Origin of the sequence: Cyclobacterium roseum (assembly GCF_010119225.1) — a bacterium.
In the GTDB taxonomy this organism is placed as follows: Bacteria; Bacteroidota; Bacteroidia; order Cytophagales; family Cyclobacteriaceae; genus Cyclobacterium; species Cyclobacterium roseum.
In genome coordinates, this window is sequence record NZ_WNKF01000002.1 from 346,029 (window position 1) to 576,714 (window position 230,686).

Below are 230,686 nucleotides of genomic sequence, written 5' to 3' on the forward strand. Positions count from 1 at the left end.
CCTTTGCTTTCATAATAGCCGGAATCTTGTCATCACCCGGGATCTAGAACACGATTAAGCACCATTCGCCATGAAAAACGTAAACAAGAAAATTAATTTAAGAGTTTTTTATCCTTTTATCTTTTTATTGATATTTGGATTGGAAAGCTGTGGTAGTGAAGCCTCCGAAAAAACCTATCGCCCTGAGAGTGTGACTACCAATTCCCAAATGAAACTATTTGGAGAAGAGGAAGCCATTTTAACCGCGCCTCCATTAGTGCCGCCCCCGGTGGGAAACCGCCCCGCTAAAAAACTGTATATGGAGATGGAGATCATCGAAAAGGAGGCTGAAATGGCCGACGGTGTTACCTATATGTACTGGACCTTTGGCGGTTCGGTGCCTGGTTCCTTTATACGCACCCGGGTGGGTGACCTGGTAGAATTCAAGATCAAAAACCACCCCGACAATAAGCTGCCTCACAACATAGACCTGCATGCTGTTACCGGGCAAGGCGGTGGTGCAGAGGCCTCATTCGTTGCTCCAGGACATGAAAAAACCTTTTCCTTCAAAGTAATCAATCCGGGACTATACGTTTACCACTGCGCTACGGCTCCTGTCGGAATGCACATCGCAAACGGCATGTATGGATTGATATTAGTAGAACCTGCAGGAGGATTGCCCCCGGTAGACAAGGAATTCTATGTTATGCAAGGAGATTTTTATACCGAAGGCAAATACGGGCAAGCCGGATTACAACCTTTTAGTATGCAGAAAGCCATAGACGAAAACCCCGATTACGTGGTGTTCAACGGCAGTGTTAACGGGTTATCGGGAGACAATGCGATTACTGCAAAGGTGGGCGAAAGTATCCGCATCTTTTTTGGCAATGGCGGACCCAACCTGGCTTCCTCCTTTCACGTGATCGGTGAAATTTTCGACAAGGTATACGTAGAAGGTGGAAGCCAGACCAATACCAATGTGCAGACCACTTTGGTGCCCGCTGGAGGATCGGCCATTCTGGAATTTGTCGCAGACGTTCCGTCCAATCTGGTACTGGTAGACCACAGCATCTTCCGAGCCTTCAATAAAGGAGCACTTGGCGTTCTGGCTGTAAGTGGGGAAGAAAATCCAGCCGTATTTGCAGGAGAAATCATGGAGGGTATCTATCAGCCGGAAGGTAGCGTGATCCAAACCATGCCCCAATCAGAAATGGAGCTGACTGCACCTAAAGAACTCAGCCAGGAAGAACAAATTGCTGCTGGCAAAAAACTGTACATGCAAGCCTGCTTTGCCTGTCACCAAACGGACGGCCAAGGCGTTCCCAATGCCTTTCCTCCCCTGGCAGATGCCGACTATCTCAATGCCGATCCGGAACGGGCAATTGATGTCCTCCTTAACGGGCTTTCCGGTGAAATCACCGTTAACGGTAAAAATTATAACAGCATTATGCCAGCTCAACAGCTTACCAATGAGGAAGTGGCAAACGTCCTGACCTATGTGTATCATAGCTGGGGAAATAACGGTACTGTAATCAGTCCGGAAATGGTACAATCCAGAAGAAAATGAAAGCGCTGGCAATTTTAGTCTTATTCAGCATGCAGGCGATGGGCCTGCATGCACAATACGAGGATATGGTATCCATAGAAGGGGGAGCTTACGCCCCCCTTTATGGTAGCAGCGCGGAGCTGGTAAGAGTGAACGGTTTTTATATTGATGCGGAACCCGTCACACATGCGGATTTCCTGAATTTTGTCAAAGAATATCCGGAATGGCGAAAATCAGGTGTAAAACGACTTTTTGCCGATGAACGGTACCTGCAGTTGTGGGAGAACGATCTAGAGATTCCGGAAACCCTGAAAAACAGTCCCGTAGTGCAGGTTTCCTGGTTTGCGGCAAAAACCTATTGCGATTGCCAGGGTAAGCGCCTGCCAACTGTGGATGAATGGGAGTACGTGGCCATGGCCAGCGCAACCCAAAAAGATGCCCGGGAGGACAGTCTTTTTACCCTTTCCATTCTTTCCAGTTATGAGAAACCCAAAACCTACCTTATGGAGGTAGGTATTCAGGAGCAAAATGCCTGGGGAATTCATGACCTGCATGGATTGGTTTGGGAATGGACACAGGACTTTAATAGCATCATTCTCACCGGTGAATCTCGAAATAATGGCAACACAGACTTGGGACTTTTTTGTGCAAGTGGCGCCCTGGGAGCCAATGACCTGATGAATTATGCAGCCTTTATGCGCTATGCCATGCGCTCCAGCCTGAAAGCCCGCTACTCACTGACTAATTTGGGATTTCGCTGTGCCGGCGATTTACCTTCAGACAGTAAGTGATAAAAAGAGATTAATAAGATTACACGAATCCAAAAGACAATGAAAAATTCTATCCAATTATTCGTAATGGCCAGCCTGCTTTTAAGCTGTGGCCAATCGGACAACAGCACCACGGCTAAACCAGACCAGCAGGAAGGTATGCATGACATGTCTATTTACCACCTTCCTTCCGATTGGAATACCCATCATGGTGAAAAAATTTCATTCCAGGACCTAAAAGGACAGCCTTTGGTGGTGGTGATGATTTACACTGCCTGTAAAACGGCCTGCCCAAGGCTGGTTGCCGACATGCGGGAAATTGAAGCAAAAGCGGCATCCCAGGTACAACTTCAACCCCGGTATATTTTGGTCAGCATTGATCCTGAAAACGACCATCCTGAAAAATTAAAGCAATTTGCTTCTGACAATGGAATGGATGGGGAGCAATGGCTCTTTCTACAAGGAACCGAATCCGGTGTAAGGGAATTTGCCAATGTGCTTTCCATGAAATACAAAAAAATAGATCCCATCGATTTTTCCCATTCGAATATCATCAGTGTGTTTGATAGGGAAGGTGTGCTTCAGTATCAAAAAGAAGGCCTGGGTTTGCAAAATGAGGAGATCATTGAGAATATTCAGAGGGTCTCGGAGAAAAATTAACCAATCGGATGAATGTGATTCTCCTGATAATAGGCAATTTTCAGCTGAAACATTTGGGCCATTTTCTCCGCTCTCCACAGTGCTTCATCCGCCCTCTCTCCTGTAAAGTTTTCCTTCAGTGTCTCCTGAAATAACTGCAACCAGCGCTGAAAATGCTCCTTCCCAATCGGCATGGTCGCATGGGGCGAAAAGGGACTTCCATGATAGGTATGTTCCTGAAGCAATACTGTCTGCCAAAACCGGTACATTTTTCCTAAATGGGCATCCCAACTATCTCCAATCCGTTTTTCAAAAACCGGCCCTAACAAGGGGTCCCTTCGAACTTTGTCGTAAAAAGTGTCTACCAATTCCCTAATCTCCGCTATTGATTCAATTTCCTTCTTCACTACCATCTGTAACCTATTTATATATATACGACATCAGGGATTCAGTACGCGGCTCAGCGTGGCCTTGCCGGAGGCTACTTCGCTGGCTACCTCCTTCAATGACTTTTCAGACAAAAGCCGGGTAAGCCCATCCCGGATGGCCTTGTACTCGTCATGTATGGGACAAGGGTGATTTTCCGAACAGTGCTTCAATCCCAATCCACAACCATTAAAAAGCTTATCCCCATCAATGGCAATCACCAGGTCCAATAAGCGCATGTTTTCCTGGTCCTCGTCAATGTAAAACCCGCCGTTCGGTCCTTTAGTAGAACTAACCAAGTTTTGTTTTGCCAGGGATTGCAATATTTTAGCCGTGAAATATTCCGGAGCGTCTATTTCTTTACAAATATCTTTTACCCCCAATTTGATTCCCCTTTTATTTTGGGACCAGATATAGATCACTGCCCTGATTCCGTATTCACAAGCTTTTGAAAACATTTATGTATTGGTTATCATTTTTTCAAAATTCTTCTTCCCATAAACCATGCGGAACTTCCAAGTGGTTTTTGCAAAAGAGCTCTCCGATTTTAAGTGACTATCAGTGTTTGAGAAGGTAAACAAGGACAAATATAGTCAGATTCCCGATTTAATAAAATACTTTTTTATCTTTTTTTAGAAATCCATGCTCAGCATTAACCTAAAATTCCTTCCTGGTGCGTATAAAGGTATGCCCTGAATACCGATTGGACGATTCAGGTGTTCATAATAGGATTGGTTTAGCAGATTATGAACAGCAGCCCTTACTGTTAGTGAAGATGCCAACCGATAACTTCCCTCCATATCCAGCAAGTGAAAACCAGAGCTGGAAGGTTCCGCAAATCGTTCTGATACTCTTTTTTGCGCCGTAACCAGACGCCACCTTAATAAAGAAGTAAGTTTGCCGCCAAAATGGCTCCCTTGCAAGGAATACCGGACATCCAGGGGAGAAATTTCTGGAAGCGGTTCCTGATGGCTAAGGTCTTGCCCATACGTATAGGCCGCCATCAATACTTGCGACCAATTTGTTCCCAGGCGATGCTCGAAGGTCCATTCAAATCCAGTTTTTAATGCCTCATTCACATTTACAAATTGCCTTACTCCCGGACTCTGGGGTAATCGGGGTGCAAGATCTGTTCTCACACCCGTAATATAGTCTGTCAGGTAGGCGGCAAACAAGCTGAGAGAAAACGAAAAGTGTTCGGAACGATGGTGCAGGCTTACATCCAGTTGATTATTCGTTTCCGGTTTCATTTGCGGGTTTCCCAGCAATTCGTAAGGGTCTAGCCCCACGGGAAAATAATGAATGTACCGTTCGGTAAGGCTTCCGCTCCGGCTAACCCTTGCCATCCATAAGCCCATTTGCCAGGCCTCATTCAAGTCGCTTTGCCAGCCCAGGGATATCCCGGGATTGGCTTGCAGGGATGAAATTGATTCGACCTGCTGCCTAAACTCCTCCGTGGGATTTAACGCTCGGGCCTGATTCATATCCAACCTTCCGGACACACTTAGCACTCCCTGATTTATTGGCAGGGAATAGGCTCCAAAAACACCCCATTTTTGAATTACAGACTCTTGCCATGCATTATCCACCATGGTTTTTCCCTCGTTCGGCCCCATCAAAAAGGTACGTTCCCTTTCTCCCGCCGCCTTTTCCCTGCGGCCATCTACTCCTGCAAATAACTTCCCAGCTGCCAGGTGCCATTCTCCTTCCATCCTTCCTCCACCGTTAGATGTTTTCGCAGGCGTTCGGGCATCCATCATCCTAGGTTCGATCTCTCTCATCCCATTATCCATGAGGTGATCGACTTTACTCAGATAAAAGGATTGCGTAATCGATTTAAGGTGTTTCCTTTGAAAGAACTTTTGAAATTTAGCATTTCCGACCCAGGTATCGTCTTTGCGCAGATCCATGCCCAGCGTCGGGAAATCTACGTTTCTGGCAAAATTCCGATTTAGGTTCAGGGACAGTATTTCGCTTTCTCCTGTCTTGAAGTCCCCAAAAAACCCCACTGATCCACGCATAAAGGAAGCAGGAACGGCAGTGCCATCACCATCCAGGTAATCTGATCCCTTAGACCAGGAACCAAGTATACCCATATCTGCATTTTTGCGCTTCCATCCGAGTTTTCCTTCGTTTCGCAAGACCTTTCCATTCTGCTCCCACATACTGGAAAACCGACCATAAAGATCGGATTCTTCACTAAAATCCGGAGCTTCACTGACAAAATTCAAGGTCCCTCCCAAACCGATGCCGTACCGGAGCGCATGCGGTCCTTTAAGAAGTTCCACTTTTTGCATACGACCCAGTGCAATTTGTGAAGTAGGCGGATCCATCCGATTGGGGCAGGCAGCAGTAGCCGACTGAAGTCCATCCACTACCACATTGATCTGATCGTATTTGAAACCGCGCATCACCGGATCAAAACCGAAAGCACCACTTTTTCGGATGGAAGCTATCATGGGGTTTTCGTTCAGCAATGCTCCGGCATCGTGGTGAATCTTGTCCCGGGCAGAAAAACTCATTTGTTGGTCTTTTTCCTGGGGCGAGCTTATAGCGATAACGGAAACAGGCAAAAGTTCCACCCAGTCCGGATTCCAGGCAGCACTTCCCTGCTCCCAAAGCCGGTTAAATTCAGTATTGGTAAGGTCCCAGGTCCCGTATCGTATATGCTCAAGACGAAGGGATGCCCCTTTTTGAAAAGAAAGAATAACCCTGCCGGTGGAATCACTGCTCCCTTGCTGGTTTCCGTACCTGTAGTGCAGCCCCACAATCGCTGAGGCATCTTCCGCATCGTAAAAGCGGATCGGTCTGGTTTCCTGCGCAAAAGCAACAGAAAAAGCAGCCATCAAAAACATGGTTAGAATAAAATTGAAATATATAGGTTTCATCTTAAATTAATTATTAGATCTCCCAAAAGGGTAATTTATATAAAGGAATACATCGTTCAGAATCGGTTGAGACAGCTTGTATCGCTAAGGTATTGTTACGAATTTTTCAATAACGTAGCATTTGTCACCGTGCGGCAACTACCTGGTGTAAATCAGTCAACAGTCTGATCGAATGCACGCCATTCAGGATACACTGCCTGATAGGGGCAGCCTAGTAACCAAATGAGGGATGTCTAAGAATAGCTTTTGCGATTTCTATTGATGCGAAGAAACCGGGCGAAATTCTTGACCAAACCAGCACCCCACTGTCAACAACCTAAGAAAGGAAATCAGGATTGGGGCGGATGAAAAATTCCGTCTGTCGAGAAACGACTTTTGCCAGGCAGCAAAAAACAAGTGGCTACCTGACCGTCTGTACCTGAACAAAAGGGAATATGCAGTGAAAAAGGGGAAGAGAAAACAAAAACCCAGCTGGCAAACTCAGGAAGCTGAAGGGCTTGAGGCTGTTCCGTATCCGCTGCTTTTTCTAACCTTCGGCCCAACTCACAGGAGCCTTCGCAATTCATTTCGGGCTTGTCTAAATTGACACAGAATAAGGCAGCAATTGAATCCCTATTCCATAAAAAATTGAACTGAATCAGGGACAAGGTAGTGCTCTGAACCAGCATCATGCCAGCCAGCAAAATCGGGATGCCATATGAAATGAATCGGGGTGCCATGTTTCTGCTGACAAAGATAAAATAACTAATTCATTTCCCCGTTACCATTTCCCGATCTGGAAAGGATTTTTTAGGAATTTGAGCCAAAGAAGCCTTATTTACAGGCTCTTTCCTTTTCCATCTGAAAAAAAAAGATGAACCCCATACTTAGAAAAATTGCAAGAATAGAAAAGCCATTTAACGTACCAAAAAGATACCTCCAATCAGGCCAACCTGCCCAGGCTGATGTAATTCTGCCTATCAAAGTGAGTTGAAATAAAGCCCATCCCCACCACAAAAAGGGGTGAAACAAATCTACCCGAACCTTAAAGACCGCCGGAAAAATGATCGGGGCATGTGCCCAAATCATTGAAAAAGCAAACCCGATAAAAAAGGTATGCACATACAAATCGTAATGGAAGGGATGATTAGCCAAAAACACCAACACCAGGCCATGAAGTACTAGCCAGGCAAAGCCCACCAACAGGCCAATTCCGATATAACGAAATTGCCCTGCTTTTTTCACCCCAAACCGGGCCATGTCATACCGCAATAACCAGAGACCTGCTCCGATGCCTGAAATTCCCAAAACCATCCGGCCCCATTGATGAAAAGGAAGCAATAAACCCAGCCCATAGCCAGCAAGTATCAGATAGAATAGTCGGTAAATGGCTGCGGGAATAGGCAAATACCGGCTTAGTTCGAGCCTTTCACCGACGATGGTGAAAAACAGAAATGCCATCCACCAGCCTGCAGACAGTGCTACAAATCCGGTGTAGAGGTAGACGAAGTTTCCCAACATCCAACAAGCCGCTCCAAAGGCTATCAAATAGGCGTGTACATGCGGGGTTTTGAGCGTTTGAAAGTACATCATACCTACCAGACCCAAACTGGCAATAACTAAAAAAACAGCCCCCATGCCGTGCAGTCCGCCCAAAAACAAGGGGATGGACAAACCACTCAGCACAGGAACCATTAACCAAACTGCCTTTTTCATGACCACACTCCGCTCCAGCGAAATAAGCGTTCCGAAAAATCCTCCTATCATCAAAACTCCGTGGTGGGCTGCTGGCATTTGAGCAGCAAAACCTTCAAAACCAAGCCTCAGCCATCCACCTAAAAGCCCGGTAATAAGGCCGCCTATTACTAGTGGCAGGATAAAGGCAGGTGCTATTTTTTTCATTTAAGTCACCTTTACACGAGTAACGAAACCTTCTCAGCTGCTGAAAGTGCCCTGGGAAACAGGATGTTGTTTTCCAGGTGCAGGTGTGTTTTCATATCCTTGTCCAACGCTTCTAACTGAGGATAAATAAGGCGTTCCCAATAACTGGAATGGATCGATAGTTTGTAACCATTGGTGACGCTACGCAACTCCTGCAAACAGGCTCCTTCCCTATGGTGCTCCTTAAATAAGGTAACAATGGATTTCCGTACCGTATCAAAATGCGATCCCGCAAATGGTATTTGACCCTGCTCATTTTTCTCCATCTTTCGCAGGTAAGGAAAGAGTATCCGCTCCTCCCTGGCTACCTGGTCCAAAATTTCCTCGGCTACCTTCCAAAAAATCAGCCTCACTTCGGAAAGCAACCCAATCCGATCGAAAGGTTCCTGCGATGCCTCCTTAAACATGCTCTCTATTAACGGAACCTGCGCCTTTACATATCGGTGATGTTTCCGTTCGATATAGTTGGCCAAAAGACCCATGGGCCAGAAATCGTAATCAAAAGTGGGGGGAGATTGATCCTTCAAATAAAACTTCAGGTTTTTGGCCAAACCTTTAGGCGAAATAGATAGCCGGTTGCATACCTCTTCCAAACGCTCATCCCCATGGCAACAATAATCAATGCCATAAGCATCCAATACGGTGGCTGCCCTGGAATCAGCCGCTACCAAGGCTCCGACAGAATAATTAAGAAAATCTACATCCATTTTCAGAAAAGATTTAATGTGACAATGCCTGCTTTCTCAGGAAATTTAATTGTGGGAAAGAACAGTGCGTTAATAGTTCAAAGTTACGCTTTTTTCCTAAATTAAGGACATTTTTATCCTTTATTTTTTGATACATACAATTCCCTTTTAATCAACTACTTATGGTATAATTAGAAATTCAAATCCCTCTTAAGTCAAAATATAGGAAGTAATCAGAACTTATCATGTACTGACATCTGTTGTATAAACATGTTTTTAGTATGCATCTCTTAGAAATCAAAAGGTGTTTGGCATGAAAACAGCTAAGCTTATAAGGAAATTTAAACACAAACTAATCCATAAAAATGAAAACTACTCCCCTATTAGAAAATTGGACCATGGCGGATATGGAGCTCCGCAATCGGGTAATAATGGCACCCATGACCCGGAGTCGAGCCGATAATCCGGAAAAGGCTCCTACCGACCTGCATGTCAGCTACTACCGGCAGCGGGCAACTGCCGGACTGATCATTACCGAGGGATCTCAAATTTCACCAAGGGCGGTGGGTTATATCAATACACCCGGCATCCATACGTCCAAACAGGTGGAAGGCTGGAAAAAGGTCACCCAGGCGGTACATGAAGAAGGCGGCAAAATATTTATTCAACTGTGGCACGTAGGAAGGATTTCCCATCCGGATTTTCACGGAGGAGAGCTGCCGCTTGCACCTTCCCCAATCAATCCGGAATCCAAAGCATTTACTCCAGAAGGCTTTAAAGAAACGGTCACACCCAAAGAAATGAGCCGGGAGGAGATCAAGCAAACCATTTCTGACTTTCGCAATGCGGCCAAAAACGCTTGGGAAGCTGGTTTTGATGGGGTAGAAATCCATTCATCAAACGGTTATTTGCTGCACCAATTCTTTAGCCGTACCTCCAATATTCGAACCGATGAATACGGCGGCAGTATCACCAACCGTGCCAGAATTTTATTTGAAATAATTGATGCTGTGAAGGAGGTTCTTCCTGAAAACCGCATCGGTCTCAGGCTAAATCCTTCCTTGCATGGCCTTTTCGGAATGACACTGGATGAAGAAACGATTCCTACCTTTGACTACATCGTGGAAAAAATGAACCGCTACGACCTGGCCTACCTGCATCTTTCCGAACCGTTCACGGATGTGTCGGAGCTACCTCATGCTGAAACTCAAATCGCCAGGCGCTACCGTCCAAAATACCAGGGAAATCTGATTATCAACGGAGGTTTTGACCGGGACAAGGGAAACCGATTCCTGAAAGAAGGCCTGGCCGATGCCGTCGCTTTTGGTAAGCCGTTTATTTCCAATCCCGACCTGGTTGAGCGAATTGAAAAAAATGCACCCCTAACTGAATGGGACCAGGAGACGTTCTATACGCCAGGGGCTAAAGGATATACCGATTATTCGCCATTGAGTACCAAAGCCGAACAGGAATAATATTCAGAAACAATATACATGGGTACTGCACACGTTTGCAGTATCCATACTCCCGTAGAAAAATTACTCAAAGGTCAGAAAACGGTAGTTATCTTCATGGAAGATTTAGAAAGTAACGCAAATGAAACCGCAATCAAACAAATCTCACTGGGAAACAATCTATTCCACAAAAAATTCCGAGCAGGTAGGTTGGTATCAACAAAAACCAAGAATCTCCCTGGAACTGATTCGATCCTGCAAGTTAGGTAGAGCAGCCAGTATTATCGATGTGGGTGGAGGAGACAGCAATCTCGTGGACCATTTAATCCAGGCAGGCTATTCCCACGTTCACGTCTTAGATTTATCTGAAAATGCGTTGGAAAAATCCCGCAAACGATTGAAAGAAACGGCCAAACAAGTTCATTGGATACCTGCAGATGTTACGGAATTTGAAGCCAATACTCCATACGATTTATGGCACGACCGAGCCGTTTTTCATTTTCTCCAAGAGGAAAACACCATTACCAAGTACCTCAAAGCAGCAGGGAAAGGAATACGAAAAGGAGGTTACCTTATCCTGGGAACCTTTTCAGAAAAAGGGCCGGAAACCTGTAGCGGCTTACTTGTAAACCGCTATTCACTGAAGCAAATGAAAGACCTTTTCAGCCCTTCTTTTACTTATCTCAGAGGAATAAATGTAGATCATCAAACTCCATCAGGAAATGTTCAAAATTACAATTTTGCCTTATTTCAAAAAAATTAATTTTCTAATCAGCCAATTAGGAGGACCAATAAAAATGATCCTTTCTTATTAGTATTTAAGCCTTTTAAATTAGAAAATTAGAGCATCCTCCATGGATCCCAGTGCTGACAATTCGTATCCCTTTTAACTACAGGAGCATTTACCTGGTCTCAGAAAATACCATCAAGTTGGATTAAACCTTCTCTAACTCCCATCTCAAACCAGCTACCTGGTCTTTTAATTTATCCAGCATTTTTTCGTTCTCTGCCGACCACATGAATTTCAATTCCTGGTAGTAGCTAATTCCTTCAGAAAGATTCTTTCGAAATTTCTCCACATAATTCTCAAATTTCCGGGCATTATCAGGGACTGCTGCCGCCATTTCAGCTTTTAAGTGGTCCACGTACAGCTCCAGTTCCTTCAGGAATACATGAGGACGTTCGGTATCCAGATTAAGCTGAAGCTTTCCATAAATGTGACCGACCATTTCGCTGAGACTGAAGGTCCCCTTAAAATAGGCCAGGTTAGGGCCGGGGCAAATAGTCACTGCTTTGAGGTTTCTCCGGGGTGTTTCCCCACTGGCAAGAATGGCCGGTGCGCCCAAACCTTCACATAGACAGTCTTTGTCCAACACTTCCTCCAGCGCTTCGGCAGAAATCTCACCCGCCTCCCTTTGCTTGATTTTCAGAAGTTGGTACTGTCTGGAAGCCGTGCAAATGGGTTTTTCAGTAAATTCCGTATTGGACGAAAGCAACTTTTTGTAACAGGGGCTTCCCGGCCGGTCCTTGTCAATACGGGCCTTTCGCTGTTCCTCACCACTACTGGTTCGGAGATTATTAAAAGGGACACCCAGAGGAGAAGCGCGACTCAGGTAAAAGTCGGATTTTTTGGCTTTTAGCAAGCGGTCCAGGGTATCCTTTTCCACACTGGTAGCCTCGGGTACCAGTAAAAAGGGACTCCCCCACCCGGTACCATCCAATTCGTAAGTATGTAGGAGCATCTGATTTTCTGCTGCAGTTCCGATGCCTCCCTGATAGGTAACTTTCGGCCGGATGCCTTCGGGTAGTCCAGGTAGGTTTTTCTCATGCAAGGCCTGTTGACAAATAGAAAACAGCTCCTCCTGAAGGATCGCCCTGTTTTGCTTAAACGATTCCAGAATGGGGCCGGCCAGAAAACCATCGGTAGCGAAGGCATGGCCGCCACAATTCAAGCCGGATTCAATACGGAACTCCGATACCCAGAGCCCCTTTTTTGCCAGAAATTTTCCCTGAATAAGGGCTGAGCGGTAGTCCGAAACCTTCAGAATAATGGGCTTTTTAATGATCCCATCCAGATCCGGGAAGAAATCGGAAAATTCCCCGGCATAGCTGTACAAGGCTGGGTTCATGCCTGCTGAAAACACCACGCCGCCATCTACCTCACTTTGCGCAAATCCACGCAAAGCCGCCAGGGCATCAGAATATTCCCGTGGTAAAGCCTGGCCATCTTTGGTATAATTGATCTTATCTACCTTCGTCATGATGTTCACATCAATCTTTCCCGGCACGATTTCCTTTCTCAACTCTTCCTGTAAGGTCCATTTTTCCGCCCCACTGGCCTGCCGCATGCGGGAGTGCAGCTGATTTAAGGGATGTTCTTCCGGCAACAAGTCAAAATAGTTATCTATTTCATTGCCCTCACCGAAGGCTTCTTTTCTCATTTTACCAATCTGTCCGTTTACGACAGATTGCAAAAAATTCAGGTAGGCCTTGACCCGTTTAGCACGGGAATCGGGTTCTTTATCTTCGATCGGAAAAAAGGGAATTCCCAGTTTGCGTGAGTGAATTCTTCGCATATCCTCCAGCAGTTGGTCATCCATAATGGATACCACAGAAGCAATTCCGAAACGGGCTACCTTTAATGGGCTGTCAACAGTAAATCCCAATCCCATGACCGGGATATGAAAGCTATGAATCATGGACATATACGGTAATTTGGTACGATAACTTATTCTCTTTCTATCATTTAAAAAGAGTGGAAATACAAAATTACCTCCTTCAGCGACCAAAAAACCTATAAATGCTCATTCCATCGACTGACTTTTGTCAGGAAATTTACGATACCCGCAAAAAAGCACTGCTTAAAAATTCCTGCTAAACCCGCAAACGTTGGTAAAGGGATCCCCAAGGTTCTCTCATCGTCCTTCCTAACAACTGATTGGCGGCGAAATTCCCAATAAACCGTTCCTCATTTGGGTCCCAATCCAGGTCTTGTTCCAGCATCATGGCGATGTTGCCCAGGTGGGCCAGGGTAATGGAGCGGTGTCCTACTTCTGCAGGAGCAATGGTCTCTTCTCCCGATAGGATACAATCAATAAAATTTTGGTAATGATTATCGCTTACATAGAGCGATGTTTCTCCAGGTCCCGTGACCGAGTCAATCAATCCTTCAGGATTGGTTTTGTGGTCTCCACGGGTTGCCCATGCCGAGCCCTCCGAACCCTGGAAAGTCACGCCAAAATCCTTATCACTTTGGATGATCAGTTTTACTCCATTTTCGTAAATGCACTCGAAATAAAAGCGAACAGCGGTATTCCAGACCGGATGATCCGACCAGACCGCCTGGGCATTTTGTATTTTCACCGGTCCGGTATGGTCTGTTCCCATGCCCCACTGGGCAATATCCGGATGATGTCCTCCCCAGTCCGTCACATTTCCACCGGAATAATCCATTACCCAGCGGTAATTGACATGGGTTCGGCAGGGACTGTAGGGAGCTTCCGGTGCCGGTCCCAGCCACATATCGTAATCAAAATCCTTCGGAACCGGTACGGTTTCGGTTAAATGTCCCGTTTTACCAAAATCCGGGGTGCCTCCGGGAAGCCCACAGGTAACGGTATGCAGTTCTCCCAGTCGCCCGTTTCTGGCCAACTCGCAAACTTTTCTAAAATGGTGACTGGATCGTTGCTGACTTCCGGTCTGAAAAGTAACGCCATATTTTCGCACGGCATCACTCATGGCCCTGCCCTCTTCTACGGTCAGGGAAAGTGGTTTTTGACAATAAATGTGCTTTCCTGCCGCGGCTGCCATCATCACGGGAATGGCATGCCAGTGGTCCGGTGTTACTACTTCCACCGCATCGATGGATTTGTTTTCTAACACTTCCCTGAAATCGGTATAACCTGCTGCCGAACGATAAGACTTTCCCTGTTTTTCGGAGTAATAGTCATCCACCACTTGCTGTATGTATTCCCTACCGGCAACCTTGCCATTCCAGTACCCCGTGCTTTTTTTATTCACATCACAGACGGCGGTTACTTGCACCCGCTTGTCTGGCAAAAAACCCTGCACATCGTTTCCTGCCTGATTTCCGGCACCGATAAAAGCCATGTTGATCCGATCAGAGGGGGGCACAAACCCGTCCTTTCCCAAAGCAGAAGCGGGTATAAAATAAGGTATACCAAAGGTAGAACCGGTCACAAAAGCTGCTTTTTTTATGAATGAGCGTCTGGAATTTTTCATTTCGGAAAATAAGGGTATTTGTCAATAGAAACAAAAAATACATGGCAAAAACCCAACTGATTGGTAGGAAATACTAACCATCCAACCGTTACAAAATAGACTCCATTTGATTCCTGAGGGTAGGCAGCACTTCTTCCTCAAACCAGGGGTTTCGCTTCTGCCACAATTTGTTTCTGGGAGATGGATGAACCAGTGGAAAAAATTCCGGCAGGTAATCCCGAAAATTACGAACCGTTTCGGTAAGGTTTTTCTTCCGGGCCTTTCCCAGGTAATAGCGTTGGGCATACTGACCGATCAGAAGTTTAAGCTTGATGCCCGGCATGTTTTCCAACAAAGCGGGATGCCAGGTTGGCGCACATTCCGGCCGTGGTGGCAAATCTCCTCCTTTGCCCCTTCCGGGATAACAAAAACCCATGGGTACGATTCCAAAGATGGCCGGATCGTAGAACCGTTCAGGGCTTACTCCCAGCCAGCGTCGCAATTCTTTGCCGCTGGCATCGTTCCAGGGGATGCCCGTCGCGTGTACCTTGGTGCCCGGAGCCTGGCCAATGACCAGTACCTGGCTGTTCCTGCTGGCCGCCAATACCGGGTTGGGGCCCAATGGAAGATGGGCTTCACAGAGAGTACATCCTTTTATGGTTTCCAATAGCGCTTTCATAATAGCCCAAATGTAAGGATATATCCATAAACAGCAACGGACCTACTTTCCCTGACTAAAAAAAGGCTAATGAGTAAATAATTTACTGACAGCTTGGTATTTACATAACAAATTATTAGGTTAGTTCAAAAAAATAAAACCATGGAATGCCTTCAAAAGATCGCCCCTTTTTCTTTCTGTATTTGTGTGCTTTTTGCTCTCTCCTGCCAGCAGGAAAAAAAGCAAGAATCCCAGTCCTTTTCCCTGGAAATAACCGATAGCATTCGAGTCGAATATGCCGGATTGCTGGATTTAATGGATGTGGATCCTGCCCGGGAGCGGGTATTGCTTCACGATAGGCAAAGAGGCATTATTGTACTAACCGATTTTGAAGGAAACCATCTGCTCAAGTTGGACAAACAGGGAGATGAAAAAGGCAGTTATGGCCGGTATCTTTGGAGTACTGCCCAAATAGAGGACAACGACCACATTTCCCTGATTTCGCACATGGGATTTTTCGAATTTGATGCCGAAGGTAAGCTTGCCAGCCACCGGAAATTTCAGGAAGATGTTCCTTTCTTTGGTGGGCGTGCAGCGGCCGACTCAGAATTGATGGAACACGAGGGAATATATTACCAACAGGGGTTGGTAGCCCGGGGTCAATACAACAAAACGCAGGATGAATATTACGATCAATTTCAACTAATGGTAAAATTTGATCCCGAAAAAGGGTCTGCCGAGCGGATTATTCACCTGGAAGAAGAAAGCCCCTTCCGAACCAGCGGAAAGGCCTTTGAAGTTCCGGAAATGAGTCCCAGCTTTACCATTTTGGAGGATAAACTCCTGGTTATTGTCGGGACGGATCCCCACCTCAACGTATATGATATCCACCCGCCGCACCGGCTGCTGAAACGGAAACCCATTAGTTATCCAAATTACAATGCAGGAGAAGGAATGGAAAGGGCCGCGGCCGACCCAAATTCCATTGATTCCGATCGATCGGCCGGACGTACCTATTCCCTGAAAGCCTTTCAAAACTACTTGCTCGCGTCGTATCACCCTGGCTATGACGTAGCAGACCGAGAGCGATATCGGTCGGTAAGTTCACCAGATGAATACAGTGCTTTCAATAAAAGTATCGATGGCAAATATCGTCCTGCCCTTTTCGTGATGGATCAGCAGGGAAATCCCATACAGAGTATACCCATTCCGGAATCCCTGGATCACCGTCAATTTCTCGTACGGGACGGCGACCTTTGGTGGCTCTCCCGATTCAACTCAGAAGTGGAAGAAGATCTTGTACAAATCTACAAGGTGGAAATTACTGAAAAAGACTAAGCAAATCAGGTTCGACTCGATTAGCTGAAGGCGTTTTCAGGGAAATCTTCTTATTGCTACCATTTTTGGTATTATAAACCCTTGGCGCTACTGATTATAGTGCCATGTCATAACCTCCAAACCTTCTCAGGTTATACGTTATACTGAGCATAAAGAATTGCCGTAATACCTGAGTTCGTTCGTCCTCCACGTACACATCGGTCACGTTTCGGTCGATGCTTACGTTTTGGTTCAGCAGGTCAAAGACCGTCAATTTGATTTCCGTTTTATTGCTGGGTGGGATTCGGTAGCCCAAATCCAGGTTCACCAGCATGATGCTCCTGTCAAAGCCCTCTCCCAACCCGGAATATACCTGGTGATTAACACTGCCGCCCATAAAAATCCCCCCCAGGAAATTCCAAAACAGGTCCGCACGGGTGCGGTGGGTGTAATAATTATTTTCCAGGTCTTCCTGAAGACTACTCCTTACGGTATTAAAACTCCCTCTGCTGGAAAGGTTAAAGTCAATCCTGTCGTTGATATTACTGCTTAGGTTGATTCCCTGACTAAAGGTGGAGTTGGTGTTAAAGTTTTCCTGCCCATTGATAATTCCCGGTCGGTTTCGAACCGTGAAAGAGGAATTGATGTTCAGGTTGCTTTTCATGAATTTCAGTGGGAACCCATAGCTGCCATACAGTCGGAATACGTAATAATTGTCCAGGTTTACCGGCCGGGTATACTGACCGCCCTGGTTGAGCAGGACATCCTTTTGAATCAGGGTATCCTTCGCAGCGACAAAGGTCTCGTTTCCGATGTAGTTATTGCGGATATTGCCATACAGGAAGAACATCAGGGAACGGTTGGTTTCCGGATTGATCTTGCGAAAACGGGTAAAAAGCCGGTGACTGTATTCCTGGTCCAGGTCCGGGTTTCCGTTGGAGATTTGCATGGGGTTGGCGTTGCTGATCACATCCTGCAATTGTCGGATAGAAGGCGCATCGGTATCCGTGTTGTAATCCACACGCATGTTACTGAATTCTCCCAATTGGTAATTGACCACTACTCTTGGGAGCACATTGGAAAAGCTCCTTTGGGTGTTTTCAAAGCCTGGGAAAAGCCGATCACTGTCTATGTTCGCGGATTCGTAGCTTACCGTGCTGTAGACAGACAGTTTTTCGGATTTATAACTGTAGCCCAGCCTGCCCCTATGGGTCATGTATTGATTTTCGAAGCGATTGGTCAGGGCGCTGTCCAGGCGGACAAGGTCCGTTTCAGCTTCCTGAATTTCCACCTCCTGATCGGTGTCGGAGGCATTATTGGACAGCCGGTACCCGATTCTCAATCGGGAACGTTCGCTAATCGGTTCAAAATAGCTTATCCCGGTGCTGTAATAAAAACTAGAGTAAAGGTTATTTCTGAATTGGATCAGAGAATCCACATTGGCAGTCTGGAAATTTTCGTTCACCGCTACCAGGTCGGAATTGCTGTCGCTATCATAGGTACTGGTATAAATATAGGTAGACAATGCCCTTCCCTCCTTTGTAAACTTATACCTGTAATTCAGGGAGTTTCTAAAATTGAACGATTGTCGTTCCGAGGTGGTGGTGTTTTGGTTGCGGCTGATGGGAGTGGACTCATCGAAAAGGTTATAGGCATCCCGAATGGTCGTGGATTTCCGGTAATCCAGGCCTAATCTGGGCCTTAATATCAGGGCATGGCGTTCGCTAATATTATAATCTATTCGCGCGCTCATGCGGTGACTTTGGGTTCGGGTCTGGTTGTTTCTATCTTCATTGTAGAGCTGCAGACTATCATTGGGCAAAATGTATTCCCGCGAAGAACTTCGGGTTAGGACATTGTCCCGGTCGTTAAACAGGTAATTCCCGGTGACCTTTAGCTTTTCGTCCTGGTATTCGTCAGAAAAATTCACGCCTACCGCATTGGTATTGGTAATTCCCGGCAATTCTCCTACGGCCAGTTCGTTACCTCCCCGGCGGCTGTCATCGCCTTCGATATTTCCCAATTCGTCCTCACCAAAGTTTTGCTGGTTGATATTATTGCTTAATCCAAGTATGGATAAGCGCTGAGCCTCATTAAAAAAGTTCATGTTGCCCCCGGCAATGTAGTTGTTATCCGTTCCGTATCCCCCATAGAACTTCCCAAACCTACCGGCCCGCATACCCGGTTTGGTAATGATATTGATGGTTTTTGTGGTTTCTCCGTCGTCAAATCCGGTCAGCCGGGCCTCGTCACTTTTTTGATCCAGAAATTCGATTTTCAACACTACCTGTGCCGGAAGGTTTTTAAGAGCGGCGGCTGGATTGTCTCCGAAAAAGGGCCTGCCATCTACCAGCACTTCCATTACTTCTTCTCCCTGCACTTCTATGACGCCGTTTTGAATCACCACACCGGGCATTTTTCGTACCAATTCGTCTGCATCCGCCTGCGGCCGGGTTTTGAAGGCATTGGCATTGAAAGCGACCGTATCGCCCCTCACTTCTCCCGTAAGGGCATCGGCAGAAAGCTCAAAAGCTTCCATTTCCTGCCCATCACTTACCAATTCAAATGTTCCCAAATCGTTTCCCTGGGGAGCGGTCCTATTTTCTTGCAAGGTTTGGTACCCGATAAAGGATACTTCCACCAAAAACTCATTTTTTCCAGGTTTTTTGATTTCAAATTTTCCGTCAAAATCCGTGTAGGTGGAACTCAGGGTTTCGCCATCACTGTTTTTCAAATAGACGTAGGCACCAAATAGGGGTTCCCTGGATTGGCTGTCTATGATGGTTCCGGAATAATTTTGCTGAGCGAAAAGTGTGGAGGTTGCAGCGATCAGCACGATAAAAATGAAAAGTGGTAATTTAAAGGACATGGTACTATTTGTTTCAAACAAGAAGGAAAGATATCGAAATATTGAATGGAAAATTGGACAGAAATACCTACTCAGCAAAATTCTATTATGCCAATGCGGGCAAGATTGATGTATATGGTCAATTATTCATTTAATTAAAAAGGGTCGTTTCGGAAAAGAAAATTTTAAAAAAACAAGGGTATTTTTATGAAAGCATGTATATCCGGCAGGGAGCAAAAAGAGTAGGTACAAAATTTCTTTCTGACAATTAGCTGGTTAAAAGCAAAAAAATAAAATTCCTGAGAGAGGTATTTGCATTAAAAAGAAAGTTCGGCTACATTTGTGACACCTTAGCAAAAAGGGATCAGTTTGGCCGATGGTGTAACTGGCAACACGTCTGGTTTTGGTCCAGAAGAGTCCAGGTTCGAGCCCTGGTCGGCCAACGTTTTACCGGCCCAATTTAGGAGAAATCTTAAGTTGGGCCGGTTTTTTTTATTGAAGCGACCGGGGGTAGCTGGTAAATTTCATTTTTTTTTGGAGGGGAACTGAGTTCTTTGGATTGAAGGTGGGTGGAGAAGATTGAAGGAGATTGATGGCTCTTCGCGTTTGCTCAGGGGCCACAGATTGAAAAAGATTGATGGGGCTTCGCATTGGTTCAGGATCCGGAGATTGAAGGAGATTGGTGGGGCTTCGCGTTGGTTCAGGAACCGGAGATTGAAGGAGATTGATGAGCCTTCGCATTCGCCCTGGGGCCAGAGATTGAAAAAGATTGATGGGACTTCTGCTTTGCTGGGTTCGGCTTCGCTCACCCGCCTCAGGGGGTAAGAAGCTTGTCATCCCTTCGAGATTGGGGTAGCTCACCTCTTCGGGGCTTCTGTCTGGATACGGGCAAAACATTCGTTCTATATGCTTGCCATCGCTTCCGGTTTTGGTAGTCACCATCCAACTTTTTAGCAAGTCAACGATGAAGATAAATCCTTGTTTTACTCTCTGGGCCATTTCCATTAATCCCGAAGGGATGCAAGGATTATAGCTAATGGAAGCGGAAGCCTATCGATACCAATTCCCCCTTGACAAGGGGGCAAGGGGGATTTAATTACGTAACTATCAATAAATCAGTCATTTGAATATTAGAAACCTCCGGAAAAATCCCCCACTCCCATTTTAAAAGAGGAGTTTCATTTACGTTGAGATTTTTAAATACGTAAATGCTTCCAAGCTGTCGCAAACGATAGGCACTGCTTACGGTTTCCAATTCAGCATAGGAATATACCCCTAATACCCCGCTGCCTGTCCATCCTTCCTGGATTCAGAAGCCCCGTAATACACCCCATTTTTACGCATAATGGCCTGATACCCGCCAAAGATGCCCTTCCCCATGCGAAAGGTATGGCCTTTATCCATTAAGTCACGGATCACTTCATAATCAAAGCCCGATTCCAGGTACGTGCCGCCACTTTTGAGATTTTCATCCCGATGATAAATTCGAGGAGCATCGCCTGCTTCCTGCAGGTTCATCTTAAAATCGATGATATTCATGATGATCTGCGCATGTCCCTGCGTTTGCATGTCGCCGCCCATCAGACCAAAACTCATAAAGGGTTTATTATCCTTGGTTACAAATGCCGGAATGATGGTATGAAAAGGTCGCTTACCGGGCGCATAGTTATTGATATGCCCTTCTTCCAAAATAAATCCGGCACCCCTGTTTTGCAGTACAAAGCCCAAGCCTGGGGGCACCACCCGGGAACCAAAGAGCGCCGAATTGCTTTGGATCAGGGAGACCATATTACCATCCCCATCTGCAACTGTCAGGTAGATCGTGTGGTCGCCCGATGTCAATCCTTCTTCAAACGCGCCTGCCCGTTCGGGATCAATTAATTTTCTGCGTTCTGCTGCATATTCCTCCGATAATAACCGCTCCAGGGGAATGCTGCCGAAATTGGGGTCTCCATAGTAGGTGGTCATGTCGGCATAGGCCAACTTTTTGGCTTCTAAAAAGGCATGAATATGGTCGGCACTGCCATAGCCCATGCTGGCCAGGTCGAATCCTTTGAGGATATTCAACATCTGAAGTGCCGCCATTCCCTGACCATTGGGTGGCATTTCCCAAATATCGTAGCCACGGTAGTTGATCGATACCGGGTCAACCCATTCGGGCTCGTTGTTTGCCAGGTCTGCTGTGCTGAGGTAGCCACCTTCCGCTTGTACCTGATCGGCGATGGTTCGGGCAACTTTCCCTCTGTAAAATCCGTCCCTTCCCTCGTTAGCGATGATTTCCAGGGTATTTGCCAGTTCCGGATTTGAAAATAGCTCCCCTAAATGCGGAAGTCTACCCTCACTCGTAAAGTACGTTGCCTCAAAGGATGGATTGCCCGGCCCCAAATTGACGGTTGAAAAATTATCCGATACCTCGGAAGAAACGGGGATACCTTCCCGGGCGTAATTGATGGTGGGCTCCAGCAAATCGCTAAACGCCAACTGTCCAAATTTTTCGTGCAAGGCAAACCAACCTCCCACAGCACCGGGAGTGGTCACCGAAAGCGGACCTGTAGTACGGCTTTTACCCGCTTCGATCTCGGCTTTGAATTTGTCTACCGATAGGCTGCCCGGTGATTTTCCGCTGGCATTGAGGCCATACAATTGCTGGGTTTTCTCATCCCAGACAATGGCAAATAAATCGCCCCCGATGCCATTGTTTCCAGGGTCGGCAAATCCCAAAAAAGCATTGGCTGCAATGGCTGCATCCACGGCACTTCCTCCACGCTTTAGGAGGTCGATGGCAATTTGAGTGGCCAGCGGATGATTGGTGGCGGCCATTCCATTCCGAGCCAATACCTCGGATCGCGTAGCAAACGCCTTGCCCGACAACCTGTCCTGGGCTTGCGATAGCTGGAGGGATGTCAGTAGTAAAAGGAGTGAAAAGAATACTTTCATATTGTCTGGTATTTAGTGGTATTTGTAAAAGGTAGGCAACACAGGAGTTTAAGCTAGGAAAAAAAACGCAAACGATCATGGAAAAAGATGTGAAAGTGTTTCTTATTGCAGTAGCCTGGGCGGATCAATGGACAACTGATGCATGATTTGAGGATGTGGGGATGATGCCGTCACTGTGAGGGTGCAAACGGAGTCCAGTCTAATGGTCGTAATCGCCCCAGCACCCGCGGCAGTCTGTCGGTGTGCGAATCCATCATTCGTTTTTGGAGGGCATTCTACGGAGGACTTCCGGTTTCGCTTCGGATCAGATTGCTTCGCTGCGCTCGCAATGACGGTGGTTGATGATTTGATGATGTGGGGATGATGCATAGGGAGGAGCGGATCGTTACAGGGGTTTTTGTCACACCTGCCGGCCGGTAGGCGGGAAGCGCTCAAAGGAGGCACAAAGGGCGCATAGGTTTTTTGGGTTGAAATAGATTGAAGGGAGATTGATAGCCCTTCGGCTTTGCCTCAGAGGCCAGATTTAGGGAGATTGAAAAAAAGAGCTTGAGGATTAAGGGTGGGGGTTGTGTATTTTATTGTATTTCGGATCGCTGCCGATGGGGTAAATCCATTCCATATGTCTCGGATCCAAAAGATGTTTTGGCTGAACAGAAGCTATTTCCTGCCAACCAAGCCACCAAGTCCAAACGCCCATCACCTTCAAAGCGGGTAGTCATCTGGTAAAACAAAAAAATGCGTTCATACTTATCCATACCAGCTTCAACAGCATCCAGGTATTGTGAAAGGGCATTTTCTTTCATGTATTCAAACAGGTAGTAACAAGATCTGAGGTATTTTCCCAACCCTTCTTCGTGAGTTACAGATCTAAATATAAAGGTAATTTTGGTCTTATCTAATTTGTCAATAATGTCAGGACTATCAAGAAATTTACCTTGTCCATCGCCAATATTTTTTATACTTCGTGGCCTTTCCTGCCAATCGAATTCATTGTCTTTTAAAAAGTCCTTCTTTTCTATATCAGTTTTTTCTTGGTTCCACCCTTTTTCATCATCTACCCATAAAGAAATTTTGAGGAGGTAGTATTCAAAAGCCTTTTCTCCATTTCCATTCAACTTAGCTAATTCATACTCTACCCGGTCCCTTGCATTAAAATGCTGGCTCAGGATGCGAAAGAAATTTTGGTGGACGAAGTCGCGGTCCATTTTATTGATTTGCTCCGTTAGTGCTTTGGCCTGTATTTTAAGTTCAGCGGTAGAGGCCTTCATTTCCATTCGGTTATCCCGGATCTCCTGCTGCTGGTAGATCAGCTGCCACTGCTGGCCCAGGAAAGCTATGTATACGAAAAGGACTCCAGAGAGGGAAGCCATTACTACTGAGAGGTTATTGGCATAGTCATGCGGATTGGCCGGAAACCAATTGTAGATTTTGCCCGGGAAATAGGCGTAAAAAATGAACGTGCTGACTGAAATAAAAGCCAATCCAACAGCAACCCAGAAAAAGATATTTATCCTTATCCTTAAACCTTCAATGTCTTTTTTTAAATCCGAATCCAGGTCCATTGGCTTTTTTTGGACAAGATAGGGAAAAGTTAAAAAAAGCTCCAGAAGTTCCTTTTGTTTTGAAATTTATGAGACCCCATATTCCCGGAGCATGTTTAACTTAGTGAATCCGGCATTCGTGTGACACCATATATTTCTACCCTCATTTACCGAGGATCCCGGGGGACCTGTAAAGGCTAAAAAGGTGTAGCGTCTGCCCAAGTAGATGGGATCTCAGGGAGTTGCTTCCATAAGTGCTTTGGAGACGGTTTCGAAAGTCCCTGCCTGGGAGCCCGGATTAGTATTTGAGCCGGAAGAGGGGGTCACCTAATAGCTTGCAATGCAGGGAAAATAGGCAAGTGGATTGGGGATGGGAGATCGAGATGAATTGAAATGAAAATCCTAGTTGTTTTTTATTCGATTTTTTTTAAATTTATGAAATAACCTTCTGAAGCTTAAAGCCTAATAGCTGCAACTGGTGAGTACGGATAGTTAAGAATTAATATTAATTAGTAGATAATTTAATACCAAATAAAAAATTTTGACATTACGAATTATTTAGGAAAGGATATTCAGATATTTCTTAAGAATAAATCTAATGTAATTGGTAAAATTCCTTTTACTTTCCGTGATTTAAATGAACACAAAATTTCATTCCCATTCTTGCCTTTTGAAAAAAATAAGATTTACCAGATTAAAACAAATAATGAGAAAAAAATAGATTTTAATGATCTCAAAGATATTATCCTTAACATAGCTATAGCCGAAATTGAGGAAGTTAGAATAATGGAGAATGAAATTAGTGGAATCGGACTTCAGAATAATAAGCCCATTCCTCATACTTTTGAATTGGAAGTCCTAGCTGAAAAACCAGGGCATGTAAAAATAAAATATAAAATTCCTGGAACTGGTAAATATTTTAGTATTGGAGAACTTCCAATCATAAACAAACAAGTAATCTTACCTCTAAATCTAGCATTTTTATCATATGCAAAAGAAGATAAAACTGTAGTTGAAAACGTAATGAGTTTATTGAATGAAAATGGAGTTTTGACATGGTACGACGACAAAGACTTACTTCCTGGTGATGATTGGGAATCGAAAATAAAAGCAGCAATGAAAGCTTCAGACTTTGTTTTAGTGTTCCTATCATCCAAATCATTAATTAGAGATGGCTATAAAAATAAAGAAATGAGAATGGCTTTAGAAAATTATGAATACAAAGTATTTGGAAAGCGATATATTATTCCAATTTTAATTGATAAATGTCAACCACCTAGTGAATTTAATAAAATACATTGGTTAAAAATGTATGATAATGGGTGGGAAACCAAATTGTTATCAGTTATTTCTCCTATCATTTATTGATTAATTAGTTATATATCAATGCTTTCATTCGCTTCGCAGAGCCATCTATCCTGTTCCATTGATAATTATTTGCAATAAGCTCGTTATTTATGCGGATCGCCGTCTAGATAAAACTCGGATTTATAGCATATGTTCAAGATGTGATAGTGTGTGGCCTAGTTGTCTTTATACCTTTCGATCCAGCCCAATCACAAAATAGCTTGGATATTCAGCATTGCCAGGATTTTTTGCATTTCTTTGTAATTTATACCCAGGACAGGCCCGGAATAACTCATAGATTGAGTTACTTTTTGCCTAACTTCAACCCTAATCACATCTTTAAGTGATTTTAATATTTTCCCTTTCTTAGTATTAGAAAGTCCATCAAAAATGTGAGGGTCTTTTTCTAATAACTAAACCTCTAGTTCATTAACCGAAGGAGGGTTATGAATGGGAGATTTTTCGCTCATTTATTTTTTACCGAACCGAAGTTTCCTTCTGGTTGAATTTGATGATAGGCCAGTTTCCTTCGCAAGTTTATTTGCCGCATTGTCAATGTGGCAACCTAGGTTATTCCATGTATTTCTAATTACACCGTTCCTACTTGGATACTCTTTGAATTCATTGAAATGTCGGTCTCCTCCAATATCAAATACAGAACCCATCCCCTCAATAAAATCGTTTTTGTTGCTCATAATAATATCTGGTATTTAGCTTCTTAACGTCAAAAGATATGAAATGATTTATTCAAATTTGAAAAAATGAATGCAAATGTATGAAATCAAACAACGCTAGTCAGCGGTTTCAAAGCCGTTTCCTTTTAAATTCCCCTCTGAAAATTCCAAATGAACGGTCGCGTGGTACGGGGTGAGAGCCGTTAATATAGCCCAAAAGGCATTGTGTTTGAGCGAGGGTCTCAGATACCTAATTAGTGCTGAGAGAAAATGGATAGCAATACGACCCGTCGACTCCGCTCAGGGTCCGCCCCTAAATTAACCCATAATCCTTTGTGCCCTCTGTGGCTCTTTGGGCCCTCTGTGACGAAAAAATCATTGCGCTAATTCGAACTATCTGCTACTCCACCACTTCCTCCCTATCCACCCATTCCCCATTGAGCATGACTTTTTTGATGGCGTACATGGCTTTGATATCTACGGAGGGGTCGCCTGCTACCAGGATCAGATCGGCCAGCTTGCCGGGCTCAATACTGCCCAGGCGGTCCTGGGTACGGAAATAACGGGCGTTATGAAGGGTACTGCTGGAAACGACCTCCAACGGTGTCATACCGGCTGCAACCAATAGCTCCATCTCCCGCTGGTAGGCAAGGCCGGGTTGGGCGTATTTACCGGAATTGTGGGAACCGGTAACCACCGTGACTCCTGCTTCATGCGCCATTCCTACGAATTCAAGCATGTTTTGGAAGGCCTTTGCCTGATACTCCTCGTCACCAACTTGCCTTTCAAAGGTGGTCAGGGTAGGTGATAATACCACCTTGTTTTTCACTGCCAGGGCAAGCACCTCTTTCACCCGGTCTGCAGACAAATCTAACTTCGACCACAGGCGGTACCTGCCATCTCTTCTGTAACTACTGTTTTCCCGCACCGCTTCCCTGAATTCCCGGGCATCTTCCGGATCGGCCAGGGAGGTACCAAAAGAGGTAATGTGTTCGATCCCCTGAAGCCCGGCCATCATGGCATCGTCTGCATCTACCAGCTCCAAATGCGCCACTACCGGTATGTGGTAAAAATCAGCCGTCTGGATCACCGTTTCATAATACTTCAAGGGAAGCCGAAAATAAATTTTGATGCCAGATCCCCCCTGTAATACATAGTCCTTTATTAACGATTGTATATGATCGGTACTCCTTACCAGCGAAGCCTGATCCAGGTAGACCCCTGGATAACCGTCCAGATGGGCTCCGGTCAGGTACACCCGGGGCATTTTGGCCTGTGCAAAATGCAGGGATTGGTAAAACCGAAAGGGATGTCCCGGATCCCGGACAGTCGTCACCCCATTGGTAAGAATGGCATGTAATGCTTTGTTGTTATTGACATTATGTAAATGCGAATCGATTAAGCCCGGCAACAAGCTCATACCGGTACCATCCGTTAGTTCAGCTCCGACAGGAACAGCTACTTGATCTTCAGAACCTACTTTCCAAATGCGATTGCCTTTGATCAGCACGATTGCATTTTCCAGAGGCGACCCTCCCCGCCCATCGATTAGACGCACATTTACTATCGCGCTGACCTGATCGTTTGAAGGCCCTTCGGGTGGGTTTACCTCCAAAAGGGAAGGGTTTTGCGCCAACGCCAGCTGGGTCAGACCTAAAAAACTGCCGATCAGCAATAAAACAAAACTCTTCGATAATTTCACCGTTTTCTTTGGTTTCACATTCATTTGATAACTGGTTATGTTGGATCTTCTAAATGTATTCATCCTTTCCCAACAAAACAAGCAACGAGAAGCGGCTATAGCGTCCTTCGATAAACCACCGGATCGAAACAAAATGCTCACCTGACCTTTAACCAAGTGTTTTCGGTCACATTGCTGGTCTCCAGAGGGTCAACCTCATACAAGGTAGCGTGCTCATTTACCCCGGTATACATGCCATTCAAAAAATGACAGTTGGCTACTTTTGCCTGTATCCGTACCAGGGATTGGCCATTTCCCATGATGTTCATGGCCTGAATGGTATGAATTTTACCCGGTAGCGATTCTTCTCCATAACCCCTCCCTCCAATCAGCAGGGCTTCATATCGATCCTCTCTGGCTCTGAAAATCAGCCCACTAATGTAGATATGGTGGATTCCTGCCCGGTCGCTGCCCCGTATCGCAACCGCACGGTACCGGTTTTCACAGGAGATATTCGTAATCACCACTTGCTCGATATCATCTTCCGGTCCGTACCAGCGACTGGCTGTCACCATACTCCCGTTGATATCTCCGTTTTGCTTGGGGATATCCGGGGCGGTATCCAAATTAGAAAGCGCTATAAAATCATCTCCTGTTACACCAGAGACATGGTCGATCCGAACGTTTTTACAACCCTGTCTCAGGTTAATCCCGTCCTTATTGGCCGTCATCAATTGCTCCCCATCCACGGTCACAAACTCTTCGTTGAAAATAGTCACATCGGATAGGTCTATTCCCACCGTTCGCTCAAAACTAATGGTCCAGCCATGGGCATTTTCAAAACGAACATTTTTTAGGCTGAAGTCCCGGACGTATCCGATCAACACCATGATATTCCGCCAGTCGCCCGTTTGCTTCAAACCAGGTTTTCCGGCATCACTTCCATAACTTACCCGCCAATTTCCCTTTTCCTGCTCTGCCTGTGGATTCAGGCTAAGCGTCCTGGCACCGTCACCCGTTGCCCGGGGATTGACCGCTCCTTTAAGTACCGCATTTCCAATTCCGTAAATTCGTATGTTTTCGTTCCAAACCGGGTCAGTTATGCCTTCCCCTACATTGTCCGAACGGAACAGGTTGTCCCTGCTTGTATCAGAGAGTTGCAAGGTGCAGTTGTCCAATATCAGCGTCATATTGCTGGGCAACAACAGCGCACTATCAATCATCCATTTGGAGGTTCCATTGGCATTTTCCTTCGGAATGCGTACCACATGGGTACTTGTTTTGGCCGTTTCGATGGCCTGGAGGATGCGCTCCGTATCTGTTCCTTCAAAAGCGTTTGGATTTACTGTTTGGGGTATCCCGGATCCTCCACTGCCAATAGCAAGGCTTTGGAACCCAAAAAGAAAAAACGCCAGGCCGCAATACATTACCCAACGAAAATGGTTGCTCGTCAACATAGGGAGTTACTTTTCTACAGAATAAAATTAAGTTGGCTCATACGATCGTTCCGCAAATAATGCGAACCAATACCGGATTTCCGTAAAGGAGGTATTTCTACAAGTAATCGAAAAATAGCCATCTTTGACGGATAATAAAAATCAGCAATTGTCGGATAAAAAAAACTAAGATCCGTAAAAGGGTCGGGAACAAATGAAAAAAGCCGATGAATCCGGAAACGGAGGTTTCTCCACAGAAATCTTCACTTTTTTATTGAAAAAGAGTACTTTCGGTACAATCTATGCTATTCCCTAAACTGTTTTTATCGTTAACTCTTGATGCATGTCCGACAATAAAACGGCTGTTTGGCCCTATATCCTTTCCATTCTTTTTTTCGGAACGCTGATCGCTTTGTATTTTCTTAATGACTCCGTACAGACTTTTTTTTCAGAGGCCTGGGAGGTGCTTCGCAGCAATGACGAGGAAAGAATATCCAATTGGGTGGAGCAATTTGATTTTTGGGGGCCGCTTCTCATCGTGGCTGCCATGACCTTGCAGATGTTTCTGTTTGTGGTGCCCTCCTTTCTATTAATGGTCGTAACGGTAGTGGCCTACGGACCCTGGGCCGGGGCGGGGATCATCCTGGTGGCGATATTCACGGCTTCCACCATCGGTTATGGAATAGGGGTTAAATTCGGTACACCAGTGATCGACCGAATCCTCGGAAAAAAAACAGAAAAGAAAATATCCGAATTTCTGGAAGATTATGGCTTCTGGGCCGTCATTGTGACCCGGGTTTCCCCCTTCCTTTCCAACGATGCTATTAGCATCATTGCGGGCATGTTGCGCATGGGCTACTGGAGATTTATCGGCAGTACCATGTTGGGAATAGCCCCCCTTACGGCCGTCACCGCCTTTCTGGGGGAAAATACAGATCGCCTAAAAGGCGGCTTGGTATGGGTGGGAGTAATCAGTCTGCTGGGTTTTATTGGCTATGTCTGGTGGGATCGAAAACGGAAACAAAGGAAGTAACCAGGTCTAATGGAATTCAAGGATTTTAAACTTCTATCTTGTAAGGCTACTGTAAAATTGTTTGGAGCCAATACCTCTAAGCGAATTCTTGTCGCACTCCGGATGTGAGAGACGCTCCCCGTAGGAGGAATCTGGCAAGGCCTTCTGCACGATTGGAGCATGTCAAATAAGCTGTGTAATACGCCAAATGGCAGTTGCTTGTCTCGCCATCCATTTTTGATGTTCCGATATCCTTTCTGGGTTCCATTCACTATTTTCATTTGCAACCCTTTGAGTCAAAGAAAATTCACTCTCACGATATTTCTCCTTTTTCATTTCGAAATCAGAATTTCCAAGGTCTCGATTGACACTTCTATTAAGCAAAGTCATGTTTCCTAGCCTGTATACAAATTGGTCATGATCTCTATCTTGTATATGATCCCAGCCTTCTTGAATAGACTCTGGCATTATATGTTCCAAATTGTATGAATCGCTCTCGAAATCATAAGCATTATTTGAAATATGTCTTTCTATTTCAAAAAGTATATATCTAACAACTCTTTTATTTCTAGCTTGAGTAGTCCTCATTTCCTTTTCAGAAAAATCGCCTTTGAATTTATCATCCGATACATACAAAGTTGAAAGAGCGGAAATTAAATCTTGTAAAGTACTTATTGTATTACTCGATAGTTCAACTGCTAACCTATTATAAACTCTTTCTTGTTCGTTGGTAGCTAGGTTACCTATTATATTGTATCTGAATGAGATAACACAACAAGATCTGAGAAGAGTAGTAAAATCTCCTTCAGAGAATTTGTTATATGCCGACAAAAGAAGGGGGTAAAGCTGGCGCACATTAAACATCCGTAATGTCTTGATGTACTTTTTTTGTTCATTGTTCCAGAGTGAGTCTTCACTACTTGGCAAAGCGGCAAAAATGTGAGCATTGCCTTCAAGGTCTCGCATTAAGCTGAAAACACCTCCCTTTGATGTGATACTTTCTCGAATACGCTTAAAAAGTTCAGAGTGTCTTACGAACTTATTTTTGCTATTCCAATAAGCTCGCAAAAAGTCGGGCAGGCTTTCACTGCCAATTAAGCCTACTAGTCTTTCCCAACGATTATCTAGTTCCATCATTTCACGTTCATCAGCACCGTGATTGTGAACCACCGCAAACAAATAGTTTTTTAATAGATCAGTTGATGAAAGCTTAACCCCTCTTGCATTTAGCGTTTCAAAAACTTTATATGCATTCAATTCATCATTTACCGTAATTACCGTAAAAAATAATTTATCAGACAGAGAGTCAATATATTGAGCAAAAGCATCTCCTCTTCTGTTAGCAGAAAATCTTTGTCGGACAGCATTGAAAAACCAATCATAGGCCTTTCTCATTAAGTGTTCAGTTGCCTTTAGATTTCTTTTCGGGGCCGTTTCAAGTGGTACTAAGTACGTTTGATATAAATTATTATTATTTCTATTAAGGTTAAGCTTGCTTTTAGGAATCAAAGTAACGGGATCCAAATAGCCTATGAAAGTACTACGCAGTTGTTCAAGTCGCTTCTGATTTTTTTCAGGTTCTAATCCATCATCTATGAGTTTTTGAAGGTTGCCCAAAAATGCCAAAACAAGTATACTCAAAGTGGTGAGTCTTTGTTGGCCATCAATTACATCGAAGTTTTTACTATCCCTGGATTGCAAGACGAGATATCCCATATAGTGTTCTTCTTCACCTCCATCTTCGAAAAGCCCTTCTATATCTTGCCAGAGATCATCCCACTCAGTTGGTGTCCAACTGTAATCTCTCTGGAATCTTGGGACAGAATAAATAAGACCGTTCCCTACAAGTTGACGATAGGTACGATTCGATGTGTCTAAATTCATGTGATAAAGTTACGAACTCGAATGATGAAGTGCTAATTAACCTCTACTGTAATGTGCTCCAACATCTGTATAAAGCAATTTTTTGGAGGGGAATTGCGTGTATCCGCACTAGCTGCCCACCCGACATTCGGCTTTTATTTAACAAATTAAGGGTTTCGGATAAGGAATCAAGCGGAGAAACTTCTTTTTTGTTGGAAACTGACAGAATACGGCTGTGAATCTCCGTGGTGGTGTATAGACCAGGTATGTACCTGAAATACCTGTATCATCCGCAAATGCTAATTCGCCCGCTAATAACACAATATCGTGCAAATAAAAAAGGCACTTACAAGATTACTCTTATAAGTGCCTGATAATCAAGAGCCTCCTGTCGGGATCGAACCAACGACCTACTGATTACAAGTCAGTTGCTCTACCAGCTGAGCTAAGGAGGCTTCGGGAATCAATCAAAGGATAAAGTATTTATCCCCGAATGCGAGTGCAAATATAATTTGATACGCCTGGTAAATCAAAATTTAAGCAAGAAATTTTACCCGGAAATTACTAGGTCACTCAATCTGAGAAGTTTAAAATTCCCGGATAATGGAAAGCTTTTTCTTTAACTTATCCACTTCCTGCTCTGCCTTGTCAATTTTTTCCTCAAACTGGTCTTTCAATTTATCGGCCGTCTTCGAAGAAGCGAAAAACTCCAGGTTGTTTCGCCACAAGGTGATGTTGTTTTCCAAATCGGAAATTTGCTTGCGAATACCATGTTCCTTTTTATTTAGCACCCGGGTGCTATTAGGGTCGGACTGCAGCTTGTTCAGATTAAGACGAAACAGAAAATCATCCTTGCTTTCTCCCTCCAGGTCCAACTTGCCCATATAGGAATTTACGGCCTCATTGAATTTGGCCGAAATGTCCTTCATGCTTTTTCTGGGAACAAAACCGATTTCATTGAACTCCCGGATCAAGGATTCCAACCCATCCGGACTGACTTCATCCGGCTCCTTGGAGGCTGTCAAAATGCGGGTACACACATCCTCTTTTGCCGCCAGATTTTCTTCGAAGGCTTTGTTCGTTTCCTTGTTTGCATCCCGGCGGTTATTAAAGAAGGTATCGCAGGACTTTTTAAACCGGGTGTACAAGTCATCCCGAAATTTTTCAGGAAGGGGTCCCAATTCCTTCCATTTCTTTTGTAACTGGATCAGATGATTCGAAGTTTCCTTCCAGTCGGTACTTTCCTTATGGGATTCCGCATCGGCAATCAATTCCTCCGCTTTTTCCTTATTTTCGTTTCGAATCTCATCCAGCTCTTTGAAGAACTGGTTTTTATGATGGAAAAACTGCTTGAATAATCCCCAAAATGTTTTATTAATCTCTCTTCCGGATTCCCTTGGCACAGGTCCAATGGCTTCCCATTCCTTTTGAATAGCTAAAATTTCCTTGGTCTTGGAGTTCCAGTCCCTGATTTTTTCGGCCTTGAATTCTTTGAAAGCATTTAGCTTCTCAATCAGTTTTTCCTTTAATTCCTGATTGGCTTTAAAAACTTCTTTTTGACTGTCGTAATACGCTTTTCTTTTGTTGTAAACCGCATCCGAAGCGGCTTTAAATCGGGTCCATAGCGCTTCCTGTTCCTCTCTGGGTACAGGGCCTATGTGTTTGAATTCCTCGTGCAGGTCGTTTAGCACACGGATGGCTTCTTTAATATCTTCCAATTCAAGCAAAGCCTCCGCCTTATCACACAGCTCCAACTTACTTTCCAGGTTTTTCTTTCGATCTAGTTCTTTCAGTTCAAAATAAATACTCCGGTTATCGTAAAACCGATCCATCAGGGCATTGTAGGACGCCCATAGGTTTTTATTTTGGCTATGCGGTACGGGTCCGATTTTTTTCCATTCTTCCTGGATCTTTTTGATGGTCTCGATGCTGTTGGTCGTCTCTTCTCCATCCACCAAATTCCGCAATTGGTCCAAGATTCCATTTTTCTCCTGCGCATTTTTTTCTTTAGACCGCTCAAAATCCTTTACCTGTTGGTGCTTCTTATCTTTGAATTGCTGATAGGTGGCAAAAAACTCCCTATCGGCATCCGAACCCCGATAGTCAAACCCTCCTTCTTCGCCTCCTTCTTTAATAAACTGCTGGAGCGCCTCTTCCTTTTCCTTGGAATAAAATTCTTCGTAATGATTTTTTATTTCCTGAACCAAACCATCCCGCTTGATAAAATCTTGCTCCTGTGCAAACTCTTTCAAGGCCTTTAACAACTGGGGCTTGGTGAAGTTATTAAAATGCACTTCTTCTTCGTGCTCTTCCTCTTGGTTTTCATCGGTGTCCGAGTCCTGGGCCTTCTGCTCCTCCGCTTTCTCCTTTTCGTCCTGAGCTGGATCGGATTCCACATCCTTCGACTTCAACTCTTCTTCTTCCTGCGGCCCTTCCTGATTTTCTTCGGATGCATCATCCCGGTCGGTCAACTCCTCCCCTTTCTTCTGTGCTTCCTGAGTGGGATCGGATTTCTTATCTGGCGCTTCAGACTCAGGTACCTTCTGCTGTGCTTCCTGATGGTCTTCGCTTTGTCCCTCCTGGACGTTCAAGTCCTCTGATTTTTCCTGTTTTGCCTGACTTGCTGCGGATTCCTCATCCTGTGGTTTCGGCGCTTCTGTCTTCTGCTCCGCATTCTCCTGATTCCCTGCTTCTGTTGCATCCAAACCTGATTTTTGGCTATTTACCAAATCTTCAGTAACCTTATCCGTTTTACCGGAAATTTCTTTATCCTTATCCATAATTGTCTTGTATTCCTGCGTATTTCAAACCATGCTAAACAAAAGTAGCAAATTTGGGCTAATTAAGTCTTGGGTCTATGGGATAATTTGCCAAAACCTGGAAATCACCTCCCATCTCTTTCAATATTACCCGCCAAAGATCATCTGGTTCTGCCTTAAAAATATTCCGAGCATGGGTATTGTCGCATACGATCCAGGTATTTCCCGTCACTTCTTCGTCCAGCTGCCCCTGATCCCATCCGGAATACCCTATGAAAAACCGAAAATCGGCACTATTGATTTTCCCCAGCCTGTATTTCTCCATCAGTTCGGCAAAGTCTCCGCCCCACCACAATCCATCTCCCAGCGCAATGCTGTCTTCTAACGCCTGCTCTCCCTGATAAATAAAGTGAAGGGTGTTTTGCTCCACGGGGCCTCCTACATATACTTCCTTGTCCCGAAAATCACAACCATCCAGCAATTCATCGAGTTTAAAAATAGAAAGCTTGTTTAATACCAAACCAAAAGAACCCATCTCGTTGTTTTCACATAGCAATACCACTGACCGGACAAAATTTTCATCTTGCAGAAACGGCTCTGAAATCAGCAGACTTCCGGATTGAGGCGGTATGTTTGGTAGTGGCATCATCAAAAATATTGGATACGAGGCTTTAATATAAAGTAAAAATTCTTAATTACAATATATTTGTATTTCAAAATTGGATTTGTGCCTTAAAATAGAAAAATGAAACTAGCAGACATAAGAAAGGAATATTCCTCTAAAACTTTAGATATAAAAGGGATGTTTACCAGCCCTTTAGAACAATTCGAGTTATGGCTATCAGAAGCAATTACTGCTCAAGTAAACGAACCTACCGCCATGCATTTGTGCACCGTAGATGCGGAGATGAGGCCAGCGGGAAGGATCGTTTTACTCAAAGGAGTAGATCAGGGGTTTGTTTTTTTTACCAATTATGGCAGTAACAAAAGTCAGCAACTCTCCCATCAGCCCTATGCTTCGCTTACCTTTTTTTGGCCGGAGTTGGAACGACAGGTACGCGTATCTGGAACCGTGGCCCGGATTAGTGCCCTTGAATCGGATGAGTACTACCTGAGCAGGCCACAGGAAAGCCAGATCGGAGCCTGGGTCAGCCCACAAAGCCAGGTAATTCCGGATAGAGCGTTTCTGGAAAAAAGACTAATGGAAGCGGTGAGCAAATTTCAAAAGGAGCCCCTAAAAAGGCCTGAAAACTGGGGCGGTTTTCGGCTCGAACCGGAATCCATGGAATTCTGGCAAGGCAGACCGGCCCGTCTGCACGACCGGATTCTGTATACGCTTTCGGCTACTGACAATCGTTGGAAAATGGAAAGGCTGGCACCTTAAAAATCGAATCGGTTTACGAAGGTGAGGGTGTTTTTCGCTGTCGTTTCTTAGCCACACTTACCGACCGATAGGTGGGAAGGGCTTAAAGGAGGCAAAAAGATCGCAAAGGTTTATTTCCCAGACGCTCTTTGCCCATCGGGTTTTCAAGCTAACCCAGCATTACAAACACCTCCATCTCGTTTTCCCCACAATATAAGGGTGTAGAGAAATCCCCCAAATTCTATAATCTGTGTATATCTGTGGTGCCAAATAACGTTCACCCCATAGGAATCGCATTGGTTTTCGGCAACGGGTTTGGTAGCATCAGGGCGTGAAACCGACTTTTATAATAAATCAAAAAGATCGCTCACGCCTGTTACGCGTTCTACTGTAAATCCTTCCCCGTATTTTACATTGATTTTATGGCCCATTTCCCGGCTTCTTGCTTCGATAAAATCTAAAAAGTCCGGCCGGGATATGAAACTCTCCGGCTCCTTCGAATCCGGATTGTAAAACTGCGACTGAAAAGCCAGGATGCTCTTAATCTTGGTTTCCCAATGGGAAGAGATATCCACTACCAAATCGGGTTCGATGTAATTATTCTGAATGTAATGGTAAATATATTTCGGTCGCCAGGCTTCTTGAGGTTTCCCGTCTTTTTCGGTTTCCAGCTTTCTCAGTCCGCTGACAAAACAAGCATGGGAGGCCAAGCTTCCACCCTTACCATGATCCGGATGCCGGTCACTAACTGCATTGGCCAGCACGATTTCCGGGCGATAGGTTCGCAGTACCCGGGCGATAGCAACTTGGTGCTCCTTATCGTCCTTAAAATAAACGTCCTGAAACCCCAGGTTTTCCCGCATACTTAGATTCAATATTTCGGCTGCTTTACCGGCTTCTTTAATGCGAAGTTCAGGCGTGCCCCGGGTGCCCATTTCCCCACGGGTAAGGTCCAGTATGCCTACTTTATAACCTTTGGCCACATGTGAAGCGAGGGTGCCGCTGCAGGAAAGTTCTGCATCGTCGGGGTGTGCGGCAATGGCCAAAATATCGAGTTTCATAGCTATCCGTTTAGTAAAAACATTCTTTATTGTATTTGTAATCGCTGCCCGATTCTTAAAATGGAACGGGTGCTGATGCCATTCAGGCGGGTGATCTGACTCATTCGGACCCCGTACCTTCGGGCGATCACCGATAGGTTTTCACCGGATCGGACGCGATGGTAAATGGCCTCCCTAAGCATGATTTCATGATCAAAACTCGTCGAAGTCAGCGTATAAACGGGAGATTTGATCCTCCCGATATCAAAATCAAATATTTCGGTAGGATCGATCGAAAGCCCTTGATACCGCACTTCAAAATGCAGGTGCGGACCGGTACTTCGTCCGGTATTTCCCCCTAGTCCTACCACATCCCCTGCCCGGATCTCCTGGCCTATTTCGACACTCACTTTGGACAGGTGACCGTACAAGGTCTCCAGTCCATTTCGGTGACGAATTACTACGTAATGACCATACCCGTATCGTTCGTAGGACCGGATACGTACAATTCCATCGAACGCTGCTTTTACCGGATCTCCTACCTTCAATTTCAGGTCGGTTCCATGATGCCAGCGGTACCGCCTTTTTCCAAAAGCAGAGTTGATTTTGGTATTGCTTACCGGGGCACTCCAATTGGATCCAAAATCCGGATCAAATAGAATGACCGGTATCGTATCGTTAAACTCCCTGGGATCAAAATCGTAGCTATTGATCTTTTCACTATCCCAAAGGCCATAATATTCATAGGCGGTGATCCAAATGCTATCAATAAGTACCTTTTCAGCCACCTCTACCAGTATATTGGTTGGAGCCCAAATCAGGGAACTGGTATCTTCATTTACCAGGGAAAGCCGCTTTCTGAGATCCAGACTTTCCTGGAAAATCAATGCATCGGTAGTTTTTACCAGATCTTCACGGTAACCATCTGCATCAAACATCTGAAATTTACCCGGTACTCGGAGTCGTTTCTCCACCAATCCAGGACCCTTTTCAGAGGGTATTTTCTCCTGAGCGAAACTAATAAGGTTCGTAAAAAGGTACAGTACTAATAGCAGGATCCATTGCTCGGATTGCTTCATCTGCTATCCGACTTACTCCTGTGCTGCCAGAAAACGCTCCGCATCCAGTGCCGCCATACAGCCGGTACCTGCCGCAGTGACTGCTTGGCGATACTCGTGATCCTGCGCATCTCCGGAGGCAAATACCCCGGGTATATTGGTATGGGTACTTCCGGGTACGGTTTGAATGTATCCATTAGCATCCATGTCTACCATTCCGGCAAAAACGGAAGTATTGGGTTCATGACCAATGGCCACAAAAAAGGCTTCTACGTCCAACACTTTTTCTTCACCCGTTTGATTATTTTTTACCCGTACTCCGGTGACTTCCTCTTCTCCCAGGATTTCCTCGGTCTCGTGATTCCACAAAATTTCGATTTTGTCGTTTTTCATTACCCGATTCTGCATGATCTGAGAGGCACGCAGCTCATCCCTTCGAACCAACATGTATACTTTTTTGCAGATGTTAGCCAGGTAGCTGGCTTCTTCACAAGCTGTATCTCCCCCACCAACGATGGCGACTTCTTTTCCTTTAAAGAAAAACCCATCACAAACTGCGCAGGCAGAGACTCCTTTACCATTTAATCTCGTTTCACTTTCTATTCCCAGCCATTTGGCGGAAGCTCCGGTAGAAATAATGATCGTATCGGCCATCAGGGACTTGCTGTCATCTACCGTCACCTTAAATGGTCGTTCACTCAAATCAACCTGTGTGACTACTCCATACCTTACCTGTGTACCAAAGCGCTCGGCCTGCTTTTTAAAATCTTCCATCATTTGGGGACCCATTACCCCATCCGGATAACCGGGATAATTCTCCACGTCATTGGTAATGGTAAGCTGTCCACCGGGTTGGACCCCTGTATACATCACAGGGGTTAATCCTGCTCTGGATGCGTAAATAGCCGCTGTATATCCTGCTGGTCCTGAACCAACGATTAACACTTTTATACGTTCAATTTCCTGATTCATTGTTTATTGGGTTACCGAATTTTTACTAATTCCAAAATTAGTTCGAATAATAACAAAATATAAAAGTAAAAAGGTTTAAAATTCCCTATAAAATTTCACTATTATACAAAAAAAGGGCAATGAGCCCTTTTAAATTATATCATTCCCCTCAAACATCTTATCCCAGATAGGGTTTCAATGTCTTGCTTCTGCTCGTATGTCTCAATCTACGGATCGCCTTTTCCTTGATCTGCCGTACGCGTTCCCGGGTAAGGTTAAACTTTTCTCCGATTTCCTCGAGGGTCATGGCATGTTCTCCGTTTAACCCAAAATAAAGGGTAATCACATCTGCCTCCCGCTGGGTAAGGGTGGATAGGGCTCGCTGTACTTCCTTACGGAGGGAATCGTTCATCAAACCGTCATCGGGTTTGGTCTCACCGTCGTTTTCCAGTACATCGAGCAGACTGTTTTCTTCCCCTTGCACGAAGGGCGCGTCCATGGACACATGCCTTCCGGAAATTTTCATGGTGTCGACCACTTCTCCAGCCGTAACCTCTAGTACTTCGGCCAGTTCTTCCGGGGAAGGCTCTCGTTCAAATTTCTGCTCCAGTTCCGAAAAGGTCTTACTGATTTTGTTCAGCGACCCTACCCTGTTTAAGGGCAACCTTACGATACGGGACTGTTCGGCAAGTGCCTGCAGGATGGACTGGCGAATCCACCAAACCGCATAGGAGATAAATTTAAATCCCCTGGTTTCGTCAAATCGTTGAGCAGCTTTGATCAAGCCCAGGTTACCTTCGTTGATCAAGTCTCCCAAAGACAAGCCTTGATTTTGATATTGTTTGGCAACAGAAACAACAAATCGGAGATTGGCTTTGGTTAACTTTTCCAGAGCCAGTTGGTCACCTTCCCGGATTCGTTTAGCCAAAACCACTTCTTCATCTGCTGTCAATAGATCTACCTTACCTATCTCTTGAAGGTATTTATCCAGGGATTGACTCTCCCGGTTGGTAATCTGTTTACTGATTTTAAGCTGCCTCATTCAATTTTATCTATTATTTTTAATGCACACATAACAGAAGTTTCCCGAAAATAAGTTCAATTTTCAGTAATTGTTCTAAATTTTCAGGAAACTTTCAGCTTATTTATCTTTTTTTTCAGGCTTTGGTATCAAAGCTTTTCTGGATAACTTATATTTGCCGGTTTTTTTGTCGACATCAATCAGCTTTACTGAAATCTCCTCTCCAGACTCCAAAACACCATCCATAGACTCCAGTCGCTCCCATTTGATCTCAGAGATGTGCAACAAGCCGTCCTTACCAGGCATAAATTCTACAAATGCACCGAAGGGCATGATGTTTTTAACTTTGCCGGTATAGACTTCACCGATCTCAGGTTGGGCCACTATGGCTTTGATTCGGGCAATGGCTCCGTCCATCGAATCCTGATTGTTTGAGAATACGTTGATCTTGCCCATATTATCCACTTCCTCGATAATAATGGTTGCTCCCGTGTCTTTCTGGATCTCCTGAATCACTTTACCTCCGGGGCCGATTACCGCTCCGATAAGCTCTTTAGGAATCTGCATGTTGTAAGACCTTGGGGCATGGGGCTTGAATTCTCCCCTTGGCTCCGCCAGGGTTTTGGTAATTTCCTCCAATATATGAAGCCTTCCTTTTCGGGCCTGATACAAGGCTTCTTTCAGCACGTTGTAGTCTAGTCCTTCTACTTTCAGGTCCATTTGACAGGCCGTAATTCCTTTGGCGGTGCCCGTTACCTTGAAATCCATATCTCCCAGGTGATCTTCGTCCCCCAGAATATCCGATAGGATGGTATAATTACCGGTTTTGGGATCCGATATCATTCCCATGGCGATACCCGTTACCGCTGATTTTATGGTAATCCCGGCATCCATCAGTGCCAGTGAACCGGCACATACCGTAGCCATGGAAGAAGAACCGTTAGATTCTAAAATATCCGACACGATTCGTATGGTGTAAGGGTTATCTGCATCTGCCGGCAATACTTTTTTCAAAGCCCTCATGGCCAAATTACCATGTCCTACTTCTCTCCTACCGGGACCCCGGTTGATTTTTACTTCTCCCGTAGAAAATCCAGGGAAATTGTAATGAAGGTAAAATTTATTGTATCCAGAAAGCACCGCTCCGTCGACCATTTGCTCGTCCAGTTTGGTTCCCAGGGTACAAGTGGTGATGGATTGGGTTTCTCCTCTGGTAAATATGGCCGATCCATGCGCAGACGGCAGGTAATCTACCACTGACCATATGGGACGAATCTCATCCGGATTCCTTCCATCCAAACGTTTCTTTTCGGTCAAGGTAAAGTTTCTGGCTGCCTCTTTGTGAATTTTGCCAAAATATTTTCCTATTAGCGATTCGTTAAACTCGTGTTCTTCTCCCAGACTCTCGACAAAGCCTTCTTTGATGGCTTTGGTCAGATCGGTACGTTCCTGCTTGTTGGGAATTTGACGACTGACGACCTCATATAATTTGTCATAGAGCTCAGCCTTCATTTTTTCTAAAAGGGCTTCGTCATTCTCCTCGTGGTTGTACTCCCGCTTTTGCTCTTTTCCAACCAGTTTGGTCAACTCTTTTTGAACCTGACAATGCCGCTTCAACTCTTCATGGGCAAACTGGAGGGCTTCTACCATTTCATCTTCTGAAATTTCGTCGCCTTCTCCTTCTACCATGAGGATGAATTCTTCCGAGCCTGCCACAATCAATTCCATGCTGGCTCTTTCCAGATCCGAGGGCTTGGGATTGATGGTAAGCTTCCCGTCGATTTTAGCCACCCTTACTTCAGAGATGGGGCCATTGAAGGGGATATCGGAAACGGCCAGGGCCGCAGAAGCTGCCAGTCCTGCCAGGCAATCCGGCAAAATGTCCTCATCGGAGGACATCAGCGTGATCGTAATATTGGTGTCGGCATGGTAATCATCCGGAAAGATCGGCCGTATCGCCCGGTCTACCATTCTGCTTATCAGAATTTCGTAATCGGACAACCTGCCTTCTCGCTTTAAAAACCCACCCGGTATTTTCCCGGATGCGGCAAATTTTTCCTGATAATCTACGGACATGGGAAGAAAATCCACTCCCTCTCCGGCTTCCTTTTTAGTAACTACAGTGGCCAACAGTATGGCTTTCCCCATACGCACCACCACGGCACCATCGGCCTGCTTGGCCAGGGCACCAGTCTCAAGGATGATTTCCCTGCCATCTTCTAGTGTGATGGTTTTTGAAATTAAATTTGGTAACATAAACTTTTGAATCTGTAAACGTGTATAGTTGTAAAAGTAAGGCTTAATACTAGGAGGTAGCAAAAAAGTAAGGTTCCTTGATACAAGGAACCCCACGTGTTGTTATTTACGGATACCGAGGTCTGCAATCACAGCCCTGTATCTTTCGATGTCGATCTTTATCAGGTAATTCAGCAATCGCCTTCTCTTACCTACCAGCTTCAAAAGACCTTTTCGTGATGAGTGATCTTTTTTGTTAGTCTTTAAGTGGTTCGTCAGATGCGTAATCCTGTAAGTAAACAGGGCAATTTGTGATTCAGGAGACCCTGTATCTGTTTCTGACTTCAACCGACCATGATTTTTGAATAGTTCTACTTTTTCTTCTTTCGCTAAATACATGCTTAGTCAAATATGATGTTAATTTTTAAAACAAAGACAAAGGTAGCTGTTTTATTCGAATTTATAAAACTTCTTCTTTCAACTTTTTTTGAGGCCGCATCCGGACGAACCCCTTCTTGATTTTTTCCGCTATCCCTTGATAAAAATCAGGTTCAAACAGGCGGGCATCTTTCCGCGCCTGCCGAAGAAAGAACAATCCAAAGGGGATCAGCATCAAGTTGGAGAAAAACGTTCCGAAAAAAATGTCGGACATCCCTTCTTTCGCCCACTTTTCTCCCGTGATGGTCAGCATGTAATACATAATGAAAAAAATGATGGACAGCAACACCGGCATACCCAGTCCCCCTTTCTTAATAATGGCTCCCAAGGGCGCACCGATCATAAACAATACAAAACAGGCCAGCGACTGGGTATACTTCTGGTACCAGGCTACCTTAAAAACCCGGTAGTTTCGCGCCACTTCCTGTATTCTTGCCTTATTGGTCGTAAAATTATTTTTGATATTCCTGGCAGCCGTCAAGCCTACGGTTGCCTGCGAAGTCTGGTATCGAGGGGTGTTTCTTATCGAATCAAGCCGCTCTTGCTGCTCCGCTGTCAGCTCCATGACGGGTTCGGGAGTTTTGGCAACACTGCTGGTATTACCGGCAGTTTGGTTGATCTTGCGCAAATTCGGTTGGGATGCCCGGGTAGGGGCGTCCCCATCGGATCCGGTGCTACTGGAATCCGCATCTCCTTTGCGGGCAAGGGAAGGGTTGTCTTCATCAGATGCGGTTTCCGGATCAGGCCCCACTTGTAAACTATCTTGGGAAATGCCGCCTGTAGTATCCCTACTAACTAGGGAGCTATCCTTACTGCTATCTGGACTTCCTTGCCGCTGAGCGGTTCCGGTGCTATCCGGAACATTGTTAAGTGCGATGCCATTTTCGGCATTCTCGTATTCGTCCTTGTATTTTAAATTCCTGAGAGAGTCGGATTCCGCTTTCTTGTCCAGAATCTCCTTGGGCGGTGTCAATTCCCGGGTTCTTCCAAAGTAATTGTAGGAGGCTTCTGTATTGGCAAAATTGAAGAAATACCAATGATTTAATTCCCGGTCCATGGAATCCAGGTCCACCCGGATCTCTCCGATATTCTTTATAGACTTACTATTGGACCACAAATTCTCCGGCGTCCTTTTCATATCAAAAGCGTCAAGGCTGAAAACCATTTCGTTCATGTCAAAACTGGTTCTGCTAAAGGACACCGGCTTGTCCTTGATCCCTCGCTGGCTTCTTCCTTCCTGATAGCTATGGCCATGATGCAGGGTAAGCATCATGTAGCGTTCGTTAAAAAAAGGCTCCATACGTCCCGAATCAGCAGTGATAACGTGCAGGTTACCCTGACCTTGGGTATGATCGTAGATCAACACATCCTCTAGCCTTACCTCATCCAGCTTCCGGTTTACCTTTATACTGTAGTTGGGAATGCCATTATAAAACACGCCCTCTTTAATGTCCAGGGCGGGTGACTTCATCCGGATATCGTACAGGAGGCCAAAGGTTTTAAGGTTTACCTTGGGAACCAGGTAATTATTGGACAGGTAGGCAAATACGGATAGAAAGACCACAAATATGCCTATGGGAAGCATGGCCCTGAGCAGGGAAATGCCGCTGCTCTTAATTGCGGTAAGCTCAAAATGCTCTCCCAGGTTACCAAAGGTCATCAGGGAGGAAAGCAATACCGCCAGGGGAAGGGCCATGGGAGAAATGCTCACTACAAAATAACCAATCAACTCCATGTAGACCATAAATGGCAGGTCCTTCCCAAATATTTCATCGAAATACTTAAGCATGTTTACCGTCAGCAGGATAAAATCCACCACGATAAAAGTGAGCAAAAAGGGACCTATAAAAGACCCGAGGATCAGTTTATCTAATTTTTTCATGAAACGCCTTTAGCCTTACTTCTTTAAAGACGAAACAAAATTGAACATATTATGTCAAAAAAAGGAATATTTGAGTCCTTATCCTCCGATAATTTCCTTGAGGCTATTGATCAGCCCTTCCCAGATCGACCCCTGCTCCTGTTCGTCATAGGCATCTCCGTACTCGATGACCCGAAGGTAAAAGGTCTGGGTGAGTTCATTTTCATCCAGTTTGAACTCAATAAAAGGACGATCGTGGTTTTCTTCCTCCTCCTCCGAGGGGTCAAAAAATTCGAATTTGACGTGGTGGTTGGTGCGCATGATGACCGGTCGGGCATAGTGATTTTCCCCATCATAGATGAAGTTATAGACCTTATCTTCGTTGATGACCACGTCGTCTGCAAACCATTGTGCCAGGCCGCTCGCCGTGCTTAAATAAGGATAAATGATCTTTTTGGAAGTATTTATCTGATAGTCTGAAACAAATTTAATTTTCTGCATGGCCATTCTGTTTCTGGTTATAAAAAGTGATTTTTTTAGGTTCTCAACTTGCAATTCAAGGATTATCCTCACATATTTGCATTCCAATTCGGCGAGGTAGCTCAGATGGTTAGAGCGCAGGATTCATAACCCTGAGGTCAGGGGTTCAACTCCCCTCCTCGCTACACATTTGAGGTCTCTTTCAAGAGACCTTTTTTCATCCCACCGGATCGCATTTAACGGGTAGATTCGCATCTGTTTCTCCCAATTACAAAATTATCCCTATTTCAATATCCTCCTTTCGCCTACATCCTTGTTTCACTTTTGAACAAGGACCTGGAAACCGAAGTGCTTTCTTAATCCTGTTTCGGATGCCCTTAATGCTTAAGGAAAAGTAATATAATGAAATTTTCAAAAAAGTAAACCTTCTTACTAAAGAGCAGGCATAAAAAAACCCTCCGAGGAGGGTTTTTTTATAAGGTACAACCTGTTTATTTTACTTTATCCACCACGGCTTTGAATGCCTCCGGATGGTTCATGGCTAAATCTGCCAATACTTTCCTATTTAAGTCAATGCTAGATTTTTTCAACATGCCCATAAACTGGGAATAGCTGATGCCGTACTGACGGACCCCTGCATTGATACGCTGAATCCACAATCCGCGAAATTCTCTTTTCTTAACTTTTCTATCCCTGTAAGCGTACTGGAGGCCTTTTTCGTATTTATTTTTGGCTACTGTCCATACGTTCTTTCCTCTTCCAAAGTACCCTTTGGTCGCCTTTAATACTTTTTTTCTTCTGGCTCTTGAAGCCACTGCATTTACCGATCTTGGCATGTTTGTTTTCGTTTTTGACCTTTGGTGCTCCTGCTTGTTGTTTCGAAGACTTAATTAACCAAAGATCTGGTGTGAATTAAATAACCTGAATGAATGGAATCGATTAGATTCGTAGCATTGCTTTTACTCTTCCCTCGTCCGTTTCGTGAACCGTCCCCATCTTGGTAAGGTTACGCTTCCTTTTGGTGGACTTTTTGGTCAGAATGTGGCTTTTGAATGCATGCTTTCTTCGGATCTTTCCGGTAGCAGAAAGCTTGAACCTTTTCTTGGCACTTGACTTTGTTTTTACTTTTGGCATTACCCTCTATCTGTTAGTTAATATTATTTCTTACTCGCTTTGGGAGAGACGAAAATATTCATTCGTTTACCCTCCATTTTGGGAAGCTGTTCTACCTGCCCGTAGTCCTCCAGGGCCTGGGCAAATTTCAATAGCAGCATTTCTCCCCTTTCTTTAAAAACAATGGTACGACCCACAAAATGAACGTATGCTTTGACTTTGGCACCATCTTTCAGAAAATTAATGGCATGATTTAGTTTAAAGTTAAAATCATGATCATCTGTATTGGGACCAAATCGTATTTCCTTAACTACCGTTTTTGCTGCATTGGACTTGATTTCTTTCTGCTTTTTCTTCTGTTCGTACTTGAACTTTGCATAATCAATCACCTTGCAAACGGGTGGTGCAGCGGAAGGAGAAATTTCCACGAGATCAAGACCATTATCCTGGGCAAGCGCAATGGCTTTGCTCGTCTCCATGACGGCATTACCTCCTTCTACAAAATCTCCTACAACCCTGACTTCTCTGGCCCTGATTTTTGCATTTACTTTATATGGTTCCTCTTGTCTCGGGGTATACGTTCTTTTTCCTCTCAAAATAGTTATGGTTGTTGTTTAAAGTTTCAATCTGCAAATATCTAACAATTTTTTAAATATTAAAAATCAGCAAATTATAATACTGTTATTTATTTAATGATTCCTTAATGATCCCCTGAAAGTACGCCACAAAGGCTTCTAGTTCAAAACTGCCTTTGTCTCCCTCTCCGTGTTTACGCAGGGAAAGTTTGTTTTCTTCCTGTTCCTTTTCACCGACAATCACCATAAAGGGAATCTTTTTCACCTCGGCATCCCTAATCTTGCGCCCGATCTTTTCATCCCGGTGGTCGATGTCTCCCGTAATCCCGCTATCAGCCAGCAACAACCTTACCTTTTCGGCGTAGTCGGCAAATTTTTCGGAGATCGGAAGAATAACCAATTGCTCCGGTGCCAGCCAAAGCGGAAAATTCCCCGCGCAATGCTCAATCAGCACGGCTACAAAACGCTCCAGTGAGCCAAAAGGTGCCCGGTGAATCATTACCGGGCGGTGTTTTTGATTGTCAGACCCGGTATATTCCAGCTCAAAACGCTCGGGCAACTGATAATCCACTTGTATGGTGCCCAGTTGCCAGCTTCTTCCCAAAGCATCGCGGACCATAAAGTCCAGCTTGGGTCCGTAAAAGGCCGCTTCACCCAGTTCGGTGACGGTCTTCAGCCCTTTTTCCCCGGCCGCTTCGATGATGGCCGCCTCTGCCTTGTTCCAGGCAGCCTGTCCCCCGATGTATTTCTCCATCTTTTCGGGATCCCGAAGGGATATTTGGGCGGTGTAATCCTCAAAGCCCAGCGCCTTAAACACATACAACACCAAGTCAATGACTTTGATAAATTCTTCCTTTACCTGGTCCTGACGGCAAAAGATATGCGCATCGTCCTGCGTAAATCCCCGCACGCGGGTCAATCCATGCAATTCCCCACTTTGCTCGTATCGGTATACGGTACCAAATTCGGCATACCGTACCGGCAAATCTTTATAGGACCGGGGCTTGCTTTTGTAGATCTCACAATGGTGGGGACAGTTCATGGGCTTAAGCAAAAACTCCTCTCCCTCGTGCGGCGTGGTAATGGGCTGAAAGGAATCCTTACCGTATTTTTCGTAATGCCCGGAAGTTTCGTACAAGGCCTTGTGTCCGATGTGCGGGGTAATTACCTGCTGATAGCCCGAATGGTCCTGCTCCTTTTTCAAAAAGCTGACCAGACGCTCTCGAAGCAGGGTACCTTTCGGCAACCACAGGGGCAGTCCCATCCCTACTTTTTCCGAAAAGGTAAACAACTCCAATTCCTTGCCCAACTTGCGATGGTCTCTTTTTTTGGCTTCTTCCAGCATTTCCAGGTATTCCTTCAGCTCCTTGGCTTTGGGGAAGGTAATACCGTAGATACGGGTCAGCATTTTATTATGCTCGTCCCCCCGCCAGTAGGCCCCGGCGATATTGAGTAGTTTGACCGCCTTTACAAAACCCGTATGCGGAATATGCGGCCCCCGGCAGAGATCGGTAAATCCGCCCTGCTTGTAAAAAGTGATGGTGCCATCCTCCAGTCTTTCCAACAAGTCCAGCTTGTATTCATCACCCTTGTTTTCGTAGTAACGAACGGCATCACTCTTGGAAATTTCGCTACGGATATACTCGTTTTTCTGGCGCGCCAGTTCCACCATTTTGGCTTCGATTTTTTCCAGCTCAGCGCCTTCGAGGGTTTTGTCTCCAAAGTCCACATCGTAATAGAACCCCTGTTCTATCGGTGGTCCGATACCAAATTTGATCCCGGGATAAAGTGCCTCCAGTGCTTCGGCCAGCAGGTGGGCGGAGGAGTGCCAAAAAGTGGATTTCCCTTCTTTATCATGCCAGGTGAGCAGGGAAATACTAACGTCCTTGTTTATGGGCCGGGTGGCATCCCAGACTTCCCCATCGACCTTTGCCGCCAGGACGTTTCGGGCCAGCCCCTCGCTGATACTCATGGCGATATCCAGGCCAGTGACCCCTTTTTCAAAAACCCGAACCGACTGGTCGGGAAAGGTTACATTAATTTCATTTTCAGAGTGTGACATGCGTGCGCTTTCGGTTTGTTTACACCTTTACAAACAGGTGTTTTTTAACGGACTGCAAATATGCACATTCGGAAGGGTAAAAAAAAGGGAAGCCGGGCTTATCCCAGGGATTGGGATAATGGAGGTGGATTGGCTGATCCTAGGATGGGCTGTGTTATCGATTAATGGAGTAATAATAAATGCTAGCCGTTTTGTACTGCGCGGGGCGGCCGACCTGGTAAAAAGTGTGTCAGAAGGGCATCAAGCCGAATTTGAGGTTGGAAAAACAAAATCACTAACGAATAAAAACACCAAAATCTCCCTTTTATTAATCGTAATGAAACCTGCATTTTGCTATCAAGATTTCATCCGCTTCCGCCTGATAGATCAGTCGATGTTCGCCATTAATCCTCCCGGACCAAAAACCGGAATAGTTGTATTTCAGTGGCTCGGGTTTACCGATTCCGTCAAATGGGTTCCTTGCAATATCCTTTATCAGGGAATTAATTCGTTTCAGCATTTTTTTATCCGTCTGCTGCCAATACAAGTAGTCTTCCCAGGATTCAGCTGCGAACACTAACTTCATTCCTCTATCAGGCCTTTTTCAAATGAGGAACCTGATTTAAGTTTGGAGATAGCCGCATCAAGCCTCTTTTCGTTGGCCCTTAAGGATAATCCATGCTGAGTTGCCGTAAGCGAATTGTACTCCTCCAAGGAAATGATCACTACCCCGGTATCCTTGCCGCGGTTAATAATGAAGATTTCAAAATCACCTGTTACACTGTCCAGATACTTTTTTATATTTTTCCTGAAGTCGGATAAAGTGGTAGTCAGCATGCTTATATTTTTTTTCTGTACATACACGTGTACAAATACAACAAGATTAGGTTACCAGGCGAATGTTTTTTTGACAAATGAGCCAACATTCAGATAAAATATACTATTTGGTTAACCTGGGTTTATACGGAAGTATTGATTCTAGAGCCTAGAGGGATTGAGTTTCACGCAGCGAACGCAACGAAAACGCAAAGAACGCAGCGAAATAAAAATCCATAAATCTGTTTTATCAAGTGGCTAATCTCGGAACGATCGTAAATCAAAAACTTCGAAAAAACCTGCGGCGACCGCTGCGAACCCTTAGCGGCCGCCGCGAAAAACAATCGTTAAGGCATTACTTCTGAAACTTGATTTCACGCTGCGAACGCAAAGAACGCACCGAGACAAAAGTCCATAGACCTGTTTTACCAAGTGTCTAACCTCGGAGCGATCCTAAATTAAAACCTCTGAAAAAACCCGCCGCGACCGGCGCGAAACCTTGGCGGCCGCTGCGAGAAAAAGCTAATTAAAACAAGCCCAGTTGATCCTCTTCATCCTCATCGTCCCCATCTTCCTTTTTCTTTACATCAAAATTCACGGTGGAGCCGACCGAGAGGTTATCTTCGCCCTTGCCGCTCCCTTTTTTATCCGGTGAGGCGACAAGCTCCACGGCTTTTACGGTATGGTTACTCAGACGGTTCCCAACGGCTCGCCAACCCTTCACATCGATGAGCATGTCCATGTCGTACACATTTTCGTCCACCTCTTTGCCTTTTTGAAGTTTTACCTTCACCTGGGGCTGTTTCTCAGTGGTTACCACGGTCAGACGTGAATTCTTATGGTCAGAGATGAAGTTAAATTTTTTATTTAGCGTGGACGTTTCCACCATAAACCGTTTCACATAATGGTTTTTACTGGCTCCATCAAAATAGATGGCGGAAACCACCCTTTCTGAATCGAACTTTTCCACATGCATCAGGTTTTCCTGATCGTAGCGGTTGGTCAGCTCAAAGTTGGTCAGCTCGTAACTGCCATCTTTATAGAAGGCGAGAATCTTATCATCTCCCAGGAAGTTGCCTACCCATTTACCCCGCTCATCGGTATTCAGCCGGCCTACGGAAGGGTCGTAATAAATATCCAGCCCTCCCAGGGTGGAAACACCCTCCATTTTCAATTGTATTTTACGCACGGGGTATTTGGTCAGGATATTGCCCTGAGCTCCCCGGCCCTTGATCTCAATGTCCTTGAAATCAAAATCAAATACTTTAACCCTTGCCTTGCTGCCTGCAGTCAGGTAAACGGTGATGATTTCGGCTTCACCATTTCCATTGGCTGTAAAATACAGAATCCGCGAGCCTTTGCTGCCTTTAGTGAGCACGTACTCCCGGTCACGGGTGACACTCAACACCTGAAACCGCTTGATCATCGCCCGGCCCGAGGCCCCTTCCAGATACACCAGGTTGTACACCATGCGCTCGTCCCCTTTTCGGTATACTGCCGCATGGATAATGTCCTTGCCGACGAATACCTTGTCCTGGATTTTCGTGACCACACAGACTCCGTCTTTACGGAATACAATGATATCGTCCAGGTCCGAACAATCACAGATGAATTCGTCTTTTTTCAGCCCGTAACCAATAAATCCATCGGCCCTGTTGATGTACAACTTGGCATTGTTTGCCGCCACTACATTGGCAGAAATGGTATCAAAGGTTCGGATTTCGGTCTTCCTTTCCCTCCCTTTGCCATATTTGCTCAGTAGGTTTTTGTAATACTGAATGGCGTATTCCGTCAGGTTTTCCAGGTGGTGATTGACTTCTTCCAGCTCCTCCTGAAGCTTCCGCATCAACTCATCCGCCTTAAAAGTGTCGAATTTGGAAATACGCTTGATCTTGATTTCGGTCAAGCGGATGATATCATCCCGGGTGATTTCCCTGTAAAACTCCGGCTTGAAGGGATCCAGGCCCTTGTCGATCGTTTCAATTACAGCCTCCCAGGTTTCGCATTCCTCGATATCCCTGTAAATCCTATTTTCGATAAATATTTTTTCCAGAGAAGAAAAAAGCAACTTCTCCATCAATTCCCCTTTCCGAATTTCCAGTTCCCGGTTCAGCAGGGTTTTGGTTTGCCGGGTGTTGTATTCGAGAATCTGGTTTACCGTCAGGAAAACCGGCTTCTCTTCGATAATTACACAGGCATTGGGAGAAATGCTTACCTCGCAATCGGTGAAGGCATACAGGGCATCAATGGTCATGTTGGGCGACTGCCCCGGAGCCAATTGAACCTGAATTTCCACGTCTTTGGCGGTATTATCCACCACTTTTTTAATCTTGATCTTGCCTTTATCGTTGGCTTTGATAATGGATTCGATCACTGAATTGGTGGTGGTTCCGTAGGGAATGTCTTTGATCAGCAGGGTTTTGTTGTCCTCTTCTTCTATTTTTGCCCGGACTTTGATGCGTCCTCCCCGCAGGCCCTCATTATACTCGGAAAAATCTGCCAGCCCCCCGGTATTGAAATCGGGCAACAGGTTGGCTTTTTTTCCCTTCAAAATCTGAATGGAGCCTTCGATCAGCTCGCAGAAATTGTGGGGGAGAATCTTGGTACTCAGACCCACAGCAATACCCTCCACTCCCTGAGCCAGCAGCAATGGGAATTTAACCGGCAAGGTAACTGGCTCTTTTTTTCTACCGTCGTAGGATAGCTGCCACTCGGTGGTTTGCGGATTGAACACCACATCCAGCGCAAACTTGGACAAGCGCGCCTCAATATATCGGGCAGCCGCCGCCCCATCACCGGTCCGCACATCTCCCCAGTTGCCCTGGGTTTCGATCAGCAAATCCTTCTGCCCCAGGTTGACGATCGCATCTCCGATGGAAGCATCCCCGTGGGGGTGATATTGCATGGATTGACCAATGATATTCGCCACCTTATTGAATCGGCCATCGTCCATTTCCTTCATGGCATGGAGGATCCTGCGCTGCACGGGCTTAAATCCGTCCTCAATAGCCGGCACGGCACGTTCCAAAATCACATAGGAAGCGTAATCTAAGAACCAGTCTTTATACATTCCGGTGACCGGAATCGAATCGTGTAAGCTCGTATCCCCGTTCTCGGGGTTAGTATCATTATCACTCATATTTTATTCCAATAATTCAAAATAGCAATAGTAGAAAACACCAATAAAACGGAGACAAGGTTTCCAACAAGGAAATAATCATTGGATATTTTATCTTTCTCATTTTTTAGTCGGGCGCCTATTTTTAAAGCCCCAAATAATATAAGGGTTTGGCCAAAACCCTGCATTAAACCTACATATAGAAATAACCGTTCTAATACTCCCAATAACATAGGCCTCAGGGAAAAACCCCTCTGCATAAATTTTTTCCTAAGCATTAGAAATATCCAAAATGCTAAGAATTCTGAGGATAAATAGGTAGCAAGAAGAATACTAATAAACTTTATCGACATAAGAGGATTTCCAACGATCTTTTTAATTTAAAATAATTGTCCATGCCCAACGTTTTATTTCTTTTCCAAACCAATGACCTGTTCTTGTTTGTCTTTTCTGCCACCAATTTATAATCCTTCAACTCCAGTAAATTGGAAATTAAAACGTTATCTCTCCAATGCCACTTTCTTACATGAGATAGGTATAGGTTAAATTGGATTTGTTTCAATTCTTTATCTTTGATATCCCCTCCGATAGAAAGTAAGTCCTCCTCATCCTTCAATAAAATCAAACTTTCTCTCGCTTCAGTCAAAGCCGGCCCCATCATACCATGAGCTATTTTCGTGTTTATCTCTGTTTCAATTTCGCCCAGTTCAACCGAATATCGTAGAGATATTTCTTCATCCGCTTTCCACTTATTTTCCTCCAGCCATGTAATTATTTTGAAAATCGAACATTCCCTTCTTACTATTCCTTGAAATTCATCTCCCAACGTAATGGTAAGTGGAGAGATCAATTCTTCCTGGTTAACTATATTACATTTTTCAACTAATTCTGCAAATGTTTTGGCCAATTTGGATAGATTGGAAAACCCACTGCTGTTAATAATATCCGCCATCAAGACATAATTCATAGCTCATTTCACTTTTTCCAAAACTATTGAATATTTCACTAAAAGTGAAATAATTTCATTTATTTCACTTTTAGTGAAATAAAAAGAGCCCATTTCTTAGATAAATTGGAAGCTATTAGACTGTCTCGGTCTCCTCCTCGGTTGTTTTTACCGCCGGATCGTCAAAAACAATGTCCTTTTCGATCTTCAGGTTATCAATGATAAAGGTTTGCCGGTTGGGGGTGTTTTTCCCCATGTAAAAACTCAACAAGTCTGCAATTTTGGTTTCCTTATTGAGGATGATGGGTTCCAGCCGGATATCTTCACCGATAAAGGTGCCGAATTCTTCAGGGGAAATTTCACCTAAGCCCTTAAATCGGGTAATTTCGGCTACTTTCCCCAGCTTATGGATCGCTCGTTGCCGTTCTTCATCGGTGTAGCAGTAGATGGTTTCCTTCTTATTTCTTACCCGAAACAAGGGGGTATCCAATATGTACAAATGCCCATTTTTCACCAGATCGGGAAAAAATTGCAGAAAATAGGTCATGATCAATAACCGGATATGCATGCCATCCACATCCGCATCCGTAGCAATAACGATTTTCCGGTAACGCAAGCCTTCAATTCCATCTTCAATGTTCAAGGCATGCTGCAGCAAGTTAAATTCTTCGTTTTCATACACTACCTTTTTGGTCATGGAATAGCAATTCAACGGCTTTCCTCGCAATGAGAAGACCGCCTGCGTTTGCACGTTTCTGGATTTTGTAATGGATCCGGAAGCGGAATCACCCTCGGTAAGAAAAAGCATGGTTCCATCTTTCAACTCCGCATCTGCTTTTGGGTCATCGTAATGCACGCGACAATCCCGGAGCTTTTTATTATGCAGGTTGGCCTTTTTGGCCCGTTCATTGGCCAGTTTTTTGATCCCGGAAATTTCCTTTCGCTCCCTTTCCGACTGTAGGATGCGCTTCAGCAAGGCATTGGCCGTGTCCGGGTTTTGGTGCAGGTAATTGTCCAGCTCCACTTTCACAAAGTCATTGACGAATGTCCGGAGGGTGGGCCCGTCAGGTCCTACACTGTGGGAGCCCAATTTGGTCTTGGTCTGCGACTCAAAGACCGGCTCCTGCACCCTTACGGCAATGGCTGCCACTACACTTTGGCGAATATCGGAAGCATCGTAATCCTTTTTGAAGAAATCCCGTACCGATTTCACGATGGATTCCCGGAAAGCTGCCAGGTGGGTACCCCCCTGGGTTGTAAATTGCCCGTTCACAAAGGAGTAATATTCCTCCCCGTATTGATTGGAATGGGTGATGGCTATTTCAATATCGTTACCTTTCAGGTGGATAATGGGATACCTACGGCTGTCGTCATCCACTTTTCTATCCAGCAGGTCCCGCAAGCCATTTTGGGAGAAAAACTTTACCCCATTAAAATTAATGGTCAGTCCCGAGTTAAGAAAGGCATAGTTCCAGATCTGGTTTTCCAGGTATTCCGGAATAAAATGGTAATTTTTAAAAATCGTTGCATCAGGAGAAAAAACGATTTTGGTTCCGTTTCGCTCCGAGGTTTTTTCGATTTTACTGTCTTCCTTCAACTCTCCCATTTGAAACCGGGCCACCTTGCACTCGCCTTCCCGGAAGGATTGCACCATGAAATTTTCGGAAAGGGCATTTACGGCCTTGGTACCGACTCCATTCAGGCCTACGGATTTTTGAAAAGCCCCTGAATCGTACTTTCCTCCGGTATTGATCTTGGACACGCAGTCGATCACTTTCCCCAGGGGAATACCCCGCCCGTAGTCCCTGATCTCCACTTTGTGTTCGCTAATTTTTACCTCGATGGTGCGCCCATGCCCCATCATGTGTTCGTCTATGCTATTATCCAGGATTTCCTTAACCATGACATAGATGCCGTCATCCTGGGCACTGCCATCCCCCAACTTGCCTATGTACATGCCAGGTCGCAGCCGAATATGCTCCTTCCAGTCAAGGGATTTAATGCTGTCTTCTGTATAATTTGCGTTTGCTGCCATAAACTTTACTAATTCAACTTAAAATGGTACCTGACTTTACCTGCTTTATTTTTCCGGCAATCAGGTAAAAAAGACCCAACACCCATACCAGCATCAAGACCGGAGCCAGGTAAAAAAAGAAATTGTATTCCGAACTGTTGATCACATTTTGATTGCTGATGCTGTGAATGTAAAAGACCAATACCGCCGTGGCCAGATTGAGTATTGCGATAAAGGAATACATCCAGGCAAGCATTTTGTCCCGATACACATCGCCCACCGGAAACAAGCGATTCAAGGCGGCATTTAATTTCATCTCCATCAGCTTCGCCGGAACGATCAATAAGACATTGTATACCAGAAACAGTGCAATGGCACCGTAAAAGAAACCCTCTTTGCTGATCTGCTTCAGCGGCATCCCTTCTTTGCTTGCCGCATAGGTGGCAAATTCGGGCAGTGCCGCATAGGCGTAAAGAAGCAGAAACAAAAACAGCCCAATGGTAAGAAAATAGAATACTTTGGCAAAACGGGTGTACATGGTTTTTTATTTAAAGTGCTAATATAAATATTTATCCAGTACCAAATTTGGAAAGTTCCGCCGCCTTTTCAGAAAATACCTGAGGCAATGGGCTAATCACTTGAATTCCAGGATGCGGTCCATTTCCTCACCGATACCGTGGAAAATCAATTTATCGGAATAGACCCGAACCACCGCTCCCGAAACCGGCGACTGTGCCTCCACCATCCCCAGCAGGGTGAGGTGGTGCACGCCTTGGGCATCTTTTACATAGTTACCCTCATGATGATGCCCCGAAAACCAGGCAACCAAGGCCGGAGAATGCCCGATATTCTCCAGCACCTCCTGACTATTGAGCAGGTGGAGTCCATTTTCCGGAAGGAGCGGGTAGTGGCAAAACACGATTATTTTTTTTCCAGCTTCCTCTGCATTTTTCACCTTGGAAACCAACCAATCCATTTGTTTTTCACCGATGCCCCCATTCCAGGGTTTGGCATTATTGGCACCGGAAGCTTCCAGCCGGGCCATTAAGTCACTGGCTTTCCGGTAATTTTCAGTTCCCTCCGGATGACCTTCCAGGCTAATATCCATGCCATCGAGTACCAAAAAAACGATGTTGCCCTTTTCGAAGGAATAGTAGCCCGATGGGTTTCCCAGCTTTTCTCCAACTTTAGCTTTCAAGCTGTCCGCTACCGAAAAATCATGGTTGCCCCAAACATGATGTAAGGGTGCCCTGGCGGCTTCCAATAAGCCAAGAGGTGCATCGAAACTTGTAAAATCCCGATCGATCAAATCCCCCAGGTTTACGATAAAATCCGGTTCAAAAGCATTTAGAAACGGAATGGTTTGCTCCAGAGTGGCCAGGGTACCCCGGTAATTTCGTTTTCCAGCCGTCTCTGCGTCTGCATACTGCACGTCGGCAATAAGCCCGAAAGCAAAGCCTTGCCGGTCGGTATTTTCTCCAAGAAGTGTGTTCATTTTATCGGCGTATCGTTCTCCCAGCAAAACCTGACTGGGACTATCAAAGTGCGTACTGTCAAAGGTGGTCGTCCCAAAGGAAGGGACCACCGCCGTGTGCGATACCCTTGCCGGGAGTAGCAGCAATTTTTCATTCAACGATTTTCTCGATTCTTTGTCTTCCGAAAGTTGTCCGGCCACAAAAGGTAAATTCGGCAAAGACAGCGAATCCCGCAGGGCACCGATGAACTGGCTAATCTGCTCCAGGTACAGGTCGGGTTGGCCGGCATTGGATTCGCCCTGATGCCAAATCACTCCCCGAAGGATGCCGTCCCTGGAAGCGAGCCGGGCCCTTTCTAGCATGTCCCTGAAAAACTCCGTTCCTGGCATCCATTCCTCAATGGCACTCCCCCCTTTGGCATTGACCACAAGCCCGAGGTCTTTATCATTTTGAAGGCTTTTCATCTTCCTGGCAAATCCATAGGCAGGGCTCAGCCGCTGCATGCTGCTATCTTTTCGGATGGTAGAGTGAATGTTGAGGGGATTTCTGGCGGGGACCCAATCCTCCCCGGTAAATAAAAAGACCCCTTCCAGGGGTTCGGAAAGATCCGGCTGAATACTGGCCCTTCCTGCCATGTTGGATTGGCCAATGGCCAGGTAGATATCCAAATCCTTGGATTCCTGGGCAGATACCTGCCAACATAGCTGCCAACCAAAAAGGATTAGTAATAGTCTTTTAATCGAAACGCTCATACAGATAGTAAATCAGGTTTTGGTGAATTGCCAAACCAAGAATAAAGAAAATCTTCCGGAATTCAGTCCGCTTTTTGAAGAAGTTCCTCCAATTTTTCTTTAATCAGTGGAATGGAAGCATAGAGATCTTCAAAACGCTCAATAACAAAATACCTTTCCTGAAATTTATTTTTCCAATAAGGCGTGTTCAAAATTAACTCCACATCGTATTCCAGATGGCGTGGTTCGTTTGAAAGGGAAAACAACGTCTCCCCGGCTGAACTGAGAATTCCCGCTCCATATACCTTCAGTTGCCCCCCTTCCCGGATCAATCCAAATTCAATGGTGTACCAGTATATCCGGGACAGCAGGTCAATGGCCAGAGGATTTTGAATGTGCTTTAAGGCTATTCCCGCCAGATCCTTTAAAAAACGCGTGTAGGCAGGATCTGTCAATAAGGGCAGATGTGCAAAGGCATCGTGAAACATGTCCGGTTCCTGCAAATAATCCAGCTCCCCCATGGACCTCAGCCAGGTGGAAGCCGGAAATCGACGATGATTCAAAAGTCCGAAGAACAGATCATCATCTATCAATCCCGGCACGACCTGCACCGCCCAGCCTGTAAGCCCTGCCAATCTTTTATTTACTTCTGCAAAATCAGCGATGCGATCCGAAGAAAAACCGATCAATTCCAGTCCATCCAGAAATTTTTGGGAAGCAGCGCCGGGAAGGTTTTTGTACTGCCGCTCAAAAAGAATTTTCCAAACCTGAAAATCTTCCGCAGTATACTTCTCGTATTCCTGCTGCATTGGTTTTAGTCTGGGATCAGAAAGAATGTTTGTAGAATCGTTAGCTGCCATGTTATTAGGTAACGCATTTATAGGGTGGATCTTGGCTTTGGCTGTGGATTTTTTCACTATTCTTTGCCAAAAGGAATTTATTACCCTCCTCTCATTAACGTAAATTTAAGCAAGCTGTTTGTAAGCGGTCAGGTTTACCCCTACACTTTTACCAATCCGAAACCTCATTTCATCTGTTTATAATTTGCTTTTTAGCTGTCAGATGCCTGCCTGTCGGCAGACAGGGAATCTCGCAATGATAATCATCCCACTGTGTGACGTTCTCGTCATGCTCGATTTCATGTGTTTATAATTGTCTTTAAGTTGCCACATAGCCTGTCCCGATCTTAAATCGGGAGAATCTTCGCATGAATTATAATCATCCCTCCGTGGGTCGCTTGCGTCATGCTTGATTTCATCAGCCATTCCTTTATAACAAGTCGAAGGTTTTCCGCATGGCAAAAATCTTCCGGATCTGCTCTGCCAGCAAAGAACTTTGGGCAAAATTAAGGGTTTGCTGCCCGTCGGAATAAGCTTTATCCGGGTTCTCGTGGGATTCGTAAATGATCCCGTCAGCACCCGCCATCACGCCTGCCAAGGCCATCTGTGGTACAAACTCCCGGATACCAATGCCATGGGATGGGTCTACCACCACGGGTAAGTGGGACTTGGATTTGAGAATGGGTACGGCATTCAGATCCAGGGTGTTTCTACTTGCTTTTTCATACGTCCGGATGCCCCGTTCACATAAAATCAGCTTTTCGTTGCCACCGGAAAAAACATACTCAGCCGATTGTAACAGCTCCTCAATGGTGCCGGAAATACCACGCTTAATCAAAACGGCCTTATCCACCTTTCCCAGTTCATCCAGCAAATTGAAATTTTGGGTGTTTCTGGCTCCTACCTGGAATACGTCTACGTAATCATACATTTCCTCAATTTGGGAAACCTGCATCACTTCTGTGACGATTTTAATTCCCGCAGCTTTGGCTAGTCGGTGCCATAATTTGAGCCCATCCATGCCCAGCCCTCTGAATGCGTAGGGACTACTCCTGGGCTTGAAAACACCTCCCCGCATCATGGTTAGGTTATTTTCCTTCATATGGTTGATTACCTTAACAATCTGCTCCTCTGATTCAATGGAGCAAGGACCAGTGATGATCGCCATCTCTCCATCCTGGATAGCGATCCCATCTCCCAGATCAATACGGGTAGGTTTGACTTTCCATTTTTTTGAAACCAGTTTGTATTCATCCGAAACAATGTGAATGTCCTGAATCCCCTCCAATGCTCCGATTTTCCGAATATCAAAGGCCTTCTTTCCGATACCAATGAGGTAATCGCCCATCTGTGTTTTGACTTCTGTAACGGTATACCCCAGACCGGTCACTTGTTGTATTAACGTTTCTTTCTGTTCGTAACTGATCTCCTGTTTGAGCTGTATTATCATGATAGAATGCCTTGAATGTATTCGTTAATATCTTTTTTTAAGTCGCTTGATTCCCGCAATACGTTGATAAAGGCACTGCCGATAATCGCCCCATGAGAATGGGCAGAAGCGGTTTGAAAGGAGGGTTTGTCCGAAATCCCAAATCCGATCAGCCGGGGATTATTCAGCTTCATGGCCTTTACCCGCTCAAAATAAGCCAATTGCTCGGGCGTGATCTCCTTTTTGGCTCCAGTGATACTAGCCGAAGAAACCATGTAGATAAACCCGTCCGTATGTTGGTCAATTTGTCGGATCCTTTCTTCAGCCGTTTGTGGAGAAATCAGAAAGGTATTTCGCAAGTCGTACGCATCAAATATTTCCTTGTATTCTGAAAGGTACTGTTGCATGGGCAAGTCAGGTAAAATCAGGCCGTCAATTCCTACCTCTTTACATTTTTTGCAAAAGGCCTCCATACCGTATTGTACTACGGGATTAAGATATCCCATCAGGATCACGGGAATGCTTACTTTTTCCCGTAGTTCACTTAATTGCTCAAAAAGCAATTTCAGGGTCATTCCATTATTCAACGCCTGATTATTGCTTTCCTGAATGGTGGGACCATCGGCTATGGGATCCGAATAAGGCACTCCTATCTCAATAATATCAGCACCGGCCGCTTCTATGGCCTCCATAATGGTCAGCGTATCACCAAGTTTCGGAAAACCTGCTGTAAAATAGATGGATAAAATGCGTTCCTTTTTCTGTTTAAATAATTCGTCTATGCGGTTCATATCTACTAGTAATTTCCCCATTTGATGTAGGTATCTAAATCTTTGTCTCCCCGGCCCGAGAGATTGATGATAATCACATCGGTAGGTTCGTATTGGATCTGGTTAAGGGCTGAAAAAGCATGTGCCGATTCGATGGCAGGGATGATTCCCTCCAGTCGGCTGACCTCGATACCTGCCTGCATGGCATGCTCGTCCTCAACGGCCACAAACTCTCCCCTGCCCGATTCAAAAAGATGGGCATGTACCGGACCAATGCCCGGATAATCCAAGCCAGCCGAAATGCTGTGAGGTTCCACTACTTGTCCATCTTCTGTTTGCATCAGTAGCGTCTTGCTCCCATGTAGAATCCCCGGTTTTCCCAGCAAGGTAGTGGCTGCAGACTTACCGGAAGACACTCCCAATCCGGCAGCCTCAACGGCGATTAGGCGGACAGAGGGTTCGTTGTAATAATGGTAAAAAGCGCCGGCCGCATTGCTACCGCCCCCGACACAGGCAATGACCAGATCTGGGTTTTCCCTTCCTTCCTTTTCCTTGAGCTGTGCCTTCATCTCTGCGGAAATTACGGATTGAAACCGAGCTACCATCTCCGGATACGGGTGGGGTCCTACCACAGAACCGATAATGTAATGCGTGTCTACCGGATTATTGATCCACTGACGCATGGCTTCATTGGTGGCATCTTTCAGCGTTTTGCTACCCGAATTAGCCGGCACCACGGTTGCTCCCAGTATTCGCATGCGTTCCACATTGGGTTTCTGTCGCTCCATGTCCACGGCTCCCATATACACCGTACACTCCATGCCCATCAGGGCGCAGACAGTGGCTGTGGCCACTCCATGTTGCCCAGCTCCGGTTTCGGCAATGATGCGCTTTTTATTTAGCTTTTTAGCTAAAATGATCTGGCCGACGGTATTATTGATCTTGTGGGCACCCGTATGGCAGAGATCTTCCCGCTTGAGGTATATCTTGGCGTTGTATTTCTCCGAAAGTCTTTTGGCGAGAAATAGGGGAGTAGGCCTGCCCACATAGTCTTTCAAAAGGGAATCAAACTCTTCCCGAAAAGCAGGAGATTCCATTATTAGTTCATAATTCTCCCGCAACTCTTCGATATTGGGATAAAGCATTTCGGGAATATAGGCTCCACCAAATTGCCCATAGAATCCATTTTCGTCAACTTTTATCATCGGTATATCCATTTATTCTTTGGTTTTCTGTAGTTGTTGTCTGATCTCCCAGGAAAATTCCCGCACCAGGCTCAGGTCTTTTAGTCCCGGTCTGATCTCAAATTTTGAATTGATATCAATACCTGCCATGTGCGGAGCGGACTGGTACAGGTCCACCAACTCCCCAGCCTGGTCTGCCTGAATTCCCCCGCTGAGTAAAAACGGTTTGTGGAAGGGGTATTGTTTAATAATTTCCCAGTTAAATTGATGGCCGGTACCTCCATACGAAGGACCGTCGGTATCCAGCAGGAAATAGTCCACGAGTTCTTCATAGGCTTCCAAACCCTGCCAGGACCATTCCTTTCCGATCCGAAACACCTTGATCAGGGAGATCCCTGTCAGGTTTTTGATTTCCCTTACTTGCTCCAGCGATTCATCTCCATGAAGTTGGACCTTATCCAGCCCGTAATCCCTCACAACTCCCTGGATCTCGTCCGGACTGGCGTTTACAAATACACCTACCTTCGGCAAGGCAACGCCCTGGTAAAATTCCGGATCCACAGAAAACCCCGGCACATACCGTCTGGAGGGAGGATAGAAAATCATACCCATCCAATTCACCAAACCGAGTTCCTCAAGTCCCCGAATATTTTCGGGATCTGCCATGCCACAGACTTTTATGATCATGCCCCGGAGTTTTGAGCTTGCGATGTCAGTAATTTCCGGTACTGATTCATGAAATTATACGCTGCCTGATGGGGCCGAATGGTTTTCATAAAGTTTTCTCCAATTAGAAAACCATCAAAACCGGCCTTTTTTAGCCGGACCAGCGTGGCCGGGTCAGACAGTCCACTTTCCGAGATCCTGATAAACGTGTCGGGTATCATCTGAATCAATTCCAGGGAGGTTTCCATGTTTACCTCAAAGGTTTTCAGGTTCCGGTTATTTACACCTACCAGATCTACGTATTCGTTTAGGGAGGCATCCAATTCTTCCCGATTGTGAACTTCCAACAGCACTTCCATTCCCAGCTCTTTCGCCAGAGCAGCCAGTTCCCGGATTTTTTGAGGTGTCAACGCAGCCGCTATTAGCAAGATGCAATCTGCTCCCAAGGCCCTGGACTCGATCAGTTGGTACGCATCCACCATAAAGTCTTTACGAAGGATGGGACAGTAATTAAATTTTCTGGCCAGTTTCAAATCCTCTGCCGATCCTCCAAAATACGTTTCGTCGGTGAGCACCGAAAGGGCGGAAGCTCCGGCTTGCATGTATCCAATGGTTATTTTTTCAATCGCTGCCGTTGAATTGATCCAGCCCTTCGATGGGGACTTTCTTTTGAACTCGGCAATGATGCCTGTTTTTTCCGGATCGGTTATGTATTTTCTCATAGAGACCACCGGGTTTCCAAAAAACAGGCTTTTCTCCAACAATTTCTCCGGGTAGAGTGCCTTTCGCTCAGCTACTTCTTCCTTTTTATGGGCAATAATGGTATCCAATAGGTTCATATCAATGAGTAGTTATGGAAGTTTGTGGATCGATCATCTTTTTAAATACCTTAAAAGCCGTTCCATTTTTAAGGGTTTCCGTGGCCATTTCCCTGGCCTTCTGAAAGGTCCACTCTGGTTTGGAGGTGAGCAAGGCCGCTGCTGCATTGGCAATAACCACCGCTTCCTGTGCTGGGCTTCCCTTACCTTGCAGAATATCGGTAAATATTTTGGCTGATTCATCTACCGTAGCACCGCCAATGATTGCTTCCGGAGACACGGTCTCAAAACCCAAGCCCTGCGGGTTTACGACCTGTTCCCCGGCATTGGAAATCCACTTAAGGTCTCCTGTTAGGGAGATTTCATCGTATCCGTCCAGGGAATGTAAGATACTAAATCGTACATCATTGTTTTGGTAAAGGTACCCATACAAGCGGGCTAGTTCAAGACTAAAAACACCCACCAATTGTTTTTTTGGAAAACTGGGGTTTACCATGGGGCCGAGCATGTTGAAAAACGTTTTTACACCCAACTCTTTTCGTACCGGCCCGATGTGTTTCATAGCGGGGTGAAACAAGGGGGCATGCAGAAAGCAGATCCCTGCCCGATCCAAACTCCTTTTAATTTCGTCCACGTCGTTGGTAAATTCATAGCCAAAATGCGCCAGCAGGTTGGAGGAGCCGCAAACGGAGGATACCCCTACATTTCCATGCTTGGCAACCGGCTGACCCGCCCCCGCCACAATAAAGGAAGCCAGGGTGGATATGTTAAAGGTATCTTTTCCATCCCCTCCAGTGCCACAAAGATCGATGGCATCGTATTCGGGGATATTGACCGGTATGCATCTTTCCAGCATGGCCTCCCGGAACCCCATGAGTTCCTCCACCCGAACACTGCGCATCATAAATATGGTCAAAAAAGCAGCCATCTGGCTTTGGTTTACCTCTCCTGAGGTCATTTCTTTTAAAACCCCTTTTGCCTGTTCCTTATTAAGGGTTTTGTGTTCAATCAGGTGATTCAGAATTTCTTTCATGATCCAATGGTTTATTCTCCTTCAATCCAGTTTTTAATTATTTCCACCCCGTGTTCGGTCAAAATACTTTCGGGGTGAAATTGCAGGCCTTTTACCTGGTACTTAACATGCCTGACGGCCATGATTTGCCCATCTGGCGTTTTGGCTATCACCTCCAGTTCTTGTGGCAGCAGGGTTTCATCAATCACCCAACTGTGATACCTTCCCACGGTGAAAAATTCGGGCAGCCCTGTGAACAGCGGGTCCGGTTGGATCCGCACCTTGGAAGCCACCCCATGCACTACCTCGCTGAGGTTTATCAACCCTCCGCCAAAGGCCTCACCAATGGCCTGGTGCCCCAAACACACACCCAGGATATCTTTGGTGGGGGCGTACTTTTTGATCAGTTCCGGCATGATCCCGGCTTCTGACGGAATCCCCGGACCGGGTGACAGCAGAATTTTATCATAATGACCCACCGCCTCCAGTCCGATCTTATCATTTCTGTAAATATCCAAATCGCAGCCCAGCTCCCGAAGTATATAGACCAGATTGTAGGTGAAGGAATCGTAATTGTCCAGTACCAGTATTTTCATTGGTATGTTGTTTTCAAGTAAAAATTAAATGGCCTCTGCTGATTTCAAGGCGACCCGCAAGGCTTCCAGCTTGTTACTCACTTCCTGGAGTTCACTCTCAATGGAAGATTTGGCCACGACGCCTGCACCTGCCTGAAAGCGTAGCTGGTTGTTTTCTGAGATAAAGGAGCGAATCAAAATGGCATGGTTAAAATCTCCATTGAATCCAAGAAATCCGATTGCCCCTCCATAAAACTTTCTAGCCTTATTTTCCAGGGAATCGATCAATTCCATGGCCCGGTACTTGGGTGCCCCCGAAAGCGTTCCGGCTGGAAAGGTGTCAGCAACCAACTGTAGGGGATTAGCACCTTTCGGTAACTCCCCGGTAACTTTAGATACCAAATGGATTACATGCGAATAATATTGTATTTCCTTAAAAACCTCCACGTTTACCTTCTCGGAGGAGCGGCTGAGGTCGTTTCTTGCAAGGTCTACCAGCATCACATGTTCTGAATTTTCTTTGGGATCGTCGTAAAGCTTGATGGCAAGTTGGGCATCGGCCTCGTCATTACCCGTTCGTTTAAAAGTGCCGGCAATCGGATAAATGGTCGCTTTGTTGCCTTTTACTACTATTTGCGCTTCGGGGCTGCTGCCAAAAACTTTATAGGATCCATAGTCAAAATAAAATAAATAGGGGGAAGGATTGATGGAACGAAGTGCCCGGTAGACATTAAACTCATCTCCTTTAAACCCGGTAGAAAAAGCACGCGAAAGAACGATTTGAAACACATCTCCCCGAAAGCAATGATCCCTTCCTTTGGCCAGTATCTCCAAAAATTCCGCATCGGTATAATTGGAGCTTTCCTCGCCGTCCAACTTAAAATCATAACTGGGGATGTTCTTATTGTTTAGAATCATCTCGATTTTGGAAATTCCCGATTCGTCCGGTTCACCCTCCAGGTAATGCTCAAAAATGTGCAATTCGTTTTTAAAATGATCCACCACGATCATGTTTTTGTAGACTGCGTAATGGATCAAAGGAATTCCGGAAGTCTCAGTATTCTGTAGCGTAATATCCTCGAAATGATTGACCGCATCGTATTGAATATACCCAAACAATCCATTGGTAATGAATTTATAGTCCAATTTTTCCTCCTGGAAGTTATTGGAAAACTGGCGCAGGGCATCCATGATTTTTTCACCCGGTTGGAGTTCTCTGACACTGGTATCCTGATTGGGAAGGGATTGCCGGATTTCACCGTTTGTAAGGGAGAAAGAGGCCATTGGTTCGCAACAGATATAGGAATAACTGTTTTCGTTTCCGTGGTAATCGGAACTTTCCAGTAGGATGGTATTGTGATACCTGTCCCGAATCTGGAGGTAGATGCTCACCGGGGTAATGGTATCCGCCAGCAGCTTTTTATACCGGGTTTTGATGTTGATTGGATTCATATGCTGTGTTTTTAAAATAAAAAAAGGCCTGCCGGGAGTCCAGCAAGCCTTGGTTATATTGATACTAACAAATTTGGGCAATGGATAGCTGTTCTCCCTCTAAAAGAAGTATGACACCCACCACCAAATTTGATTCGTTTTTTTCATAAGGTTGGGCAAATATAGAAAAGGACTATCATTATCAAAAATAAAAGGGATTTATTTTAGCCGGGAATTTTTAGCCAGCTTTTCCTGAGTAAGAAATCCTTCGTAGCAAAGGTCAATCCATAGGAATGGAAGCCGCTGAGAAAGCTTCGCTTCTTTGGAACAGAGCCCATGGGTTGGTTAGAAAAACAACTGCATTAGCCTCTTTTTTCCGGAAACCAGCATTCGCGAATGATCCCCATCCCATATCCCAGTAATTGTCCGTAGGAGGTGAGTATCGCCAAAAGGCCTACTTTCAGACTTTCTAAAGCGGATACAAAAACGGCAAGCGTCCACAAGCCATATAATCCCGCCAAAATCAGACCCATGGTAGGAAAAAGAAGGAAGAGAAAAGGAATCATAGCTAGACCGAGGAGAAAAAGTACCGGCAATAAATGAACCCATTTTACAGCTTCCGGATGAAAGCGGCGTATAAATACCCTGTTTCTGCCAAACTGGAAACTTTGCCTGAGAAAGGATTTCAGGCTGTTTTTCCGCCGGTGAAAAACACTGGCTTCTGCAATCAGTTCCAGCCGAAAACCTGCTTTTTTTATCCGCATACTGATTTCGATGTCCTCTGCCATATTAGGGTGAATAAAGCCTCCCAGTCGCTCATAAACTTCTCTGGAGAACCCCATGTTGTACCCTCTTGCCTGATAATTCGCCGGATTTTTCATTTTCCCGCGGATTCCGCCGGTAGTCAGAAAAGAAGTCATGCTAACATTCATTGCTTTCTGCCAGTCAGAAAAGCTCACATCTGCATCATCGGGTCCCCCATGGGCATCGAGGGAGCGATTTTGAATCGCCTCAAGCAGGATTTTCAGATAGTCCGGGGGAACCACACAATCGGAATCAAAAAAAACGAAATAGGCTCCGCGGGCCAGTTCCATCCCCTTGTTTCGCGCAAAACCCTGTCCGGTATTCGGTTGAAAATGATAGGTCAAATCCAACCCATGCTTAAAGGCTTTCACCTCAGTCGCGCAGGTGATTTCCGAACCGTCGTCCACAATCAATACTTCAAAGTCGGTATAGGTTTGTCTGCTTAGACTTTCCAGTAGTTCCACTACCTCGGAGGGGCGGTTGTAAACCGGAATAATGACGGAAAAGCGCATCAGTTATCTTTCTTGATTTCCTCGGCAATATTGTAGTCGCTTTTGCGGGAAGTATTGGAGGTCATCATCTCAGCCATAAAACCCGTCAGAAAAAGTTGAACACCGACTATCAGGGCTACCAGTGCCAGAAAAAAGAGGGGCTGATCGGTGATTTCACGTACAGCGACTCCATTTCGCAATCCCTGAATTTTTTCAAAGATCAACCAAACCGTGATGATAAACCCAGACAAAAATGAGAGTGTCCCCAAGGCACCAAAAAAATGCATGGGATTTTTCCGGTAGCGGTTGACAAAGGAAACCGAAATCAGATCCAGAAAACCATGAATAAAGCGCTCCAGGCCAAACTTCGTCGTTCCATACTTCCGGGGCCGATGCGCGACTTCCTTTTCCCCTATTTTCCCAAATCCATTCCATTTGGCGATCAGCGGAATGTAGCGATGCATCTCCCCGTAGATGTGGATGTTTTTGACTACCCGTTGGGAATAGGCCTTAAGTCCACAATTAAAATCATGTAGGGGAATACCAGACAATAAACGGGTCACTCCGTTAAAAAAACGGGAGGGCAGGGTTTTGGAAAGGGGGTCATACCGCTTTCTTTTCCACCCGCTGATCAGATCATACCCCTCCTCCTTAATCATGCGATAAAGTTCAGGGATTTCCTCGGGGCTATCCTGAAGATCGGCATCCATGGTGACCACCACCTCGCCATCGGCTTTAGAAAAACCAACATCCAGAGCGGCCGATTTTCCGTAGTTGCGGATAAACCGGACTGCTTTTACGCGGCAGTCCTTTTGGGATAAGGCCTGAATCACTTTCCAGGATTCATCGCTCGATCCATCATCAATGTATATCAGTTCAAAATCCAGCCGGGAAGCCTCCATCACTGCGTAGATCCATTCCTGAAGCTCGGGAAGGGATTCTTCTTCATTATAAACGGGTATGAGGATAGATAGCTGCGGCATGCGGTATTAAAAGTCTGTCGATTTATCTCTTTTTTTAAGAATGGCTCCCAGAATCAGTGCAAGAACGGCATAGATGATTAGGGAAATCCCAAAGGCCTTAATTTGACCCCCAAAAGTGAAATTGGATGCCATTTCTTTGCGCATATCGTCGATCTGTTCGCCGGATAGGCTATCTCCGGCACCTAGACTATCCAACATGGCGACCATATTTTCCAGTTGCGTCTCTACCAGTAATTCGGGAAGTCCCGGGTGAATTACAAAATACAGTAGCATATTACCTACCGTAGTGATCAGTCCGGATACGATGAGTGTGACAAAAGAAAATTGAAATGCAGTACTAAAATCCATAAACCCACCGATCTCTTTTCGGTACTGTTTGCCAAAATAGATTACCTGTGCAAAAAATAGGACCAATACCAGAAAACCGTACCATCCAGCTACCAGGTAGCTGTAATCCAGAAAATATACAATGAAATTAATGCTTAGCATGACCAGACCAATAACCAGTCCGGTATTAAGTGCTGCCTTTGCAGGAGAATTTGATGATTGAGGTTGTGGCTCCATAATTATGAATGTTGTGTTGATTGATTAGACCTTTTTAAAATTATGGAAATTATGATGGTAAAAAACAATCCCGGGAAGATTTTTCTAAGAAAATCGTTGATGGCCACATCCCATCTGCTCATATCGGCAATACTGTCATAGGTATCGGTATAGGCTTTTTCGTTCAACTGTTCCTTCAAGATCTCCTGGTTGTCCAGCATCAGGTTCAAATTTACCTGCCGGAACGTTTCAAATACTTGCGGCGCTACCTGCAGGAATATAAATACATAAAATGCGGAAAGTACCGCCATCAATGTGTACACAAAGAAACCCACCGTCATCCCCTGACTGAAAAAGAGTTCCCCTTGATTATAGCTATCCCGAAAGCTTTTGATTGCAAAAAACACAAAAATAGGCGTGAAAACATAGCCTATGATCAGATTCATGCTTACCGGCTCTACGTCCATAAAGTACATCACCAGCATACCCAGTAAGCACAAACCAGCCCCGGAAAGACCAAAGGGATAAGCTGCATTCCAATACCTATTCATGGATACCCATTGTTTTACTGTTATTAACCAGGTATTTTACACGGCCTTTTAGCGTCTGCCTCCAAAAAGGACTATTTTCAGCCAACGAAGCATTGCTTCCCTGATCCAGCACCCAGGCCTCATTGGGATCAAAGACCGTGAGACTGGTCCATTCCGCCTCTTTTAGCCCCAATACCTTTTGGGGGCCGGAAGTGAGTTTACTGACAAGTAGCGGATATCCCAACTCTTCCGCCAGCCTCACCAAAGCGGGAATAAAGGTAGGCAATCCTGACATACCAAATGGAGCCAAATCAAATTCCATGTTTTTTGCATCGTTGTCATGGGGAACGTGGTTAGAAACCAATGCATCCAGGGTACCGTCTTTCAATCCTTCCACCAATGCCTTGCGCTGCGCCTGTCCCCGAAAAGGCGGCATGACTTTCAGTTGCGTATCAAAATCCATAAGGTCTTCATCCGTAAAAAGCAACTGATAGATAGAAACATCTGCTGTCACTGCCAGTCCTTCTTCCTTGGCTCGTCGGATTTGCTGCAGCGCTCCAATCGTACTTACGGTTTGAAAATGAAGCCTGCCACCGGTATAGCGAAGTATTTCGAGATTTTTTTGCACCGCTACCTCCTCTGCCAGATCCGGAATGCCCTTCAGCCCAAGCTGCGTGGATACCACTCCTTCATGCATGTGTCCAAATAAGGAGAGCATCGGATCCTGACTTTGATCAAAAAGAACCCCGTCAAATTTTTGAAGGTACTGCAGGGCTTTCATCATACGATCCGAATGAGATAAAGCGGTCAACCCTTCACCAAATACCCTCACCCCATAATGATTCAAGTCCAGCATCTCTGTCAATTCATTCCCCATCTGGTCTCTGGTCACCCCGGCCTGAACATGAAAAGTCGGAAAGAGATGTGCCGTTCTGCTCTGCACATAGGCCACCTCGTTTTTTGTCTGCAGCGGCGGTTGGGTATTCGGTAGCAGTACTGCTTGCGTCATTCCGCCCTGGATGAGTGCTTCGCCAAGGCTTTCGAGCGTTTCCCGGTATTCCATCCCCGGTTCTCCCGAAAAGCATCTTAAATCCATCCATCCCCTGGAACCCAAAAGCTTCGAACAGTCGATCCTGGTTTCATTTTCCCCGGAAACACCGGAAGTAGCTTTGTTCAGGGTTCTACCATCAAAAATATAATCAGCGGGAGGAAGAATTTCCTTTTCAGTAATGATTTTAAGAGACTGAAAACGTACGGTCATGGGCGGAAAGTATTTTTGCAAAACTGCAATTTTATTCCTTAAAATGGAAATTAATTCATCAGAAGGGATAACCAATGGCAAAATTGAAGATGAGGTTTTCTTTTCTCCAGTCACCCTCACCCAAACGAAAATCCTTTTCCCAACGCTCGCCTTCCGGACGGTAGGGTCTTCGCAGCGGCGTTGCGAGGTCAAATCGAAGGACAAAAAACTCAATATCCACCCGAAGCCCTAATCCGGCACCAATTCCCAGCTCTCTGTACCAGTCTTTTCCCATTTTTCCTCCAGGTAACGCTTCGTTTTCATTTACTAACCAAACATTTCCTGCATCCATAAAAACCGCTCCCTTGAGGTAAGAAACAATAGGAAACCGAAATTCCAGATTTCCTTCCAAACGCACATCCCCTGCCTGATCAAAAAAATTGGCGGTGGATTCACTATCGGGCCGGAAAGATCCGGGTCCCAGGGACCGAATCCGAAATGCGCGGATACTGTTTGGCCCACCGGAAAAATACTGCTTTACGAAAGGCAGGGAAACAGAATTGCCGTAAGGCAAACCCACCCCTCCAAATAGACGTAAGGCAAGTAGCCGCTCCTCTGTAAACCGCCAATAATACCTAAAATCGATATCCCCTTTGTTATACTGCGCATACGTAAACCCGAGGAACGTATTGGGGTTGGCCCCGTTAAAAATATTATTGGCAAACCGTAAGCCAAAGCCAGCCAAATCCAAGTTCGCACCGAAGTAAATGCTGTGCGTCCGGTATTTGTCCATTAATTTGTTAAAAGCAAAACTGTAAGTAACTCCGGCGATAAATTGTTGCTCAAAACTCTGTCTTAAAAAGGGATTGTTATTCAAAATTTCTTCAAACTCCCCGGATGTATTGGATAAATTAACGAAATTTAAACTGATTGGATTGATTTCATGATAGACAAAGCGATTGGCATTCCAAAAGTAGCCATAGGTTCCAGACAGGGAATTGAGCCGGTATAAACCTCTCCTGTCCTGGTATTCGGTTCCCAGACTGATCTTGGTTTTGGGCACCGAATAGGCAAACCGCTCTTTGATGGGAATGGGAAATACTACACGGGGAAATATCAAGTCTCCCTTAAGTCCAAATTCAAATGCGCTTAAACCATCCCGATCACCGGCCGCTATCTGACTCTCGTAAGCCAACTTTCCCGTCAGATTAAATGTTTCCCCTCCATAAAAAAGATTTCTGTTTCGGTAGCTTAAAAGGAGTGCGGGCCCGGCAAAGTTGTTAGACTTGGATACACCTTGCAACTCCGCTCTTACCGAACGCTTGTCCAGCGGTGAAAGGAAAATTTCTGCATCCAGGAACCCTTTCCGGACATCTGTACTATCTCCCACTTTTGTGTACCGAATATTCACAAATCGAAAATTACCTATTCCCGACAGCCTATTGCTGGTCAATCGGGACTGCTGCGAATTAAACAAACCATCCTTTTCTATCAGGATGTAGGGTCGAAGCAGTTCGGGTTTGAAAGACAAGTCATTTTGGATAAATGCTATCCCTTCAATCCGCGTGGTATCGGTTTCTTCGCCATATTTATCCAGCGAATAGTTCGGGTACACCTTTATGGAACGGATTTGGTACGGCAGAATCCCTTCCTCGGGGACCGATTCTTTGAGTCGTAAGAATAAATCAAATTCCCTGGTTTCGTATTGGTTGGTATCGGCTTCAAAAATTAGAAAATCGGGATTAAAACTATAAAAACCTCTTTTCTTAAGTTCCGTATCTAATCGCTCTCTTTCGGCTTTCAGCTGATCCAGCGCAAATCGCTCCCCAGGCTGTATGTCGCTGGATTCCAAAAGTTCCCTGAGATGTGTGTCAATCGGGAGACTATCCCTGTCATAACGGTAGCTATTGAGGACATAGGGAGTCGGAAGTTGGACTTCATATCGGACATCGCCTTTTTTTTCCTTTCGCCGAAAGGTAGAAATGGCCTCTGCATAGAAAAAGCCATTGTTATCCAGCCGGTTTAAAATCAATTCCTCTGTCTTTTCCGGGTCAACCTGACTCAGGTACACGGGTTCCTCTCCTATTTTATCGTAGATAAACCGATTAATAAATCCAGGATGTTCCTTTTGCATTTTGAAATGGGACCATAGTCCCAAATACTGCCCTACTATTTTACTGTTTGGTTTTGGTCGAAGTAGGCCTTGAAGCTCATCCTGTACCGAACCGATACCTTTTCCTGGTGTTTCCTGGACAATTTTTAGCTCCGCTCCGGTGTATAGCAGTTCGCCTTCAGGTATGTATTTGGTGACATTGCAAGCTGCACTAAACAGTAGCAGGGCTGATAGCCATGGCAAACCTGATTTGAAAAACCGAAGAAAAGGACTGGTCTTCATATTAATTTTCTGGTTTTTTTTCCGACTTTTCATTCGGAGAATCTGGGAGGGTTCTCCCATTTCGTTCGGTTTCGATCCCTTTCCATAATTCATAAAAGCGGTTAAACTCCCGGTTAAAAATGACAGAAATCCCCGTCACCACTAGCTGCCCGTCGATAAAGCTTTCGAACTGGTTTTTTCGAAAGCCCCGCAGGCGGTACCTTCCGTTTTCGGTTAGCAGGTACTCAATACTCACGTTCCCCAGCAAGGCATTTTCAGCCCCCCTGCTTTGGGAACCCCCTTCGATATCAATCTGACTCCCCACCTCCACAACTAATCGATCATCCAAAAAACGCTTACTGGCATTTACGTTCAGTTGGGTGCGTGCTTGGGGAGACCCACTCTGATAATCCTGAAAACTATCCAAATCCATATCCAGCTCTAGGCCGCTGCCCCCCAGCACATTGTCTGTAAGGCTATTCAATTGCCCGGAAAGCAATTGACTTACACTGGACCTGGCCATGGCCGTAGTACCTCCACCACCGGCATTATCCCCATTGGGAAAAAAGCGGTTCAGCACCAATAGCGAGAAAACCTGCCGGTTTAGTTCCCCTTCCCGGTTATTCAATTGCTGCACCTGGGAATACACGGTACCGCCAATGACTCCCTGCTGCTGCTCCGGCATGTCCAGATTGAAAGAAATCAATGGGCTGAGTAGTTCCCCATTAATGTTGAGGTAAACTAAAAAAGGCAACTCTTGTCGGTACCGCATCATGTTTTCCCTACTACCACCTGCTGCTGTAGCTGTCATTAATCCCACTGCCGATGTTTTGATCCGATAGATTGCCGTTATATCCATGCTGGCATCAAGTGGATTACCCGCCCAGGTCACAGTACTCCCCTTCTGGATTTCAAACCTTCTATTCACCAGACTATACAAGCTTAATTCATAGTGACCCCGGCTGAGTTCATACATACCCGTCAGACTAATGCGGCCGTTTGGGTCGACATTCAACTGGAGGTCTGCTTCCCCTTCCACCAGTAAATTGTCGCCAGATCGCTGATCAATGACCAGGTTAAAAACCGATTCGGGAGAAACCTTAATGAGGGCAGCGATATTATATCCGGAGAAGCCGGCATTGATATTTTCTTCCAATCTTTTGGTCAGAATATCCTCCGGATCTTGTCTGTTGACAAAGGTAACGACCCCTTCACGTTCCACAATATCCAGCTGAGTTTCCGGAACCACAAAACTCAGGTTGGTACCGCTTTCTACAGTCAATTCTGCCTCTACCACTGGCAAATTCAAATCTCCCTGAATGGTGACATTCGCTCCGATAATGGCATCTCCGTAAAACAGGTCATTATCCTCCGCCGTGGAATTCAACACCCTGAAATTGGAAGCTTGCAGGTTCAAATCAAATTCCGGGTTGGTAAAACTCGGCGTAGCAATCTCCCCATCCAGTCTGAATTCATTGCCCTGCGCATCATTTATGGTTAGCTGATCTAAATAGACCCCATCTTGATCCAACGCTATATTTTGGTCGCTCAGGGCAAAAGCAGCATTGAGGGTCGCTATTTTAAATTCCGTGTTATGAAATTGCAAGGTGCCCTGATACTGGGGAGAACTTGTGCTCCCTGCTACTTCAAAGGATCCTGAAAGATAGCCCGCTCCATCCTGTATGGTCCCGGCAGAAAGCCCTGCCAGCACGTCCATTTCTAAACGCTCCAAATTGAGATCCAGGTTTAATTGTGCACCGGAGGGGTCAGCTACGTAGTCCCCCACAAGATCCAGGATGATACCGCTATCCTGAAGGGCCAGGTTAAAATCGTAAGTCGTTTGATCGCTGGAGGATGCTTTCAGGCTAAGATTCCCCAAGGGTACCTGCAGCAAGCCCAAATCCCGAATGGAAATATCGGCCAGAAAACCGGTGGCACCATATGGGTTTTCGATCACTACTTCCCCATTGACCAGGCCGGAGGCAATGGTTTCGTCTGCGTTTAGCAGGCTGGTAAACGTCGCCATCCGGAAATTCTCAAATTCCAGTGCTATTGCATTTTCGGACTGATTTGCGATTGATACCTTTTGCATTTCCCTATCAAATGTGATATTCCGGAAATGAGCGACAGAGGGTCCAATAAGCACTTCGTTATCTGCTGGAAGAATCCATTTTTTCCTGTTGAAAATTAAGCTATCCGGATCAATGTGAAATTGCAGGGTATCCTGCCCCGGCCTGATATCCCAAGCCACATGCATCAGCGTTTCCTTATCACTATCCAGGGCATTGAAGTCCAGGTAAAGCAAGTCCTCCAAAATTTTACCGGTAAAATAGGTTGGGCCCAGAGATACCGGGCCGGATTCCAATCCCAACAAACCAAAGGCAAAGTTAAAATCATCTGGATCGCTGGTGAGCCGCATGCCCAGACTATCTACTACAATCCCGGCGTAAGAAACATACGGAAAATCAACTCGTCCGTCCAACTTATCCTGCGCCTCGTCAAAGCTTAGCTCAACAGACCCTTCGTCCATTCCCTCCAACCCAGGTAAGAGTATCTGGTCTAACAATAAGGTGGATAGGATTTTCAATTTAAAATCTGCCCGAACGGCCGACGCACTGTCTGTTTCCGCAATGGGAATGCTGTCTGATAAATACTGCCGAACATGGCGATCCAGACGTTGAAATAACCTGCCGGGGTCCGAATTGGCCTGCAACTCACCCTGCAACAAATTGCTTTCTATGGTAAAATTCGTGGTATCGGGCCTCACGCTCAGATTTATATCCCAATCCCCTGCCGGTAGGGCCTGCTCATCCAAAACGACGTTTCCATTTCGGATTTGCGATTGAAACGTAAAATCGGATGGATTACCTTCCCATTTTGCTTCCAGATCCATGGCTGCCCGCAATTCCCTGGAACTTAAATTCAATCGATACAGATCTGCACCAATCAAATCCAGATCCAGGTCAAGCTTGAGGTCATCCTCGCTAATTCCAATAGCAGCTAACAAATTCATATCCAGCCACTCATCCTGATGATTGAGTTCCACCTCTCCCTGACCATTAGATATAGCTGCTGTAAGACTTAACCCCTCATAATCGTATCCATTCCAATCCAAGGCTGTAAAGTCAGTTTCCACCTGAAGGTCTATTGCCTCCGGCGGTCCGGTGGTTCCCACAGCCGTCAATTCAAACCCCAGGTTTCCAAATGCCTGATTTTGAAGCAATTCCCCCATCGGAAAAGGACTCAGCCGGGATTGAATATCAAATCGGTAGTTTTCACCCATAGCCGCTACCTCTGCATCCAGATTTAAGTTGGCTTCATAAGCGTCCGTGCTGCTGCGCACACTAAAAGCGTCGAGCGTCCCTTCACTTTTCAACCCTACACTGACTTTTCCCGGATAAGCAATCCCAACACTGTCTTCAGGATAAAATCGGTCCAAATCCCCCTCAACACTGGCAAAAGTAAGGGTATCCAACCGCCATGCCAGCCGATCCATGTTCATCGGCTGGTCAATCTGTCCCTTCAAATTTACCCGCGTTTCCTTCCCCCAACGGCCAGAAAAGTTCTCCAGGTTGATCCGATCAAGGGTACCAGTAGCGCTAAGGGCTGCACGAAGGGGTTTGCTTTCCAGCATTTGGAGGTACGGATCCTGGGCCAATTCCGGCGAAAAATAATAGGCATCCGCTAATCCAATTTGCACGGTAGGTAAGCGAACGGTAAAACCGGAAGCCTCCGGATTGGCCACCAATGCATCCAGATCGCGATACCTAAGCTCCATGCTTCCCGAAACCGTGCTGGCAAAGGTCGCTAAATCCAGGTTTTCGAAGTTGAATTTCGTATCATCCGCGCGCATTCCCAATTGAAGATTATTCAAACCAAATCCTGATCGCTCCCGAAATGTCAGTTGCTTGATCGCGAGGCCTGCGCTTTTAGCTTTCAGAAAAAGATTGTTAAGCTCCAGGTTAAGTCCGTTTATTTCAATATCCGCCGGGTCAAAAACACCGGCAGCACCGTTCTTGCCATCCACTTGATACTTCAAATCGTTCTGCTCCAGATCCAAAGCCGCCAACTCCACTTCCCAATCCGGCCAAGAAACCTCTTCCGCTGACGATTCGGTATCCGTAGGGGCTGTTTCGGTGGCTACCGTTTGAGATTGATAATCCACTGAACTGTTTTTTAGTAGCACTGATTTTATCAGAACGCGTTTTTCCGGAAGATTGGCTTCTGGTAATTCCAGCAAAAACTCCCCGATGGTAGCCGCTACGTCCATGCCGTCGGGCGAGGATTGATACAGCATCTGAATATTTTTCAGCGAGAGTTGATCCACAATAAGCAGTGGCATAACCGTTTCTGAATCGGGTTCTTCTGTGGATTCCGGAAATGGTTTGGTTTGCGCATATTCCAGGTAGCTGTCTTCCCATAGCAGCTTACTTACATGGAATTCCATGCTGTCCAGAGACAGTTTCTCTACTCTCAAGGCCACCTTTCCCAGCTCCAACCTTGAATCGATGCCTAAAAGGGCATCTTTAAAGTGCACCTTCCAATCCGTAATGTTCACGGGACCTAAGGCTATTTCAGGAAGCGATTGGGAATTTTCAGAGGTACTGGAATTGGAAAGCGTATCGGTATCGCTATTTCCGCCAAAAGCATCTAATAGGAAATCAAAATTAAATTTTCCTGTGCTGTCTCGTTGGACATTTGCCCTGAGCCCATCCCATTCCAGGCGGGAGACGGAAATTTCATTATTTCTTAAATAGGGAATCAGTTCCACCCCTGTTTCGAGCTTATTCGAAAAAATCAGGGTATCTCCTTTCTGGTCCTCCAAATAAAGGCCTTCCAGAAACAGATTTCCGCGGAAGGTAACAAACAAGCGATCTATAGAAACCTGGGTATCCGTCTTACCGGAAACATAGTTTGTCAATTTACCCACGATGATTCCCTGTACATAGGGGCTCCTGATTAACAGCAACAGCCCTACCACCAATAGCACCGCCACCAGAAGAACCCTTCCGGATATTTTTAGAATGCGGCGCGCTATTTTTCTACGATCAGTCAATGCTACAAATATGGCTAAAAAAAAGAGTGGATAAATCACCCACTCCCATGTATACTGTATTTAACTATTATGATGATCAATCTTTGTACCAAAATTTTCAGGAAATTAGAAAGGACAAGCATTTCCCGAAATGAAAAATCCAAGGGGAAGATTTGTGGTATAATATTGGAGCGTTCCCCTGACAATCTGTCTGTATTTTATTAAATTTGCGCTTTGAATGAAATTCAGCCAATGGAAAACATGATCAAAGATATCGACATTATCCGGGAGGAAGAAGAGAAAAGTTGTGATTTTAAGGTCACTGCAGAGGAGAATACAGGTAAAATAAAAAAGCTATACATTGAAAGTTACGGTTGTCAGATGAATTTTTCTGACAGTGAAATTGTGGCTTCCATCATGAAAGACAATGGCTTTGATACCACTTCGGATTATAGTAATGCGGATGTTATTTTCTTGAACACCTGTTCCATCCGGGACAAAGCAGAGCAAACCGTCCGGAAGCGGCTAAGCCAATTCAATCAGGCAAAATCCGAAAACCCCGAACTTACGATCGGAGTGCTGGGGTGTATGGCAGAACGGCTCAAAGAAAAATTGCTGGAGGAAGAGAAGCTGGTGGATCTGGTAGTGGGTCCGGATGCCTATCGGGACCTTCCCAATCTGGTAGGGCAGGCAGAAGCGGGATCCAAAGGAGTCAACACGTTCTTGTCCCGGGAAGAAACCTATGCAGACATTTCACCGGTCAGGCTGAATTCCAATGGTGTCTCTGCCTTTATTTCCATCATGAGAGGTTGCGACAACATGTGTTCCTTTTGCGTGGTCCCTTTTACCAGGGGACGGGAAAGAAGCCGGGATCCGCATTCCATCGTTAAGGAAGCCCGAGAACTTTTTGCAAAGGGCTACAAAGAGGTAACACTTCTGGGGCAAAATGTAGACAGTTACAAATGGTCACCGGAGGAAAATAACAAAGCCAGGCTCAATAAAAAGGAAACAGGAGTATCCGAAGTTATCTATTTTGCCAATTTACTGGAATGGGTGGCAACGATAGATCCCAGGTTAAGGGTACGGTTTTCCACCTCCCACCCAAAAGACATTACCGACGAGGTATTGACCACCATGAAGCGCTATGATAATATTTGTAAGTACATTCACCTCCCGGTACAGAGTGGAAATTCCCGGATATTATCCCTGATGAATCGAACGTATGATCGGGAATGGTATCTGGAGCGGGTTCAGAAAATCCGCGAAATCCTGGGAGAGGATTGTGGCATTTCTTCCGACATGATCGCAGGATTTTGTTCGGAGACCGAATCGGAACATCAGGATACACTGAGCATGATGGATCTGGTTCAATATGATTTCTCCTACATGTTTTATTATTCGGAACGACCCGGGACACTGGCAGCAAAAAAATTAGCAGACGATGTTCCACTTGAAGTAAAAAAACGACGGCTTCAAGAGATCATTGAAAAACAAAGCCAACTTTCCCTAATCCGTAACCAACGAGATATTGGCAAAGTACAGGAAATACTGATAGAAGGTCAGTCTAAACGTTCGTCCGAACAACTCAAGGGAAGAAACTCCGCAAACAAGGTGGTCATCGTCCCAAGAGGGCGTTTGAAAATCGGTGAATATACGAATGTACGGATCACCGATTGTTCCTCAGCTACCTTATTTGGAGAAGTAATCGATCGATAATCAGAACAGCAGTATGGTCCCTATCAGTGAATCAGAAATATTAAGTGTCAAGCAACGATTCGGAATCATTGGCAACAGTCCTTTGCTCAACCATGCCATTCAGGTAGCCATGCAGGCTTCTCCCACTGAGATGACTGTATTGATAACCGGCGAAAGCGGAAGCGGAAAAGAGTCTTTTTCTAAAATTATCCATTCGCTAAGCAAGCGCAGGCATGGGAAATTCATTGCCATTAATTGTGGTGCCATACCCGAAGGAACCATTGATTCCGAGCTTTTTGGTCACGAAAAAGGTTCTTTTACAGGAGCTCATGAAGCCCGGAAAGGGTATTTTGAAGTGACGGATGGAGGTTCCATATTTTTGGACGAAATCGGAGAAATGCCTCTGGGTACACAGGCCAGGCTTTTGCGGGTATTGGAGAATGGCGAGTTTATCAAAGTCGGCTCTTCAAAAGTACTCAAAACCGATGTACGGGTAATAGCGGCCACCAATGTAAACCTGCTTAAAGCAGTGGAAAAAGGGAAATTCAGGGAAGATCTGTATTACCGGCTCAATACGGTCCCCATATTTGTTCCCCCTTTACGTCAGCGGGGAGAGGACATGGTGCTGCTGTTTCGAAAATTTACTACTGATTTTTCTGAAAAATACCAGGTAAAACCAATTGTATTGTCAGAAGAGGCAAAAAACCTGCTGACAAAGTTCCCCTTTCCCGGAAATATCCGCCAACTCAAAAATTTAGCAGAGCAAATTTCGTTGCTTGAGCAAGAAAGGGATGTAACTGCCGAAACCCTAAATAAGTATTTACCGAAAGAGGGCAGCAGTCTTCCCGCTTCCTTGCCCGGAAATAAGAGGCAGAATGAAAGCCATACCGATTTTTCGGAAAGAGAAATATTATATAAAGTCCTTTTCGATATGAAAAAGGACATGACCGAACTTAAAAAGTTGATACTCGAATCCTACCGATCGGGAGGTCTGGACCAGACGATCATGAAAAAACATCAAAATCTCTTTGATGATATGGACACGGGCTCTGCTTATGAGGAAGGCCCGAAGCCGTCAAAAAACCTTCCGCTGGTGTTGGAATCTAGGAGCGAAAATAAAGGACATCCGGAGGAATCTGACAAGGTCAGAAGCAAGTATGAGGAGGATATTATTGAGGATATTGTTCACGAAGAGGATGATCACTCCCTATCGTTGGAAAAAAAGGAAAGGGAATTAATTACCCGAGCTTTAAAAAAACACCATAATAAAAGGAAGTATGCGGCGATGGATCTGGGTATTTCGGAACGGACGCTTTACCGGAAAATCAAACAATATGACATCTAAAAGGAAAGCCACGATCCTTCTTACCTTCGCTGTGTTTTTCTGGGTCAACGCATGTAAAGTAGAATACAGCTTTACGGGTACCACGCTGGATTACAATGTGACGCAGTCGTTTTCAGTGGCCAACTTTTTCAATGATTCAGGAGGAGGTCCGGCGAATATGGGGCAATTATTTACCGAAGAACTCAAGGACTATTTTCAACGAAATACCCAACTCGAACTCATTCAAAACGGAGGGGATCTTCAACTTTCAGGAGCTATCACCAGATACACGATTAGTCCTCAGGCCACTGTATCCAATCCAAACAGCAACCAACCGGACCGTGCAGGTCAAATGCGAATTACGATTAGCGTGGAAGTAGATTATGTGAATTTGGCAAATGAGGAAGAAAATGGTAAAAAAACCTTTTCATTTTTCCAGGATTACGATCCCCGAAACACCTCTCTTTTGCAGGTCGAAACCGAACTGGTTGAAGTCATTTTTGAAAATATCATCCAGGATGTTTTTACCTCGACGGTGGCGAATTGGTAAAAAAATAACTATATTAATGCAACGTAATTTAAACCGGAATGCTGTGAACTCACAAGAATTTCTATCCCTGCTTCAAAAAATGGAGCGGTTAAGTCAGGAAGACTTTGATACTGCTCAAAAGCTACAGGAAGATTTTCCTTATTTTCTGATACCAAAAATAGTGGGTGCCAGGTACGAGTGGGATCACTCATCCGGAACCGCCACCCCTCAGTTGCATGGGGCGGCAGTGCTGAGTCCCGATCGCAAAAGACTGAAAGGGCTACTCACGGGGACCGTTTTACTTCCCATTCCGTTTTCCGCAGATGATGCCAGGCAATCTGAACCGGAGGATAGAGAAGAGGCACCTATCGAAACTTCGGTTGATAACGTAGAACCAACACCTCAAACCCCTTTACCAGATGATTCCCCTTCTACTTCTTCAAGACCTAACCGGGATGAAATCCTTAGACGACTAGAGGAAAATCTCAAGAAAATAAAAAATCACGACCCCCGACAATCGGGGAAAGGCCCCTCTGAAAAAAAAAAGGAGGATGAGACGCCCCCTGTCTCTGAAAAAGCAGAAGATGAACTGAGTGCCCCTATAGCCGAAAAGGAACAGCGCCAACTAATCAATCAACGCATTAAAGAACAAAGGGAGTTGATCGCTAACTTTAAGGAAAAGCCCATCCGGTTACCTAAAGAACAGATGGATGAGCAGCATGACCAACCCGATTTGTCCGAAAAAAGCACTCATTTGAATGACAATATGCTTTCCGAAGGTTTTGCCAGGTTATTGGTAAAACAAAACAAAAAGCCAGAGGCCATCGAAATATATAGGAAATTAATATTGAAATTCCCAGAGAAAAAGACTTACTTTGCAGATCAAATTGAGAAATTAAAAGCATAACCTCATACCTCATGTTTACAGTACTAATCAGTATCATTATCGTTTTAGCCGTATTGTTGATTTTGGTCATATTGGGCCAAAATTCCAAAGGAGGCGTGGGAGCAGCGTTTGGCGGTAGTGCTTCTCAAATCATGGGGGTGACCAAAACGGGGAATATACTTGAAAAAGCTACCTGGGTTTTGGCAATCGCCATTTTGGTACTTTCATTGGGATCGTCTGCATTTCACCAGACCAGTGCTCCTTCCGGGTTTAGTTCTCCCAATGTAGAAAATGCCCAAAGACAGATGCTGACTCCGTCATTTGATGATGAATCCCTGCTGCCTTCGGAAGATGGGGATGCCGGTGATTTGGAACTGGAGGTCACTCCGGATTCCATTGAATAGTAGGAATTTGCCCAGAAATTGAAGGCCTGTTTTTTACAAACGGGCCTTTTTTATTTTTTCACCGAAATTTATTTAAGGCCCAAAACGTTGAAGATAAACCGGAATATGATTAATTTAACGTTTTAACAACCATAAAAAATCAACCAAACGCACGATTTATGTTCGAAAATCATCTAACAATGGAAGATTTGGGCGCTGACAAATGGCCCAATGTCATCTTGTGGGCTGCTCCAGCGATGTTCTTACTGGTCTTTATAGAATGGGGAATCAGCTTATATCAAAAAAAGGACACCTACGACAAGAAGGATTTTATGGCGGCCACTACCATTGGTTTGGTGAACGTGGGTATCAGTGCGCTGCTTAAAGTTTTTATTTTTGGAATTGCCTTGTTTTGCTGGAACATTGTGCCCTGGAAAATACCTGCCACCTGGTGGTCGTTTATCTTATGTTTTTTTGCCATAGACTTCTTTCGATACTGGGCGCATCGCGTGGCACACGAGCAACGTTTTTGGTGGGCAACGCACATTACCCATCACAATTCTTCCAAATATAATTTCTCGGTTTCCTTCAGGCTGGGCTGGACCCAACATATCAAAATCATCTTTTTTGTTCCGGTGATGCTAATGGGATTTCATCCATTTGTGTTCTTCATTTGTCATCAGATTGCGGTGCTCTATCAATTTTGGATTCACACAGAATACATTAAAAAGCTCCCAAGACCCATCGAATACTTCTTTACTACGCCCTCCCACCATCGGGTACATCATGCGAGTGATGCCCATTACCTGGATAAGAACTACGGCTCTACGTTTATTATATGGGATCGAATTTTCGGCACATTTATGCCGGAAGGAGAAAGACCGAACTATGGTATTACCAAACCTGTCACTTCTTACAATCCCGTCTACCTTAATTTTCACGAATGGGCGGATATTGTCCGCGACTTAAAAAAGGCTAAAAATGCCAAAGAAGCCTATCAGATACTCTTTGGAAAGCCTGGGGACGAAGTGATAAAAAACCGAGAGCTAAGAGAAAAGGGGATGCAGGAAGAAAGAAAACCAACTAAAGCAGTGGCGACTGCTCCCACTCCCATACTGGTGAGCAATGAAAATTCGTTGTTGAAAAAAGAAGACTAAAGGTTAGTTTGAGCCATAAAAAAAGGAGGGAAATCCCTCCTTTTTTTATGGCTCAACATATTTTAACAGCAAACGCTTGCTTACCGGAAGCAGGCTTTCTTCCAAGGGTACCCGCTGGGCCGAATGAATTTTCCAGGTAGAGGGATTTGGCAAGTCAGCAAACTTTTTGATCAGATCCATCTTGATGCGTTCGTATGTAAGCGTCAAACTCCTTTTGACCGATTCGATAAAACGAAGGGCAATTCCCCGAAAGCGATCCACGCTGTTCTGAAAAAGACTAATCTGATAGCGGTATATGTACACTTCCCTGGAATGGCTATACGATAGCAACGCATACCCCTCTTTCTGATAAATGGGAGTCAATCCAACCGGTTCTATTTCCAACTGGCTTTCGATAAAGTCATAAATTGTTTTACCTTCTTCTATTTGCTGTTTGATTTTTGGTAAGGAGTACACAATGATATCCCCCAGTTCTTTCATGATATCATCCTCTTCCATTTTATTCTTGTACGCTATTTTCATTTTTTTGAAGTCAACCCCCTCCATTTCCTTAGGCAGTGCCAGTTTGAGTTGATTTCGATTTTGCTCCAGGTGGCTGAGCTTTTGATGGTGAGCAATCAATTCGGTAAGTGCAGGATACAGCTTTACAGCCTGAAAATTTTTATTGACGGTTTTTAGGTACGCCAAAAGCAGGTACTTCTTATACTCAAAATCAATCCATCCTTCTGAGATCCAGTTTTCTGATAATTTGTTCATAGCTCAACGTTTTTATACAGGTGATAAAATTTACGAAAATGCGCCATGTCATGCAATAGCATACCGAAAAAATGACAGTAAAAAAATCCCGCTCTCCGGGGCACTGTCAGGGATGGAAATGTAAGTAGGACTTTATGTCAGGAAAAAGCCTGTGTTTAGAATTGGCACAGAAAGTGTGAGTAGGGAAATCGTATTGTAGAATTCAAACTTTAAAAATAACTCAATTACAATGTCTAAAGTTAACATCCAACCGCTAGCGGACCGGGTTTTGGTAGAACCCGCTGCTGCAGAAGAAAAAACAGCTTCAGGACTTTACATCCCTGACACTGCCAAAGAAAAACCACAAAAAGGCACCGTAGTGGCTATCGGTAGCGGCAAAAAAGACGAGCCGTTAACGGTTAAGGTCGGAGACACCGTTTTGTATGGCAAGTATTCCGGAACGGAGCTTACCGTAGAAGGTGCTGATTATCTGATCATGAGAGAAGCGGATATATTCGCTATCCTGTAAGGATCCTTTAATCGAGTTTAATTAATACTAACGAAAAAAGAGTAAAAAATGGCTAAGGAATTATTTTTCAACACCGACGCAAGAGATCGTCTTAAAAAAGGAGTGGATGCGCTTGCAGACGCTGTAAAAGTGACACTAGGTCCCAAAGGCCGAAATGTAATTTTGGACAAAAAATTCGGTGCTCCCACCATTACTAAAGATGGCGTAACCGTTGCAAAAGAAATTGAACTGGAAGACGCGATTGAGAACATGGGTGCTCAGCTGGTGAAAGAAGTGGCTTCTAAAACTGCGGATGACGCGGGAGACGGAACCACCACTGCTACTGTTTTGACCCAATCGATTTTTTCTGTTGGAATCAAAAATGTAGCCGCCGGAGCCAATCCTATGGACCTCAAAAGAGGCATCGATAAGGCGGTGACTTCAGTTGTAGAAGAATTGAGAAAAGCTTCCAAAGAAATTTCTACTTCTAAAGAGATCGCTCAGGTTGCAACTATCTCTGCAAATAACGATGAGGAAATCGGTAAAATGATTGCAGATGCGATGGAGAAGGTGGGTAAAGACGGTGTAATAACCGTTGAAGAAGCTAAAGGAACCGAAACTGAAGTTAAGACTGTAGAAGGTATGCAGTTTGACAGGGGTTACCTTTCTCCTTACTTCACCACCAATACGGAAAAAATGGAAGCGGAACTGGAAAACCCATACATTCTTATCTACGATAAGAAAATTTCTGCTATGAAAGAATTGCTTCCTATTCTAGAGCCCGTAGCTCAGTCTGGACGGCCTTTGTTGATCATTTCCGAAGATGTGGATGGAGAAGCACTTGCCACCTTGGTAGTGAACAAAATAAGGGGCGCACTAAAGGTCGCTGCTGTGAAGGCTCCAGGATTTGGTGACCGAAGAAAGGCCATGTTGGAAGACATCGCTACACTTACCGGAGGCACCGTGATTTCTGAAGAAAGAGGTTACAAGCTTGAAAACGTAACCATTGACTACCTGGGTACTGCTGAGAAAGTCAACATCGATAAAGACAACACTACCATCGTCAATGGTGCTGGTGAAAAATCAGCTATCGAAGGTCGAATCAATGAAATCAAAAGTCAGATAGAGAAAACCACTTCTGACTATGACCGGGAAAAACTTCAGGAGCGATTGGCCAAATTGTCTGGTGGTGTTGCCATCTTGTACATCGGTGCCGCTACTGAAGTAGAAATGAAAGAGAAAAAAGACCGGGTAGATGATGCCTTGCATGCCACTCGCGCCGCCGTTCAGGAAGGTGTGGTAGTAGGCGGAGGGGTTGCCCTCATCCGTGCTGCTGTTGCTCTTGAAAAACTTAAAGGTGCTAATGAAGACGAGGATACCGGAATCAACATCATCAAACAGGCGGTTGAGTCTCCTTTAAGAACGATCGTTTCCAATTCTGGAGGAGAAGGTTCGGTAGTCATCAATAAAATCAGAGATTCTAAAGGTGATTATGGCTATAATGCCAGAACGGACATTTTTGAAGACTTATTCAAAGCAGGTGTAATTGATCCTACCAAGGTGACCCGATTGGCACTGGAGAATGCCGCTTCTATTGCCGCATTGCTATTGACCACTGAATGTGTGGTAGCCGATATTAAAGAGGAAGCTCCTGCCGGTCCTCCAATGGGAGGCGGAGGAGGAATGGGTGGAATGATGTAATCCATTCATCCCTTATTTTCAAAAGGGGAAAGCTGTTAGCTTTCCCCTTTTTTTATTTATTTGTACCTGAAATAGAAGAAAATGTTTTTTATTTTCATCTCATTTCATCCCTCAAAAAGGGAAATCGCAAAAAATGAACAGAATATTTTAATACTGAGATTATAGTGTTAAATTTCAGAAAATAGAGATCGAGCGAGAGAATAGTTATTATTTTAAAATCAATGTATCCATTCGATTTAATTGTTTTAATTGATGATGACCCTATTAATAATTTAATCAATAAACGGTTAATCAACAAGTTACATTTATCCCCCAAAACCATCGAATTTTTAGAGGCAGAGCTGGCGCTTGAGTATCTGAAAAATCCGGATTTGGCAAAAAAGGTATTGATTCTGGTGGACATCAACATGCCTGTAATGAACGGTTGGGATTTTTTAAGCCACTACGTTGAGCTTGAAAACAAACGAAATGATCGGATCATTATGCTATCAAGTTCCATAGATTTCCAGGACCGCCAAAAATCAAAAGAGTTTCCGTTTGTAAGTGGATTCATTGAAAAACCCCTTACAAATGAAAAACTGGAAACCTTGATTTAGGTAGCTGCAAGAAACCAAATAAAACGTTATTCTTTCTAATAAAATTATTTCTCCATCCGTAACCAACGGGCTCCATGTGGCCGGAGCAACACAGGTTCGTTAAAGGAAAGTTGCTCCCCGGTGACCGCATCCTCCATTTTAACATAGTCTGAACCTGAAAAAATCAATTCTGCATGTACTTCACTTGCATTTTCATTCATTAGGAAATAATGGTCACTATCCGGCCCGGCAAGGCGATAAACGATGGCCTGTTCACTCCTTAGTGGCACCGCTATTCCCTCGGGAAACAACTGGCCCAGGAGGCGCTGTTCGGCTATTTTTTGAAAAGGCCTAAAACAAGCTCTGGCTGCCTCGTACCCAATCAGGATAGCCTCTCCCCTACCTTTTTTTCTTGAAGTTACGGCTACTTTTCCGTTATCGAATCGCTGCCTTACTTCGGCGGAATGGGGTTGCATATCCGCAATGGAACCTTTGACCAATTGCCCCTCAATATGCCACTCCCGATTAATTCCAGCGTATTGGTACTCCCGCAACACCAGCCCAAACAACTCGGCAAATTCGCTGTCTTTTCCCCTTGGAAAAAGAGCCGAGTTTTCATCCATCCAGGCACCCGGCATGTCCATTACAAGACGGCCTCCTGCGGACACATAGGCATCCAGAATCGGTAACAAGGAAGGGTCCAGAGCCAAAACTGCCGGTAAGTAAATAAGGGGATACCTTTGGGCCAACCCGGCTTCGAGGTCCTGTTTTGTCAGGAACTCAAAGGGGATATCGGCATTGATCAGTGCCCGGCAAAGCCCGACCCTTGATTCCATGGGGCGGTATCGTAAACTGTCCTGACCCTTTAAGGATAGAGCGGTCCACATCGCTTCATTGTCCCAATCAAAAAAGATTCCGACCTGTGGTTCTTTGTGTAGTGACCATATCTCCTCCCGATGCTTTTGCATGGCCCGGGCAATCTTGCCTACTGCTACGGCCCGATCCGTCACTTCATTTTGATGGTCCAATAGGGCATATTCACCCACTTCCGCACCGGCACTTCTTACGGACCAACTCCAAAGCCCCCAACCCTTAAAACCAGCAGCGAGCATGCTTAGGGTAAATTGTTCCATTTCAGGCGCATCCACGGTGAAGCCCTTATTATTTTGACCAAATTTTTCCCCACCAAATTGCTGCGGACCGCCAGTGGTCTCCCAGCCGCCCGTCCAACCGCCTTTAAACATATCCTGTATATAACTGGCCTGCATGTACACCGTAGGCCCCAATTCATCCTGAACCTGATCAAAATGCCAGGTAAAATGAATGGAAGGATAAAAAGATCCCGCCTCGGTCATGGCATCGGCAATTCCAGGAAAGTTAACTCCAAAATAAGCATGTGGGCGAAACAGACCCAATTCCCCTCCTGCCCGGTATGGTGCTACTGAGTCAATTTCATGGAAGGTCTTGATCCGCTCCTTTAAAGTCGAAATGCCATAATCTGCTTTAAACTTGAGGATGTCCCGAACGATTCGCAATTCCCGGTGATTATGATCGCTCCACCTTTCTTCAAAATCATCCCAGGAATCATAAGGACGCCCTCCCGTAGCCAGACCATGGTGATGTTGATTATGGGCATGGTTTAGTTTTGCTATAGATCCATATGCTTCCCTGGCCCATTGTACAAATAACTTCTTTCCTTGTTCACTTAAATCCATACCCCGTTTCCCTACCAGGGGATCATAGGCAGAGCTCGATCCTCGAATACGCTCTCTGTTACCTGTTTCCCTAACCTCCCGGGCATAGGTCTCTATCCGTTTTTTTAAGACCTCGGTTTGATAGGCAATCATGTTGGGATGCCTTCGTACTTCAGATAAATCCATGCTTGCCGGTAGTCCTACTTTACGAGTCAGCTCCGGTGTAATGGCCTCCCAGCCTCCTTCGGCATACCACCAGGGAATCAACCCTTCCTCCAAAGCGATCAATTGAATCGTTTCCAGTGACCAGTCTGGTAGGGGCATTATCTGTTTGAGATTGGTAAAGCCTAATTCCTTCATTTTCCGGAAATGCTTCCGAATTTCCTCCTCCCCTTCTTCGGGTCGCTGAATATAGACCACGCCAGCTGGAACGGGTGCTAACGTTCGAAATTTTTGCTGTAACGGAGAGTCATGCATGCTATCATACAGGTCGTGAAGAAAGTCATGGTTTTCCTGGGCAGTCAATGTTGCTGTCAGAAAAACGCTCACTACCAGGCATGCCAGAGAAAAGATGGATCGGATACTTTTCATTGTTGGTTATTTATTTCTAATGCTACGGTTAATTCTCCCACGGATAGATGTCCATTTTCCGGCAGGTACTCCACCTTAGGCTGCGGTTTATCAGGAGCTTGCAAAATCATCAAAACCGACAGGTTTCCATTCATTTTCAGGTCTATGGCCTTGCTATGCGTATACGATTTCCCATGCCAGATAATTCCAGGATTCAATCGGGAAAGGTTGCCGCCATAGGCCACAGACGTTTGGTTTACCTCCACCGGTTTTGCGGAACCTAGGACCATCACGTGAAGAGTATATCCGGTCGGTGTATGGATTTCATACCCTTTTTCATTGGGAACAATTTCATTGAATTCCGGTGTATTCAGCCTCCAAATCCCCCCGTTTTCAGTCATATCTTCTACTAGAAAAACGGCTTCTGCACCAGAGCGCTCATCGTAATTCACCGTGAATTTGCGACGTTGACGAATCACTCCCATACTACTTCCTTCTCCGACGGCAAAACCGGAACCAAATTCGCCAAATTGGTAAGTTACCAAATTACCCGCATCCGGATGGCCGGTCTCTTCCGGTTTGGGTTTATGGGGAAAAATATTTGTTTGCCCGGCAATTTTACCCGTTCTCCCAGCCCCGATTACCAGTGGAACTCCACCGCCAATAATCCGGAAAGTATTCACATCCGGCCCCTTGTGTCCGGCTATCCGGGTGGAGGAAGTATTGAAAACCGCTACGACATCCTTTTCATTCGCAAATCGATTTCTAAAAACAACAACTCCCTGAGTGGTATCGGCATGGGTAAGCCAACCGCTATCTGCGGGATTTTTTTTTGCTATTTCTTCGGGATAATATAATATGCTGTAAAGAGAGCTATCGCCCAGATAATCGTGCATCCACTTGATTTCGGAAAGCTGGGATCCGGGGTACAAGCGGAATGCCATTCCCAGAAAACCGGTACCCAGATTCAAATTATCGTCAGACAGGTCCGGCTTCATTCCAATCAAACCCTCCCTGACCGGGATAGAAACCATGGTAGCTGCCATTGCTTTGATGGACTGCCGGGTGTGGGGAGCCAGTATGTCCAGTGCCAATTCGCGGTTTTGTCGTCGGTTTTGAAATGCTATTAGAGCAGGTCCGATAAAAGACCAATTGTATAAATGATAGCCGATACTTTCTGCGTTCCATCCTTCAGGATAGGTATTTTCCTTCATGTGATCCATTAACCGCTTGGTAGCATCCCAAACCAGTGGATCCATAATGGACGGGCTGTCCGGATGTGGGTTATCCCATACCATCCCGGCAAACAACGAGGCTCCCCAACGAACTCCCATCCAATTACTGACCAAGCTATAATTAGCCTCTGCTCCCATATTTGCCTGGGTGGTGAACGTCAGTTTGTACAATTGCCTGTTGACCTGATTTCTCTTTTCTTGCGACCACCCATTGTAGCAAAAGTCATACGTGATGGCCAAGGAACGTAGCACTGCAGCCCGGGTAAGCCCTCTGGACACCGGGTTATTAAAAATAATTTCGTCTTCAAATAAACGTGTCAATTGGCTAAAAGCCTGGTCCGCAAACCGGTCCTTCCCTGTAAACAAATATAAAATGGCCAGTTTCTCTGCCAGTAAGGCTACCTGCCTGGGAGCTGCGTCCTGCTCTTGACTCAGAGTAGTAAAAAGCTCTCCTACTTCCTGATTGTATTGAGACAATAATCCTGAATCGGGGTTTTCAGCCACTTTTGCCCGTATCATCTGTACTTCCTCAGGCAAAAGCAATCCCCGGGGATGCTCTCCTGTGGCATCAGCATCATTCAAATCCGAAGTATCGATCAGCCAATCCAAGGTCTTCTGTTGAGCTACTACGCCGGATTCATTGTAAATTGATATACAAAGAAACAGGATGAACATCTTCCAACTTTTCCAGTCTCCGGTTTTACTCTCTTTCAATGCCTTCATCGTCTATTTTCATTTTCCAAAATTTACCATCAATGGATAATTGCAGGGAACCAGCCCCAACCTGCAACAGATCTGAGGAGTAAACCCCAGCTGTACTCCAGTGGTCAAAATTCAATTCAATACCATTTATGGCTCCCGAAGCTCTCAAACCGTCCGGATGGTAATTCATCAGCAAGTCATCCCCCAAACTGGTGCGGTAGGCCACTACCTTGGAGGTTGAATTGACTTTTAATTTTGAATCTCGTTGCATTCGACTTGTAAATTGATGAAAATCCACAAACGAGTTCTTTTCGTGAACTTCCAGGGCGTAGCCGGAAAACGGACCCGGAACTACCAAAATAGAATAATTTTCCAAAATGGCCTGCTTCCCACTTATTTTATTTTCTCCGTCAGATTCAATCCAATAAAAACCGGAATTAAAAGGGCTTATTACCAAATACACCTGATCTGATTCCAAAAATATTTTCCCGTCATTTTCGTGAATTTTCCCGCTATTGCTGGGTAAAAAAAGCCAGCAGGCTTGTTGAAACCGGGCATCTTCCATCCATTTCTCAAAGCCTCGCGTTCCGACTGCAGGTGGATTTCCCATTGCTTTCAGGGATTGCTTTCCCAGAGAGGTACGCATTTTGTAGGCCTCATTCTTTTGAATTCCGCTCCTTGCTGTCTCAGCTGCGGCGACAAGCAGGGTTTGTTTGTGTTGCATGGTCTGGGTGTAGGGGCTGTGTCCGCCCGGCCCTAAATGGAAGGGCTGTCCCCCTCCTACCGTACGGGGTCCCTTCGCTGTCCGGAAGACCAAGGACCACTGCACCTGTTGGTTGGGATTGTCCAGGCGGCTTAAGTAGATACTTCCCAAGCCAACGTTTTTACTCCCGTAGAAATACTCCTGGGCATCATTCTCCCGATCCATATGGTAAGTGGGCCGAGAGATCTTTAATTCCAAAGGCATTTCATATTCTTTATGATAAAGTTTCCATATCAACGAATTGGGGCGGTAACTGCTGGTTAATTGATGTAGCGATGGTGCCGTTGAATCCAGGGGCCGGCTTCCAAACCACAGGTGAAACATAGAGCTTAGCTCACCCCCCTGGTTCATTTGAGACGGGCCTCTTTTCTGCGCACCTGCCAGGGCTCCATCGTAGGTTTTTACGGCAAGGGTGATTAAGTAATAATCCAAAATGGCCCGGGCAACGGCTCTCATCTCCGTAGTTTTGGAAAAATCATAAATATTCAGTAGCGCTTCCAGGCTATGGGGGTAATATATTTCCGAATCGTATTCCCCATTTCCGGTTTTCAGCAATCGTTTCAGGAAATCAACAAAATAACCATGAACCAGGCTATCAACCCGTTCGACTGACTGTCCCGATATCAGCGCATCATCGGGAAAATGATGGGCGTACACCGAAGCCGCACTTCGCCACATGATCTTATGGTTTTCAGTACCTCCGTCCTGTTTATTCCCACCCAGCAATTCCCCGGGCTCTCCCACCAGATCGTGTGGAGTAGACAGAGGGGCATAGACACGGTAACCATCTGAGGGCCTTGACAAGTCCGAATAATTTGCAACGGCTGCTTGAAATGCCTGTCGCCAACCAGAAGACATCGTATCCGCTAATAGTGGATAAAACCGCGCCCAGTTTTTCGCTGCAAAATGGTATTGCTGGTTCATATTTCCTGGGATAGCCAGGAATGCCTTAAGTAATGAATCCCCTGGGTCTAATAGCAATTTAGCAGTTGCGGGTATCAGGTCCTTTTTTAAAGCATCTCCTCCAAACCTAGTTATCTCACCATCTTTACCTCTTTCTTTGGGACCAAAATAGCCAGTAGGGCCCTGCTGAAACCTTCTACCGGTATAGGGAGAATAGATGTACTCCCCTTCCACCGCCCAGGTTTTAAAGGAAAGACCCGTATCCGGGCACATGGCCGTACCCTGAGCCCTTTTGCCCACTTCACGATCGGCCAGCGCTTTCAGTGCTCCTTCCATCCTCTTCTGAAAGCCCACTTCATCCGGGTAGCTATCCGGGGACCATAAATGCTGCGCATTCAGGGAAGTGAAAAAACCAGTAAAAATAGAAACGTAAAAGCAAAGGAAAAGCCCGATGGCGGGCTTTTCCATTTTTAGAAACCAATCCATCCGTCTACCGGTCAACATTCGGGTTTAAATCCAATTCATTTTGTGGTATGGGTTGCCAGGTCCGGGAGGTCCAGGGAATGCTTCCTGTCCCCCTGTCACCATTTGGGATTTCCTTTTCCAGCGCCTGCAGGTAATACAAGCGGTCATTTTCGAAAACCAATTCTTTCATTCTTTCCACTTCAATGATCTCTTCAGACATGGGGCCCGTATAGTTTTCCAGTCCGGCCCGGTTTCTTACTACGTTCAAATCCCCCCTTGCTCCTTCCTCGTCTCCTCTGGAAAACCTCAGAAAAGAACGTGTCAGGTAGGCTTCTGCTGACCGCATCAGCGGCAGGCTGGCAACCCGGTTGGATGCCTCCGGTTCTCCTGCCCGGTACCACTTGTGCCCCCAAACTTCCCTTTGATTTAAACCCTGATAAGCGGGTCGAGGGTCCTCATTGGGGCCAAAAGAAATGAATAACTGCTGATAACGCTTATCGTTCATCGCTTCCTCATGGTTATCCCATCCTGTCATGGATTTAAAGTGTTCACTTAGCGACATGATTTGATTGTTGTTAAACCGGTCGGTGAGGTTCCATCTTCCGTTTGGATCGGAGTAGCCCAGCCACCTGGAAACGACCGGAGGTTTCCAATTCGTTTGTGAACCCGAAGTCACGTACTGGAAGACCACTTCATTTCCCTTTACCCCAAACTGATCCTTATTCCAGGCCTCTATGGGATCCTCATCCAGCGGGTATCTCCCGGAATTGAGGATCACATCTGCATGCTCCTCCGCCTGTTGCCAGTTTCTCATTTGGAAATTTACCTGCATGGCTAGAAAATGGGCCGCCATTTTATTTTGCCGGTCCACAAAAGCAGGAGGATCCCTGTCCGGATCGTATTCCTCGGGCAGGAGTTCTATGGCCTGGTCCAAATCGGCCAGAATCTGATCGTAAACCTCCTGAACGGTGGAAGGTGCGGGATTATCAAATGCCGAATTAGGCAAACGATTTTTGATGATGATGGCAGGTGCATCATTGTCTGCTCCGTAAGGGGAAGCAAAAATTTTCACCAAATTAAAATTCACCCATGCCCTTAGCCAATACGCTTCACCGAGGATTCGCGGAGTCCAGTGGCTTTGTTGGTCATCAAAGGCCCCATTTCTGTCGATCCAGTCTATGACCGCATTAGCGGCCAACAATACGGCATAGCCTGCGTTCCAATTTCGGGTGGGTTGAGAATGAGCATTGTTGGAAAAATCCCGATTGTACCAGTCAATAGCATCCTGACCCACTACCCCGAGATCATCCATTAATTTCCCTACATCAGAGATGGTCGCCGAATAAATGGCCTGGTTGCCATGAATACCTCTAAAACCACCAGATCCACCGGCCACCCAAAGGGCACCGTTTACTAATTGTTCCAAATCCTGGGTATTTCTGGGATCAGCAAATCCGTTGGAAACCACCCCCACATCTTCCAGCCATTGATCTTCACATGACCAGCACAAGGTCATAAGCAATAAAAAGACTGTTTTGAATGTATAACTTTTGAATCTTATCGTTTTCATATTCTTTTTAGTTTAGGTTTAAAAAGTAAATGAAACTCCTCCGGTAATGGTCCTTAACTGGGGAAACGGACTCCCACCAATAAATCCCTGCCGCAGGTTTCTGTTTTGCCTGTTGGAATCAAAATTGGCTACCTCCGGGTCAAATCCATCATAGCCGGTAAATGTCAGCAAATTGGTGGCATTGACATACACCCTACCTCCTTTGATCTTCGCCTTGGAAAGCAGAGAGGCAGGTAAGGTGTAGCTCAGCTGCACATTTCTGAGTCGGATAAAGGAACCATCCTGCAGGTAAAGGGAGGTGGACCCAGGTCTTGCCATCGGCTCATTTTCCCGGGTTCGCTTCAGGTAACTTTGCCGTGGTAAGGAACCGTTTGGATTATCAGGGGTCCATACCCTGTCTTCCAGATCAGCCCTGAAATTGGACCCTCCGGATACTTCCACCCGGTTATCATCATACAAGTAATTTCCTCCCTGGAAGGAAAAGAATACCGTCAGGTCCAATCCTTTATAGGAAAAGGTATTCTGCAAGCCACCAAAATAGGTGGGTAAGCCACTTTTTCCTTCAAATTCCACCCTGTTTTGCTGGGCAGCGGCCGGGGTCGCCAAAATGGTTTCTCCGGTTTTTTCAATGATGCCGGTTTCGTTAAAAAGGTCCTGATTGATTTCGTAAATGTATTCGTAACCTGTTTCCGGATCTATAAAGGCGTGTTCGGCCATGAAGTAAGTACCCAGTCGGTTGCCTGTCCTGGTAATGGTAGCTCCCTGTACGATGCCAAGATTATTTTCATCCAGTCTGGGAACCAGGCTCATCACCCTGTCCTTCACCAGCGTCAGGTTGAAATCTGTACGCCAGCTAAAGCCTCCGGGGCGGTCTATGTTGACCGTATTCAGGGAAATTTCCACTCCCTGGTTTCTCAAATCCCCAATATTGGTCCATATGGCTGAACTTCCCAGCAGAATCCCCTGGGAAGGAGGGATGGGATTGAGTAACAACATGTTTTTTACATCCTGCTGGTAGAATCCAACCGAACCGCTTATCCTTGATTGGTAGGCTTCAAAATCCAGGGAAGCATCAAAGGTATTGATCTCTTCCCACTGAATATCCGGAACACCGATGACGCTCTGAATGATACCTGATCCAAAAGAGTAGGCTGGCCAGGTAACATACCGGTTTTCTAGTACATTGGGAATATCGGCATTGCCAGTTCGGCCAAAGCTCGCCCGCAGCTTCAGAAACTCTACCGGGCCCAAATTACTGGCAAAATCCTCTTCACTAAGTATCCATCCGGCAGAAAGGGCAGGAAATTGACCGTATCGGTTATCCCGACCAAACACCGAGGCACCATCCCTTCTGAAACTAGCCATCGCATAATACTTTTCGTTAAAGTTATAATTCAGCCTTCCAAAATAACTCTGTATTCTGAATTCCGGAAAAGTACCGGTGACCAGGGAAATGACATTATCTCCTGCCGTTTCTCCAATATTGAAATCCGAGGAAACCAGGTTTTCAGCCCGGGCATCGGTCCTGAAAAAATTCCTCCTCTGACGCTCTACCCCTGCCACCAGCGTAAAACTATGATCCTCTATTTTTTTGGAATAGGTAGCGTAGGCGTTTAGGTTCAGATTATTCCTCAGGGTATTACCTACTTCCCCATACCTGGAAATCCGAATGGCATCACTGACATGGTAAGTAGATTTGGTGTACCAGGTATCAATAGCCGCTTCGGCTCTCAGGCTAAGCCCTTCAACCGGAGCATATTCCACAAATACATTGCTGATATTCCGGTAGTTCTCTGCTTTATCAAAGTAATTGGATGGAAGGTTGGCTACAATGGGGTTCCTGCCCCCAAAGGGATCGAAATAACTGCCATCATCCAAAAAAACAGGCAAAACCGGAACGGCTCCCCCCAGGGCCGATCCGTATCCGCCCCTGTTTCCCCGGTCCGGCCTACCCCCATTTGGATTCGCCTCATTGCTTCCTCCTAGCTGTCCCCTCTGGTTTTCAAAATAATTGAAGTTGCTTTTGATACCTGTTTTGAGGTTGTCCAAAATATTAAAATCCAGGTTAGCACGTAATCCATAGGTTTGTAAACGCTGTGCGTTCATCAGGCCTTTGTGGTCCTGATACCTTAAGGATAAAAAATAAGAGGATTTTTCATTGCCCCTGGTCGCTGATACAGTTACATCTTCTATAGAACCCTGGCGCCAGATAGGAGACAACCAGTCCGTTCCTCCCGAAGCGGCCACTTGCTCTACCATCTGCCGGGTCAGGTATTGGTTGGGCGTATCTATAAAAGAACTTACCAAACCACCATCTACCACAGGATCCCATGGCCGGTCAAAACCATCATTGGCAAATGCCTGGTCCACCATCCGCAACCATTGCGCTCCATTGGCCAGATCTACCATATTGGCAGGTTCCTGAACCCCATAACTGTAATTGAAATTTACACTGCTTTGCCCATCCTTTCCGGATTTGGTGGTCACCAGGATCACACCATTGGCCCCTCTGGATCCATAAATGGCTGTGGCTGCAGCATCCTTCAGGATTTGAATGTCCTCAATATCGGCAGGATTGATGGACATAAAAGAATTGATGCCTCCTTGCCCGGTCAGCTCCTGGGTAAGGGGAAAGCCATCTACTACGATCAGGGGCTCAGATCCTGCTGAAATGGAGGAGGTACCCCTGATCAGAATCCGTGAGGGAGCACCCGGTACACCGCTTCCCTGATTTACCTGTACACCAGCCGCGCGACCTTGCAGGGCTGCATCAAAGGAAGGCACCTGCACCTTTGCCAAATCATCTCCCTTGACAGAGGAAATATTACCGGTTACCTCTCTTTTTATCTGACTACCATATCCAGTCACCACCACTTCTTCAAGCGTAGTATTGTCCGGTTGCAGGGTAATGTCAAAGGTATTGCCTTCGGATAGGCTAACTCGCTCACGCTTAAAACCAATAAAGGAAAATATCAGGTAACCCTCTTCCGGAGTATCCAATGAAAACCTACCATCCAAATCCGTCACCGTTCCGGAAGAGGCTCCTTCTACAAAAACAGTAACACCAGGTAATGGCTCTCCTTCACTATCCCGTACGATACCGCTTACCGTTTTAAATTCCTCTATAACCGAGGCTTTTTTAGAAGTATTCGTAGTCCGCCTGTTTACGGCGATGGTCGAATTGATTTGTTTGAATTTAAGATCAGTTTTAGAGGAAATTTCAGCCAGCACATCGGCCACCCATTTTAATTCGGGGGACAGGTTTACCTTTTGGTCAAGATTGACATTCCTTTCAAAATAAAAAAAATGGAGCTCGCTTTCCCTCTCAATAAGATCGAAAACTTGCTTTACGCTAAGGGTTTGGTCATTCAGGGTAATGCTTATTTCGTCGATGCTCTTCACTTGTCCGTTAGCGGTATGGGCCACCACGGAGGTCATGGTCATCAACAAACAAGCATATCCATACAGCACATATTTGACTGACATAAGTAGTATGCGTAATAAATTTTTCATAATTTAGAACGTTAGATTAAACATGATTTATTCCACTTTTGAGGCAGTTTTCAGCGTCTACTGTGTTGCCTCAGAGATGTTTGGTCTTTCTTCCGGTAAGGTATGGCAGTACTTTACCGGATTTTTTTTTCATAGGCTATCTGGTTAAAAGGTAATGATCACTTTTTTATCCTTAGATTGGTATTGAAACGGTTCAGAAAATTGGATGGCATCCAATACGTTTATGAGATTTTCCTGATTTTTGAAAGTTCCCGTAAAGCCGCTTCCTTGTGGAACTTCTCCCCTCACCTGGATTTCCACCCCATACCATCGTTCCAGAATCCGAATCAGTTTTGAAAAAGATATCTGGTCGAAATGCAGCACTCCTTCCGTCCAATAGCGGATGGCATGTAAGTCTGCATCAAATATTCTAGTGGTACGTTCTTCCCCCTTACTTACCGCCAATCCTTGTCCCGGTACCAATATTTCCTTTTGATCCTGTCCCTGTATATGCGTTTCGATGCTGCCGCTGGCCAAGGCAACCGATACAATCTCCTCATCCGGAAAAGATCGAATGTTAAAAGCTGTTCCCAATACCCGAGTTAAAATTGAATCGGTCTGTACTGTAAAAGCATGTATGCTGTCTTTGGCTACCTCAAAATAGGCCTCCCCTTCCAGGTAAACCTGTCGGTTAGAAATAAACTGTTTCGCAAAGCGCAATGTACTCTCGGAATTGAGGTACACCTTTGATCCATCTGGAAGGTGTATTAAAGTTTTTTTACCTGCCGGGTTACTTTTCTCCACCCATTCTATGGCTGGCTCTTCTTGCGTAAGTAAGTTCTCATTCGGCCGGAAGATGAAGAAAAATAACCCCAATCCTACTAAAAATAACAGCGATGCTGCCGCTGCCCACTTATAATAAACCGAAGACGTTCGCTGCCCCGGCTTCCGGAAGTTGGATTCTTCTTTTGATAAGGTTCCCATCTGCTGAAGCAATCTCCGTTTAAGTGCTTCGTGGCGCTCAGGGGTTAGTCGAGGAGATAGACCTGAATCGGCACGGGACACCTCCCGGTCGTACCACTCCGAAAAATAACGATCCGACCGTTTACTTCGCAGCCATTTGGCTAACTTTCTGCCTTCCCGCTTTGTCAGGGTACCTTTTCCTAATTTTTTTAGCAATGATTGGAACATAAAGCAAAGAGATTCCTTTACCTTATAGTAGCCATGAAAAGAACTTTTTGCTTAAAAAAACTTGAAATTTATGACAAAATTAAAAATAACCCCTGCAAGTTTTCAATATGAAAATAAAAATGGGGTTTCTATAAAAAATTAATAATCCCTGTTCCCACCCAGAGCAGCAATTTGTCGGTTGCTACTTTTGACCTTAGCGTTTTATTGGCCTGATACATGCGGTTCTCCACTTTTCTTTTAGGAATTTTAAGCTTCTCCGCGATCTCATCCATTGTAAGGTGATCCTTATTTCTGAGTTCAAACACTTCTCTTTGCCCTCTGGGCAGCAAGGCGGCCCATTTGAATATCAAAGCCATAAAATCTTTTAACATAAGTCCATGCTCCATCTCAGCCTGATCGGCTACCGGGGTATCCAGGCTTTCCAATTGAACAAAGACCTTTTCCAGGAGTAGCTTTTTCTTTCGCTTAATAATGTAGGATTTGGTTATTTTATAGAGGTAGGCATTCAGGCTTCGCTGCGGGTCCAGCGTTGCTCTCTTTTGCCAAAGTTTTAAAAATACCTCCTGAATAATTCCCTCTGCATCTTCATGCCTCAATCCAAATTTTCTGGAATACCGATACACCTGACCGGCATATTGATCAAAGAGCAGCGCAAAGGCTCTATCCGTCCCTTCTCGTAATTCCAGAATAAATTTCTCCGTGTTTATCTCTGGTTGCTGATAATCCATCTCAGGTTATTTTTGGGAAATTACCATTCAAATCTACAAAGTAAATTCTCATTTACAAATCCTTAACACCTATCCAAACTACCATGCCCCTCTCATTTGTTTAAAAATAACGACAGAAAAAGTCTGTTTTTAGTCCATTTTTTCTTCCTGATAGTACAAGCAAACTTCCTCTTTACGAATCCCCACATTGATTTTCTCGGGGCTTTCTGCCAGTTCTCCGTCAATGTGAAAAGGTGCCTGGTCCGGATTCGAAAGGGTTAACGAATCGCAGGACCAGGTACGGACGAAGTCTAAATGGCTAAAGTCTTTTCTAATCAGGCCATAAGTCAATTCCAACCAATCGGATAATCCCTCCGGATTAAGGGCAATCACTTCAAATATTCCGTCATCCATACGACTACCTGGGTTGATCGTAGCTCCTGTACCATATTTTGAACCGTTGGCTATTACCAGCATTTTTGCATCTACCCATTCGCATTCAGCGTTTGTCTTCACCTGAAATCGATACGGCTTGATCTCAAAAAAACTTGCCAGGGAATTTTTAAAATAGGAAACCATGCCCCGCTCATCTCCGTCCTCAAATTTTCTTATAAGATCAGCGTTGATACCCAAATCGCAAAGATGCAAACACACCTGTCCGTTCACTTCTAGCAGGTCCATTGGTTTACTTTTCCCCTGGTCCAGAATCCTCAGGCTATCCTTCCAGGATTCAATACCCAGACAAGTGGCCAGGCCGTTGGCAGAGCCAAAGGGAATAGGTAGCAAACAACATTCTTTACCTTCTAATGCCTGTGCGACCATTTTGATCGTACCATCTCCTCCGCCAACTAAAATCAATTCATAATCCCCCTCTTTTAGTGCTGTTTTAATCTTTTCTCCGTCATTCTCCCCTGTGGTTTTCCATAATGTGAGGGTATATCCTGTCACCTGATCCAAAATGGATTGGACAATTTCATCTTTGTCAGGCAAATCCCCTGAAAAAGGGTTGAGCACAAAAAGAGCCGATTTTTTCATAGTTGGTAAAATTGAATGGTATCAACGGTTAAAATAAGGCCTAATTAGTTAGTACCTGCCTCAAATATCGCAGTAAACTACTTCAAGGCAGATCATCTGCAACCTACCTTAAATAAGAAACCTGGCTTCGCTCAGGGATGGTAAGGTATTCTATAAATGCTTTAACAAAAACTAAACCAGTAAACAAGTTCGGGTAAAAAATAAACACAAATACAGGATTTGTCTGAGCCTTTACTGAATAATAACTCCACTTTCAGAGGTTTTTTCCTTGCCTATTTAAAAAAACGCAAAGGGCTATGCACGAATTGTGCATAGCCCCTGCTTCGCATTAGCGAATTATTCGCCTATTTTAGTTACCAAATAGGAAGGATACTTCCCTGTTCCTTTTGGTTTTTGGGAAACAAGTTAAAAACCGCTGTGAATTCATGAATCCTTCCAGGCAGCTGATAAGATTGAGCCAGCGGAAATTCGTAGACATATCCCAAACGCATGCGATCGGTCAATATCCCAAATTGCAGGTTGCTAGAATAGTTGAACCGATGTCCCCCTCCTATCCAAAGCCGGTCCATTAATAGCGTTTTCAGATTGATGTCAAATTGGTCCGGTAATCCTTTCTGCGTCCGGTAAAAGGCATTCGTAATGAGTGCCAGATTCGGGGTCAGCCGTTCCCGATAGCCCGCCTGTAGCATTTTACTGGCCGGGTACCCTTCCATAAAATCATCTCCAGAACTTATTTTTCCACCATTCACCCGGTGCATGCCGTAACTCAGGTAATAATTCGGATGGGTAAACGCCAGCCCCAGGTTGAAATCCAAAACCTGCATGGTTGAAAATGAACCGATGTAGTTGCCCAGCGTCGCATCGTTTTGCTCCTCTACCGTAAGGGCATTCCCATCCAACCCTATTTGCTGGTAATTTAGGCCAGCTCCCAACCGCAATTGGTGGTTTTCGGTAATACGTACCCGGGATGCATAACCCAACATCAACTCCGTTTCCTTAAAAGCCCCATAGGTATCGTGCAGCAGGTTAAGGGACAGGGCGTTTTGGCCCATTCGAGCCGGATCCTCCAGGCCTGCGAGTTCACCGAGATCCATCTCGGCACTTACAAAGTAGGTTTTCGGTGCTCCTTCCAGCCCTGCCCATTGGTTCCGGACAAAGCCCCTCAGCGTACTCCCCTCGTAACCTGTCAGTCCGGGATTAAAATAACTCTGAAAATGCGAAAACTGACTGATGTATTTTCGGGACTGTGCTTGTAAGCTAGTCGCCGCCAACAGTGCTACCAATCCGGTAACCAATAGCTTTCGCAGCAGATGGGTCTCTAAAAATTGCTTCATTTTTTCTGTATTAATGCGGTAAAGAATAATAGTACGGTTTATCACTTTCGGAGTAGGTTTAAGATTCCCATTCTCTTCGCTCCTGTTTCAGTCACCTCCAGTATCCAGGTATAGGCTCCGGCTGGCAAGGCTTTACCCCGATAGGTTCCATCCCAGCGGATATCCGGATTTTCGGTGTAGAAAACGCGCTCTCCACTGCGATCAAAAACCTGAAGACGAACACCACTAAAGTGTCGAAGGTCTGGAACGCCCCAGGTATCGTTGGTACCGTCATCTTCCGGTGAAAACGTATTGTACACGGTCAGGGTGTTTAGATCGATTCTGTTGCGGGTCAGATCCAATTGCTTTTCCAGTACATTTCCATCTCTGTCAGTTACCCGAACCAAAATGGAGAAGGTGGTTTGTCCTGCTACCCGCTCAGCGCTGCTCCAGTAAAGGATGCGGTCATGAATTTCAAAATATTTGTTATCCAACGCGCCCGCTACCAGCTCCAATTGATGGATGGCATCTACCGGATCGGTGATAATCAGATTTCCGATCTCAAAGAAATGCTCCGTCGTTTCCGGATCAAATTCCTGATGGCTCAAAGTAAGGTCCTCTGGGGCTGGCTTTTTCAACACCTGAATATCCAGGTACGCTTTTTCGTATTCCTCATACTGGATTCCATCCGCCAGTTGCAATTCCCCGGTAATCGTGTACAAGCCACTGCTATAGACATCCAACCCACTGGCATCCCAATCTACGGCCACTTCCAGAATCTGTCCATCCTCAGTTAAGACGGTAAGCATTTCGGGTAACTGCGGCTCTACGGACCAGGGGGTTTCCCTCTCGGGCAGGTTATTGATCACTGCAAGTCTGGAGGAAACAATGGTGAAGACGGCTCCCTGGAATTCGAGCTGATAATTGGCATTGACAGCGAGATCCCCCAATCCGATCGGGTAATCTCCAACCTGTTCCCCGGGTGCTCTTTCCAGTGTGCCTGAAAGAACCGATTCGTCATCACCTGCCTGAAATCCTTCGGCACTGTATTCCAGTTGGGGATCCCCGGTTCCAAAGACTTTTGTCTGATCCAATGCCTGAACCGACAAGGTAGCCTGAGAAATGGTAAGGGTTCCTCCTTCCAGGCTGATGTCGTAGTTCGCATCCGATCCCCCGGTCAGGGCAATCGGGTAAGTACCTACATTAGAGCTTTCAGTCGCCGTGGTGCTAATACCCGGCTCCTCGCTCACTTCCGTATCCCCATTGACAAGACCGGTATAAGTAAACGTCAATCCTGGATTCGCTTCCCCATACACCTTAGACTTATCATCTGCCGTAATGGTCAAAGCCGCTTGTGTTACTTCCAATTCCCCGGCTACCAGGCTGATGTCGTAGTTCGCATCCGATCCCCCGGTCAGGGCAATGGGGTAAGTCCCTACATTGGATCCTGCTGTGGCAGTCGTGCTAATACCCGGCTCCTCGCTCACCTCGGTATCCCCATTGACCAGTCCGGTATAAGTAAACGTCAATCCTGGATTCTCCTCCCCATACACTTTAGACTTATCATCTGCCGTAATGGTCAATGCAGCTTGCGTTACTTCCAGTTCACCCGCTACCAGGCTGATGTCGTAGTTCGCATCCGATCCCCCGGTCAGGGAAATCGGGTAAGTCCCTACATTGGATCCTGCTGTGGCAGTCGTACTGATACTCGGTTCCTCGCTCACTTCGGTATCCCCATTGACCAGACCGGTATAGCTAAAGGTCAAGGATGGATTCGCTTCGCCGTATACTTTAGACTTATCGTCTGCGGTGATGGTCAATGCAGCTTGTGTTACTTCCAGTTCGCCCGCTACCAGGCTGATGTCATAGTTTGCATCCAATCCCCCGGTCAGGGAAATCGGGTAAGTCCCTACATTGGATCCTGCTGTGGCAGTCGTGCTAATACCCGGCTCCTCGCTCACCTCGGTATCCCCATTGACCAGTCCGGTATAAGTAAACGTCAATCCTGGATTCTCCTCCCCATACACTTTAGACTTATCATCGGCGGTGATGGTCAAGGCCGCTTGGGTAATTTCCAGTTCGCCCGCTACCAGGCTGATGTCGTAGTTCGCATCCAATCCCCCGGTCAGGGCAATCGGGTAAGTACCTACATTGGATCCTGCTGTGGCAGTCGTGCTAATACCCGGTTCCTCGCTTACTTCCGTATCCCCATTAACCAGACCGGTATAGCTAAAGGTCAGGGATGGATTTACTTCACCATATACTTTAGATTTATCATCCGCAGTAATGGTCAAAGCCGCTTGTGTTACTTCCAGTTCCCCAGCTACCAGGCTGATGTCGTAGTTCGCATCCAATCCCCCGGTCAGGGAAATCGGGTAAGTCCCTACATTGGATCCTGCTGTGGCAGTCGTGCTAATACCCGGCTCATCACTCACTTCCGTATCCCCATTGACCAGACCGGTATAGGTGAAGGTCAGGGATGGATTCGCTTCACCATATACTTTAGATTTATCATCCGCAGTAATGGTCAAAGCCGCTTGTGTTACTTCCAGTTCACCCGCTACCAGGCTGATGTCATAGTTCGCATCCAATCCCCCGGTCAGAGCAATGGGGTAAGTCCCTACATTAGATCCTGCTGTGGCAGTCGTGCTAATACCCGGTTCATCACTCACTTCCGTATCCCCATTGACCAGACCGGTATAGCTAAAGGTCAGGGATGGATTTACTTCACCATATACTTTAGATTGATCATCTGCCGTAATGGTTAATGCAGCTTGTGTTACTTCCAATTCACCCGCTACCAGGCTGATGTCATAGTTCGCATCCAATCCCCCGGTAAGGGCAATGGGGTAAGTCCCTACATTAGAGCTTTCAGTCGCCGTGGTGCTAATACCCGGCTCCTCGCTCACCTCGGTATCCCCATTGACCAGACCGGTATAGCTAAAGGTCAAGGATGGATTCGCTTCGCCGTATACTTTAGATTTATTATCTGCGGTGATGGTCAGGTTGGCTGGTGTTATTTCCAGCTCACCCGCTACCAGGCTGATGTCGTAATTCGCATCCGAGCCCCCGGTCAGGGCAATCGGGTAAGTACCTACATTGGATCCTGCTGTGGCAGTGGTGCTGATACCCGGTTCCTCGCTCACCTCGGTATCCCCATTGACCAGACCGGTATAGGTAAAGGTCAGGGATGGATTCGCTTCGCCGTATACTTTAGATTTATTATCTGCGGTGATGGTCAGGTTGGCTGGTGTTATCTCCAACGTCCCATTCACATAAGTAATATCGTAATTTGTCGTAACGTCATTATTCGAGCCATCGAGGATCTCAGCCGTACTGATCGCATTCGTACTTGTACCTACATTGGTCAGACTTCCGGTTACCGTCATTGAGGTAATGGTTTGCCCTGCTGCCAGCACTCCTGATGAAATGCTGTAACCATTGTTGGTCAAAGCGGCTCCGTCATAAACCTTAACATCGCTGTCCGCCGTAATTCCCAAGGTTCTTGGTGTAATATCCGCGCTTAATCCGGTAGGCTGCGCCAAGCTATAGTTTGCGGCAGCGGAACCACTAATCGTGTACCCTGAAACAGTAATGGCTACCCCGGTTCCTACATTGGCATCGGCAAAAGTGAGTGCCGGTGTACCTTCCAAAGTAACCTCATCTCCGGTTTCGATTGCGTCCAAACTTGCTGTGCCACTGAGCGTGGCAGTAGTTGTACCGTCGTAAACTTTATCATTTCCTGCCAGGCCGGAAATAGTCAACTCCTTGGCTACTATTTCCCCATCTGTCACAACTGTATTTTCAGGAGCCACATAGCTGGCCGCATCAGTGCCTCCAAGCGTATACACCACCGTAATGGTTTTTCCAGTCCCAATGGAAGTGTTTTCATAAGTCGCTTCCCCGGTCACGGTAACCTCGTCTCCCGATCGAATTCCCGATAGTAGGATATCCGCAACCGCAGCACCAATAGTACCATCATAGGTTTTTGAGGCAGTCAAATTCTGACTATTTAGGGTCAATTGGATAATATCCTGATACCGGTATAAGGCATAGGCGTTTCCAGCTTCCAAAACAGGATCAAAGGTAGTTGTCATTTCATCCACCTCTTTTCGGACATTGACAACACCGCCTACCAAATCGGTAAGACCTGTACTAGCAGGTTCTGAACCACTGTACAGTTTTGCAATACCGCTTGCACCTGTGGTAATCGTCGGAGAACCAGATACAACTATATCTCCACCCGTTTCGGTACCGATGGATTCGCTATTACCTGCATTAAGAATGATTGCATCGGTAGATGAAGAAGAAGTGGACACATTTCCAGATAGAATGAGGTTCCCGCTTTCGGTCGCAATCTCTATCTCGCCAGTTGCTAAAATACTATTTAGCGTTAACTCATCACTATCGAGATAGGTTAACCTACCAGTATTGGCTGTCAAGCTATTGACATTATTTCCTGAATTGGAAAAATCATAGACAACGCCTGCGCCTAAGAGTTCCAGGTTATCGGCGGTAATTACTCCGGAATAGTTGATAAACGTATTTGAACTGAACGTTATATCGCCGTTAAATGGATTCGCACCATCAAATCCGATCGCACTACTTGTATTTCCCGTCGATTGGTTGATTCCCGCTACATTTGTATTCGCTGAGGTACCCACCAGGCTGATATTGCCCGTTTGAGAAACAATTTGCTCTTCGCCACTTCCAAAGAGGAATATTCCTCCATACTGTCCATTGAAGCCTGAACTAGTCAATTGCCCTGTGACATCAATTGCCCCGGAAACACTTCGAATGATGACTTCACTATTGGCATTCCCAAAGGTATAAAGGCCAACACCTGCCCCATGTGTCTCTTTATTAAAATCCGTTTCACCATTAATGGTGATCGCTCCGGAAGTACTTTCAACAATGGCTGAGGTGTTATCCTGAATAGTGCCCATCAACAAACCGTAATGCCAACTTCCGTCATTATCCGTTCCGGTGGAAATCGCTTCCAGGTCGATATCTCCAGCTCCGGACGAAAGGGAGCTTTGCTCAATGTACACACCGTTGTAACCAGTGGGTGCCCCGCTAACCCCCTCAGCTATCCCTGACACGAATAGGTCGCCATTATCTGAAGCAAGGGTTGATTTAAAAATGGAAACACCATTTTTAAACGAATTACCTGAAAATGAATGCGTGGCATCTGCGTAGGAGCTCCCATCCCCTACGGTCAAACCATTCCAAGCCGTAGCACTTTCCGCTCCTCCGGCCATCCAAAGATGCCCGCCATTGGTTTGGATGGTTGATTCACTCAAAAAGATGGAGCCGGATTTATTTGCGTCCGCATCAGCCCAAAGAACCAACGATGCACTTTCACCTGCCAAACCAGCCATACTGGATCCGTCATTCATAGTGACATTGGTGGCAGATTGAAGTGTGAGTGGATCATTGTAGGTATTCGAGCCAGCGATCAGGATTTCTCCGGTCTGATTGTTTCCAATCCGGATATGGCTGAATCCATTGACAAAGCTGGTTCCCAAAAGTGAGGAAGGAAGTTGGAGCGTTCCCGATGCCCCGCCGATTCCCACGGTTACTGCCGGAGCAGAGGGTGAAATACGTAATTCACCCGACCCGCTTAGCAAAGTCGTTGTAGTAGAACCTGTCCATCCATTGGTATTGATTTCGATATCTCCCGAAGTACCGCCACCGATTTTTGTGCTTGCTTGTAGCGCCAAGGCTTCTGATCCGGCGATTCCCAATCCGGCCGTTATCGTAATAGCTCCTGATACCGAGGTCACATCTGTCTGACCTGTAGTCAACCAGACCCCTCTGGCAGTCCTCCCGGACGGTGCGGTTGTTTCCTGATTTTCTCCAATGATTTCAATATTTCCACTTTCAGAGGATACTACCATTCCCCGAGTTCCGGCAAAAAGCGTCACTCCTCCACTATTCATGAAATCGGTGGTATTTCCGGTATAATCCTGCGCCAGCCCATTCAGCAAAATATCACCGGATTGGGAGTTGACCAGAATCTGGCGAGTGGAGGTCTGACCCGCTCGATGAAATAATATTCCGTACCGGTAACCACAAGCGGTACATCCCGAAATAGGCTGGTCAGCCGTCAACCGGGCGACACCATTGATTTCGATCCTTCCGGAAGTGGAAGAGGTCTGCGAACCGTCGCCCAGGTAAACCCCAACATTAGCACTGTATTTTACACCTGCTACATCGGGGGCATATTGATCACCACTGATGCCGTTCATCTCGATATTTCCCGTGCCAGTTTGAATGGTCACCTCCTTGTCAAGGGTGATTCCGTAGTAGCCATTTTGATTCCCGGAGGTATTGTCCTCGGGTATGAAAGCCTCACTACCGACCGCGTAGCTATCCCCGACGGTCAGTCCATTCCAGGTAGCGGTACCACCTCCGCCTCCCATCCAAAGGTGACCCCCATTGGTGGTAATGGAGGCAGATTCCCTCAACCAAATCATTCCGTCATCATTGCCATCGGCATCTGACCAGAGAATCAAGGGTTCACTTTCACCTGAAAGACCGGTAAGACTAGCCGAAGCAGCCATCGATATATCCTTTGCAGACTTAAATACAAGATCATCTTGATAGGTTGTATTGCCCCCCATTTCGATTTTTCCGGTATTCTCCGATCCAATCAGGACCTGGCTAAAACCGTTCTCAAAATTGGTAGAAAAATAGGAGGAAGCTATTTGCAAGGTACCCGCAGCACCCCCAATTCCAACCGTTGTACCAACCGTTCGGGGCCTTACGGTGAGGGTGCCCTGCTCTGATCTTAAACGAACGCCCGCAGCGAGATTTAGTTCATCGGACTCCAAAAGTATAGCTCCATTTATAAGGCTACCAAAACCATCTCGAGACTCGGCCGTGCCATTGGTGTAATCGAGGTCAATTGAATTTGCGTGAAAACCTTTAACACCTCTAAAGGTAAGGGTGCCAGTACCTACCCGAATAGTAGTTCCATCAATTCGTAGTCCATCATTGTCAGCGTTGGCAGAAATGGCGGAATTTCCGCCTCCGGTTCCAATCAAATTGATATTTCCTATTCCGGTAGACGAAATGGAAGAATTTCCATCCATTCGAATACCGTGGTTTTGCCCGCCATTTGATCCGGCGTTTTGGCCACCTCCTGTTCCCTCCAGGTGAATGGAATCTGCAGCAATGATGGATGAATTCTCTACTCCGATTCCCCAGTTACCTCGGTTGGTATCCCCGCCTGTACTTGCATTTCTAGAGCCTATTCCATACATGCTGATGGTCTCCCCGGTAAAACCCATTCCATTTATTCGGATACCGATTCCAAATCGATAATTTGTTTGCGTGGATTTTCCATACAGGTAAATATTCCCCGTTCCCGCATTGATCTCATTTCCGACAGCATTGATACCAGCATAGGTTTGCGTGGTACCGGAAGCACTATTAGTTAAACCAGCCGCAAAACTATCTCCCACCGTCAGACCATTCCATGTGGTGGATTGGTCCCCTCCTCCGACCCAGAGGTGGCCATTATTCGTTCCAATCAAGGTATTGGCATCAAATAGAACGCCTCCAACTTCATTACCATCAGTATCAGACCAAAAAACTAAATTCAGTTTACTTCCTGTAGCTCCTGTCCTTCTAGTGTTCAATACTACAATATCCCGACCCGCTTTCAAACTCAAATTCTGATCTACATTAAGATTAGGCTCCAAATTGGCATTGATAATGATATCAAGTTCTGCCAAAATAGAAGGATTATAGGAATCAAATAAGGTTGTTGCAGTTGTCAATGCTGGTAAAAAATCCAAGGTCGATACGCTCGGGTTTCCCAGCAGCGGCTTTAGTACCCCGTTGTTCAAGGTCCAGTTTTCCTCCGAATCACTAGCTCCTCCTATAAGCGTAATCGTGCCGGTGGGAGCCGCTGCCCATTGAGCAATCGGGAATCCGTCATTCTCCGTACCTGTGATAAACCATTCAGAATTAAAATCCCATCCTGCTATTGTAAAGGTACCTTTATCTCGCATCGTAGCGGTATTTATCCCCGTAATGGGATCGGTACCAGAAGCAGTGCCTGTACCTACCGCAGTAGAAGTGCTTGACGTTATTGTATTGAAAAAGTTATGGTTGAGCGTAATTCCTGTTCCTGAAAGTACCCCTAAAAAACCACCGATACTACCACTTCCACCAGAAGCTGCTCCTGTTGCGAAATTATTTTCGAGCATTGGGGTATTCCCTACATTATTGTTCAAAAGCCCTACGAAACCTCCAGCACCCTGGTCAAGTGTGCTGCTTCCTTGAGAGACATTTCCACGCGCATAGGAATTTTCGATAAGATTAGTTCGGCAAAGTCCTGCAAAACCTCCTGTTTGCCCCCTTGTCCCTGTGGCAGTGACATCTCCAAGTGCATAGCAATTGGAATAGCTGCCACCGCTTGCGTCTCCGACAAAACCACCGAGATTTCTCCCTGCACCCGTTACGGTCACATCGGCCCCTGAGTTACTTACAGTAATGGTCACCGCGTAACCAACCAGGCCTCCTGCATCCGAAGCACCCGTCGCAATCGAATGGACTGTTCCACTAACAAATACATTACTGACCGAGGTAGTTCCTTCAGATCTACCAATTAAAACCGCAACACCAGAACCTCCATTGATTGACGCATCTACGACCCGGAGGTTTTTGATGGTTGCGTTTTCGGCTACGCCAAAAAGACCAAGGTTACCACCTACAGAATTTAAACTAAGGTTTGAAATGTCATGACCCCAGCCATTGTACCCCCCTGTAAACTTGATGCTACTGTTCCCGATAGGGTTAGGTAGTCCGGACGCATCAATATTAGCGGTCTGAACAAAGTACTCGTCCCATACACCCGGTGTCTGACTCAGCCAGAGCAAGTGCTCTGCTGTAGCTATCCGATAAGGATCCGCCTGCGTACCGATTCCCTGATCAGGGGTAGATGCCTGGGCAGTACTATAAGCAATCATGGACAAAGCAATAAAAATTAAGGTAAAAATTTTTTTGCCTTCTAAATAAATCGATAAATCTGGTTTCATGTTAAATTCTATTTCGTTTCATAGTCAACCCCGAGTAAAAAAATTGTGAAATGCTTCGTTACTCAGTTCAAAAGTGTGAAAAATTTGTATTAATGATGATTTTTTATCGTTCCAAAACCCGATTTCGAAACAAAGACTTAGTGAACCGTAAATATGGTTTTTTAAAATGCAAAAAAGATTAGTGTATTAAATAAAAGGAATTGAAGAAGTTCCGCACAAGATTGTTTCAAAACAGGAAATGAAACATCCGCTCACCGCCACGAAAGGTTAAAAAATCAATTTTACCGCCAAAAAAACCAGGGTACTGATAGAACGCGGCTTTCCAGGCCTCTTGTTTGAAAAATAGCATGCTTCTTACCCTTCATTCTCCTGAAAAGCCTTCCAATATTCGTTTGGACTCTTACTGTATTTTCTCTTGAATGCATTAAAAAAAGTAGTTCTACTACTAAACCCGCAATGCTCACCCAGAGCTTCCAAAGTATAATCATCTAAATACCCTTCTTCGATTTTTTTCCGGGCCAAACATACCCGGTAATCATTGACGAGGGTTTTGAAATCCGAATTAAACTGATGTCGAAAATACAAAGGTAAATCCCGAACAGAAACTCCCAACTTTTTCGCTAAATCGCCTACCAAAAGGCCCTGTTCCCGGTATATCTGGTCCCTGTCAAACAACTCCGCTAGCTGGAATGTCACATTTTCGTCCAGGTTGCTATCGTCTCTTTGGAAACCCGGCTCCTGTTTCAATCCCTTTGAATACTCCCCGTTATCCATTTTTAGAGAAACCTGGTTCTGAGGATGTCTCCTCTCCTTCGACTCTTCCAAACCTACATTCCATGAAAAAACCTGCTCCGGTTTCAGGTGAATATAGAGGCTCAGTACAGATATACAAATTAAAATAATATGAGACCCGTAATTCTGAACCAATCCCAAATCAGTTTCAAGCACCATTCCGGCAAAGAAGGCGACTCGGAAGGCAAAATACCCCAGATTTATTCCTCCAATAAAAAAAAGGGCTACCAGCAGCCAGTTTTTGGCCCAAGACTTTGTCAAGGGCTTAAAGGCTGCGGGACTGACCTTAAAAAGAATCCAACTGCTTGTAATAAAATACCCTATCATCAAAACGATCCTGGCGGAATTGACCAAAACCGGATGGACAATCCCTCTTGCCAATATATCCAATTGATAGGGGCTACTTAGTACCTGTTGTGCGATAGCTCGTTTTTCTGGCTCGGAAAGCAGGTAAAAAGGGGTCAATTCAGAAGCATGCAAAAGTGCGGGAATAAAATGAAGCCAATCCCATTTTTGGAGTCCTGCCAGATCAAAACAGTTGTTTCGAATGAAAAAGTAAAAAAAAGGTGCGGCCAAAAAACCCAGGGGACTACATGTACGCATCAAATGGGGCCGGTCTAGAATAAATCCCATTTGGTACCAGAGGACAAATACCAGAAAATACACTCCATAAAAAAGCAGGGACCATCCCAAAAAATAATTTCTGATTCTGCCTTTGTTTCCTTTCAAGATCAGGACCAGGGCATTCAGCACTGAGAATGAAAGGATAAGCAATTTGAAAATCAGGGCTCCGGACATTTGATAATAAACAGAGATATTGTGGTTTTAAACAGACTTAATTTCGTTACTCATCTTTTCATCAACGAAAGTAATCGCTTTCTATATGATATACAATTTAAATCCTTTGAAATACCTTTGGTCAAATCAAAGAAATAACCCCACTGCCGGGTGCTTACTCCTCTGGGTTTTGTGTCAATGATGTCGGTTGTATTACCCGGAATTATTTTTATTCGGTCGGGAATCTTGTACTTCTTCAGTGATTTTTCTTACGGTAGCATCCATTTCATCACATGAAACCTTTAGTTGACTAAGCCAAAACATTAAATCATCAAGGTTCTCTTTTTGGGTTTCAATTAAATGGATAATCCCTAAAATTCTGGATAAAGGAGCTCGTACTACATGCGATTGAATCCAGGCAATATTTTTTAATTTTTCATTTTGTAATTGAATTTGTTTAACATATTGCCTTCTGCTGAATGCAAATTCAATACTTTTATGAAGAATACCTGCCGTTACTTCATCCTTGATCAGAAAATCATCCACTCCTAGTTTGAGACTCTCCTTTGCCAGGGAAAGGTCTGAATAACCTGTCATGATTATTATCGGCATTTGAATCGTTGAAGAAAGTACTCCTCCAATTAATTTCATTCCCGACAAGTCCGGCAGGTTCAAATCAAGTAATAAGAGATCATAGTTGAGCGTAGTCTTTTCTCCAACGATTTGAATAAAATCACTAAATGTCTCAAATCTGATAATTTGAACCGTATTAAATGCTTCAATCAGATAATCCTCAATCAGCACAAAGTCTCCCTCATTGTCTTCTATGACCAAAACAGACAGTTTACTATTCTTCATATTATTTTGCCAATTTTATTATTGGGCCAATACCGTTAGCTGTAACCAAAACTCTTCGATTTTCAGAATAGCATTCATAAAATCATCCATTTCCAAGGGCTTTTGCACATAACTGTTACAGTGGTTTTTGTACGCCCTTTCGATGTCTTTCTGATTGGAGGAGGTAGTCAGCATAATCACCGGAATTTTCTTTAGGCTTTCATCCTTCTTAATCACCTCTAATACTTCAAACCCGTTGAAAATAGGAATATTGATATCCAATAAGACCAAATCAGGTCTTTGGACATCCGAGAAGTTAGCCCTCTTCTTTAAAAAATCCAACGCTTCCTGTCCATTTCTGGCTACGCTTACTTTTGTATTCAACCTACTCTCCTCAAATGCGTCAAGGGTGAGTAGAATATCTCCTTCATTATCTTCTACCAGAAGGATATGTGCCAATTTTAAATTCTTTGTCGTCATTTTTATATAATTACTTATTTATTTGATATCGTAAAATAAAAAGTGGAACCCAGGCCAGGAGTTGAGGCTACCCACATCCTGCCACCATGCAGCTCTACTATCTTTTTGCAAACAGGCAAACCTATACCATTGCTATTCTTATCCGGTTTTAGAGATTTAAACATCTTGAATATATTTTCAAATTGATCTTCGGGGATTCCTATTCCATTATCTGAAACTTCAAATTGAACCTCATTTGCAACTACTTTATTTTCAATACTTACCATAAGCTTTCCATCGCCTCTGTATTTTATGGTATTACCTAATATATTATTAATCAGACGTTTAAATAAAATCGGGTACACAGCTATTTCCTCTACTGAAAGATTAAAATTTATGGTATGTGAAATATCCTTTAAATCATTCTGAAAAATGCCTATCGCCTCATTAAAAAAAACACGAAGATTCACCACCTCTAATTTTTCATTCGACGTTCCTGTTCTTGAATATTCAAGGAGGTTATCAATCATCATATTCATATGATTAGAGGCTGAGACAATCACCTCAAAATACTTTTGTATTTTTTCCTTATCTAATTGATCACCTTTTTTCCGGATAATCTCCAGCAAAGATTTAATATTACGAATAGGCGCCTTTAAATCGTGAGATGCGACATAGGCAAAATCTTCGAGCTCCTGATTAGTCTTTACTAGGGCAGTTCTGGCATCGACTATATCCTGAATAGGAGTACCTTCAGGAATCACGGCAACTACGTGTCCCTGCTGATCCTTCAGAGGTTTTAGGTTAAACAAAATGGTCACCGGATTTTTATCTTTATCCCATACCGCCACTTCGTATTTTACTTCCTGCCCCATAACAGAAGTTTCAATGGCCTGCTTCAGATGATGTTGCGAATCTGTGCTGATTTGCCACCAATAACAGTCCCAAAACTTCTTTCCAATGACATCTTCCGGCACAAGCCCTGCAAACTCCAGTGCAGTTTGATTCGCTTCTAATAGGGTGCCGTCCAAATCCAAAAACCCTATAAACTGAAAGGTTGAGTTGAAAATAGAATAAAACTTTTGCCGCTCTAGACTTAATTTTTCTTCTAGTTCTTTCATGCCGCTGATGTCGATATGGGAACCAAACATCAATTCCGGCAAACCATCTTCCGTCCAATTAAAAACTTTACCACGATCCATGATCCAAACCCAATGTCCATCTTTATGTTTCATTCTGCATGCGCATTCGTATTGGGATTGTTTTTGTTCAAAACATTCTTGTAACCTTCTGTTAGATTCCTCTAAATCTTCTGGATGGGTAAACTTCATCCAAGTTTCAATAGTAATAGGCTCTAATTCTTTGAGGGTATATCCAATTAGATTCGCCCACTTTTCGTTAAAAAGGACTTCACCCGTTTGCACGTTCCATTCCCATGTACCTGCATCTGTCCCTTTTATAATCTGCTGAAGGCGATCTTTTTCTATCTGAATAAGATCCTGAAAATGTTTGTTTTTAGTGATATCTTGAATCTGAGAGATGAAATGCTTGGGTTCTCTATTTTCCCATACCAGCGAAACAGATAATAAGACCCAAACGAGTTCGCCACTTTTTGTGAAGTACCTTTTTTCCATTTGGTAGGTTTCAATCTCACCACGCAACATTTGTTGTACATACATAAGATCTTTTTCAAGATCATCAGGGTGTGTGATGTCTTGGAACGTTTTGGATAATAGTTCGCCTTCCTCATATCCTAACAAATCACATAAACTTTTATTGACTTTAAGGCATTTTCCCTCTGTACTTACCAGGGCCATTCCTATGCTTGCATAATCGAATGCGGAAGCAAACTCCAATTCGTTTTGTTTGATAATGGAAAGTAGGCTTTGGGCTTGCGCCTCTGAAATCCTGTATCGGATTGAAATTCTGTAAATACCAATCAGAAATAATGACAACAGAGTGGTTAACCCTAGCCATAGCACAAAAATCAGGTCGTTTTTGTCTTTGTTCGCCTTAAATTTAGCAGATGCATCCAGAGATACGGTGCTCCAATAATTGAAAAGGTCCTGATAGGTAGTCTCTATCTGATTTACCAGGAAATCTGTATATGCTGCATACTGCTGAACCACCTTGGATTCTATTTCACTTTTTAATAGAAGCGAATCCAGATTCTGAATTCGAAGATGAACCAGTTGGGCAAATTCGGAGAAAATTATACTATCTTCATTATGACCATCCACAAGATCATATTCATGAAGTAATTGAACAGTACGATCCCCGTATCTCTCATATTCCTCTTCCAATTGAGGTTTTTGGTGGATTCTATATCCTCTATTGTCTCGGACTGCTTTTAGGAGGTTAATATATATTGCATTCAGTTGATTTAATTTATATTCAGCAGACTCAATTTTTTGATTCAGTTCTGACTGATAGGAATAGTTAGATAAGTAATAAAGTCCGCTCAGGGCTAAGGTGATGAAGACTATCAAAATGATGAAAAAAAAGGAATAACGATTTGCAAAATAGCTAGGCTTCGCTTTCATATGTTAGGAAAATTCTTAGATATCGTAAAATAAAAAGTAGTGCCTTCACCCGCGGTGGATTCCAGCCAAATCTCTCCTCCCAGCAACTCCACACTCCGCTTGGCAATGGATAAGCCAATACCGGTGCCATCGTACTGATCCCTATTGTGCAGCCGTTGGAAAATGACAAATATCTTATCGAAAAACTTCTCCTCAATCCCAATACCATTGTCTTTTACCGCAAACTGCCACAATGTCTCTTTTTCCTTAGTATGGATTTCAATGCGAGGGGCTACGTTTTTCTTCACGTACTTCAACGCATTGTCTAGCAAACTGTGGAAAACCTGGGCTATTGGTGCCCGGTAGGTTTGTAGCGCAGGTAGCCCATCAAATGAGATAACCGCTTTTGTTTCAGTAATAAGTTTTTTTCTTAACAGGGTGTATTCAGCTACTAATTCATTCAGGTTCACTTCCTCAAGCTGTTCAGTAGGGCTGTTGGAGCTGGAATACAGCAATAAGTCCAAAATAATTTGCTTCATCCTTTGTGCTCCATCCCTGGCGTAATGAATATATTGCAATGCTTTATCATCCAATTGACCCTCATATTTCCGTTTCAATTTGTCCATAAAGCTGGAAACCATCCGCAGCGGCTCCTGCAAGTCGTGAGAAGCAATATATGCATACTGCTCAAGCTCTTCATTTTTGGTTTGCAATGCCATTTTACTTTTCTCAAGTTCACTTTTTAACCTGATTTGTTCTTGTATATGGTTTTCAATCCCACTAAATATTTTGGGGATTAGCGCTGACGACAGGTAACAAAGAAAGATAAGATTAGCACTGACGGCGGCCCATTCACTAACAGAGCTCATATCAACATTGTAGCTAAAGTCTGTTAACTTGAAGTGTATAGCAAATCCAAACAAAACCGATATAAATAGCACCAAATGACTCCACCAAAACGCATATTTGTTGTCGAAAATAATAATGGAGTAGATACAAGCTGCCAAAAAATAAACTAAAACAGAACCAGAAGAAGGAGAAGCGAAAAAATTTAGAACGGTGGCAAAAACAAATACTGTGAAGGAAAAAATCAGCTTTCTCGTGGTGATTTTCACCCCGGGCGCAAATGCGATAACGCACATGAAGCCGATAGTCGTAAAATGCAATAGTGTAATGAAGGCTTTATTTTCATAGGTAATCAAAAACAGTGACGGAAGTAACGCAATGAAACAAAGTGGCAGTAAAAACACCATTGTGGTTGAAAACAGCGAATTTCTCCAATAGCTTACACTCGCAATAGTCTCCAGAGAGCTAGGGTTGCAATTGTCATTTATCGTTTTCTTGTACGTGTTCCAAAGTTTCCTCATCACTTTTTCGGTAAGGTAAAATAAAAAGTAGAACCTTCACCCACTTTTGATTCCAGCCAAATAGTACCTCCCAAAAACTCTACACTTCGCCTGGCGATGGATAAGCCTATACCGGTGCCATCGTACTGATCTCTGTTGTGCAGCCGTTGAAAAATGACAAACACTTTGTTATAAAACCGTTGATCTATTCCGATCCCATTGTCTTTTATAGCAAACTCCCACAGGCTTCTTTTTTTAGTAGCATGAATTTCAATTTGTGGAGGCACCTGATCTTTGGAGTATTTCAGCGCATTGTCGAGCAAACAGTGAATAATATGTGTCATGGGAGCTCTATAGGTTTGTAAAACAGGAAGCCCTTCATATGAAATAACCGCTTTTTTTTCGGCGATCAGTTTTCTTCTTAGCTGGGTGTATTCAGATACGATCTCATTCAGGTTTATTAGCTCTGCCTGCTCCTCCGGCCGATTCGCTCTGGAATACAGCAATAAATCCAATATAATCTGCTTCATTCGTTTGGCACCGTCAATCGCAAAATGAATGTATTGCTGTGCTCTATCGTCTAATTGATCTGAATATTTCCGTTTCAACTGATCCATAAAGCTGGAAATCATCCGCAGGGGTTCCTGCAAATCGTGGGAGGTAACAAAGGCAAATTGCTCCAGCTCTTCATTGGAACGCTCCAGTTCTTTTGCATACGTTTTAAGTGATTCATTGATTTCCAGAAGCTCTAATTCCTGTTTCTTCAGCTGGGTAAAATCAGACATGGCACCCATCATCCGAACCGCCTTTCCGGTTTGATTGCGCAAAATCATTCCCTTGTCATATACAAAAGCAAATGTACCGTCTGCCTTTCTATATCGGTATTCTTCCTGCCAGATAGTGACATCCATATCTTCGATTGCTTCAACTACGCTTTTTTCCACCTGCTCACGATCGTCCGGATGAATATGACTGGTCCAGGATTCCAAGGTAGGCGATATTCTATCAACGTCATATCCAAACAAGGTTTTAAATCCATCGCCCCAAAAAAGCGTGTTTTCCACGATGTTGTAATCCCAAATGGCATCATTGGTCGCCCGGGTGATGATTTCGAAGCGTTCATTGGCTTCCAATAAGCGGATATCCGCTGCCTTCCTGAGCGTAATGTCCTTGAAGTAGACGGATAAGCCAATTTCTGATGGATAAACCGTTACTTCTACCCAAATGTCCAGGGTCGGATAGTATTCCTCAAAATTAACCGTTTCTCCGGTTTCCATAGCCCGGTGGTATTGCACGTAAAAATCGGAATCTACAGCATCTGGGTAAAGTTCCCATAAATTTTTACCAAGTACATTCTCCTTATTTCTGCCCAATATGATTTCGGACTGCTTGTTCCAGTAGGTTACCGTCCACTCCACGTCAACGGCAAAAAAAGCATCCCCGATACTTTCGAGAATAATGTTCTTTTCCTCATAAGATCTGGCAAGCTGTTCGTTTTTTCCAGGATTTGTTTTTCAGCTTCTTTAATTTTTGTAATATCGTAGAAGTACACCGAAAACCCATCGTTATTTGGATAGATACTTTCACTGAACCAGCGCTGGTATGTTTCATAGAAAAACTCAAACTTAACGGGCTTTCCAGTTTTCCGGGTTTCATGGAGCTGTGTTTCGAATAGGGTATTTTTTAAATAGGGGAATCGGTCAAATAGATTTTCATTGATGATTTCAGATGCTTCCACTTGTAACAATTCTGCACAACTGGAATTCATGAAAGTGAATTCGAACTTGCCGTTCAGGGCATAAAAATTGTCAGAAATACTTTCTAAAATATTATTTCTTTCCTGATAGGCTCTTTCAAGCTCCTGAGCAGCTTTTTTGCGTTCATCAATATTCTTAAAATAAGAAGCCACCCCACCACTTGAAGCATATACTGCAAGTTCGTACCAGCAACCATCACCTGGATAGTGATATTCAAAGTTCTCGGAGTGACCACTTTTAGCCACTCTTCTGTAAACATTTTCTAGGATGGTGCCTTTTGCAGGAGAAAAGATTTCCCAAATATTCCTGCCCAGCACCTCTTCTGAAGTTTTCTTCAAAAGGTTTTCGGCCTCCCGGTTGAAGTAGGTAAAATTCCAATCGGCATCTACCGCATAAAAGGCATCTGAGATACTTTCGAGTATTTCCTTTACCCTAAGCTCATCGGATTTAGCCACATGAATGTCCTGAAAACTGCCATGAATGCGCTTACACTCTCCATTGATCATTTCAGCTTGTCCGATGGCACGAACCCACCTTTCATTATTTTTAGCGGTAACGATAATAGCCTCAAAGTCAAAGGGTGTACCATTTTCTACACAGGCCTTAACACGTGACTGTACCTTTTCTCGAAAATCCTCCCGGTAGAAGTTGATACTCGTTTCCAAGTCAGGGATAAAAGAAGCCGGGTCGGTCTCGTGCAGTTGATGTGTAATTTCAGACCATAAAATTTTATGGTTATGAAAGTTTACCTCCCAGCTACCAATGCGGGCCATCTGAATCGCTTCAGAAAGCAACTCCTCATTTTTGGATTCCCTGGTAATATCCATAACAAAAGAATTGAAGAGTACGGTACCATCTCCCAGAAAACTGGGTGTACCACTACCCAAATGCATTAGCACTTCACCGCTCGGTAGCACACTCTTATATTGAGATAACCATTTTGATTTTGTTTGTACCGCTTTCGCAATTTCCTCTTTTACTTTTTCATAATCTCCACCGACTTTGGTTTGATCCCAAACCAGGTTGATATCCTGCTCTACTTCTTCCGGGCTGTAGCCCCAGAGTTGATAGGAGCCTTTGCTTACAGAGCGTAACGCATCGGTGCCATCAGGAAAAATAAGGTATTGGAAAAGCACTCCCGGAAGATTATCCGTTAATGTCTTGAGTTGTATTTCTGCATTTTTTTGATCCTGGATGTCCTGAAAACAGCCGAAAATTCTGGCGCATCTCTCTTCAACATATTCTGCTTTGCCTATACAACGAATCCACTTATTGTTACCCTTTATGGTTTGAATCATTAATTCCAGATCAAACTCCTGCCCTTCTTTGATTAACAAATCAACTGCCGTTAGAATTTTTTCTTTATTCTCCCCGGCATAAAATTCAAAGCCACCGGTTAAGGACGGATTGTAGCTATCATCCACTTCCAAAATCTCCCGTGTCATGGGTGACCAATACATGCTGTCATTTTCCTGATCCATCAGATTCAGTTCCCAACTACCGATTTTTGCCATTTCGGACGCCTCGGTAAGCAGTTCCTCGCTACGGTATTCTTCAGTTATATCAAAAATGAGTGAGTTGAATACCACCGTATCATCTGGTAGGTAGCTTGGTGAACCATACCCCAGATGTATGCGTAGCTCATTGCCAGGCGTGATGTAGCGCCACTGAGCCTTCCATTCCGATTGGGTTTCTAATGACTTTTGGATGCTATTATTCACCACTTCCATTTCGCCACCCAGCTCGATTTGCTTCCAAACCAGGCTGTTTTCTTTCATCACGCTATCGGCATCAAAGCCCCAAACTGCCTGCGCGCCATCGGTTACATACTTCAAATCATCGGTTCCGTCAGGATAGATATAATATTGAAAGGCTACCCCGGGTAGATTGTTGGCAAATGCCTTTAGTCTTATCTCAGACTCTTTCCTGTCAGTAATATCCTGAAAGCTGCCATATAACCTTTTCGCAACGCCATTTACAATCTCAACATTGCCAATTGCCCGTACCCACCTTTCGTTAAGGTTTTTTGTTATGATCACTGCTTCAAAATCAAAACCGGCACCGGTTGATATACTTTTTTCGATGCTGTCATTAATCAAAGGCCTGAAATCTTCACGATAAAACTTTAAACTCATCTCCAGGTCGGGAAAAAATGTATCGGGATCGGTTTCGTGCAGTTGATGTACTATTCTGGACCAGAAAGCAGTATTTTTTTCCAGGTTCACTTCCCAGGCGCCGATTTTTGCCATGGAACCGGCTTGGGCGTTAAGCTCCCTTAATTGAACTTCCCGGGTAATATTTTTTGCGGAGGCATAAATCAAGCCTTCTTGAACCGATGAATTACAACTCCAACTTAGCCAAATGATTTTACCCGATTTGGTAATGTATCGGTTTTCAAATTGAAAGATACTTGCTCCATTTTCAAGTTTATTTAGTTCTCTGGTAGCTACATCCTTGTCTTCAGTATGGATAAACTCGTCAAAGGTATGAAATAGGATTTCCTCTTCTTTATAACCCAGCAATTCGCAACCGGCTGGGTTCATCTTCAGGAACCGACCGTTGAAATCTGCAATACAGAGAATATCAGGAATGGCCTGGTACAAATGCTTGAGATCGTTCTCCAATCGCTTCCGGTTAATTTCGGATCCTATAAATGTTTCCAGTCGGCTTAAAACCGAACTATGATGCTCCAAATATTCCGGGTTCCGCTTGGTTCCAATCAGAAGTACGCCAACCATTTCCTCGTTAAAGGTCAAGGGTACCCCAATTATGGCCTGTAGCCCCAGGTGTGAAGCTCCTTTTTTCCTGATAAAGTATTTATTGATCTGTTTATTATCCCAAAGAAGCTGCTGGTCTTTTTCCCAAACTTTTCCCGGTAAACCTTCATTTTTTTGAAATGAAGACTCCGATGGCTCAAGTGCATAGAACTCGTTATTCTGAACGCTGTGACCAACTAGCTGTATTTGAGTTCGCTCCATATTAGGGCACCAGAGTTCAATCAAATCAAATTTACCGTACTCATATAAATTTTCGCATAACCGATTGGCGGCCGGAATCAATTCCTCTTCATCGTTGAAAATCAGGCTGATTTGACTGAGCAAGTCCTTTTCTGCTTCTTGTTTTTTCTGTTCGGTCACATCCCGCTGGACAGAAATCCAATGCGTAAACCATCCTTTTTCATTCGCTACCGGGCTTACAGCAAAATTTACCCAAAAGGGCTCTCCGGATTTTGTGTAATTTAAAACGGTGATTTCTGAGGATTCCCAGCGTCTGAGTTTCTCCCCTAATTTCTTTAATTCTTCTCTATCTGAATCCGGCCCCTGTAGGAGTCTTGGATTTTTTCCGATCACCTCTTCCGAGGTGTATCCGGTCATTTTGGTGAAAGCTTTGTTTGCATATACAATCACCGGTCCGGGCTCGTCCAGGGGCTCCGCTTCAGTAATCAAAATCGCATCCGAAGTGCTGTTTATCACTTTTTCGAACAATTTCAACCGCTGTTCTTCTTCGATTTTTTCCTTGGCATCCCTGGCCACACAATACATCAGGTTGGCTTCATGATCCCAGCGGGCGGACCACAAATTATAGGCGATGTCCCCATCTTTCTTCCGAAATCGATTAAGAAAGGATTTGAAATCTTTACCCGACATAATTTCAGCAGCCACCCCATCTGTTATTTCGCGATCCTCCTCTATAATCAGATCCCTGTAGGGCTTGCCCATCAGCTCTTCCGGACTGTAGCCCCAATGCTCAGCAGAAGCCGCACTTACATACACAAATTTTCCCGCTTCATCGATGGTACAGAAAACATCCAACGAAGCATCCATTAATCGGCTTGCATGATCTTTTTGCCGGATAACCGGAGTGATATCCGTATTGCGGCAGGCCACGGTCAGAGTTTCACCGCCCTCATCCCGGATGGGTGAGAAGGTAATGTAGCCATACTGGGTCTCTTTGGTTTCCGGATGATAGAAATGTTCCTCTATTTCGAAACGTTCTCCAGATAACGCCCGCTGATAATAGGCTTTCCATTTATCAATATGGTTCTCCCCAAACCCTTCCACTAAAATCGGAGCATCTAGCTCTTTTTCCTCTCCTGTTACTTCTTTCATCAGGCTGAGGTAAGCCTGATTGGCGTAGACCAAATCAAGGTTTTTATCCACCGCCCAAACGAGGTCGGTTGTTTGGTCGAGTAAAAGGTTACTGTAATGAGTTTGATTCATTAATTATATTTTTTAAAAAAAATCCTGGTCCCACCTTCCACCGGAAGTAGCATCTCAAATACTTAGCTCCCAGATAGTTATGGAAGCGATCCCAAAATTCCTCCTTGCATCCAACTCCAATTTACGCTTTAAATAAATATATTTACATATATTTAAGATCTTTCACTCCAAGGATAGCGTTGAGAATGATGCGCCGTCTCCTTCCGGCGAACATCCGGAAATGGTTTTTTTAGGCCCTGCAACCAAAAATTCAAACTAACTTCAAGACAGGGTCAAATAGGTTTTGGCGTGGTACAAGGCTTCCCGGGTGGTTTTAACCCAGGCCACCTTATGGGGAGGTAGTAAGCGGTTTAGTTTTTCTTCTCTGGCTGGATCTTCTTTTCTTACCCTTCGGATAAAGACTGCCTCAACTCTTCCGGGAAATTCCCGGATAACCTCTGCATACAGCTCCGGGTCATGCTGTCCACTGTCTCCAATCAACAGGAATTGCTGCTCCGGAAAAAACTCCATAAGAAAACGAATCTTCTCCAACTTATGGTCGTGGTTTCCTCCTCCGGACTTCCATATATTTCGTAGGTTCACGTGCCTATCTTTAAGTAAAATAGGGCCAAGGGGGATATTTCGGAACCTTAAAAAGTCCCTAATGAGATCAAAAAGGTTCCAATCGCTGCTGGAAACATAAAATACCGGGAATTCCCCATCACGGGTAAGTAACTGGTAGAATTCGCTTACACCGGGAAACGGTCTTCGGGTGTAGGCGTTTTTCGATACCGAAAGCCACAGCTTTTCCCCCAGATTGGTCGCCTTGGATATGATCACGGTGTCGTCAATATCAGAAATTAAGGCTCGTGGAGAAGGCTCCACGATCTGCTGTATTTTCCTATCGACCCAGGGTTTTTCAGGAACAAGCCCTTCTTCGGGTACCAATGACAAGCGAATGGACTTAGGATGGGGTTCGTCTAAATCAGACAGATGCAGAAAGGACTCGAATATCCCCTCCGAATCCGCCGTCAATTGCACTCCATAACTCCCCCATTGAACTTTTACGTTTGCATCCGGCACACTGCTTCCCGCATACCTGCGGATGGTGGCTAATATATTCTGCAGGGCACTCTTCTTTTCCGAAGGACGACTTTGACGGTAAGCTTCCATCACCCTGCCCTTCAGAAAAACCTGCGATCCATTTCCAATAACGAGAAAAACTTCAAGTCGTAACCGATCCAGCTTTCCAATCTTCTTTTTGATTTTTGAAAAAGCATACCGGAAAGGAAAGGTTAGCCACCTGAAAAAAAACAAATGCTTCATGGCTATAAGCCTTCAAATCCCAGGCCAGCCGAAGTCCGGACCTTGGAAAAGGCAATGTTTTTGTCCACAAAAAGGGAATTATTGACCAGTAACGCATCAAACAGGCTTGTTTCCCGGGCATTGATCAAAAATAAGGAGCTTTCGCCCAATTCAAATTTGACTCGCTCCCCCTCCACCAGGCGCTCCAATCCACTGATATTGTTTCGGAAGGTGGCAATTTGCTGATTTAATACCTGATAATCCGTTATCCCTTGTTCCAGTTTTGCCCGAAGTTGCTGCGATTTCAATTCTCTTTTGTTTGACACCATGGCAATCTTGGTTTTGGTAAGGCCCAGCCCGCCTCTCTCTTTTCGTAAAAACAAGGGACTGGATACTTGTATACCGAATTTATAGTTATTCTCCATAAACCCAATGCCTTCAAGTCCTCCAAAATTTTCCGTAAGAAAATTGTACTTCAGTTTCACGACCGGCTTAAGCTGCTCCGCCTTATACCTGCGCTCGATCTCAAGGTGATCCAGATCGTAATCCAACAACTGCAGCTCAGGGTGCCGGGCAATTAACTCCCGGAATGCCTGTGCATCGATCAGTCCCGGAACATACCCTTCCAATTGCTGAGGGACAATTTCCGGATCGATCACCAAGGGGTTTTGGTCCATATCCCATAAATAAACATTCAAGTCCTGAGTGCGGTTAAAATAGGTGTTTTGGGCTTTTTGAAGCTGTATTTCCCGGCTTAGTACCTGAGTGTAGGCTTCCACCGTATCAATGGCAGGCAGGTCTCCCTGCTCAAAACTGGATTTGATTCCCTCAAACCGAATCGAGGCCAGTCGCAGCCCTTCCTCTCTTACCATGAGGTTGGCATGGGCACCGGCCCATTTCCAATAGGCTTCCACGGCCTGGAGGTACAGGTCATTCAAAACCTGAATGCGTTCCGCTTCGGTGGCCTGTGCATAAATTTTCGCTTGCTGTAAGCTGGCTCTCCGCTGATCAATCAACAAGCCCTTACCAAGGTTAACCGCTGCTCCCACAGCGAACAAACCATTATCGGGAACTTGGTTTTCCGAACTCAGGTAGGTACCCGTGTTTCGTTCCACCAACCCTAGCAGTTCTACACCTGCCAGGGTTGGAACGGAGATACCTGCCTCCTGTTTGTTATAATACTCCGTATTTTTAAACTGCTTTTGGTCCAGATTTCCAAAAACAAAAGGGTCAAACCCTCCTCGGGCCATTCTTAACTCTTGTTCTCCCAAATCGAGCGTAAGTTCTGCTTGTCTCGCTACCGGGTGATAATCCTGAACCCATGCCATGAAGTCATTATAGGTGAGTACTTCCTGAGCATGTCCTATACCGCAGCCCGCAGCGAAGACACAACTGAAAAATAGCGATAGAAATCTCATTTCGTCTGATTTTTCATTTCTCTAACTTCTTTAAGCGTGTAATAATCGGGTGGGAACCCATTCATCTGACGCCAGATCTCATACCAAATCGGGACATCATTCAAGAGGGCGATGCCATCTGCCCCCGAGCCGATACGCAATGCATCCGGCCATGGTTCCTCATCCGGGTCGGGGACAATCAGCAGCCGGTATCGGTTATTGGTACTGGTGAAGTTATCGATGGCATATACCCTGCCTCCAAAGGTTCCGTTGGATAACTGCGGCCAGCCGGAGAACACAATGGCCGGCCAGCCATCAAAAATAAAACGAATCTTATCGCCCACATCTACCAGCGGTAAATCAATGGGATCAATGTACATTTCTACCGCAAGAGAATAATTTTGTGGCATGATACTGACGATTTCAGCGCCTTCCTTAATGGTTTCCCCAAGTCCAACCTGAATCGCCTTGGTCACATAGCCCGATTGTGGTGCCAGCACGTAATACATTCCCGATCGTACCGTATAATTGGATAGTTCGTTTTGCAATTTGGTGACGGTAGCCTCCGCATCAAACTGACTGGACATAGCGGTAAATTTTTCCGAATTCACCTTGGCCAGTTTGTCGCTAAAATCATTATCGATGGCATTGAGCTCCAAGGTGGCTGAAATCACTTCATTCCTACTGCTCAGCAGTTTGTTTTCCGCACTGATCTTTTTCGCCTGCGATTCCTGCAGCTTGATCCTACGGGTCTCCAGGTCGGTCAGGGATTTCAGCCCTTCCTCGTAGAGTTTTTCCATTCGCAAGTACTGCCGCTCAGCCACGGTCAGGTTTACCTTTTCCGCCTCCAGCATGATGCTATCGGATTGCACACTTAAACGGGCTTGTTGCAGTTTATTTTGCGCCTGTTCTTTTCGTAAAACGTTATTTTTTTCCAACGCCCGCAACTGCTGTTCCTGAGCTTTGATCTTCTCTTCATAGGATTGGACAGAAAGCTCTTTCGCACTCACCTGCATACGGGTTCTTTCCAATAGGGCGGGATCCATGTACTGATCTTTAATTTCAGATAAATACATGATCGTATCTCCTTTTTGCACAAAATCTCCTTCTTGCACGTACCATTTTTCTATTCGTCCGGGGATGACTGAATGCACCGTCTGCGGTCGATGTTCCGGCTTAAGTGCTGTTACCATTCCCTGAGACCGGAAATTTTGGGTCCAGGGCAGGAATAAAAACACAAATACCGCTAACAAAATGTACAAGAGAATTCTAACCCGCTTTCTACTTTGATCACTGGGTATAGTCATGCGATAACTATCAAACAGAAAGGGATTTATATACCCTTTTACCGAGTTTTTTGAAATATTAAGCATGGCTGTTAGTTTATATTATTCTTTTTATATTGCTGAAAGGCTTCAAAGCTTCCGTCAAATGCTACTTTTCCCGCATCAAGTACTACTATTCTGTCTGCTCGTCGGAGCATCGTATCATCTGTAGAAACCGCCACTAGAGTCCATGGGCCTGAAAAGATGTAGTCCAGGAGGGTATCGGACTCCAACCCGTTTAGATAATTTAACTCCTCCTCCAACAACAGAAGTTTTGGCTCGAAGCATAAACTCCGGGCAAGGATGATCTTACTGATATTGGCATTGCTCAGATGCTTCCCTTCCGGTAGCAATTGGGTTTCCAAATCATCTTTAAGCCCGTAAATGTAATCACTCAAACCTACCAGTTGAAGGACTTCTCGAAGTTTGGACTCGGTAATGGTTTCATTTCCCACCGTAATATTCTCCCGGATCGTTCCATGAAAAATGGATTGCCGGGAAAGGCTATCCCCTATCATAGACCGAAGCTTTTCCAGTGCCAAGGTTTCCATGGGTAATTTATTGACAATGATATTGCCCTGGTAGTCCTCAATCAAGCCTGCCATCAATTGAATAAAGGTACTTTTGCCGGCTCCACTTTCGCCGGTAACCACGACTTTCTCACCGGAACCAATTTTCAAATTAACGTCCTGAATGTTGGGGAATTTCTTGTCCTTTGGATGATAAGTCAACTCTCTAAACTCGTAGGCCAGTCCTGCTTTTGTCAGATCCAAGCCCTTATCAATACCTTCCGACCGCTCCAGATCCATGTCCATAACCAATCCTATCTTTTCGGTAGCGGTGAGGGTATCGTATACCGTTTCCAGACTTAAAATCAATTTCTCTACGGAATTGATAATCAAAACAATGATAATCTCCGCGGCTACAAACTGGCCGATACTGATTTCGTCGTTTATCAACAATAAACTCCCCGCAACCAGCAAGGTAACCACGATCAAGGTTTTGAAAGCGATCATGATTTTGTATTGGAAAATCAACACGGAGAAATGCGTGTTCCTAAACTCCAGGTACTTTCCCACCAGTTTGTCCACCCGTTTGAATGGCAAGGGTGAAAAACCGGAAAGTTTAAATGTTCCCAAGGTTCGGGCTATCTCCTCCAGCCAAAAAGCTACTTCATATTTAGCGGATGACTCTTTCAGACTGGTCGCCATTCCTTTTGGGCTGGTATACTTAAAAATCAAGTACAAAATCAAAACCAGCATCACGGAAAACAGGATGAAGAACGGATGGTAGATGGCTAATAGTATTAACCCAAAAAACACCTGAAGCGAAGCCGTACTAAAATCTATTAGTATTTTAGAGAGCCCCTTTTGTAAATTAATCGTATCAAAAAAACGGTTTACCAATTCCGGGGCGTATTTTCCTCTAAACGCTTCCGTTTTTATCCGGGGCAGCCTATAGGAAAACTCCATCGCTGATTTACCAAAGACCCGCTGCTGAAGTTTTTCCGTTAAATACAGCTGACTGATCTGCAGATAGCCGCCAAAAATTACCCCGAGCGCTACTATAATAACCAGCAAGACCCAGGAGGTAGTAAGCCTCCCTCCCAGAATGAAATTTAAAATGGCCTGAATCCCCAGAGGCAGAGAGAGGGAGACCAATCCATTTAACACCGCATAAAAATAAATGGCGTAAATTTCCTTTTTCTCGTCCCTGAGAAGGCTGATAAACCTCCTTAGAGGGGTATTAATCAGATTTTCATTCATCTTTTAACGTTTTAAATACCATGTCCACATAAAACCCCATTTTCTGATCCCCCTTAAGCCCGGTTTCTGTCATTTTAGGCATGTGCCGCAGAAAAAAAGCATGTAATAAGGTTGATTCCACCAGGGTGCTAACCAATGTTTTGGGGTAGGCATAATTTGGGTTGATCTCGCTAATAATGTTGGCTATTCTCTCCGTAAACCGATAAAATTGAGTGAATAACCCATTGCTGTTTTCCGTGTCAATTTCCTTGGTTAAAAAAGCTTTGTAGGACTCTTCCGTAACCAGGACCCGTAACTTCTGGATGTCAAGATACAAGTTATTCTGATAAACCGGCCCCTCCACCAACAAACGAATCGCCATTTTCATCTTATCCATCGGATCGTGTAAATTGGCGGTGGCAAAAACAAGGTAATGCTCCAACCAACCCCAATACCAACTGGTAAGGTAAAGTAAGAGTTTGTGCTTATTCTCAAAATATCGGTAGATAGCCGCTTCGGTACTCCCTACCTTTTCGGACAATCTTTTGAAATTAAAGCCTTCCATACCCAGCGTTTCAATTAGCTCCGGACTCTCCCGAAGAATCCTTTTCCCCAGATCCGAACTTAGGGGGTCTTTCAGGTAAATATCCTGATTGACAGGAACAACAATACGCGTTAAAATCTGCTCCATATTAAACTGTAAAGTAAAACTATACTTGTCCTTATACGAACCTACAAAAAGTAAGTTTTACTTACTAGAATAAAAACTTAAAAAATCTCAAATAAAAAAATTTGAAGGAGGTTATTGAATTTAGTAATGAATACCCGGCAGTTTAGGTCTCCGGTTCATAACTGATTTTACCCAAACCATAGAGGTATAGTACTTTAGAGAACCGAAGCATCAATGGCAATAACAGGATATTGAAAAAAACCACTGAAACGATATACACCGTCAATGCGGGATCATCAAAGAAAAAATTGAGCACGATCATGATGGTAACAAACAATGCCACTGATAAGGCGTAACTGATATACATCGCTCCATAAAAAAAATCGGGTTCTGGCACCAGGTCCACTCCACAATGTGGGCAGGCTTGATGGACCTCGGTCAGCTTATTGAAACTGAAAAGAGATACCGGAAAAATGCCACCTTTTCGGCATTTAGGACATCTGGCGGTAAAAATCGCCTCTGTAAGGCTTGTTTGCTTTTTCATCAGTCAACTAAATTATCGGATTTCATCCAAATCGTAATCCTTCCCCTTTCCCCATCGTAATAGTTCCTCCAGTTCATAATATTCAAGTGTGTCCAGGTCTTTAACCCGGAAATTTTCCCTGCCTGTTCGTTCCATAATCTCCAAAAAACGAATTTCCCCGTAATTTACGAGCCGGTAGACCCGACCCACTCTGATATTATCAATCGCTAGCGGCATGTTTACTGGCTTTTATCACATTATTATTGGTCCTTTCAATCATCCGTTTTATCTATCCATAGACCAACTTCTTCGAAGGGAATTTGTTCTTTTCTTTTCCAGATAGGTACCCTCCCTGCCTGGGAAAGTACCCTTTGAGTTGCAAAGGTATAATCATTCCCGAATTTTTACCACCCAGGTTTACCGAAAGTTATTTTGGAACATAACCTTCAATTTCCCTGATAATCTATTAATTTTGCAACTCATTAAAAATTCGCTGGAAAATGACCGTCACAAAAAAATTCATCATTGATTTTGACAGTACTTTTACAAAGGTAGAAGCCCTGGATATTTTGGGGGAGATCAGCCTAAAAGAAGACCCTGAAAAAACAAAAAAACTCCAGGCTATCAAAGACATTACCGACCAGGGCATGGAAGGCAAGCTCACTTTTCGCGAAAGCCTGGTGCAACGGTTAGACATTTTAAACGCCAACAAAGACCAAATAAAGGACCTGGTGATCGCGTTGAAAAAAAAGGTCTCCGATTCTTTTCAAAGAAATAAGGAGTTTTTACAGGAAAATGCGGCAGATATTTATATAATTTCCAATGGATTTAAGGACTTTGTGGTCCCCATCGTAACCGACTATGGCATCAAGCCCGAAAATGTATTTGCCAACGAATTTGTTTACGATGAATCGGGAAAAATTTCCGGCTTTAATAAAGATAACCCGCTTTCCAAAAACAATGGAAAGCCCGAAACCATACGCAAACTTAATCTGGAGGGAGATATCTACGTAATTGGAGACGGCTATACCGACTACGAAATAAAAGCCTCCGGAGTAGCTAATAAATTTTATGCCTTCACCGAGAATGTCCACCGTCCGGCGGTATCTTCGAAGGCGGATCATATAGCCCCAAGTCTGGATGAAATCCTCTATGTAAACAAAATGAATAAAAAATTCTCTTATCCCAAAAGCAGGATCAATGTGTTGCTGCTGGAAAATGTGCACCCCATAGGGGTGGAACTTATGAAAGCGGAGGGCTACAATGTGGAAGTAATAAGCTCTGCCCTTTCGGAGGAGGAACTGGCTGAAAAGATAAAGAAAGTTTCTGTTTTAGGGATCCGGTCCAAAACTCAGGTAACGTCCAAGGTACTGGAAAATGCAAACCGGCTGATCGCTATTGGTGCTTTTTGCATCGGCACCAATCAGATAGATCTGGAAACCTGTCAGGAAAAAGGCATCGCCGTCTTCAACGCCCCCTTTAGCAACACCCGGTCGGTGGTGGAATTGGCCATTGCTGAAATCATCTTTTTAATGCGTGGCCTGACCGATAAAACCAGCAGCATGCATGTGGGAAAATGGGATAAGAGTGCCACCGGAAGTTTCGAAATCCGGGGCAAAAAGCTCGGTATCATCGGCTATGGAAATATTGGTTCCCAACTATCGGTATTGGGCGAAAATATGGGGCTTGATGTTTATTATTACGACGTGGTCGAAAGGCTGGCCCTTGGAAATGCCACCAAAATCGAATCGCTGGATGAACTATTGAGCACCTGTGATGTGATCAGTTTGCATGTGGATGGCAGAAAAGAAAATGAAATGCTTATCAACCAGGAAAAGCTCGCCTCAATGAAAAAGGGAGCCTACCTCATAAACCTGAGCCGCGGACATGTGGTGGATGTGCCCGCACTGAAAGAGGCCCTGGAAAGCGGTCATCTGGCAGGAGCAAGTATTGACGTGTTTCCAAGCGAGCCCAAAAACAATACCGAACCCTTTGTTTCGGAATTAATTGGACTTCCAAATACCATCCTGACACCTCATATAGGTGGCAGTACCTTGGAAGCACAGCAAAACATCGCCCGGTTTGTACCCGGTAAAATCATTGAATATATCAATACAGGCAACACCTACAATAGCGTCAACTTTCCTAATATTCAACTGCCCTTTCTACAGGATGCCCACCGTCTGATTCACATTCATCTAAACGAACCGGGGATCATGGCCCGAATTAATCGCGTACTTGCTGACTTTTCGATTAATATCGTGGGACAGTACCTCAAAACCAATGAAAAGATAGGATACGTGATCACCGATATCGATAAGGCTTACAGCTCAAAAGTAATTGATGAATTAAAGGCAATAGAAGGTACAATACGGTTTCGGGTTTTATACTGATACAACCGACTCGTCAATGACGGGAGGCTGCTCAGCGGTCTCCCTTTTTTTGTGCATTTTCCGAAAAATAGGGTATTTTTACTTGCCAAGTTTACCTCCCCTCTTTAAAGGTAAAAACCAAAACAAGTGTACCATGAAAGCGTTTTTTGAGGAACTATTTGCATATGGGCATGACTGTAATCAACGATTGTGGGAAGCGATGATGGCCAACCAGGAAAAAATCCCGGAAAAATCCATTAAACTGTATCATCACATTCTCAATGCCCATCAAATATGGAACAACCGGATTGACCCTAAAGCGCCTGCCTTCGGGGTATGGGCCGAGCGGCAGCTTCAGGCTGAGAAGGAAATTGACCAATCTAATTATAGACACACCCTCAGCATTTTGGACACCTATTCCCTGGATGCCACCATTCGTTATAGTAATTCGAAAGGCCAGGTTTTTACCAACGGCATAAGCGATATTCTTTTTCACCTGGTCAACCATTCCACCTATCATCGGGGACAGATCGCCGCCGACTTCCGGCACCACGATCTGGAACCCCTGGTTTCCGATTACATTTGGTACAAGCGGTAATGGATACTTTTTTGATGACAATTTGCTTGTTTTTCGATGAGAAAGTAGATCGCCCTCAAACTTGCCAATCAGCCTAAGATCTCCAAAAGGATCCCCCCCGGTTTCACAAGGAAAAGGGGGATTTTGGTTCTATCCGGATGGGAATCCGAGCCTTCTGTCAGCATGGTATCTTTCCCTTACTCCAAATTATCAATGGTAAAAAAAACGTAACTTAAAATAAAAGCAATTTGGGAAAAAAAATTTTACTCGTATATTTCTGTAATTTTCTATGCGATGCAGAAGTATACTTTTCAACATTTTACCCAAGAGGAATTGCTGGAGGGGGTAAAGAATAATGATAGCAAAATCCTGCGTTGGATTTATCAGGATCAGTTTCCAAAATTGGAAAAATACGTTCTTGCCAATAATGGAGATGAACAGCAAGCTAAAGATGTTTTCCAGGAGGCCTTTGTCGCTCTCTGGAAAAATGCTAAAACTGGTAAATTCAAACCTGAAAACGGAACCGCCATTCAGGGATATCTCTACCAAATCGCCAAGAACAAATGGCTCGATACGCTTCGATCTTCGAAAAACAAAAAAACAGTACCCCTTGAAAATATTCCTGAAAGCTGGGACGAAGAAACAGACAACAAGGAGTCTAATTTTGAACAAATGGAAAGTTCTTTCAAAAATCTTGGTGGAAATTGCAAAGAACTCCTTACCCGGTTTTATTATAAAAAAGAAAGCATGGCCATCATTGCCCGGGCTTTTGACTGGACAGAAGCAACTGCCCGGAACAATAAGTACCGGTGCATTCAGCGACTAAGAGAAAATATAAAACACCAAAAAATAAAATCTAGTTGAAGAATACGGATTCCATATCGCAGGAAGAGTTTGAAAGAATTGAACGGTACCTTTTAGGGGCAATGCGCCCTGATGAACAACTTTCATTGGAAAAGGATTTGGCAGAAAACAAGGTCCTTTCTACCCAATTCAAAAAAGTAGAAGCAGTCCTGAATGGAATTGAAGAGATCGCCTTGCGGGAAAACCTGGACGCTTTTCATCTGGAATGGGATGAAAATAGGCATGCGCGTAAGAAAAGCCATAAAATTGGAATCCCATTGTCCATTGCCGCATCCTTTCTTCTATTGGCTGGTTTTTTTACATGGCTGTTTTGGATGCGCCCTGATGCCAATGAGCAGTTGTTTGCCACTTACTATCAGGCCGACCCGGGCCTGGTGACGGCCATGGGCAGCAGCGAGGATTATGCATTCGACAGGGGAATGGTAGATTATAAAATGGGAAAATTTGCCCCTGCCATCCAAAGGTGGGAAGCACTCCTTCCCGAAAAACCCAGCAATGACACCTTACATTACTTCCTTGGGTCAGCCCACCTGGGCTTAAAAAATACGGCACCTGCAAAAATGTATTTGGACAGGGTGACCGCACAGGAATCGAGTGCCTTTAGGGAGGATGCTTTTTGGTACCTGGCTTTGGTTAATGTTCTGGATAAAGATTATGAAAAGGCACTATTGAACCTTAAAAAATCCAATCATCCTGAAAAAGAAGAGTTAATTAAAACCATAAAGGAAAAATGAACCGGCTCCTACTTCTTATATTCGGGATCGTATTAATGCCCTTCTCCGCATTACCACAGGATGTAGATGCCCAACTTGCTGCGATCCAAAAAGCCCTTAGTGAGGAAGATATTGATTTGGCACAAGCTCTGTTTGAGAAAGAAACAGAAAGTTACCTTAGCAACCGGGATTTTCTAAACCTGAGCTATTTTATTCCCTTTGCGGGACGTATAGCAGATGCAAAAAATGGAGAAACTGCTGGTATGGATGCCGTGCATTACTGGCTTGATTTTATCCGGAAAGAAAGCAATGACCCAAGAGACCTCAGGCAGGCCTATCTGGAAATTCACACCTATTACATCGAAGCCGGAAAACTGGCGATGGCCTATGAGGCCAATGAAACCGCTCTGGAATACACCTATCAGATTCCAGACCACCGTCCGGAAGAATGGGCGCTGATCGAAAGCAATTTGGGAGTCATTGCCAATCAGATGGGAAACCCTGAAAAGGCCAGAAGTCATACCTTAAAAGCAAAGGAAGGCTATGAGCAGGACCCGGAAACGAGCCCTGTGAACTATTTTAACCTGCTCAACGACCTGGGGGCAAGGTACTGGTTTGCTGCTAAATGGGATTCTGCGGAATACTACTGGCTGGAGGGCATTGAGTACCTGGACAAGATGGAACCCACCCCGACCAACCAATACTATCGCAGGTCCATGATTGAAGGCAACCTCGCCGCCGTTTATGATGTCAAAGGGGAGACACAGGAAAGCATCAACCGGGTCAAATCATCCATCCTGAATACCCAGTATTTTATTGACAATGCCCTGGATGACCCCAAGCGGGGAAACGCATTTAATTTTCTATTTCATGGATCTATGAATCTTGCGCTGGTATACAAGAGTCTTGGAAATTATCAGGAAGCCTTGCGTCTCCAGGAGCATACCCTAAAAGCGAAAGAAGCGTACTTCCCGGCTGGCCACCCCGAAATTACCGAAAGCCTGATCCAGGTAGGACAAACGCATCGGTTTCTGGACAATTTGGGAGAAGCCAAACAGTTTCTCGAAAAAGCACTGGTGGAAATTCAAAAGGCAGACGGAGATTTCTATATGCAATTAGCCGATATCCATTATACACTGGCATTGATCTACGAAAGCGAGGCGGCGGCTCCGCTTGCGAAAAAAAATTACCTCCTGGCCAAAAAATACTTTGAACAGGCCTATCAGGAACGGTTTGATTTTGTGTACCTGGACTTTTTGGGCAATGCTGCCACGTTTTTTTCAACTAATAATGAGCCGGATTTTGCCCTAAACTGGGCGAAACAGGGACTGGATTACATAGCAAAAGTAAACGGAAGCCACTCCATGCCCGGTTTTTTGCAGACACTGAACATGGGGCGCGTTCATTACAATTTGGGTAATTTTCAACATGCGTTGACCTATGCCGGTGAAAGTCTCTCCATTTTAGAAAAAAGGATGCAGCAATCCGAAACAGGCATAGATTCCATTCGAATTAATTTTGACAAGCCCCAGTCCATACTGCTCTCCGAACAATCGAAATATGCCCTTACGGAGACAAAAACCATTGCCTTTCTGGAAAATAGCCTTGAAAGATTACTAGGGGCCCTGGCCATTCTGGATGAAAGAAAACGTTTTCTTTCAGAATCCGAGGACCAGACGGTATTGGTAGCCGAGAACCTGGACTTGATCGATTTTGTCAAAAAAATTCAATTGGAACTCTATGAAAGGACTGGGGACGGAAAGTATTTGGATGGGTTGATTGCTGTACAGGAGTCGAGCGTGTATACCCTTATCAGGACGCAAATCAGTCGGCAAAAAGGAATCCGTTTTGCAAACCTACCAAAAGAACTTCAGGAGCAGGAATCATTGATTAAGCAGCAACTGAATGGACTGTTGGATGAAGGGGGTGACTTGAATGCGTATCATCAACTGAGCAATGAATGGGAAGCCTTCCTGACAAAACTCCGGCAAGACAATCCGGATTACTTCAAAATGCGGTACGCCAGCATTGATCCTGAAAAAATAGCCATCCCGGAGGACAGGCAAATCGTCAGGTATTTTTTTGTAGCAGACCAGTTGAAAGCTATTCTTTTTGCCCAGGGCGAACGAAAATTGTTTCACCTGGATTTTGACAAGGACCTGATTGCTGCCTTGGAAACCAGCTGGGATTATCCCGAAAAATTGGGTGAAATCACAGCGACCCTGTACAATCAACTTTGGGAGCCTTTTGCTACTGAACTGAAACAAGAGCGGGTTCTGATTATCCCATCTGGAGTACTCTTCAATCTTAATTTTGATATACTCACCAACCGGCCCTTGGCAGCATATACGGATTTTACTACCCATAGCCTGCTGGCCCACCATGACCTTTCCTATCATTACAGCCTCTGGTTGCTGGATATAAAAAAGCAAGAAAACATACCGGAAAGCTACGTTGCCTTTGCCCCCGGGTTTGTGGACCAAATGAAAGAAAAATACCTGAGCGCTATTCAGGGGGATTCTTTAAGTCTGGACCAGGCGTACCTGTCCCTGCTGCCACAGCCTTTTACCGTTGATCTTGCCCAAAAAACTGCCTCCCTTTTCAATGGTGAAACTTTTGTACATGAACAATCCACACCTGAAGTATTCAGGAATCAGGCCGGAAACCATAAAATCATCCACATTGCTACCCATGCCGAATCCAATAATATCAGCCCTGCCTTTTCCCGGCTTATTTTTGCCAAATCGGACAGGCCGGAAGAAGACAATGCCGTTTATGCCCATGAAATATACAACACTGATCTGAAGGCTAACCTGACTGTATTAACCGCTTGTGAAACAGGAAAACCGGTCTATAAACCGGGAGAAGGAATGATTTCACTGGCCCATGCCTTTCAGTATTCAGGTTCGGAGAGCCTGTTGACCTCATTATGGCGGGTAGATGAAAAATCGAGCATGGAAATCACCGATTATTTTTACGCCTTCTTGTCTTCCGGTATGGCCAAGGACAAGGCACTCAAACAGGCCAAACTAAAATACATTTCCCAAACAAGTGGCAGAACCCTCTCTCCCGAGTATTGGGCGGGCCTGGTTTTGATTGGGGACCCTGAACCAATAGCCGGATTGGAACATAAAAAAAATCCTGTTATTTGGCTTATAGGTATAGGTTTACTCTTCGCTTTGACTTTTTTATTTGTCTTCAAAAAGAAAATACTTTTTAGGTGACTTAGACTTGTTTTTATAAAAATATCCAATTTCACCCTCTCGCCATTTGTCAAGACATTGACTATTCGTTGGTAAAATGAATCCTTTAAGAGGACTATCTTTATATTCTTCCTGAGAACCGTGAACATTAAAATAGGAAATAGGTAAAAAAAATATTTCCCCATTGATGACATTAAAATCATAATCCGATGTGAAATAAAACGAACCTCAGATTTATATGAAAAAAGCACCACTCCTCCTACCTTTCATCTTGTTAATGCTTATTTTCCACGCTTGTAAGAAGGATGAAGACCTGGCCCCTCAAACTTCATTTCAAATTTCCTATGATGGCATTCCTTATGTATTTACCGAAGGTGTTATTTGGGAATATGGAACGGAAGTATACCGACCCAAGCATTTTTCCCATGCCTATTTAATACCCAACCAAAACGTTTTTAATAGGGGAAGCAATTACACCATCCCTACCGATGATCCCCCGCTTACCCTTGCCTTTTTTCTAAGTACTCCCGACAGTGACACCTTTAAACCTGGCACCTATGAATTTGTAGAAGAATTCACCGATTGGGGAAGTCCTGAAAGCTATGAAGCCTATTTATCCCGTATTCAGGGAAAATATATGATCTCGGATGTAGTGGTTGGTTTTGATGAAAATGGCGATAATGTAATAGATGGAGAAGAGAAACATGGAATTACATCAGGACATGTTTTAGTAACCGAGGAATTTCTAGAATTTGACCTTACCTTAACCAATGGAAGTATCGTAACGGGCAAGGCCAATCCTCAATTTGAGAAATCCTCCCCACCTGCCTAAAAATAATAAGCTACAAATTGCGCCACCTTAGACCGACTTTATTCCATTCCGGAATGAAGCAAATAGGGATCAAAAAGAAAACCGGATAAAAGTCCGGTTTTCTTTTTGATGACATATCCAGCCCTACCCGATGTATGATAAAACAACAAAAAACCGTCATGAAAAAATTTGTACTTACATTCATCTCATTTACCTTACTGAGCCATTTCGCTGTGGGACAGGGCCGCCTTTCCTATTATACGCCCACCCACTATCATGGGATTTTTTCCCAGGAAACCACCTCAGCCCGGGCCTCAGGAATGGGACTCACCCACCTTACCTTGGATGGGATAGACAACGCATTTTACAATCCCGCCAGCATAGGCCTCACCAAGGCAAAAATAACCACACACCTTAATTATGCGAATGGGGGTCAGGTTAGAGTTAATTCTCATTTCCCCTTTTTAGGGATTACCTACCGGATCAATGACAAATTAAACCTGGGAATCAGTGGATTTAAATGGGTAGACAGCAATACCATCTGGACGACCGACATAGCTGGCGAATCCTTTTCCGTAGACAAAAGAGAACAAACCATGCTTTCGGCAACAGCCGCATACGAGGTCATGGATGACTTGTATGTAGGAGCTTCAGGCGTATACCTTTACGAAGAGGCAATCCCGGGACATATCACCTCAAGGGATTTTATTATCAACGCTGGTGCGCTGTATGAAAAGGAAGTGGACTGGATTAAAATTGGAAACCTGAACAAGCAAAAATTCAGGGCTGCTACCAGCTTGATAAACGCCGGAATGGATAATCGTACGGAACAAACTTATGAGGACCGGCTAAATTACCGTTCTATGATTATATTCTTGTCGGCCGGTGCTTCCTATCATTTTTCTGTACCGCTTACCAGCAATCTCGTAGAGGGCAAGGGTTTTTTTGACCAGGATTCCAAACAAGTAGATCTCGGTGTACACCTACAGTTCAGGGATGAATTGCCAGGTAAGGACCCTTACAATGAGCAAGGATACAACAGCGCCTTCGGTGCTGGGGCTGAAGCCTGGTTTTTCAATACCATCGCCTTAAGAATGGGATACTATTTTGAAAAAAGACCAAAAGATATCCGCTCCGAAGGAGGGGCCTGGGTAACCACCGATAAATCCGGGTTTACCTGGGGCTATGGTGCCAGGCTTCCCTTACACCAGTGGACGGAAGGTCAGTTTCCATTTAATGCAGAAGTTAATTTTGTAACGGGAAGAATCTTGAATGAAATCAGACAAGACTTTACCCACCGTTCTCCTATTGGCGAAAACAACTTTCTTTTCTCCGCCGGAGTGAACTTACAATGGGTGAAATAACGTCTTACAAAGAATATAAAAAAGAGGCGTTTCACATTTTTTGAGCCCACAAAAAATCAAAAGGGAGGCTGCAAAGCAGTCTCCCTTTAAAGTAGGTCCGATCCCTGGAGTGTTACAAACCTCCGATATAACAGGATTTGAGCTGCACCCTCATCGCAACCTTCCACTGTTATCCTGCACCCTGTAAGGGGTACGAGGTCTTTCACAAGGAAAGATGAGGCCTGGTTTTGAAGCGGTGCTTCACTCGGTATTTTAATTAACTTGTGAAGTTTGAACATGTCGCAGAACCGAACCTTAAAACAAATATACAACCTATTCCATCAAACCTCAAATAGAGGGGGCAAGACAATTTTCAGCAAACGGCCCATCGCAGCCGAAAAAAAGAATAGCTTGGTATTTTCTGTTTTTAGGTTTTAAAAACAGAAAATATTCACTTGCATTAACGGAATAATTAGCTAATTTAAATTTTTATGTTTTAATAAATAACAGCCAAACCAAAGATAGCTCTCAGGAATCCACTTATTTTAACATTTTACAATGTATCAAATCAAAAAAATCATTGTTTGTCTGGATCAAACAGAGATGGACAAAACGCTGGTGAAATTTGCCGCATTTATAGCCAAGGCTAATCAATCAAAAAAAATCTATTTCACGAATGTTATTCGCAACCTGGCTATTCCAAAGGACATACTGGCGGAGTTCCCCAACCTGATCAGTAATATGGTCGAAGAAAGAAAAAACCAAATGAAGCGGGTGGTGAAGGAAAATTTTGACCCGGATTTAAAAATCAATTATACATTTGTGGTCAAAGAGGGTCAGCTATCCAAGAAAGTGTTAAAGCTGGCCACTGAAAAGTCTGTCGACATGATTTTGGTGGGAAGAAAAACATCTATTCCCGGGTCCGGGGTGGTATCCCAGCGGCTTGCCAGACGCGCTTCCTGCTCCCTAATGATCGTTCCCGAAAATGCAAAACCAAAAATCAAAAAAATGCTGGTTCCCAGTGACTTTTCGGATTATTCAAAGGATGCCCTGGAGGTGGCCATTGAAATCACCGAAAAAAACGAGGGCAAATCGGAAATCTTTTGTCAAAATGTATACGCGGTGCCTTCGGGCTATCACTTTACCGGAAAGTCCTATGAAGAGTTTAGCCAGATCATGCTGGAAAATGCAGAAATAAACTATAAGAAGTTTATCCGAAAAATCGATACCAAATCAATCAAGGTCAAACCCCTGTACACCAAAGATGAGGACGATGATCCGGTTGTCGACATCATCCAGAAAGCCCAGGAAATCAAAGCCGACATCATCATCATTGGAGCCAAAGGAAGAACGGCAGCGACCGCTCTTTTTATTGGCAGCATGGCGGAGAGGCTCATACAGATGAATGATAAAGTGCCCCTGCTTGTCACCCGGCCAAAAGGGAAAAACGCAGGCATCATCGAGTATATCCTGGAGATATAGCTATTTCACATACAAAAAAACATGGTTTAGGTCTTTAAAAATATATTTCATAACTTTAAGTTTGAATTCAAAACCAATTATGCTATGAAAATTAAATCCACCTTTTTACTTATACTTTCCCTTGCATTTTTAAGTTGGGATTCGGAGGCCCAACTATTAAAAAGGTTAAAAAATGCAGCCTCGGAGGGAGTAACCCGTGCCGTAGAAAAGACCGTAGAAAAGCAAGTGGCCAAAGCCACCGAAAGACAGTTGGAAAAGGCTTTCAGTAATCTTTATGGAGATATGGAGGCCGGTGAAAATGATGAGGGAGGAAGTTCTGGAGGTGGCTCCTACGATTACAGCAAAATCATGCGTTCCGTGAATATGGATGTAGAAACGGAAAGTGCCTACAGCTTTTCCGGAATTGCTGTAATGGAAATTGAAAGCACAGATGAAAAAGGAAAAGCGTCAGAACCCATTACCTTTCACTCGTTTTTATCCGATAACCCGGATTATTTCGGAATGGAATTTATAGATCCTGATGATAAAAACTCAAAGGAAAAGTCGGTGATTATCATGGATCACAAAAATCAGGCAACGGTAATGCTGATGGAAAATGACGAAGAAAAATCAAGCATGGCTTTTTCCATCGACTGGGGAGGCATGATGGAGGCAGCTGAAACGGCAGAGACCCCCGAAGAATCCCCCACGGTTTCAGAAGATTTTCAATTTGAAAAAACAGGAAATACTAAAGATATATTGGGGTATACCTGTGAAGAATACATCGTGGTAAGTGATGAGGCCGAAGGAAGCTACTGGATAAGTAAGCAACCCATAGAAGGACTGGAGTCTTTCTGGAGTAAAAACAGTCCATTCATTACGAAGAAAATGAAAGAAGAAAACAGGGAATATTTTACAAATTTGCCCGAAGGTCATATCATGGAAATGAATTTTGCGAGCAAAGAAGATGAGAGTAGTTCAAAAATGAGCATGATTGAAGTGGACACCAACCGTCCCAGTAATTTCGATTTGTCGGAATACCCAAACGCAATGAAAGCAGCCAAATAAGTATCGTGTACATGACCGTTTCGATTATCGTGGCTAAAGCCACCAATAATGCCATAGGGAAAAATGGGGAATTGCCCTGGCATCTCCCTTCAGATCTTAGCCATTTCAAAAAGACGACATCCGGCCACCATGTGATTATAGGAAGAAAAACATTTACTTCACTCGGCAAGCCTTTGCCGGGGAGAACGCATATTGTGGTCACCCGAAACCGGGACTTCAAGGTTCCTGAGGGTCATTTCGTGGCCCACAATCTGGAAGATGCGCTGCGCATTGGAAAATCCAGAAATCTGGAAAAAATTTTTATTTTAGGTGGTGCCAATATTTATAAGGAAGCACTTCCATTCACTCATGAAATGATTATTACCGAGATTGAAGCCTCTCCTGATGCAGATACTTTTTTCCCGGAGTTCAATCGGAGCGAATGGGAATTGGTGGATAAGGTGACGGTAGAAAAAGATGACAAAAACCCCTACAAGCACGCATTTGTAACCTACCGCAGAAAAGAAATAGGTTAATTCCATGCGATGAGATGCGTTCAGGTGGTAATTTAAACTCGCAAAGCCCCGCCACTGTCCGGAAACTTTTTAATTTTGCACCATAAAAAAACCAATCCTCTGTTTCATGCATCAATCGGTAACAGCAGAAATCATCTCAATAGGCGACGAGCTCCTTTATGGCCAGATTATGGACACGAACAGCAAGTGGCTGAGTGAGGAGATGGATAAAATGGGTATTCGGGTGGTCAGAAGGACCACTATTGGCGATGATCGCGAATCGATGCTGGATGCCTTTCAAGCAGCGGCCATTAAGGCTGACATTATTTTAATGACAGGAGGCCTGGGGCCCACCAAAGATGATCTGACCAAATCGGTGTTGGCAACTTATTTTGGCTCCAAGCTTGCCTTATTTCCGGATGCCTTGGAAGATGTTAGCAACCTTTTTCATAGCCGGGGAAAGGAATTGACGGCTACTAACCGGAGTCAGGCATACCTTCCTTCCAATTGCACCTATATTCGAAATGCCGTAGGAACTGCTCCGGGCATGTGGTTTGAAGAAAAGGAGAAAATTTGGATGTCCATGCCCGGAGTACCGCATGAAATGAAATACTTAATGCAGCAGGAGGTCCTCCCCCGCCTAAAGAAAAAGTACCAATTGCCGGTCATTTACCATAAACTGATCCGTACGGTCGGCATTGGCGAAAGTTGGCTTTCGGATTTGATTACTGAATGGGAGGAAAAGCTGCCGTCCCATATTCGCCTGGCTTACTTGCCATCCCTGGGAGAGGTAAAGCTCCGGCTTACTGGCTTTGGCACGGACCAGAAATCACTGGTTTCGGAAGTGGATGCCCAGATCGAACAGCTACTGCCCCTGATTTCTAAATATGTTTATGGGTTCAATGACGATATCCTTCCCGCTGCCATCGGCCATATGCTAGTAAACCGGGGAAAAACGGTGGCGCTCGCAGAAAGTTGTACGGGTGGGTATGTTTCGCACCTGATTACCAGTATACCGGGATCCAGTGACTATTTTAACGGAGGCATGATCCCTTATCACAATGAATTTAAAAAAGCGGTTTTAGGTGTTTCAGGCGAGGTATTAAGCAGTGAAGGGGCTGTCAGTGAAGGTACCGTGCGAGACATGGCCAGGCAGGTGCGTAATAAATTCAACGCTGATTTTGGCTTGTCTTCAAGTGGTATTGCGGGGCCGGGAGGTGGGTCAGAAGAAAAGCCGGTCGGGTTGGTTTGGATTGCCTGCGACGACGGGCAGGTGTGCCATACCCGAAAATTACAGCTTACAAAAAACCGGACGGTAAACATTCACCTGACAGCAATTGCTGCATTAAATTTATTGAGAGAGACCATTTTACAGAGGAGCTCATAAAATTTAAAAGGTTTCCTTTTGCAAACCAGTTCCTAAATTTTAGATTTATGCCTGGAGGCAAATTCAATACGATTTTACAGTAGGACTATGGCAACAGTAGAAATGGTGATGCCCAAAATGGGAGAAAGCATAATGGAGGGCACAATCCTTTCCTGGCTAAAAAAAGAAGGGGACCTCATCGAGCAGGATGAGTCTGTTCTGGAGGTTGCCACCGACAAGGTGGATACGGAAGTACCTGCCACCCATGCCGGCACTTTAAAAACCATTCTGGCCAAAGAAGGGGAGGTAGTGGAAGTGGGCAAGCCGATTGCACTGATCGAAACGGTGGAGAAAGAAATGGATGAAGGACAGCCAATCCCTGCTACCGCTGAGGATCTCCAAAATAACCCTGCTTCTCCAAAGACCGAAACCCTTCCGGAAGTACCGGAATATACCTCACTGATCCTGGGAGCCGTTTCAAAAAAAGAAAGAAAGAAAATTGACGAAAGAAATTTTTATTCTCCCCTGGTCCTTAGTATTGCAAAAGCAGAAGACATAAATGAAACGGAACTAGCTGCCATACCTGGGACGGGCAAGGGTGGCCGAATCACTAAAAACGACATCCTCTCCTACTTAAAGAAAAAGAAGGATTCTTCGCCCCAAATTACCCCTCCACTCGATGAACCCACACCAGTCAGGGATGGGCAGGATGAAATCATAGAGATGGACAGGATGCGAAAGATGATCGCTCAACGCATGTTGGACTCCAAGAATATTTCTGCTCACGTCACTTCATTTGTGGAAGCGGATCTCACGGAAATTGTCCTGTTTCGAAACAAGATAAAAGAAGAATTCCGAAAAAAAGAAGGCGAACCCATCACGTTTACACCCTTTTTTGTAATGGCCATCGCGAAGGCCTTGAAGGATTTTCCGATGATAAATATTTCAGTAGATGGGGATAAAATCATAAAGAAAAAAGACATCAACATAGGTATCGCTGTAGCACTGGCCAACGGTAATCTAATTGTACCGGTGATTCGGCAGGCAGACCAATATAACCTTCCTGGTTTATCCAAGAAAATCAACGATCTGGCCAGGCGGGCAAGGGAAAACAAATTGAACGCAGAAGAGCTAAAAGGTGGTACCTACACCCTTTCCAATATCGGCTCCTTCGGAAATATCATGGGTACCCCCATCATCGTTCAGCCTCAGGTAGCGATATTGGCGGTAGGAACCATTACTAAAAAACCGGCAGTCATAGAAACATCTACTGGAGACATGATTGCTATTCGCCATAAATTAATATTATCGCATTCCTATGACCACCGGGTAGTGGACGGTGCCTTGGGGGGGATGTTTGTCAAAAAAGTGGCTGACTATCTGGAAAATTTCGATCTGGAAACGGTTATTTAGGGGCGTCAATATTGGCTCGACTGTATTTCTTTATCGTATCAATGATTTGTTGGATTTTTACGGGCTTGGTTAGGTAATCGTTCATGCCATTGGAAAGGGCAAGTTCCACATCCTCTTTAAATACACTGGCGGATAACCCCACAATGATTACAGCTTTTCCATTTGCCAGGGTCCGGATTACTTTGGTAGCATCCATTCCGTTCATTCCCGGCATTTGGTTGTCCATAAATATCAAGTGGTATTGCTCTTCCTCGACACACTTGATCGCGTCCACGCCATTCATGGCCACATCCGGCTCGTAACCTAATTGTTCCAGCAGCATGACCATGAATTTAAGGTTGATGTCGTTATCCTCTACTATCAGAATCTTAAGTGGGAAATCTCCGGCAACTTTTTCAAAATCAACCACTTCTTTCTCAGCTTGAATGGCTCCATTCGATTCATTTTCTTCCCCTTCTATATTTGTGATAAGCGTAAAAGAAAAAGTAGCCCCTTCTCCCAATTCACTTTCAATCTGCAAAACTCCTCCCATCAATTCGATCAACTTATTGGCAATGGCCAAACCTAATCCGGTACCCTTGTATTCTCCGTTTGAGGCTGCGCTTGCCTGGGTGAAAGGCTTCACCAATTCGGGTAATTTCTCCCGATCAATTCCTACGCCGTTATCCTTTACTGCACAGTGCAGGATTAGGTTACTGGAAAATAACTTTTCGCCTTTTAGGAATACCGTGATTTCTCCTCCCTTAAGGGAATACTTCACCGCATTTCCAATGATGTTAAAAAATATTTGCGCCAATTTTTCCTTATCCAGTACGATGGCATCTGGAAGTGAGTCGTCTATGGACAAGTTGATATGGAGGGATTTTTCCCGTGCCATGCCGGTAAAAATATTGATAATTCGTTCCATCTCTGGTCTCAGTTTAAAAAGCACCGGGCTTAATTCCATTTTACCAGCCTCAATTTTGGAATAATCCAGAATATCATTTACAATATGTAGCAATGATTCTCCGGAATCACCAATAATCGAGAGCAACTCCTGTTGTTCCTCGGAGAGGGAAGTGTTGTACAGCAGGCCAGTGATTCCTAACAATCCGTTTAACGGCGTCCTTATTTCATGACTCATATTGGCTAAAAAATTCGATTTTTCCCGATTCGCTAATTCGGCCGCTTCTTTGGCCTCGCGGAGCCCCCTCTCCCATAGTTTATGCCCGGTGATGTCCCTTGCTACCGAAATCATTCGCTTCTCGTCCAGTTTGAAAAAACGTATTTCAAAATACCGCCTGCCAATATCAAGCAAAATATCCAATTCCTCGGTCTGCATCTTACCGGTAACCACCGCCTTGTTAAACGCCCGCATGGCCCGTTCACCTGCTTCTCCGGAAAATAACTCACTCATATTTTTTCCGAGGGTTTTTTGTGGTGGTTGCAACAAAAGTTCCTCTTGCTGGACGTAGTAATCTAAAAAATCCCCTTTGTTATTGTATATGAATATAATATCGGGCAAACTATCTAACACCGACCGCAGCCGGTTTTCACTTCGTATCAGCTCCTGATCGGCGATGTATTTATCATTAATATCCGTACAGATGCCCACCGCACCTGCAAACTTGCCGTCAGATTCAAAAAACAGTTTCTCGAAAATTTTAACCCGTATCGAAACTCCCTGTTTCCGGTTAGAATGGGCCTCGAAATAGTAAAAGTCATCTTTCCTTTCGATGGCCTCTTTCTTGGTCAGTATAAATGAATCTGACTTATCGCTCACCCAATCTTCTAAAGCAAAGGTTTGGAATTCCTTCGGACTATAACCGAGGACTTCTTTGATATTGTCACTCACCTGGTATAACCTCAAGTCTTTATCCTGATAGTAGATAAACCCCCTGGACTGTTGCAAAAGCATGGTTTGTTGCCGTAATAACTGATCCAGATCCCTGGATTTTTTTTCCAATAAGTAATTGCTTTCACTCGTTATTTTAAAGAATCTTGCCAGGAAAAATACGACCAGTAGCAGCAATGCCAGGAGGGAGAGAAAAAGATGAAAATAGTTTCCAAAAACCCCCGAAACTACGGAGGATTTATTTTGTGTAAATACAAATGCAATTGGCTTCTCTAACTCCAGTCGAAATAAATTAAAAGGATATTGAATCAGTAAAGACTCCTGCCCCTCTGACCGCCCGCTCTCCAACAGGGCACCTTCGTATTCGCCTCTCAAACCTCCCTCAATTTCTCTCACCATGGCTTCTTGTAGCCCCTTTTCCAGTAGCACTGGGTCTCGCAGGGAATCATCAATCAACTGGTAAAAGCCTCCATCCAAAAATACCAATTTATTAGTATTGGGTCCCAGATAATAATTGACCAGCTGCCGGGAAAAGTACTTTCCCAACTTAAGTTTTACCAACAGCGTCACCGTTCCTTTATCTGATTTGACCCTAAAACAATAACGGCAATCCCGATCTCCTATCGCGGTCGCTGTCTCTGTAACGGTAAAATAATTGGCATCCGAGACCTGGTATATTTTCCGTAGATCCCCCTTTTCAATAAACAAGGTATCTATCAGATTAATGTAATTATTCAATAAACGCCTTACCCTTGTTTCATCTACCGTGGATTTCATTCCGTTTGCTTCGGAAGGAAGCAATCTCTCCTGATTGTTTGCATAAAATATCAGGTCTTCATTTAGGTTATTGAACGTCCTCTGAACTTCATTAGCAGCCAGTTCCACTTGTTTGTTTAGAAACACTTTCCGGTTCTCTATCAGGTTCTTGGATAAAGAACGGTAAAAGAAAAAAGCCAAGGTCACCGTAAACAAAATGGCACCTATGCTAAGCCACCAAAACATTTTTGCCTCCCTCCGGTAACTATCCGTCCTGTTTTTCTTCCTACTAGTCATGGATATCCAATAAGTACCAGTCCATTAAGTTCATTCGCTTGCAATAGGCTTCAAACAGCCTCCCTCCCAATTCAAAACTATGGTAGTTTTCTTTTTCCAAAAGAAATTTAGAAGCCATTTGCCTTACCTCCTTGCTTTTGCTTTTATACAGATTAAAATTCTCCTTCCGGAAATTGTCTGATTGAATGGTCTGAATATAGGCGTGGTTTTTTAATGGTGGCATACTCAATGCTTCGATCGCTTCAGCCTTACCAGCAACGATAGTACCCTGACTGTCTACAAGCATCAGCTTTTTATCTGACGTTTCCAGAAAGGCATTCATCAAGTCAAAAAGTGTAATATCGAAACCCAGCACCCCTTTTAACTCATTATCATGATAAACCGGATGAATGAGCGATAAAATCCACCCTCTCCCAACCGGATCAATGTAAACTTCCTCCACCCAAACTGCTTTCCTGTTGGGGTTTCGGGTTTCATCTGCCAGGTAATAAAAATTAAAGGCCGTTATATCTATTTCCGGATCAAGTGAGTTTAACAGGTCATAGGGAGGGTATAATCGATTGAAATGGCTGGCCGCATTGAAATAAACCTGACATACTATTTTTCGTTTTTCCAAAACTTCTATAAAAGCACTATCCAATAACGCGGTGGTGTGAATTTCACGAATAGCAAGTGGCTTATCTTCGGCCAGGATGGAAACAAAAACCGTACTTTCCTCTCCTGATTCGTTCTTATTATAAATAAAGCCCTTTTCGTCAGAAATAAACTTGCTGTCGTCTCCGAGAGGAACCAGACTATCTGCTTTTTGAAATAAAAATGATGAATACTCAGCTAATGCTGAAATGTCCGCTTCCAAAGGAGTTAAATCCGCTTCCACCTTTCGTATCACAGAATCCAGCAATTGAAAATGCTGTTGATGTGCCTGTTTAGGATCTGATTGGCAGGCGGAAGAAAACAATAAAATGGAAATTAGTATGAAAAATAAACATTTCATCTTTGAATATTTAAATATAAACAAAGTTAAAAATTTTTCATAGCTTTTTGAAGGGATTGATGCATTTCGTTAAACCTTTCTTTTACCCGGTCAAAGAACTCGCCTTCCAGCAACTGTTCCAATGACGCTTCCTCCAAGACATCCATTGCCGAAACTTTGAAAGTCTGCTCCATGCCTCCGATCTCAAATTTGATCAGGTATTTATTGTTCCAGTCAAAAATGGTAATTCTAACCCCCTCTTTATTCTTTTCGTTGACTACCCTCATTCCGGTCTGACTATCTCAGTGGTGTAAGTGATTTCGGATTTTAGAGAAGAGGCGACCGAACAGTATTTATCTACTGCCAATTTGACTACTTTTTCAAATTCCAATTCGGTTGCATCTGGCGAGGTTAAAATAAAATGCAACTGTATGGACTTATAAAAAGAGGGAGTGCCGTCGTTCCGCAAGCCCTCGGCCTGGATTTTAAAATCCTGTACTTGTCGGCGCTTCTTTTTCATCATCAATACCGTATCCACTGCGGAACAGCCCGCCAGTCCGGATAACAGCAATTCCATGGGTGATTGGTGCTGTTTTTCTGCGCCAGCGTACATATCGATCTGAACTTTATTTCCGGTTGCGTTTACTGATTCATATTCATGATCAGCAATCATGCGAAGGGTGATCTGTTTTTTATTCATATCGATTTCGAAAATAACAAATTTTGGTTAATTGACCATAACTTACCAACGGAGGATAAGCACTGCAAAGGTATAAAAAGCAAATCAAAATTTATATTGGCCTAAATGAAAGGCTCACCAGGAAACAATAACGTTGCCTCCAATTTCATTGTTTCGTACTACTTGCAAATTAGGATCTAAGCCTTATTTTTACATCAGTTATCACTACCAACGACCCATTCACTCGGTAGCCAACCTAAAGCAGTACCCTAAAATCGAGCCTGCTAACGACAGGCAGGCATGGTGACAGGGGGCGCACAAATGGATACCCCGGTAGCCCTGATAGCTATCGGGGGGGGTATGCAAAACTTCCCCAATTGGGAATCGGGACGGGTTTAGTGCCTTTTAAAAGCAAATAATAATTCTATGAAATTTTCATTATACTTGGGGAAATACAGCGGCATAAAAGTGTTCATTCATTGGACCTTTTCGCTGCTTTTATTGTGGATTGTCATTTCTAACGTTAGATCCGGTACTCCCTGGATAGACACAGGATGGACCCTCATTTTTGTCCTTTTGATTTTTGTTTGCGTGATTTTGCATGAATTCGGACATGCACTTACCGCACAGCGCTATGGCATCCAGACAAGGGATATCATTCTCTTGCCCATTGGAGGATTGGCAAGACTGGAAAAACTTCCCGAAGATCCCAAGCAGGAACTAAAAGTAGCACTGGCCGGTCCTTTGGTGAATGTCGTGCTATTTTTACTCCTGTCCGTAATGGTTTCCCTGACCGGTTTTGACCTGGATTTATTGGAGGAAGGCACCCTTAACGGCAAAAGTATCTGGATTTTTCTGGCATCAGCCAATCTGTTTTTAGCGTTATTCAATTTAATACCGGCCTTTCCCATGGATGGAGGTCGGGTGCTACGGGCGCTTTTATCCACTGGAATGTCCAGAATCAAGGCTACTGAAATTGCGGGAGGAATCGGGCAGCTGATGGCGATAGCCTTTGTCTTTTTCGGGTTATTTAATAACCCAGTCCTGGTACTGATCGGTATTTTTATTTTTCTGGGTGCTCAGGCGGAAGTAAACCAAACAAAACAATCCTCTTTTCTGGAAGGGTATCAGGTGGGAGATGTGTTGATGCGTAAATTTCCCATTCTTGCCTTTGACGCTCCGTTGCAAAAAGCTGTCGATAAGCTTTTGGAAGGTCAGGCAATCCATTTTGTGGTAGTCAAGGAAGACACCCCTATTGGCATTCTCAGCAGGGAGGGAATCGTACTTGGACTGCAGCAAGGGGATTCCCAAACCCCTGTAGAAAAGGTCGCCGATCAAAGTCCCCTAAAATTGGAAATTTCACTTCCCTTGCAGGAGGCTTTTAAGAAAATGGCAGCAGGAAATAAAAAAGTAGCACTGGTCTATGAAGCAAATCATTTTTTAGGAATCCTGGACCAGGAAAACATATCGGAATTTATTATGGTCAAAAAAGCCCTGATCCGTTGAATCCGGCTCCCGGAATTTCCTTTCGGTTTCATCAAAGTGAACCCAATCAAAGGTTCTGCTTTCAAAGTTGGTCTGTAAAGAAATTAATGGGTAAATTTACATACACGCCATTGACATCCACGAAATGTATCATGTAATTGGCTTCTTTGTCCAATTTTCTGCTGGGTGGTGCCGAATAGGGATGTCTTTTTCCCAGCGGCAGGGTGGCTTTATGAGTGAAACCTTTTGATTGAAATTAAACTATGAATACAGAAATTAATGCAGTAAGTCCTGAGGAAGCGGTGCAACTGGTAAAAAGTCATCAACGGGTATTTGTTCATGGCAGTGCGGCAACACCGACCATTTTGCTACAAGCCCTCTCAAAACGAAAAGAGGAGTTGGAAAATGTGGAAATCGTGTCCATCACCACCCTGGGTGACATGCCTCTGGCCGATGAATCCTGCAAAGGCAGCTTTTACATCAATTCGCTATTTGTTTCCGAAAATGTCCGAAAAGCAGTAAATAGTGAAAGAGGGGGTTATGTGCCCATTTTTCTAAGTGAAATAGGAAGGCTTTTCAGAAAAAACATCCTGCCGATAGATATTGCCATGATTCAGGTTTCCCCTCCTGACAGGCATGGGTATTGTTCCCTGGGCACCTCTGTAGATGTTGCCAGGCCAGCCGTAGAAACGGCTACCTTTATCATTGCGCAAATCAATCAACAAATGCCCCGCACCATGGGAGATGGTCAGGTCCATGTTAGTAAATTTGACCGGGTCATCGAAGTAGACGAGCCCCTGCCACAGGTAGATTATTCCGCCAAGCTAGACGAGGCCGATTACAAAATCGGTAAATTTGTCGCTGAAATGGTCGACGATGGTGCCACCCTTCAACTTGGAATCGGAGGTATCCCCGATGCGGTGCTTCAATCGTTACACAACCACAAAGACCTGGGTATCCATACGGAGATGTTTTCAGACGGAGTCATAGATTTGATGGACAAAGGTGTGATCACCAATAAGTTTAAGAAAAAACACCCCGGCAAAGTGGTGTCCTCTTTTGTGATTGGTACCAAAAAGGTGTATGATAGTATCCATGATAATCCGGCCTATTCCTTTCACGAAGCTGCCTATGTCAACGATACCGCCGTCATCCGTAAAAACCCAAAAGTAATTTCCATCAATTCATGCGTGGAAATAGACCTGACCGGTCAGGTTTGCGCCGATTCCATCGGCAGTTATCACTATTCCGGTGTCGGTGGTCAAATGGATTTTATGCGAGGTGCTGCCCTGTCCGAAGACGGGAAGCCAATCATGGCACTCCGGGCGGGTACCAAAAAAGGTAAATCCAAAATCGTCCCTTACCTTAAAGAAGGGGCAGGAGTAGTAACCACCCGAGCCCATGTGCATTACGTGGTCACCGAATACGGGGCTGCCTATCTGTACGGAAAAAACCTTCGGCAGCGAGCCTATGAACTTAAAAAAATTGCCGCACCGGAACACCAGGAGGAATTGGACAGGGCCATTCACGAACGGTTTGGGGATTTTGTATACCCCTTCAGGTAAGACGCTTGTAGCCGCTGCTCTTGTCAAAACTACTGCGCAGGCGAGTTTAGATTTTCCTCCTTTTGAAATAGAGTATGAAACGGGTTCCAGTACCGGGGATGCTCGTTACATCCATTTTCCCACCATTCAACGCCAGAAACTGCTTCACCAGCAGCAAGCCGAGACCGGTTCCCTTTTCATCGCGGGTACCGACCTTGGAGGGAATCCGAACGTCTACGCCTCCATTTATCAAATCCTGATGGGCTTCATCTATTCCTACCCCTGAATCTTTGATATGGATGGCAATGTTTTGATCGGTAACGGTATAGAAAATCTCAATTTTCCCGTATTCGGGAGTGAATTTGATGGCATTCCCCAATAAATTCTGAATGATAATTTTAAAATGATTTTTATCTACCAAGGCTACATGCTGGATTTCCTGATCCTGGTGATGGTCAATAACTAAAAACTTGGCTCTTGTCTGAAACTCCAGCTGTTGCATTATCCTTTCGATCATCTTTGCAACATTCACTTCGACGGGTTCGGCAACCATCCCGTCCATTTGGGTATTGGCCCATTGTAGCAAATCATTCAGTAAATTCTCAGTGGTTTGGATTTGATCTGAAAGAAGGCATAAAACCTCTTGTTCCTCCGTTTCCGATAAAAGATTTTTAGTTCGGACATCCAGCAGCTGCTTAATACCATTTATCGGTGATCGCAAATCATGCGAAATAATCGATAAAAGCCTTGTCCGGGTACTGTTTAACTCCTTTAAGGCACGGTTTTGTTGTGCGATTCGTTCTTTCTGTTCCCCTATTGCCTTGTTTTTATCTGATAAGGAGCGGTTAAATTTATCTTTGAGGCGCAAATGCTTGCTAAAAAAGTAAAGTATGCTCCCCATTAAAAAAAGCAAGAGCACCAAAAAGCCCATTAATTTATATTGCTGCTGGATCATGGTCTGGTCCCGCTCCATTTCGGCTCTTAGGCGCTGGTTGTCGGCTTGGGTAAGTTTCAGCTCCAAACGAGCCATTTGCCTGGCTTTTGCCGCATCATAAAGGCTATCACTATGACTTTTATGGGCTTTCAGATGATAATACGCCTGATCAAACATCCCCAGCTCCTGATAAATACGACTCAAAAGCCCAGTTATTTGCTGCAAATCCCAGTGGGCACCATGGATTTCTGCTATTTCCAGTGCTTGCTCCCCATAGTTCAATGCTTCCTCCAATTCCCCCCTTTCCAGTTTTAGGGCCGCCAATCCTGACAATGCAAACGACTTCTCCCAGTTGGTCAAGATGGATTCCGCTGCCAACACCTCCCGAAATAGATCTTCAGCCCGTCCCCCTTTCCCCAATTGGTTGAAAACCTTACCCATTCTGTTTTTCACCATAAGCGTAAGCACTGACAGGCTATCCGCCTTGAGGTAGGCCAGTGCCTGGTTTAAATTTTCCAGGGATTGATCATATTGACTCGTTTCGTCGTAGGCAATTCCCATATTAAAATGGTTTTTTGCCAGCGACATGCTATCCCTCATTTCTTGATTGATGGCAATGCATTCTTCCAATAGTTGCAGGGCTTTGGGGTATTCCTTGTCCACCATTTGGATCAATGCCCTTCCATTGATCGCGTATACGATTTCCTTTTTAGAATCTGCCCTTTCTCCAAATTCTTTAGCCAAGGCAAAATGATGCAGTGCCCGATCATAATTTCCCGAGATATAGTGGAGCGTGGCCTCCCGATTGTTTAACCTGGCCATCGGTAGTGGCTCCTGATTACCCGCTAACAACTCTCTCGCCTGCTGGGTCAGAGAAAAGGCCTTATCCGTATTATCATACTGCAAGGAACTGGCCTGTTGCAGCAAAGAGTCCAACGAATCTGAATAAGAGCTGCCGGAGGACCTGCCTGGCAAAAAAATAACCCATCCCAGAAACAATAAACACATCGTAAAACGCATACCTTGCCTCATTCCAAGTATTATAGTTCAATTTAAATACCAATCAAAAATAGCTAAAAATCAATTTTAAACAATTTAAATTTCAATTTTTTTATTTAATCAAAATAAATGTATTTTAAAATCGAAAAATTGCATTTAAAATAAGTCCTTTAAAACGTTTTGGGCCGAATGAAATCCGCACATACCGTGAACCCCTCCACCGGGGGGAGTAGAGGAGGAACATAGGTAGATCCCTTTTGCCGAGCTGCGATATGGAGATATCCTTAATGCCGGTCTCGAAAATAATTGGTAAATATCTTGTACACCGGAATTGATATCCCCACCGATGTAATTGGGATTATAAGCTTCGTAATCCCGGGCATTTAATACCGATTTCGCCAGTATTAGCTTGCGAAAACCGGGAGCAGCTTCCTCAATTTGACGGATCACCAATTCGCTGATATCCTTATCGCTTCCGGGAGGTACGTGGCAATAGGCCCACAAGGTGTGTTTCCCCGCCGGTGCCCGACTGGCATCTACCAGCGATTGCTGCGCCACCAACACGTAGGGATTTCTCGGATAGGAACCTTCCCAAACCGTCGCTTCAGAACGGGCTATTTCGGAAAAACTGCCTCCCAGATGTACCGTGCCAGCCTCTCTTGCTGCTTTTGAACGCCAGGGAACCGGCCCATCCAATGCAAAATCAACTTTGAAGACACCCATTCCATACCTAAACCGGTTCAGCTGCCATTTATAAAAACGGGAAAAGGATTTTCCGGCAATTTGCACAAAATGCCGGGGACTGGTATCAAACAATACCGCCTTTGATTTTGGCAGCTCCCGCAGATCGGTCACCATCCAACCCGCTTTGAACGTTCCTCCTTTGTCTAAAAAATAAGCCAGCAGGGCATCCGCCAGTGCTTGCGAGCCTCCCCGGACCACCGGCCAACCGCCTACATGCCCGGCAGCCATCAGCACCAAAGCAATGGCCGAGGTGGCCCAATTACTCAAGGGCTGAATGCCATGGGCAGCCATCCCTGCAAATAGGGCACGCATTTTTTCCGTTTTAAACGACCTGGCCATCCAGGTAGCCGGCTGAAGGGCCTTTAAACCAAATCCAGCCAGATCTAACGGTTTACTCGGAATTCGCAATGGCCCCAAAAAATCTGCTGTCAACGATTCCCAATTGCGAACGATGGGTTCCATTAATGCCAGGTAGCGATCCCCATCTTCTTCAAGCCCTTCGGCGGTTTGCGCGAGGGAACGATGCAAACAAACCGAAGTTCCGTCCGATAATGGATGTGCCGCCAGAACCTGTGGATGAAGTAGGCGAAGTCCATACTCCTCCAGGGGAAGGCTCTTAAAAAAAGGGGCAGATGCGGCAAGTGGATGGATGGCAGAACAGATATCGTGCTTGTACCCGGGAAGCGTAAGCTCATGGGTACGCATTCCGCCACCCACCTGCTCTTTTCCTTCGATCAGCAACACCCTTAAACCTCGTTCAATCAGGGTAATGGCTGCCGCTAGACCATTGGGGCCGGACCCCACTACTACCGCATCATAGCTATCACCTGCCATTAGGCTCCTTTCTGTTCCAATCGCTGACTCCCATAAGTAGTCGCCAATTCTTCCAGTGCCACCACCAGGCGATCCAAATCAGAGATTCGGGTGTAAACGTGCGGGGAGACCCGGACACATTGAATGTTTTCATAACTGATGGGGGTTGTATGTATTTTATATTTTCCCAGAAGCTCTTGCTCCAGCTTACCCGGTGAAAGCCCTTCCACCGAAACCCCGGCAATCGCACAACTATAAGCAGGCAATAAGGAAGTATGAATATGCACACCAGGAATTCCCATTGCCTTTTCTGCCCAGTAATTCTTTAGGTACCGCACCCGCTCTTCTTTGCGTTTGGCACCTATGCCATTGTGAAAGTTAAGCGCCTCTCCGATTCCCTGCTCCAGTGGAAAGCTTCTTGTCCCCAGCGATTCAAACTTTCTGATATTCTCACTTTTCGGGTTACCGTTACAGAGTAAGGGCCACACTTTAGATATTTTTTCTTTGCTCACCCACATCATACCGGTACCAATCGGGGCAGACAGGTATTTGTGAAGGCTGGTTCCAAAATAGTCTGCTTCCAGATCCGGGATGTTAAAATCCAACAGGCCAAACGAATGGGCGCCATCTACAATCACTTCGAGGCCATTAGCATGCGCCATCTGGCAGATCTTTTTGACAGGCATGATCTGGCCTACCCAGTTGATGACATGTGTTACGTGAATCATTTTGGTCTTTGAGGTAATGGCGTCCCGGTAAGCGTTGACAATCCTATCATCGTCTTCAATCGGAAAATCAAAGGAAAGCTGCTTATAAACGATCCCTTCCCGCTCGGCTCGCTGTTTCCAGGCATGCATCATATTGGGATAATCCTGTTTGCATCCGATCACTTCATCTCCCTTTTGCAGATCCAACCCGTAAATAATGGTATTTAAGGCTTCGGTTGCATTTCGATTGATGGCCAGCTCTTCCGGGTCACAGCCTCCCAATTGCGCAAGCTTCTGCCGCAACGGCTCCCGCCCCTGATCCAATATCCGCCACATATAGTAGGAAGGTGCCTGGTTGGACATTTGGCTGTAACGCGCTACCGCGTCCACAACCAGCTGGGGACTGGGAGAAACGCCCCCATTATTGAGATTCAATACCGGAGAGGAACTGGATGGATATCCCTGCTGGATGGTGGTCCAAAAATCCTCGTTCGCAGCCATTTTTTGGGGAGAAAGGCCCGCAAACTGCCTGTTTTTTACTGCTATATCGGCAGCATGTAGCTGCTCAAAAAGGCTATTGGAAGAAAAAGCCCCTGCCAGTACAGCCGCTTTTTTGAAAAAGCTCCTTCTGTTTGTAGTTGATTTCATTGAATTAAAATTTAGTTAGTGGTCATACATTTCCGTTCAGGCATTCCCACAGGTTTTCATTTCTCCCGAGACAAATGATCCTGAAGACAGCCAAGTACGCAAAATAATCAAAATATTTTTTGTTTCATACGTACCTTTCCATAAGTGGGAGGCGGCTTCCTGAAAAAGAATTATGGAACAAGGGATTTTTTGAGGTAGAGAAGCAGCAAGCTGTAATCGGACCAATCTGGCGGGCAAAGGCGGCTATCCCTCTCTCGGTTGGTTACCAAGAGGTTCTTTAGTGAGCCATTGCAAATGGCATGTAAGGGATTACAACTATAAAGAAGAAAAGCTGTAGCGGACTCTACACCCAGTAGGGGACTCACCTAAAAAAAGATGCAAGTCATTGACAACCTTATTTATCTCCATAATGTGACCATGCACTAAGTACATGCACTGTTACTGTTGTTTCTTTAATTGAGTAAACTAAACGATGTTTTTTATTAATTCTTCGGGAGTATAACCCTACCATATTGTATTTCAACATTTCAGGCTGTCCAGTACCTTCTGTAGGATGTTCCATTAATTCATTCAAGAGTTTTTCCATTTTCTTCAACGTGGCTTTATCTCCTGATTTTTTATGTTTATCAATGTCTGCTAAAGCAGTTTTGGTAAACTCCAACACATAACTCACAAGCCCAATAAATCGCTGATTTCCTTAGGACTGGATACTTTTTTGACATCCCCGTTTTGAACCTCTTGTATGCTCTGCTTAATCTTTTCGACCATTTCCGCATTAAAATACAAATCGTCTTCAGTAACAGGAGTTAGCGCATAAGCCTTATCCTTACCTCGTTGCACAATGATATGCTCTCCCTTATCTACTCGTTCAAAGTATTCTTTCTGATTCTGTCTAAATTCTCTACTGCTTATAACTAACATAATGATACGTTTAAATTTATGTGTACCAAATTGGTGCAAAATACTATTATTAACGGTAACATTCATTTCTAAGTTCATCAGTCAACTGATTTTTTAACCCAACGGATGGTATTTCAGCATCTACTTTTTCAGCTCTTTCAACTGTGCCTGTTTGTATTTCTCAGTTGTCGAGGGGTTTTTATACCTGGACTACCCACAAGTCGTTGCCCGCCTTCAGAATGTTGGCGATTACATTTTGCAGGATCGTCAAGGCATTTACCTTTCTCGGGGCGTAGATACCATAGTACCAGCTGATGTGCTTGGTGATGTCTTCGGCCGTCTTGGGTTTTTCCCGCTGTCCGGTAATAAAAGCGTTAGTCTGGTTTTTCCACAATTCCTGCCCTTACCGGATTCTCATGAATGCAAACCATGCTACTTTCGATCCTTTCAGTTCGATAAAGTTCAATGGCATGGTTTTCATGTGTACTTTTTCAAATCTCAGCCAGAGCCTGTTCAAAATTGTAGACATTTGTTTACCATTAGTGAGCCATTGCAAAAGGCATGTAATGGATTACGACTTTATAAAACGCTCGAAATAATAGGGTGTAGAGGAGCACTGTCCGTTATGCTTAGATCCGCATTGCAGCCCATCAGGATCAGGGCCATAACCAACCTTGCCCTTCCAAATCAAATAATTGACACGAGCCCTATTCAAAAAATAATTTGTATTCATCTTTATTTTATGGGAATTTTGCATCTAATCTAATACGACAGGAATGAGAGACATAAAATTGGTAGAAGTACGATCCGAACTGGCAGCCGGGACAAGGGGAGCAAGCATGGGGATAGATGCGCTGAAAGTAGCCAGCCTGGTCAAGCCTTCCGATTTTTTTAGCCGATTTGATCCCATCCATGTAGAAGATGCGAACGATTACCTTTGGAGAGGAAACCAACACCCTTTTGCCAACTACATTGACGGCGTATATGAGGTACTTCAGAATGTGTACACCACTGTAAAATCGCTTCGCAGCGCTAGAAAATTTCCCATCATCCTTGCCGGAGACCACTCCACCGCCGCAGGGACCATCATGGGAATCAAGGCCGCCCACCCGGAAAAAAGACTGGGGGTGATTTGGATTGATGCCCATGCCGACTTGCACACGCCCTTCACCACGCCCTCCGGAAACATGCACGGCATGCCCCTGGCCATGTGCCTGGGGATTGATAACCTGGATCAGAAAATAAACGAGCCCTTGCCAGGGACCATCGCATATTGGGAAAAGATAAAAAAAATAGGTGGACCCAGTCCTAAAATCCGTCCGGAAGACCTTGTTTTTATCGGGGTACGGGACACGGAAGAAGCCGAAAATTATTTGATCAGCCATCACAAAATTCCCTCCATCTCCATTAGTGATTTACGAATCGCTGGCATCCCTAAAACAGCCGAGAAAGCACTTGCTTCATTAAAAGACTGCGAACAAATTTACATTTCTTTCGATGTGGACAGCCTGGACACCTCGCTGTCAAAAGGCACCGGAACGCCTGTTCCCGATGGCTTAACCCTGGAAGAAGCCATCCAGTTAAACGAAGCCCTTATCAAAGATAAACGGGTTTGCGCCTGGGAGATTGTGGAGGTAAATCCTACCCTTGACACTGAAAATGCCATGGCTAAAAATGCGTTTGATGTGCTGGAATCCACTACCCACTCTCTGGTTTCTCATTTTTAGTTCACCCGATGCGATTTACCGCAAGGGTTGCCGTTCATAAAGGGATGCAAAGGCAATCACATTGGGATACATTTTTTCTGCTGCCAGTACCTGCCGGGCGGTAAAAAAACGGATCGCCACGCATTCCGGGGAAGGAACGAAATCCAGGTGAGCCAATTTGGTTTCGTACAACACATTGGCAATAAAAACCTCCTTATGGTTCTTGACGGTGAAAAAATAGGCGGGTTTGTCAGCGACAAAGGTAGTTTTCAGCTTCATCTCTTCCCATATTTCCCGATCTATTCCTTGCCGGGGACGCTCTCCAAAATCCAGGCCGCCACCAGGCAATTCCCACCAGCCATTGTCCTCCTGCACCAGCAGAAACCGATGGGAATCATCCAGCACCAGGGCCTTCACGCTCACCCGGTAAAAATTCTCCGGAACGGTTGGTATCTCCACGCTGCCTCTAATTTTTTTCTTGGTTAAGCCAGGCTACTTTTTGGCTGGGGGTATGCTCCTGACCGAGTATGTCCCGGTAAAGATCCGGTCTTCTGGCATTTTTGTACCGAAACCCACCTGCCTGCTGTAGCTTTTCGGCATGAATGCTGGCCAGGCAGAAGTCATCATCCAGCTTTCGGCATTCGGCAATGACATCCCCGAAAGGGTCCAGGATCATGGAACAGCCGTTTTTCAACTGGTCATCATCCATCCCTATCGGGTTGGAAAATACCGCATAAATGGCATTATCATAGGCCCTGGCGGGCAGCCATTTCATCAACCATTGACGCCCCTTCATACCGTCAAATTCTAACCTAAGTGAGGTAGGATCGTTGTGGCGATTATCCCACAAAGCAGGATCTACAAATCCTGCCCCCGGTCGGGAGGAAGGCGTACACATGGTGACATGAGGCATGAAAATCACCTCTGCCCCCAACAGACTGGTCGCCCGAACATTTTCCAAGATGTTATTGTCGTAACATATCAATATCCCACATTTCCATCCGTGTAAATCAAACACACAATACGCAGACCCGGGAGTAAGGTGAGGATTGATAAAGGGATGAAGCTTATGGTGTTTGGCCTGGAGTCCGTCCGCATCCACGCAGACATAGCATTTAAAGATGCGATCCTCCGCATCTTTTTCGAACAGGCCCGCCAAAATGGTGATCCCATATTTCGCAGCGATTTTTCTGAGCTTTTCCGTGCTCGGACCCTCCGGGACAAACTCAGCCAGCCCAAGCAATTGTTCTTTGTTTAATTTCCGGGCAAAGGTATATCCCGTAATGGAACATTCATGAAAAGCAACCACCTGAGCGCCGGCTGCTGCTGCCTTTTCACATAACGATTCGATGGTATCCAGGTTTTTGGTTTTATCACCACTCGCATGTTCGAATTGAACCGATGCTATTTTTAAATCTTGTTTTTTGTCCATGTAAGTACTATAAAGTTTCCAATAGTCAGATACCTCTTTCGGGTTATCATTCCTTATTCCATCCCTCTTTTAACGGCCTCCAATAAGGATTGGCCTCCTTTGCTATCTGCCAAAATATGCCAAATCATAACGCCTCCCAGGCCCTGTTCTTTTGCCAATTCGGTTTTACGCTGAATGAGAGCTGGCGAATTGTAGTACAGGACGCCTCCCTCCGGAAAGGATAGACTGTCCTGCAGATAAGCAGAAGGGTATCTTTCGAGAATTTGCCAGTATCGCAGGCTGCCCGGAGCTCCGGGACCAAAGCCATACCCGTAAAATGGGAGGCCCAAAAGAATTTTTTCCGCTGGCAGACCTCTTTGATCCCTGTAATAGTGAATATCAGAAACAGCCATTTCAAAGGGCGCATGCTGACCGGGCTTTTCCAGGTTCCATGGCCCGGTATCGTCATAGGACATCAGGTTGATCCAATCGTATAAGGCCAATACCTCATCTGAAATGGAGTCACCGTTCCAACTCGCCAGTGCTGCGGTCATCAGGTTTCCGGAGCGTTTAAGTCTACGCGACAATTCGATAACAAAAGGAGCATAATGTTCGTTTATTAGCGAATTTTCCAGATCCACATCTACCCCATCAAATCCATAACGATCGACCAGGGATACTATCTGCTCTGCCCAGTGATCCCGCTGCTCCGGTTTCATTAACTCCGCCAAATACTCTGGAGGGTTCCCCCCGCCGATTGACATAAAAACCCGCGCTCCATTATCATGAGCCAACTTCACAGCCTCCCGGTAGGCTTCATTAGAACCAAAACTTCCCTGGCGATCGGGCTGGATAAATGCCAGATTGATATCGGTATACACTGACCAATCGATGCCTTCCAGTCCCGATTCCCAATCATCCTGGCTGAAGAGATACCCCAAAACCCGAAACTTCGGTTCAGGATCCTTCTCCAGCCCCTCCCCGGCAGCGCATGCGAACGACAATAGTGAAAATAGAAAACAAAAACGAATCATTCCTAGATCGGGTTTTTGGGGGTTATCCATTTTTCTTCTACTCCCTGGAAGGTCAGGGTGACGGGCAGGATTTCACCATTCGAACCAAACTCCATTTTGTCGATGCAGGTAACCCGATGATTTGCGTCCGTCTCAGCTAGTGGTCTCCGGTGATAGACGATGTAATATTCCTCCTCCCCCGGTATTTTGAGAACAGAATGGTGCCCTGCTCCCCTTCCAACCGTTTCATCCTGCTCCAGGATCACCCCTTTTTTTTCAAAGGGTCCGAACGGACTGTCTGAAATTGCGTAGGCCACCCGGTAATCCGGACCGGTCCAACCTCCCTCCGACCACATGAAATAATACTTGCCGTCTCTGATAAACATAAATGGCCCCTCCACATATCCTTCCGGGGTGACCTCTTTATAAAATTCCCCATCCTCAAACGGAAGCAATCCAGTAAAATCATCATTCAACCGGACCATATTACAGCGTCCCCAGCCCCCATAATACATGTAATAAGTACCGTCCGTATCCTGAAAAATATATTGGTCAATGGGTTGGGCCTCGTTGACAATTTCATTAATAAGGGGTTTGCCGAGCAAATCCCGAAAGGGGCCCTCAGGCTGATTCGCTACCCCCACGCCGATCCCCCCGACCTCACCTTCGTGCACATCGTTAGCTGCAAAGAAAAGATAATACTGATCGTCTTTGCTAATCACCCCTGGTGCCCACATCGCTCTGCGAGCCCAGGTTACCGCAGCCGTATCTATGATCCGCTCGTGTTTGGTCCAGTTTACCAGATCCGGGGAAGAAAAGGCATCCATAAAAACCTGCCGGTCAAAATCGTCCGAATACGTCGGGTAAATCCAATACCTGTCACCATAAACAATCACTTCCGGATCGGCATACCAGCCCTCTAGGACGGGGTTTCCGGCGTAAACGGTCTTTTCAGAATTCGAGCTGGAACAGGAAAGAAGACCCAAAAAACAAAAAAAAGTACAAAAACCCGGAATAACGTTTCTCATTATTTCATTCTTATTAGGGTTGGCTTATGGCTTTGGTTTACTAAAATAAAAGGGGTGAATGGTAATCTCCCAGCTAACTAGCAGATGAATTTACCAGGAAAAAACCACTTGCACAACAGAACCAGTACTTTAAATACGTTTAGAGAACCCTTACCAGGTAAAGGTGCCCAACACAGGTAAGTGATCGGAGGCATAGGTTTCGGATATCACCTGATGTCCGGTGACTGCCAGACTACCGACCGGTCTGTAAAAGATAAAATCGATGGTCTTTTCCGGATTGATGACTGGAATCGTCGGCGGGCAATTTTCTTCGCAACTCCTTTTGAAAAATGCATCCAACGTATTGATGGCCTCAGATCCCGGAACGGCATTAAAATCGCCAGCCAAAATAACCGGCAAGCTGGTCTTCTCAAAATGACGGGTGATATCTGCGGCCTGCCGGGCGGTGTTGCTTGCACTGCTAAAGTCCAGATGGGTAGCGGCAAACAGGATCACCTTTCCTTCGGGAAGCCTCACCTGAACAGACAACAGGGTCCGGGGCTCCGTACCCTCCTCCGAAGACAGCGCAATCTTTTCAGATGATGCTATCGGGTATCGGGAAAGAATGGCATTCCCGTATTCGCCTCCCTGGTGGGTAATGGATTTCGAAAAATAATAATTCATGCCTGTTAATTGGGCTAAAACAGCGGCTTGGTGAATCTCTTTTCCGGAACGTTGGGTATGAACATCCACTTCCTGCAAAGCCACCAAATCCGCATTACTTTCACGAATCACGCGAGCTATGGCGGGCAAATCGATGGAATCCGGAATGGAGGGGGGATTGGCATGGTGAATATTATAGGCCAATACACGAAGTTGAGCCTGCTCCTGACCATACACCTGGCTCGGGAAAAATCCAAAAATGGATAGCGCGATCAGTAAAAAAGAGTTGAAAGGGGAACAAATTTTCATCTTGCAGGGTATTTGTTTAAAATCGTTTTTTCAAAGATATAAATTTCAATTTATTTTAGTTGCCTGATTGATGCGCTTAAAACGATAACTATCTGTAATCATGACCCAATACCACAACAAAATATTCAGGCTGGTCCACAATTCTTCAAACGGTGCCCTGGATGGAGACATGCGTTTTCACTACCGACAACAAGGTCAGGTAATATGGTCCGAGTATAAAAGCGAATCCATACTGAAGGGACATCTAATCGGAATCGTCGCCGACAATGGAATCATCAACATGCGCTACCATCAGGTAACGCATTCGCATGAGATCATGACCGGAACCTGCAGGTCCGTTCCAGAAATCCTTCCCAATGGGAAAATCAGGTTACACGAAAAATGGCAGTGGACATCCGGAGACCAAACTTCCGGAGCATCTACCCTGGAAGAAATCTGAGGTAATAAACTCCGAAAATACCTTTTTTATCATCCTTAAAATGTTGTATAAATATTGCATTTTGTTTTTTATATAATTTAATGGATTTTTCAAAGTCTGAAGGAGGAAATTTGCTCGGGTAATCTTAGGATATCCTTGGATTTTTAAGTAAAATCACCCCTCAATAAAGATAGCATGTCCGCAATGAAACAAGTCGATGCGCCGTTACCGGAAAACGAACCCGATAGATTGGAAGCGTTATTTGCCACCCAACTATTGGACACCTTACCGGAGGCTTCCTTTGATAACCTGACCGAACTTGCAGCGGAAATTTGCCAAACGCCGATCGCCCTGGTTACCTTGCTAGATCGGGACCGGCAATGGTTTAAGTCAACGGTCGGGCTTGATTTTCACGAAACCCGGCGGGAAGATTCATTTTGTCAATATACCATCCTTAAAGACGGGATTCTGGAAGTACCCGATGCTAGCAAGGACGCACGGTTTAGCTCCAATCGCTATGTGATCGGTAAAGAAAGCGTGCGCTTTTATGCCGGCTTTCCGATCAAAACCGAACAGGGATACCCATTGGGTACCTTATGCGTGTTGGATAATCAGCCCGGAAAATTAAGCCCCAAACAAGTGCGGGCACTGGAGATCCTTTCCAAGGAGGTAGAAAAACTGATTCAACTCCGGGTGGAGAAATTAAAGCTCGATGCGTTGAATCAAAAATTAGAAAGGTTCCTGGGTAAGGTTGGGGACCTGGTATTTTTGGTCAACAGCAATTTAGAAATTTCTGATTTTTTTACTTCCAAAGAGGAGTTATTGATGGTCCCGCATCAGGATTTCCTGAACAAAAAAATAGCCGAAATTGGTTTTCCCAAAGAACAGGCGACACTCTTCGAGGAGCTTATCCGGGATGTTTTTAAAACCGGCCAAAAGCAACGTCTGGAATATTTCCTTACCATCAAGGGGAAAAAAGAATGGTTTGAATTAATAGGTGAAAAAATGACCTCGGCTAATTCGGAGGTGGTCTGCATTATCAATCACACCAGTCAGCAAAAGAAAAAAGAACTAAGATTAAAAGAGCAGGAAAAGGAATTTAGCGATTTCTTTGAGCATGTACATGGATTGATGTTTAAGCACGATCTGAACGGTAAAATCATTCACATTAACCGGGATGGTGCTGAGATCCTTGGTTACACGCAGGAAGAACTTATCGGGGTAAACATGAAAAGCATGGCCCTGGACAAAACGCTTTTTACCGACTACCTGGAAACCATCAAAAAGGAGAAAACCTTTAATGGCAAAGGCAGGTTGGTTTCCCGCTCAGGTAGGACGGTCACCTTCCATTTTAACAACGTACTTTTTGAGTCGCAGCTTGGGGATTCCTTCATTTTGGGAAACGGTATGGACATGACTGAATCCCTCCGCTCCCTTCAGGAATTGGAAACTGCTGCTGCAGCCATTAACAAAGAGCGGGTATTGCTAAAAACGATTATTGACAACATCCCCATCAACATCTACGCAAAAAATAGTCGTTTTGAAAAAACGCTCGTGAATCGAGCGGAACTTAACTACCTGGAAATCGACGATGAGCAGAAAGTGTTAGGGAAAACTGACGAGCTGCTTTTTGATACGGATACAGCCAACGAAGCGCTTCAAGAAGACCAATCGGTTATTTTAGATGGGGAAATCATCATCAATAAGGAAGTCATCCAGGAGCAGAAAAATGGTAGAAAGCGCTATTGTCTGATATCCAAAATACCACTGAAAGATGCCTCGGGCAAAATCACGGGCATGGTGGGCATTACCAATGATATCACGGAGCGGAAAAAAGCAGAGCTGGCCCTGCTGGAGAAAGGCAAAAGACTCGATTCCATTATCCGGGGAACCAATACTGGAACCTGGGAATGGAATATTTCCAGCGGAAGGATTCTTATCAACGAACGTTTTGCAGAAATCCTGGGATATACAGCGGATGAAATGAGCGACTTTTCTTCCCAGCAGTGGAATGCCCTTTGTCATCCCGAAGACCTGCTTCACCGAAATCATGTACTGCAAAAGCATTTTGATAAAAAAACAGACTTCTACCAATACGAAATTAGACTAAAACATAGGGAGGGGCAATATGTATGGATCCAGGACCGTGGAAAAGTGTTTTCAAGAGATCAATCCGGCAAGCCTAAGATCATGTACGGCACCCATCAGGATATTAGCCAGCGAAAGGAAATAGAGCATCAGCTTAAGGAGGCCAAGGAAAGTGCAGAAAACGCCAACAAAGCCAAATCCGAATTTTTAGCCAACATGAGCCATGAGATTAGAACTCCACTCAATGGCGTAATCGGTTTTACGGATTTGTTGATAAAAACGCCCCTTTCAGATACGCAGCTTCAATACATGAAGACCGTGTACCAATCGGCGCATTCCCTTTTGGATTTGATAAACGATATACTGGATTTCTCCAAAATTGAAGCGGGGAAGATGGATTTATCCGTAGAAAAAGCAGATATTTTCGAACTGGGAACCCAGGTTGCAGACATCACCAAATACCAGGCGCATTCCAAGGGCTTGGAATTATTGGTTAACCTTTCTCCCAGCCTGCCCCGCTTTATTTATGCGGATGATGTGCGGATACGACAGATTCTGGTAAACCTGCTGACCAACGCCATTAAGTTTACCGAAAAAGGGGAAGTAGAACTAAAAGTAGAAAAGTTGGACAAGGGTATCCATAAGGACCTGCCTGTACTATTTCGGTTTTCCGTAAGAGATACGGGAATGGGCATATCCCTTGCCAAACAGCAAAAAATCTTTGAAGCCTTCTCCCAGGAAGATGCCAGTACTACCCGGAAATTCGGCGGTACCGGATTGGGTTTGACTATTTCCAATAAGCTGCTGGGATTAATGGGAAGCCGGCTTCAACTCGAAAGTGAGCCTGGAAATGGCAGCCTCTTCTACTTCGATATACAATTGATGGCCGAGCAGGGAGAGGTGGAAGAATGGCCTGAAGATCATGGCATGGAGCAGGTTTTGGTGGTGGATGATAATGAAACCAACCGGAACCTAATCCGGGAGATCATGAATGCCCGGGACATTACCTGCTTCCAGGCAGCCAATGGCATGGAAGCCCTTCAGATTTTGGAAGAAAAAGGGAAAGTTCAATTGGTTTTTATGGATCTGCGCATGCCTTTTCTGGACGGCCTGGAAACCACCGAAAAGATTCGAAAACTTGGAGATCCGAAAATTGCCCAGGTCCCGGTGGTATTGTTAAGTAGCTCAAGTGACGATGCGCTGGATCGGGGTAAAATGGACCTGCTGAAAATTCATCATCGAATTTTGAAACCGGTAAAAATAAATCAGGTCGCCCAAATCATCCGGAAAATCACTAAACCCGGAGAACCGGACGCGTCTTCCACGCAACAAGACATCTCCTACAGCCAAAACGTCCTGGCCAATGCCACCTATACGGTGCTTATTGCGGAAGATAATCCGATCAATATGAAACTATCGAAAATCATTCTGTCCAAAATAAGTCCTACCATTCAGATTGTAGAGGCAGACAATGGATTAAAGGCCTATGAGTACGTGCTGAGGAGAAAACCGGACTTAATTTTAATGGACGTACAAATGCCCATCATGAATGGCTATGAAACCTCCAAGGCCATTCGATCTATTGAAAACGGAAACGACTTGCCCATTATCGCATTGACTGCAGGTACGGTAAAGGGGGAACGAGAACGCTGTCTGGAGGCCGGCATGAACGACTACATGAGCAAGCCCCTGGTACAGGAAAGTCTTACTCAAATGATTATCAAATGGCTAATCCCTACCCAACAGCAGGCTGGAATACCGCTTCCGGACACGGTAGCGAAAAAAGATACCGGAAAACACCATTTTGACAAGATTCATTTGTTAAGTCTTTTTGATGGGGACAAGGCCATCGGCAAAGAGCTGCTTAAAATTGCCAGGACCACCCTGCAGGAATGCCGGAACAAACTTAAGGTAGCACTTGAGGAGCGGAATAAAACCTCCCTTATTGAGCTGGGGCACAAACTGAAAGGTTCTGCCGCCACTGCCGGTTTTTTTGTATTACTCCCCCTGACAGATCGGCTGGAAAGAAAGGCCGAAAACAATAATGACAGCCAACTTTTCGAAATCGGCAAGAAAATTCAACAGGAATTGGATTACCTGTTAACCAACTTTGACCAATTTAAACTATAATCCTTTTCGACCGGGAGTCTTAGAAAAAATCTCATCACCCATTTTTTGAGAAAAACAAAACCGCTAAAATTTACTACATTTGTTTTTCTTTTGAATTCATACCACCTAAAAAACCAACCATGCCAGAGACCAAGATTTTCTCAGGTTCGAATACACCCTTCTTGGCAGAAAGTATCGCAAAAGCATATGGTCAATCGCTCGGTGACCTGACCCTTGCCAAATTTAGTGACGGCGAATTATCCCCGAGTTATAACGAATCCATTCGGGGATGTAATGTCTTTCTTATACAATCCACCAATCCTTCGGCTGATAACCTGCTGGAGCTATGCCTGATGATCGATGCTGCCAAACGGGCAAGTGCCTATAAAGTTTGCGCTGTAATTCCATATTTCGGCTATGCCAGGCAGGACCGAAAAGACCGGCCACGAGTGAGCATCGCCGCCAAATTGATTGCCAATATGCTTACCTCCGCAGGGGCAGACCGAATCATGACCTGCGACCTGCATGCCGGACAGATCCAGGGATTTTTTGATATTCCTTTGGATCATTTAAACGGTTCAGCTATCTTTGTGCCCTATTTAAAAAGCCTGGACTTAGGCAACCTGATTTTTGCTTCCCCGGATGTGGGTGGAGTGGGTAGAACCAGGGCTTATGCCAAGCATTTTGAAGTAGACATGGTGGTCTGTGATAAGCATAGAAAAAGAGCCAATGAGGTAGCATCCATGCAGTTGATTGGAGATGTAGAAGGGAAAGATGTGGTGATGATAGATGACCTGGTGGACACAGCCGGAACCATTTGCAAGGCTGCCAACATTATTTTAGATAAAGGGGCAACCTCGGTAAGGGCCATTGCGACGCATGGCGTGCTTTCTGGAAAAGCCTATGAGAACATCGAGAATTCGAGTTTGTCAGAACTGGTGATCACAGATACCATTCCCATCAAACAGGAATCCTCCAAAATAAAGGTATTGACCGTGGCCGATTTATTTGCAAAAGCAATTCATGCCGTGGAAGGGAATACTTCTATAAGTTCCTTATTCATTTAAAGAATTTTAATTTAAACAAATATAGTTATGAAATCAATTGAGATTATAGGGTTTAAAAGAGCAAATCTCGACAAAAGATCCCTGGATGCGCTACGTGAGGAAGGTAATGTACCCTGTGTGGTATACGGTCCGGGTATTAAAGAGCAGATTCATTTTTACGCCCCTGCCATTTTGTTTCGGGACCTGATCTATACCCCGGAAGTACACATGGTAGACCTGAACATTGAAGGCACCAAAATCAAAGCGATCTTGCGGGAAGGTCAGTTTCACCCAGTGAGTGAGGTATTATTACACGCTGACTTTTTGGCTTTCAGCGAAACGAAAGCAATTAAAATGGAAATACCCGTGAGGCCATTCGGATCTTCCCCTGGTATTATCAAAGGTGGTAAACTGGAAATCAAGACCAGAACCTTGCTGGTTAAAGGCTTGGCACAGAACCTTCCGGATGAAATTCCAGTCGATATATCCAGTCTTGAATTGGGAAAATCTGTCAAAGTGGGGGATTTGAATGTGGAAAATTTTGAATTACTTAACAGCCCCCAAGTAACCATCGCTACCGTGGGTATTCCAAGAGCCCTGAGAGGTAAAAAAGCGGGCGAGGAAGAGGAAGAAGTATAATCTGCATCCCTTAATGCATCGTCATTCAAATCCTGTTCTGTATATTTACGGAGCAGGATTTTTTTATGCGAACCCGCTTTAGCTTATTCCCGCATTGGTTAAAAAAATGATAACTCATAAAACCGCATAAGGAAAAACATGAAATCGAGCCTGCCTACCGGACAGGCAGGCATGACGAGATCGACACATAGAGGGATGATTATCAAGCACGCGAGATTCCCTGTCTGCCGACAGGCAGGCATCTCACCGTTGAAAAAAAAATGTAAACAGATGAAATACCTAATTGTAGGCCTGGGTAATATCGGGATGGAATATGAACTGACCCGGCATAACGTAGGCTTCTTGATTTTAGACAGGCTGGCAGACAAAGAAAACCTCTCCTGGAGCAGTGACCGGCTTGCCTTTACCTGCCTTTTCCAGTACAAGGGAAGGCAAATCCACCTGATCAAACCCACCACCTACATGAATTTAAGTGGAAAAGCCGTTAATTACTGGATGAATACCTTAAAAATCCCAAAAGAAAGGGTCTTGGTTGTAGTGGATGATATCGCGCTTCCATTCGGTAAATTACGTCTAAAAGCAAAGGGCTCATCTGCCGGTCATAACGGGCTGAAAAATATCGAAGAGCTCACAGGCGGCCAAAATTATGCCCGCCTTCGGTTTGGCATCGGCGATGATTTTTCAAAGGGCAGACAGATCGACTATGTGTTGGGTAGGTGGACCCCAAAAGAAATAGAGGATTTGCCAGGCCCCATGGATCAGGCGGGGGAGATGATCACCTCCTTTTGCACCCTGGGCCTGGAACGAACCATGAATCAATATAACCGATAAAACATGCCTAACATCAACCTTGGAATTCAGATCATTCCCAAAAGTAACACCCTGGATAGCTATCAGCTGGTCGATCAGGCCATCGCCGTTATCGCCGCTTCAGGGGTGAAATACGAAGTAACCCCCTTCGAAACCGTGATGGAGGGCCCTGAGGACCAGTTAATGGCCATTGCTAAAAAAGCACAGGAAGCCGTGCTTGCGGCCGGAGCAGAAGAAATCCTGGTCTACTACCGGATGCAAATCCGGCCCGATCAAGACGTAAGCATGGATGCCAAAACCAATCCTCATCGATAGCCTTCAATGTATGAATTGGCAGGTTCAAAAACGCTTAAAAATCCCCTCTTCTGGATGGATAAGGGGCTGGGCGATTTTTCTGATGTTCCTCGTTACGATTCCCGTTTTGGGCCAGCACATTCCGGTGACATTCCCACTCCTACAGGACCATCTGCTCTTTGAGGGCTTGCAAAAAGAACGGGTAGGTCTGACTACCTCCAGATTCCGGGAGACCGACCAACATTTATCGGTATTTTACCGATGGGTATGGCCTCAGGCGCATATGGAAATGTATGGGGAATACATCCGTACCGACCATGCGCTGAACTGGCGGGAACTAATCCTAAACCCTGAGCACGCCCGCGGATATACCCTCGGGTTGAGCAAACTAGTCCCGCTGGCCAAAGGCGGCCATGTGTACCTGCAGTTGGAAATGACGCAGACAGAGAATAGCATCAACAACCTGGTGAAGTACGAAGGCAGCATAAACAACCAGAACCATGGAGGACTCGGGTTATATGAAAATTTTCAAGTATTGCACGGGCTCAGCCATCGCGGACAGGTGCTGGGTTCCGGGCTTGGCCATAGCGGCAACAGTGCAAGGATAACCCTTAGCAAGGTAAAAGATCTCAACCAATTTGGCTTCTCCCTCGAACGAGTCAAACGAGATGCCAATTTCTATAATTTCAATCGTGCCAACGGGTTGGACCTGTTGCAGTGGGTAGACCTTAGCCTCGGTGCTCACTGGGACCATCGATTTGATTGCCTGTTACTTTCTGCCACAGCACGTCTGGTCCAATCACACAATTACAATTATGCCATCCGTCAAACCAACAGCCTCGGAAATAGCGGCTACAAAAAAGCTAATTTTCATAGCCGTCTAAAAATGGCCTACCTTTTCTAGCTTTTTATAATCTATTTTGCCCAGTAATCGATTACCGTAACATCCTCCATATGAGGGCTTAATACCTCCACAAACGCCTGATGGTCCGGATGAGGCAAATAAATCTCCCTATCTTCTTCACTTTCAAAAGTAACCAAAAAGCAATGTGTCAGGCCCTTGTTCAAACCTTCGGGGCTATTGTTGGTACCCCATTCAAAATCTCGTATTTGAGGAATTTTGTCCTGCAGAGCGATAAATGCATCCTCTACTTTTTTTATGTCTTCGGGACTGGAGTCTTCCTTAAAAGATAATAAAACCACGTGACGCAGGAGGGCTTTTTCAGTAGGTGCTTCTTCCATTTGTACTATTTTTTCTTCGGTTTCGGTAGATGATTCATTGGGTTGACAAGCAAAAGCAATCAGCGCGATTGCCAGGTAAGTAAACATTCCTTTCATTTTGTCTGGGATTTAAGGGTTGGCATTATGATAAATCTACCGGTAAATTAAGCGAAAATTAATCAATTGATTGCTTTCAACCGGCATTTATTACCGTTTCTTGCTTTAAAAGACCGAATGGATGCCAAGATGCCGCCGAAACTGCCGAAATAAATGGGTTTAAATGGTTGGGGTTGCATTTTTCAAACTTACTTTTTAAAAAAATTTATTAATCAGCCCTCTAAAAAATGATAAAAATCAGTTACTTTTAGGACTTGTTGCCATACTTTCACCCCAGCAGAGAACAATAACAGCAATGAAGAACAGCAATTTTTATGGATAAGATTGGATTTACCTATATAGTGGATGACGACCCGCTCTATAATTTTGGAATAAAAAAATTATTTGAATTCACCTCCTTTTCAGAAACGGTATCTTATTTTCAAAATGGGGAGACTGCCTGGAAGGATTTTGAAAAAAGGATATTGGAAAAAGAACCGCTCCCGGATGTTATTCTATTGGATATTAATATGCCCATCATGAATGGATGGGAGTTTCTGGACCAGGTATCGGCGGCTAATTTTGAGCATCCGGTCAAAATCTACATGGTCTCTTCCTCCATCAATCAGGACGAAATGGATCGGGCAAATAACTATCCGCTGGTAGCGGAATACATCGTCAAACCCCTCACCCTGGAAAAAGTGAAGGCCTTAAAGTCCAGAATACTGGGACAGTAAGGCCTTTCAAAAATCCTTCCGATTACTTTACGGTCTTTTCCATTGCCCGATATACTTCCTCCATGATATTCGTACGGACATTCAGTTGATAAATGGTTCGGTTTTCTCTGGTAGGGTATACCCGATTGGACAAAAATACATATACCAATTCGCTTTCCGGATCGATCCAGGTGTAAATCCCCGTAAATCCCGAGTGCCCAAAACTGCTGACCGGCGCGCTAGCTGCTGCATTTCCATTGGGGTCTCCGGGTCGATTAGGGCGGTCAAATCCCATGCCCCGGTAATTACCGTCCTCGCAGAACACACATTTGGAATAAGCATGCACCACCCCAGGGGCAATCAGTTGCTGCTTCGCATAGCTGCCGTCATATAGGTACAAATGCATCAATTTCGCTACGTCGTTTGAAGTCCCGAAAAGCCCCGCATGCCCACTGATGCCTCCCAACATGGCTGCCCCTTCATCATGCACGGTGCCATGCAGCAATTGCTTCCGGAATGCCGTGTCCACTTCGGTGGGAACAATCCGGTCCAACGGGTACTCTTGGTACGGGTTAAAGGTGAGCGTACCTGCACCCAATGGCTTGTATAGGTTTCGCTCCAGGTAGCTATAAAAATCTTCTCCCGTAATGGCCTCTATTACCCGGGGAGCCAGAATAAAGGATAGGTCGCTGTACACATACCCAGGCTCTTCATTCAAGGGGGAAGTTAATATCTCTTTGTAAATCTTACGGTTGTAATTGCGGTGGATATACAGGTTATCGGCCACTCTTATGGGAAACCTTCTGGAAGAATCCGACTTCATTGTAAACCATTTGAAACGTCCGTTTTTTCGCACGGTACTCATCCAGAACGGGATCCATGCGCGAAGTCTTGCCTGATGGGTAAGGATATCCCGGTACTTCAGGTGTTTCTTATTTGTGCCTCTAGCGGCAGGCAGATACGTTCCCAAGGTCTCGTTTTCGTCAAATTTATTCAGCCCTTTCAGGTGCATGAATGCTGCCAGTGAAGTGCTGATCTTGGTTACGGAAGCCAGGTCGTACAAGTCATCCAGCCGGACTTCCTGCAGGGAATCGTAGGTATGGTATCCAAACGCTTTGTGATAAAAAACCTTGCCTTCTTTGGCGATCAGCACCTGCCCACCGGGAATGGCCTTTTTCCGAATCGCCAGGTCCATCAAAGAATCAATCCCATCCAAATACGAGGAATTGATTCCTACTCCTTCCGGTTGGGTATAGGCCATCCTGAACCCAGCTCTGGTCTGCAGCCCATCTCCCAGTCCAAAGTGAGAATTGATAGCTACTGGCAATTTTCCCTTGGCTCCAATCCCTCCAAAAATCATTTGGCTGGCAAGGTCTTGTGTCAATGGAGTTTCCTGATAGGCTGCGATCAGGCCGTCTGCCTTTTCCAGTCCGGGTATTTTGCCCAGGCTGTAGACGTTTCCAAATACACTGATCACCACCGCATGATCCTCCATCAAAGTCCGTATCAAAACGACCATCTCCGGGCTGATTCCATATTGATTGTTTCCTTCCCGGATGCCCAATCCATGTAGCCCAATGAACAGCAAGGGGTAGTCCGACAGCTCCTGCTTCAACCGCTCCAGGGAGTCGAGATTACCCGATTTGGGAAAAGTGAAATGCGGCATGGGATTGTACCGCTCCAATCCCCGTTGAAAGTCCGTGATTTCGGAAGTTCCCAGGGACAAGGAGGCCATTTTCACATTTTCCAGCCCTTTGATGGGTAAGAGGTTATCCCGATTCCGAAGCAAGGTAAGCGAGCTTTCAGTCAATTTTCGACTTAGAAATTCCGCTTCGGAATTGGTAAGATCTGCCATCAGATGCTCTGTTTCGACGGGCTTAAAATCATCCAGCCCAAGCCAGGCTTTGGCCATCAGTACTTTAAGCACCCGTCGGTCAATTTCTTCCGCGCTGATTTCTCCCATTTCCAATACCTTTTTCACTTCCCGTATGGTGGCAGGCACATCCATGGTATTGAGCATCATATCATTCCCTGCCAACAGGGCCTTGGCATCCACCACTCCGGGTGGGTAATACTTTGCCACTCCTTGCATGTTTAACGCATCGGTAAAGATCAGGCCTTCAAATCCCATTTCCTCTTTCAAAAGACCCGTTACAATGGGTTTGGAAAGCGTGGAAGCCAAATTGGGCGTTTCGTCAAAAACCGGGATCTGCATGTGGGCCACCATCACGCTCCCCAGCCCCTGATCCATCAATTTCCGGAACGGATACAGTTCAATCTCCTCCAACCGCTGTTTGGAGAAGTGAAGTACCGGCAGGCCGTAGTGGGAATCCACATCGGTATCGCCATGTCCTGGAAAATGCTTGGCCGAAGCCAGAATGCCCTGATCCTGCATGCCTTTCATGTAGGCCAGCGATTTGCGGGTCACATTTTCCTTGTCTTCTCCAAAGGATCGGAAACCGATGACCGGATTTCCGGGGTTATTGTTAATGTCTACCACCGGTGCAAAATTGACATGGATACCGGCTCTCTTGGCCTGCCGGGCCACTTCCACTCCCATTTCATACAGCAGTTCCTCCTCTTCAATACCCCCAAGGGCCATTTGATAGGGATACCTCACCGTGCTGTCCAGGCGCATGCGCAAACCCCACTCGCCATCCAGGCTGATCATAAGGGGGATTTTTGATTCCTGCTGAAACCGGTTGATCATGTGGGCTTGTCGTACCGGCCCACCCTGAAAAAAGATGATCCCTCCTACCCCATATTTTTTAACCAGATTGGATATCGAATCCACATGGACCTGATCTTTATTGGAGTACGCCGGAATCATGATCAATTGGGCGATCTTTTCTTCCTGGCTCATGGTGGCCAACACCGAATCAGCCCAGGGGCTAAAGCGCTCATCCAAAAAAGGAGGACCTTGCTTTTGCCCAAAAAGGGGCATAAAGCTACCTAATAAGCAAGTTAAACCAATCAGTATATGAATCCCCGGATAGATAATCCGGCTTTTGGTAACAACCCTACCTCTTTGCATTCGATCTCTTTTGAATTGTTGCATTCTATTATTTCTTCGGAAAGATACCCATTTTGTGGCTTCTGATTGAAAAGGATTTAAAGAAAATAGCTATCATTGGGGATATTATTTTCAATTCAACCACCATGCCATGAGTCCACTACTCGTCTTTGGCGTAATTGCCGGTTACTTTGCCCTACTACTGCTGATCAGTTACCTGACTTCTCTGAAGTCCGATAGCCTGACCTTTTATACTGGCAACAGGGAGTCTCCCTGGTTTTTGGTGGCATTCGGAATGGTGGGTGCCTCGCTTTCAGGAGTTACGTTTATTTCCGTTCCCGGCGAGGTGGGCAATACCCAGTGGGCGTACCTGCAATTTGTGATGGGAAACATGGTCGGGTACGCGGTCATTGCCCTGGTATTGATTCCGCTATTCTACCGGCTTAATTTGATTTCCATTTACGAATACCTGAAAAGCCGCTTTGGTCGAAACACCTACCTTACCGGTGCTACTATATTTCTGATTTCCCAGACCATCGGTGCTTCCTTTCGTCTCTTCTTGGCGGCAACCGTTCTTCAAATTGCATTTTTTGATGCTTTTGGTGTCCCTTTTTATGCTTCCGTCTTTGTCACTATGATTCTGATCTGGCTGTATACCTACAAAAGCGGCATCAAAACCATTGTGTGGACGGATACTTTGCAGACCAGTTTTCTGCTTTTAGCTGTCATTATTACCATCGCCGTGATCGCCGGGCAATTGGGTAAAAGTGCCGGGGACATGCTGGCGATTGTCGGAGACAGTGAGCTATCCAATATCTTTGTCTGGGAGGGCAATACCAGTCAGAACTTCTTCAAGATGTTTGCCGGCGGGGTATTCATTACCATCGCCATGAATGGACTGGACCAAAACGTGATGCAGAAAAACCTCACCTGCCGCAACCAAAAGGATGCCCAGAAAAACATCTTTTGGTTTGCCATTACTTTCTTTTTCTCCAATCTCCTGTTTCTCGCGCTGGGGGTGCTGCTTTACCATTACGCAGCCGTCAACGGATTGGACTTGCCCGGCGCTACGGACGAACTCTTTCCCAGCCTGGCTTTAAACCATTTTGGCACGCTGGCGGGAGTGGTGTTTCTGTTGGGAATCACGGCTGCTGCTTTTTCCAGTGCGGATTCTGCGCTCACCGCTCTGACCACTTCCTTTTGCATCGATATCATTGACCTGCCAGCCAAAAAGGAAAGCAATCAGGACTTAACACGAAGGTGGATCCATATCGGTTTTACCTTTTTGGTATTTTTGACCATTGTCGTTTTCAACGAAGTGAACGACCGCAGTGTAGTAAGTGCGGTGTTTAAGGCCGCCGGATTTACCTATGGCCCCCTGCTGGGGCTGTTTGCCTTTGGGCTAACGAACCCGCTCGCGGTCCGCGACCGCCTGGTGCCGTATATCTGTCTGCTGAGCCCGGCCCTTTCTTTCGTTTTGGACTGGAATTCCGCCCGATGGTTTGATGGCTTTCAGTTTGGTTTTGAAATCCTGCTGGTCAACGCTGCCATCACCTACCTTGGATTGCTGCTGACCGCGCAGAAGCAGCCTAGCGCATCAGACTGAAGGGCAGCATAAACAAGGCAAAGATCATGGATAAGGTCAGGGTGACCCCCAAACCCAATAGCCGAAAGGGCAACAGGATCAGCCAGATCAAGGGATAAAGCAAAAGCAGCAGCAATGCAATAGGCCAGCAAAGCACAAAAAGAATGGCCCACAGGACCAGACCGGTAAATAGTCTCATGGTGAATTGATTCAATGGTGGTTTACTTTCCCTTCCAATGGCGTGCCTGTTTTGTAAAACAGGCGAATCGCTACCTTCAAGGTGATTTTCGGTCTTTGACACTCCGATACCTGTTCACTTTCGAACATCAAGTTGTCCGAAAAGAAACGGTTGGAAGTCATATTACGACCGCCTCCAGAAAGGCTTTACTTCGGATCCTATTTGGATAGAAAGATATAAATTTACGAATGACGGCTTCTGAAGAATCCCAAGACCGGATAAAAGAACCCTTTTGAAGGTAGCTATTCCTATGGATTATAATTTTATGCTTATAAAAAATGTTAAGCCGAAAAAAGGAGTAAACGGACCCAATCAAATCGCAAAAAAATTAAAAAAATTTCCCCTTTCCCTCAACAGTTTTTTGCCGATCTTCGTCTAGGAATCAAAACCAAAAACGACATCCCATGAAAACAACCGTATTTACTTTTGTGTTTGGCTTGCTGCTTTTTTCCTGCATGGAAGAGGAAAGCCTTTCGGCCCTGCAATCCGGTCCCGTTCCGGTAGGCAACTGGAGTAATCTGGAGTACCAGGAAAATGGTATCGCCATGGAAAAGGTAGACGAACTGCAGGAAAACACCTATGGTTACCGCTTTTTTAGTAATGGAAAATTGATCCATCGAGCCAATAGCGGATGGTGCGGCACCCCTCCCATCGTGACCAATGACTACGAAGGAACCTGGGAAAGAAACGGGGAAATAATCCGGCTAGAAGCAGGATTTTGGGGAGGAACACAGATTCAGGAACTAAAGATTATCAACGAAACCACCTCTTCGCTACTTCTGGAGGAAATAAGTAGCGAATGGATTACGGAGGAATAAACACCAAGTTCATGAAAATCATGTCCCGGGCTAAAACAATTGGTTCCGGGCATTTTTTTTTACTGGCAGGCACTTCTCGCCAGGAGCCCCCTTCGAAGTGACGGTAACAGGCAGCCTACTGGGGAGGAACGCAAACGGCTGAATAGCTTCTCATAAGGAAGTCCATCCTTACCAATCCAGGCAGTCCACAAAATTTGCTAGTTGCTTGCCCCATTTTTATCGACGATTCAATCGATGATAATGGGGAGAATGAAAGTCGAAGAAATTTCACCAATAAAAGTCGCTCCGCTTACCTTTGGAAGGTTAAGAACAGCAAATAATGGGTTTTTATACCGGACAAGGTTAGAAATAATACCTCAGCGCAAGATTCGGTTGGTTGAGGAAGCCCTCCACTTCAAAACCCCATCCATGGTATTGCTGCGTGTCGACACTATTATACGGCCTTCTTCTATCGTAAACCCTAAATAACTCAGCGTCTAAAAAAACCAATTCAAAACTGAATTTTTCATGGGGGAAAAAAGCCAGACCTAAATTCCAAATAGAACCTGCCAGATTTCAAGTAAAACTACTAACTTAACATACTCTTAACAGCCGATGCAAAAAAAACCTTGTTCTACCAAGTATCAAAATCCATCATAAATGAAAACCTGTTTCACCTGTATCATTTTACTTATCTTTTCAGCCATGAGCAACGCACAAGGTACCGACACCCTTTACCTATGGCCAGGCACGGTCCCCGGCGAAACGGAGGCGAAACATCCGCCCGTTCAAACAGCCAATAACAGCGGAAATGTCACCCGACTGACCGATGTGACTGACCCGGCATTGGTAGTATTCGAACCCAAAGGACCGTCCAATGGTGCCAGTGTCATCATTTGTCCGGGTGGGGGCTATAATATCCTGGCCATTGACAAAGAAGGGTACGAGGTAGCGGAGTGGTTTAACCAACTGGGATTTACGGCGTTTGTGCTCCAATATCGAGTTCCGGACAAACGGGAACCTGCCCTCTATGACCTGCAGCGGGCCATCCGCCTGATACGTAGCAGGGCCAGCGATTGGAAGCTGGACCCGAAGCGATTGGGAGTGATTGGCTTTTCGGCCGGCGGCAGCCTGGCAGCCCGGGCCAGTACGCGTTTTGGAGAAAGGACCTATACACCCGTCGATGCGCTGGACAGCCTTTCGGCCCGTCCGGATTTTGCCCTGCTGATTTATCCGGCCTACCTGGACGAAGGAAAAGATCGCAGCCTGACCCCAGAACTAAGCTTAAGTGAGCATACCCCTCCCCAGTTTCTCTTCGGTACAGCGGATGATCCCTACGGAAACAGCTCCCTTGTGATGGCAGGAGGCCTTCGGGACCAGAACCTTCCCGTTACCTTGCATTTCCTTTCGGAAGGCGGTCACGGCTACGGCATGCGAAAAGGAAACCTGGCTGCTGAAACCTGGCCCGGCCTCGCTGAAAAATGGCTTCGGCAACTCGTTTTGGACAATAGCCAGCCGCTAATGCCACAATAACAATCGAGCACCATGAACTTTAACGAATCCCTGGAAAAACTAACTACTCTCCTGACGGGCGACCTGGCGGATCTGCGGCAATTGCTTGTAGCACTGCTGATCGGTTTGGTGATTTTTGTGTTTTTTATTTACCTGTCCCGATGGATAAAAAGACTTGTGCTTAGCCGGCTGAATAAAAGGACGGAGGACAGCTTATTAACAAGTTTTATCGCCGGAAGCATCCGACTGCTAATCATGCTTTTCGGCATTACCCTGGTATTGCGATTTCTGGGACTTACGGGTGTTGTCAGCGGGATACTGGCGGGAGCGGGTATCACTGCCTTTATCATAGGCTTTGCACTGAAGGATATTGGGGAAAACTTTCTGGCAGGCATCCTGCTGGCCTTCAAAAGGCCCTTTAAGATTGGAGATCTGGTCGAGATTCAGGGACTGAGTGGCAGGGTCCGCGCCCTGAACCTCCGAGACACGCAGATTAAAACCCTGGACGGTAAGGATGTCTTTCTCCCCAATGCTTCTATTATTAAAAGCCCCTTAATCAATTACACCATTGACGGATATTTGAGTTATGGTTTTAAATTGGGATTGGGCTACGGCTCTGATTACCGGAAGGCCTTGGCCCTTATCCTCACTACCCTAAAAGCGGTGCCAGGGGTGTTGGCAGGTAAAAAGGGACCTGCCGTATTTGTAACCGATATGGGGGATAGCAATTTGCAAGTGCAGGTCAGTTATTGGGTAAACACCTATAATAAAAAACATTCCGACGTTCAGGTGCGCTCACAGGCCATTCTGTCCGTGCTGGAGGCCCTGGAAGGGGCGGGTTACCCCTTGCCAGGGACGATTATCGAACTGAAGGGCCCTTTTTCCCCGGAAGAAGGCAACCTTGGGGGATAGAACAGAGGAGATGTTTAACTCCTGATATGCTTATCTCAGCTGTTCCATTTCCGTCAGGGTTTCTTCCAGCTTTTTAAAAACACGCCCATATACCAACCGAACGTCCCACTGGTAGATTTTGCCCGAAAAATATACCATCAATAGCGTTAACAGTCCCATCAGGACCAAACCGATTAAGGGAAAACTTCCAACAAAGGTCAAGCCCGGAAACTGTTGCTGTACTTTTAGGGCAAGTTCGGGCTCCCGGGTCCAGGCGGATGCGATGGTACTGCAGGCGATTAGAAAATATACTGGATAGGTATAGCGTACTACTTTCTGATTTCTAGCCAGGGAATTTTTTAGCCATTGATCAAAGGACTTGAGGTAATCAAAGCTAGTTGCCCCCTGATTCAGATCTTTGATTCCCTGCATTTGACGTTTACTGTACCATGCCGTCAGCAAAAGCAGCATGGATACAGCCAATCCCAACCAAAGGACGTCCAGAAAATAATATACCAGTGGGATCAGTAGTGCCATGGTGACTATAGCCGTTATGTTTGCCCTAAACAATCGTTTCATCCGGTCAATCAAATGAATCGACTTTTGATTGTACAAATCGTTTATCTTGGGAGCTACCAGGCTTTTCTCATGTAGAAAACCCTCTTTCCATACTGCTTCAATTGAATTTTTCATCGTATATTTTTTTTAATCTTTCTTTAATTCGGTTTATTCTTACGCCAATACTATTGGGATTAGTCCCTAATATTTCCGAAATCTCCTGGTAGGTCTTTTCTTCCAGGTACAGGAGGATCACCGCCCGATCTACTTCTGACAGGTGTTTGATCGCTGCATACAATTGATTTAGGGATTCGTTTTCAAAGGCCCTGCTTTCAATCATAACGGTATCAGGCAATGCCTCTGAGGCAAAGAAGGTTTTCCCCGCTTTCTTCCTTTTTTTGAGAAGGGTCAAACAAACGTTCAAGGCTATCCGATACACCCAGGTAGACCATTCGCATTGGCCCTTGAAATTACCCCTGCTCCTCCAGAGTTGGAGGCATACTTCCTGGTAGTAGTCTTCATAATCCTCCTGGGAATTGGTATACGCCCTGCACAGCTTAATGATGATGGCGGTAAAGGGCAGTATGGATACCTGGTAGAAGTCCTTACTCATCTGGGTAATTTTAGCATCCTATCCGTTCCTTCCTCCATCCCGAATGGACCCATGGTGGGCACAATGGTTGACGTAGCCAGAAACTGACTGAAAATTTGCCAGCAGAAACGCAGGTTTTTTGCCTTTTAAAGGGCGTTTCACCTTGTAATCTGACCTGAAAGCCAGAAAGGAAATCAAATAAGTCTTTGAGGGTGTTTTCTTCATGATTTGGATCTTTTCTTTAGTTAGTGGCCAAAGTCAAAAAACATTACACCCTGCCGGATTCTTTTTCAAAAAACCCCATGATCTTAATCTTTATGTTTTATTCCGGGTGATTTGAAGGCCGTATTCCATAAATTAATAAGTACCCTATCATCCAGAATTCACCAACGGTAGCCGGGTCGGTTACATTCGCAAGGGCTCGTTCAGGTTCTCCCGAAACAAATACCTGAGGGTGTAGAATAACAAATCCCACCATGCCTGAAACTGCCATCATTAAATACCAAATTCCCGTAACCCTTGCAGTAGTGACTAGCTGACGCTGATTTTCATTGGTAGACATTTTTGGTTTTTTTATAGTTTCGTTACGATTCCTAAAGGGAATAACGTCAAATCAGCAGGTTATCATGCGCACTTTTGAGCACCGAATTCCGACCTGACAGCAGCATTAGTTAGCAGGGATCAGAAACAGTGAGCCGAGGAATCCGGCTTTTGATTTTCTTGAAACCAAAGTGTAAAGTCATTTTTTCATCTAAAGACCTTATTCTGCTGTCTATCCAACCAAAACACAGTGCTTCATCAACGGCATCACTGTGAGATACCGTCGAAATAGTTGATCTCGCTTTGTAATAAAGGAACCATATGGACTGCTTCCTATTGTGATTGTCTTGAAGCCATTCACGCGATTCTTTTCTGTCTTTGGGGTAAAAGGTATCCAATTTAATTTCAGGTTCATTTCTTATGAGGGTAGGTTTATTCGTTTATTTCAGCGGTAGGCAATAACCTGGAATCTTCCAATGCTGCGGTCCTATGCCCTGCGTTTTTCAAATAGGCTTTGCTTTGGGAAAACTCCATAAACTTATCTACCGACAGGTATTCTACTAAGACGACTGCGTCCCACTTTTCCGCTTCCGGTCCAATCAGGAAATCGTTACCTTTTCCGTAGTACAGGATGCGGCTACCCGCCTTTTCTAATTCCGGGAGGATGCATTTTATATACCGTTGGAAAGCTTCCTCTCCACTGATTTCCGTTTGGGGTTTCAAGTGATCCAGACCGGTATAGTCCGCCAGCGGGCGAAACCGTAACAGGTTCAGCATTATTACCTTGCCTTTGCCATGAAAGTTTTGATAAAACCGCTTTGCCGCTTCAGGCGTGGCATCCAAGTATTTTTCCATTTTGTCTAAATTTACGAATGTTTATTCGTATAGAGATGGGTTTACGGTGCAACAGGTGATCCATTATTCACAAGCTGAATCAGGAGCCTATAACCCTCACAATTGCTGCTATTTCGCTTATCGGATTTCATGGGTCATAAGTCATATCATGCTTTCCAAATCGGTACCTTTCTCAAAAAACGACTTACCTATCCGCCTGCCCGGAAAGGTTTTTCCATTAGCCATTACCTTCAAATACAGCAACCGCTCTAACCGGCGAGCCGGTTCCTCCTCTGATTTTGAGGGGTAGTGCGATAAAACGAAAACGTCCTCTATCAACCAATTGGTAAAGATTAACCATGTTTTCGTAATGGGTAAATCCCAACTCCCCACAGATATGATGGACTTCTTTGTTGGAAACGTTGGGAACACCAGGCGACATGGTCTCTACGCCAAATGCAGAAATCTCCGTTTCTCCCAACAAACGCGCTGTCGCTGTAGAAATGCCGGGACCATTCTTCCAATTCGCTGTGCCATAGTGCTTCCTATAATGGTCGGTGTACAACAAAACGGTATCTCCCTTTCTAATATCAACATTTGCTTTCTCACAGGCCTCTTCTATTTCGGCAGGTTCAATGAGCTCTTTCAGGTTTTTATGTGAAAGGTCCAAACAAATACCCTCTGTATAAAACATGGATAGCGGCATGGTATCAATGGATTGCCCCACGAACGGTCTGCCCATATGGTTTAACGCATCTACGTGCGTCCCGGTATGCTCGCCCAATTCCAATTTGTAAACACTTGGTGTAGTCGTTGTCGGATTGGGAATTTTGTCCCACTGCTCATGTGTCGCATGGATGCATATCTGCACTTCCGGTAATCCATTAAACACCGGCATTCCGGAATATATTTCTTGACTCAGGTCAATTATTTCTGTCATTTGGTCATTTTCTTCTTATAACGAAAAGTATTTTAGGAAAGGGTTTCATGCCAAGGCCGCGGCGAAGGCGGGGTGAACGAAGTGGGATGCAAAACCCGGAGTTTAGCTCATCGAAATATATCATTTCATTTTTGTTCGTGCATTTTTAGGCTGAGGCATAACGTGATTCAACTTGGAGACGGCGGGCTTTCGGAGCCGATCCCTTCCAGTCTACTCCTAACTTCTTAAAGATACTGATTTTCATATTTACTGGAAACCGCCCGCTTTATCCAAGGTGATGTTATCGCTTCGGTGTTCTTCTTCTTTGTCCATTTACTTGTCTGTTGCTTTTGACTTATCCGACATTTATCCGACATATCCGACATCTATAAAGCTAATTCATAATAAGCACCTTTTTTTTCACCTATTCGCTTAATGATTTTCAATTCAATTAGTGTTTCTAAATCCCTTAATGCAGTCCTATCTGTTGTATTGTTTATATCCTGATATTGTTTGTTAGTGATTCTACCTTTCTCTTTCACATATAACACCGCTTTAACTTGTCGTACATTCAAGTCAAGTGATTGCAGATGTTTTTCATTGTAAATGTCTTTTCTGAACTCTATGGAAATATCACTTGAATCGTAAGTAAAAACTGGTTCGGGGATTCCTGCTTTTTTACATTCGTTGATGATTTTAATAGTTCCTCGTCCCCAAGATTCAATGTATCCACTGCGAAACAAAGCATGTGCAATGTCAGGGTTGTATGGTCGGGAGGCGTGTTTTTCCAATAGGTTTTTAACTGTCCAATTTTCAGGTAGTTGTCCTTCGTTCCAAATCATTAACTTGTCATTATAAACACTGATTTGAATTGGAACACCACCCGAATAGTCTTTATGGGCGACAGCATTTAGTAATGCTTCCCTGATTGCTTCTTTTGGATACTCGTATGTTTCCACACGATTCAACCCTTCATAGCTTATCAAAGCCTTGATGTATTTTGTGAAAAGCAACTCTGTGGTCTTTTCAATTTGTTCAAAAAGATTCCCGTGGATTTCATCCTGAAATCTCAAATCACTATCACTTTCGAAAAATCCAATTTTTATGTAAGCCCCTGTTACATATTTTTCAGGATTTGTATAAAAAAGCAGGATAGAGGCACGCTTAAGAAATTTTCCTTCCTTGAGTTGAAGATTCTCAATAAGATGCTCGTTGCTGTCAGCTAAGCTTTCTTCATCTATTCTTTGGCTTCTGAAAGCTCGTTTTCGAAAAAAATCAAATGTTTCTTTCTTAAGGTCATTAGTTGAAACATTCGGAACAGGAACTCCATCCCATCTTTTTCCTTTTTTCTGAAGGAGAAACTTGTCAAGTGCTGCCCCCTTTAATTCCTGTTTAGTGCTTCCGCTTCTGTAATGATATTGTCCTTTGTAGTTGACTGGATAAGGGTATTGCTCAACAAGAATTTCAATAAATTTCCCTAGGTCGGTTTGGTGCAGATTAACATCAACCAAAATCCCTAAGGTATCTCTGACCTTGTTTGGGATTTCTTCCAATAGGTTTTTAGCATCTTTCAAGTCGACTACTTTTCCTGTGTCGTCTTTACCGATAAAAATAGTACCACCATAAGCATTGGCAAAACCACAAATCCATTTCAGGTATTCGTCTCTCCAGGTTACTTTGAACTCAATATTTTGCGATTCTGATGTCACTACAGATAGTTAATAATCTATAAGTTATAAATTCACTCTTTTTCCTAATGTCATTTTGATGTTAGGGTTTTCTATACTGAGCGATAACTTGTATATATCCCAGACAAAAGTCAGGGTTACCCAACCAAATCCGGTTGGACAGTCCTAATAAAACCGTCTTTCCATCAGTGTTTAATAATACTAAATTTTTCTTTAATGACCATCGAAAGGAGAAATTATCCATTGGAATGACCACAGGCTAAGTATGCTTTTCTACTTTTGTGCCCCCAAAGCTCGTAATTGTACCTCGAAACGATGCCGCGTTAATTGCCAATTACTAAGATTTACTGAGTAAAGGATTTTGGAATGGCCAAATTTACTTGCAAAAGGGTACTTTTTAAGTCCAGGAGGGGGGCTCCTATTCCTACCCAGGAACTTTATACATGCAAGCGCGGACTTAAAACTGACACGCGTCGACCGAAAACTGACAGGCTTGAATAAAATTTATTCAACGTTTCGATTATTTGCGGGTGAAATTTTTTAAAAGGTTGGTTTGAAATGAGTAAACAATTATTATTAGCATCAGAAATAGAGACCTATCTTCCAAGGTCGAAAATATTCCGCCCCTGTAGGGCTACACCAAGATACGTCTCCTTCTGCGATGGGCTGCACCCATCGCTGGGAGATGCCGCCCCGTCAGGGCTTGATCAGGTAGTACATCTAAGATCCAAGCGGAATACCAACCGACATCGAGAAATAAACAGAGATACCAAATCCAACGGAACCCCAAGTGCGGAATATCCTAACACAGGGTGATGCCGCCCCGTCAGGGCTTGATCAGATAGTTTATCTAAGATCCAAGCAGGAACTAAAACCGGTATGGAGAAAAGCACGGAGGTACTAAATCCAACGGAACCCCAAGCGCTGAAAGTGCGGAATATACTAACGCAGGGTGAAGCCCTGTGAATACGGCAATACCTAGACCCCTAGCCCTAAAAGGGCGAAATATATTCGTCAAACCCTACACCAGCTCAGGAAAATATCCTTCTCTTAGAATACAGGGCTTAACTATTCGATGGACTTTATTGGCAATCTTACCCTAAAACTGCAACAATTTAATAGCTCATAAACCAATACCAACACCCCTTCAATAGGAATATAGCCCATTCCAGAAAATAGTACCATTACCCCCCGGACAAAGCACTAGTTGCCTACAGCTAAAGCAGTATGCAATTGATCAAAAATCTATAGCTGCTAAATACACCTGGGCGGCCATGTATTTTTTGATTACGGAATTTTGGAATAGGGTCATTTAAAAAGACGGATAAACGGATCGCTAAAAGGAAACATTTTCCTAAAAATAGAAATATTGAGGATTTTAGTTAAGGGAAAGGTGAAATTTTTTGGGAAATTCCAAGGAGGAAAACATTTGGGAGGGGTTTCACGCCGGGACCGCCACGAGGGCGAAGCGTATGCGGCGGGATACGATACCTGAGTACCTGTCCTCTTGATTTATCGTTTTTTGGAGGGATGATATGGCAAGCGGTTGGACCACTCACTGCGGCCTTTGCGAATTCTTTGCGGTCGCTGCGAGAAAAAGCCTTCTCATTAGCTTAATTTAACTTACCAGCGGTTTTGATCGAATCTCCGGAAAGATGATAATCGTTTTTGTAACGTTGAATTACAACCTTATAAAATCGTCCATAATCGTAAGAATTATTAAACCCGGGAAATTTTCGGGCCGAAATAAGTCATTTCTTTTCAATATTCAAGTGAGAGATGTTTTGCGTTTTATGTGCTCCAATGTTACGCCAGACGATCGGCAGGAGCACATTCGGCGGCTGGTTCGCTACTGGATATCAGCGGCCCGCCCCATCACAGTTCTCCTGTTTTCCTTAATACTTGCTCCTTGATCGAATCCGATATTCTAAAATTCGTCTTATCGATTAAATTCAGAATATCCTTCACCGATTCTATTGCTCCCTTCTCTTTGGCTTTGATCAACACTCCTAGAGGTCCAATAATTTCTATTTTCATCTTTTCGGCTACTTTCCTTCCCTTCCGTTCATCAATGATCAACAGGCTTTTCTCAAATTCTAAAGCCAGTGTTATTGAGCTAGCTTCACCTTTTTCCAAATTCATTGCCAATTCAAAATATTGGTCCTGCTTCGCTATTTGCCGTTTAGTTATCCATCCGGGTAATTCACCACCAAATTCCTCCGCAACTTCATCCGTTACCATCAGTTCGAAAAAAGTATCCCGCAAAATTTCTAATTTATTGATCTTGTCGTATATGATCAGGCAGCTCGTATCAGCAATGATCGTTTTCAAACCTGCTCAAAGTTTAATATCGCCTACCTTTTCTATATCCTCAGCAGTCTCCCCAAATATCGAAACCCCGTATTTGCCTATCTCTTCTAAAAATTGCCTTTTCGTTATTCCCACCAATTCTGCTGCCTGCCCGGAGGACAGTACCCCTTGTTCAAATAAAGAAGCTGCTATGATTATTTTAACTTTGTCAAGTTCCACTTCTTCTGGCAAGTTTATTGTTATTGTCTTCATTTTCAATTATTTAAAATTGATACCAAATCTCTCTTGGAAACAAAATAACACTTTAATTCCTCAATCCGGTTCCATTTTTTTCTGGCCGGTCGCTAAAGTTTGGGTGTACCGGTACTATGTCCACCATCCCTCGCCCAATTTTCAATGGTCAAATTAAGGATTTCGTATAGGGGATCTAGGGTGAAGGTTGTTTTTTTGATTCCATGCAGTCCCTATTGCTATTTAGTAACGATACCTATTGGTTAACCTGGTTTCGAAAATCGATTCCCGGGAGTTGGTTATTTTCAAGGAAAAGTATATTAGGTTAGGGTTTCAGGCCAAGACCGCCAAGAAGGCGCCGGGAGGGGATGCCTGAGCATATGTCCTCTTGATTTATCGTTTTTTGGAGGGATGATATGGCAAGCGGTTGGACCACTCACTGCGGCCTTTGCGAATTCTTTGCGGTCGCTGCGAGAAAAAGCAGGCTCATTCGGTTAATTCTCTAAAAGCACCGCTCCTTCCGGCACACCCACAAAAAAGGGACTCGACAGGAGCCCCTTTTGAAAACGCACATCAGGGATTTCTGATGTAAGTTGTAAGATGAAATAAAAATAGGTAGGAAAAAAGACAGGTATTTTTGTTAAATGATGATAAATCCGATTATCAACAACCATATTATAGCGGACACCATTATAAGTACGGTAAATTGTTTATCTTTCATAGCTCTGATCTTTAAATAAAACAACGGAATTAAGTTACAAATTTAGGCCTACAAAACAAAATTTTATATGTACAAATTTATTTAATCCCTTACAATTATCAGCAAATCACTTGTGAAAATAACAAGTGATTTGCATAAAAAGTCCGATAAACGACAATTATTATGATTTATTTTGAAAAACCCCTAAATTTTTTGCCCTTTCTTGGTATTTAATTTTTTTTTAAAAATTTATGGCCAACTAATTCTTGATAGGAGAAAGGTGACTCAATTCGTGATAGTGTTTTTGATTTTTTGACATGTTTTCTGCCGTCCATTTTATCTTCTTACTATTGGGATATTTCCTTACCGCACAGTTTTTTACCTGGCAATAATGGCAACAAGACGCTGGTAAACAAGGGTCTGCGTGGACAAATACCTCAATGTAGCCCGGAAGGCTGTTTTCCAAAACTTCTTCTACTTCATGGACCTCATCGTGAACCCGGATCAAATCAAAATAATAAGGCAGGGTCAGGTGCAGATCGATATGGCTGTCCCCGCCATACTGCTGCACCCGCATGTTGTGAATATCGATCCAGTTAGCTTTTCGGTGTCGGTTGAGCACCTGAACGGTCTTGCTAATGGCTTTGGGGTTGGATTCATCCATCAGCCCTGCCACTGAACGGCGGACTAAGAAATAGCCGTTGTAAATTATGTAGCCGGCAAAAGCCAGGGACAGCAAACTATCCATTACGGTCCAACCGGTAAAAAAAATCAAGCCAATGCCAAAAATCAATACAAAACTGGATATCGCATCGGTGGAGAGGTGTTTTCCATCTGCCTCCAGGGTAATGCTATTCAATGTCTTTCCTTTTTTCTGCAAGAGGTACCCCAGGACGCCATTTACAAGTCCTGAGAACCCCACCAAAGCCATTCCCAAAGGCAAATCAAGTAGTTGCTGCGGGAAGATCAATGCCCATACCGACTGGTACACGATAAAAATGCCCGCCAGAATAATTAAGGTCCCTTCAATCCCCGCACTAAAAAACTCGATTTTCCCATGTCCGTAGGGATGGTTACTGTCCTTTGGCAAGGCACTGAGGTAAATGCTATATAGTGCAAAACAGGAGGCGACCACATTGACGATACTCTCCATGGCATCCGTCAGGATGGCGTTAGAGCCAGTCTGGAAGTATGCATAAAATTTAATGACCATCAATACCAGGCTGATGACCACCGACCAGATAATGAGATGCCTTTTTTCCTTTTCCACTTTTTGATTCCCTGATGCGTCTCAAAAATAAGGTTAATTAGGGGCCTGGAAAAATAAACCTTGAAATATATAGCCGGAAATGATATCGGAAAACACGGATTTTTTACCAGAATTGGTTACTTTCAATTTAATTTAATTGTAACCCATTTCAACCCTTACCCCATGTCAAAAATAATCCTTCCGTTTTTTCTGTTTTTTCTTTGCCTGACGGTAGTAGAGAGCCCTTGCCAAACCACTTCCCTTCAGCAGTCGTCCCCCCTCACGCAGGGTTCGCCCTCCAGCCAGGGTGTATCACCGGAACGATTGGCTAGAATAGACGACATGTTTAACCAAGCCCTGGAAGAAAATACCATCCCGGGGGCGGTGGCATTGATTGCCCGGAATGGAAAAATAGTGTTCCACGAAGCCTATGGCCAAGCCAATGAATCCGGAAAATCCCTTGAAAAAGATGCCATTTTTAGAATAGCATCGCAAACCAAAGCCATTACCTCTACGGCGGTCATGATGTTGTGGGAAGAGGGAAAATTCCAACTCGACGATCCCATTTCCAACTACATTCCGGAGTTTAAAGACCCGCAGGTTTTGGTCAACTTCAGGTATGCCGACACCAGTTATACTTCTCGCCCTGCAGACAAAGAGATAACCATCCGCCACCTGCTCACCCATACCTCCGGCTTGGGCTATGGGGTCATCGATGGAGATGAGCGGATGAAAATGCTGTATCAAAAGGCCGGTACTACGGATCTTTTTACCACCGAGAACGTAACCATCAAAGAGGTAGTGATGAAATTGGCCGAATTACCCTTGCACCATGATCCGGGAAGCAAATACACCTATAGTATGGGATTGGACGTGTTGGGCTATTTCATAGAAATCATGTCCGGAATGAGCTTCGAGGCATTTTTGGAGCAGCGCCTGTTCAAGCCGCTGGGGATGGAGGACACCGGATTTTATCTTCCCTCGTCCAAATCTGACCGGCTGGTAGCCATACAGCGTAAAGTAAACGGAGAATGGGAAGACTACCCCAATACCTTTTATGAGGTAGATTACCCCATAAAAGGAGCCAGAAGCTTTTTTTCAGGGGGAGCCGGCCTGTCAAGTACCGCTAAAGACTATGCGACTTTTCTTCAGATGTATCTCAATGGTGGGGAGTTAAATGGCAAACGATTTTTAAGTAGGACTACGATTGCAACCATGATGGCAGACCAAACCCTGGATTTATATGGAGGTGCAGATCAGCATTATGGGCTGGCTTTCGGTGTATTGACCGAACGAGGTCAGGCCAAAGGGGGGCTGGGAAGCCCTGGCACCTTTGTTTGGGGTGGTTATTTCAACACCCAATATTTTGCTGATCCTCAGGAAAACATCATCGGGATCGTAATGAAACAGACCCAGGGACCCACCGGCGACCAAACGGCCTGGAAATTCAAACGAATGGTAGGGGCGGCTGTTGATGATTGAAGCGATAGGTAGAAATAAATTAATTTTCCGGCTATAATGCAGAATCAAAAACCTTCTATAGAAACTTCCCTGCCCTGAAAATCAAGAGCTCTGATAACCACCCCTTTTTCAGGAACGGCTATCATTCGACTAGATTGCGAAAGGAATCCGCTGCCGTAAGGAACTTCTATTACCTTTTCGGTCCCATCTGGAAATTCATAAACCAATTTATGGGCAAGGTAAGGCAGGATGATTTGCACTGATTCCCCAGTTTGGCCATTTAGGTTGAAGGCTTTGAGGTCGCCCCTGTTTTGGGAGGCCAGGTAAAGGATATCACCGTTGCCCAACATTAGTTTCACCAAGGCCTTGGCATCACCGGGGACCATAAACCCGCTTTCAGCAGACCGGACAGGTTGGAAACCGCCTTTTCCATCCCCAAGCAACAGCAAACCCGTATGGGCATCCAACCGTCCTACAAATAATTCGTTGCCATAATCGTTTCCGATCAAAATCAGGTCCAAGTGCCCATCCCGGTTGAAATCATCAACTACAATACCGTTTACGGGAGCCATTTGGGCTATAAGGGGTAATGGATGAAGTTTGAACTTTCCATTACCCAGGTTTTCTATATAAGAGGAAGCTGCCTGATTGCCCTCTACTATCAAGGCTCCGTCTACCTCTTCTTCCGTCAATAAGCTCTCCATATCCGTACGGGCATAGGATTTGTACCTGTCAAATCTCTTCCTGAAAATGGTGCTTTGTCCATAAAGTTCATTCCAAAAATGAACCGGATAAGCATTATAATTACCTTTGTTATCTTTGTAATGAGCAAAGGTGATGGGATCAACAGATCCATTGTTGTCAAAATCTTTTGCGATAAGCGTCACCGGCCTGTCCTTGGATGGTTTCCAGAGGTTGTTCAAGCCCATATTGCCCACAATGTAATCCATGTCCCCATCCCCATCAAAGTCTCCCGAAACAATGCTGTTCCACCATCCCACTTCCTCTTCCAAGCCGGATTCTGTTACCATCTCCAATTTTCCGTCCTTATTGCTAAAGGCAGTGATGGCCATATAATCTCCCACCACCATAAGGTCTACTTTCCCGTCTCCGTTAAAATCCGTCCAAATGGCATCAGTCACCATGCCAATATCTTTAAGTCCCGGAGCAATTTCATCCGTCACATCTTCGAAAATTCCCCCATTGTTTTTTAATAAATAGCTCTTATCGGGAAATGGGTATTGCCCTACCGGGGTTCGTCCTCCGATAAAGAGGTCCAAAAATCCATCTCCGTCCCAATCGGCCGCTCTGACCGTGGTGCCACTAGATGCAATCAAGGGCAAGGCACCTTCGGCTAATCGGAAATTACCGCTCCCATCATTCAGATAAATTCTGTCAATATATTCAGGGGAACCTGCCTTAAATTCATTGCTACCACTAACCGCATAGAGGTCCAGGTCTCCATCATTATCCACATCGATCAATAAAAGGCCCATTTCCTCGTATGGTTTTACTTCGGCCAGGTCAAAAGCTTCAAAATCACGGAATTTACCTCCACTTCCCTGTAAAAAAACCTTGGGCGCATAACCTGCTGCCCCACCAATCAACAGGTCATCCAATCCATCCCCGTCAATGTCTCCGACAGCCATGCCAGGTCCAAATTGGGTCAATTTATGTGGAATGGTCCTTTGTAGGTTAAAGTCTATCTTATCTTCCTCCTCGTGGGTATAATCCAGGCCCAGAGCAATGGACGCCTCATTAAAAAATGGATCCACGGATTTTGGAGAAAAAGGAAATCCCAAGGCCTCCCTTACAAGAACAGCATCAGCATGATCGACATTTAATTCATTTTTAGGTTCGGAGAAGGGTATTTCCTGGTATTGCCCGTCAGGCCAAAGAACCTTCAATATTTTGGGCACATTGTCCTTTCCCAAACCAAAATGAACTACTTCTTCCACTGCGGACATGTATCCCCTGGATGTATAATGCTCATGGTATTGGCTGGCTCCATCATCCGTTTCCAAGACCATTTTGACCCCAAAACCCATGGTATTATTAGTAGGACCAGCTAACCTCACCCTTAAAGATTCGGGAGCATTTTCCTTGCCATTAAGTTTGTTTTCAAAAATAAATGCCGGGTCATTGATGTTGTTGACCACATAATCCAGATCACCGTCACCATCCAGGTCCGCAAATACAGCACCGTTGGAAAAGGAGGGGACATTTAAGCCCCAATCTTCACCTACATCCTTAAAAATAAGGTTTCCCTGGTTTTGAAAGGCATAATTAGGGATTTTGACAATAGGAATGGAATCCAAAAGTTGTTTGTTGGTGGCGACACTTCCCACAAGTCCCCTGTAATCCGCAAAATCTTTATCAGTAATGTCCCTGGGAAAACCATTGGTAACCAACAGGTCTTTGTGTCCATCATTGTCAATATCTACAAATAACGGGGACCAACTCCAGTCGGTCTGGTAAACCCCGGCCATCATGCCTATTTCACTGAAGGGAATACCAGTGCCATTATTTAAATGCAACATATTCCTTACATGCTGGTATTCATACCCCCACCTCTCGTTATTGATGTAAAGGCTATAAGATTCACCTCTAATGGTTGTTTTTTTTCTATAGTTATTTTCCCCCAGCATGTCCAGGGTCACGATATCCAGTAAACCATCATTGTTATAATCGGCCACATCCACCCCCATAGAAAACATGCTTTGGTGTCGGATAAGGTTTTCGATCTGGTTGGAAAATGTCCCATCCCCATTGTTGATGTAGAGCAAATCATTGGTCAGGTAATCATTGCAGATATAAATATCTGGCCAGCCATCTTTGTTGATGTCTGCAATGGCTAGCCCCAGTCCAAAACCTTCTATGGTAATTCCAGCTTCCTGGCTTACATTTATGAAAGTTCCATCTCCTTGATTTCTGTAAAGTTGATCATTATTAATGGCTGTTCCATCGGTGATCTTGTCCCGGTAATTGCCGGGCAGAATATTGCTTTGTTCATTGTTCAATACATACAGGTCAAGATGACCATCCCTGTCATAATCAAAAAATGCAGCCCCCATACTGTTTCCTGCCTCGTCTATGCCATATTGGCCTGCAAGGTCCTTAAAAACAGGGTTGCCTTCCTCATTCAAGCCCTGATGGACAAAAAGCATATTTTTCCGGTTTTGGGTATCCATGGCCGCACAAACATAGATATCCGGCCAGCCGTCCCCATTAATATCTACTATGGCCACGCCGGTACTCCATTTATCCTTCGCCTCAATCCCAGCGACCTCGGATACATCCGTAAATTGAAAATCACCTTGGTTCAGGTAAAGTTTATTGGCTACCTGGTTTCCGGTAAAAAAAAGGTCTGGCCTTCCGTCTTTATCAAAATCGGCCACGGCCACGCCTCCACCGTTAAAAATATATTCCTCCGTCAGAATGTTAAAACTATCGCTCTCGGTGATCAAATTATTAAAGGTAACCCCAGTACTATTGGGATCCAATAAATCAAAAAGAGTAGGATTTGAAGGTGACTTACAGGCCCAAACTGATACTATCAGGAGTGCTACAAAGAGGAAGAAACTGCTTTTAGTTTGCATAAGAAATTACATTTCCCGGTAATCGGTACTTACAAGATCAAAAAAAGAAAAGAGATGGCCAAACAACCACCTCTTTTCCAAGCATTATACAATTTGAGTCAATTAGTTAAAAACCAGGATTTTGAACCAGGATATCGGGGCCTGTGAGGTCAATCTGATCCTGTGGAATGGGCAATACCCTATAGGTAGGGGTATAGGTGGCACCACCAAGTGCCGCCTGAAGAAGAGACCCATCATGGGAGAGGTAGTCATTGATCTCTTCAGTATCAATCCCCCACCTTACCAAATCATAAAACCGGTGTCCTTCCATACCCAATTCGAGTTTTCTTTCAAAACGGACAGCCCTTCTGGCCAGGTCTGCATCAGACCATGGTGTATCATAAAGCTCCACATCATAATTGGCAGCAGGAGAACCATCGGCCCGTAAAACTGGGGAATTAATGGCTCTTTGCCTTACCCTGTTTACATAAGTCCTGGCTTGCTCCAAGTTGCCCAATTCCACTTCTGCTTCTGCAGCCATCAACAACACATCAGCGAACCTAATAATCATGATATTGATCGCAGTGTAACCTGGCGTCCAGGAACTGTTGTCCTGATATACACCTTGCTCTTCTCGCGTGTATACGTATTTTTTAGGAGTATAAGGTCCTCCATTGGCCCTGTTTCTGATCCAGGCATTTCCCGGATGGTCCTGCCAATCCAAATAGGGAAGCCCCCTTCTGCCAGTAGTATGGTCCACCCTGGGGTCAAGAGGTCCCGCGTCCGGTGTAAAGGGGTCCTCACTTTCCAAACCGAAGTCGTTGGCCACCCTGTTTCCCGGATCATTGAACGAATTGTCCAACAATGGAAGTCCATCTGCTGTCCTGAAGGAATTTACAAATGAAAAGCTAGGCTGAAAAAAGCCGCAGCAGTTTCCAGGTCCGTCAGGACCGGTATTGTAGGGAAAGTTTAGATCAAATTCCGGGTTGGCATTGTTCACGCTCCCTGTATTGGCGGCAGATTGGTAGGCCCAGATAGATTCTTCATGATTGTTGTTTTCTCCCCTGAACATGTCCTCATAATAGGGTACCAAATCATATTTTGCTCCTCCACTGGTAACGCCATTGGCAATAATGTCATCAAACAATTGCTTGGCCTGGGTAAATTTATCCTGATACATGTAAACCTTGGCCAAGTAAGATTTTGCGGCCCAGGAATTGACCCTTCCTACTTGTGATTGGGTATCGGGTAGGTTATCAACAGCATATTGGAAATCTGCCTCGATCATGGGCCACATCTCCTGGGTATTGGAAACTTCTTCCAGCCCTTCCTGGTAATCTACGGATTCATCCACATAAGGCACTTTATCAAAGTTCCTGGTCAATTGGAAATAAAAGTGGGCCCTTAAAAACCTGGCCTGAGCAGCGATTTCTGCCGCCTGGGCTTCGGTAACAGTAGGTTCTTTATCCCCCAGCAACCTCATCACCATATTGGCCCTGGAGACCCCTTCGTAAAGGCCTGCCCAATTTTCTCTCAAGATATCGATAGTAGCATCGTTCTCAAACCGTTGTATGGGATTTATGGACTGGAAATCTCCTGGGTCCGTTCCCTTATTGGCATCTCCTCCCCGGATACTTCCCCATACCCAATTGGAGGGGGAAGCCATACGCTGATTCCTACCATTTACCTGGGAATAAACGGCAATCAAGGCGGCATTCAGCCCATCCAACGTCCTTAACTGGGCCTCGCCAATTTGACCTGTTGGCGGCACCTCCAGAAAATCATCACAACTGATGGCAAAGAGCATCATACACGATGTCAGTGCCATGGTTAGTTTTAACTTGTAATTTTTCATATATGTAATTTCTTAATGTTCTACTTTAAAAAGGTTGCTTGATCAGAAGCTGAGGTTTACACCGAAAGTATACCCCCTGGTCAATGGATAGTTACCCACATCTATACCGAAGGTAAGGTCAGCATTACCTCCTACCATGGGATCCAAGCCAGAATATCCGGTTAGGGTAAACAAGTTGTTGGCGGATGCAAATACCCTCAAACGCTCCATATTCAACCTTTCCAACAAGGGAGCCGGCATGGTATAACCAATGGTCAGGTTCTGTAACCTCAGGTAGGATCCATCTTCTACATAGAAAGAAGAACCGTTGTTACTGGTACTGAAGTTGGCGGTTTTTTCTACCACAGGGATTTCAGCATCCAGGTTATCCGGTGTCCAGGAATCTTTCAGCCTGTTGGAAATACCTGCACCTTCGAAAGTCTGGTAGAAATCGGTAAACCACCTGGACTGATTCCATATTTTATTACCTATAGACGTATAGAAATAGGCCGACAAGTCAAAGTTTTTATAACCAATGGTGAAATTAGTACCCCCAGTAAACTTGGGAACCGGACTGCCCAGGTAAGTCCTGTCATCTGCATCTATCTCCCCATCACCGTTGAGATCACGGAATTTGAACCTGCCTGGGGCGGCACCTTCCTGATTGGCGTGACCTTCGACATCTCCGGAATCTCTGAAAAGGCCTTCCACCTCATAACCAAAGAAGGCAGAAAGTGGCCTTCCCACCTGATTCCTGATCGGAAAAATCCCCCTGTATCCAGGGTTTACATCCGTAATAAACTGTAAATCCCCAGCCAATGATTTGATTTCGTTGTGCAAAAATCCACCGTTGACCACCCACTCATAGGTAAGATCACCCGAAAGCGTGCCTCTGGTCATCACCTGAAAATCAATCCCTTTGTTCAACATCTCTCCAATGTTCACCAATGGCGGCGTGGCATTGAACCCGGCTGTCAATGGAACAGGTACCCTAAACAATAAATCTCTTGTATCCTTTTGCCATGCATCCGCAATAACGTCCAATTTGCCTCCAAAGAAAGTACCATCAAAACCAATATTTTGGGTTACGGCCGTCTCCCACCTTGCATTTGGATTACCCAAGCGGGACCTTCTGAAACCGATGGTAGCAGAAGAACTTGAACCGGTGATATCATAAGATGAAGCACCTATATTACCTCCAAAAAGAGAAAATTGGTTATCCGGATCCACATTATTGGAGTTACCCATTTGGCCCCAGCCACCTCGGATTTTTACGTCATCCATCCAGGTAGCACCTGCCATAAAAGGTTCTGCGGAAATTCGCCATGCGGCTGAAAAGGCAGGAAAAACACCAAAACGGGTGTTGGCTCCAAAACGAGAGGACCCATCCCGTCTCAAAACGGCACTTACTATGTACTTATCATTATAGATATAGTTGGCCCTTCCAAAATACGAAAGAAAATTGACGCCATTAAACAAGCCACTGTTAACCTGCCGGGTATTCACCGGCACGTTAGACATGTTTACAAAGTTAATATCCTCAGAAAATGGATTCTGGCCCACCATGTTATTAAACCTGCCCACCCCGGTATTCAGGGCTTCCTGACCTGCTATAAGATCAATATTGTGTAGACCAAACGTCTTTTTATAGGTCATGGTGTTGGTAAATGTCCAACTCAGGTTAAATCCTGAACCTTCACTATACCCAAAGGCAGAATTGTTTTCCGAATTTTCGTATTGTAACCTGTTGTAATTCCAGTAATAATAATTGTTGTACCTTCCTCCCAAAGAAGATCGAAAAGTAAGGTCTTCCAGAATATCGTACTCCAGGTAAACGTTTCCGAATGCTTCGGCATTAAAACTACGGTTGTTTAGCAATCCTTCGCGGTTCGCTACCGGGTTCCTAGGGTTATTGAATCCCCTGGCAGCCGTACCTGCATAGCCTCCAAATTCATCGCGAATCGGAATAATGGTAGGCATTCGGTAAGAAAGGTTAAAATCATTTTCTCCACTGGCGACCCCTTGACCACCTGCGCCGCCGGATTGCCCAAGTACCTGTCGGTAAGTGGCCTGAAAATTTTGTCCTATTCTTAATTTTGGGGTAACATCAAATTCGGTATTGGCCCTCAAAGAATATCTTTTGAAATTGTTGCCAGTCATAATGCCCGCTTGTTCTTGTATTCCCAGACCAATGTAGAATCGGCTACCTTCTCCTCCTCCATAAAAACCCAAGGAGTGGCGGTGAATGGGTGCCCTGCGGGTGATGGCAGCATACCAGTCGGTGCCTTCCGGATTCGATCTCACCAGTTGGTGAATCGCTCCCTGTCGGGGATCTATGTTATAAAGAGCCCTTTGCTCTTCTATTTCTTCGGCAGACAAAGGTCCGGCTACGCCTGAAGCACCTCCTACATTTATATAATAGGGAATTACCGGAGAGGGACCGGAACCAAACTGCGGGTGATCGTAATTGGGCTCCCTTTCCTGAATGGCTGCGGTATTCGTTTCTGCCAACCAGGTGTATTCTGCAAAATCCTGGGGATTCATCATATCAAATCCGGGCCCCGGATCGGTAAAACCATACATACCATTATAGTCCACCCTTAATTTCTGGGCACCTTTTTTTCCTCGTTTGGTGGTGTAAATAATTACCCCATTAGCTGCCCTTGCTCCATAAATAGAAGCAGCCGCCGCATCTTTCAGGACCGTGGTGGATTCGATATCGTCAGGATTAAGGAAGTCAGTAGAGCCTACTGGCAAACCATCCACAATATAGAGGGGTTCGTTACCACCAAAGGCTCCAAATCCCCTTATCCGGACCTGGGAGGTCGTACCAGGTTGTCCATTAGTAACCACATTCACACCAGCGATCCTTCCCTGTAGCGTTTGCTCCACGTTACCGGTGGGAACCACCGTAAGGTCTTTGGGATCCACAATCGAAATTGCACCGGTTGTCTCCCTCCTTTGATCGATTGTATAGCCAGTTACCACTAACTCCGAAAGGGTTTGCTCATCAGGATCCATGGTAATGGTAATTTCACTGCGGTTTCCAACCACCTGTTCCGCAGACCGATAGCCTACGAAAGAAAATACCAAAACACTTTCGCTACTGGGAACATCTAAGGAAAAATTCCCATCTAAATCTGTTGCCGTGCCGGTAGAGGTACCTTTTACCAACACCGTAACACCCGGTAATCCGTCACCGAACTCATCATAAACGAATCCGGAGACGCTTTGCTGCGCCAGCACAGCGGAGCTGACCAGACAGGTAAGCAAGAGTATCAAACTTACCTTTTTGTAAAATTTAAACATAATTTTGGATTTAATTGAATTGTTTAGGTTATGGTTTTTATTCCAAATTTTAATAAACATCGTTCAGCAGGTTATAACTTGTCCTGCACCAAAGGTCGGGATAACCTGTCCCGATCCTAAATCGGGAGAATCTCGCATGTTTTCCCCGATAGCTATCGGGGCATCCCGCTGTGTGTCGATTGCGTCATGCCTGTCTGCCTCAAGTAGGCTCGAATTCGTTTAAATCAAAACATGTGCATCTAAATAACCAACACATAACAACTCCAAGGCCCTAAACAAGGGTCTATATTAAGTTAATAACGTTGTTGGATGGTCTTTTAAAAATCCCGTAAGGGGAAGTCAGAAACTATGAAAAAGATTTCTTCAAAATGTACTTGTATTTTTGCATAATGTTTAGGTTATAGGTTTTGTTAATTTTACCAATGCCAACTGACTAAATCCCAGTTGCATTGATTAACTTTCTCTTTACTTATTCTTAAAGATTTTGAAATATAGAAAATATTTTACGTAAAAAACAAAAATACCTGCCAAAAATTTATGCCGCCAAAATTGATTTCAATCCACTTATCCAGCTAAATCAGTATTAAATATAAAAAAATATAATTTTCCCTATCTTTTAATTTATCAAATCAATTCTAACCAAAAATTTGAAGAATTTTATTTCTTATAAATTCTGCCAAACTTCATTTTATAATTGTATTTTGAAGAAGTTTTGGTGATAGGTATAAGTTCTCTCATGTTACATATTTTAATGATTGATTCTGATGCATGCACTGCTTTCCTTCCTGAAATATTGTCTTAATGGGACCGCCCTGGCCTTGGCTTTCCTTACTTTTATGCTTGGGGCTCAGGACCTGCATGCCCAATCGGAAGAAATCCAAAGGCTGTGGGTGCAAACAAAGGATGGAAATGAGTATCTGGGTACTATCGTTGCGGAAGATGAGGTAAAAATCATCCTCCGTACACAAAATCTTGGAGAAATTACCTTATTCCGGTCTGATATTGTGAGGATAAGTGGTATGGAAACAGGCAAAACGGTAAACGGAGCATTTTGGTCTTCCAATCCCCAGGCCACGCGGTACTATTGGATTCCCAATGGATATGGACTAAAAAAGGGGGAATCCTACTATCAAAATGTGTGGATCTTTTTCAATCAGGTAGCCACCGGCATCACGGATAATTTTTCGATAGGAGGTGGCGTGGTGCCGCTATTCCTATTTGCCGGAGCACAGACCCCGGTGTGGATTACTCCTAAAGTTTCTTTTCCCGTCGTAAAAGATAAAATCAATCTGGGGGCAGGAGCTCTGGCAGGAACGATTACGGGCCTGGATGATGGAGGCTTTGGCATGCTCTATGGCCTTTCTACTTTCGGGTCCAGAGACAAGAACCTTACGGTGGGGCTGGGCTGGGCCTTTGCAGGAGGTTCCATAGCCAATGCCCCTACCCTGTCGGTAGCAGGGATGATCCGCACCGGTCCACGCGGCTATATTTTGACCGAAAACTACTTTATAGCAGCAGGAGACAAAACCATAGGGATCATATCGGCAGGAGGACGAAGAATCATCAAACGAATCGGGCTGGATTACGGATTGTTTTTGCCCCTTGCTCCGGGTTTGGATACCATCATCGCTGTTCCCTGGCTGGGACTCACCGTACCCTTTGGTAAAAACTAAGGGATCCGATTGCCGTAACCTTAGTCCGGATTTGCGGGCCGGATTATTGTGCCGGCATGTTTCACTCAAAACCTAATTTCCCTATCTTTGTGCGCTATGAGCGAGAAAAACTTTAAGAGATATACCATTACATCTGCCCTACCCTATGCCAATGGCCCCTTGCACATCGGTCATTTGGCCGGCTGCTACATTCCTTCCGATATCTACGTTCGCTACCTCCGATTACAAAACAAAGACGTAGCCTACGTCTGCGGTTCTGACGAACATGGAGTAGCCATCACCATTAAGGCTAAAAATGAAGGAATCAGTCCTCAGGAAGTGGTCGACCGCTACCATGGTATTATGAAGGAAAGTTTTAAAAAATTTGGAATCAGCTTCGACCATTATGCCAGGACCTCGTCTCCTGTTCACCACGAAACGGCCGGGCAACTTTTTAAAGACCTGTATGACAAAGGAGAATTTGTGGTTCAGGAAACCGAGCAATATTACGATGAAGAAGCCGGGCAGTTTCTGGCCGATCGCTACATAGAGGGCACCTGTCCGCAATGCGGCTACAGCGAAGCCTATGGAGACCAGTGCGAGAAGTGCGGCTCTTCTCTAAGCCCTACCGAACTGATTCAGCCTAAATCCAAACTTAGCGGCAATACTCCTGTGCTTAGAATGACCAAACATTGGTTTTTGGATTTGGGTAAGTATACTCCCTTCCTGAAAAAATGGATCCTGGAGGAGCATGCCAAGGATTGGAAAAACAATGTTTTGGGCCAATGTAGAAGTTGGCTGGAAGCAGGGGAAGGGCTGCAGGCCCGGTCCATGACCCGGGACATGGATTGGGGGATTCCGGTACCTTTACCGGAAGCGGAGGGCAAGGTGTTGTATGTTTGGTTTGATGCTCCCATCGGATACATTTCATCCACTAAGGAATGGGCTAAAGAAAAAGGGGTGGATTGGGAACCCTACTGGAAAGATGCGGATACCAAATTGGTACATTTTATAGGTAAAGATAATATCGTATTCCATTGCATAACGTTTCCTGCCATTCTTAAGACGCACGGGGATTTCATTCTGCCGGATAATGTTCCTGCCAATGAATTTTTAAATCTGGAGGGTCAGAAAATTTCCACCTCCAGAAATTGGGCGGTATGGCTGCATGAGTACCTGGAAGAATTTCCTGGACAAGAGGACGTGCTTCGCTATGTCCTGACAGCCAATGCCCCGGAAACCAAGGACAATGACTTTACCTGGAAGGATTTTCAGGCGAGGAATAATAATGAACTGGTAGCCATTTATGGTAATTTTATAAATCGGGCAGTGGTGCTCACCCACAAATATTCTGACGGCAACGTACCTGCTCGCCATGATTTACAACCAATAGATCAGGAGGTGTTAGCTGTATTGAAGGAATATCCGAATAAAATTTCGAATTCACTGGAAAAATACCGGTTTAGAGAAGCGCTCGCCTATATGATGGATTTTGCGCGCACCGGAAACAAGTACCTGGCCGACACCGAACCCTGGAAAACCATTAAAGTGGATGCCGATCGGACCGGTACCATCCTGTCGGTTGCTTTAAATATAGCCGCCAATTTATCGATTATTTCGGCACCCTTTTTACCATTCACGGCCGAAAAAATCAAAAAAATGCTGGGGCTGAAGGCCTTGAATTGGTCTGATGCAGGACACATGGATCTTTTGAAAGCGGGCGACCCCATTCAAAATCCGGAATTACTCTTTCAGAAAATCGAAGACCAGACGGTGACGGCCCAAATCAAAAAACTGGAAGATAGCAAGAAGCAAAACGAAGCAACTCCTTTTCAGGCAGATCCCGTAAAGCCACTCATTCCATTTGAGGATTTTGCCAAGCTGGATTTACGAGTGGTTACCATTTTGGAAGCCCAGAAAGTGAAAAAATCTAAAAAACTACTCCAATTGTCGGTTGATACCGGGTTGGGAAAAAAGACAGTATTGAGTGGAGTGGCAGAACAATTTACACCAGAAGAGTTGGTCGGAAAACAGGTGACCATGTTACTTAACCTCGCCCCTAAAAAAATGGCCGGAATTGATTCCGAAGGCATGATCCTGATGGCCGCCGACGATAAAGGTAATTACAGGCTTTTACGTCCCGACGAGCCGACTCCTCCCGGAGCCGCTATCAGCTAATTCCGAGAGTTCAAGGACCTCTTTTTTTTCTTCTAATCGAAACAGGGTCAAACCATTGTCCGGCTGTAGGTGTTATATCAAGAGATTCAATAAAAATTGTTCATGAAAATATCCCTTATCCCAATCCTTCTTCTGGCGTTTATGAGTACGATTGATCAGATTACCTTAGAGGATTTGCGTTGGAAAAACCGCGTTTTATTGGTATTTCCCGTTGGGGCCAATTCCGAAAACCAATTCATACCCGAGAACGACACCTTGCAAGGCGAAATGGAGGAAAGGGATATGGTTTATTTTGTCTTTGGAGATTCGCTAAAAACCAACAGTGAATTCTCCTTTGCCACCGAATACATCGAACAATTGAGAGCAAAACATACCTTGGGCAGCAAAAAGGACTGCTATGTCCTCATCGGAAAAGACGGAGGAACCAAACTCCGCAGAGAACAGTCCAAAATCGATTGGGAGGAGCTTTTTGGCACCATCGATGCAATGCCCATGCGTATGCGGGAAATGAACGAGAAGGATGATTCCCATTAGTTCACAGGTACTTTTAACTGTCCTTGAACCAACCCGTAATACTGATCCGCTCCTTCTTCGTAGGCAACACCTCATGAGGTATTTCCCCGCTAAGGAACGTGACCAGTCTTCCCCCAACAGGCAAAACATCGCGATACGTTTCCACTCCATTTTCTGCCGTAAAATACATTCGAAGGGCCCCTTCATCCGATGCTTCCCACCGTTCATTCAAGTATAGAATCACGGTAACTTTCCGGTAGCTCACCGATTGGAATTGATCGAGGTGCCTGAGGTAAAAGGAACCCGGAGGATACATAGCAAAATGAGCCTCAAAAGATCGGAGCCCCAGATAACAGCGCTGGTTAATGGCAAGTCGTAAATTTTCCAAACGATCCCAGTAAGCCTGTTGTAGGGGAGTCAATTGCCCTTCATCCATCCACATCACTTTATCACTTCTGATTTCAGGTTGGATGGAAAATGATTCACCCTTTCCCACCCCGGCATGCCGAAATTGTCCATGGTACATCAAATCCTGCTGCTCCTCCAGTAATTCTTTTCTGAAATTTTCGGAAATGTATTGATCCGTTATGGACCAGCCGTTTTGATAGAGTTCCTGGGCGATCTGCTCATTAGTGCGGGAATCGGAAAGCGAGTTGTACTGCATCATAGCTGCAAAATTCGAAAATATTCATGACATTTCTGGAAAAAAAAGGCTCCCTATCCAACTATTTCAGGTTTTCCAGATTGAAATTGCTATTTTAAACCTTGCAAATAATGAATAAGCATTAATTTTGTGGCTTGTTTTTAAAAAAACCACCATGCATTTAAAATCCGATGACATCACCCGGCTGGAAGTAGAATACCAAACCGGTGAGGTCCCTCCGCCATTTAGTCATGTCTTTAAGTTAAAATTATCCTTCGGTAAGAATTTCGTCAATACCCAATTTGATATTCAATATACGGGCAGAGAGGATATGACTCCGGAAGAAATTACAGATGAGGGATTTACCTTTGAGGACGATTACCGGTTTACGGGTGAGATTCCCAATTTGTGGGAGCATGTATTCAAAAAATTATATGCCTCTTCCAAGTGGTCTAACCAAAAATCCCTGGGTGAAAAAGGGGGTATCAAATTACTGGCCAAGGACATCCATGGCAAAATCACCCGCGACATTCCGCTTAATCAGGAAGAATGGTACCTCTGCTGCCAGGATTACATCCAGGCCATTTATGAGGTTAGCAAAAAAGAGGCTCCCCTATGCCTGCGTTTTAAAGAAATTGGCCCGGAAAAGGGGTTATTCGTAGAATTATTATTCAAATTTTCGATCAGAAAGGTGGAGACTAACATAAACCAGCAAACCGGAACACTGGACTGGGAAGAAGGAAGAAAAATTGCCTCTTTGATTTTTATCCCGGACTACGATTACGATACTGCTAAAGAAGAGGAACCCGAAAATGAAGGAACCTACCTTGACTGTGGAGATGGTTACTGGCACGATTTTGATAGCGGCATCATCAATATTGATCCTGAATTTGATGCAAAAGCGCAAATTCGGGAAGAATTCAGGTCATTAGTAAAGGATTAATCGATGAGACACCGAATCACTTCCCTGAAATTTTCCGAATATCTTCCTGTACCTCCCGGATCATTTTACCCAGATCTTCGATCGTAAGTGGTCCGGAAGAAGGATCTGGAAAATCGGCACTTACAAAGGCTTTTGCTTCCCATATTTCAAGTACCTCCTCGATGGGGATGTTGTAGGGCTTATACCGATCATTATCCGATACTACGAATAGTTTGCCTTGTTCGGTGATGTAATTAAATACCCGCTTATAGACTATTCCTTCATTTTTGGTGACCAACACATAGGTCTTCCCGTTTTTTACCTCCATCCCATGCTCCAGGTAGGATCCGATAATTAGGGTTCCTGGTGTCAAAGGAAGCATGCTGTCCCCACTTATTTCAAACGCGCGGTAGGTTTTATCTTTGGAGAGGTTTGGAAGTCTGAAATTTGGAAGGTTTTCCATGTATTCGGGATCGGCATAACCGTTTAAATAGCCGGCAGAGGCTTTCGCTCCGACCATGCTGATCCACTCTTCCTCCTGCTCGTCCAGGGTTACGGTCAGGATTTTAAGTTGATGCTGCTGTAAATACTTTCTGCCCTTACTTTCGATATCCCAAAAAAGAAGTTCGTCGATGACAATATCAAAAACGGTAGCCATCACCTCTAGTGCCGCCAGTTTGGGATCGGATCGTCCATCTTCATAAGCTGAAATCATGCTCCGTTGGACGCCGATTTTCTCCGCCAGCTGCCCTTGCGTCATGCCTGCTTTCTTCCGTAAAAACCGTAAATTTCCGGGTAAACAATTCATGCAGAATAGAGGTAAAATTGGTGGTCATCTTTCCACTGATTTTTAAAGGTGAATCGCAGCAGGTCCATTCTTGAATCCTCCCGGCGAGCCAGACGAGCTTTTATTTCACTGCGGATCTCTTCCTCTGAGCAACCTGCCTCAATTAATAAATACCCGTAACTGGGCTTAATAGCATGTTGGATGTAAAATTTTACCTGCAGATTCCCAGAGGACAACTTTTTAGCTGTAAACTGAATGTTTTCTGATTCTCTCATTATATTGTTTATTAAATCATCCTTTGTAAAAGTAAAAATGTTATTTTTATAAACAAATAAAAATTGCCTTTTTTATCATTCCTGCCCAATTAGGATGGGATGGCGGAATAGCCAAGCCGGTTAAGGTTGCTTTCAGACCGGGGAGAAAAACAGTTACGCAATTAACAAGGGAAGTCAAAAAAGCAAGTAGCACCTCCATCTCGCTTGACTAAACTACTGATAATTTATTAATAGGGTATTTTTTTACCCTGTTTGAATTTTTTTTATACACATAATAATAACCATGGCTATTTTTTACACCTATTTTTATCCATTAAATTTTTTTTCATTCAAATTTGGGTTAAATTTATACCAAAATAATTAACCACTTTACAAGAGAGAACTTATGAAAAATTTTAACAGAAGGGACTGGCTTAAGACCAGCGTGCTAGGTTTAGGATCCCTGCCATTGATTACCGGAAACTTACATGCTAAGACAAATGTAGTCTCCGGGAAAAACTGGAGCAGTGAAAGCATGTTATGGGAAATGAACCCCATTTACAAAGATGTGAAGATGAAGGCCAGGCTTTTGGCCAATGAAAATCCTTTTGGCCCTTCACCAAGTGTACAGAAAGCCATCGCTGAATCCATCAGCCTCGGAAATAGGTACGGTCATTCCGATGCAGCCTATCTAATAGGTATGTTGGCGGAAAAAGAGGGCGTTAAACCTGAAAACATCATGCTTGGTCCCGGATCCACCGATATGTTGGAAAAAACGGCCATTGTTTTATGTAAAGATGGTGGAAATGTGGTTTCAGCTGATCCTTCCTACATGTCCCTTGTCAATACCGCAAAGGCCATGGGAGGTGAGTGGAAGGCGGTTCCACTGAAAATGGATTATTCCCATGACCTGGACGGCATGGAAGCAGCCATCGATTCCGAAACCAAGCTTCTCTATGTATGTAACCCCAATAATCCAATGGGTGCCATCACCGACCCGGAAGATTTAAAAGCATTTTGTAAAAGCGCTTCAAAAAAGCGTCCCATATTTGTGGACGAAGCCTATTTGGAATTTATGGACAAGCCTGAGGATCACACCATGGTAAACCTGGTTTCTCAGGGACATGATGTCATGGTGGCCAGAACCTTTTCCAAAATTCACGGAATGGCAGGTTTGCGGGTAGGATACCTGGTAGCTACCGAAGAGCGTATTAAATCCATCACCAGCATGGTTAGAGGTACAATGGGGTTATGTGTGACTTCCCTGAAAGGTGCCATCGCCAGCATCAAAGATGAGAAATTTCTTGCTTCCTGCAGAAAATGGAATGCAGAATCGAAAGCGTATACCTTAGAGCAGGTAAAGTCTATGGGATTCGATCCGATTCCTTCTCACACCAGTTTTATGATTTTCCCTATCCAAGAGGAAGGCAAAGCATTTGCCGGAAAAATGATGGATCAAGGTGTCGGAATCCGTGTATACTCCATCGCCGACCAGCCCTGGTGTAGGGTAAGTATGGGTACCATGGATGAGATGAAGCTGTTTAGCAATGCGCTGAAAACGGTGACAACCTGATCCTGCGATTAGCAATAAGCCCCAAATAACCACCCACTTTACCTTCACTAACAAACTGATTATTTATTCATATGAACTTAGCTGTCCAAAAGACGCTTTCTCTGCTATTGCTATTGGTTATCGGGTTTTTACTGAGAAAAAAGCTGAAAGATCCTGCCCAGCAGAAAGGGCTTAAAACGTTAATCCTAACAGTGGCTTTACCGGCAATTATATTTGTAGCATTGCTCAAAGCCGAGGTACAATGGGATTTGTTGGCTCTTCCCATAATGGCCATTTCATTTAACTTCCTATTATACTTCATCCTTAAATATACCCTGCCACTCTTCGGCATCGAAAAGGATTCGGCTTCGTATCGAACCTATTTGCTACTCTTTCCATCGCTCGCACCCGGGCTATCCTGCTTTCCATTCCTTATCGAATATCTGGGAGACGATGCACTCGCCTGGGGAGCACTGGCTGACATTGGAAACAAAGTATTTGTGCTGGTGATCGCCTATATGATCGCAATGAGTTGGTATTTTAAAATCAATAAGGATATAAAAACCGGAAACAAAGATAAAATTAAGTCGCTGTTATTGAGTCTGGTAAATGAACCTATTAATATGGTTATTATCCTCGCGCTCATTTTAATCAGTGTGGGTATTCATCTTGAAAACCTCCCGGTATTCATTGCTACTGCCATCAGTACCCTAAGCAACCTGATGACTCCATTGGTATTAATTTTCATCGGAATAGCAGTGGTGTTCAATTGGAAGCAAATTAGGAAAATTGCAGGTCTATTAATGATCCGTTCCGGGCTTACCTTCTTGCTGAGCGGTATTGTTTTGATCTTTGCACCACAATTATCCTATGCTGCCATTTTGGTCCTGGTGGTATTCCCACAAAGTGCCATCAGCTTCTGGCCCTTTGCACACATGGCCTCCGTTACGGCCCTGGAGCAGGAAAGTGAAAAGAAAAGGAATAAGACCTTTGATATGGAATTGGCGGTAAATATCCTGGCTTGCTCACTACCATTTACTACGGTGATCATGCTGGCAGTGTTTTCTTTCGGGGAAATATTCACTTCCCCCACAACGCTGTTTTCAGTCGGTTTCGTCTTATTGGGATTAGGGATTATCAAGCCGCTTTTAAAGTGGTTCAAATTGATAGAATACGAACCAGCATTAGAGAAGGAAACCCATTCCTCATAAAAAAATAAACCACTAACAATTAATTTAAAAATGTGATCAGATTAACCTCTGCTAACTACAGAAAGCAGCTTTTCAGGTGAAAAGCTGCTTTTTTTTGCTTCAGGACAAAACGCAAAAAAAACCGGCCTGAAACAAGCCGATTTTTACCAGTGTAATAATCTGATTACAATTCTATTGCACGTTATAAACTAAGATTGATTTATTTTTGTCGACGTAACCTGCTTAAATGCGTCGGCAAACATTTCCAGGTCATCCATTTTACCCATACTTACCCGGCAATAATTCTGCCCTGCTACATTCATACTTTTTATCCCAACTCCTTTAGCGAGCATCTTCTTTTTGAAGTCGTCGCTATCCATGGCAATAGGAAAAAGAATGAAATTGGTGTGAGAAGGAAAATAATCGTGTCCGGTTTTTTCCAGTACATCATACACGAATTTTTTCCCTTCATTATTCATTTTTACAGAATACTTAATGAACTCCTGATCTACCAGACTAGCGGTGGCTGCACTCATGGAAGGGCCACTCAGGCTGTTTCTTGGTCCTTCTTTAGCTATTTCTTTGATTACCTCCGGCTGGGCAATGCAGTACCCCACTCGTAGTCCTGCAAAGGCATGCACTTTTGAAAATGTCCGGGCGACAATCACATTTTTACCTTTCTTAATGCAAGCCGTAGTGGTGGACCCTTTCGGGTTTTCCATGTAATCCCAATAAGCCTCATCTACAAATACGGGAACCTTATCCGATACGGTATCACAAAAACCAATAATCTCTTCTCCAGTCATAATCTTTCCAGTAGGATTGTTGGGGTTGACCAGATAGACCAGGGAGACGTCCGGTTTTACCTTGTATTCCATGGTAGACAGGTCGTGATCAAAGTTCTTGTCAAGGGGAACTTTGATCCACTCGGAGCCCATGTATTCGGCAGACCTTACCAGGGAGGTATAAGTAGGGTTAGCGGATACCACTTTGCCATTGGCACCTCCGTACACTCTGGCGGTGGCGTGCAGCAGTTCACTTGAACCTGCTCCCAGTAAGATATGGTCTTCTGTTACGCCTTCTTCCTGAGCTATCAGACTTACCAATTTCTGCCTGTATTCTCTGGGATATAAAAAGGCATCATCAATAGCTTCTTTCAGTGCCTTTTTAGCAGAAGCGGATGGTCCAAAGGGATTTTCGTTAGAAGTCAATCTCGCATATCGCTCTTTTTTTGGAAGAAAGGAAGAGATGGCTTCCTCTTCCGTACCGGCACCTGCATAGCCCATGGTCATGAGACCGGCTGTCATCGTAAGGCTGGATTTCAGCCAATTTCGTCTGTTTAAATTTGTCATCTTTTTTTGATTTGGTTGTTAGTGGTGATCGTTTTTTATAGAAATAAAAAGGGATGTTTTGTCATGGAGCTTATCTTCTACTTCTATCCGGAGTATAGCAGCAGAGAAAATTATTCCAAACAAAACATCCCTTACCCAAGGAATCTTGTCCCTTTCTGATTTCGCTTATCTTATTACTACTACCTTACACGTACATTGTGAAACTTCCGGAAGGCAATATCATTGTGAGTGCCCGCAAATTCAAGACGGATTTGTGATCCGGAACTTGGTTCAGATAAACCAAGCGAGGACCAGGGATTTTCAAATAGTATTTTACCCTGGCTATCCGTGGTGAGCGTACCAATTTCATTGGTTTGGTCCATAAAAACCGTTACTTCAAGACCTGAGACAGGAATGGAATCAATACCTATATTCCGGTCGAGAATACCGCTTTTGTCCAATTCGTAAAACGAACCGGCAACTGCCACGCCTGTGGCGGCATCAAATTCGTTCCCTTCCAACACCACCAAGACCGGTGCGGCCACGTTTGGAGTAGCCAAATCCTCTGCCTCTACGCAAGAGAAAACAGCGATCACTACCCCTAGTATAGTTAACTTATTAATTAATTTTTTCATGGTATAATTTCAATTGAATTTGAAAATGTCTGTTTGCAAAAATTGCTTCATTGAGAGAGCGGATTTCCTTATTCCTTCCACCATAATTCACTACGCATATTATCTTCTCCGCCCAGCATTTGGATACCGCCCTGTAGATTATCCATGTTCAGCGAATATTCAGATGGCGGGTACTCAATACGTGTAGGCAAAACACCTTCATTTACAAATATAGCATTTGGATCAGGTGTAGGCATCTGAGGAAGACCGGTTCTCCTGTATTCGGTCCAGGCTTCAATTCCCTGTCCAAAGAGCGCAATCCATTTTTGTGTCATGATGGTTTCTTTATCAACCGAACCCAATCTACCCACATAGTCGGCAGGCATTTCCAATCCATGTTGCGCAAACGAACCACTTACACCTTTTTCGAAATATTCCATGTAATCACCGGTAATATCTCCATCTATAGCCGCCTCCGCAAGGATAAACATCAACTCAGAATAGGTCATCAAAATACTGGGAGCTTCCGGATCCAGGAATTTCTGTCCGATGGTAGAAGCCGAAATAGTAGAGGCTGCCGCATCTGTCAATCCATTGGGTAAGCCTTTATAGGTTCCATCGCTCAAGGGCAAGGCGTACACCGAAATACGATCATCATCCAGTTCCAATAACTTATCCACCAATGTGGTACTGATATTCCAATCTGAACGGGTGGAAAATACATCAAACATCTTATTTCTACTACCGATAACGTTTGCATGGATCAATTCTGCATAATCATCATTTCCTGTAAAAATGGGATAGGTTTCGGGAGAAGAAAGAATTTCCTGCATGATTGCCCTGGATTCAGCTGGCTTTTTAGCAGCCTGACGGTTGGCCAGTTTAATTCGCAATGAATTGGCAAACTTTTTCCATCTCAGAATATCCCCATCAAACATGATGTCTCCATTTACCACCGGGCCATTGACAGATAGCTTTTCGTTGGCGAGCTCAAGATCGGCCAACATACCCGCATACACCTCTTCCATGGAGTCGTATTTTGGGGAGTTAACAGGCTCCTCTGCGGCTCCTTTAAGTGCTTCTGAGTAAGGAATGGGGCCAAATGCATCGGTTAGGTAAGAAAAGGTAAATGCCTTCATTACCATGGCAATCCCTTCGTAATTTCGATTCTCAAATTCTCCTCCTTCTCCTGCAAGTTCAATGACTTGCTCCAGGTTGACAAGGGAACTGTTATAGAGGTTATCCCATGTTCCGGAAGAAACCGTAATCGGAATTTCGTAGGTATCTCCCTCGGCGTTAATGTAGATATTCCGAGCCAAATGCTGAATCCAGCACATGGCTGCATCGATGTTTAACCGTTGAAACCGGGTGCTGTGTCCCCAATACCTATCCACCGATACCTGAATGGCATTGGGTAACAAAAGGGCCGGTGATATGGTCACCGGGTTGTTTGGATCGGTATTGATTTCTTCGAATTCCTCTGTACAAGAGCCTGCTATAAGGAAGAGCCCGAGTAATAAGGTATAGGGTAGTATTTTAAATTTTTTCATGTTTTTAATCTTTAGCAAGTTGGAATCTACTTAAAAGCTAACATTCAGGTTAAATCCGATATTTCGGGTGGAAGGCATTTCACCGTAACCAAATCCCTGCGCGTTGCCGCCTTTACCATCGAATTCAGGGTCCAGATGAGGATGATTTCTAAATAGAATGGCCAAATTTCTGCCCACCACGGATAGTCTTACACTCTCCAGAAAAGTATTGGCAAGCAAGGTCTGCGGAAGGCTGTAGCCTAGGGACAATTCCCTCAACTTTACAAATGATCCATCAAAAATACCTGCTTCGTGGTATGTTCGGGGGTTTTGTGCGTTCCAGAAAGGCTGCGCTCCCACGATTACGTCATTAGGCACGTAAGCGGGGCTTTCTTCAGTACCTACATTCATTACACCTTGTCCAATCACTCCTTCTTCTCTTCCGATAGCCGTCTCTACGTATTGACCTGTCTTTCTGGCCAGTCCAGTACCCACATCAAACAGGTCTCCACCCATGCGAACATCGATCAACGAACCAAAGGAGAAACCCCGGTAAGTAAATGTATTGGATAGCCCGCCAATCCAGTCAGGCTGAATATTCCCCAATTGGAACGTTCCAGCTTCTAATTGAGGTAATCCGTTGCTATAGACTATTTCTCCTTCTGGTGACCTTTGGTATCGTCTACCGTACAATGTGCCATAAGGCTGACCTATTCTGGCCTCAGAGGTTAAGCTATTCTGACTTCCAAGGGTGTAATTTTCAAGGCCCTCAGCCAGTTCTACTACCAGGTTTCTGTTTCGGGCAAAATTCATCGAAACATCCCAGTTAAGCCCGCCGGTATTTTGAAGAATTCCGGCTGTAAGCATTAGTTCTACACCTTGGTTGGTGATTTCTCCGGCATTAAGAATCTGACTTTCATAACCGGAAGCACGGGATATGGCTACTGCCAAAATCTGATTGGTAGTGGACTGATGGTAATAGGTAAAGTCAAGCCCTATTCGTCCATTCAGAAAGCGTAAATCAAGTCCTACTTCCTGACCTGTCGTAATTTCAGGCTTCAAATTTCGGTTAGCGATTTCATCTGAAGCGGCATACATAGGCGTAGTCCCTGCCCATAAGCCCTGAGAGGCAAATACCTGATTCAAAAGGTAAGGATCGGCATCGTTACCTACTTGCGCCAAACTAGCTCTAACCTTGGCAAATGAAAGGACATTGCTCTGCACGTTAAACAGATCTGTCAGAACCGCACTCAGGGCCACTGAAGGGTAGAAGAAAGAATTACCACCAGTAGGCAAAGTACTGGACCAGTCATTTCTTCCGGTCACGTCCAGGAAGATGGAATTGGCATAACCAAACTGAGCTGAACCAAACACGCTATTCACTACCTGCTTCCTGATTTCGCTGGAAGGAACCACCGGACTGGCATAGTTGCCCAGGTTGTACAAGCCATCGATCGTAAGTTCCCGGACATTTACTGCAGTCGTTTGATAATTGTTGGTTCTATTGATAGCCCCGCCTTGGAAATTCAAGGAAAATCCATTGTCCAGTGTTTTGTTGTAGGTCAGGATGATATCACTGTTGGTTTCCTGGCTGGTCATCTGGGTATCGGTATAGGCTCCCAGAATCCGGACAAAGTTTTTCGTTCTTTCTACACTAGTTACATTTGTTCGGCTATCGGACCAGAAATCGGTTCCGGAACGGAGCATGATGCTAAGCTCATCGGAAAATTTATAATTGGCCGCAATATTTCCCACGAGCCGGTCTTTTTCATTTGCATTCGTGTACCGGTCCTGTAGAAAATAAGGATTGGTAAAATATTCGTGCTGCCAGTTAGCATACGGGTAGTCATCGCCAGGCCGGAAGGTCTCTCGCTGAATATCGTAGTACTGCTCCCAATTTCTCAGCTTGTCGAAATCAGTATGCCGATGCGACCAAATAAAATCTGAACTTGCTGTATACCGTCGGTTGTCGGATCCGGATTTTACATACTCCGCACTGACCGTAAAACTTAACTTATCTGTAAAATTATAACCAGCGTTAAGTTTGAAGTTATTTCGGTAGTAATTGTTGTTATACATGATACTGGTTTGATCCAGCCTTCCCATGGACAGCCTGAAATTACCAGATTCATTTGCGCCGGATACTGCGACATTATTCGTCATGCTTCTGCCGGTCTCCCAAAACTGCTGAAAATTATCTGGCTGCGGTAATAGCGGCTCTCTGCCGGGAGCACTGTACCATAACGGAACCAATGATCCGTCCATTGGCTGACCCCAGCTTTCATCTACACCGGCTGTACCCCGGATTCCATCGGCATCAAAACCGTTTCTTCCGTCTACGTACCAGGTTCTGTACCCGATACCACCGCCGTAAATGTTTTGTAAACCAGGTTCTACCAAAGGCCTGTCAAAGGTCATGTTGGTGTTCAACTCCACACCAATTCCCTTACTACCAGACCCGTCCTTGGTGGTCACCATGATCACGCCATTCGCCGCTCTGGAACCATATAACGCCGCAGCGGTAGCGCCTTTCAGTACATTTATTTCTTTAATGTTGTCCGGATTGATTTCAGACAAACCTCCCCCATATCTTCTACTGGAAGTTTGGTCTAAGGGTACCCCATCCAATACTACCAGCGGCTGGTTGTTCCCAGCCACGGAAGAAGAACCCCGGATAACGATGTGAGAACCGCTACCAGGCATGGAATTACTATTGATCTGAACACCGGCAATACGACCGGACAAGTTATTGGCAATATTCGGCTGGCGGGCATCAGCTATCTGGCTACCCTCAACCGCCTGCGTAGTGTAGCCTAGCGCCTTCTTTTCGCGTTCCATTCCGAAGGCAGTAACTACCACCTCAGATAAAGCCGTTTCGTCTGGCGATAGGGAAATAGTCAATTCGCTCTGATTCCCTACCTTAATCTCCTTTTTATCATAACCGATAAAGGAAACTTCCAGTACATCCTCCGAACCCGACAATGAAAGGGAAAACTCTCCATTGATATCCGTGGCTGCTCCTTTGGTGGTTCCTTTAACCAGCACACTAGCCCCTGGAATAGGCTGCTCATTTTCGTCAATTACCGTTCCAGATACCGACCGCTCCTGTGCAACGAGCGGATTAAATAGCACTGACCCCGTAAGGATCATCAATCCGAGGAAAAGACGGGTAACAATACCGATACTCCTTTCCTTTGCGTGAGTAAATTTTTTAATCATGTTGTTAATGGTTATAAGTGAAGATTAAAACCGGTTTTTTCTCCGGTTGTCCCAAGTGGTTGATTTTTGGGTGTATCAGAAGGGCTATTTCGGGATTTTGAATAAAAAAATGAATTATATGGTTAAAATAAACCCTTCATTTTTAAATTCGTTGTCAATATAAAGCAGGAATTCGAATAAGAAAAATTTACCGAATTAATTTTCAAAAATCCAGGATAAACGAAAGAATTAAAAATTATTTGTTTATTATATTAATATATTATTTTAGTACTATAAAATATATTTTAATAATTTTTTTTACAACCTATTTGATTATTTTTTATATTTATAACCAATTTTAATTTTTAAACTAAAGCCACCTATATTCAGTATCAAGGATATTTTTAAATCCTATAATTAAAAATTAATTATTATTATTAGATTAATCAGTCCTATAACAAACCTATTTTAGTAAAATTAATGTTTGAAAATATTTTTTGGGGTAATTTTTAAATCAAACCTTATTTTTAAACACATATTAGATTTAAATTTTGCAATTATAAAATTTAACAAAATTACGTTCCGTAATTACGCTGAAAAAAATATCCAGGTTAACAGCAAAGCAAAAATCGGCCAATACTCTGATTAAATGGTAGCTAGGTATAAAAATACCCATGATCTGGTTATTCCGATCATGGGTATAAACTTTAACTAAAATCAGCACTAATCGGGCAGGTATTGTTACGTAAGCCTAATCCTTTGACTGTTTTGATTTTTACCTGTTTCATTCATTGGTTTTTCCGAAAAGTCCGTCTATACGAGTGTTTGGACCCAGAAAAAACTATTTTCCAAATTTCTGTTTTAAAAGGGCAAGTTTATCCTCCATACTATCTTTCGCCTGGGGCTTGTTAGCCCGTTTTTTACCAGAAGGCTTATCCCGCTTTCCCTGCTGGGGTGATTTTCCAAACGGGTCGGCTTTCATACTAAGCCCAATTCGCTTGCGGGCTATATCCACCTCCATTACCGTTACCTTCACTTTTTGATTCACCGACACCACTTCATTGGGGTCCTTGATAAAGCGGTCTGCAAGTTGACTCAGATGCACTAATCCGTCCTGATGCACGCCTACATCCACAAAGGCACCAAACTGGGTAATGTTGGTGACAATCCCGGGCAGTTCCATGCCTACCTTCAGATCCTTGATTTCATTAATACCTTCCTCAAATTGAAAGACCTCAAATTTATTCCTCGGATCTCGGCCGGGTTTTCCGAGTTCCTCCAAAATATCCTTTAGCGTAGGCAGACCTACTTCATCTCCTACGTATTTTTCCAGGGGTATCTTTTGGACAAGTTGATCGTCTTTTAATAGCGTGCTGACCGAAACTCCCATATCATCTGCCATCAGCTTGATCAGTCCGTACCGTTCCGGATGGACGGCACTGCCATCGAGAGGATTCAGGCCGTTCCGAATCCGGAGAAAACCGGCTGCTTGTTCAAACGCCTTTTCTCCCAATCGGGGTACTTTTTTAATTTCCTCCCTGCTTTTAAACGGACCGTTCTCATTGCGGTATGCTACGATATGTTGTGCCAAAGAGGGGCCGAGTCCGGACACATAGGTTAGCAATTGCTTTGAAGCCGTATTTACCTCCACTCCCACGCCATTCACACAGCTCATAACCGTATCATCCAGCGAGTTTTTCAAGGCATTTTGATCCACATCGTGCTGGTATTGACCTACCCCTATGGACTTGGCATCAATTTTCACCAACTCGGCCAGGGGATCCATCAATCTCCTTCCAATAGAGACTGCCCCCCGAACCGTAAGGTCAAAATCTGGAAACTCTTCCCGGGCTACCTCGGAGGCCGAGTAGATAGAAGCACCACTCTCATTGACCATTACCACGAGTACCTCTTTGGGCAAGCCCAGACTGTTGATAAAGGCTTCTGTTTCCCGGCTTGCCGTTCCATTTCCAATGGCTATTGCCTCAATGGCATGCTTTTCCACCATGTACTTTACCAGGGCACCGGACTCCATGGTTTTCTTCTGTGGCTCATTGGGGTAAATGGTCTCGTTCTGAAGGAATTGCCCTTGTCGTCCCAGGCATACCACTTTACAACCGGTTCGAAAGCCCGGATCAATGGCCAGTACGGCCTTTTCCCCCAAGGGGGAGGCGAGCAACAGTTGTCTTAGGTTCTCTGCAAATACCTTTATGGCCGCTTCATCCGCCTTCTTTTTGGCAAATACCCTGACTTCCGTTTCCATAGAAGGCTTCAGCAGCCGTTTGTATCCATCTTTCACAGCCAGTCTTACCTGCTCGGTACTTGAATTGTTGCCCTTCAACACCTTCTTTTCAATCAAAAGCAAGGCCTGGTTTTCTTCAGGACCGGTATCCAGCATCAAAAACAGCTCTTTCTCACCACGTCGCATGGCCAATATCCTATGGGATGGAGCGGTTTTAATGGGCTCTTCCCAATCGAAATAATCAGAATACTTTATTGCTTCCTGTTCTTTTCCAGGTATCACTTTCGAGACAAATTTCCCTTCTTCGATAAACAAGTGACGCAATTGCTTTCTAACCTCAGCATCCTCGTTGATCCATTCAGCTATGATGTCCCTGGCGCCCTGTAGGGCCTCTTCAGTAGAATTCACTCCCTTTTCAGCATCCACATAGGATTGGGCTACGGCTTCCGGAGATGGATTTTCCTGCGAATAAATGAGTTGGGCCAAGGGTTCCAGACCTTTTTCCTTTGCCACTGTTCCTTTGGTTCTTCGTTTGGGCTTGTAGGGTAGGTAAATATCCTCTAGCAAAGACATGGTTTCTGCTGCGGCGATTTTTTTGGTCAGCTCCGCTGTCAATTTACCTTGTTCCTCAATGGACTTGATGATGGCTTCCTTTCTTTTTTCCAGATCCCTCAGTTGCTGCAATCGGTCCCGGACAGCCGCAACCTGTACTTCGTCCAGGGTTCCCGTAACTTCCTTCCGATACCTGGAAATAAACGGCACCGTGGCTCCCTCATCCAGCAAAGCTGCCGTACTGCTGACCTGTTTTTCCCGAATACCTAACTCACTGGCAATCTTTGAATAGTGATTCAAATCTGACATGAACAAAATTTATAGCGTGCATATTTTTTTTAACGGCCGCAATTTAAGCCAAAATTTCTTTCCTTGCCTCGAAAAAAGATGAAATTCCGACATTCGGTAAAACCAATACAAATGGTATATTTGTGGCAACATTCGACCTAACTGATAATGGAAAACAACCAGGGAAAACTCTACGATTTGATTAATTTGGAGGAGATTAGCGGAGGGAGTGACGATTTTATCGTCGAAATGATTAAACTTTTCATCGAACAAGCAAAAATCACCATATCCGGCCTGAATACGGCTTTTGATCAGAAAGACTTTGACGAAATCAAAAACCTGGCCCACCAGATTAAGCCCAGTATCGACAACATCAAAATTGAAATCCTACGTCCCATTATCCGGGAGATAGAGGAGCTGGCTGAAAATCAGCCGCAGCCTGAAAAACTGTCTCCCTTAATCATGGAGACCAATACCGTCCTGGAGACAGTTTTGGTTCAATTGGATGAAGAATTAAAAAACAGAACTTCCTAATTCGCAGGATAATAAGCCTGCACCCTTTTTAATTCCATGGCAGCTTCACCCAGTTTGCCCTGCTCTTCCAGAATAGTAGCGCGAAGGAGGTGGCAATCCCGTGCCAGGTAGGAATCGGGAAACGATCTTACACTAAGATCCAGTAAGCTTAGGGCATGCTCCTTATTTTCGGGACTACCTGTCTCGTACAGGCGTTTGGCCTCCTGAAAATTTTCCTTCCATTGCAGGGCTTCCGGGCGCATTCTCTCTGCTTCCTGAAGCACCTCAAAAGGAGGGATTTCTAAAGGCAGTTGTTTTTCCAGAATGGGGAAGGGAATTTCCGAGAAATATGCCGAAATCGCTTCAAAATAGGCAAGGGCTTCCTTGCGGTTGTACGATTCCCGCTTTAACCTTCGTTCTTCCTTGGGATGAGTGAAAAATGTAGCTTCCCCAATTACCGCCGGAATCTCGTAAGTGCCCCGCAAAACGCTGGCTCCTGATTTGGAAAAAATGGTGTAGTCAGATACCAGGCTATAGGGACCCTTCCCTTTAAACAAATGCTTGCGCAATGAACTGGCTATTTTTTTTCCCAAATGTGTGCTGCCCATGTTTTCGGTAGCCGAGCCGTGAAAGTAGACAATGGGGAAATTCACCGAAGGATCTGCTGTGGCATTGTGATGAATGGAAATAAAGAGGTCTGCTTCCTTTTTTCTGGCCAGTTGGCTTCGCTCCTCCAGCGGCACAAAAACATCTTCGGTCCGGGTAAGCAAAACCGCTGCTCCCACTTCTTCCAGCATATCCTTAAGGTACAAAGCAACCCGCAAGTTCACCCATTCTTCCCGCTCACCGGTAGGCCCCACGCGGTAAGAATCCGTATCGGCCGTGCCGCCATGACCGGGATCCAGGATAATGACCTTGCCCCTAATCGAATCTGTATTTTGCCTTTCATCCGGTTGCCCTATCGGGGCAAATGCAAAAACACGGCCTGCAAACAATAGAAGGATTGCCAAGGCGAACAAAGGGAAACAAGAACGGTGCTTCATGGGAATGAGTTAGGATCGAAAATGGCCTGTTTGACTCTAGTACCAATCAGACTAGCGACAACTTTTAGATAGAATACCATTTCAAAACCAAAGATAATTTTTTTTACCAAATTTACTCCCAGAAACGAAAATATCTCCCAAAAGAGCGGGGCCTGGAAAAAACCCAGGTGCCAAATAAAAAGCCGCCCCGGAATTTGAGGTGGCTTTTAGCAATGCTTGAATAAAATACGTAAGGAATTAATTCACCTCCAGCGTTTCGATTGATGCGGGCGGTTCTTGCTGCACCTGTACCACTTTTGGCAGGGCTTCCACGTCAGCATTATCCGAAATACCCAAGGGACTGTCCAGGGGGATATAGGGGGCAATGACGATGGAAACAATGGAGGTCAGTTTAATCAGGATATTCATGGAAGGGCCAGAGGTATCTTTAAAAGGATCTCCTACCGTATCTCCGGTTACAGAGGCCTTGTGGGGTTCAGAACCCTTGTAATACATCTCTCCGTTAATTTCCACACCTTTTTCGAATGACTTTTTGGCATTATCCCAGGCCCCGCCGGCATTATTCTGGAATATTCCCATCAGCACCCCGGAAACGGTCACTCCTGCCAGCATCCCTCCCAATACTTCGTGGCCAAAAAGGAACCCCACGATAATCGGAGAAACCAAGGCAATGGCTCCGGGAGCCACCATCTCCCGGATGGAAGCTTTGGTGGAGATTTCCACGCATTTCTCGTAATCCGGCTTGGTTTTGAACTCCATAATTCCGGGCATTTCCTTGAACTGCCTCCTCACCTCATTGACCATGTCCATGGCTGCTCTTCCTACCGCCGCTATGGCCAGAGAAGAAAAAATAAATGGAATCATGGCGCCCACAAACAATCCAGACAACACGTCTGCCTTGTAAATATCAATGGTGGAAATACCGGAAATTCCTACATAAGCGGCAAATAACGCCAAGGCTGTTAGCGCTGCTGAGGCGATGGCAAATCCCTTACCTGTGGCTGCCGTGGTATTGCCGACGGCATCCAGGATATCGGTTCTTTCTCTTACTTCTTTTGGCAATCCGGACATCTCGGCTATTCCGCCAGCATTGTCGGCAATGGGGCCAAACGCATCAATTGCTAATTGCATTGCGGTGGTGGCCATCATTCCGGCGGCTGCAATCGCCACTCCGTACAATCCGGCTGCCATGTAAGAGGTGAAAATTCCTCCTGCCAATACCAGAATTGGAAAAACAGTGGATTGCATTCCTACGGCCAGGCCGCCGATAATATTCGTGGCGTGGCCGGTGGAAGATTGTCGGATGATGGAATTCACCGGGCCTTTGCCCATTGCTGTGTAATGTTCCGTAATGATACTCATCAGTGCCCCGACGATCAATCCGATAAAAACTGCCCCAAATACGCCCATTTTAGTAAAGGTGACAGAATTCAGCCGGGACATGACCAGATCACCCTCCGGCAGCATGTAATCGATCACAAAGAAAGAGGCCGCTACCGTCAATAAGATTGAAATCCAATTTCCCCGGTTCAGGGCTGCCTGCACGTTTCCTGTTTCGGACTTTATTTTTACAAAAAGCGTTCCCACAATCGAGAAAACCAAGCCCAAACCAGCTATTACCAGTGGCAATAATATAGGGGCAATCCCTCCAAAATTATCGTTACTTACAATCTCTCTTCCCAAGACCATGGAAGCTAATATGGTGGCCACATAAGACCCGAAAAGGTCGGCGCCCATGCCGGCCACATCGCCTACATTGTCTCCCACATTATCGGCAATGGTAGCCGGATTTCGTACATCATCCTCCGGGATTCCGGCTTCTACCTTTCCTACCAAATCAGCACCCACATCGGCAGCCTTGGTATAAATCCCCCCTCCTACTCTGGCAAAAAGGGCGATCGACTCGGCTCCCAGGGAAAACCCTGCCAGCACCTCCAGTGCCGTTTCCATTTCATGTCCATTTACACCCCCTCCTGCAGAAAGTACAAACATATGGTAAAAGACGATAAACAAGCCTCCCATTCCCAGAACCGCCAATCCGGCCACTCCAAGCCCCATTACCGTGCCTCCCGTAAAAGACACATTCAAGGCCTTGGCAAGACTGGTTTTCGCCGCTTCTGTCGTCCTAACATTGGACTTGGTAGCTATCTTCATTCCCAGGTAGCCAGCGAAAGCAGATAGTACCGCTCCTATTATAAACGAGATAGCAATCACCGGGCTGGAATTATCCAGCAAGGTTCCGGACCACCCCAAAATAATGGCAGCGATCACGACAAAGTAAAACATTACTTTCCATTCAGCCCTCAGAAATGACATGGCTCCTTTGGCAATGTAACCGGCCAATTCGACCATATTCTTATCACCGGTAGGTTGCCTCGTCACCCAGGCAGATTTTACGGCCATCACCACTAGCCCAACAACACCCAAAAAAGGGACCAAATAGAGAAATAATTGTTCCATATCAGCTATTAGAGAAATATATGTATTTTAAATTTCGACAAAGATATTATTATTCCCATTCCTTTCAAGAAAGAAATGGTAAAAGATGGTTATAACCAGTTCTTACATGGGGAAGCTGCCGAAAATTCAGCAATTTCTTAAATAATACCATTCACAATGCCATTTTTCTTAGTTTTTAGGAATGGAATCATTGAAAGTTTGCGATTTTACCTGATCAGGAAGTATTTCTACCGCTGAATGAATTAAGATTTGGTATTTTCAACTATATAATGACAAATTTGAAGGTATATCCGTACCTTATAGCTATGAAAAACTCCCGCCATTTCGTCTTCTTCCCACCGATCTTCCTACTATTGCCAGCATTTTTGCTGTTTAATCCACCTGCCGCTCAGACTCAAACGGAGGACAGCTTACCACGAAAGGCCTATCTGGAAAACCTGCTGGAAAACAACCGCCCGCATCCCCTACCGAACGAAAGGGCACGAAACGTTTTTTCCTCCTTTGAGCGGCTCAGCTTCAAAGACAGCACCTGGGACGCCTGGCAAAAACGAACCGGTGAGCTTCCTCCCAACTTTGAGCTGATGCCGGATATTCCCTTTCTTCCCGAACTACTGGTCATGAATGAAGGAAAGAACCCTACTCCCATAACGTCGCTGGCTCAGTGGGAATCCCAAAGAGAGGTCATCAGCCATCAGGTCCAACACCTGCTTTCGGGCACCTTTCCCGACCCGCCGGAAAACCTGAGTTGGGAAATCACCGAAGAGCGAATGGAAGGCAAAATCAAAGTTCAGACGGTGGTCCTCCGATTTGGCGAACACCCCAAAGCCCGGCTGACCCTGGAAGTATTCCTTCCTCCCGGACCCGGACCCCATCCCGTATTTATAAGTCAATGGAACCACCGGGGTTGGGTTCAAATAGCCGTAAGAAGGGGGTATTTGGGAGTGATTTATGCCGGGGCAGATGTTTTCGATGAAACCATCCATTACCAGGAAGTGTATCCCGAATACGATTGGTCTGCCCTGATGACCCGTGCCTGGGGAGCACATCGGGCCGTGGATTACCTGTATTCCCTTCCCCAGGTGGATAAAGAAAAAATTGCCCTGACGGGTCATTCGCGAAATGCCAAATTATCCTTGTTTGCGGCCGCTTTTGATCCCCGGATTACGGCAGTGATCAGCAGCAGTGGCGGAACAGGCGGGGAAATCCCTTACCGCTACACCGATGAAAGACATGCGAACGAATCCATCGATTACCTCAATTCCATCCGGCCGCAGTGGTTTCACCCAAGGTTACGCTTTTATAACGGAAGGGAACATAAATTGCCCATTGATCAAAATTCCCTTATGGCGTTGATCGCCCCAAACGCCTTATTATTAAGTTCCTCCATTCGGGAAGCAGGTGGTGGCGACCCCTGGGCGATTGAGCAAAATTACAAGTCTCTTAAAGAAGTATATACCTTTCTCGGCGTTCCCGATAAGGTAAGCTTGCGCTTTCGGGATGGCAAACATGCCCTTGCCGCACGGGATATCGAATCCTACGTGGACTGGCTGGACATTCAATTTGGCAGGTCGCAGGATACCTGGGAAAACAAGCGGTATTATGCGTATGACTTTGATACCTGGAAACAGAACAAGAACCCAACAAATACCCTCAAAAGGAAACCCCTGAGCCTGGAGGAATACCTTAATACCAGCCAAACCGGAGAGGGACCTGAGGTAAATGACTGGCAGGAGGATATCCGAAAATGGACGCAATGGACACTGGGTGAACAGCCCGAAGGAATTGCCGCTTCTCCCATCACTTCGCTCAGTTCCAAAACCGACTACATGGACCTGTTATTAAACCGTCCGGCCGTTTCCAATGGCCGGAGGCAAAACATTGCTCCCTACAATGCGCTGGGAGATTACCAGCACGGAGCTTTATACATCCCCCTGGATAAACCATTGACCAACGAAAGTAAAATTCCGGTCGTCGTGTACCTGCACAAATACATCAACACCGGATTCGATGCCGAAATGAATCCCTTCATACGGGAATGCCTGGATAAGGGGATGGCCGTGTTCACCATGGACCTGCTGGGATATGGCAGCCGAATTGAGGAAGGGGCATCCTTTTACGAAAGGTATCCTCATTGGTCCAAAATGGGCAAAATGGTCAAAGATACGAGGGATGCGATTCGAGCCCTAGGTCAGGTAGAAGGCTTGGATTCCAACCGGATTTTTCTGGCAGGATATGCACTTGGCGGGACCGTGGGGTTATTCACTGCCGCCCTGGACGATCAAGTGGCTGGATTGGCAATCGCGTCGGCCTTTACGCCATTACGCAGCGCCGATGCATCCATGGAAGGGATCAAAGCCTATTCACACCTGTATGGGTTGGTACCCCATTGGGGGTTTAATTCCG

General features: G+C 44.8%; 174 protein-coding genes and 3 tRNA genes (1 of these 177 running past the window's edge). 56 read left to right on the forward strand and 121 right to left on the reverse strand.

Going from position 1 to position 230,686, the window contains the following annotated elements; genetic code table 11:
* Positions 1-70: 70 nt before the first annotated feature.
* The 3 genes from nirK to GJQ68_RS04060 are packed head-to-tail and all read left to right on the forward strand — an operon-like array spanning position 71 to position 2,955.
* Positions 71-1,546 (forward strand): copper-containing nitrite reductase, encoded by a 1,476-nt coding sequence (nirK, locus tag GJQ68_RS04050; RefSeq protein WP_162416020.1) that lies wholly within the window; start codon positions 71-73, stop codon positions 1,544-1,546.
* Positions 1,543-2,316, forward strand: coding sequence for a formylglycine-generating enzyme family protein (locus GJQ68_RS04055; RefSeq protein ID WP_162416021.1), 774 nt, complete (start codon positions 1,543-1,545; stop codon positions 2,314-2,316). Before nirK ends, GJQ68_RS04055 begins: the two co-directional genes overlap by 4 nt.
* A gap of 39 nt (positions 2,317-2,355) precedes the next feature.
* Positions 2,356-2,955: an SCO family protein gene (locus GJQ68_RS04060; protein ID WP_162416022.1), complete on the forward strand. Its 600-nt coding sequence runs from the start codon at positions 2,356-2,358 to the stop codon at positions 2,953-2,955.
* On the opposite strand, the gene GJQ68_RS04065 is transcribed toward GJQ68_RS04060, so the two are convergent.
* The 6 genes from GJQ68_RS04065 to GJQ68_RS04090 all read right to left on the reverse strand — a co-directional run bounded on the left by GJQ68_RS04065 (position 2,952) and on the right by GJQ68_RS04090 (position 8,875).
* Complete coding sequence (locus GJQ68_RS04065) at positions 2,952-3,347, reverse strand: group III truncated hemoglobin (protein WP_202927871.1); 396 nt, start codon at positions 3,345-3,347, stop codon at positions 2,952-2,954. The genes GJQ68_RS04060 and GJQ68_RS04065 overlap by 4 nt on opposite strands.
* Positions 3,348-3,374: 27 nt before the next feature.
* Complete coding sequence (locus GJQ68_RS04070) at positions 3,375-3,818, reverse strand: RrF2 family transcriptional regulator (RefSeq protein ID WP_162343564.1); 444 nt, start codon at positions 3,816-3,818, stop codon at positions 3,375-3,377.
* Positions 3,819-3,992: 174 nt separating this feature from the next.
* Positions 3,993-6,248, reverse strand: coding sequence for a TonB-dependent receptor domain-containing protein (locus tag GJQ68_RS04075; RefSeq protein ID WP_162416023.1), 2,256 nt, complete (start codon positions 6,246-6,248; stop codon positions 3,993-3,995).
* Between the two features lie 329 nt (positions 6,249-6,577).
* The gene (locus GJQ68_RS04080) at positions 6,578-6,967 is read right to left on the reverse strand and encodes a hypothetical protein (protein ID WP_162416024.1); all 390 of its coding nucleotides are present in this window, start codon (positions 6,965-6,967) and stop codon (positions 6,578-6,580) included.
* A gap of 94 nt (positions 6,968-7,061) precedes the next feature.
* Positions 7,062-8,129: a hypothetical protein gene (locus tag GJQ68_RS04085; protein ID WP_162416025.1), complete on the reverse strand. Its 1,068-nt coding sequence runs from the start codon at positions 8,127-8,129 to the stop codon at positions 7,062-7,064.
* Positions 8,130-8,140: 11 nt separating this feature from the next.
* Positions 8,141-8,875 carry a DUF542 domain-containing protein gene (locus GJQ68_RS04090; protein WP_162416026.1) on the reverse strand — a complete coding sequence of 245 codons (735 nt, stop codon included), beginning with the start codon at positions 8,873-8,875 and terminating at the stop codon, positions 8,141-8,143.
* A 344-nt stretch (positions 8,876-9,219) separates the two neighbouring features.
* Here GJQ68_RS04090 and GJQ68_RS04095 point away from each other — a divergent pair, with 344 nt between their 5' ends.
* On the forward strand, positions 9,220-10,329 hold the full coding sequence (locus tag GJQ68_RS04095; protein WP_162416027.1) for an alkene reductase: 1,110 nt from the start codon (positions 9,220-9,222) through the stop codon (positions 10,327-10,329).
* A 121-nt stretch (positions 10,330-10,450) separates the two neighbouring features.
* Positions 10,451-11,071, forward strand: a complete 621-nt coding sequence (locus GJQ68_RS04100; protein WP_162416028.1) for a class I SAM-dependent methyltransferase — start codon at positions 10,451-10,453, stop codon at positions 11,069-11,071.
* Positions 11,072-11,243: 172 nt separating this feature from the next.
* Here the strand turns inward: GJQ68_RS04100 and GJQ68_RS04105 are convergent, their stop codons facing one another.
* From GJQ68_RS04105 to GJQ68_RS04115, 3 genes are all read right to left on the reverse strand, one after another.
* Positions 11,244-13,013, reverse strand: coding sequence for a hypothetical protein (locus GJQ68_RS04105; protein ID WP_162416029.1), 1,770 nt, complete (start codon positions 13,011-13,013; stop codon positions 11,244-11,246).
* Between the two features lie 169 nt (positions 13,014-13,182).
* Positions 13,183-14,550, reverse strand: a complete 1,368-nt coding sequence (locus tag GJQ68_RS04110) for a Gfo/Idh/MocA family protein (RefSeq protein ID WP_162416030.1) — start codon at positions 14,548-14,550, stop codon at positions 13,183-13,185.
* 88 nt (positions 14,551-14,638) lie between these two features.
* The gene (locus tag GJQ68_RS04115; RefSeq protein ID WP_162416031.1) at positions 14,639-15,208 is read right to left on the reverse strand and encodes a uracil-DNA glycosylase family protein; all 570 of its coding nucleotides are present in this window, start codon (positions 15,206-15,208) and stop codon (positions 14,639-14,641) included.
* Positions 15,209-15,349: 141 nt separating this feature from the next.
* On the opposite strand from GJQ68_RS04115, the gene GJQ68_RS04120 reads away from it, so the two are divergent.
* A complete protein-coding gene (locus GJQ68_RS04120) occupies positions 15,350-16,525 on the forward strand; it encodes a hypothetical protein (protein WP_162416032.1) in 1,176 nt (391 codons plus the stop codon).
* A gap of 94 nt (positions 16,526-16,619) precedes the next feature.
* Here GJQ68_RS04120 and GJQ68_RS04125 read toward each other — a convergent pair whose 3' ends face one another.
* The gene (locus GJQ68_RS04125; protein ID WP_162416033.1) at positions 16,620-19,373 is read right to left on the reverse strand and encodes a TonB-dependent receptor; all 2,754 of its coding nucleotides are present in this window, start codon (positions 19,371-19,373) and stop codon (positions 16,620-16,622) included.
* 349 nt (positions 19,374-19,722) lie between these two features.
* Between GJQ68_RS04125 and GJQ68_RS04130 the strand changes: the two genes are divergently transcribed.
* Positions 19,723-19,795: transfer RNA gene (locus GJQ68_RS04130), tRNA-Gln, on the forward strand.
* Between the two features lie 49 nt (positions 19,796-19,844).
* On the opposite strand, the gene GJQ68_RS04135 is transcribed toward GJQ68_RS04130, so the two are convergent.
* The 4 genes from GJQ68_RS04135 to GJQ68_RS04150 form a co-directional block, all read right to left on the reverse strand.
* Positions 19,845-20,351 (reverse strand): hypothetical protein, encoded by a 507-nt coding sequence (locus GJQ68_RS04135; protein ID WP_162416034.1) that lies wholly within the window; start codon positions 20,349-20,351, stop codon positions 19,845-19,847.
* A 276-nt stretch (positions 20,352-20,627) separates the two neighbouring features.
* Positions 20,628-22,289 (reverse strand): gamma-glutamyltransferase, encoded by a 1,662-nt coding sequence (gene ggt / locus GJQ68_RS04140; protein ID WP_162416035.1) that lies wholly within the window; start codon positions 22,287-22,289, stop codon positions 20,628-20,630.
* Positions 22,290-22,391: 102 nt separating this feature from the next.
* Positions 22,392-22,658 carry a hypothetical protein gene (locus GJQ68_RS04145; protein WP_162416036.1) on the reverse strand — a complete coding sequence of 89 codons (267 nt, stop codon included), beginning with the start codon at positions 22,656-22,658 and terminating at the stop codon, positions 22,392-22,394.
* Between the two features lie 206 nt (positions 22,659-22,864).
* The gene (locus GJQ68_RS04150) at positions 22,865-23,851 is read right to left on the reverse strand and encodes a hypothetical protein (RefSeq protein WP_162416037.1); all 987 of its coding nucleotides are present in this window, start codon (positions 23,849-23,851) and stop codon (positions 22,865-22,867) included.
* A gap of 642 nt (positions 23,852-24,493) precedes the next feature.
* Here GJQ68_RS04150 and GJQ68_RS04155 point away from each other — a divergent pair.
* Positions 24,494-25,198, forward strand: a complete 705-nt coding sequence (locus GJQ68_RS04155) for a toll/interleukin-1 receptor domain-containing protein (RefSeq protein WP_162416038.1) — start codon at positions 24,494-24,496, stop codon at positions 25,196-25,198.
* 449 nt (positions 25,199-25,647) lie between these two features.
* On the opposite strand, the gene GJQ68_RS04160 is transcribed toward GJQ68_RS04155, so the two are convergent.
* From GJQ68_RS04160 to GJQ68_RS04170, 3 genes are all read right to left on the reverse strand, one after another.
* Positions 25,648-25,872: a hypothetical protein gene (locus GJQ68_RS04160; protein ID WP_162416039.1), complete on the reverse strand. Its 225-nt coding sequence runs from the start codon at positions 25,870-25,872 to the stop codon at positions 25,648-25,650.
* A 379-nt stretch (positions 25,873-26,251) separates the two neighbouring features.
* Entirely contained in the window at positions 26,252-27,577 is a 1,326-nt protein-coding gene (locus tag GJQ68_RS04165) for an amidohydrolase family protein (RefSeq protein WP_162416040.1), read from the reverse strand.
* Positions 27,578-27,690: 113 nt separating this feature from the next.
* Positions 27,691-28,989, reverse strand: coding sequence for a glycoside hydrolase family protein (locus GJQ68_RS04170; protein WP_235941084.1), 1,299 nt, complete (start codon positions 28,987-28,989; stop codon positions 27,691-27,693).
* Positions 28,990-29,311: 322 nt separating this feature from the next.
* Here GJQ68_RS04170 and GJQ68_RS04175 point away from each other — a divergent pair, with 322 nt between their 5' ends.
* Entirely contained in the window at positions 29,312-30,001 is a 690-nt protein-coding gene (locus GJQ68_RS04175) for a TVP38/TMEM64 family protein (RefSeq protein WP_162416041.1), read from the forward strand.
* A gap of 162 nt (positions 30,002-30,163) precedes the next feature.
* Here GJQ68_RS04175 and GJQ68_RS04180 read toward each other — a convergent pair whose 3' ends face one another.
* From GJQ68_RS04180 to GJQ68_RS04195, 4 genes are all read right to left on the reverse strand, one after another.
* The gene (locus GJQ68_RS04180; protein WP_162416042.1) at positions 30,164-31,864 is read right to left on the reverse strand and encodes a DUF262 domain-containing protein; all 1,701 of its coding nucleotides are present in this window, start codon (positions 31,862-31,864) and stop codon (positions 30,164-30,166) included.
* A gap of 361 nt (positions 31,865-32,225) precedes the next feature.
* Positions 32,226-32,298: transfer RNA gene (locus GJQ68_RS04185), tRNA-Thr, on the reverse strand.
* 132 nt (positions 32,299-32,430) lie between these two features.
* A complete protein-coding gene (locus tag GJQ68_RS04190; RefSeq protein ID WP_235941086.1) occupies positions 32,431-34,623 on the reverse strand; it encodes a DUF349 domain-containing protein in 2,193 nt (730 codons plus the stop codon).
* Positions 34,624-34,681: 58 nt separating this feature from the next.
* Positions 34,682-35,251 carry a YqgE/AlgH family protein gene (locus GJQ68_RS04195; RefSeq protein ID WP_162343547.1) on the reverse strand — a complete coding sequence of 190 codons (570 nt, stop codon included), beginning with the start codon at positions 35,249-35,251 and terminating at the stop codon, positions 34,682-34,684.
* Positions 35,252-35,347: 96 nt separating this feature from the next.
* Between GJQ68_RS04195 and pdxH the strand changes: the two genes are divergently transcribed.
* Positions 35,348-35,986, forward strand: a complete 639-nt coding sequence (gene pdxH, locus GJQ68_RS04200; protein WP_162416043.1) for a pyridoxamine 5'-phosphate oxidase — start codon at positions 35,348-35,350, stop codon at positions 35,984-35,986.
* Positions 35,987-36,309: 323 nt separating this feature from the next.
* Here the strand turns inward: pdxH and bshB1 are convergent, their stop codons facing one another.
* The 8 genes from bshB1 to GJQ68_RS04240 all read right to left on the reverse strand — a co-directional run bounded on the left by bshB1 (position 36,310) and on the right by GJQ68_RS04240 (position 45,070).
* Positions 36,310-37,026, reverse strand: a complete 717-nt coding sequence (gene bshB1, locus GJQ68_RS04205; RefSeq protein ID WP_162416044.1) for a bacillithiol biosynthesis deacetylase BshB1 — start codon at positions 37,024-37,026, stop codon at positions 36,310-36,312.
* Positions 37,027-37,052: 26 nt separating this feature from the next.
* Positions 37,053-38,084, reverse strand: a complete 1,032-nt coding sequence (locus GJQ68_RS04210) for a peptidoglycan DD-metalloendopeptidase family protein (RefSeq protein ID WP_162416045.1) — start codon at positions 38,082-38,084, stop codon at positions 37,053-37,055.
* Positions 38,085-38,096: 12 nt separating this feature from the next.
* A complete protein-coding gene (gene trxB / locus GJQ68_RS04215) occupies positions 38,097-39,035 on the reverse strand; it encodes a thioredoxin-disulfide reductase (protein WP_162416046.1) in 939 nt (312 codons plus the stop codon).
* A gap of 157 nt (positions 39,036-39,192) precedes the next feature.
* Complete coding sequence (locus tag GJQ68_RS04220; RefSeq protein ID WP_010853621.1) at positions 39,193-40,056, reverse strand: sigma-70 family RNA polymerase sigma factor; 864 nt, start codon at positions 40,054-40,056, stop codon at positions 39,193-39,195.
* A 99-nt stretch (positions 40,057-40,155) separates the two neighbouring features.
* Complete coding sequence (pnp, locus tag GJQ68_RS04225; RefSeq protein ID WP_162416047.1) at positions 40,156-42,291, reverse strand: polyribonucleotide nucleotidyltransferase; 2,136 nt, start codon at positions 42,289-42,291, stop codon at positions 40,156-40,158.
* A 102-nt stretch (positions 42,292-42,393) separates the two neighbouring features.
* On the reverse strand, positions 42,394-42,669 hold the full coding sequence (rpsO, locus tag GJQ68_RS04230; RefSeq protein ID WP_162343541.1) for a 30S ribosomal protein S15: 276 nt from the start codon (positions 42,667-42,669) through the stop codon (positions 42,394-42,396).
* A 61-nt stretch (positions 42,670-42,730) separates the two neighbouring features.
* The gene (locus GJQ68_RS04235; protein WP_162416048.1) at positions 42,731-44,590 is read right to left on the reverse strand and encodes an LptF/LptG family permease; all 1,860 of its coding nucleotides are present in this window, start codon (positions 44,588-44,590) and stop codon (positions 42,731-42,733) included.
* 78 nt (positions 44,591-44,668) lie between these two features.
* Positions 44,669-45,070, reverse strand: a complete 402-nt coding sequence (locus GJQ68_RS04240; RefSeq protein ID WP_162416049.1) for an START-like domain-containing protein — start codon at positions 45,068-45,070, stop codon at positions 44,669-44,671.
* 90 nt (positions 45,071-45,160) lie between these two features.
* Between GJQ68_RS04240 and GJQ68_RS04245 the strand changes: the two genes are divergently transcribed.
* Positions 45,161-45,234, forward strand: a tRNA-Met gene (locus GJQ68_RS04245).
* A 306-nt stretch (positions 45,235-45,540) separates the two neighbouring features.
* On the opposite strand, the gene rplT is transcribed toward GJQ68_RS04245, so the two are convergent.
* From rplT to GJQ68_RS04380, 27 genes are all read right to left on the reverse strand, one after another.
* Positions 45,541-45,885, reverse strand: coding sequence for a 50S ribosomal protein L20 (gene rplT / locus GJQ68_RS04250; protein WP_162343538.1), 345 nt, complete (start codon positions 45,883-45,885; stop codon positions 45,541-45,543).
* 103 nt (positions 45,886-45,988) lie between these two features.
* Complete coding sequence (gene rpmI, locus GJQ68_RS04255) at positions 45,989-46,183, reverse strand: 50S ribosomal protein L35 (RefSeq protein WP_162343537.1); 195 nt, start codon at positions 46,181-46,183, stop codon at positions 45,989-45,991.
* 23 nt (positions 46,184-46,206) lie between these two features.
* On the reverse strand, positions 46,207-46,758 hold the full coding sequence (infC, locus tag GJQ68_RS04260) for a translation initiation factor IF-3 (protein ID WP_162343536.1): 552 nt from the start codon (positions 46,756-46,758) through the stop codon (positions 46,207-46,209).
* 85 nt (positions 46,759-46,843) lie between these two features.
* Positions 46,844-48,799, reverse strand: coding sequence for a threonine--tRNA ligase (gene thrS, locus GJQ68_RS04265; RefSeq protein WP_162416050.1), 1,956 nt, complete (start codon positions 48,797-48,799; stop codon positions 46,844-46,846).
* 307 nt (positions 48,800-49,106) lie between these two features.
* The gene (locus GJQ68_RS04270) at positions 49,107-49,364 is read right to left on the reverse strand and encodes a Txe/YoeB family addiction module toxin (RefSeq protein ID WP_162416051.1); all 258 of its coding nucleotides are present in this window, start codon (positions 49,362-49,364) and stop codon (positions 49,107-49,109) included.
* On the reverse strand, positions 49,361-49,615 hold the full coding sequence (locus GJQ68_RS04275) for a type II toxin-antitoxin system Phd/YefM family antitoxin (RefSeq protein WP_162416052.1): 255 nt from the start codon (positions 49,613-49,615) through the stop codon (positions 49,361-49,363). The genes GJQ68_RS04270 and GJQ68_RS04275 overlap by 4 nt, the downstream gene beginning before the upstream one ends.
* A 505-nt stretch (positions 49,616-50,120) precedes the next feature.
* Positions 50,121-52,733 (reverse strand): DNA gyrase/topoisomerase IV subunit A, encoded by a 2,613-nt coding sequence (locus GJQ68_RS04280; protein ID WP_162416053.1) that lies wholly within the window; start codon positions 52,731-52,733, stop codon positions 50,121-50,123.
* A 322-nt stretch (positions 52,734-53,055) separates the two neighbouring features.
* Positions 53,056-53,679: a SatD family protein gene (locus GJQ68_RS04285; RefSeq protein WP_162416054.1), complete on the reverse strand. Its 624-nt coding sequence runs from the start codon at positions 53,677-53,679 to the stop codon at positions 53,056-53,058.
* 115 nt (positions 53,680-53,794) lie between these two features.
* Positions 53,795-55,693, reverse strand: a complete 1,899-nt coding sequence (locus GJQ68_RS04290; RefSeq protein ID WP_162416055.1) for a DNA topoisomerase IV subunit B — start codon at positions 55,691-55,693, stop codon at positions 53,795-53,797.
* A gap of 13 nt (positions 55,694-55,706) precedes the next feature.
* The gene (locus tag GJQ68_RS04295; RefSeq protein ID WP_162416056.1) at positions 55,707-56,210 is read right to left on the reverse strand and encodes a DNA topoisomerase IV; all 504 of its coding nucleotides are present in this window, start codon (positions 56,208-56,210) and stop codon (positions 55,707-55,709) included.
* A 96-nt stretch (positions 56,211-56,306) separates the two neighbouring features.
* Positions 56,307-57,899: a sialate O-acetylesterase gene (locus GJQ68_RS04300; protein WP_162416057.1), complete on the reverse strand. Its 1,593-nt coding sequence runs from the start codon at positions 57,897-57,899 to the stop codon at positions 56,307-56,309.
* Between the two features lie 62 nt (positions 57,900-57,961).
* Positions 57,962-58,738, reverse strand: a complete 777-nt coding sequence (locus tag GJQ68_RS04305) for a phenylalanine 4-monooxygenase (RefSeq protein ID WP_162416058.1) — start codon at positions 58,736-58,738, stop codon at positions 57,962-57,964.
* 409 nt (positions 58,739-59,147) lie between these two features.
* Positions 59,148-60,167 carry a 3-deoxy-7-phosphoheptulonate synthase gene (gene aroF / locus GJQ68_RS04310; RefSeq protein ID WP_162416059.1) on the reverse strand — a complete coding sequence of 340 codons (1,020 nt, stop codon included), beginning with the start codon at positions 60,165-60,167 and terminating at the stop codon, positions 59,148-59,150.
* A complete protein-coding gene (gene trpA, locus GJQ68_RS04315; RefSeq protein WP_162416217.1) occupies positions 60,164-60,937 on the reverse strand; it encodes a tryptophan synthase subunit alpha in 774 nt (257 codons plus the stop codon). The genes aroF and trpA overlap by 4 nt, the downstream gene beginning before the upstream one ends.
* A 5-nt stretch (positions 60,938-60,942) precedes the next feature.
* Positions 60,943-62,121 carry a tryptophan synthase subunit beta gene (gene trpB / locus GJQ68_RS04320; protein WP_162416060.1) on the reverse strand — a complete coding sequence of 393 codons (1,179 nt, stop codon included), beginning with the start codon at positions 62,119-62,121 and terminating at the stop codon, positions 60,943-60,945.
* Positions 62,122-62,133: 12 nt separating this feature from the next.
* Complete coding sequence (locus tag GJQ68_RS04325) at positions 62,134-62,787, reverse strand: phosphoribosylanthranilate isomerase (RefSeq protein ID WP_162416061.1); 654 nt, start codon at positions 62,785-62,787, stop codon at positions 62,134-62,136.
* On the reverse strand, positions 62,784-63,605 hold the full coding sequence (trpC, locus tag GJQ68_RS04330; protein WP_162416062.1) for an indole-3-glycerol phosphate synthase TrpC: 822 nt from the start codon (positions 63,603-63,605) through the stop codon (positions 62,784-62,786). Before trpC ends, GJQ68_RS04325 begins: the two co-directional genes overlap by 4 nt.
* 1 nt (position 63,606) lies before the next feature.
* A complete protein-coding gene (gene trpD / locus GJQ68_RS04335; protein ID WP_162416063.1) occupies positions 63,607-64,617 on the reverse strand; it encodes an anthranilate phosphoribosyltransferase in 1,011 nt (336 codons plus the stop codon).
* A gap of 11 nt (positions 64,618-64,628) precedes the next feature.
* On the reverse strand, positions 64,629-65,192 hold the full coding sequence (locus tag GJQ68_RS04340) for an anthranilate synthase component II (protein ID WP_162416064.1): 564 nt from the start codon (positions 65,190-65,192) through the stop codon (positions 64,629-64,631).
* 24 nt (positions 65,193-65,216) lie between these two features.
* Entirely contained in the window at positions 65,217-66,623 is a 1,407-nt protein-coding gene (locus GJQ68_RS04345; protein ID WP_162416065.1) for an anthranilate synthase component I family protein, read from the reverse strand.
* A gap of 341 nt (positions 66,624-66,964) precedes the next feature.
* On the reverse strand, positions 66,965-67,918 hold the full coding sequence (locus tag GJQ68_RS04350; RefSeq protein ID WP_162416066.1) for a glycosyltransferase: 954 nt from the start codon (positions 67,916-67,918) through the stop codon (positions 66,965-66,967).
* Positions 67,918-68,880, reverse strand: a complete 963-nt coding sequence (locus tag GJQ68_RS04355; protein WP_162416067.1) for a glycosyltransferase family 2 protein — start codon at positions 68,878-68,880, stop codon at positions 67,918-67,920. Before GJQ68_RS04355 ends, GJQ68_RS04350 begins: the two co-directional genes overlap by 1 nt.
* A gap of 6 nt (positions 68,881-68,886) precedes the next feature.
* Positions 68,887-69,444, reverse strand: a complete 558-nt coding sequence (locus tag GJQ68_RS04360) for a DUF4199 domain-containing protein (protein ID WP_162416068.1) — start codon at positions 69,442-69,444, stop codon at positions 68,887-68,889.
* Positions 69,445-69,446: 2 nt separating this feature from the next.
* Positions 69,447-69,974: a DUF4199 domain-containing protein gene (locus GJQ68_RS04365; protein ID WP_162416069.1), complete on the reverse strand. Its 528-nt coding sequence runs from the start codon at positions 69,972-69,974 to the stop codon at positions 69,447-69,449.
* A complete protein-coding gene (locus GJQ68_RS04370) occupies positions 69,967-71,214 on the reverse strand; it encodes a dihydroorotase (RefSeq protein ID WP_162416070.1) in 1,248 nt (415 codons plus the stop codon). The genes GJQ68_RS04365 and GJQ68_RS04370 overlap by 8 nt, the downstream gene beginning before the upstream one ends.
* Positions 71,215-71,272: 58 nt before the next feature.
* Positions 71,273-73,588 carry a translocation and assembly module lipoprotein TamL gene (tamL, locus tag GJQ68_RS04375; protein WP_162416071.1) on the reverse strand — a complete coding sequence of 772 codons (2,316 nt, stop codon included), beginning with the start codon at positions 73,586-73,588 and terminating at the stop codon, positions 71,273-71,275.
* A gap of 1 nt (position 73,589) precedes the next feature.
* Positions 73,590-78,623, reverse strand: a complete 5,034-nt coding sequence (locus tag GJQ68_RS04380) for a translocation/assembly module TamB domain-containing protein (protein WP_162416072.1) — start codon at positions 78,621-78,623, stop codon at positions 73,590-73,592.
* 231 nt (positions 78,624-78,854) lie between these two features.
* Here GJQ68_RS04380 and miaB point away from each other — a divergent pair, with 231 nt between their 5' ends.
* From miaB to GJQ68_RS04410, 6 genes are all read left to right on the forward strand, one after another.
* Positions 78,855-80,318 carry a tRNA (N6-isopentenyl adenosine(37)-C2)-methylthiotransferase MiaB gene (miaB, locus tag GJQ68_RS04385; protein ID WP_162416073.1) on the forward strand — a complete coding sequence of 488 codons (1,464 nt, stop codon included), beginning with the start codon at positions 78,855-78,857 and terminating at the stop codon, positions 80,316-80,318.
* Between the two features lie 13 nt (positions 80,319-80,331).
* Positions 80,332-81,642, forward strand: coding sequence for a sigma-54 interaction domain-containing protein (locus GJQ68_RS04390; protein WP_162416074.1), 1,311 nt, complete (start codon positions 80,332-80,334; stop codon positions 81,640-81,642).
* Positions 81,632-82,171, forward strand: coding sequence for an LptE family protein (locus tag GJQ68_RS04395; protein WP_162416075.1), 540 nt, complete (start codon positions 81,632-81,634; stop codon positions 82,169-82,171). Before GJQ68_RS04390 ends, GJQ68_RS04395 begins: the two co-directional genes overlap by 11 nt.
* A 43-nt stretch (positions 82,172-82,214) precedes the next feature.
* The gene (locus tag GJQ68_RS04400) at positions 82,215-83,057 is read left to right on the forward strand and encodes a hypothetical protein (RefSeq protein WP_162416076.1); all 843 of its coding nucleotides are present in this window, start codon (positions 82,215-82,217) and stop codon (positions 83,055-83,057) included.
* Positions 83,058-83,068: 11 nt separating this feature from the next.
* Positions 83,069-83,440, forward strand: a complete 372-nt coding sequence (gene secG / locus GJQ68_RS04405; protein WP_162416077.1) for a preprotein translocase subunit SecG — start codon at positions 83,069-83,071, stop codon at positions 83,438-83,440.
* Positions 83,441-83,598: 158 nt separating this feature from the next.
* The gene (locus tag GJQ68_RS04410; protein ID WP_162416078.1) at positions 83,599-84,576 is read left to right on the forward strand and encodes a sterol desaturase family protein; all 978 of its coding nucleotides are present in this window, start codon (positions 83,599-83,601) and stop codon (positions 84,574-84,576) included.
* A 45-nt stretch (positions 84,577-84,621) separates the two neighbouring features.
* Here GJQ68_RS04410 and GJQ68_RS04415 read toward each other — a convergent pair whose 3' ends face one another.
* Entirely contained in the window at positions 84,622-85,332 is a 711-nt protein-coding gene (locus GJQ68_RS04415) for a hypothetical protein (RefSeq protein WP_162416079.1), read from the reverse strand.
* Positions 85,333-85,561: 229 nt separating this feature from the next.
* On the opposite strand from GJQ68_RS04415, the gene GJQ68_RS04420 reads away from it, so the two are divergent.
* The 3 genes from GJQ68_RS04420 (at position 85,562) to GJQ68_RS04430 (ending at position 88,116) form a co-directional block, all read left to right on the forward strand.
* The gene (locus tag GJQ68_RS04420) at positions 85,562-85,840 is read left to right on the forward strand and encodes a co-chaperone GroES (RefSeq protein ID WP_162416080.1); all 279 of its coding nucleotides are present in this window, start codon (positions 85,562-85,564) and stop codon (positions 85,838-85,840) included.
* A 48-nt stretch (positions 85,841-85,888) separates the two neighbouring features.
* Positions 85,889-87,520 carry a chaperonin GroEL gene (groL, locus tag GJQ68_RS04425; protein ID WP_162416081.1) on the forward strand — a complete coding sequence of 544 codons (1,632 nt, stop codon included), beginning with the start codon at positions 85,889-85,891 and terminating at the stop codon, positions 87,518-87,520.
* 221 nt (positions 87,521-87,741) lie between these two features.
* Positions 87,742-88,116 carry a response regulator gene (locus GJQ68_RS04430; RefSeq protein WP_162416082.1) on the forward strand — a complete coding sequence of 125 codons (375 nt, stop codon included), beginning with the start codon at positions 87,742-87,744 and terminating at the stop codon, positions 88,114-88,116.
* A 44-nt stretch (positions 88,117-88,160) separates the two neighbouring features.
* Here the strand turns inward: GJQ68_RS04430 and GJQ68_RS04435 are convergent, their stop codons facing one another.
* The 24 genes from GJQ68_RS04435 to GJQ68_RS04550 all read right to left on the reverse strand — a co-directional run bounded on the left by GJQ68_RS04435 (position 88,161) and on the right by GJQ68_RS04550 (position 132,676).
* A complete protein-coding gene (locus tag GJQ68_RS04435) occupies positions 88,161-90,380 on the reverse strand; it encodes a beta-galactosidase trimerization domain-containing protein (protein WP_162416083.1) in 2,220 nt (739 codons plus the stop codon).
* Positions 90,377-92,317, reverse strand: coding sequence for a hypothetical protein (locus GJQ68_RS04440; protein WP_162416084.1), 1,941 nt, complete (start codon positions 92,315-92,317; stop codon positions 90,377-90,379). The genes GJQ68_RS04435 and GJQ68_RS04440 overlap by 4 nt, the downstream gene beginning before the upstream one ends.
* Positions 92,295-94,466 carry a hypothetical protein gene (locus GJQ68_RS04445; protein WP_162416085.1) on the reverse strand — a complete coding sequence of 724 codons (2,172 nt, stop codon included), beginning with the start codon at positions 94,464-94,466 and terminating at the stop codon, positions 92,295-92,297. Before GJQ68_RS04445 ends, GJQ68_RS04440 begins: the two co-directional genes overlap by 23 nt.
* A complete protein-coding gene (locus GJQ68_RS04450) occupies positions 94,453-95,997 on the reverse strand; it encodes a RagB/SusD family nutrient uptake outer membrane protein (protein ID WP_162416086.1) in 1,545 nt (514 codons plus the stop codon). The genes GJQ68_RS04445 and GJQ68_RS04450 overlap by 14 nt, the downstream gene beginning before the upstream one ends.
* Before the next feature lie 18 nt (positions 95,998-96,015).
* Positions 96,016-99,510: a SusC/RagA family TonB-linked outer membrane protein gene (locus GJQ68_RS04455; protein WP_162416087.1), complete on the reverse strand. Its 3,495-nt coding sequence runs from the start codon at positions 99,508-99,510 to the stop codon at positions 96,016-96,018.
* Positions 99,511-99,654: 144 nt separating this feature from the next.
* A complete protein-coding gene (locus GJQ68_RS04460) occupies positions 99,655-100,680 on the reverse strand; it encodes a FecR family protein (RefSeq protein ID WP_162416088.1) in 1,026 nt (341 codons plus the stop codon).
* Between the two features lie 128 nt (positions 100,681-100,808).
* Positions 100,809-101,408, reverse strand: coding sequence for an RNA polymerase sigma factor (locus GJQ68_RS04465; RefSeq protein ID WP_162416089.1), 600 nt, complete (start codon positions 101,406-101,408; stop codon positions 100,809-100,811).
* A 129-nt stretch (positions 101,409-101,537) separates the two neighbouring features.
* Positions 101,538-102,422 carry a diacylglycerol/lipid kinase family protein gene (locus GJQ68_RS04470; protein WP_162416090.1) on the reverse strand — a complete coding sequence of 295 codons (885 nt, stop codon included), beginning with the start codon at positions 102,420-102,422 and terminating at the stop codon, positions 101,538-101,540.
* A gap of 353 nt (positions 102,423-102,775) precedes the next feature.
* A complete protein-coding gene (locus tag GJQ68_RS04475) occupies positions 102,776-103,756 on the reverse strand; it encodes a PorP/SprF family type IX secretion system membrane protein (protein WP_162416091.1) in 981 nt (326 codons plus the stop codon).
* 41 nt (positions 103,757-103,797) lie between these two features.
* On the reverse strand, positions 103,798-112,785 hold the full coding sequence (locus tag GJQ68_RS04480; RefSeq protein WP_162416092.1) for an MBG domain-containing protein: 8,988 nt from the start codon (positions 112,783-112,785) through the stop codon (positions 103,798-103,800).
* A gap of 354 nt (positions 112,786-113,139) precedes the next feature.
* Complete coding sequence (locus GJQ68_RS04485) at positions 113,140-114,375, reverse strand: helix-turn-helix domain-containing protein (protein WP_162416093.1); 1,236 nt, start codon at positions 114,373-114,375, stop codon at positions 113,140-113,142.
* A 192-nt stretch (positions 114,376-114,567) separates the two neighbouring features.
* Positions 114,568-115,212, reverse strand: a complete 645-nt coding sequence (locus GJQ68_RS04490; RefSeq protein WP_162416094.1) for a response regulator — start codon at positions 115,210-115,212, stop codon at positions 114,568-114,570.
* Positions 115,213-115,230: 18 nt separating this feature from the next.
* Positions 115,231-115,671, reverse strand: coding sequence for a response regulator (locus GJQ68_RS04495; protein WP_162416095.1), 441 nt, complete (start codon positions 115,669-115,671; stop codon positions 115,231-115,233).
* A 14-nt stretch (positions 115,672-115,685) separates the two neighbouring features.
* Positions 115,686-118,193 (reverse strand): PAS domain S-box protein, encoded by a 2,508-nt coding sequence (locus GJQ68_RS04500; RefSeq protein WP_162416096.1) that lies wholly within the window; start codon positions 118,191-118,193, stop codon positions 115,686-115,688.
* Complete coding sequence (locus tag GJQ68_RS04505) at positions 118,190-119,539, reverse strand: sensor histidine kinase (RefSeq protein ID WP_394351270.1); 1,350 nt, start codon at positions 119,537-119,539, stop codon at positions 118,190-118,192. Before GJQ68_RS04505 ends, GJQ68_RS04500 begins: the two co-directional genes overlap by 4 nt.
* On the reverse strand, positions 119,539-120,936 hold the full coding sequence (locus tag GJQ68_RS04510) for a sensor histidine kinase (protein ID WP_162416098.1): 1,398 nt from the start codon (positions 120,934-120,936) through the stop codon (positions 119,539-119,541). The genes GJQ68_RS04505 and GJQ68_RS04510 overlap by 1 nt, the downstream gene beginning before the upstream one ends.
* Entirely contained in the window at positions 120,921-125,495 is a 4,575-nt protein-coding gene (locus GJQ68_RS04515) for a PAS domain S-box protein (RefSeq protein WP_162416099.1), read from the reverse strand. Before GJQ68_RS04515 ends, GJQ68_RS04510 begins: the two co-directional genes overlap by 16 nt.
* Positions 125,496-125,756: 261 nt before the next feature.
* The gene (locus GJQ68_RS04520) at positions 125,757-126,800 is read right to left on the reverse strand and encodes an App1 family protein (RefSeq protein WP_162416100.1); all 1,044 of its coding nucleotides are present in this window, start codon (positions 126,798-126,800) and stop codon (positions 125,757-125,759) included.
* 2 nt (positions 126,801-126,802) lie between these two features.
* Positions 126,803-128,197, reverse strand: coding sequence for a TolC family protein (locus tag GJQ68_RS04525; RefSeq protein ID WP_162416101.1), 1,395 nt, complete (start codon positions 128,195-128,197; stop codon positions 126,803-126,805).
* The gene (locus GJQ68_RS04530; protein WP_162416102.1) at positions 128,194-129,549 is read right to left on the reverse strand and encodes an HlyD family secretion protein; all 1,356 of its coding nucleotides are present in this window, start codon (positions 129,547-129,549) and stop codon (positions 128,194-128,196) included. Before GJQ68_RS04530 ends, GJQ68_RS04525 begins: the two co-directional genes overlap by 4 nt.
* A gap of 5 nt (positions 129,550-129,554) precedes the next feature.
* Entirely contained in the window at positions 129,555-131,267 is a 1,713-nt protein-coding gene (locus tag GJQ68_RS04535; RefSeq protein WP_162416103.1) for a peptidase domain-containing ABC transporter, read from the reverse strand.
* On the reverse strand, positions 131,260-131,937 hold the full coding sequence (locus tag GJQ68_RS04540; protein WP_162416104.1) for a TetR/AcrR family transcriptional regulator: 678 nt from the start codon (positions 131,935-131,937) through the stop codon (positions 131,260-131,262). Before GJQ68_RS04540 ends, GJQ68_RS04535 begins: the two co-directional genes overlap by 8 nt.
* A gap of 142 nt (positions 131,938-132,079) precedes the next feature.
* Positions 132,080-132,460: a DUF983 domain-containing protein gene (locus tag GJQ68_RS04545; protein ID WP_162416105.1), complete on the reverse strand. Its 381-nt coding sequence runs from the start codon at positions 132,458-132,460 to the stop codon at positions 132,080-132,082.
* A 12-nt stretch (positions 132,461-132,472) separates the two neighbouring features.
* The gene (locus GJQ68_RS04550; protein ID WP_162343948.1) at positions 132,473-132,676 is read right to left on the reverse strand and encodes a hypothetical protein; all 204 of its coding nucleotides are present in this window, start codon (positions 132,674-132,676) and stop codon (positions 132,473-132,475) included.
* Positions 132,677-132,939: 263 nt separating this feature from the next.
* Here GJQ68_RS04550 and serA point away from each other — a divergent pair, with 263 nt between their 5' ends.
* From serA to GJQ68_RS04610, 12 genes are all read left to right on the forward strand, one after another.
* Entirely contained in the window at positions 132,940-134,832 is a 1,893-nt protein-coding gene (gene serA, locus GJQ68_RS04555) for a phosphoglycerate dehydrogenase (RefSeq protein WP_162416106.1), read from the forward strand.
* A 133-nt stretch (positions 134,833-134,965) separates the two neighbouring features.
* Positions 134,966-135,409: a DinB family protein gene (locus tag GJQ68_RS04560; RefSeq protein WP_162416107.1), complete on the forward strand. Its 444-nt coding sequence runs from the start codon at positions 134,966-134,968 to the stop codon at positions 135,407-135,409.
* A gap of 273 nt (positions 135,410-135,682) precedes the next feature.
* Complete coding sequence (locus GJQ68_RS04565; protein ID WP_162416108.1) at positions 135,683-136,252, forward strand: RNA polymerase sigma factor; 570 nt, start codon at positions 135,683-135,685, stop codon at positions 136,250-136,252.
* A complete protein-coding gene (locus tag GJQ68_RS04570) occupies positions 136,249-136,986 on the forward strand; it encodes a tetratricopeptide repeat protein (protein ID WP_162416109.1) in 738 nt (245 codons plus the stop codon). The genes GJQ68_RS04565 and GJQ68_RS04570 overlap by 4 nt, the downstream gene beginning before the upstream one ends.
* Complete coding sequence (locus tag GJQ68_RS04575) at positions 136,983-140,189, forward strand: CHAT domain-containing protein (RefSeq protein WP_162416110.1); 3,207 nt, start codon at positions 136,983-136,985, stop codon at positions 140,187-140,189. The genes GJQ68_RS04570 and GJQ68_RS04575 overlap by 4 nt, the downstream gene beginning before the upstream one ends.
* 217 nt (positions 140,190-140,406) lie before the next feature.
* Positions 140,407-141,000, forward strand: a complete 594-nt coding sequence (locus tag GJQ68_RS04580; RefSeq protein ID WP_162416111.1) for a hypothetical protein — start codon at positions 140,407-140,409, stop codon at positions 140,998-141,000.
* Positions 141,001-141,158: 158 nt separating this feature from the next.
* Positions 141,159-142,343, forward strand: a complete 1,185-nt coding sequence (locus GJQ68_RS04585) for a PorV/PorQ family protein (protein WP_162416112.1) — start codon at positions 141,159-141,161, stop codon at positions 142,341-142,343.
* 537 nt (positions 142,344-142,880) lie between these two features.
* Complete coding sequence (locus tag GJQ68_RS04590) at positions 142,881-143,804, forward strand: universal stress protein (RefSeq protein WP_162416113.1); 924 nt, start codon at positions 142,881-142,883, stop codon at positions 143,802-143,804.
* An 84-nt stretch (positions 143,805-143,888) separates the two neighbouring features.
* Positions 143,889-144,851, forward strand: a complete 963-nt coding sequence (locus GJQ68_RS04595) for a DUF4412 domain-containing protein (protein WP_162416114.1) — start codon at positions 143,889-143,891, stop codon at positions 144,849-144,851.
* Between the two features lie 11 nt (positions 144,852-144,862).
* Entirely contained in the window at positions 144,863-145,366 is a 504-nt protein-coding gene (locus GJQ68_RS04600) for a dihydrofolate reductase (RefSeq protein ID WP_162416115.1), read from the forward strand.
* A gap of 106 nt (positions 145,367-145,472) precedes the next feature.
* Positions 145,473-146,732: a competence/damage-inducible protein A gene (locus GJQ68_RS04605; RefSeq protein WP_162416116.1), complete on the forward strand. Its 1,260-nt coding sequence runs from the start codon at positions 145,473-145,475 to the stop codon at positions 146,730-146,732.
* 87 nt (positions 146,733-146,819) lie between these two features.
* Entirely contained in the window at positions 146,820-148,124 is a 1,305-nt protein-coding gene (locus GJQ68_RS04610; RefSeq protein WP_162416117.1) for a dihydrolipoamide acetyltransferase family protein, read from the forward strand.
* On the opposite strand, the gene GJQ68_RS04615 is transcribed toward GJQ68_RS04610, so the two are convergent.
* From GJQ68_RS04615 to GJQ68_RS04630, 4 genes are read right to left on the reverse strand one after another with little or no spacing between them, the layout of a single operon-like run.
* Positions 148,117-151,011, reverse strand: coding sequence for a PAS domain-containing hybrid sensor histidine kinase/response regulator (locus tag GJQ68_RS04615; protein WP_162416118.1), 2,895 nt, complete (start codon positions 151,009-151,011; stop codon positions 148,117-148,119). The two genes, GJQ68_RS04610 and GJQ68_RS04615, sit on opposite strands and share 8 nt — an antisense overlap.
* On the reverse strand, positions 151,004-152,005 hold the full coding sequence (locus tag GJQ68_RS04620; protein ID WP_162416119.1) for a PDC sensor domain-containing protein: 1,002 nt from the start codon (positions 152,003-152,005) through the stop codon (positions 151,004-151,006). Before GJQ68_RS04620 ends, GJQ68_RS04615 begins: the two co-directional genes overlap by 8 nt.
* 26 nt (positions 152,006-152,031) lie before the next feature.
* Complete coding sequence (locus GJQ68_RS04625; protein ID WP_162416120.1) at positions 152,032-152,271, reverse strand: hypothetical protein; 240 nt, start codon at positions 152,269-152,271, stop codon at positions 152,032-152,034.
* Positions 152,268-152,684: an OsmC family protein gene (locus tag GJQ68_RS04630; RefSeq protein WP_162416121.1), complete on the reverse strand. Its 417-nt coding sequence runs from the start codon at positions 152,682-152,684 to the stop codon at positions 152,268-152,270. Before GJQ68_RS04630 ends, GJQ68_RS04625 begins: the two co-directional genes overlap by 4 nt.
* 405 nt (positions 152,685-153,089) lie before the next feature.
* Here GJQ68_RS04630 and GJQ68_RS04635 point away from each other — a divergent pair, with 405 nt between their 5' ends.
* Entirely contained in the window at positions 153,090-154,169 is a 1,080-nt protein-coding gene (locus GJQ68_RS04635) for a site-2 protease family protein (RefSeq protein ID WP_162416122.1), read from the forward strand.
* Positions 154,170-154,411: 242 nt separating this feature from the next.
* Positions 154,412-155,713: an acetyl-CoA hydrolase/transferase family protein gene (locus GJQ68_RS04640; RefSeq protein ID WP_162416123.1), complete on the forward strand. Its 1,302-nt coding sequence runs from the start codon at positions 154,412-154,414 to the stop codon at positions 155,711-155,713.
* Positions 155,714-155,759: 46 nt separating this feature from the next.
* Here the strand turns inward: GJQ68_RS04640 and GJQ68_RS04645 are convergent, their stop codons facing one another.
* The 6 genes from GJQ68_RS04645 to GJQ68_RS04670 all read right to left on the reverse strand — a co-directional run bounded on the left by GJQ68_RS04645 (position 155,760) and on the right by GJQ68_RS04670 (position 161,831).
* Positions 155,760-157,658, reverse strand: coding sequence for a tetratricopeptide repeat-containing sensor histidine kinase (locus tag GJQ68_RS04645; protein ID WP_162416124.1), 1,899 nt, complete (start codon positions 157,656-157,658; stop codon positions 155,760-155,762).
* Between the two features lie 123 nt (positions 157,659-157,781).
* Positions 157,782-159,203 (reverse strand): phytoene desaturase family protein, encoded by a 1,422-nt coding sequence (locus GJQ68_RS04650; RefSeq protein ID WP_162416125.1) that lies wholly within the window; start codon positions 159,201-159,203, stop codon positions 157,782-157,784.
* A complete protein-coding gene (locus GJQ68_RS04655; RefSeq protein ID WP_162416126.1) occupies positions 159,203-160,537 on the reverse strand; it encodes an aminotransferase class V-fold PLP-dependent enzyme in 1,335 nt (444 codons plus the stop codon). Before GJQ68_RS04655 ends, GJQ68_RS04650 begins: the two co-directional genes overlap by 1 nt.
* A gap of 394 nt (positions 160,538-160,931) precedes the next feature.
* A complete protein-coding gene (locus GJQ68_RS04660) occupies positions 160,932-161,210 on the reverse strand; it encodes a Txe/YoeB family addiction module toxin (protein WP_162416127.1) in 279 nt (92 codons plus the stop codon).
* Complete coding sequence (locus GJQ68_RS04665; protein WP_162416128.1) at positions 161,207-161,458, reverse strand: type II toxin-antitoxin system Phd/YefM family antitoxin; 252 nt, start codon at positions 161,456-161,458, stop codon at positions 161,207-161,209. Before GJQ68_RS04665 ends, GJQ68_RS04660 begins: the two co-directional genes overlap by 4 nt.
* Before the next feature lie 178 nt (positions 161,459-161,636).
* Positions 161,637-161,831: a hypothetical protein gene (locus tag GJQ68_RS04670; RefSeq protein WP_162416129.1), complete on the reverse strand. Its 195-nt coding sequence runs from the start codon at positions 161,829-161,831 to the stop codon at positions 161,637-161,639.
* Positions 161,832-162,213: 382 nt separating this feature from the next.
* On the opposite strand from GJQ68_RS04670, the gene rocF reads away from it, so the two are divergent.
* Positions 162,214-163,164, forward strand: coding sequence for an arginase (gene rocF / locus GJQ68_RS04675; protein ID WP_162416130.1), 951 nt, complete (start codon positions 162,214-162,216; stop codon positions 163,162-163,164).
* A gap of 15 nt (positions 163,165-163,179) precedes the next feature.
* Here the strand turns inward: rocF and GJQ68_RS04680 are convergent, their stop codons facing one another.
* The 5 genes from GJQ68_RS04680 to GJQ68_RS04700 all read right to left on the reverse strand — a co-directional run bounded on the left by GJQ68_RS04680 (position 163,180) and on the right by GJQ68_RS04700 (position 167,546).
* Positions 163,180-163,602, reverse strand: a complete 423-nt coding sequence (locus GJQ68_RS04680; RefSeq protein WP_235941090.1) for an NUDIX domain-containing protein — start codon at positions 163,600-163,602, stop codon at positions 163,180-163,182.
* Between the two features lie 7 nt (positions 163,603-163,609).
* A complete protein-coding gene (locus GJQ68_RS04685; RefSeq protein ID WP_162416131.1) occupies positions 163,610-164,575 on the reverse strand; it encodes a nitrilase family protein in 966 nt (321 codons plus the stop codon).
* A 53-nt stretch (positions 164,576-164,628) separates the two neighbouring features.
* Positions 164,629-165,588: a glycosyl hydrolase family 18 protein gene (locus GJQ68_RS04690; RefSeq protein WP_162416132.1), complete on the reverse strand. Its 960-nt coding sequence runs from the start codon at positions 165,586-165,588 to the stop codon at positions 164,629-164,631.
* Between the two features lie 2 nt (positions 165,589-165,590).
* The gene (locus GJQ68_RS04695; RefSeq protein WP_162416133.1) at positions 165,591-166,595 is read right to left on the reverse strand and encodes a glycoside hydrolase family 43 protein; all 1,005 of its coding nucleotides are present in this window, start codon (positions 166,593-166,595) and stop codon (positions 165,591-165,593) included.
* A 150-nt stretch (positions 166,596-166,745) separates the two neighbouring features.
* Entirely contained in the window at positions 166,746-167,546 is an 801-nt protein-coding gene (locus GJQ68_RS04700) for an endonuclease/exonuclease/phosphatase family protein (RefSeq protein WP_162416134.1), read from the reverse strand.
* A gap of 100 nt (positions 167,547-167,646) precedes the next feature.
* Here GJQ68_RS04700 and GJQ68_RS04705 point away from each other — a divergent pair, with 100 nt between their 5' ends.
* From GJQ68_RS04705 to GJQ68_RS04735, 7 genes are all read left to right on the forward strand, one after another.
* Positions 167,647-167,985: a n-acetylglutamate synthase gene (locus tag GJQ68_RS04705; RefSeq protein ID WP_162416135.1), complete on the forward strand. Its 339-nt coding sequence runs from the start codon at positions 167,647-167,649 to the stop codon at positions 167,983-167,985.
* A gap of 174 nt (positions 167,986-168,159) precedes the next feature.
* Positions 168,160-172,182, forward strand: coding sequence for a response regulator (locus GJQ68_RS04710; protein ID WP_162416136.1), 4,023 nt, complete (start codon positions 168,160-168,162; stop codon positions 172,180-172,182).
* Between the two features lie 119 nt (positions 172,183-172,301).
* Positions 172,302-173,228 (forward strand): ribose-phosphate pyrophosphokinase, encoded by a 927-nt coding sequence (locus GJQ68_RS04715; RefSeq protein WP_162416137.1) that lies wholly within the window; start codon positions 172,302-172,304, stop codon positions 173,226-173,228.
* A 27-nt stretch (positions 173,229-173,255) separates the two neighbouring features.
* Complete coding sequence (locus tag GJQ68_RS04720; protein WP_162416138.1) at positions 173,256-173,846, forward strand: 50S ribosomal protein L25/general stress protein Ctc; 591 nt, start codon at positions 173,256-173,258, stop codon at positions 173,844-173,846.
* Positions 173,847-174,116: 270 nt separating this feature from the next.
* Positions 174,117-174,677, forward strand: a complete 561-nt coding sequence (gene pth, locus GJQ68_RS04725) for an aminoacyl-tRNA hydrolase (protein WP_162416139.1) — start codon at positions 174,117-174,119, stop codon at positions 174,675-174,677.
* A 3-nt stretch (positions 174,678-174,680) separates the two neighbouring features.
* Positions 174,681-174,971, forward strand: coding sequence for a thiamine-binding protein (locus GJQ68_RS04730; protein ID WP_162416140.1), 291 nt, complete (start codon positions 174,681-174,683; stop codon positions 174,969-174,971).
* Positions 174,972-174,981: 10 nt separating this feature from the next.
* Positions 174,982-175,854, forward strand: a complete 873-nt coding sequence (locus tag GJQ68_RS04735) for a hypothetical protein (protein ID WP_162416141.1) — start codon at positions 174,982-174,984, stop codon at positions 175,852-175,854.
* Positions 175,855-175,865: 11 nt separating this feature from the next.
* Here the strand turns inward: GJQ68_RS04735 and GJQ68_RS04740 are convergent, their stop codons facing one another.
* Positions 175,866-176,288, reverse strand: coding sequence for a Dabb family protein (locus GJQ68_RS04740; RefSeq protein WP_162416142.1), 423 nt, complete (start codon positions 176,286-176,288; stop codon positions 175,866-175,868).
* Between the two features lie 314 nt (positions 176,289-176,602).
* On the opposite strand from GJQ68_RS04740, the gene GJQ68_RS04745 reads away from it, so the two are divergent.
* A complete protein-coding gene (locus GJQ68_RS04745) occupies positions 176,603-177,004 on the forward strand; it encodes a response regulator (RefSeq protein WP_162416143.1) in 402 nt (133 codons plus the stop codon).
* Positions 177,005-177,026: 22 nt separating this feature from the next.
* Here GJQ68_RS04745 and GJQ68_RS04750 read toward each other — a convergent pair whose 3' ends face one another.
* Positions 177,027-180,017: a glycoside hydrolase family 3 N-terminal domain-containing protein gene (locus GJQ68_RS04750; protein ID WP_162416144.1), complete on the reverse strand. Its 2,991-nt coding sequence runs from the start codon at positions 180,015-180,017 to the stop codon at positions 177,027-177,029.
* A gap of 130 nt (positions 180,018-180,147) precedes the next feature.
* Here GJQ68_RS04750 and GJQ68_RS04755 point away from each other — a divergent pair, with 130 nt between their 5' ends.
* Positions 180,148-181,602, forward strand: coding sequence for a sodium:solute symporter (locus GJQ68_RS04755; RefSeq protein ID WP_162416145.1), 1,455 nt, complete (start codon positions 180,148-180,150; stop codon positions 181,600-181,602).
* Here the strand turns inward: GJQ68_RS04755 and GJQ68_RS04760 are convergent.
* The gene (locus GJQ68_RS04760; protein ID WP_235941092.1) at positions 181,586-181,882 is read right to left on the reverse strand and encodes a hypothetical protein; all 297 of its coding nucleotides are present in this window, start codon (positions 181,880-181,882) and stop codon (positions 181,586-181,588) included. The genes GJQ68_RS04755 and GJQ68_RS04760 overlap by 17 nt on opposite strands.
* A gap of 341 nt (positions 181,883-182,223) precedes the next feature.
* Here GJQ68_RS04760 and GJQ68_RS04765 point away from each other — a divergent pair, with 341 nt between their 5' ends.
* The 3 genes from GJQ68_RS04765 (at position 182,224) to GJQ68_RS04775 (ending at position 185,040) form a co-directional block, all read left to right on the forward strand.
* On the forward strand, positions 182,224-182,637 hold the full coding sequence (locus tag GJQ68_RS04765; protein WP_162416146.1) for a hypothetical protein: 414 nt from the start codon (positions 182,224-182,226) through the stop codon (positions 182,635-182,637).
* 639 nt (positions 182,638-183,276) lie between these two features.
* Positions 183,277-184,149, forward strand: a complete 873-nt coding sequence (locus GJQ68_RS04770) for an alpha/beta hydrolase (RefSeq protein WP_202927872.1) — start codon at positions 183,277-183,279, stop codon at positions 184,147-184,149.
* Between the two features lie 12 nt (positions 184,150-184,161).
* The gene (locus GJQ68_RS04775; RefSeq protein WP_162416147.1) at positions 184,162-185,040 is read left to right on the forward strand and encodes a mechanosensitive ion channel family protein; all 879 of its coding nucleotides are present in this window, start codon (positions 184,162-184,164) and stop codon (positions 185,038-185,040) included.
* A 30-nt stretch (positions 185,041-185,070) separates the two neighbouring features.
* Here GJQ68_RS04775 and GJQ68_RS04780 read toward each other — a convergent pair whose 3' ends face one another.
* The 9 genes from GJQ68_RS04780 to GJQ68_RS04820 all read right to left on the reverse strand — a co-directional run bounded on the left by GJQ68_RS04780 (position 185,071) and on the right by GJQ68_RS04820 (position 194,661).
* Positions 185,071-185,712, reverse strand: a complete 642-nt coding sequence (locus tag GJQ68_RS04780; protein ID WP_162416148.1) for a hypothetical protein — start codon at positions 185,710-185,712, stop codon at positions 185,071-185,073.
* Positions 185,696-186,190 (reverse strand): RNA polymerase sigma factor, encoded by a 495-nt coding sequence (locus GJQ68_RS04785; protein WP_162416149.1) that lies wholly within the window; start codon positions 186,188-186,190, stop codon positions 185,696-185,698. Before GJQ68_RS04785 ends, GJQ68_RS04780 begins: the two co-directional genes overlap by 17 nt.
* Positions 186,191-186,491: 301 nt before the next feature.
* Positions 186,492-186,731, reverse strand: a complete 240-nt coding sequence (locus GJQ68_RS04790; protein ID WP_162416150.1) for a hypothetical protein — start codon at positions 186,729-186,731, stop codon at positions 186,492-186,494.
* A gap of 410 nt (positions 186,732-187,141) precedes the next feature.
* Positions 187,142-187,564 (reverse strand): DUF1330 domain-containing protein, encoded by a 423-nt coding sequence (locus GJQ68_RS04795; RefSeq protein WP_162416151.1) that lies wholly within the window; start codon positions 187,562-187,564, stop codon positions 187,142-187,144.
* 217 nt (positions 187,565-187,781) lie between these two features.
* Complete coding sequence (locus GJQ68_RS04800) at positions 187,782-188,483, reverse strand: cyclase family protein (protein WP_162416152.1); 702 nt, start codon at positions 188,481-188,483, stop codon at positions 187,782-187,784.
* A gap of 365 nt (positions 188,484-188,848) precedes the next feature.
* Positions 188,849-190,171, reverse strand: a complete 1,323-nt coding sequence (locus GJQ68_RS04805) for an ATP-binding protein (protein WP_162416153.1) — start codon at positions 190,169-190,171, stop codon at positions 188,849-188,851.
* A 1,854-nt stretch (positions 190,172-192,025) separates the two neighbouring features.
* Entirely contained in the window at positions 192,026-192,481 is a 456-nt protein-coding gene (locus tag GJQ68_RS04810) for a DUF3368 domain-containing protein (RefSeq protein ID WP_162416154.1), read from the reverse strand.
* A 6-nt stretch (positions 192,482-192,487) separates the two neighbouring features.
* On the reverse strand, positions 192,488-192,712 hold the full coding sequence (locus GJQ68_RS04815; RefSeq protein WP_162416155.1) for a UPF0175 family protein: 225 nt from the start codon (positions 192,710-192,712) through the stop codon (positions 192,488-192,490).
* A 938-nt stretch (positions 192,713-193,650) separates the two neighbouring features.
* Positions 193,651-194,661, reverse strand: coding sequence for a cation diffusion facilitator family transporter (locus GJQ68_RS04820; protein WP_162416156.1), 1,011 nt, complete (start codon positions 194,659-194,661; stop codon positions 193,651-193,653).
* A 162-nt stretch (positions 194,662-194,823) separates the two neighbouring features.
* On the opposite strand from GJQ68_RS04820, the gene GJQ68_RS04825 reads away from it, so the two are divergent.
* Complete coding sequence (locus tag GJQ68_RS04825) at positions 194,824-196,122, forward strand: serine hydrolase domain-containing protein (RefSeq protein WP_162416157.1); 1,299 nt, start codon at positions 194,824-194,826, stop codon at positions 196,120-196,122.
* Positions 196,123-196,166: 44 nt separating this feature from the next.
* Here the strand turns inward: GJQ68_RS04825 and GJQ68_RS04830 are convergent, their stop codons facing one another.
* From GJQ68_RS04830 to GJQ68_RS04840, 3 genes are all read right to left on the reverse strand, one after another.
* Entirely contained in the window at positions 196,167-199,700 is a 3,534-nt protein-coding gene (locus GJQ68_RS04830) for a VCBS repeat-containing protein (RefSeq protein WP_162416158.1), read from the reverse strand.
* A 106-nt stretch (positions 199,701-199,806) separates the two neighbouring features.
* Positions 199,807-201,534: a RagB/SusD family nutrient uptake outer membrane protein gene (locus tag GJQ68_RS04835; RefSeq protein WP_162416159.1), complete on the reverse strand. Its 1,728-nt coding sequence runs from the start codon at positions 201,532-201,534 to the stop codon at positions 199,807-199,809.
* Positions 201,535-201,576: 42 nt separating this feature from the next.
* On the reverse strand, positions 201,577-204,822 hold the full coding sequence (locus tag GJQ68_RS04840) for a SusC/RagA family TonB-linked outer membrane protein (RefSeq protein ID WP_162416160.1): 3,246 nt from the start codon (positions 204,820-204,822) through the stop codon (positions 201,577-201,579).
* Between the two features lie 764 nt (positions 204,823-205,586).
* On the opposite strand from GJQ68_RS04840, the gene GJQ68_RS04845 reads away from it, so the two are divergent.
* From GJQ68_RS04845 to GJQ68_RS04855, 3 genes are all read left to right on the forward strand, one after another.
* Positions 205,587-206,495, forward strand: coding sequence for a hypothetical protein (locus GJQ68_RS04845; RefSeq protein ID WP_162416161.1), 909 nt, complete (start codon positions 205,587-205,589; stop codon positions 206,493-206,495).
* Positions 206,496-206,591: 96 nt separating this feature from the next.
* Positions 206,592-208,652 (forward strand): methionine--tRNA ligase, encoded by a 2,061-nt coding sequence (metG, locus tag GJQ68_RS04850; protein ID WP_162416162.1) that lies wholly within the window; start codon positions 206,592-206,594, stop codon positions 208,650-208,652.
* Positions 208,653-208,754: 102 nt separating this feature from the next.
* Positions 208,755-209,186: a DUF4174 domain-containing protein gene (locus GJQ68_RS04855; RefSeq protein ID WP_162416163.1), complete on the forward strand. Its 432-nt coding sequence runs from the start codon at positions 208,755-208,757 to the stop codon at positions 209,184-209,186.
* A gap of 13 nt (positions 209,187-209,199) precedes the next feature.
* Here the strand turns inward: GJQ68_RS04855 and GJQ68_RS04860 are convergent, their stop codons facing one another.
* Complete coding sequence (locus tag GJQ68_RS04860) at positions 209,200-209,832, reverse strand: 2OG-Fe(II) oxygenase (protein ID WP_235941094.1); 633 nt, start codon at positions 209,830-209,832, stop codon at positions 209,200-209,202.
* A gap of 151 nt (positions 209,833-209,983) precedes the next feature.
* On the opposite strand from GJQ68_RS04860, the gene GJQ68_RS04865 reads away from it, so the two are divergent.
* A complete protein-coding gene (locus GJQ68_RS04865; RefSeq protein ID WP_162416164.1) occupies positions 209,984-210,751 on the forward strand; it encodes a hypothetical protein in 768 nt (255 codons plus the stop codon).
* A 16-nt stretch (positions 210,752-210,767) separates the two neighbouring features.
* Here the strand turns inward: GJQ68_RS04865 and GJQ68_RS04870 are convergent, their stop codons facing one another.
* Positions 210,768-211,538 (reverse strand): LexA family transcriptional regulator, encoded by a 771-nt coding sequence (locus tag GJQ68_RS04870; RefSeq protein ID WP_162416165.1) that lies wholly within the window; start codon positions 211,536-211,538, stop codon positions 210,768-210,770.
* Positions 211,535-211,792 carry a hypothetical protein gene (locus GJQ68_RS04875; RefSeq protein WP_162416166.1) on the reverse strand — a complete coding sequence of 86 codons (258 nt, stop codon included), beginning with the start codon at positions 211,790-211,792 and terminating at the stop codon, positions 211,535-211,537. Before GJQ68_RS04875 ends, GJQ68_RS04870 begins: the two co-directional genes overlap by 4 nt.
* Positions 211,793-212,177: 385 nt before the next feature.
* Between GJQ68_RS04875 and GJQ68_RS04880 the strand changes: the two genes are divergently transcribed.
* Together GJQ68_RS04880 and GJQ68_RS04885 are read left to right on the forward strand one after the other, a co-directional pair.
* Positions 212,178-213,344, forward strand: coding sequence for a pyridoxal phosphate-dependent aminotransferase (locus GJQ68_RS04880; protein WP_162416167.1), 1,167 nt, complete (start codon positions 212,178-212,180; stop codon positions 213,342-213,344).
* Between the two features lie 71 nt (positions 213,345-213,415).
* Positions 213,416-214,534, forward strand: coding sequence for an AEC family transporter (locus GJQ68_RS04885; protein ID WP_162416168.1), 1,119 nt, complete (start codon positions 213,416-213,418; stop codon positions 214,532-214,534).
* A 188-nt stretch (positions 214,535-214,722) separates the two neighbouring features.
* Here GJQ68_RS04885 and GJQ68_RS04890 read toward each other — a convergent pair whose 3' ends face one another.
* The 5 genes from GJQ68_RS04890 to GJQ68_RS04910 all read right to left on the reverse strand — a co-directional run bounded on the left by GJQ68_RS04890 (position 214,723) and on the right by GJQ68_RS04910 (position 224,288).
* A complete protein-coding gene (locus GJQ68_RS04890) occupies positions 214,723-215,865 on the reverse strand; it encodes a pyridoxal phosphate-dependent aminotransferase (RefSeq protein WP_162416169.1) in 1,143 nt (380 codons plus the stop codon).
* A gap of 179 nt (positions 215,866-216,044) precedes the next feature.
* The gene (locus GJQ68_RS04895) at positions 216,045-216,479 is read right to left on the reverse strand and encodes a hypothetical protein (RefSeq protein ID WP_162416170.1); all 435 of its coding nucleotides are present in this window, start codon (positions 216,477-216,479) and stop codon (positions 216,045-216,047) included.
* A 68-nt stretch (positions 216,480-216,547) separates the two neighbouring features.
* Positions 216,548-218,008 carry a SusD/RagB family nutrient-binding outer membrane lipoprotein gene (locus tag GJQ68_RS04900; RefSeq protein WP_162416171.1) on the reverse strand — a complete coding sequence of 487 codons (1,461 nt, stop codon included), beginning with the start codon at positions 218,006-218,008 and terminating at the stop codon, positions 216,548-216,550.
* A 30-nt stretch (positions 218,009-218,038) separates the two neighbouring features.
* The gene (locus tag GJQ68_RS04905; protein WP_202927873.1) at positions 218,039-221,206 is read right to left on the reverse strand and encodes a SusC/RagA family TonB-linked outer membrane protein; all 3,168 of its coding nucleotides are present in this window, start codon (positions 221,204-221,206) and stop codon (positions 218,039-218,041) included.
* Between the two features lie 820 nt (positions 221,207-222,026).
* Positions 222,027-224,288, reverse strand: a complete 2,262-nt coding sequence (locus tag GJQ68_RS04910) for a Tex family protein (RefSeq protein ID WP_162416172.1) — start codon at positions 224,286-224,288, stop codon at positions 222,027-222,029.
* A 147-nt stretch (positions 224,289-224,435) separates the two neighbouring features.
* On the opposite strand from GJQ68_RS04910, the gene GJQ68_RS04915 reads away from it, so the two are divergent.
* Entirely contained in the window at positions 224,436-224,801 is a 366-nt protein-coding gene (locus tag GJQ68_RS04915; protein ID WP_162416173.1) for an Hpt domain-containing protein, read from the forward strand.
* On the opposite strand, the gene GJQ68_RS04920 is transcribed toward GJQ68_RS04915, so the two are convergent.
* Together GJQ68_RS04920 and GJQ68_RS04925 are read right to left on the reverse strand one after the other, a co-directional pair.
* A complete protein-coding gene (locus GJQ68_RS04920; RefSeq protein ID WP_162416174.1) occupies positions 224,798-225,823 on the reverse strand; it encodes an N-acetylmuramoyl-L-alanine amidase in 1,026 nt (341 codons plus the stop codon). The genes GJQ68_RS04915 and GJQ68_RS04920 overlap by 4 nt on opposite strands.
* A 237-nt stretch (positions 225,824-226,060) precedes the next feature.
* Entirely contained in the window at positions 226,061-228,283 is a 2,223-nt protein-coding gene (locus GJQ68_RS04925) for a sodium-translocating pyrophosphatase (protein WP_162416175.1), read from the reverse strand.
* A 305-nt stretch (positions 228,284-228,588) separates the two neighbouring features.
* Between GJQ68_RS04925 and GJQ68_RS04930 the strand changes: the two genes are divergently transcribed.
* Positions 228,589-230,686: the 5' portion of an alpha/beta hydrolase gene (locus GJQ68_RS04930; protein ID WP_162416176.1), read on the forward strand. Its footprint extends 272 nt past the window's final position; the window shows 2,098 of its 2,370 coding nt (coding positions 1-2,098); it begins with the start codon at positions 228,589-228,591; the stop codon falls past the right edge of the window.

Excerpts from the sequence above, each read along its gene's own strand:
- nirK (WP_162416020.1), top strand. The coding sequence starts at position 71 with ATGAAAAACGTAAACAAGAAAATTAATTTAAGAGTTTTTTATCCTTTT.
- GJQ68_RS04055 (WP_162416021.1), top strand. The coding sequence starts at position 1,543 with ATGAAAGCGCTGGCAATTTTAGTCTTATTCAGCATGCAGGCGATGGGC.
- GJQ68_RS04060 (WP_162416022.1), top strand. The coding sequence starts at position 2,356 with ATGAAAAATTCTATCCAATTATTCGTAATGGCCAGCCTGCTTTTAAGC.
- GJQ68_RS04065 (WP_202927871.1), bottom strand. The coding sequence starts at position 3,347 with ATGGTAGTGAAGAAGGAAATTGAATCAATAGCGGAGATTAGGGAATTG.
- GJQ68_RS04070 (WP_162343564.1), bottom strand. The coding sequence starts at position 3,818 with ATGTTTTCAAAAGCTTGTGAATACGGAATCAGGGCAGTGATCTATATC.
- GJQ68_RS04075 (WP_162416023.1), bottom strand. The coding sequence starts at position 6,248 with ATGAAACCTATATATTTCAATTTTATTCTAACCATGTTTTTGATGGCT.
- GJQ68_RS04080 (WP_162416024.1), bottom strand. The coding sequence starts at position 6,967 with ATGGCACCCCGATTCATTTCATATGGCATCCCGATTTTGCTGGCTGGC.
- GJQ68_RS04085 (WP_162416025.1), bottom strand. The coding sequence starts at position 8,129 with ATGAAAAAAATAGCACCTGCCTTTATCCTGCCACTAGTAATAGGCGGC.
- GJQ68_RS04090 (WP_162416026.1), bottom strand. The coding sequence starts at position 8,875 with ATGGATGTAGATTTTCTTAATTATTCTGTCGGAGCCTTGGTAGCGGCT.
- GJQ68_RS04095 (WP_162416027.1), top strand. The coding sequence starts at position 9,220 with ATGAAAACTACTCCCCTATTAGAAAATTGGACCATGGCGGATATGGAG.
- GJQ68_RS04100 (WP_162416028.1), top strand. The coding sequence starts at position 10,451 with ATGAAACCGCAATCAAACAAATCTCACTGGGAAACAATCTATTCCACA.
- GJQ68_RS04105 (WP_162416029.1), bottom strand. The coding sequence starts at position 13,013 with ATGTCCATGATTCATAGCTTTCATATCCCGGTCATGGGATTGGGATTT.
- GJQ68_RS04110 (WP_162416030.1), bottom strand. The coding sequence starts at position 14,550 with ATGAAAAATTCCAGACGCTCATTCATAAAAAAAGCAGCTTTTGTGACC.
- GJQ68_RS04115 (WP_162416031.1), bottom strand. The coding sequence starts at position 15,208 with ATGAAAGCGCTATTGGAAACCATAAAAGGATGTACTCTCTGTGAAGCC.
- GJQ68_RS04120 (WP_162416032.1), top strand. The coding sequence starts at position 15,350 with ATGGAATGCCTTCAAAAGATCGCCCCTTTTTCTTTCTGTATTTGTGTG.
- GJQ68_RS04125 (WP_162416033.1), bottom strand. The coding sequence starts at position 19,373 with ATGTCCTTTAAATTACCACTTTTCATTTTTATCGTGCTGATCGCTGCA.
- GJQ68_RS04135 (WP_162416034.1), bottom strand. The coding sequence starts at position 20,351 with ATGGCCCAGAGAGTAAAACAAGGATTTATCTTCATCGTTGACTTGCTA.
- ggt (WP_162416035.1), bottom strand. The coding sequence starts at position 22,289 with ATGAAAGTATTCTTTTCACTCCTTTTACTACTGACATCCCTCCAGCTA.
- GJQ68_RS04145 (WP_162416036.1), bottom strand. The coding sequence starts at position 22,658 with ATGCATCATCCCCACATCATCAAATCATCAACCACCGTCATTGCGAGC.
- GJQ68_RS04150 (WP_162416037.1), bottom strand. The coding sequence starts at position 23,851 with ATGGACCTGGATTCGGATTTAAAAAAAGACATTGAAGGTTTAAGGATA.
- GJQ68_RS04160 (WP_162416039.1), bottom strand. The coding sequence starts at position 25,872 with ATGAGCAACAAAAACGATTTTATTGAGGGGATGGGTTCTGTATTTGAT.
- GJQ68_RS04165 (WP_162416040.1), bottom strand. The coding sequence starts at position 27,577 with ATGAATGTGAAACCAAAGAAAACGGTGAAATTATCGAAGAGTTTTGTT.
- GJQ68_RS04170 (WP_235941084.1), bottom strand. The coding sequence starts at position 28,989 with ATGTTGACGAGCAACCATTTTCGTTGGGTAATGTATTGCGGCCTGGCG.
- GJQ68_RS04175 (WP_162416041.1), top strand. The coding sequence starts at position 29,312 with ATGTCCGACAATAAAACGGCTGTTTGGCCCTATATCCTTTCCATTCTT.
- GJQ68_RS04180 (WP_162416042.1), bottom strand. The coding sequence starts at position 31,864 with ATGAATTTAGACACATCGAATCGTACCTATCGTCAACTTGTAGGGAAC.
- GJQ68_RS04190 (WP_235941086.1), bottom strand. The coding sequence starts at position 34,623 with ATGGATAAGGATAAAGAAATTTCCGGTAAAACGGATAAGGTTACTGAA.
- GJQ68_RS04195 (WP_162343547.1), bottom strand. The coding sequence starts at position 35,251 with ATGATGCCACTACCAAACATACCGCCTCAATCCGGAAGTCTGCTGATT.
- pdxH (WP_162416043.1), top strand. The coding sequence starts at position 35,348 with ATGAAACTAGCAGACATAAGAAAGGAATATTCCTCTAAAACTTTAGAT.
- bshB1 (WP_162416044.1), bottom strand. The coding sequence starts at position 37,026 with ATGAAACTCGATATTTTGGCCATTGCCGCACACCCCGACGATGCAGAA.
- GJQ68_RS04210 (WP_162416045.1), bottom strand. The coding sequence starts at position 38,084 with ATGAAGCAATCCGAGCAATGGATCCTGCTATTAGTACTGTACCTTTTT.
- trxB (WP_162416046.1), bottom strand. The coding sequence starts at position 39,035 with ATGAATCAGGAAATTGAACGTATAAAAGTGTTAATCGTTGGTTCAGGA.
- GJQ68_RS04220 (WP_010853621.1), bottom strand. The coding sequence starts at position 40,056 with ATGAGGCAGCTTAAAATCAGTAAACAGATTACCAACCGGGAGAGTCAA.
- pnp (WP_162416047.1), bottom strand. The coding sequence starts at position 42,291 with ATGTTACCAAATTTAATTTCAAAAACCATCACACTAGAAGATGGCAGG.
- rpsO (WP_162343541.1), bottom strand. The coding sequence starts at position 42,669 with ATGTATTTAGCGAAAGAAGAAAAAGTAGAACTATTCAAAAATCATGGT.
- GJQ68_RS04235 (WP_162416048.1), bottom strand. The coding sequence starts at position 44,590 with ATGAAAAAATTAGATAAACTGATCCTCGGGTCTTTTATAGGTCCCTTT.
- GJQ68_RS04240 (WP_162416049.1), bottom strand. The coding sequence starts at position 45,070 with ATGCAGAAAATTAAATTTGTTTCAGACTATCAGATAAATACTTCCAAA.
- rplT (WP_162343538.1), bottom strand. The coding sequence starts at position 45,885 with ATGCCAAGATCGGTAAATGCAGTGGCTTCAAGAGCCAGAAGAAAAAAA.
- rpmI (WP_162343537.1), bottom strand. The coding sequence starts at position 46,183 with ATGCCAAAAGTAAAAACAAAGTCAAGTGCCAAGAAAAGGTTCAAGCTT.
- thrS (WP_162416050.1), bottom strand. The coding sequence starts at position 48,799 with ATGTCACACTCTGAAAATGAAATTAATGTAACCTTTCCCGACCAGTCG.
- GJQ68_RS04270 (WP_162416051.1), bottom strand. The coding sequence starts at position 49,364 with ATGAAGTTAGTGTTCGCAGCTGAATCCTGGGAAGACTACTTGTATTGG.
- GJQ68_RS04275 (WP_162416052.1), bottom strand. The coding sequence starts at position 49,615 with ATGCTGACTACCACTTTATCCGACTTCAGGAAAAATATAAAAAAGTAT.
- GJQ68_RS04280 (WP_162416053.1), bottom strand. The coding sequence starts at position 52,733 with ATGAGTGATAATGATACTAACCCCGAGAACGGGGATACGAGCTTACAC.
- GJQ68_RS04285 (WP_162416054.1), bottom strand. The coding sequence starts at position 53,679 with ATGAATTATGTCTTGATGGCGGATATTATTAACAGCAGTGGGTTTTCC.
- GJQ68_RS04290 (WP_162416055.1), bottom strand. The coding sequence starts at position 55,693 with ATGGCAGCAAACGCAAATTATACAGAAGACAGCATTAAATCCCTTGAC.
- GJQ68_RS04295 (WP_162416056.1), bottom strand. The coding sequence starts at position 56,210 with ATGTACACCCGTTTTGCCAAAGTATTCTATTTTCTTACCATTGGGCTG.
- GJQ68_RS04300 (WP_162416057.1), bottom strand. The coding sequence starts at position 57,899 with ATGAGCGTTTCGATTAAAAGACTATTACTAATCCTTTTTGGTTGGCAG.
- GJQ68_RS04305 (WP_162416058.1), bottom strand. The coding sequence starts at position 58,738 with ATGGCAGCTAACGATTCTACAAACATTCTTTCTGATCCCAGACTAAAA.
- aroF (WP_162416059.1), bottom strand. The coding sequence starts at position 60,167 with ATGATAATACAGCTCAAACAGGAGATCAGTTACGAACAGAAAGAAACG.
- trpA (WP_162416217.1), bottom strand. The coding sequence starts at position 60,937 with ATGAACCGCATAGACGAATTATTTAAACAGAAAAAGGAACGCATTTTA.
- trpB (WP_162416060.1), bottom strand. The coding sequence starts at position 62,121 with ATGATAAAAGTTGACGAAAATGGATTCTATGGGCAATTTGGTGGAGCC.
- GJQ68_RS04325 (WP_162416061.1), bottom strand. The coding sequence starts at position 62,787 with ATGATCATAAAAGTCTGTGGCATGGCAGATCCCGAAAATATTCGGGGA.
- trpC (WP_162416062.1), bottom strand. The coding sequence starts at position 63,605 with ATGAACCTATTGGATACCATTATTGCCCATAAAAAGGAAGAAGTAGCT.
- trpD (WP_162416063.1), bottom strand. The coding sequence starts at position 64,617 with ATGAAAGAAATTCTGAATCACCTGATTGAACACAAAACCCTTAATAAG.
- GJQ68_RS04340 (WP_162416064.1), bottom strand. The coding sequence starts at position 65,192 with ATGAAAATACTGGTACTGGACAATTACGATTCCTTCACCTACAATCTG.
- GJQ68_RS04345 (WP_162416065.1), bottom strand. The coding sequence starts at position 66,623 with ATGAATCCAATCAACATCAAAACCCGGTATAAAAAGCTGCTGGCGGAT.
- GJQ68_RS04350 (WP_162416066.1), bottom strand. The coding sequence starts at position 67,918 with ATGCGCTTTTCCGTCATTATTCCGGTTTACAACCGCCCCTCCGAGGTA.
- GJQ68_RS04355 (WP_162416067.1), bottom strand. The coding sequence starts at position 68,880 with ATGCCGCAGCTATCTATCCTCATACCCGTTTATAATGAAGAAGAATCC.
- GJQ68_RS04360 (WP_162416068.1), bottom strand. The coding sequence starts at position 69,444 with ATGGAGCCACAACCTCAATCATCAAATTCTCCTGCAAAGGCAGCACTT.
- GJQ68_RS04365 (WP_162416069.1), bottom strand. The coding sequence starts at position 69,974 with ATGAATAGGTATTGGAATGCAGCTTATCCCTTTGGTCTTTCCGGGGCT.
- GJQ68_RS04370 (WP_162416070.1), bottom strand. The coding sequence starts at position 71,214 with ATGACCGTACGTTTTCAGTCTCTTAAAATCATTACTGAAAAGGAAATT.
- tamL (WP_162416071.1), bottom strand. The coding sequence starts at position 73,588 with ATGAAGACCAGTCCTTTTCTTCGGTTTTTCAAATCAGGTTTGCCATGG.
- miaB (WP_162416073.1), top strand. The coding sequence starts at position 78,855 with ATGGAAAACATGATCAAAGATATCGACATTATCCGGGAGGAAGAAGAG.
- GJQ68_RS04390 (WP_162416074.1), top strand. The coding sequence starts at position 80,332 with ATGGTCCCTATCAGTGAATCAGAAATATTAAGTGTCAAGCAACGATTC.
- GJQ68_RS04395 (WP_162416075.1), top strand. The coding sequence starts at position 81,632 with ATGACATCTAAAAGGAAAGCCACGATCCTTCTTACCTTCGCTGTGTTT.
- secG (WP_162416077.1), top strand. The coding sequence starts at position 83,069 with ATGTTTACAGTACTAATCAGTATCATTATCGTTTTAGCCGTATTGTTG.
- GJQ68_RS04410 (WP_162416078.1), top strand. The coding sequence starts at position 83,599 with ATGTTCGAAAATCATCTAACAATGGAAGATTTGGGCGCTGACAAATGG.
- GJQ68_RS04415 (WP_162416079.1), bottom strand. The coding sequence starts at position 85,332 with ATGAACAAATTATCAGAAAACTGGATCTCAGAAGGATGGATTGATTTT.
- GJQ68_RS04420 (WP_162416080.1), top strand. The coding sequence starts at position 85,562 with ATGTCTAAAGTTAACATCCAACCGCTAGCGGACCGGGTTTTGGTAGAA.
- groL (WP_162416081.1), top strand. The coding sequence starts at position 85,889 with ATGGCTAAGGAATTATTTTTCAACACCGACGCAAGAGATCGTCTTAAA.
- GJQ68_RS04430 (WP_162416082.1), top strand. The coding sequence starts at position 87,742 with ATGTATCCATTCGATTTAATTGTTTTAATTGATGATGACCCTATTAAT.
- GJQ68_RS04435 (WP_162416083.1), bottom strand. The coding sequence starts at position 90,380 with ATGAAAAGTATCCGATCCATCTTTTCTCTGGCATGCCTGGTAGTGAGC.
- GJQ68_RS04440 (WP_162416084.1), bottom strand. The coding sequence starts at position 92,317 with ATGAAGGCATTGAAAGAGAGTAAAACCGGAGACTGGAAAAGTTGGAAG.
- GJQ68_RS04445 (WP_162416085.1), bottom strand. The coding sequence starts at position 94,466 with ATGTTGACCGGTAGACGGATGGATTGGTTTCTAAAAATGGAAAAGCCC.
- GJQ68_RS04450 (WP_162416086.1), bottom strand. The coding sequence starts at position 95,997 with ATGAAAACGATAAGATTCAAAAGTTATACATTCAAAACAGTCTTTTTA.
- GJQ68_RS04455 (WP_162416087.1), bottom strand. The coding sequence starts at position 99,510 with ATGAAAAATTTATTACGCATACTACTTATGTCAGTCAAATATGTGCTG.
- GJQ68_RS04460 (WP_162416088.1), bottom strand. The coding sequence starts at position 100,680 with ATGTTCCAATCATTGCTAAAAAAATTAGGAAAAGGTACCCTGACAAAG.
- GJQ68_RS04465 (WP_162416089.1), bottom strand. The coding sequence starts at position 101,408 with ATGGATTATCAGCAACCAGAGATAAACACGGAGAAATTTATTCTGGAA.
- GJQ68_RS04470 (WP_162416090.1), bottom strand. The coding sequence starts at position 102,422 with ATGAAAAAATCGGCTCTTTTTGTGCTCAACCCTTTTTCAGGGGATTTG.
- GJQ68_RS04475 (WP_162416091.1), bottom strand. The coding sequence starts at position 103,756 with ATGAAGCAATTTTTAGAGACCCATCTGCTGCGAAAGCTATTGGTTACC.
- GJQ68_RS04480 (WP_162416092.1), bottom strand. The coding sequence starts at position 112,785 with ATGAAACCAGATTTATCGATTTATTTAGAAGGCAAAAAAATTTTTACC.
- GJQ68_RS04485 (WP_162416093.1), bottom strand. The coding sequence starts at position 114,375 with ATGTCCGGAGCCCTGATTTTCAAATTGCTTATCCTTTCATTCTCAGTG.
- GJQ68_RS04490 (WP_162416094.1), bottom strand. The coding sequence starts at position 115,212 with ATGAAGAATAGTAAACTGTCTGTTTTGGTCATAGAAGACAATGAGGGA.
- GJQ68_RS04495 (WP_162416095.1), bottom strand. The coding sequence starts at position 115,671 with ATGACGACAAAGAATTTAAAATTGGCACATATCCTTCTGGTAGAAGAT.
- GJQ68_RS04500 (WP_162416096.1), bottom strand. The coding sequence starts at position 118,193 with ATGAAAGCGAAGCCTAGCTATTTTGCAAATCGTTATTCCTTTTTTTTC.
- GJQ68_RS04505 (WP_394351270.1), bottom strand. The coding sequence starts at position 119,539 with ATGAGGAAACTTTGGAACACGTACAAGAAAACGATAAATGACAATTGC.
- GJQ68_RS04515 (WP_162416099.1), bottom strand. The coding sequence starts at position 125,495 with ATGAATCAAACTCATTACAGTAACCTTTTACTCGACCAAACAACCGAC.
- GJQ68_RS04520 (WP_162416100.1), bottom strand. The coding sequence starts at position 126,800 with ATGAAGCATTTGTTTTTTTTCAGGTGGCTAACCTTTCCTTTCCGGTAT.
- GJQ68_RS04525 (WP_162416101.1), bottom strand. The coding sequence starts at position 128,197 with ATGAGATTTCTATCGCTATTTTTCAGTTGTGTCTTCGCTGCGGGCTGC.
- GJQ68_RS04530 (WP_162416102.1), bottom strand. The coding sequence starts at position 129,549 with ATGCTTAATATTTCAAAAAACTCGGTAAAAGGGTATATAAATCCCTTT.
- GJQ68_RS04535 (WP_162416103.1), bottom strand. The coding sequence starts at position 131,267 with ATGAATGAAAATCTGATTAATACCCCTCTAAGGAGGTTTATCAGCCTT.
- GJQ68_RS04540 (WP_162416104.1), bottom strand. The coding sequence starts at position 131,937 with ATGGAGCAGATTTTAACGCGTATTGTTGTTCCTGTCAATCAGGATATT.
- GJQ68_RS04545 (WP_162416105.1), bottom strand. The coding sequence starts at position 132,460 with ATGAAAAAGCAAACAAGCCTTACAGAGGCGATTTTTACCGCCAGATGT.
- GJQ68_RS04550 (WP_162343948.1), bottom strand. The coding sequence starts at position 132,676 with ATGCCGCTAGCGATTGATAATATCAGAGTGGGTCGGGTCTACCGGCTC.
- serA (WP_162416106.1), top strand. The coding sequence starts at position 132,940 with ATGACCGTCACAAAAAAATTCATCATTGATTTTGACAGTACTTTTACA.
- GJQ68_RS04560 (WP_162416107.1), top strand. The coding sequence starts at position 134,966 with ATGAAAGCGTTTTTTGAGGAACTATTTGCATATGGGCATGACTGTAAT.
- GJQ68_RS04565 (WP_162416108.1), top strand. The coding sequence starts at position 135,683 with ATGCAGAAGTATACTTTTCAACATTTTACCCAAGAGGAATTGCTGGAG.
- GJQ68_RS04575 (WP_162416110.1), top strand. The coding sequence starts at position 136,983 with ATGAACCGGCTCCTACTTCTTATATTCGGGATCGTATTAATGCCCTTC.
- GJQ68_RS04580 (WP_162416111.1), top strand. The coding sequence starts at position 140,407 with ATGAAAAAAGCACCACTCCTCCTACCTTTCATCTTGTTAATGCTTATT.
- GJQ68_RS04585 (WP_162416112.1), top strand. The coding sequence starts at position 141,159 with ATGAAAAAATTTGTACTTACATTCATCTCATTTACCTTACTGAGCCAT.
- GJQ68_RS04590 (WP_162416113.1), top strand. The coding sequence starts at position 142,881 with ATGTATCAAATCAAAAAAATCATTGTTTGTCTGGATCAAACAGAGATG.
- GJQ68_RS04595 (WP_162416114.1), top strand. The coding sequence starts at position 143,889 with ATGAAAATTAAATCCACCTTTTTACTTATACTTTCCCTTGCATTTTTA.
- GJQ68_RS04600 (WP_162416115.1), top strand. The coding sequence starts at position 144,863 with ATGACCGTTTCGATTATCGTGGCTAAAGCCACCAATAATGCCATAGGG.
- GJQ68_RS04605 (WP_162416116.1), top strand. The coding sequence starts at position 145,473 with ATGCATCAATCGGTAACAGCAGAAATCATCTCAATAGGCGACGAGCTC.
- GJQ68_RS04610 (WP_162416117.1), top strand. The coding sequence starts at position 146,820 with ATGGCAACAGTAGAAATGGTGATGCCCAAAATGGGAGAAAGCATAATG.
- GJQ68_RS04615 (WP_162416118.1), bottom strand. The coding sequence starts at position 151,011 with ATGACTAGTAGGAAGAAAAACAGGACGGATAGTTACCGGAGGGAGGCA.
- GJQ68_RS04620 (WP_162416119.1), bottom strand. The coding sequence starts at position 152,005 with ATGAAATGTTTATTTTTCATACTAATTTCCATTTTATTGTTTTCTTCC.
- GJQ68_RS04625 (WP_162416120.1), bottom strand. The coding sequence starts at position 152,271 with ATGAGGGTAGTCAACGAAAAGAATAAAGAGGGGGTTAGAATTACCATT.
- GJQ68_RS04630 (WP_162416121.1), bottom strand. The coding sequence starts at position 152,684 with ATGAATAAAAAACAGATCACCCTTCGCATGATTGCTGATCATGAATAT.
- GJQ68_RS04635 (WP_162416122.1), top strand. The coding sequence starts at position 153,090 with ATGAAATTTTCATTATACTTGGGGAAATACAGCGGCATAAAAGTGTTC.
- GJQ68_RS04640 (WP_162416123.1), top strand. The coding sequence starts at position 154,412 with ATGAATACAGAAATTAATGCAGTAAGTCCTGAGGAAGCGGTGCAACTG.
- GJQ68_RS04645 (WP_162416124.1), bottom strand. The coding sequence starts at position 157,658 with ATGAGGCAAGGTATGCGTTTTACGATGTGTTTATTGTTTCTGGGATGG.
- GJQ68_RS04650 (WP_162416125.1), bottom strand. The coding sequence starts at position 159,203 with ATGGCAGGTGATAGCTATGATGCGGTAGTAGTGGGGTCCGGCCCCAAT.
- GJQ68_RS04655 (WP_162416126.1), bottom strand. The coding sequence starts at position 160,537 with ATGAAATCAACTACAAACAGAAGGAGCTTTTTCAAAAAAGCGGCTGTA.
- GJQ68_RS04665 (WP_162416128.1), bottom strand. The coding sequence starts at position 161,458 with ATGTTAGTTATAAGCAGTAGAGAATTTAGACAGAATCAGAAAGAATAC.
- rocF (WP_162416130.1), top strand. The coding sequence starts at position 162,214 with ATGAGAGACATAAAATTGGTAGAAGTACGATCCGAACTGGCAGCCGGG.
- GJQ68_RS04685 (WP_162416131.1), bottom strand. The coding sequence starts at position 164,575 with ATGGACAAAAAACAAGATTTAAAAATAGCATCGGTTCAATTCGAACAT.
- GJQ68_RS04690 (WP_162416132.1), bottom strand. The coding sequence starts at position 165,588 with ATGATTCGTTTTTGTTTTCTATTTTCACTATTGTCGTTCGCATGCGCT.
- GJQ68_RS04695 (WP_162416133.1), bottom strand. The coding sequence starts at position 166,595 with ATGAGAAACGTTATTCCGGGTTTTTGTACTTTTTTTTGTTTTTTGGGT.
- GJQ68_RS04700 (WP_162416134.1), bottom strand. The coding sequence starts at position 167,546 with ATGAAAATTTGTTCCCCTTTCAACTCTTTTTTACTGATCGCGCTATCC.
- GJQ68_RS04705 (WP_162416135.1), top strand. The coding sequence starts at position 167,647 with ATGACCCAATACCACAACAAAATATTCAGGCTGGTCCACAATTCTTCA.
- GJQ68_RS04710 (WP_162416136.1), top strand. The coding sequence starts at position 168,160 with ATGTCCGCAATGAAACAAGTCGATGCGCCGTTACCGGAAAACGAACCC.
- GJQ68_RS04715 (WP_162416137.1), top strand. The coding sequence starts at position 172,302 with ATGCCAGAGACCAAGATTTTCTCAGGTTCGAATACACCCTTCTTGGCA.
- GJQ68_RS04720 (WP_162416138.1), top strand. The coding sequence starts at position 173,256 with ATGAAATCAATTGAGATTATAGGGTTTAAAAGAGCAAATCTCGACAAA.
- pth (WP_162416139.1), top strand. The coding sequence starts at position 174,117 with ATGAAATACCTAATTGTAGGCCTGGGTAATATCGGGATGGAATATGAA.
- GJQ68_RS04730 (WP_162416140.1), top strand. The coding sequence starts at position 174,681 with ATGCCTAACATCAACCTTGGAATTCAGATCATTCCCAAAAGTAACACC.
- GJQ68_RS04735 (WP_162416141.1), top strand. The coding sequence starts at position 174,982 with ATGAATTGGCAGGTTCAAAAACGCTTAAAAATCCCCTCTTCTGGATGG.
- GJQ68_RS04740 (WP_162416142.1), bottom strand. The coding sequence starts at position 176,288 with ATGAAAGGAATGTTTACTTACCTGGCAATCGCGCTGATTGCTTTTGCT.
- GJQ68_RS04745 (WP_162416143.1), top strand. The coding sequence starts at position 176,603 with ATGGATAAGATTGGATTTACCTATATAGTGGATGACGACCCGCTCTAT.
- GJQ68_RS04750 (WP_162416144.1), bottom strand. The coding sequence starts at position 180,017 with ATGCAAAGAGGTAGGGTTGTTACCAAAAGCCGGATTATCTATCCGGGG.
- GJQ68_RS04755 (WP_162416145.1), top strand. The coding sequence starts at position 180,148 with ATGAGTCCACTACTCGTCTTTGGCGTAATTGCCGGTTACTTTGCCCTA.
- GJQ68_RS04765 (WP_162416146.1), top strand. The coding sequence starts at position 182,224 with ATGAAAACAACCGTATTTACTTTTGTGTTTGGCTTGCTGCTTTTTTCC.
- GJQ68_RS04770 (WP_202927872.1), top strand. The coding sequence starts at position 183,277 with ATGAAAACCTGTTTCACCTGTATCATTTTACTTATCTTTTCAGCCATG.
- GJQ68_RS04775 (WP_162416147.1), top strand. The coding sequence starts at position 184,162 with ATGAACTTTAACGAATCCCTGGAAAAACTAACTACTCTCCTGACGGGC.
- GJQ68_RS04780 (WP_162416148.1), bottom strand. The coding sequence starts at position 185,712 with ATGAAAAATTCAATTGAAGCAGTATGGAAAGAGGGTTTTCTACATGAG.
- GJQ68_RS04785 (WP_162416149.1), bottom strand. The coding sequence starts at position 186,190 with ATGAGTAAGGACTTCTACCAGGTATCCATACTGCCCTTTACCGCCATC.
- GJQ68_RS04790 (WP_162416150.1), bottom strand. The coding sequence starts at position 186,731 with ATGTCTACCAATGAAAATCAGCGTCAGCTAGTCACTACTGCAAGGGTT.
- GJQ68_RS04795 (WP_162416151.1), bottom strand. The coding sequence starts at position 187,564 with ATGGAAAAATACTTGGATGCCACGCCTGAAGCGGCAAAGCGGTTTTAT.
- GJQ68_RS04800 (WP_162416152.1), bottom strand. The coding sequence starts at position 188,483 with ATGACAGAAATAATTGACCTGAGTCAAGAAATATATTCCGGAATGCCG.
- GJQ68_RS04815 (WP_162416155.1), bottom strand. The coding sequence starts at position 192,712 with ATGAAGACAATAACAATAAACTTGCCAGAAGAAGTGGAACTTGACAAA.
- GJQ68_RS04825 (WP_162416157.1), top strand. The coding sequence starts at position 194,824 with ATGTCAAAAATAATCCTTCCGTTTTTTCTGTTTTTTCTTTGCCTGACG.
- GJQ68_RS04830 (WP_162416158.1), bottom strand. The coding sequence starts at position 199,700 with ATGCAAACTAAAAGCAGTTTCTTCCTCTTTGTAGCACTCCTGATAGTA.
- GJQ68_RS04835 (WP_162416159.1), bottom strand. The coding sequence starts at position 201,534 with ATGAAAAATTACAAGTTAAAACTAACCATGGCACTGACATCGTGTATG.
- GJQ68_RS04840 (WP_162416160.1), bottom strand. The coding sequence starts at position 204,822 with ATGTTTAAATTTTACAAAAAGGTAAGTTTGATACTCTTGCTTACCTGT.
- GJQ68_RS04845 (WP_162416161.1), top strand. The coding sequence starts at position 205,587 with ATGCATGCACTGCTTTCCTTCCTGAAATATTGTCTTAATGGGACCGCC.
- metG (WP_162416162.1), top strand. The coding sequence starts at position 206,592 with ATGAGCGAGAAAAACTTTAAGAGATATACCATTACATCTGCCCTACCC.
- GJQ68_RS04855 (WP_162416163.1), top strand. The coding sequence starts at position 208,755 with ATGAAAATATCCCTTATCCCAATCCTTCTTCTGGCGTTTATGAGTACG.
- GJQ68_RS04860 (WP_235941094.1), bottom strand. The coding sequence starts at position 209,832 with ATGATGCAGTACAACTCGCTTTCCGATTCCCGCACTAATGAGCAGATC.
- GJQ68_RS04865 (WP_162416164.1), top strand. The coding sequence starts at position 209,984 with ATGCATTTAAAATCCGATGACATCACCCGGCTGGAAGTAGAATACCAA.
- GJQ68_RS04870 (WP_162416165.1), bottom strand. The coding sequence starts at position 211,538 with ATGAATTGTTTACCCGGAAATTTACGGTTTTTACGGAAGAAAGCAGGC.
- GJQ68_RS04875 (WP_162416166.1), bottom strand. The coding sequence starts at position 211,792 with ATGAGAGAATCAGAAAACATTCAGTTTACAGCTAAAAAGTTGTCCTCT.
- GJQ68_RS04880 (WP_162416167.1), top strand. The coding sequence starts at position 212,178 with ATGAAAAATTTTAACAGAAGGGACTGGCTTAAGACCAGCGTGCTAGGT.
- GJQ68_RS04885 (WP_162416168.1), top strand. The coding sequence starts at position 213,416 with ATGAACTTAGCTGTCCAAAAGACGCTTTCTCTGCTATTGCTATTGGTT.
- GJQ68_RS04890 (WP_162416169.1), bottom strand. The coding sequence starts at position 215,865 with ATGACAAATTTAAACAGACGAAATTGGCTGAAATCCAGCCTTACGATG.
- GJQ68_RS04895 (WP_162416170.1), bottom strand. The coding sequence starts at position 216,479 with ATGAAAAAATTAATTAATAAGTTAACTATACTAGGGGTAGTGATCGCT.
- GJQ68_RS04900 (WP_162416171.1), bottom strand. The coding sequence starts at position 218,008 with ATGAAAAAATTTAAAATACTACCCTATACCTTATTACTCGGGCTCTTC.
- GJQ68_RS04905 (WP_202927873.1), bottom strand. The coding sequence starts at position 221,206 with ATGATTAAAAAATTTACTCACGCAAAGGAAAGGAGTATCGGTATTGTT.
- GJQ68_RS04910 (WP_162416172.1), bottom strand. The coding sequence starts at position 224,288 with ATGTCAGATTTGAATCACTATTCAAAGATTGCCAGTGAGTTAGGTATT.
- GJQ68_RS04915 (WP_162416173.1), top strand. The coding sequence starts at position 224,436 with ATGGAAAACAACCAGGGAAAACTCTACGATTTGATTAATTTGGAGGAG.
- GJQ68_RS04920 (WP_162416174.1), bottom strand. The coding sequence starts at position 225,823 with ATGAAGCACCGTTCTTGTTTCCCTTTGTTCGCCTTGGCAATCCTTCTA.
- GJQ68_RS04925 (WP_162416175.1), bottom strand. The coding sequence starts at position 228,283 with ATGGAACAATTATTTCTCTATTTGGTCCCTTTTTTGGGTGTTGTTGGG.